The organism is Leucobacter coleopterorum, from assembly GCF_011382985.1.
Taxonomy (GTDB): Bacteria; Actinomycetota; Actinomycetes; order Actinomycetales; family Microbacteriaceae; genus Leucobacter; species Leucobacter coleopterorum.
The window spans coordinates 2,245,146-2,475,831 of record NZ_CP049933.1; the positions used below are offsets into that span (position 1 = coordinate 2,245,146).

Sequence of the window (230,686 nt, forward strand, 5' to 3'; positions counted from 1 at the left end):
AGGCTATGTAGCTCTCACTGCGTTCATCCTCATGTACGGCATCCTGGTTCGTGTCGGGATCGAGGGAACCAGTTCCTACGGGGCCGGCCTTACCCGTCATCTCACCTCTTTCGGGCATCACGTCATCGAAGTGATCCGCCCGAACCGGCAACTGCGCCGTATGAGCGGAAAGTCCGACCCGATCGACGCCTACGCTGCCGCGAAGACCGCGCTCACTGAAACGAAGCAGCCCACCCCGAAATCCGGTGACGGCACGGTCGAGCAGATCCGGTACCTGTTCGCTGCCCGACGCTCAGCGATCAAAGCGCGCACTGCCGCGCAAGTACAACTGAAATCACTCCTCGTGACCGCACCCTCGCTTCTGCGTGAACGGTTCCGTAACGTGACCGATGCAGCCCTCGTCGCTGACCTCGCAGACTTTGATATCCGCCCCTACCCCGAGCATCAAGGCATCGTGATCGCACTGCGAGCACTGGCACGCAGACACCGCTATATCTCGACTGAAATACACACCCTGGATCAAGAACTCGAAACCCTCACGAAGCACACCAACCCGGCTCTGACCGCAGCGCACGGGGTCGGAACAGTCACTGCCGCGCAGCTCCTCATCACTGCAGGCGATAACTCCGACCGGCTCCGCTCAGAAGCCGCGTTCGCGGCGCTCTGCGGAGTGAGCCCGATCCCCGCGTCCTCGGGCAAAACAACCAGGCACCGGCTCAACCGGGCGGAGACCGGCACGCAAACTCCGCACTTCACCGGATCGCGCTCGTACGGATGAGTCACGAGCCGCGCACGAGAGCATATGTCGAGAAGAAACGCGCGGAAGGGAGAAACAACAAAGAAATCATCAGGTGTTTGAAGCGAGCGATTGCGCGCGAGGTGTTCACACTCCTCACGAAGAATGTTGAGGTGCCTCGCGTGGATGATCTTCGGCCATTCAGGCAAGCGCTGGGGATCACTCTGCAGCAGGTCGCGGAACATTTCAATGTATGGCTGACCAAAATCTCACGCCTTGAGCGTGGCCTCACGCGTGATGATCAACTCGCTCAGGCATATCGGGAATGGCTCGAAACAAGCGCGCCTAAGAGTTGACAACAATAGGAGCATCATTCACGGATCCGGGATCAGACACGCCTCTCTCTCACCACAAAACAGTCGTGCGAAGTGGTCGGTTGAGGCGCGTTCAACCGACCACTTCGCACCACCGGATCAGGCGAGGGAACTCTTATCTCACCACCCGGAGCACTCCCCTAAAGTAGTCACGCAGCTCGGCAGTCCCCCTAAGCGGCAGGATGTCTGCGACATAGTGGTCAGGGCGCACCACCACAACGGCCCCGAGCGGCTCACCTCACGCTCATCAAAAATGTCATTGCCCGGGATCGCCGCAAAGACCTTCTCATAACTCTTCATGCGGTACGGCCCTCGCCGCGGGAAAAACAGCGGCGAAACGGAAAGCAGATCAACATCACGGTATCCCTGCTGGTACACAACCTTCACGTCGAACAGCGCGTCAGCGTCACCCCCAGAAGGCGTATACAACTGCAACGGCGACTCTGGGTCAGACAGCATCCACGACGCCCAGGCATCAAGCTGAGCTCCGGCAGGATCCGCAAAGGCATAAATGCGGTAGCGCCCGTCAGCCCGGTGCTGGTGCCCCAGATGCATCGGCACGGCGTCGCTCACCCGCATCACCTCGGCCGATTTGAAGCGTTTGCCCAGCGGAAACCCGGCTGCGAGCGCCTGCTGCGCAGAAAGTGAGGTAAGGATCGACGACTGGTACTGCGTCATAAACCCGGCAGGAAACTCCGCCGTGGCAATGTAGAAATCTTCAAGCTGCGAGGGTGAGTCAAACTCCTCCGGCCGCTTCGCCATGAGGGTCGACCACTCCTTGTCGAAGTCGATCAGGTTCTTCGCAATCACCTGGCGCTCATCGGAATACGTCTCAAGCAGTTTCCAGTCGCTGCGCCCCGACAGCACGTACCCCAGCTTCCAGGCCAGGTTCCAACCGTCCTGCAGCGACACGTTCATGCCCTGGCCCGCCTTCGCGCTGTGCGTGTGGCAGGCGTCTCCCGCAAGAAAGACCCGCGGGCTGCGGCGCCCACCCGGGTGTGACTCTGCATCGTCGAACCGGTCGGTGAGGCGGTGCGCGACCTCGTACACACTGTTCCACGAGACGTGCCGCACGTCGAGGGTGTAGGGATGCAAAATCGAAGCAGCCCGCACAATCATTTGCTCTACCGTAGTCTTGCGCACACTGCCGCCGTCAGCAGGATCAACCTCACCGAGATCCACGTACATGCGCACCAGGTTGTTGCCCTCGCGCGGGATCAACAAAATGTTGCCGCCGTCCCCCGACTGAATCACACTCTTGCGGCGAATGTCAGGAAAATTGGTGTCGACCAAAGCGTCCAGCACACCCCAGGCGTGAAAGGCCTGATCCCCCTCCAGGTGCCCTCCGATGGAGGCCCGCACGCGGCTGCGCGCGCCGTCGGCACCCACAACGGTTTTGGCGCGGATCGTGCGCATGGCTCCCGAGCAGGAGCCATCAGACCGGCGCAGTTCCACGACAACCGGATACTCCCCCGCTTCTTCAACGTGCAGGTCAGCGAACTCGTAGCCGTAATCAATCTTGCCGCGCGCGGGCGATCGCTCGGCGAACTCCGCGAGGTAGTCGGCCACGCGGGTCTGATTGACGATCAGCTGCGGAAACTCGCTAATCCCAACAAGAGTGTCTGGAGTCGTGGAGCTTCGCACGATGTTTTCGGGGTGTTCGGGATCGGGCGTCCAGAACTCAGTGTCAGTGAGCTGATACGCCTCTTGAATCAGCTGCTGCGCGAAACCAAATGCCTGAAAGGTCTCTACGCTGCGGGCCTGAATACCATCGGCTTGGCCGATCTCAAGGCGGCTCGCTCGCCGCTCAATGATGCGAGTCGTCACATCGGGAAACTGGGCAAGTTGCGCGGCGCTCATGATGCCTGCTGGGCCCGATCCGATAATCAACACGTCGACCTTATCCGGCAGGTCGAGAGGGCGGTTCAGACCAACACCGGCGGCGGGTTCGATACGGGGATCCGTCGTGACGTATCCGTGGTGGTGAAACTCCATGAGGATTCCTTAACTTCGTCGTCAAGTAGGTAGGAGGGAAAGGGAAACTACATTCCCGCGTGTTCAAACGCCACGGTCGGCAGGTCAACGATGTGCGCTCCGCCGTCGGCCACGAGCACGGAGCCGTTCATGTAGGACGACTGCGAGGATCCAAGGAAGCGCACGATTGAGGCGATCTCCGCGGGCTCGCCCGGACGCCCCAGCGGCACATCACGGGTCACCGCTGCGTAACCAGCTGCCCGATCCGCGATCTCTGGCGCGTGGGCTGCAAACTCGTCCATCTCGGCGTCAGCCATTGGTGTGCGCACCCAGCCGGGGCACACCGCGTTCACGCGCACCCCGTGTCGGCCGTAGTCTCGCGCCAGGGACCGGGTGAGTCCGATCAGCGCGTGTTTGCCGACCGTGTACCCCGCGACCGAAGGCCCCGCGAACAGACCGGCGAGCGACGACACAATGACGATCTCGCCCCCGCCGCTTCCCCCGTCAGCATTGCTGCGCCCTTCAACAGCACCGAGCAGTGCGGGCAACGATTCCCGCGCCATCACAAACGCCGTCGATAGGTTCACCTTGATCGCGGCGTCCCAGTCGTCATCACTAGTGTCTCCAACGGCCGCAAAGCCGTGACCCCCGGCATTCGCGACCAGCACATCAATCGTGCCAAAGCGCTCCACGATCTCGGCCACCGCGGCACGGGCCGATTCGCCGTTCGAGGCGTCCGCGACAACCGCAAACGCGCCGATCCTCGACGCAACTTCTTCGAGCGGTTCACGTCTGCGGCCCACCACCACAACGGTTGCCCCTCGCTTGCGTAGCGCTCCGCTACGGCTGCGCCAATTCCGGTTCCCCCACCGGTAATCACCACGACTCTCCCCTGAACATCGTTGTTCTGAGTACCCATGTGCTTCCTTGCTCTTCAGTTTTGATCGGGCGCGGCAAACAACCGCGTCTCCTCATCTTCGCGCGATCTCGCCACCACTGCGAGCAGCCGAGCGCTCTGGGCGAAGCGTCATTCGCACAGAATCAACACGGAGCAACAAGGGCGCAGCACCCACACACAACACCCGGGCTCAGGCCCCTGAAATACTGAGGATCAACCGTTCCGCAGACAACTTCCTACTTTGAACGGAGTCAACGATGACCCAGCCCCCAGCCGACCTCATTTTCACCAACGCCCGCGTCTACACTGCCAACTCGGCGCAGCCCTGGGCAGAAGCCATCGCAGTAACCGGTGGTCGCCTCACCGCTGTCGGCAGCACCGCGGAGGTCGCCACGCTCGCGGACGCCAACACCGAAATCCGCGATCTCAACGGCGCTTTTCTCATGCCCGGGCTTACCGACGTGCACAACCATCACTTTCTCGCGGGCAAGGAGGAGCTCTACGAACTCCACGTGCCCGGCGGAGCTCACCTCGACGAGATTCTCAACGCGGTTCGGGATCACGCGGCGTCGCTTCCAGCAGACACCTGGGTGGTGGGTGGCCCGTGGGCGAGCGACCGCCTGAGTGAGATCAACTCTGTAGAGGCGCTCACGCGACTCAATGAGGCCGCCGGTGGTCGCCCCGTCATGCTCTCCGACGACTCGCACCACAACCGCTGGGTCAACTCTCGCGCCATGGAGATCGCGGGGGTCGAGGCCGGGCAGCACGGGGTTGTGCTCGACGCCGAGGGCCGCGCAACCGGAGTACTGCTCGAGGCCGCTGGATTGCCCGTCGCACGCGCCCAGCAGGCCGCCGGAGCGCTGACGCCCGAGCAGGAGCGGCGATCCGCGCAGCGCGGCATCGAGATCCTCAATTCGTTCGGGGTGACGGCGTTTCAGGATGCCGGCGTCTCAACGCACATTCTTGAGGCGCTTCGCTCGCTCGACGCCGCGGGCGAGATGAACTCGTGGGTGGTGAGCTCGCTGCTCATCAACGATGAGATCTTTGGCTTCGAGGCCATCGGCGACGACCTGGTCTTCGACGGCGAGCGCTTTCGCACCGAGCACCACCGCCCCGACTTCGTAAAAATCTTTCTCGACGGGGTGCCGCCAACCCGCACGGGGGCGTTCATCGAGCCGTACCTGCCCGACGAGGTGCACGGGTCACACTTTCACGGTGACACGCTATTAGACCCGGCAGAACTCACCGATTGGCTGCGCCGCGTGGCCGACGCGGGGCTGTCTGCAAAGATCCACTGCACGGGCGACGCCTCGGTGCACGCAGTGCTCAACGCCGTCGAGACGCTTCGCGGCGAGGGCTACACAGAACCGCGCTACCAGGTGGCCCACGGCCAGTTTGTGCACCCCGACGACATCTCGCGCTTTGGGCCTCTCGGGGTTTCCGCCGACATCTCCCCTTCATCTGGGTACCCGGACCGATCGTTGAGGCGATCCGTCAGGTGCTGCCCCGCGAGCGCGCCGACCAGATGCAGCCGAACCGAGCGCTCATCGACGCTGGCGCGACAGTGGCCGGCGGCTCCGACTGGCCGGTGTCCCCATCACCCAACGCGTGGGAGGGCATTCACGGACTCGTCACCCGCGAGGATCCCAGCGGTGTTTACCCCGGCACCCTCTGGCTGGAGCAGGCCATCACCCTAGAGGAGGCCATCGCGGCCTTCACGATCAACGGTGCCGAGGCAATGGGGCTCGCAGACGAGACCGGTTCGCTTGAGGTCGGCAAATCTGCCGATTTTGTGCTGCTGGATCGCGACCCCTTCGAACACCCTACGAGTGAGCTCGTGCAGACCGAGGTCACCGAGACCTGGTTTGCAGGCCGCCAAGTGTTCTCGCGCGCATAACTCGCCTGCGATCCCCACCCCGTCACCAAAGGAGCAACCGCCGTGCACAAACTCATCGTGTTATACCCAGAACCCACCGACCGCGTCGCGTTCGAGGCCTACTACCGCGAGACCCATCTGCCCCTGTGCGCAAAACTACCCGGCGTGCAGAGCATCAATTTTTCGCTCGGGGTCACCCCGCCCGGCGACGGCCCCTACTTCGGAGTGTTCGAGGCAAGCTTTGCCGACGAGGCCGCGCTCAGCGCAGCTATGTCATCGCCGGAGGGCAGAGCGGTCGAGGCCGACGTGCCAAACTACGCGACCGGCGGCGCGACGGTGTTGACGTACCCCGCGGTGAGCTATCCGGTTGGGGCGTAAGTGCTTCTCACGGCAAGCTCAAGCTGCAGCACTCTTTCAAATCGCGAGTGCTGCCCTTACCGACGAGTGACCAGGTTACTCACGCGTAATTAACCTGGTCACTCGTCGGTAAGGGGTGCACTCATGAGCCGTCAAAACAACCGCTCAATCCGCGATCTCCGCGACAGCGTCGCCAATGCTGCGCAGGATCGTCTTGTCGTGCTGCGAGCGCGCACCCGGAACGATGCAAATTCGATCAATGGAGGCCTCCCGCAGGCGGTACGATCGGTGTCGCTCATACAGTTGCCAGTCGACGGGTCCACCATAGTCGTAGCCGACGCTGATGCCTGTAAAGGGTGCCATGCCGAGCAGCATGGGCACTCGCTCAATGGCAGCGTCGGGCACACCATCCACCTCGACGCTGAGTCGCCAGCGCAACTCGGGCAGTTCCTCGACGTGCAGCGTGATTTCGTGTGCCCCCTCGCCGAGCGAAGCACCGCGAGCCCGTTGCATGTCGCCGTAGGCGTTGTAGCTCAGCAGTAGTCCACCACCGTCGAGCGCGAGCAGATACCCGCCACCCTGGTCTCCGTGGGCCAACAGCACCCCCGCGCCACCTCGTCGCATCTCAAGGTCGATTTCGACGCGGAATGATCGCAGCACCGTCAGCTGTGCAGAACGGAAGCGCTCAAGCGGCGGGCGGAAAGGGACAAGAGTCACGGGTTCGGCAAGAACCGCTTCACTCGAAGGCCGGGTTTTGTGCAGGGTACCGTCGTCGTCGAGCGGAAAGACCGCGTTCTGCCAGGCCTCCGCACGCCAGCGCTCGGCGAGCTCGGCCACCCGGTCGGGGTCTGCAGAGGCAAGATCTCGGGTCTCGGTTGGGTCTGCGGCGAGGTCGTAGAGTTCCCACCGACCCCCACCGCCGCCCTCCGCACGTGTTGGCGGCACGGGCGACACCGCTTTCCAGTCACCGTCGACAAGGGCCCGTCGACCGACGCACTCAAAGTACTGCGTCTCGCGTCCCCCGGCAGAGGGATCCTCGAGCACATCCGCCACGCTGCGGCCGTCGGGATCCTGCGCGGTCACACCACCCCGCTGCGCGAGCGGGGCGACGCCCGCAAGCTCGAGTATGGTCGGGGCGAGGTCTGAGACGAACACAAACTGGTCGCGCAGCCCACGCGCCCGGGCCGGAGCCGAGGGCCACGACACAATGAGTGGCGCGTGCACACCGCCCTCATACGTCGAAGACTTGAACGAGCGAAAGGGTGTGTTCGAAACGCGTGCCCACCCAGTGGGGTACTGGCTGAACAGCTGCGGTCCACCAATCAGTTCGGGGTCACGCGACACATCTCGCACCCAGTCCTCTGGAAGCCTCGTGCTCACTCCAAACTGAGCAAAGTAGCTGCGTGTGCCGCTCGATCCACCCTCGGCGGTACCGCCGTTGTCGCTGGTCAGCACGATGATCGTGTTCTCAAGTTCACCGAGTTGCTCAAGGTGAGCCGTGAGTCGTCCGAGACTCTGATCCACCTCGTCAACAGCGGCCGCGTACACCTCCATGTGTCGGGCGAAGAGTTCCCTCTCGGCCGCGTCGAGAGTGTCCCACTCAGGGATCCGATCACCGTCAGCGAGCGCCTCGCTCGGCAGCGCCGCGTGCTGAGGAAATATGCCGAGTTCACACTGCCTGGCAAAACGAGCCTCGCGCAGGGCGTTCCACCCAGCCTCGTAGCGGCCGCGATGCTTCTCGATATCAACATTCTTCGCCTGAATCGGCCCGTGCACCGAGGTGTGCGCGAAGTAGAGGAAAAACGGCTTGCGAGTATCGTTCACTCGCAGCTCGTCGATCATGGCGAGTGATTCCTCAACGAGTTCGTCCGTGAGAAAGTACCCCTCGGGAAACTCCTGAATGTCAACGACGGAGTTGTCTCGCACGAGTCGGTGCGGATGGTGCAGCGAGGTGAAGCCATCCATGCTGCCGAAGTAGCGGTCAAAACCGCGCTGCAGCGGCCACGAAGAGCGATCCGCCGCGTCGTGCAGACGAGACTCCAGAGTCAGGTGCCACTTGCCGACCATGAAGGTGGCGTAACCGCCCGCCCGCAGAGATTCTGCGAGCGTCGGAGCGTCGGCCGGCAGCTCACACGTGAACCCGGGGTAGCCGGGATCCGTGTGGGCGACGAACCCGAAGCCCGCGCGGTGCGGATTCAGCCCGGTGAGCAACGCCGCCCGCGCCGGGGAACACATGGGTGCCGTGCGGTAGTTCGTGAACACCCAGCCATCATCCGCCAGGCGATCCACGTGCGGCGTTGGAATCTCACTGCCAAACGGCCCCAGATCGCTGAACCCGAGGTCGTCCACCAGCATCACAATCACGTTGGGGGAACCGGGGGCAGCCTGCGGGTGCGGCGGCCACCAGGGTTGTGAGTCTGACACAAACTCGGTCGCGCGCCCACCAAACGACTCGTAGCCGCGCCGCGCTTCCACCTACCCCGCCTTCCGAATGAGCTCGAACACCACGGTTCGCAGCTCGGCGAACTCGGGCCGTGAGCGGGTGGCAATCTGGTCTCGCGGCTCCCCAAAATCGATGTCGATAATCTCGGTGACTCGCGCCGGGCGCTCCCCAGCACCACGACGCGGTCTGAGAGGTACACCGCCTCGTCGATGTCGTGCGTCACAACAAGAATCGTCATGCCGAACTCGTCGCGAATCTTGAGGCACAGATCCTCCAGTTCGAACCGAGTTTGCGCATCGACCGACGCAAAGGGCTCATCCATGATCAGCACCTCCGGTCGGTAGGCGATCGCTCGAGCGATGGCAACGCGCTGCTGCATGCCGCCTGAGAGCTGCCACGGATACTTCGATTCTGCCCCCGAGAGTCCCACTGCGGCAAGGGCCGCGGTGATCCTTTCTTCGCGCTCCGCGGTCGGCAGTCGCAGGTGCTTCAACGGCAAGCGCACGTTTTTCTCGACGGTCAGCCACGGCATGAGAGAACGCGTGTACTCCTGGAAGACCAGCGCCATCTCTTGGGGCGGGCCATCGATCTGTTTACCGTCGATGCGAGCCGATCCCGAGGTGATTGACTGCAGGCCGGTGAGACACTTCAGCAGTGTGGTCTTGCCAATGCCAGATGGCCCAACGATGCAGGCGATCTCTGCCGTGCGTACGTCGAAGGTGAGGTCGGCTATCACCTCGACCGGCCCCTTTTTAGTGTCGTAGGTCTTTGCGAGCCCCGCGACACTCAGCCGCACCGGGGCATCAGCGAACGATGATGCGTTCATAGGTTCTTCTCCTGCTGTCGAATAGCGATGTACCAGCGCAGCACGCGGCGCCGGAAGAGTGAGAGCAGCGCGGTGGCGGCGTAGCCGATCACACCGAGCACCAGAATGCCCACCCACATGTCCGTAATCATGAAGGACTGCTGCGCGAGCAGCGTGCGCGCGCCGAGCCCGTCGGAGGAGCCGAGCATTTCGCTCGCCACCATCACAACAAACGCGGTAATGAGACTGACCTGCATGCCCGACAGAATCCGTGGACTCGCCTCGGGCAGGGCGACCGCAAAGACGCGGTCCCACCAGCCAAGCCGGTAGATCTTGCCGACCGCCTTCCGGTCGGGGTCAACGGCGTGGATGCCGTCGATGGTCGAGATGAGCACGGGAAAGACCGCCGAGAGGGTGATCGAGAGAATGCGGGTCTCGTTGCCGAAGCCGATGAGCGCCACAAAGATGGGCACGAGCGCGACGGGAGGGATGGCCCTGAAGAAGTGGATGGTCGGTTCGAGCAACCACGAGAGCCAACGGACCGTGCCGAGCAGCAGACCGAGTAACACGCCGATGACGCAGGCGAGAGCAAACGAGAGGGCCAGGTTGCCAGCTGAGGAACCGACGTCGCCCCAGAACGCCGGGGTACCGAGCAGTGTGACCAGTTGGTTCAGAATGGCCTGCAGCGGCGGAAAGAAGGTGTTGGTCGAGCCAGCCGACACGATCCACCACAGCGCAAGAAGCAGAATCGGCACCAGCACCTCTGCGCCAATCAGCAGCCACTTCGGCAGTCCACTGCGATTCTGGCGACGCGCCTCTCGTGTGCGAATGAGAACGGTTGAAGTAAACGACATCACACAGCCTGCTTTCGGTATTGCGGGTGCCAGTGCAGCAGGCGGCGCTCGCCCCACTGGCTGAACCCCTGCACGATCAGCCCGAGCATGCCGAGGATGAGCACGTAGGCGAAGAGCTGATCCTGGTTGCCGGTAATCTGGGCGAGCAGCAGGCTCTGCCCGAGCCCCGGACCACCGCCCAGCAGCCCCGCGACCACCGCCACAATGAGCGCGGTAGGCGCTGCCACCCGCACCGCTGTGCCAATGTAGGGCAGTGCGCTCGGCAGCACCACACTGCCAAGAATTTCGGATCGGCTCAGCCCGTACGAGCGCGCGGTCGCCTTGGCTACGGGGTCGGTGTCGAACACCCCGGCAGAGGTCTGCACCACGATCGACACAAAGCAGCCGATAAAGACCAGAAAGACGCCCATGCCACTCGTTGGCCCGAGCACCAGCACCACCACCGGCAGAATGACGATGGGCGGGATCGGTTTCAAGAATTCGAGTGGCACGCGGGTGGCGTGCATCGCGAGCGGCGAAACACCGATGCCGGCGCCAAGCGCGACCCCAGTGAGGGTTGCGATCACAAGCCCGAGAAGCGCCATGTACAGTGTTTCTCCGGTCGCCGCCCACAATGCAGGCGTGGCCAGGATCTGCGCAAGGGCACTGAATGCCTCGCTGGCGGAGGGCAGCGGCGACGCGCTCAACGGACCCACCGTGGCGACGAACTGCCACAAGCAGATCGCCGCCACGACACCGAGAGCGCCAATGCCGTATTGAAGCAGTCGAGATTCTCGCATGATCAGTGCATCAGTCCTTCACGATAACGCCGTCGAGATCGACCGGCTTCGACAGGAATCCGAGCTTCTCCATCTTCTCGTTCGGGCGGTTCAGGTCTTCAAGCGCAACCACCGTTGGCCACACCGGCAGCTTGACCTGATCAACTGTGAGCTTGGACTCGGTGTAGTCAAGCCCCGCCTGGATCGCTTCTTCGGCGTGCTCAGTGGCATACTCGTTCGACTTCACTATTGCGCGCTGGAAGGCCGCGATCGCGTCGGGCTTGGCCTCGATTGTGCTCGTGCCCGCAACCCACAGGCCGGTGGCTCCCTCTTCAAAGAATCCGACTGACGGGGCCGCGAGCTGCACTGCACCGGCGTCCTCCGCTTCAGAGGTAAACGGGTTGACCAATCCCGCAGCGTCGACGGTGCCACTCTTCAGCGCGGCAACCGCCGAGGTGAAATCGAGCACCACCCATTTCACGCCGGTCGCGGGGTCGATGCCAGCACGCTCCAACTCATCAGCGATCACAACTTCAAGCTGGGCCTTACGTGCCGGGATCGCGATCGTTTTGCCTTCGAGACCCTTGACGTCGGTAATGCCACTCGCGGCGCTCGCAAACAGCCCCGTGTCATCGAGCGCGGTCGGATCCGCCGCGGTTGCCGACCCCGGAGCGAACCCATCCGCAGCACCAACAACTTTGAGTGGCACACCCTGACTGAGCGCGTTCAGCAGCGGAATGCTCGGTGAGTAGGCAATGTCGACCTGCCCACTCTGCGCCGCAGCGAGCCCGGCTGGCGGGTTCGCGACGATCGAGGTCTCGATCTTGAGGCCCTCGTCTTCGAAGAATCCCTGTTTGATGCCGGTGATGAGGCTGCCGTCGGAGGTGAGTCCGATTGTTGCGACCTTCAGGGTGGTGAGTTCGTTGCCGGATCCTGATTTGCCGCTGTCTGAGGCGGTGTCACCTGAGCTGCAGGCGGACAGAGCCAGAGCCACAGCAGGAATCAGCGCGAGCGCTGCGATAAGGCGGTTGGTTTTTTTCATGAACGACTCCTTCGTCGGGGCGGGGTGGCGTAGATTCCCAGCCACTCGTTTAATCACCAAGTGGTGACTAAAGAGTAATCGCTCAACCACGATCAAAGATCACAGAGAAGTAACGATTAGTCACCAAGTGGTGACCAAAAACCAAATGTGCTTCTCCCCAGCCCCAAACTGCCTACACTCAAGTAAGAAGTTAGGAGACGCATGCCGAAGATCGTTGACCACGATGAGCGTCGCGCACACATCACCGAGGCCGTCACAAACATCATCATTCGCGACGGCTTTGACCGCGTCACCATGCGCGAGATCGCCGCCGAGGCTGGTTACGCCCACGGCGCCATCGCCCGCTACTTCCCCGACAAACAAAGCCTGCTCACCGCAGCCTTTCTGCACGTGTTTCTGGGAGCGCACGACCGCATCCTCGCGCGCACAGCGGGTTCGCGCGGCCTCACTGCGCTCGGCCTTATGTCACGAGAACTCCTCCCCTTTGAGGAGATGGGCTCAGAGATCTCGCGGGTTGTGCTCTCCTTCTGGGATCGCGCCGCGCAAAACTCCGAACTCTGGCAGCTGCATCACGAGTACATCGTGCAGCGCCGCGAGCTCATCCGCCAGTTTCTCACCGAGGCACACGAGGACGGCGAGCTCGCCGACAGCATCGACCTCGAAACCGCGGTCAACCAGGTGGCCGCACAAAATGCGGGCTGGCAAATGATGGCGGTCCTCGTCCCTGAGTCCGCCACCACCGAGAACTTGCAGGCCAGCATCGATGCAATGCTGGCCGGCCTGCGAGCTCCCGCTACAGCTTCTCGCTAGCGCTCGCCCGCCAAGACGAACTTCGCGCCGAGCTCACCGATGAGGATCGCGGGGGCGTTTGTGTTGCCGGTCGTGACCCGCGGCATGATCGAGGCATCGATAACCCGCAGCCCATCAACCCCGTGCACGGCGAGGCGCGGCGAGACAACCGCCAGGTCATCAACCCCCATCTTGCAGGTACCAACCTGGTGGTGGTAGGTGGCAAGGGTTTCCCGCACATAGTTAACGAGGTCTTCCCCGTCACCAATTTCAGGGCCGGGATAAATCTCTTTGGCACCCCACTCACCGGCGAGTGCCTCCTGACGGCCAATCCGTCGACACTGTTCGACCGAGGCGACAAGCGATGCCACGTCGTCATCGTGCCCGAGCGCATTAAGATCGATGAGCGTGGGATCTTCGGGGTTCGGACCCGACAGCTTGAGCTCACCACGGGCCTGCGGGGTCACCAGACCACCCAGCAGTGAAAAGCCATCACTTGAGCGGGGCTCAAGGTATTCACCGTACATCGGCACCGAAAAGTGGATCGGCTGCGTATCGGGGCGATCAAGCCCCTCACGGCTTTCCCAAAAGTGGTGGGTCTGCGTTACAGAGACCCACGGCTGCGGCGCACCAACCGGCTTCTCCGTCTCGAAGATGACCGGGGAAAGGAAGTGGTCGTGCAGGTTCTTGCCGACACCCGGAAGGTCAACCAAGGGCTCGATCCCAACCTCACGGAGTTCTTGCGACGGACCGATGCCCGAGCGCAGCAGCACACGGGGCGAGTCGAGCGCACCCGCCGCAAGAATCACCTCATCGGCGAACAGCTCACGGGTTTCACCGTTCTGCGCAAAGCGCACGCCGATCACACGAGGCACCTCATCAGAGCCCTCTGCGCTGCTTGTACCGTCAACACCGTCCGCAAAAATCAGCTCGTGCACCCAGCAGCCAGTCTCAACCGCCACACGATCTCGCACGGGCTTGAGATACGCCATATAGGTATTGAGGCGCTTGCCGTCAATCGCGGTGATCTGCTGCTGCGAGATGCCCTCAAGCATCGCACCGTTGTAATCGGGATTGTGCGGCAGCCCCTCCTGCACACCGGCATCGATGATCGACTGCTGGATCGGCGTAAGTTCGTAGTCATCAGTTACGTCAAGCAACCCCTCGGTGCCGCGGAGCGCGGGGTCCCCGTTGCCATGAAAGTTCTCGATGGCCTTGTAGACCGGCAGTACATCTTCCCAGGCCCATCCGTCGTTGCCAAGCGAGGCCCAGTGGTCGAAATCAACGGGAGAACAGCGCACCCAGATCATGGCGTTCAGAGCGTGGGACCCCCGAGCACCCGGCCCGAGGCAGGTGGAGGCGGTGGCCGTTAGCGCCGGGCTGTGGAACAGTGCGGTAGTCCCAGTCATCGGGGCTGTGCCACAGCTCAGGCATGCGAGCGGGGTCGTGAATTGCGGGGTTCGTGTCCTCGCCGCCCGCTTCGACCACCGTAACATTGACACCGGCATCAGCAAGTCGACGGGCAACAACAGCCCCAGCCGATCCCGCACCAACAACAATGACACTCTTCGGCACCGACACCTGATCAGACTGCTCCGACATCAAGATCTCCTTTCGGGGCACGGCACCCTTGCCGCACACGTGTATCCAGAATTCCACTCGCGCGCGCGAGGGTCGAGTCTGGCTTCAGGGCGTGCGCTCAAAGCCAAGCAGCAAGCCCTTGAAAACAAGACGAGCAGATGATCCAGCCCCGAACTCGAGACGACTCACTTCCGTGAACAATATGTACTCAAGTAACAAGGAGCCGAAGGTGAATGGTTTTTCGTCTACAATTGCAGACATTAAGGACCGTTTTCCCAAGGATGTGACCGTGCCAAAAATCATCGATCACGACCAGCGGCGTCGCGATATCGTCGAAGTCACCTGGAAGCTCATAGTAGAGGGTGGAATCGAAGCCGCAACAATGCGCGAAATTGCCTCTCGCGCCGGCTTCGCAAACGGAGCACTCAAACACTACTTTCCCGGCAAAGACGCCATCATCAGGGGCGCCTACGAGAAGTCACTCAAGAGCCTCGACGAGCGGCATGCGATTCACATTGCAGGCCTGCGAGGCATCGAGGCGCTTGAGCGATCGGTGCGCTACACACTTCCGATCGCACAGGAAGATGCGATCGCGGCCCGGGTGCTGATCTCGTTCTGGGAGCGCTGTGCATTCAGCACCGAACTTGACCAGGACTACGACGAGCACCTCATCGACTGGAAAAGCGGAATGATGCAGTACTTGCGCGAGGGGCGCGAAGACGGCGACATCGTTACTAAGACGCCAGATGAGCAACTAACCAACGAACTCATCACGATGAACATCGGCGCTACAGTGATGCGGGTCGTTAGTGCAAATCTCTTCAACCCCGACCTGCTCCAAGCACAGGTCACCGACTTTATCGCGCGACTGCGACGGGTTGATTAGCCCTCACTGACCGCAGTTGCGACAATCACTCGCGGGCTTCCTGGCAGCGCAACCATACGCTCCACGCGCCACCCTGTCGCCTCGAGCCACTCCTCAACCTGATCGACCGGGTACACAACGGTTCCGTCGATATTGAAGTACTCCCCCGCGTGCAGCGCATCAATGCGACGCTGAGTCGTGTAGCTATCGAGGAAAAAATCGAGCAGCATCAGCGTGGCCCCCGACGCTGCAGCCTCGCGACTCACCTTCAGTATCCGTCTGTTCTGCGCCTCATCAAAACGATGCAAAACGTGAGTGAGCAACACGAGGTCGTGCTCGCCACCGGGTTCTGCGGATTCGGTGTCCGCCGTTTCGACAGTAACACGATGCGCAAGCCCGGCCTCCTCAGCGTCCGCCGCAACCGATCCAACCATGTCGGCGGCATACACAAAACGAGTGCGCAACTCAGGGTTCTGCCCCATTGCAGCAAGAGAGAACCCGGCAGCCAACCCACCGAAGTCGAGGGCGCTCCGGTAACCCGAAAAATCAAACGCTCTGCCAAACTGCTCAGCGTGCAGGGCGTTGTAGGTCATCACGCCCTGCATAAATTCACCCCACCCAGCCTCGTCGAGATCAAGCACCCCCGCTTTGTCAGTATCGACGGTATGGTCATATCCAAGCCACTGCTTGAAGCTAATGTCCCCAAGAAACCCAATGAACGGTGTGAGATCAATTTCTCCCGCACCACCAAGATAGGTCGCGGCATCTTCTGCAAGCGAATATCTTCCATCCACTCGCTCAAGCAATCCGAAAGAGTTCATGGCATCTGCAAGTGTACGAACCTGTCGCTCAGCCCGCTGTGTGGCATTCGCGAGCTGCGCCGCAGTCTGGGGTCCGTCGGCAAGAGCCTTAAACAGGCCAATTCGAGCGGCGGCATCAAGTTGCTTGGCTCCCATGAAACCAATTGCGATGTCAACAATGCGTTCGGGGGTGGCTGCCATGAGGGTGTCCTTGGTGTGTAGGGCTGCCCTGCAGATGCGGGACAGCGGTGTCCGGATTCTTTACTTGCGGGAAACTCTACAGTCGTAGACAATAAATGTCCAGCGCAGTAGAGTCTTGCTCATCAACATCCGCTCTTCGCAAAACCCCGCCGCGCATTACAGCACTCAGCAGAAAGGGCCACCATGTCGCTCAGCTTCCGCCACTTTCCCGCCAACAAACAGGATCGGCCACCGGTCATACTGCTGCACGGTTTTGCATCGAACTCAAACGAGGATTACCTCTCCACCGGATGGGCAGAGTCACTCAATGAGGGCGGCCGATCCGCCATCACTATCGATCTCCCCGCCCACGGCAGCAACCCACCACTGACTTCCGCTAGCGAAGCATCCACAACAGCGACCGTCACCGCGATCCTCGACACAATCGACACCGCGATCTCACTTGAACACAAGAGCACCGGGTTCAGCGCAACCGGGTTTGATGTCATCGGTTATTCCCTGGGAGCGCGACTTGCCTGGGAACTCCCACTGGTTTCCCCACACGTGCGCCGCCTCGTACTGGGAGGCTTAAGCCCCACCGATCCGTTCTCAGCAGTTGATCCGACCGAACTTCGGGGAGCGCTCACCGGCACCACACCCCAGAGCCCACTCGTCGGCATGATGGCCAACCTCATTTCCGCCCCGGAAAAAGACACGGCGTCACTCGCGCTACTCATTCAGGGCCTCGCCACAGAGCCATTCACACCGCAGCTCGAGAGCCCGACAGTCCCCACCCTCTTTGTGACGGGCAGCCGTGACGCACTCACGCAGGGTATTGACGATCTGGCCGCGAGGCTCCCTCACGCCTCAATTACCCGAGTCCCCGGGGATCACCGCGAGGCCCTCGACAGCCCCGAGTTTCGCTCAACGGCAATCGAGTTTCTCTCGGCACAACACCACTAGGATCCCCAAACCCCGTCTGGCCGCACCTCGCGATCCAACCAGAGCTCTGCTGTAACCTCGCGCACACGGTCTACCCCAACCGCCTCCAGCAGCGCGATCGCCCCGAGGTTGTCCTCAAGCTGCCGAACGCTTGATGCCCCGAACAGCACATTGGCGGTTGCAGGATTGGCGAGACAGAACGCAATGCCGAGCTGCGCGGGTGTTGCCCCGAGGGAATCGGCGATCCTTTTCACCCTGGGATAGGCGGCAACGATGCGCTCACGAATTCCACCAACATCGGCACCAATTTTCCGATCAGGGCGGAGCTTGCCAACAAGGATTCCCCCTCAAACGTGTCAGAGGCTTGCAGCGCAAGAGTGCCATCACCGAACCACTCACCGTAATACGACCCTCCGCCATGCTTCGCCGCACAAGGCCGTACTTCAGCTGCGCAAAACTCGGCGGGGTGAGCGACTCTTCATCTGCCGTATCGAGTGCCAGCTGCAGGGCCTGGGCGGGCCAATTGTTCACGCCCCAGCTTGTGAAACTCCCAGCATCAAGCTCCGACTGCACATCTCGCACCACCTGAGCAATATCGACATCTCCAACAAAATCGCCAACAACAACGGTCTCGAACGACTCCGGTCCACTCCTGCCCGCGCCGATGCGGTCGAGCGAAACGCGCATTTGCTCAGCAAACCCGGTCTGCGGATACTCCCACAGCCAGAGCTTGCCGCAGAGCTGATATGCATCGCGCGCAAGACCAATCTCGCGAATCGCCTCACCGAAGAGCAAGTCCGTGCGCGAGGCCTCGGCGTGCGGTCCCATGTTGTAATAGGCCACGTCAAAGAAGCCGGCACCAAGATCAACCGCGCGTTGAATGAGCGCGAGGCGATCCTCGGTCACCATTCGATCCCAGATATTCCAGGACCCGAGAGCTACAACCGGAACAACGGGTCCTCCCGGCCCAAGCTGACGAACGGGAACCTCTACTGCGAGTGCCACAGGTGCCTCCTTGCACGTGACGCGGCGCGAGTGTTTCCTGAGCCGCGGTATCGACTTTTATTTTCTACGTTCGTATAATATCAGCCGTGAGCATCTTCTCACCACCAGACAAGCCCCACTCAACAGACACAGGAGTCACCGTGACCACACCCCGCACCATTCTCGTCACCGGCGGCGCAGGCGGAATCGGCCAGGGCATCGCTCAAGCCTTTCTCGAAGCCGGGGATCGTGTAGTTATCGCCGACTCGAACGCTGAGGCGGCACGCAGAGCAGCCGCCGCACTCGGGACAACAGCACTCCCACTCGACATCACCGACGAGCAAGCCGTCACTGCAGCATTCGAGACATTCGAAGCCTCAGGTGGCATCGACGTGCTCGTCAACAACGCCGGCATCCTGTCAGTGCACGGCACCGTGACGGAACTCGATCCCAACGATTTCCGCACAATTCTCGACGTCAATATCGTTGGAACATTCGTCATGACGCAGGCATTCGCCAGGCACCGCATCACCGCTGGAGGCGGCGGCACAATCGTCAACATCTCCTCGATCGGTGGCCGTCAGCCGACCCCCGGCATGGGTGCCTATGAGTCAAGCAAAGCTGCGGTTGACTCGATCACCCGCTGGGCCGCGATAGAGCTTGCCGACCACGGCATTCGGGTGAACGCGGTTGCCCCTGGCCCCGTGCTCACCCCAATGCTGCAGCAGGGCATGCCCGAGGGATCCACCGAGCGCGCGGCATGGGCAAACAGGATCCCGCTCGGCAGCCTCGCTGAGGTGGGCGACATCGCCCCCGCGGTTGTTTTTCTCGCCGGCCAGGGATCCAAACACATCACGGGGATCAGCCTGCCGGTCGACGGCGGGCAGTTGCTGACGTAAACCCACAAGCCCCTTCCTGAGGCACACTACGCCCGCTCAAACACAACCCTCCCATCAAGCACCGTAAGGTCAACCTCAACCTCCGGCAACCCGGCAGCCCCCACCGCAAAGGGATCCTCGGCGAGCACCACCAGATCAGCCACCTTGCCAAGCTCCACGGTCCCCTTCCAGCAGGCCGCGCGATCCTGCTGGGCGGGGATCGCGGTGTAGGCGCGCAGCAGTTGATGCAGGCGTGCTCGCCTGGAGCCGGGGTCACAGGCCGCCCCAGAAGCCTCGATCCTCGCCTCAGCATCAGCAATCCCTCGCCGCCAATCAAAACCAAGCACGGGAGCGTCAGATGACAGCACGAGCACTCCAGCTGCGAGCGCATCGGCGAACCGCCACGCCTCGTCCGCAACATCGTCACCCAGGGCAGCCGCAAGCCACCCAACGGTTTCGGCCGCAACTCCCGACTGCGCGTTGAGCCAGATGCCAAGCTCCGCCATGCGCTCGATCTGCTGCGATGTAGCGAGGTCCCCGTGAATGATCGTGTGCGCGAGATCGGCCGAACCCAAGGCACCCGACTCGGTGGCGGCCTCCGCAATCGTATCGAGCACCAGTTGGATCGTGCGATCCCCCGTGGCGTGCACTCCGAGCTGCAGCCCGGCCAGGTGCGCCGCCCGGACCATCGCTCGGAGGCCCGCTGCCTTCTGTTCGATCGTAGTCGCCGAGATCAGCAGATCGCCGTGTGTGCCGTCATCGTAGGGGTGATCGGTCCAGGCCTGACGCATGGGCGGAATGAGGTCTCCGAATAGTTTGACCCCTGAGATATTCAGCCACCTGAGATCGGCCTCTGCCCGACGCCGCGCTTCTTTTCGGATACCCGCCAACACCACGTCCAGGTCACTTGGGCCATCAAGAACTCCGTATAGCGCGAGCAGGGTCACCCTCTGCAGCAGCAGCCCTTCGGCGGCAAGTTCACGGTACACGTCGATCACTTCGCTATGAAAGCACCCCGTCTCACCGCGATCCTCCCCGGACCAATGCCGGGTTCGGTGTAACTCGTAATTCCGAGTTCGATGAGCAGCCGCCCAGCCCCGAGGATCGCGGCGCGGCGCCCGGCCCGATCACTCACAAGCGGCCCGGCAATCTGGGAAGCCGCCTCGGGATCAGGTGCACCAAAAAGGGTGTGCGGCCAGCGCGCGCCGAGCCAGCTGCCGTGCAGGTGCGAGTCATTAACCCCTGGCATCAGCGTGCGCCCACCGAGCTCAATTATCCGCGTCGAAGCTCCAATCCAAGTCTCAATATCTTGTGAGCTCCCGACCGCAACAATGCGCCCCGCAGAAACAGCAACCGCCTCGGCACGGCTCCCAACGGCGTCGAGCACAAGCACCGTTCCCCCTCGCAGCACAAGATCCGCATTCTCTGTCGCTTCCACTGGCCTGTCGGGTTCCACCGAATCAATCAGTGGACGTTCATTAACCAGTGGGGGCTCCACGCGCCGCATCATTGCTACTCCTTCGGGCAGTGCGACCGCAGAAGTGGCACTTCCGTTTTCGGTCAACGTATGTAGAATAAAAGCATATCCCGGCACCCCGCAACGACGCCAAGCCGGATCGACCAGGAACGGAACCTCAATGACGATCCCAACTTCCTCCCTCGCGGCCGTACTCACCGAGCACGGTGAGGCACTTGAACTCCGGCAGCTCCCACTCCCCCAAACGGTCGAGCCAGGGGCAGCGCTCGTGCGCATCACCTGCACCACCCTCTGCGGCACTGACATCGAGATTTGGGAGGGCAAGATGACCTTCCCCGGCATGTTGCCAGTGGTGCTCGGCCACGAGATGGTGGGTGAGGTGATCGCCGTCGGAGACGGAGCCACCGATGCGCTCGGCGAGCCAATTCGATTGGGCGACCGCATCGGCTGGTCGGAATCAGTGTGCGGCGAGTGCTTCGGCTGCACGGTGCTTCGCCAACCCGTTGCGTGCAGCAAACGCGGCTATGGCTTTCTGCAACGCTCAGATCGCCACCCGTTCGCCACCGCGGGCCTCTCGGAGTACGCGTACGTTACCCCGGGTGCCCAGAAGTTGCGTCTCCCGGACGAGGTGAAAGACACCTGGGCCTCGGCCGCCGGGTGCGCAGCAAAGACCGTGCTGCGCGCCTTCGACCGCGCCGGCGGAGTTCGCGCAGGATCCACTGTTGTTGTGCAGGGATCCGGTGCCCTCGGCCTGTTCGCAACCGCGGTCGCGAGCATTTCGGGGCGGGCACCGTGATTACGGTTGGCGCGCCCCCTTCGCGCCTCGCACTCGCTGAACGGTTCGGGGCAACCCATACGGTTGATATCGCAGACGGCTCCGAGGCGGTCATCGCCCGAGTCGCCCAGATCACTGCAAACCGCGGTGCCGACCTTGTACTCGACTTCGCGGGCGCCCCCAGTGTCGGACCCGAGGCGATCGCAATGGCGGCGCAGCGAGGAACCATCACGGTCGTCGGTTCGACGGGACCAGCGGGCGCACCAATCCCCCTATCAGCGATCATGAGCAAGGAACTCACCGTCGTCGGGTCTCTCAACGGCGACGTTTCCGACTACTACCGCTCAATCGAGTTCTTTCGTGTCTTCGCGGAGCGTTTTCCCTGGGACGAGTTGTTCTCGGAGCCCTGCGGCCTTGAGCAGGCGAGCGATCGCATTACGAACATGCACCGACTCGGTGAGGTGAAAGCCGTCATCGATCCGCGGCTCACTTCTCGCCCCTAAGCCGCCCAGCGCACCATCCAGCCACACCATCGGAAGGACAACTATGCACACCGCCCCCATTCCCCGTCGTCGCATTGGTCAGAGTGAGCTCGAAGCTTCGGTCTTTGCGCTCGGGTCCTGGCATGTCTACGATCGCATGCACTTTGAAGACGCCGTCGAGCTTGTGCGCACCGCCGTCGAGCGAGGCATCAACCTCTTCGACGTTGGTGTCTACGGGGTACCCGAGGGTCCGCCCGCGTTCACCGACGTGTTGTTCTCTGCCATTGTGCGGGCGGCGGGTATCAAACGGAACGACTACCTACTGTCAGAAAAGCTGTGGTTGGAGGGGTGGGATCACGATGCGGGGTTCAGGCCACAGCTTGAACGGGCCCTGTTTCGTGTTGGGTGCGAGCACGCCGACCTAGTGATTCTCGGCGATCTGCGTCGCGATGATGTCGCTCTGCGCGACATTGTGTTGAGCCTTACTGAGCTGCGAAGCGCTGGCCTGATTCGCGCATGGGGGGTCAACAACTGGTCGGCGTCGAACATCGCGACTCTGCTCGATATCTCCGCTGCCGAGGGTATTGCGGGACCCGAGATCGCGCAGTTGAAGTACAGCGTGTCGCGACGCTCGATTCCCGATGGCGAACCGTTTGCAGCGCTGTGGCAACGGGGGCTCTCGATGCAGGCCTCAGACGTGCTGGAGGGTGGATACCTCGCGGGCAAGGTCAGCACGGAGCGTGAGGTTGGGCGAGACCCGGGCGGGATCCGACAGCGCATCATCGACGACGTACCCGGTTTTGTCGCGCTCGCAGAGCAACTCGGTGGCACACCGGCTCAGCTGGCGATCGCGTTCACCCTCACGCACCCAGCCACGGCCAACACCCTCTTTGGCGCTTCGAGCGTCACGCAGCTGGAGGCGAACCTCGCGAGCCTGGAACTGCTCGACAGGGTGGGGTCCGACACCATCAGATCCCGCGTCGAACCGTTCTGGGCCGACCGTGGCCTCGTCAACCCGGAAGGACCATAACCATGAGCACAACAAACACACCGGTCGCCGCTGGCGCACCGACCGCCCTTGGCACGCCGACTGCCCTTGGCTTCCCGGCAATCACCCCGGTGCCGTTCGACGCGGAGGTCGAGCTCGCGCTCGGGGCCATGCCCCCACAGCCCCCGCTGAGCGAGGAATCCCTGCGGCTCTCCCGCGGCGCTAGCCCCGCCTTCCCCGACAGTGCCGCCGCAGTGGCGGGCCTCCCCATTACCGCAGAAGAACTGGTCATTCCCGGCCCCGACGGTGCCCCGGACCTCGAAATCACGGTGTTCGCACCGCAGGAACGAGCAGCAACCGCACTGCCTCTGCTCGTCAACTTTCACGGTGGTGGCATGATCGTTGGCCACCGCAGCTGGGAACACGGCCGTCTGGTCGACCTCGTTGCGCGACACGGGGTCATCGCGGTCAACGTCGAGTACCGCCTTGCACCCGAGCACCCGTTTCCGGCCGGGATCGAGGACAACTACGAGGCCACATCCTGGGTCGCGGCACACGCGGCGAAACTGGGCGGCGATCCACACCGCATTGTGGTGATGGGTGGCAGCGCGGGCGGCGGGTTCGCGGCCGCTGTTTCGCTCATGGCTCGCGATCGCGGCGGCCCCGCGATTGCCGGGCAGCTGCTGCTCTGCCCCATGCTCGACAACACCAACTCGACCGTGTCATCGCTGCAGTACGACGGCATCGGCACATGGAAGCGCGCAGAGAACCTGCTCGCCTGGCGTTGTGTACTCGGCGAAGAACTCGCGTATTCAGGCAATGCCCCCGCCTACGCAGCACCGTCAAGAACAACGGATCTCTCCGGGCTTCCGCCCGCGTTTATCGAGGTGGGTGCCGCAGAAATGTTCCGCGACGAAGACGTCGACTACGCGAGCCGCATCTGGGCAACGGGCGGCGAAGCCGAACTGCACGTGTGGTCGGGTGGCTGCCACGGTTTCGACATGTACACCCCGAGACCGAGGTCAGCCGCGCGGCGCTTGCCTCACGCGACTCGTGGTTGCGCAGGATCCTCGGTGGTGAGGCGCGTGGCTGACCCCGAGAATGCGCCGTACCGAGCGGCAGAACCCACGACTCGGCCAGCGCCGGTGCCCTACGACCCAGAACTCGCCGAGGGCCTCGCCGCGTTCATGGACCTCGTCGAGCAGACCCCGCTGCGCGCAGACACGATCCTCGAAAATCGCGCCCACTTCGAGACGGTGATTCCGGCGATCGAGGTGCAGGCCGCGGGGCGCGCGGTAACGTGGCAACACCGCGTCATTCCGGGTCCGCCCGGAGCGCCGGAGGTCGCGGTGACGATCGTGCGTCCCGAACACACCTCCGACGGACCCGCCCCGGGTGTGCTCGCGATCCACGGCGGCGGTTACGTGCTCGGCACCCGCTTCTTTGCGACCGGCGAGCTGATCGACCTCGCCGAGCGCTTCGGCACCGTGGGGGTCGCGGTCGAGTATCGGCTTGCACCCGAGCACCCGGCGCCCGCCGCGGCGGAGGACTGCTATGCAGCGCTGCGCTGGATGACCGAGCACGCGCAAGAGCTCGGCATCGACGCCTCGCGGATCGCCGTCACCGGCGCCTCCGCCGGCGGCGGGCTCACCGCAGCCGTCGCGCTGCTCGCCCGCGACCGCGGGGGCCCTGCGATCGCCGGACAACTCATTGGCTGCCCCATGATCGACGACCGCAACAGCACCGTTTCAAGCTGGCAGTACGACGGCCTCGGCGCGTGGGACCGCAATAACAACGATGCGGGCTGGGACGCCGCACTCGGCGAGGATCGCGGCACCGATCGGGTCACCGCTTACCAAGCCCCCGCACGCGCAACTGACCTCGCGGGCCTGCCGCCCGCGTTTATTGAAGTGGGATCGGCAGAGATCTTCCGCGACGAAAGTGTCGCGTACGCGAGCCGCATCTGGGCCGCGGGTGGTGAGGCAGAACTGCACGTTTGGTCGGGTGGCTACCACGGCTTCAGCGGGTTCTCACCCGACGCCATAGTTTCTCGGGCGGCGCTCGAGGCGCGCGACAGCTGGTGGCGACGGATCCTCACTCGATGAGCCGCCGTGGAGCCGGGCCATTCATCCGTTCGTCCCCGGTGGTAAGCCGATGGGCCTGCTCCGCATCACCCTCGTGCTCGGCGCATTGGAAGCCTTCGGTCCACTCTCCATGGACCTCTACATGCCCCAGCTGCCCCAGCTCGCGCGCACCCTCGATACCTCGGACGCACTCGCGCAGGCGACCATGTCGGTGTGTATGATCGGCCTCGGAATTGGGCAACTTATTGCCGGGCCGCTCTCGGACCGCTTCGGGCGAAAACCCCCGCTGGTGACTGGTGTGGTGCTGTTTGCTGTGTTCTCGGCGGTCTGCGCGTTTGCCCCGACGATTGAGGTGTTGCTGATCGCGCGCCTGCTGCAGGGGCTCGCTGGGTCCGCGGGTGTCGTGATCAGCATGGCCGTTGCGCGCGATCTGTTTCACGGGATCGAACTGTCACGTATGCTCTCGCTGCTCGCTCTAGTGACCTCACTCACGCCGATCATTGCCCCGGTGGTCGGCGGGCAGCTTGCGCGCATCATGGACTGGCGCGGTATCTTTTTTGTACTCGCGGGGGTTGGCGTGGTGCTCGTGATCGTGGCGCAGTTCGGTCTCAGCGAGACACTGACTGAGGGGCGGCACTCGGGCAGCGTGCTGGGCACGACGGGTGGTCAGATTGTTGCTGTGATGCGGGATCCTCTGTTCGTTGCGCTCATGATCGCGGCCTGCCTCAGCGGAGTCGCCTTCTTCTCATATTTGTCCATGTCGAGCTTTGTGCTGCAGGGAGAGTTTGGCCTCACACCGCAACTCTTCAGCTTGGTCTTCGCGTTCAACGCGCTGGCACAACTCGGGGGCGCACAAGTGAGTCGACTCTCGGTGGCCCGCCTCGGCACAGTGCGTATGTATCTGAGCGGACAAGTCGCGGGGGCAGTAGCCGCGATTGGGCTGCTCACAGCAACCCTCTTTGGGGCTCCCGGCCCCGTCGTCATCGTGTTGCTCGTTCTGTACCTCGGGGCTGCGGGTCTCGGCGGACCCAACGGCACAACCCTCGCGCTCGGTGGCCACGGGGCACGGGCAGGCACCGCCTCGGCGCTGTTCGGCATGGCGATGTTCACGGCGGGGGCCGTAGCCGCGCCGGTTGTGTCCGCGCTCGCTGGTACGTCTGCGCTTACCATGACGGGCAGTATTGCGACGGGGGCGGTGCTCGCGGCGATCCTCGGCCTCACGGTCGTGCGACGACTTGCGCGCGACGCGGGGTGAGTGTGCAACCGGTGCCAGTGCCGCGAGTGTGCCCGAATCGTCAACCGGGCTTCCGCGCGAGTCAAGCCGTTGTTCTGGGGGCAGCATAGAGTGGATCTATAACTCGAAGTGGAGGATCCATGAATACCTACGAAAGCCTGCTCGCAGCCATCACACCAACCAGCGGTGAAACCCGCGAGGTGTTTGACCCCGCAACCGGTGAGCTGATCGGCACCGCACCCGTTCAAGATGTTGCAGCCCTCGAGGCAACTATCGACAAGGCCGTTGCGGCTCAGGTGTCTTGGGCGGCGCTCAGTGACGACGAGCGCCGCGGGTACCTACACAAGGCCGCCGACGCGATCGAGGCGTCCTCCGAGGCACTCGCTGAACTACTTTCACGTGAGCAGGGCAAACCGCTGAACGGACCAAACGCTCGCTTTGAAGTTGGCGGTTGTGTTGTGTGGACGCGCACCCCGGCAGACACTCCCCTACCCGTTGAGGTGCTCGTTGACGACGACTCCGGCTACGCTGAGATGCACTACCGCCCACTCGGTGTTGTCGGGGCGATCTCGCCTTGGAACTGGCCGATGATGATCTCCATCTGGCAGATCGCACCCGCGCTGCGCATGGGCAACACAGTCGTCATGAAACCCGCTGAGACGACCACGCTTTCCGTCGTAGCACTCATCGCCGTCATGAACCAGGTGCTGCCCGAGGGCGTTTTGAACGTCGTGCCGGGTCCCGGCAGCACAGTGGGCGACGCACTTACTCGCAGCCCGAAGATCAACAAGATTATGTTCACCGGCTCAACCCCGGTCGGCAAGCGCATTATTGAAGCATCCGCAAACAACGTCACGCGGCTCACACTGGAGCTCGGCGGCAACGACGCAGGCATCGTTTTGCCCGATGTGGATCCAAAAGCCATTGCTGAGGACCTGTTCTGGGGTGCGTTCATCAACACGGGCCAAACCTGTGCCGCGCTCAAACGTCTCTACGTGCACGACTCCGTCTACGACGAGGTCGTTGCAGCACTCGCTGATGTCGCTGCGAAGGTTCCCATGGGCGTTGGGCTCGAAGAGCACAACGTGCTCGGGCCGCTGCAAAACCGCGCCCAGTTCGATGTGGTCGATCGGCTCGTTGAGGCCGCCAAGGCGTCGGGCGCGCGCGTTGTGCTCGGCGGCGATCCTGACCGCGCAGCCGTCGGCAACTTCTACCCAACGACTCTTATCGCCGATATCGACCCGCAGAACGAGCTTGTTCTTGAGGAGCAGTTTGGGCCGGCGCTGCCGATTATCCGCTACTCCGACATTGACGAGGCGGTGCGCCTGGCGAATGCGCTTGAGGTTGGCCTCGGGTCGTCGGTGTGGTCGTCGGATCGTGCGAAGGCGCTTGAGGTTGCCGCTCGGTTGCAGGCCGGCACCACGTGGATCAACTCACACGGTGGCCTGCACCCGATGATCCCGTTCGGCGGGGCAAAGCAGTCGGGTTACGGCCGGGAGTTCGGCGTTGAAGGTCTGAAAGCAGTGGCTGAGCCCCACGTCATCAGCGGGTAGGGGCTGGTTTCTGGGCCGGGCTTGGCGCCTGGTCTGGCTTGGTCTGCCCGGGCCGGACTGGGCCTGGCTCGGCCGGGTCCGGTCTGCCTGAGCCCGTCCGGCCCAGCCCGGATGAGCGTCCAGGTTACCGACGAGCGGCCCCCTTACCAACAGGTTTCTAAGGGGGCCGCTCGTCGGTAACCTGGGCGTTCGTGCGTAGTTTTCTGGCCTGGACTCACCACGTTCGAGTAGCTCACAGCGTTGAATACCTCACGGTGCCGAATAGCTCACAGCCTTGAGTTATCCACAGATTTCGTAAACCAGTCACGCTCGGCCTGCAAATCAGCCACGCTGGTGTCATGCCTCAATCCGAGCCCGTCACTCACAGCAAAATTGCCCACCTCAAACGCAGTCTTGTGCGCACACAAGACTTGTTGTGGTCTGGCCTCACCGAGCGAGACATCACACACCATGTGAAAACTGGCGACATCATACGGTTGCGCCGCAGTTGGTACACAGGTCAAGAGACTTGGACTTCAGCTTCAATGGCGAATCAGCACCTACTTGCCATGATCGCTGCCAGCGGCGCGGCGGAGACCACACCAGTTTTTTCGCATCGTTCTGCCGCGACGCTGCACGGTCTACCGGTGTGGTCGGCATGGATGGAGCGCGTTTTTAATAAACCCCCAGACAAACTCACAGACCCAAAGGTTGTGGCGCTCACCAAACCCGCAAGACACGGAACAGTCAGCGGTTTCCTGAGTATCCACCGCGGTGAGCTCGGCCCAGAAGAGGTCGGCAGTGTTGCAGGATTTACGTGCACTTCAGCAGTTCGGACCATCATCGATCTTGCACGAACGGAGCCTTTCGGAATCGCCCTCGCTTGCACAGATTCACTACTAAACAAGCTTTTCAGCACCAACAGGGTCATCGACGAGACATCTTGGCATGAATGGCGCGCCCAGCTCATTGCTTATACGCTCAACCACCCTCGGCGTCGTGGCATGGCAGTCGTGCGTAATCTCGCTATCCTCTCGGATCCGGGCTCGGAGTCTCCCCTAGAAAGCGTGAGCCGACTTCGTATGCACCAGCTGGGCATTCGGGTTGAGCTCCAGACACCGATCCCCGCCGAGAACGGTGGAACCCTGTACCTAGATTTCAAGCTCCCCGATTTCAACGTATTCGGGGAGTGTGATGGAAAGGTGAAGTATTTCAACACAGACATGCTCAATGGCAGGAGCGCAGCAGAGGTGGTTCACGAGGAAAAGCTACGGCACGATTGGATTGAGGGCACCACAAGCATGCGTGGAATTCGCTGGGGAGCGAAGGACCTTACGACCGCAGCGGTATTTGCGAGAAGGCTGCGTGCATTCCGGATCGAAGTGCCAGGCAGACCCACGCTGGAGTTCGGCAAAGACATCGCAACGTTTCTTGGCAGGCTTGCTTGAAAACGCCCCGGCGGTCGCTTCGGCTAACCACGATTGCACCGCTTACCGACGAGTCCACCCCTTACCAACGCGAATATATGTGGGCCGCTCGTCGATTACCTGGCCACTCGTGCGTCAGCCAGTCGCGGCAGGGGCACCCGGCAGGCCGCGCAAGGGTACGAGGCCCTGATTGCGGCGGATGTCGCGGTAGTTCCACTGGATATCGCGAGCCTTCGATAACCATCGCCCCAAAGCAACGAGGTCCACCTGCGAGGGATCCGTGTACCTGGCCTGCGCCGCTTGAAAGCTGCCCTCAACCTCGAGCCCGGCCTCTTCGAAAGCCTGCCCGCTCCAGAACAGCAGCTGCACCGAGACCTTCAGCCGCGAGTATCCCACTACCGGGTTGCCTTCGAAGAACCAGACCGGGTGAGCATGCCACACCTTACGATCCGCATCGGGCAGCTCACGCTCGATCACTTCGAGCAGCACATCGCAGATTGCACGCGCCTCGGAATCAAGCCCGTTTTGATACGCACGAATGTCATCAGGAATTGGGGTTGTCATGACCGCTCCGTCCCTCGAGGATGCTTCTCAACGTGGTCAAAAAACGTTGTCGCCCAATCTCCCAGACGGCGATACAGGTTTGTGTCGCTAACGGCACCTGTTTCTGAGTCAAAGTGTGCCGCGTCAAAGGTGTGGTAGAACTCAGGTTGCCCGAGCGTTGGCATGTCGAGGTAAGCGAGCACTTCGCGCAACTGGTGTTGGGAGAGCGCTGTGCCAAGCCTGCCAGTCGACGCCCCGATAATTCCTACGGGGATTCCAGGAAAGGCATTCTGGCCACCAGGTCGAGATCCCCACTCGAGCGCATTTTTAAGGGCCGCGGGCATCGAGCGGTTGTATTCCGGTGTCGCAATAATCAACCCGTCAACCTCTTTGAGAAGACGCTTGAAATTGATCGCAGATTCCGGAAACCGGCCGTCAAGATCGCGGTTGTACAGAGGCAACTCGTCGATACGAAGTTCGACAAGCTCTGCCCGATTACCAATGACCTCTTGCAGCCCGTGCAGCAATCGCCGATTGATCGATTGAGCCGACAAACTGCCAATGATGAAGCCGATACGCATCCGCCACTCTTTTCTTTGGAGTGTAGGGCATCAAAAACCGCCCCGACCCTGACACAAGCTTCGCGAACACAAAGCAAAATGTCTAGGGGCCGGGGCGGTTGATTCTGCCTAGCAGAGAGAACTACCAGCGTGGCTTACGTGGGCCGCGGTCGTTACCACCGCGGTCATTGCCACCGCCGTCACGAGGGCCACGATTATCGCGATCACCGCGGTAGCCACCGCCGCGGTTGTCACGGTCACCGCGGTAGCTACCTCCGCGGTTGTCGCGGTTGTCTCGATCACCGCGGTAGCCACCGTTATCGCGTGACCCACGGTCATCCCGGTATCCGCCACCACCACGACGGTCGGATCCGCGATCCCCGCGCGATTCCCAGCCCTTGCCGCGAGGGGCAGGGCCGTTATCTGGCTTCAGTTCGATCAGCTTGCCGCTGATGCGAGTCTGCTCAAGAGCAGACAGCGCTGAGGACGACAGCGATGCCGGCAGTTCCACAAGCGAGAAGTCATCGCGCACCTGGATACGACCGAAGTCGTCGCGGGTGAGCCCACCCTCGTTCGCGATCGCACCGATAATCTGGCCGGGGTTGATCTTCTGGCGGTGCCCAACCTCAATGCGGTACATGCGCAGATCGGAACGGCGCTCGCCACGAGGTGCCCGCTCAGGTCGGTCAGAATCGCGGCGGTCGCCACTATCGTCAAGGAACTTCGCAGCCTGCGCACGATCCCGAGCAAACTTACGATCGTCGGCCTCGTCGAGCAGCAGCGGGGTGTCGCCCTGTGCAACCACCGCGAGTGCGGCGGCAACGTCGGCCTCTGGCACATCGTGATTACGCACGTAATGGGCGATGATGTCGCGGAAGCGGTCGATGCGTGAGGTCTCGTCGAGTGCCGCCGTAATAGCGTCATCGAAGCGTGAGAGTCTTGTCGCATTGACCTCTTCGATGCCGGGAAGTGGCATCTGGGTCAGCGGCTGTTTAGTCGCTTTCTCGATCGACTTCAGCATGCGGCGCTCGCGCGGCGTCACAAAACTGACCGCGTCACCGGTGCGGCCAGCACGACCGGTGCGGCCGATGCGGTGCACGTACGATTCGGTGTCGATCGGCAGGTCGTAGTTGATGACGTGGCTGATGCGCTCAACATCAAGTCCACGAGCGGCAACGTCGGTCGCGACGAGGATGTCGAGCTTGCCGTCTTTCAATGCCTGCACGGTGCGCTCGCGCTGGGCCTGCTGCACGTCGCCATTAATCGCGGCGGCGGAGTAGCCACGAGCACGCAGTTTCTCGGCAACCTGCTCGGTGTCGTTACGTGTGCGAGTGAAGACGATAACGCCGTCAAAGTTCTCGACCTCAAGCACACGCGTGAGTGCGTCAAGTTTCTGTGTGTATGACACCACGATGTACCGCTGCGTGATGCTCGCGCTTGTCTGCGTCTTACCAGCGATCTTGATCTCAGCGGGGTCGTCAAGGTACTGCTGTGAAATGCGGCGAATCTGCGCTGGCATCGTCGCTGAGAACAGTGCAACCTGCTTCTCGGTGGGTGTGTCCGCGAGGATCGTCTCCACGTCTTCCGCAAAGCCCATCTTCAGCATCTCATCGGCCTCGTCGAGCACAAGATACTTGATCTGGCGAAGGTCAAGCGAGCCGCGCTTCATGTGGTCCATGATGCGACCCGGTGTGCCGACAATAATGTCGACGCCGCGGCGCAACGCAGAAAGCTGCTGGCCGTACGCTTGGCCGCCATAAACGGGCAGCAGGTGGACCTCTGGCAGGTGCGCAGCGTAGCTTTCGAACGCCTCACACACCTGCAGGGCAAGCTCACGGGTCGGCGCAAGCACAAGCGCCTGCGGGGTTCCCTTACCCGGCTCCATGCGCGACAGAATCGGCAGCGCAAACGCAGCCGTCTTACCGGTTCCGGTCTGCGCGAGGCCAACAACGTCTCGCCCCGAAAGCAGGGTCGGGATCGTTGCCTCTTGAATCGCTGACGGGGTCTCGTAACCAAGCCCCTTTACTGCGCGCAGGATCGGGGCGCTCAGCCCCAGGTCGTCAAACGTAGTTCGCGCGGCCTCGGCGGGTGCCTTCTTCTTTTTTGCCGGAGCCTCAGTTACGGTCTCAGACTCGGCAACGGTCTCAGCTGCAGAGGCATCGTTCGCGGGTGCTTCGTTCGCAGCGGCTTCATTCTCAGTGGCAGGCTCGGCTGCAATTGCGGTTTCGCTTTCCACTGCGGCCTCAGCGGCAGCGGGTGTCTCGGTCGGCTCGGCTACTTCGGTCGGCTCAGGTGTTTCAATTGTCTCGGGCGCCTCGGCAGGCGCAGTCGCCTCAGTAGGCTCGGTGTTCTCAGAAGAGGTCATCATAGTATTCTACCCCGGCCGGGCGCCAGCTCGTGCAGGCAACTACTCCGCTTGAAGCGCTCAGCGCTCGCCGGCCGCCCGCAGCGCGAGCCAGGCCTCACGGCGTTCGGCCTGCAGCACCGGATTCGCCACCGGAGAGGCAGCAAGCAGGCGTTGACTGTACAGGTGCTGTGGATCTCGGGTCACCCGTTCACCATCACCAATTTCCACCAGATCGCCGCGAAACATCACGGCAACCCGGTGGCAGATGCGGCGCACAACACCGAGGTCGTGGGATACAAAGAGGTACGAAACTCCGATGTCGCGCTGCAATTCAATGAGCAGATCGAGCACGGTTGCCTGCGTCGTCAGATCTAGGGCACTCACTGGTTCGTCACAAATAATCAGCCGAGGATTTCGCACGAGCGCTCTGGCTATAGCGATCCGCTGCCGCTGTCCCCCGGAAAACTCACTCGGGTAACGGTCGATCACGCTGCCCGACAGGTTGACCCGCTCGAGCATGTCACCAACAGTTCTTCGGGCTTCTGCGCGACTTGTTCCCGCGGCAGAAAGCGGCTCTGCCAGGATCTCGCCTATCGTCATCATCGGGTTCAGGGATCCGTAAGGATCCTGAAACACCACCTGAATGTCCGCGGCGAGCTGCCGCCTTGCTCGCCCCGAAAGATGCGTAATGTCTTTTCCATCGAAGGTGATGCTGCCGCTGGCCACGGGCACGAGGCCAAGAATCGCCTTGCCAAGAGTGGATTTGCCCGATCCTGACTCACCCACAAGACCGACGCACTCGCCGTCTCCGACTTCGAGCGACACCTCGTGCAACACACGTTTTGTGTTGCGGCGAGATCCGTACTCAACCACCACGTTTTCGGCCCGCAGAAGGGGTGCAAACTGAGTCATGCCTTGACCTCCGTCACGGTTGCGGGACCGCTGTCCAATCGCTGTGCAAAAAGTTCGTCGAGTTCACCGCGACTCTCAACACCGTCAAGGGACGCTGCTATGAGTCCGCGCGTGTAGGGGTTCTCTGCGTGCGCAAAGATCGGTTCGACGTCGTCGATCTCAACAATGGATCCCGAGCGCATCACCACCACACGATCACACACGTCTGCAACCACACCAAAGTTGTGCGTCACGATCACAAGTGACATTTGGTACTCCTGCTGCAACTCACGAAGCAGTTCGAGCACCTCAGCCTGCACAGTAACATCGAGCGCAGTTGTAGGCTCGTCAGCCACGAGCACCGACGGTTTGCCCGCAATCGCTCCCGCTATCAGGACGCGCTGTGCCATGCCCCCGGAAAGTTCGTGCGGGTACGACTTCATGACATGCTCGGGATCCACGATCCCGACCCGCTCAAGCATCGCGAGCGCGCGGTCTCGCGCCCGACGCTTGCTCATGCCGTGCACCGACCGAAGCGGCTCAATCAGCTGAAACCCGATCGTGTATGAGGGTCGAGGTTTGTCATCGGTTCCTGAGGAATGTACCCGATTTCGTGACCAAGTAGTTGCGCGCGGTCGGCGCGCGACAGGGTCGTGACGTCTTCGCCGCCGATCCAAATTGCGTCCGCGGTGTAGTAGCCCGACTTTGGCAGCAGATCCAGCATTGAGAACACGGTCTGTGATTTGCCAGACCCTGACTCCCCCACAATGCCGAGCACCTCGCCCGGGGCAACATCGAGTGTGATTCCGTGCACCACCTCAACCTCACCGCTCGGGGTCTCGTACTTCACACGCAAATTTTCGAGGCGCACAGCTGAGTCGACTGCCGCGATAGACGTCGACCCTGTTCTTGTATGCCGCTCAGCAACCGTTCGCTTCGCAGCATTCTGCGCCGCAATCCTTTTGCGCTCACGGCGGGAGAGCGTGACCGTTTTCACACTGATCACGTCTGCGAGTGTGGATCCCAACACCGCGAGCGCCGCGATCGTAACGCCGAGTGCAACCGAGGGCCAGAGTAAGAGCAGCGGATCCGTGCGCATCACACGGAAGCCCTCGCTCATAGCCGCACCCCAGCCGGGAGTCGTACCGCCCCCTATTCCCAAGAACTGCAAGCCGGCCTGCATGCCCATCGCCATACCCGCGGTGAGTGCGGTTTGAATGACGATCGGCGAAATCACCGCGCGAACAACGTGGCGCGCCACAATGCGTGTGTGCGAGAGACCCGCGACTCGAGCCGCATCGACGTACGCTTCGTGACGCACCGAGAGCACTGTCGACCGAGTCAGACGGAAGTATCCGGGGGCCATGAACACACCGACCGTGATCATGAGCAACGTGAAGTCGTTGCGTGTGCTCGCGGCAACAATGAGCAGAATGATCATGCCGGGAACCGCCTGAAGTGCGTCGCTGACCCAGGTCCCGATTCTGTCGGCTGCACCGCCAAAGTAACCCGCAGTCAACCCGGATGGCACACCCAGCACAACCGCCGTGGCAATTGCGACGACGGCACCCCACAGCGTAGCTTGGGAACCCCAAATGAGTCGGCTGAGCACATCACGCCCCGCGGTGTCACCACCCAGCAAGTGCTCTGGGCTCGGCAGGGCTCGCGTCAGGGAGAGGTCAACGGCGTTTGGGTCGTAAGGAGAAATCCACGGTGCGAACACGGCTACGAGCACAATGAGCAACAGCACTGCACTGGATATTGCCCCGGCTGGGCGTTTCAGGAAGCGCTTCAGTGTTGATTGGCGAGCAGTCCCACGAGAGTCAACGGTGATCACGTCCGTAGCGGTCGCAGCGTCAACGGCTTCAAATGTTTGGCCTGTGACGGAGTCTGTCAGCGGAGCGGTCACTTTACACGCGCCTTAGGGTTGATCCAGCCGAGCAAAATATCGAGCAGGAAGTTCACGATCACAACAAACACAACAGTGATGACCGTGATGCCAAGCAGCATGGGAATATCTCCATTCTGAGAAGATCCCTGGGTGAGCGCACCGATGCCGGGGAGGGCAAATATCTGTTCAACAACAATGGCCCCGGAGAGCAGCCCAACAAACATCAGTGCCAACACCGTGAGTGAGGCCGGTGCTGCGTTGCGCAGCAGATGGACAGTGATCCGCCACTGCGGCAGCCCCCTGCTGCGGAGCGTTCGCACGTAATCTTGCCGGTCCGCCTGAATAATCGCGTTGCGCAGCTGCTCAGCAATCATTACGACTGCCCCAACCGCCAGTGCCACGGCGGGCAACGTGATTGACTGCACCCAACCGCCAAACGACTGCTCCGGGGTTGTGTACCCAACCGCGGGAAACCACTTCAGCTGCACCGCAAACAGCATCACAAGCACCAGCGCAACCCAGAACCCTGGGAGAGCAAACAGCACAACAGCGCCTGCCTTCACGACTCGGTCGATCCAGGTGTTTGGTCGCAGCCCCGCTACCACTCCCAGCACCCCGCCGAGCACCGCCGAAATCAAGATCCCGACGGTGACGACGGAAAGGGTGACCGGAAGCTTCGTAGCGATCTGCTCTGAAACCGGCTGGAAATTGCGCCAGGAGTCGCCGAAGTTCCCCTGCAGCAGCTGCGCAATCCAGTCACCAAACTGCACAATGACGGGTCGCTCCGTGCCAATCTTCTGTGCCAGCGCCGCCTGCGCTTCCGGTGTCGCGGCGCTACCGAGCAGCCCGAGTGTCGGATCGGGGATCGCGGCGTGGGCGAGGAAGAACGTGGCTGTTGCCACGGCGATCAGCAGAATCACCCCCGACAACAATCGTTTGAGCGTGAAGGTCAGCATGGCTCTAGCCCTCGAGTTGAATGTGGCGCAGGGTCGGGAACATCATGCCGGTAACGGGAGTCACCGTAAACTCCTTCGTGGAAACATAGGAGTTATTCGACTGGTACCAGACGCTAAACCACGCCTCTTTGGTCACCATCTCGTTCAGCGCTTCGATTTCCTTGTTCTGAGCGTCACCAGGTTCAGCACTGAAAACCTTGTCAGCCTGCGCCTTAACGCCGGGGAACGCATCGAGACTCGTGGTTGGGTTGTACCACTGCGGCTCAGTGATCTGGCGTTCGACTGTGGCGACCGCGTTGCCGTCCATTGAGATGACACCCACAAAGAGTGGGTACGTCGGTGCTTTGGCCATGTAGTCCATGAACTGGTACTCGTCCCAGGTCACTTTGATGCCGAGCTCCCCAAATACCTGCTCCACCGCGGCCTGGTAAGGCTGGAATGGCGGCGCCATCGGCATCTTGACGGCAAAACCGTCGGCGTACCCGGCATCGGAGAGCATCTTCTTTGCGGTCTGAATGCTCGGCTTGTACAGGTCGTTCAACCTCGACAGATTGCCCGTGGTGCCGTCCGGGAACACTTGATTGGTGGCGGCACCATTGTTCTGCGCAATGGCCTTCAGCATCTCTGGCCCGTTGAACGCGTAGTTGAGCGCTTGTCGCACCTTCACATCACCCAGTGGTTTGCCCATTTCGGTGGCACCCGTACGGTCAGTGAACTGCAGACCGACCCAGGCGGAGAGGCCCGAGCTCACGTTCCAGTCGTTTGCCGCGGCAGTGTCGATGGCGGTTTGATCGCCGTAAATCACGTTGAACTGGCCACCCTCCATGCCATTCAGCATGGCGGTCGGGTCACTCAGGGGTGAGATGACCAGAGGATCGAAGGGAAAGTCTTGAGTGGCCCAGTGTTTTGCGACCTTGTCGAAGTGGTATTCGGCACCGGCAACCGTGTCTTTTCCGAGGGTGTACGGGCCCGATCCAACCGGAGTCTTTGCGAGCGACCCGTCGGCAATGGCTTTGGGAGCCATCATGTAGCTGCGACCGAGACCCATGAAGTAGAGGATGGTATCGTCGCGTTTTTTGAGGTGAATTGCGAGCGTGTCTTCGTCGACGGCCTCAAAATTGTCGACGTTCTGGTAGGCCTCTTGCGAGCGCACACCGGCTTTCAGATACTCAAGGCTCTTCACCGCGGCCTCCGAGTCGAACTTCTCTCCGTCGGAGAAGACCGCATCGCTGCGCAGGTCCATGGTGATCGTTGTGAAGTCGTCAGAGACTTCCCACTTTGTAGCGAGCGCGGGCTGCGGCACGCCCTTTCCGTCAACCACGACGAGTGGATCGTAGATTGCCGAAAGGTAGGGGCCATCAAACCCGATGTCAGCAAGCGCGGGATCCCATGATGTTACGTCAAGGAAGTTGCCAATTTTTAGGGGAACATTCCCTACCGGTGCAGCGGCATCTCCACCGGATGAGCCACCACTAGAGCAAGAGGTCAAGGTTAGTGCGGCAACCATGACGGCGGCGAGGCCAGTCAGTGTTTTCTTCATCATGTCTGCTTCTCTCGATCAATGAACACGTCTTTTGAGGTCGGGCTCCGTTGCTGTTCCAAACACTTGCCGCCAAGAACGATGTTCTTCTAGAGGGAAGAGGGTTGGACGTCACGTCGGTGTACCGCCACTTTTCATTCTACGCACGTTGACAATAAAAACAAGTAGAAATTTCTGCCTTCGTTTGGCACAAAAATCCACGACCTAGCGCGACCCCAGCAGATCGTATACGATTTTGAACACAACATAGAAGTTTGGAGATCACGTGCTCGACCAGAAAACGATTGAGTCCATCGCTGACGAACTGGTGCAGGCGGATCGCGACCGCACGATTCTGCCGAAGCTGACCTCACGCTACCCAGAAATGGTGATCGAGGATTCCTACGCCATTCAGAAGGTGTGGTCGGATCGACGCATTGCGGCGGGTGCACGGCTCGTTGGACACAAGATCGGCCTCACCTCAAAGGTCATGCAACTCGCAACCGGCATTTCAGAACCCGACTACGGTGTGATCCACGACGACATGGTGTTCGAATCCGGATCCGTGCTCGAGTTTGATCGCTTCTCAAACGTGCGCATCGAGGTCGAGTTGGCCTTTGTGCTCTCGAAGCCACTCACCGGCCCGAACGTCACCATCTTCGACGTGCTCGACGCCACCGCCTATGTTGTGCCCGCGCTCGAGGTACTCAACTCGCACCTTGAACTCGAAGGGCGCACCATCGTAGACACCATCAGCGACAATGCAGCGATGGGTGCGATGGTTATCGGCGGCCGCCCCGTGAAAGTTGATGAGACAGACCTCACCTGGGCCTCTGCACTGCTCTACCGCAACGAAACGATTGAAGATTCAGGTGTGGCCGGCGCGATCCTCGGCCATCCCGCCCTCGGTGTCGCCTGGCTCGCCAACAAGCTCGCGCAGCATGGACAGACGCTTGAGGCAGGCGAGATTATTCTCGCGGGATCCTTCACAAAACCGATGTGGGTGCAGCGCGGCGACACGGTTCACGCCGATTACAACGGTCTAGGATCGGTGACATGTCGCTTCACCTAGACCTGCCAGCCACGCTCCGCGATCGACTTGCCACGGCGGATCATCCACTGATCGGACTGTGGGCCTGCGCGGGCAGCCCCATCACCGCTGAAATTGTTGCGGGTAGCGGCTGCGACTGGGTGCTGCTCGACGCCGAGCACTCCCCAACGGTCTAGAGTCGGTGCTCGCTCAGTTGCACGCCATGTCGGCGTACCCGGCGACTCCCGTGGTGCGCCCACCCTATGGCGACACCGTAGCGATCAAGCAGTATCTCGATCTCGGCGTACAGAATCTTCTGATCCCCATGGTCGACTCAGCCGAGCAGGCCACAGAGATCGTGCGCGCGGTGCGCTACCCCGATGGTGCGGGTGGCGGGGTGCGCGGTGTTGGATCCGCACTCGCTCGGTCCGCCCGCTGGAATCGAGTAGAGGGCTACCTCGGTCGCGCAAACGAGACAATCAGCCTGACCGTGCAGATCGAGTCGGCGGCTGCGGTCGCAGATGTTGAACGAATCCTCGCGGTTGACGGGGTGGACGCCGTCTTCGTTGGCCCCGCCGACCTCGCGGCGTCGATGGGGTTCCTCGGGCAGCAGAACCACCCCAAGGTTGTTGAGGCCGTGCTGCACACAATCGCTGCAGCTCGGGCTGCGGGCAAACCCGCTGGTGTAAACGCATTTGTGGCAGCCGATGCCGATCGTTACATCGAGGCGGGCGCATCGTTCATTGCTGTGGGCGCTGACGTCGCGATCCTTGCCCGCCAGACAGAGGCGCTGGTGGAGCGGTTTCGCGGCGCGGGTTCGGGATCGGCCGCGGCACCTGCACCGCGCGCGAGCTACTAGGGCCATGCACTAAGTAGGGACCTCGGGGCGCACAATTCGGAGCCCCTCGAAGCGGTGAAAGTCGCGATCAAACGTGGCCACCGGGCACACGAAAGCTAGTGCCACGGCCGCGATGTAGGCGTCCGGGATGAGGTTTGATTGCGCTCCGGCAGACTCGACTGCTCTGCGGAACACGTCGTGCCCATTTGGCAATCCAGGTGCTTGTTGGTAAGCAGAGCTTTTGGTGAGGGCGCTCATAAACGCCAACGCCTCACTCGGCAGAGCTGGTTCACTAAAAATGCGCCGATTAGTTACGATGCGCAAGAACCCCACCCATACGAGGTCTGGAACGATAACCGCCGACTCAACCTCGAGCGCTCGCAAGAGCCACGGCCGGGCAATCGTGTGGTGGGAGTGGTCCTCGCGGAAAGCCGCAACTAACACATTGACGTCGAGCACAATCATGAGGCTTTGAGTTCCTGAGAACCGGTGTCAATCTGCTCATCGGCCTCATCGAGAGCATCAAAAAGATCTCGATTCGAGGTCGAATCGATTCCCTTCTTAACACCGCTGCCCCCTCGAAACACAGGAAGATCCACCATCTCCGTGGGCACGGCCTGTGCAGCCATATAGGCCCGCAAAGCCTCTTCCACGTACTCCCCCAGGGTTTCTTGCCTGCGGGCAGCATTGCGTTTCGCCGCTTCGAGAAGAGGCTCTTCGATACGCAGTGTGGTCCTCATGCATCAATGATACGCGAGAGTCACATCAGGTGCATCAGCTGAAATCTTGTGCTTAGCTGTCAAGATAAACCTATGCAGAACGCGGCGAAGTACGAAGAACTCCTCACATTCGTCAACGATGAGCTTCGCCCAACAAGACGCTTTTATGACTACTGGCAGACAAACGCCTTTGCAGACGAGTGATTGAAAGCTGTCTCGGCGCTCGAAATCGAAGCCGAGCATGCGGCTCCGGCACTGCTACCAATTATTGAGCGTGGAATCACGCTGCTCACGCGAGCAATCATCAAGGCCGATGATTCCTCCGGCATGCTTGGCAGCCTGATCCGATCCCTGTTGATCACCCACGCTCAAGCAGTTCTCACCGCTGCCCCACCACTCACCCAGAAAGAACAATCTCGCCTCATCAAGTGGATCATCAAGTATCGCTACGGCGGGGAACAGGACTTTTTTCGACCCCGACATCGTTGCCTACGCCCCTGCCCTCTCCGAGGAGAGCATCAAACAGTACCGCGAGGCAATCGGCGATATCGATCTCGGAGAGTATGGTCGATATCCACTAGAGCGCCTTGCGGTGCTCGATCGTGATCCAGTGACTATTGTCCAGACCATTGGTGGAGAGCCACACAACGCTCACGCAGCCAAGCGCATTGTTGAGAGCCTGAGCGAAGCTGGACTCGTAGATCACGCACTTCACTACGCGCGGCTTGGCGTTGAACTCAATACCACGGGGTCGGACAGTGCGCTCGTCAATTTACTCGCCACTGATGCGTTTGAACGCGGTGAACACGTCGAGGCCGTTGAGCTTAGAAAAGCCTGGTTCACAAGGTTCACGACACTCAAGAACTTCCGGGAGCTCCAAGGGACTGCCCAGCATGCGAGGCTATGGGACAAAGAGCAGCATCAAGCAGAGTCTCGAATAGAAAGCACCGATCCAATTGGGTACACGAACTATCTGGCCGACGAGTCACGCAACGATGAGGCCTGGGACTACGCGCTGCTTCATTTTGCCCGAATCTCCCCCTCTGACGCTGACGCTTCTCATGCAGGCTCTTACCTCATGGGGTACTCGGCTGAGTCAAAAACTCGCGCAAAACACTTGGTCGAGCTCTGGTTACGGCTTTGTGAGGATCGAGCCTACGCACACCCCGCAGACACCATCCCACGCTACAAATTGGTCATCTTAGAGATCTTGCGTGTAGCCGACACAAAGAACTACTCCTGGGCTGTCACTCAGCTCAAAAAGATGAAGCGGGTCGCTGTTGCTGCGGGTCCCTCACACGTCGATGCCTTTGCGACATTCATGGCCGAGCTAGCTGAGCAGAATCGGCGACGACCCCGCTGCATTGAGGCGTTTCAGCGCGCAAGGCTCATCTGAGTCGCGCCGCAACTCCATCAATCATCCGAGATACATCAGTCTTCTCCTGTTGCTGATGGGTTTAGAAGTGATCAATGTAGTTCTGGCGCGACAGAACTGGCATTAGTGCCAGGCCTATTCCCAAATCACCCGAAATCGTATACGATAACAAATATCACAACGGGCGGCGGCGCAGAGAGCCGCTCGCACCAGGCGAGACAAGCGAGGTTGCTTTGGCTGAGACGGAATCCACAACTGCGATGCAGACCTTTGGGGTCGAGACCCCCGGCAAGATCATTGCCGTGCATCTCAATTACCCATCCCGCATGCAGCAGCGCGGGCGCACCCCGGCGCAGCCGTCCTACTTCTTGAAGCCTGCCTCCTCACTCGCGGCGACCGGCGGCACAGTTGAGCGTCCCGCGGGCACCGAACTTCTCGCCTTCGAGGGCGAGATTGCGCTCGTTATTGGCACTCCCGCACACCACGTCTCCCCGAGGACGGCTGGAAGCACGTGTCGCACGTTACCGCGGCAAACGACCTCGGCGTCTACGATCTGCGCGCGGCAGACAAAGGCTCCAACGTCCGTAACAAAGGCGGCGACGGGTTTACCCCGATTGGGCCAAAAGCGATCCCAACCGAGGGACTCGGCGAGGGCGACTGGCGCGTGCGCACCTGGGTGAACGGCCAGCTCGTGCAAGACGATACGAGTGACACACTCAAGTTTCCCTTCGGTCGCCTGGTGGCCGACCTGTCGCAACACATGACCCTCGAAACCGGCGATGTGATCCTCACCGGCACCCCGGCGGGATCATCCGTCGTGGTGCCGGGTGACACCGTTGAGGTTGAGGTTGACGCCCCGAATGCCCCAGGCGCACCCACCACCGGCCGCCTCGTCACCACCGTGACGCAGGGCACCGTTCCGTTCGGCGACTTCGGTTCGAAGCCTAAGGTCGACGACCTGCAGCGCATCGAAGCCTGGGGCAGCGAAGAGGAACACACCGCGGCGGTGGCAGCGGGACGGGCAAGGCCCCTCGACGGCGACAACAGCGGCTCAGGATCACCCCTCACCGACACCATTCGCAAGCAACTTGAGGGTGTCGCGGTTGCGACAGTCTCGGCGGCGCTGCGCAAACGCGGCTACGTCGACATATTTATCGACGGCGTGCACCCGAACCACGAGGGCGACTCGATTCTCGGCACCGCAAAGACGCTGCGCTTCATCCCCTTCCGCCCCGACCTGTTCAAGACGCACGGCGGCGGGTTCAACGCCCAGAAGCGCGCGTTCGACACGGTCAACCCTGGCGAGGTGCTCGTGGTGGAGGCCCGCGGCGTGCGTGAAACCGGCACCGTCGGCGACGTGCTTGCACTCCGCGCACAGGTGCGCGGAGCCGCCGGGATCGTTACTGACGGTGGTGTGCGCGACTTTGCGGCAGTGCAGGAGTTCGACATTCCCGTCTTCTCGCGGGGCGCGCACCCGAGTGTGCTTGGACGCCGCCACGTGCCCTGGGAGACGGACGTCACCGTCGCCTGCGGCGGCGCAGCTGTGCAGCCGGGCGACATCATTATGGGCGACCGCGACGGGGTTATTGTAATCCCGCCCTTCTTGCTCGAAGAGGTCGCCAGCGAAGCAGCGGCTCAGGAGAAGGCCGACGCCTGGGTCGCCGACCAGGTCGCGAAGGGAGCCCCGGTCGACGGACTGTTCCCGATGAATGCGGAGTGGCTCGCCAAGTATGAAGCAGAGCAGGCCTAGACCATGCCCGAGGAGTCCAAGTCAGAACGCGCGTACCGCCTGATCCGGGAGCGGATCGACGGCGGACAGTACGTGCCGGGCTACCGGCTTGTGCTCGCCCCGATTGCGAATGAGCTCGGCATGTCGGTGGTGCCTGTGCGCGAGGCGATCCGGCGCCTCGAGGCCGAACAGCTCGTCACCTTCGAGCGCAATGTCGGCGCGCAGGTCGCGCTGATCAAAGAGACCGAGTATTTACACACGATGCAGACACTCGCTCTGGTCGAGGGATCGGCGACCGCGTTGGCAGCCCCGGGCATCTCGCAGGATCAGATTCAACGGGCCCGCGCCATCAATCAGACCATGCGCGAAACCCTCAGCTCCTTTGATCCACAGCGCTTCACAAACCTCAACCTCGAGTTTCACAGTGTGCTCTTCGAGAGCTGCCCGAACCCGCACATTCTCGACCTCGTGCATCGCGGCTGGAATCGCATGAAGGTGCTGCGCAACTCCTCCTTCAGCTTTGTTCCCGGCCGCGCACAGGAGTCGGTTGAGGAGCACGAGCAGATCCTGAAGCTCATCGAGCGGGGTGCCTCCAGCATCGAAATCGAGATGGCTGCCCGCGCGCACCGCACTGCAACCCTCGACGCCGTGCTCGCCTACTCGGAGGACCAAAAGCACGGCGAATCCCCCGATACCCCACACGCGGCCAAGCGAACACCAGCACCGGCCGTCTAACAACCTTCACACACCTATCAATCACCAGGACTGGAGAGAAATCATGACCTACCAGAAGCCAGCAGACCTGCCAGAAAAGATCCAGCTATTCATCGACGGCGAGTTCGTTGACGCCGAGGGCGGCGCGACCTTCGACGTGATCGAGCCGGTGTCGAACGAGGTCTACACCCGTGCCGCATCCGCGAGTAAGACCGATGTTGACCGCGCCGTGGCGGCGGCGAAGCGCGCCTTCGACGAGGGCCCGTGGCCGAAGATGCTCCCCCGCGAGCGCTCGCGCATTCTGCACAAGGTTGCCGACATCGTTGAATCGCGCGACGACCGCCTTGCCCTGATCGAGAGCTGGGACTCGGGCCTGCCGATCACCCAGGCGAAGGGTCAGGCCCGCCGCGCGGCCGAGAACTTCCGCTTCTTCGCCGACCTCATCGTCGCCGAGCACGACAACGTGACGAAGGTACCGGGTCGCCAGATCAACTACGTGAACCGCAAACCCAAGGGTGTCGCTGGCCTCATCACCCCCTGGAACGTGCCGTTCATGCAGGAGTCGTGGAAGCTTGCTCCCGCGCTCGCGACCGGCAACACCGTTGTGCTCAAGCCCGCGAGCTACACCCCACTCTCAGCGGCACTGTGGCCCGAAATCTTCCGCGAGGCCGGTGTGCCCGACGGCGTCTTCAACCTCATCCTCGGCTCCGGCGGAGTCGCGGGCGATGCACTCGTGAAGCACCCCGACGTGCCGCTCATCTCGTTCACCGGCGACAGCTCGACCGGCGCGATGATCTCAACGAACGCTTCGCCGTACTTGAAGGGCCTCTCGCTTGAGCTCGGCGGCAAGAGCCCCTCGGTGGTGTTCGCCGACGCGGATCTCGAAGAGGCACTCGACGCCACCGTGTTCAGCGTGTTCAGCCTGAACGGTGAGCGCTGCACCGCGGGATCGCGTGTGCTCGTCGAGCGCTCAATCTACGACGACTTCGTTGCCCGCTACGCCGAGCGCGCGAAGAACATCGTGATCGGGCTGCCCTCGGATCCCGCAACCGAGGTCGGCGCGCTCGTGCACCCGAGCCACTTCGAGAAGGTGATGAGCTACGTCGAGATCGGCAAGACCGAGGGTCGGCTCGTCGCCGGTGGCGGTCGCCCCGAGGGTTTCCCCGAGGGCAACTACGTCGCGCCGACAGTGTTCGCCGATGTGAAGCCCGAGGCCCGCATCTTCCAGGAGGAGATCTTCGGGCCGGTTGTCGCAATCACCCCCTTTGACACCGATGAAGAGGCGCTGCAGCTCGCGAACGACACTAAGTACGGTCTCGCCGCCTACGTCTGGACCTCGAACCTGAAGCGCGCCCACAACTTCGCGCACGGCATCGAGTCGGGCATGGTGTGGCTGAACTCGAACAACGTGCGCGACCTGCGCACCCCGTTCGGTGGCGTGAAGGCATCGGGCCTCGGCCGCGAGGGCGGCTACCGCTCAGTCGATTTCTACACCACGGCGCAGTCGATCCAGATCACGCTCAACGAGGCCCACAGCCCCCGCTTCGGCGCCGGCAAGTAGCCACCACCGCAACTCCCCCAAACGTGCAGTAACGAATAAGGACCAAGGAAGGACCGAATTATGTCTGAGCTCAAAGGTCGTGAAAAGACCTCCTCTGGCTTCTACGTCACTAAAGAAGCCCCGATCAGCACCGACAACCCCATCAAGACGCCGAGTGTGCCAGCGCCCGACATTCTGCGCTGCGCGTACATGGAGATCGTCGTCACTGACCTCGCCAAGTCGCGCGAGTTCTACGTTGACGTGCTCGGTCTCACCGTGACCGAGGAAGACGAGAACACAATCTACCTGCGCTCGCTCGAGGAGTTCATCCACCACAACCTCGTGCTCCGCAAGGGGCCGGTCGCCGCCGTCGCCGCATTCTCCTACCGCGTGCGCACTCCCGAAGACATCGACAAGGCCGTCGCGTTCTACACCGAGCTCGGCTGCCGCGTTGAGCGCCGCAAGGAGGGCTTCGTCAAGGGCATCGGTGATTCGGTGCGCGTTGAGGATCCCCTGGGCTTCCCCTTCGAGTTCTTCTACGAGGTAGAGCACGTTGAGCGCCTGGCTTGGCGCTACGACCTCTACACGCCGGGTGCGCTCGTGCGCCTCGACCACTTCAACCAGGTCACCCCCGACGTGCCCCGCGCGGTGCGCCACTACCAGGATCTGGGCTTCCGCGTCACTGAAGACATTCAAGACGAAGACGGCACCGTCTACGCCGCCTGGCTGCGCGCCAAGCCGACCGTGCACGACACCGCAGCAACCGGTGGTGACGGCCCCCGCATGCACCACGTTGCATTCTCGACGCACGAGAAGCACAACATTCTCGCGATCTGCGACAAGCTGGGTGCGCTGCGCCTGTCAGACAAGATCGAGCGTGGCCCCGGCCGTCACGGCGTCTCGAACGCGTTCTACCTGTACCTGCGTGATCCCGACGGCCACCGCGTCGAGATCTACACCCAGGATTACTACACCGGTGATCCCGACAACCCCGTCGTCACCTGGGACGTGCACGACAACCAGCGCCGCGACTGGTGGGGCAACCCGGTTGTGCCCTCGTGGTACACCGACGCGTCGCGCGTGCTCGACCTCGACGGCAACCTGCAGCCCATTGTGGCTCGCACCGACGAGTCCGAGATGGCCGTGACCATCGGCGCCGACGGCTTCTCGTACACGCGCGATGACGAGGGTGAGAAGGGCTTTAAGCTCGGCAACACTCTGTAGAAATAGACAGCAATCGCTCAAGCCGTGGTGCACTTCTCCGGTCAGGAGGGGCGCACCACGGCTCAGTATTTTTTTGGGGTCAGGATCCCGCACTCACAGACACACTCGCTTTGGCTACGGAGTTCTTCGGCAGTTCTACCTCGTTGAATCCGCCGTTCGGCCTCGACGACAATGGCGTGCGCATCCGACCACTCGGACCGAGCCGGGATGACCTCAAAGGTGAACACCAAGTGACGAATCACCGACAAACTTGACCTATCAATCGATATGTTTCAATATAGAAGCATGTCGAATCAAGAAGTCGAACTAGTCATCGTCGGGTCTGGTCCCGCCGGGTACACAGCGGCAATCTATGCCGCGCGTGCGGGCCTCGCTCCGGTGGTGATTTCTGGTTCGGTCACCGCTGGTGGCGCACTGATGACAACGACGGAGGTAGAGAACTTCCCGGGCTTCATCGACGGAGTTCAGGGTCCAGAACTGATGGACTCGATGCGAACGCAAGCAGAACGCTTCGGTGCGGAGATCGTCTACGACGACGCGATCCGTCTCAATCTTGAAGGCGATGTGAAAATTATCGAGACCGGTGCCGGAACCACGTACCGGGCACGGTCCGTGATCCTGGCGATGGGATCCGCGTACCGCAAACTCGGCCTTCCAGAGGAGAGCCGGTTGTCTGGTCACGGGGTTTCCTGGTGCGCTACGTGTGACGGGTTTTTCTTCCGCGAGAAGGAAATCGCCGTGGTCGGGGCGGGGACTCTGCGATGGAGGAGGCTCTTTTTCTCACCAGGTTTGCGTCGAAGGTGACTGTCGTACATCGCCGGGACGAGTTCCGAGCATCGAAGATCATGGCCCAGCGTGTCATCGATCATCCGAAGATCGAGGTGGCTTGGAACAGCGAAGTCGCCGCGATCCTTGGCGATGAGCAGGTGACCGGGCTCCGGCTGCGCGACACTGTCACCGGTGCGGAAAGCGCACTCGACTCGACGGGGGTATTCGTGGCGATTGGGCACGATCCGCGCTCCGAGCTCGTAACCGGACAGGTCGACACTGATGTTGACGGGTACGTGCGGGTCTCGCACCCGTCAACACAGACAAATCTGCCCGGGGTGTTCGCCGCCGGCGACTTGGTCGACCACACCTACCGGCAGGCGATCACCGCCGCGGGCACCGGCTGTGCTGCTGCACAGGATGCACAGCACTTTCTTTCGCACAACGCTCCCACCCCGGTCGCAAAGTCAGTCATGGAGGTCTCCACATGAGCAGCGTTATCCAGGTCACCGATTCCACCTTTCAAGCTTTGGTAATCGACTCCGAGCTACCTGTCGTGGTTGACATTTGGGCAAGCTGGTGCGGCCCTTGCAAAGCAATCGCCCCAATTCTGGAGCAGCTTTCCGAGGAGTATGCGGGCAGAGTGAAGATCGCGAAGATCGAGGAGCTACTCGGATGACCAACACGATGACCCCTACCGCCCCAAAACGGCTCTCCACACTCGACAAGTGGCTGCCGTTGTGGATTGGCCTCGCGATGGTCGCGGGGCTGCTGCTTGGTCGTTTTGTGCCTGCATTGTCGGGCCTGCTCAGCATGCTCGAGGTGGGCGGGATCTCCGTGCCGATCGGACTCGGGTTGCTCGTAATGATGTACCCGGTGCTCGCGAAGGTCCGCTATGACAAGGTCGCCGCTGTCACTGGGGACAAGAAACTGCTGGTCTCCTCGCTCGTACTGAACTGGCTTGCAGGTCCCGCCGTCATGTTCACTCTCGCGTGGATCTTCCTACCTGATTTGCCGGAGTATCGCACGGGCCTAATCATCGTGGGCCTCGCGCGCTGTATTGCGATGGTCGTGATTTGGAACGACCTGGCATGCGGGGATCGCGAGGCCACCGCGGTACTTGTCGCAATCAACTCGGTGTTCCAAGTCGTCGCGTTCTCGCTGCTCGGCTGGTTCTACCTCACCGTACTGCCCGGCTGGTTGGGCCTAGACTCGCAGGGGCTAGAGATCTCGGTCTGGCAGATTGCTCTCAACGTCTTGGTGTTCCTCGGTGTGCCCTTGGTGGCCGGGTTCGCATCGCGGTGGATCGGCGAGAAGCGCCGTGGCCGCACCTGGTACGAGGAGAAGTTCCTCCCGACTATCGGCCCCTGGGCACTCTACGGGCTGCTGTTCACCATTGTGCTGCTGTTCGCACTGCAGGGAGACGCGGTACTGGCGAAGCCCCTAGATGTCGCACGTATCGCACTGCCGCTGTTGGTCTACTTTGGGCTCATGTGGTTCGCGGGTCTGCTGCTCGGCAAGAGCCTCGGACTGGGGTATGCGCGATCCACAGCGCTCGCTTTCACTGCCGCCGGGAATAACTTCGAACTGGCGATCGCTGTCGCGATCGGCACCTTTGGGGCGACCTCGGGCCAGGCACTCGCCGGCGTCGTCGGCCCGCTCATCGAAGTTCCGGTGCTTGTTGGCCTCGTGTACGTCTCACTCTGGGCAGCACGCGCCTGGTTCCACACCAACCCCTACGAAGGGAACGCATCATGAGTCCTGTTGGCAACACGGAGGCGTGCCTACCCTCCACCAGCCACCCCATCGGTCTCGATACCGCAACGGCAGTTGCCGGTGCTTTGAAAGCACTCTCGGACCCGCTCCGGCTCCGAATGCTCTCGGCGATCGCAACAGATATGCGCGGTGAGGCCTGCGTCTGCGACCTCGCAGAACTCGCGGATCTCTCCCAACCAACGATCTCTCACCATCTGAAGGTACTCAAGGAGACCGGGATACTGCTCTCGGAACGACGCGGTACTTGGGTCTACTACCGGATCGCCCCGGCACGGCGCGAGGCAGTCACCGCACTCCTTGACGCATTCGCAGCTACAGCGAACCTTGACGTAGTTGAGAACTACGCTGAGCGTGCCGAGGCCCTGCGCACGATGGACGCCCGTGTGAGTCGCCTTGCCGAAGAACTCGCGGAAGAGCTGACCGATCTGAACCGGGACCTTGTCGTCGCGATCGTTCGTGAGTCCTACGCAGGCCTGGTGCGCTCAGCAAAGCTGACACAGCACCTGATCCCTTTGACTGAGAAATTTGCCCGCCAGCGCCTAGCCGATTTAACTCGTGACCGCGAATCCAGCGTGCAACAGGTGCTGTTCGTATGCGTCGCAAACGCGGGCCGTTCCCAGCTCGCCGCAGCGATCGTCAACCAGCTCGCAGAGGGCAAGGTCATCGCCAGATCCGCGGGGTCGACGCCAGCGGCGGATGTGCATCCGCACGTCCGTTCCCTACTTGTTGAAATCGAAGGCGAGCAAGAGACCTCGGCGGCGTTCCCGAAACCATTGACCGACGACGCCGTGCGCGCGGCAGACGTCGTCATCACCATGGGCTGCGGCGACGTGTGCCCAATCATTCCCGGCGTCCGTTACGAAGATTGGACCGTCGGAGACCCCTCACTTGCCTCACCCGAAGGGGCGGCCGCCATCCGCGACGATATCGAGAGACGCGTCCGTGACCTCCTCTCCACACTCACCGACTGAAAGAAGCGAACCCCACATGACTTCGCAGAAACCCTCCGTGCTCTTTGTCTGCGTGCACAACGCAGGCCGTTCTCAGATGGCTGCCGGCTGGCTCCGCCACTTCGCTGGCGATCGGATCGAGGTACGGTCGGCCGGCTCGATGCCCACCGATCAGATCAATCCCACCGCCGTTGCGGCGATGCTCGAAGAGGGCATCGACATTACCGCTGAGCAGCCGAAGGTCCTCACGGCTGAGGCGGTGGAGGCATCTGACGTGGTCATCACGATGGGCTGCGGCGATGCCTGCCCGTTCTTTCCAGGCAAACGCTATGAGGATTGGAAACTCGACGATCCCGCGGGCCAAGGCATCGATGCGGTTCGTCCCATCCGTGACGACATCAAACGTCGGATTACGAATCTCGTTTCGGATCTGATCGAAGACTGATGACGGCCGCAGGATCGGCTCTCCCGCCTCTCGCATGAAGTTCGGTGGTGGCCAAGCGGGTCTCGCCGCGGGCTACTACCTCCGCCGGGCCGGAATAGGCTTTGTGATTCTCGACAGCGAGATCAACCCGGGCGGAGCCTGGCAACACGGGTGGGAATCGTAGCGTCTTTTCTCACCCACAGAGTACAGCCCACTGCCAGGATGGTGGATGCCTCAGTAGAGCGACCTGTGTAGGTCACGAGTGTGGACTGCGACAGTGACGGATTTGTTGTAGAGACTAGTCACGGTACCTGGCATGCCCTCTACGTCGTCAGTTCGACCGGGACCTGGGGCGCGCCATATCCGCCTGCTTATCCTGGTAGCTCAGAATTTGCTGGCGAGCAGCTACATCCTGTTGATTACCGTTCGCCGGAACCCTTTTGCAGTAAGCGAGTGGTCGTGGGTGGAGGGGGAAACTCAGCCGCTCAGATTCTCGCCGAAGTTTCCATGGTCGCTGAGACAACCTGGGTGACACAACGAACACCTCGCTTTTATGCCCGACGACGTCGACGGACGTGTGCTATTTGACGTGGCAAGCCAACGTGAGGCTGCCAAACAGGGAGGGATCTCGATCCCCGGTGTTTCCGCACTCGGTGATGTGGTCATGGCGCCAAGTGTGAAGGCTGCCCGGGACCGGGGAACACTGCATGCGGCTCCGATGTTTGAACGACTCACTCCCACTGGTATTGAGTGGTCTGACGGCACAGAGTGGCAGTGTGACACGATTATTTGGTGCACTGGATTCCGGCCCGTGCTCGATCATCTCGCACCCCTTGGCTTGACCGTTGAGCGAGGGCGACCCCGGACGCAGGGCACTCGCTCTGTCGATGAACCCCGGTTGCATTTGCTGGGCTACGGAGATTGGACTGGCGTGGCATCCGCCACCATTGTGGGTGCGGGCCGCACCGCGAAACTCGCTGTCGCTGATATCGTCGCGGCCAGGTAAATGAGAATCGGTCTACGTGCTGTCACGTGATCCTCTACTCAGAAAAGGGCAGTCCTCCCCGAAAGGAAGACTGCCCGGTGGCTTAGCTATTCAGCGCCGGAGTGAGTTCGACAGGTACGGGGGCGACGCTACAGCATCCGCCCCCTGCTGTTTCCTCCGGAGCGTCAAACAGTCCCGCACCACCGCACACGCCGGTGTCAGGGAGCACAAGCTCTACGCGCTGCGCGCCCTCGGAATCGCCCGCCAACTCGGCAGCAACGCTCCGGACCTGCTCAAACCCGGTGAGCGCAAGGAACGTGGGTGCTCGACCGTAGGATTTCGCTCCAACGATGTACAGCCCCGCGTCGGGGTGGGCAAGGTCTGTTGCACCCGTCGCGCGGATCGAACCGCACGAGTGAACATTTGGATCAACTTCGTTGGCGACTCGAGACGGTGCCTGCAGACGAAGGTCCATATCCAAGCGAACTTCCGCAAGAATCGAAAGGTCGGGGCGGAACCCGGTGAGCACAATGACGTGGTCCGCGGGTTCAAGCGTGCGTCCATCCTCTGCAGACAAGATGGCACGAGCACCCTCCAGCGCCACTGATTCCGTGCGGAACCCGGTGACGAGGTTTACAAGTCCGTCTGTAACGGCCTCCTGTGCAAGCCGTCCCAGGGCACCACGCTCAGGAAGCTCGTCCGCTGCACCTCCGCCGAAGGTATTCCCGACAACGCCGCGACGCAGCACCCAAGTTACTTTGGTAGCTGGGTCTTGCTTCGCAACACGAGCAAGCTGCGTAATCGCGCCCTTCGCCGACGCGCCATTGCCAACAACCACAACGTGCTTTCCAGCGAGAGCCTCTACGTCTTCCATTGACGGAATCTGATAACCGAGGACACCGGCTTCAGCGGCGGACTTCTCACCAATCGCGGGGAACCCATCTGCACCCGCCGGGTTTGGAGTCCTCCAAGTGCCAGACGCGTCTATGACAGAAGTTGTTTCAATGCGCTCCTCGCTACCATCTGAGTTCACGACGTGCACGACAAAAGGCTGTTCGTCGCGACCCGCATCCACGGAGCGGTCACGACCCTTCTTGCCTACACCCACAACTCGTGCACCATAACGAACTCGATCGCCTAAAGCGTCAGCCAGAGGAGCAAGGTACTCCGATACCCATTGCCCTCCGGTCGGGTAGGCTTCGCCTGGCTCGACCCAGCCGGTCGTTGCGAGCAGTCGCTTGCTTGCGCTGTCCATAACTTCGGCCCATTTTGAGAAGAGTCGCACATGTGACCACTCAGATACTGCCGAAGCTGGGCCGGTCCCTGCCTCAAGCACCAGAGGTTCAAGGCCGCGCTCGAGTAGGTGGGCTGCGGTCGCAAGTCCCTGTGGGCCAGCTCCGATTACGACAACTTGGTTCATCACACATCTCCATTCATCGATGATCTTCGATATGTAGAAACTTACAGTTACGCATCGACAAATGTCAATACGTGGGGCAGGATGGTGGCATGTGTACTTTGCAAGCTCTCGACACTACCGAGGTTCGGGCAAGCTACTGCGCGGCCCCTACTTACCAAGTCATCGGAGACGATGAGGCGCAGCGGCTTTCCAAAGTATTCAAGGCACTGGGGGACCCAACACGAGTGAGGTTGCTGTCCCTTATTTCAGTAAGCGCAAACACAGAGATGTGCGTGTGTGATCTGACGGCACCGGTCGGTCTTTCACAACCGACAGTCTCGCACCACATGAAGCAACTTGTTGAAGCGGGTCTCGTTACGCGGGAACAGCGAGGCCGGTGGGCCTATTACAGCCCCGCAACCTCCGTGCTTACCGCAGCAACTGAAACACTCACGAACTCGACCCGATAGCGCACACACATCAACCCTTTACCCAAATACGCGACGGTAAGATTACGTCGATGAGCCAGATCCAAGCCGCCCCTGTGCCAGTCGATGATACACTCACCGCCGATGAGGCGTACAGAATGGCCACGGCTGGCACGCGCATGGTATTCAGAGGTGATTACCACAACGCAAGGCAGCTACTCAGCGCGATCGCGCGGCGCGTTCCCGACGGCACGGGTTCACGCAAACGCGGTTCGGGATCGACCCAGCGCACCACAGCTCAGCCCACCACGGCCCTATCTACCACAGTCGAGCGCTTCTACAAATACCGTCAGGCCCGCACCCAGCGCGCCCGCGTGCTGTCGATGCTGCTGGTGCCGGTGATCCCTGGCCCCGAGATAGACCTCACCCGCGCCCCTGACATTTCCGACGCCTGGACGAACGCCTTCGGATCTCTCAAAGAGCCCACCGCTGTGAGTTTGCAGGAACTCCTGGGAGCCATCGGCGCTGAGCAGTGGCGCCGCAAGGGAGTGTACGTTGAGGCCCTCGGAGCGTGCATCCACCCCCACTACGGCACCTTCGCCCCCGTGCGGGGCGAATACCTCGATCTGGTGGCCCGGGCCGAGCTGCCTGCCACCAACAAGGCTTTCGACATCGGCACCGGCACCGGCGTGCTCGCCGCGATCCTGGCGAAGCGCGGCGTAACCGAGGTGATCGGCACCGACTCGCAGGAGCGAGCTGTGGCTTGCGCAAACGAAAATTTCGTTCAACTGGGGCTGCAGGATCGCGCGAGGGCCGTGCCGCAAGACATGTTTCCCGAGGGCCGCGCCGACATCGTCGTGTGCAACCCACCTTGGCTCCCTGGCACCCCGCAGACCCCGCTCGACTACGCGATCTATGATCCGAAGTCGGCCATGCTGCGTGCGCTCTTACGCGGCCTAGCCGAACACCTCACGCCCCGCGGCCAGGGCTGGCTCGTGATCTCGGATCTGGCCGAGCGCCTTGGCCTGCGCAGCCGAGACGAACTGCTGAAATGGATCGACGAGGCCGGACTGCGCATCGTTGGCACCGAAGAAACGGTCCCAACGCACACACGCGCAGCCGACCCCAGCGACCCCTTTCACGCCGAACGATCCGCCGAGATCACCACACTCTGGAAACTGATGACTCCGTGAACACGCGCGCGTCCTCTGGCAGCTCTGTGAAGCTCTCGAGATCGTCCACCAGCATTGCCGTCGGCTTGCCAATCGGATAGCATCCTTGTGAATGCTCAGTGTCTCCCCTGAGCGACAATGAAGTCACGGCAAGGCCCAGAGGTGATAGGCATGCAGCAAACGCACGACGCCGCCCCCGCAGCGATGCGCACCGACGACTTGAGCACGTATCAACGAACCGTTGACAGTTCGTTCGTGCCACTCGACATCACCCCGGAGACCAGCGGACCGTTCCTGGCTTCCCTGCGAGGAGTTGGTGCGGGTGATCTTGCGTTTACCGAGGTCCACTCGATACCGCAGGTGGTCGAGCGTACGCGAGAGGGCATTTCTCGCGGCGGCAGCGGGTACTACAAAGTGAGTCTGTTGCTCTCGGGGTCGGGGATGCTTATTCAAGACGGCCGCGAGGTCATCATGCACCCTGGCGACATCTCTTTCTACGACACCTCGCAGCCTTACTCTCTCGTGTTTGGCGAGCAGTTTCGCAATCTCATCATGATGTTCCCGAAGGATCGACTCGAGTTCCCCGAGGCGTTCACCACCTCACTCACTGCGGTCTCACTCGGCTCAGAGCACCCACTCGCCGAGGTGGTCGCCAATTTCATATCCAAGTCTGCGCCACACCTCCATCTCTTGCCGGCCTCGGCAAGATACAAGCTCGCTCACACCAGCCTCGATCTTTTTACCTCCGTACTCTCAGCGATGTTCGACACCGACGCGGTTGCGCAAGATCCTCACCACACCATGCGCCAGCGCATCTACGACTACATTCGCGCAAACCTCACTTCGCACGAGCTGTGCCCCGGAAGCATTGCGGCAGCAAACTACATCTCGATACGACACCTCCACGCGCTGTTCCAGGAAACAGACACCACTGTTTCAACCTGGATCAAAGAGCGTCGCCTCGAGCGTTGCCGCGCTGACCTGCTCGATCCAGCTCTCGCAGATCACGGCGTCGCAACGATCGCCGCGAGCTGGGGGTTCGTTGACGCCGCACACTTCAGCCGCAACTTTCGCGCGGCCTATGGTGAGTCACCAACGGCCCTGCGGCAGCGGGGTTAAGGCGCCACACAACGTTCACCCCTCGGGGTCCATCTCTTGTCTGGGTGTGCACGACTCGCGTTTCTCGGTGCCATTCGCGGCGCGCTCACCGATACTGAGATGAAGTATCCGAGTTCAACGAAGAGTGAGGGACCCTCCCCATGGCACACATTCCCGATGCCTCTCACACACACGGCAAGCGAGTGAGTACCCCCGTTACCGCGCAGCACCCGCTCGATCCGCTCAACGAGGCCGAGATCACCAAGGTACGCAGCATTCTCGACAGTGCTGGCTACCTGACAGAGCACGTTCGTGTGGCGATGCTACTTCCGCTTGACCCACCGAAGAGCGCTGTCACCTCGTGGCGGCCCGGAGACACCTTTGAGCGCCGGGCGGTTGTTACGCTGCTAGATCGTTCAACCGCCGAGCACGCCGAAGTTCGAGTCTCTATCAGCAACAGCAGCGTCGACGACTACCGCGTGCTCGCAACAACCGAGGAGCCCTACGGGCAGGCCGCGATCCTCATGGAGGAGTTCATCGAGGTCGGTGAGATCGTGAAGGCTTCCCCGAGTGGCGCGCAGCTATGGATCGCCGCGGACTTTCTGACTTTATTGACGGCTGCTTCTGCTCCCCGCTCGCTCCGGGCTACTTCGGCAAAGACGACGAGAAGAATCGTCGTTTCGTGCGCTCATTCACCTACCTGATTCCGAACGAGGGCGACAGCCCGTGGGCGCACCCCGTCGAGGGCTTAATCGTGCGCGTCGACCTGACCGAGCGCAGCGTCATTGACGTGTACGACGAGGGCGACGTACCGACCCCGATGAAGCACGGCAACTACACCCTCGATGCGCAGGGTCCCGCCCGCACGTCGCTCAAACCAATCGACATCACGATGCCCGAGGGCCCGAGCTTTTCGGTCGACGGCAACATTGTCGAGTGGGAGAACTGGAAGCTGCATGTCGGCTTCAATGCCCGCGAGGGTCTGGTGCTCAACAACGTGTCGTGGCGAGACGGCGGTGAGGATCGCCCGGTGCTCACCAGGGCGAGCGTGCCCGAGATGGTGGTGCCCTATGGCGACACCGACGAGACGCGCTACTGGATCAGCTACTTCGACGCCGGCGAGTACTTACTCGGCCGCAGCGCCAACTCGCTCGCCCTGGGCTGCGACTGTCTCGGGGTCATTCACTACTTCGACGGTTTTGTGAATGATGATCTCGGCCACGCGGTCAAGATTCCCCAGGTCATCTGCATGCACGAGGAAGACTACGGAATCCAGTGGAAGCACACCGACCTCGACGGCAACACTGACACGCGCCGCAGTCGCCGCCTGGTTATTAGCTACTTCGCAACGGTCGGCAACTACGACTACGGGTTCTTCTGGTACTTCTACCTCGACAGCTCGATCCAGTTCGAGGCGAAGGCCACCGGCGTCGTCTTTGCGGGTGCGGGCATTCCCGGCAGCGACAACCGATTCAACACCGAGGTCTCCCCCGGCATCTTCACGCCGGTACACCAGCACATCTTCTCGGCCCGCCTCGACGTGGCTATCGACGGCGAAGACAACATCCTCAGTGAGATCGAGGCGGTGCAGATTCCTACGGGCCCTGAGAACCCACGCGGCAACGCATTCACCTGGTCTCACACGCAACTGAAAACGGAGCAGCAGGCCCAGCGCATGGCGAACGGGGCTATGAGCCGGGTCTGGGAGGTCGCCAGCGCACACCGCAAGAATCACGTTGGTAAGCCCACGGCCTACTGGTTGATCCCCGAGGGCAAATCGGCACTACTCGCGCAGCCCGACTCTTCGGTCTATGCCCGAGCCAACTTCGCCACAAAGCACCTGTGGGGCACTCAGTTCACCGAGGGAGAGCTCTACTCCGCTGGCCAGTATCCCAACCAGAGCTCGGGTTGGGAAGGACTTCCCACCTGGACGAAGGCGGATCGCAGCCTCGACGGCGAAGACATCGTGCTGTGGCACTCGTTCGGCCCGACCCACTTTCCACGAACCGAGGACTGGCCCGTGATGCCGGTGGACTACTCAGGCTTCTGGTTCAAGCCGCACGGTTTCCTCGACCAGAATCCCACGATGAACCTGCCCGAAGATTCACGCTCGTCGTGCGCCATGACAGAAGACGGCTGCTGCTCGGCGGGGGCCTGCGGCTGCTGTTCTGGTGAGGAATGCAAGTGCAGCAACGAAAACTGCGGCTGCGGCAAGTAGCCGAGTGACCAACTGGATCAGAACAAACCGTAAGGAATAAAGCATGTACACCTACGACAGCCTCTTGGAGGCCATCGCTCCAAAGTCGGGCGAGACCCGCGACCTGTTCGACCCCGCCACGGGCGAACTCATTGGCAAGGCCCCGGTCAATACCGCCGCCGATGTTGACAGCGCCATTGACACTGCCGTCGCGCACCAGGCGAGCTGGGCAGGGCTCAGCAACGAGGATCGCGTGGCCTACCTCCACAAGGCCGCCGAGGCCGTCGAGGCGAACTCCGAGGCCCTCGTCGGAATCTTGTCGCGCGAGCAGGGTAAACCACTCAACGGACCAAACGCCCGCTTCGAGGTCGGTGCGTGCGTCACCTGGCTGCGCGTCACGGCCGACACTCCCCTGCCGGTAGAAACCGTCATCGACGACGGCGATACCTTCGCTGAAATGCACTATCGTCCGCTGGGAACAGTGGGGGCCATTACCCCTGGAACTGGCCGATGATGATCGCGATCTGGCAGATCGCGCCCTCACTGCGCATGGGCAACACCGTTGTGCAGAAGCCGTCCGAGTACACAACTCTGTCGGGCCTCGCTCTGAACTTCATTCTGAACACTGCACTGCCAGAGGGCGTGCTGAACACCGTAGTCGGAGCCGGTGACCTCGGCTCGCGCATCGTCGAGAGTGAACAGGTCGACAAGATCATGTTCACGGGTTCGACCCGCACCGGCAAGAGGATCGTCGAGGCCAGCTCGGGCAATCTGAAGCGCCTGACGCTCGAACTCGGCGGCAACGACGCGGGTATTGTGCTCGACGACGTGGACCCGCAGGCGATCGCCGAGGGGCTTTTCTGGGGAGCCTTCATCAACACCGGCCAAACCTGCGCCGCGCTCAAGCGGCTGTATGTGCCCGATTCGATCTACGACGACGTCGTCTCGGCACTCGCCGACTTCGCCGCGAAGGTTCCCATGGGCGTTGGCCTCGATGAACAGAACGCGCTCGGTCCGTTGCAGAACGAGATGCAGTTCAGGGTCGTGGATCGCCTCGTCGAGGCGGCGAAAGCCTCCGGCGCAAGGGTTGTGCTGGGCGGCAATCCTGACCGCGATGCGGTCGGCTACTTCTACCCCACCACGCTCATCGCAGATATTGATCCGAGCAACGATCTCGTTGTCGAGGAGCAGTTCGGGCCCGCGTTGCCCATCATCCGTTACTCTACGGTTGACGAGGCGATCCGCCTCGCCAATGAGCTCGAGGTTGGGCTCGGCGGCTCCGTGTGGTCATCGGACAGGGATCGCGCTCGCGAGGTTGCCGCTCGGATCGAGACCGGTACCGTGTGGATCAACTCGCACGGCACGATCCACCCCGCTGTGCCCTTCGGCGGCGCAAAGCAGTCAGGTTACGGCCAGGAGTTCGGCACCGCCGGTCTCAAGTCCGTGTCGCAGCCGCAGGTGATTCAGGGCTAGTTTCTCGCTTCAGCGCGGTGTGCGTCCTGCTGGTCGAGGCGCACACCGCGCTGTTGTGTGCGGGATCCGCCGTGCGGCATCCGCTGCGCGGGATCGCGACAGGTTGCCTCGCTCCGTTCAGTGCATGAGCAGCATGGCAGAAAGCATGGTCGCCATTCCTCCGGCATCGGTTGCAAGAATGCCTTTACGGCGGCGCAGCGCCAGTACCGCAAGCACCACTAGGGCGGCAGCGAGCGCGCCTATCAAAATGAGGGGCAGGGATCCCGTCAGCGTCGCGGTACCGTGCACTCGATGCGAGTCCGGCGTCGCAGACACTGCCCCCGCGGGATCAGGCGTCCCGTGTGCAAGCAGCAGCCAAGCGGTCGCCGGGTAGGCAAGCGCCGCACTCACAGTAACGGCGCGTTCGAGACGCTTGTGCGATCCGGCGTTCGACAAGTCGCTGGCCAGCACTTTGTCCCCGCACACAAGCGGTCCCTGACCAAACCTCAGTTTGATCCCGAGCAAGAGCCCCATGGCAAGAAGCGCGCCCGCCCAGACGACCACAGGCACCAGCCACAGAAAGGCCGCGTCGAGCATCGCAAGCAGCATGACAGTGGAGGCGGCAATGGCGATCCAGCGCTTGGTCATAACTGCTCCGCTGAGACACAGGGCTCCGGCGCCCGCCATTAGAACTCCAGCAGCAATGCTCACGCTCCGACTCTATGCCGTGGCGATCTCCAGCCCGTGCACGAATCCAGGCTCATCGCGCAGGTCGTCGCACCCAATCGCACAACTATCCATTTGGACAGCCCTGCGCGCATTCACACGCCCCGTGCACGCTCAGCACAGTCCACCCCTTCACGGCAGAGAGGTTCGTATCTAAACTCGAAAGGCAACACGCCGAAGTCACTTTGGCGCACCGGCAATGTCGCCAGCCCTGAAAGGACGAGTGTCATGAGCGCTCACGAGACAACACAGCAGCAGACAGCCCCGCACGACCCAGGACTTAGTCGGCGCACGCTGGGAGTGCCATCGATCACGCTCATGATCATCGCTGCCTCCGCCCCACTCACCGTTGTGGCGGGTGGCGTCACCACTTCCTTTGCGGTCACGGGCTCCCTGGGGGTGCCACTCGGCTTTCTGCTCATCGCCGTGATCTTGACCGTCTTCGCCGTCGGCTACACGGCCATGGGCCGCTTTATCACCAACGCGGGCGCGTTCTACGCCTACGTTGCGCAGGGGCTCGGTCGCCCACCGGGTGTCGGCGGATCCCTCGTCGCGCTCGTGTCGTACAACGCGATGCAGGTTGGCATCTATGGCCTCTTCGGTTTCCAACTGTCGATGTTCATTGAGGCAAAAACCGGCTTCGCCTCACCCTGGTGGGTGTGGGTGCTGCTGTGCATTGTAGTTGTGGGTGTGCTCGGAGTGAACCGAGTCGACCTCTCGGCAAAGGTGCTCGGCACACTCGTGGCGCTCGAGTTTGTCGCGGTCATCCTGTTCGATATCGTCTCCTTCAAGACTGCGCCGGAGGGCATCTCGACAGCCGCGCTCAACCCGAGCGCACTGTTCGGGCCTGCGCTCGGCATCATCCTCGTGTTTGGTGTTGCCGCGTTCATGGGCTTTGAGAGTGGCGCCATCTACGGCGAAGAGGCGAAGGATCCGAAGCGCACCGTACCCCGCGCGACCTACCTGGCCGTTGCGCTGATCGGCCTGTTCTACGCACTCAGCGCGTGGGCGTTTTCGGTCGGGATCGGACCCTCGCAAATCGTCGCTGCCTCGCAGGAGTCAGGGCCAGATCTCATGTTCATCTTTATGACGGATCACACGAGCGTCATCATTTCCGACATCATGTCGATCCTCTTCATTACGAGTCTCTTTGCCGCTCTGCAGGCGTTCCACAATGCTGTCGCCCGCTACCTCTATTCGCTTGGCCGAGAAGGTGTGGTCTCACACAAGTTCAGCCACACGAGCAAGTCGGGGGCACCCTGGGCCGGCTCAGTTGCGCAGACCGTCATCGCGGTTGTGATTGTCGCCGGTTTTGCGCTGGCGGGTGATGCCTTCGGTGCGGCCGAGGCCATGTTCGGCGACACAGCATTCTTATTCCCTGTACTCACGATGTTCACCTGGCTCACCAACACCGGTGCCGCTGGGCTGGTGCTGCTCATGTCACTCACCGCGTTTGCGGTCATCGGATTCTTCCGCAAGCGGCCCGCCAAGCTGAGCGTGTGGACCACGGTCATTGCCCCCGCACTTTCCGGAGTGCTGCTTGCCGCGATGTTCGTGGCGATCCTCGCCAATTTCCCGTTGATGTTAGGTCAGGTAGATGAGAACGGCGTCGCCCATCCAGACCTTACGACGTTCTTGCTGCCGGGGTTGATTATCGCCGCGCTGATAATCGGAATTGTCTGGGGTCTGGTGTTGCGCTCCAAGAGCCCAAAACTCTATAGCCAGATCGGCCACGGTACGGAGCCGGGCGCCTACGGCACTGCCATGATCGACGTAGTTGGTTCCGAGGAGGTTGGTGGGCGGTAGCGCCCAACATCTCGCTTCCCATCACCGAAGACGCCCAGAGAACCTAGTTAAGGTAACCAGATGAGCACTGGAGCATCATCCCCCAGCATTCTGGTCTCGGGCGTCTCTCGTTCGTTTGGCAGCACCACCGTGGTGCACGAAGCGAACCTGAGCGTACACCCGGGCCAGATCACGGCCCTGGTTGGCCCCAACGGCAGCGGCAAAACCACGCTGATGCTCATGCTCGCGACGCTCCTCAAACCCGACAGTGGTGAGATTCGCATTGGTGGGCATGACGCTGTCCAGAACCCCAGAGCCGCCCGCGCAACGCTTGGCTGGATGCCCGACGCCCTCGGGGTTTGGGACAGCCTTACCGTGCGTGAGACACTGATTGCTGTCTGCGCAATGTACGGAATCTCTGGACTTGCAGCGGGCGAACGCGTCGAGGCGCTGCTGACCGAAACCGCGCTCACGGCGCTCGCCGGGCAACGCAGCCACACACTCTCCCGCGGCCAAAAGCAGCGCCTCAGCCTTGCCCGTGCCCTCGTCCACAAACCCAGCGTGCTCCTTCTTGACGAGCCAGCCTCAGGCCTCGATCCCGAGGCGCGCCTCGCACAGCGGCAGGCCCTTGAGAAGCTGTCAAACGAAGGCACCGCGATTCTCATCACCAGTCACGTGCTCGATGAACTGGAGCAGTTGGCAAACGACGTCGTGTTCTTGCGCGAGGGTCACACCAGCACAGATGAGACCGTCGCCGATGCCATGCGCCACAACACACGCTGGCGGATCCGCGCCATCGATATCACCACACTCGATGAGGCGCTGGCAGCGTTACACACCCCGGTCACACCCCAGGCACTTCTCAGCGGTGAATCTCGCGTCGTGGAACTCACGAACAACGCTGAAGCGGCTGAACTACTGCGTTCGCTTGTCACCGCGGGGGTGCAGATTATTGAGTTTTCTCCGGCCACTGGATCTCTCGAGCAGGCTTTCCTGCGCTTTAACCAGGAAGCCACACAGTGAACACGAACGTGCCGAATCCACCTACGAGTATCACCTCACCCGGGTTCTGGCGATCCACATGGATTATCGCCGCACTCGAACTGCGTCAGCGTCGCAGATCACGGGCTTTGTGGGTGCTCGGCATTGTCTGGTTTACTCTCATCGGGATTGTCACCGGAGTCACTTGGTCAGTTCTGTCACTCACAGCGAGCACCTATGACACCGAGGTCGACAGCTACCCGCTATTCTCAATCATCGCCTACTTTGTACTGTTGTTCGGCACACTCGTCGCACCGGCAATTTCGGCGGGGTCGATTGCCTCGGAGAGGATCGGAGGCACACTCGCCACCACGCAGGTCACCCTGGTGGGTGCCTGGCCGATCCTGCTCGGCAAAGCACTCGCCGCGTGGGTCACCGGCGTTGCGTTCCTGGTTGTCGCAGCACCCTTTGTGATCCTCAGTGTGGCACTCTCGCAGGCAAGCCCGCTCCAGATGCTCACCGCTCTGGGCGTCTTGGCGCTACAAATCGGTCTGTTCACGGCAATCGGGGTCGGGCTCTCAGCGATGATCTCATCGCCCCTCTTTTCCATCGTCACCAGTTACCTCGTTGTCGCTGCGCTGTCAGTTGGCACACTCATCACGTTTGCGCTCGCCGTCGGGTCAACGACGGAGTACGTCAAGATCAGCTATCAGGTCACGTCTGAGAACTATGACATGGCGGCGTCGAAGTGCTGGGACGACGCCTATGACGCGGATACTGCCGATGACAATGGAGATGAAGCTCGTCAAGCTTTGACTAACAAGTGCATCAACGCGATCCCCGAGGACTGTGTGACAGAAACGACCACCACGTCGATCGTGCACGCGGAGCGGTTCTGGTGGATCCTCGCTATGAATCCCTATGTGGTTGTCGGAGATGCGGTGTCAGTTCGCACGAACACAAGCTACCCGAGTGACCTCTTTGGCCAGGTGTCGTACGGGGTTCGCACACTGCAGAAACCCAACGATGAACAAACATCTGGCTGGGATTCTTGCGGCCCGAAAGCTTATTTCGGCCAGGATGGCATTGCAGACGAAAGCATCCAAGACCAGTTGAAGGGCACAGTGCCGGTGTGGTGGATCGGACTCGTACTGCAGTTGGCGCTTGCGGGAGGCATCCTCTTCGGTGGCTACCATCGGCTACGCACTCCAGCGGCGAAGCTTCCGAGGGGCACGCGGATCGCGTAGCGTCGTCAAGCAAAAGCAGTTATGCCGCGCTGGCCTCGTGAATCAGCGCGGCAAGCAGCGCAACTCGGCGCGGCACCGACGCAAGATCGAGCCATTCACTAGGGCTGTGATCACCACCACCAACGGGCCCCAAGCCATCCAGCGTCGGCACTCCGAGGGCAGCCACGCGGTTCGCATCCGAGACACCGCCCGTGTGAGCTAGCCCCGGCTCGAAACCGAGCTGTTTCGCGAGTACAAGCGCAGAGGCGGCTAGCTTGTTGCCCGCCTCGCTCTCTTCCATCGGCGCACAGTAGTCGACCTCGCGCACCTCGATGCTGGTGCCAGCAACGGCAGGATCGGAGGCGCGCTCACGCAACCGCTCAAGCGCCCCGTCAAGCACGTGCTTCTGCACTGCACGCATCTCGACGTTCATGGTCGCGCGATCCGGAACGATGTTGATTCGCTCGCCCGCACGCAGCATGCCAACGTTCACCGTGAGCCGCTGGGTGGGATCGGCGAGCGCCTGCAGAAACACGGTGAGGTGGGCGGCCTCAAGCCCGGCGTGCGCACCGCGCTCGGGTTCGATGCCCGAGTGGGCGGCTACGCCGTTGATCGTGATTTCGAGGTCGACCGCACCCTTACGAGCAACCACTAGGTCGCCGTTTTCGCGGGCGCACTCGAGGCAGAACGCGGCGTCGGCGCCGTCTGCAATGCTCTGCAGGGCTGCGCCACCAACGGGTGAGCCGATCTCTTCGTCGGGCGTAAAGACCAGCACGAGCTCCCCGTAGTTGTCGGCACCCGCCGCGACCAGGTGAGCCGCTGCGTGTAGGCCAGCAACGACGCCCGCTTTGTCGTCAGTTACCCCGGGCCCGTGTGCCATCCCATCGGCATCAACCGAAAACGGGCGCTCGGCGGCATCTCCGCGCTCAAACACGGTGTCCATGTGCGCAAATGCCACGATGCGCCGCGATCCGCTACCCCGCTTGCGACCAACGAGAAGGTCGCCGTAGGCAGCATCCAGGGTACGACGCTCAATCGCAAATCCCAATTTTTCCAGACGCCGCTGTACCCAGTCGGCGACACGGTTCACTCCCGCAACATCGTGAGATCCAGAATCAATCGATACGAGATGTGCGAGATCTTCCTCATAAGTTTGGCTCGCGGCCTCGGTGCGGCGCAGCATTTCAATCGCAATCATGTGCGAGTCTCCGATCCCAGTTACAACATTGACCCCGTGCGAAGTACAACGTAGCACTTTCTGAATCAAACGTTTCAGAATTTGCAAATAAGAGCAAATCGTGTAATGTTTCGATCAGCTCAACGACGAGAATAGGAGATCTCTCATGCGCTTCACCAAACCCGGTTCCATCACCATCGCAGCTTCGGCGGCCCTCACTCTCGCCCTCACTGGCTGCACCGATGCCTCGAAGGAAGCGGCGAACGACGCGAAAACCGCGGAGACTCCAAAACTTCCCACGGAGACCATTTCAAAACTCGACGCGGACCCGACGCTTGAGGCGCTTCTCCCCGCAAACATCAAGACGGCCGGCACACTCAATGTTGCCACCGATCCGACCTACGCACCGTTCGAGGTATACGCCGAAGATAACAAGACCGTGGTAGGTCTCGACGCAGATCTCGCTGAATCACTCGGCCAGCTACTCGGACTCAAAGTCACCTTCGTGCCCTCCGGTTTCGACAACATCATCCCGGGTCTCACCTCGGGCAAGTACGACATGGCCATGTCAGCATTCTCCGTCACCGATGAGCGCAAGCAGAACGCAGACTTTGTCGTTTACCACCAGTCAGGCAGCGGCGTGGCTGTGCCTAGAGGCAACCCCGAGAAGCTCTCGATGGATCCGATGACTCTCTGCGGCAAGACGATCGGAGCGGAGAAGGGCAGCACACAGGGCATGGAGATTATGCCAGACTTCACCAAGCAGTGCGAAGAAGCGGGCAAAAAGCCAATCGACATTAAACTCTTTCCCGGCACTGACAAGGCCATCACCGCCCTCTCATCGGGACGCGTGGAGGGTGTTGTTTCGGGCGCCACCGGCCTCGGCTACCAGGCCAAGATCACCGGCGCATTCGACCTCGCCGAGGGCGGCGACTACGAGCCGAAGCCCACCGGGCTGGTGCTCCCTAAGGGCTCCGACCTCACCCCCGCGATCACCGCAGCGATGGAGAAGCTCGTCACAGAGAAGTCCTACCGCGAGGCGTTCCAGAAGTGGGGCATCAACGACAGCAACGAGGTCACCCCGGCTCAGGTCCCGGTGAAGTAACCCCTGATCCGCAGGCCCACCCCCGCCGCCACAACCCGAGAGTCGCAAGTCATGACTAGCACCACGCTCACTCAACCCGTTCTCGACGACGCCGACTACGCAATCGCCAACAAAAAGCACCCCTGGCGTTGGATCTCGGGCGCCATCATTCTGTTTCTCTTCGGAATGCTGATCTACTCGGCGGCGACCAATCCTCGTTTCCGCTGGGACACCATCGGCCTCTACCTGAGGGACACGTCGATCGCACAAGGCATTCAGATCACCCTGCTGCTCACCGTTGTGTGCATGCTGCTCGGGATCGTGCTCGGCGTCATTCTCGCGGTCATGCGCCTCTCGGTAAACCCGGTGGTTCGCGGGCGGCTGGCTTCTACGTGTTTGCTTTCAGGGGCACCCCGGTGCTCGTGCAACTGCTGCTCTGGTACAACTTGGCCGCCCTGTACCCCGACATTACGTTCGGCATCCCAGGGGTGCACCTCGACGCAAACCACATCGTCACCCCACTCATGGCCGCGATCCTCGGCCTTGGTCTGAACGAGGCCGCGTACATGTCGGAGATCGTGCGCGCGGGCATTCTCTCGGTGGATCCGGGGCAGTCCGAGGCATCGGGCGCGCTGGGCCTGAATCGCCTGCAGACCATGGTGAAGGTTGTGCTGCCGCAGGCCATGCGTGTCATTATTCCGCCGACCGGCAATGAGATGATCGGCATGCTCAAAAACACCTCGCTCGTAAGTGTGCTCGCGGTGTCGGAGTTGCTGTATTCAACGCAGGTGATCTACGCGAAGAACTTTCAGGTCATCCCGATGCTGATCGTCGCGAGCATCTGGTACATCATCATGACCACGGTCTTTACGGTCGGGCAGTCCTGGCTTGAGAAGCGGTTCTCACGTGGCTCGACCCGCAATGTGCAGCTCAGCTGGACAGACCGCCTTCGCAAGGCGATGCGAACTCACGATCCCGTAGCGACAGGAAAGACGAGCAACCCATGAACGAGGCAACACTGAACCCCATGGTGCGCATGAAGGGTGTGCGCAAGAGTTTCGGATCTCTTGAGGTACTACAGGGCATCGATCTCGACGTGGCTCGGGGCGAGGTCGTGTGCCTCATCGGGGCGTCAGGATCGGGCAAGAGCACCCTGCTGCGCTGCATCAACCACCTCGAGCAGCTCAACGGCGGTCGCATTTGGGTCGACGACAAAGTAGTTGGTTACGATCTGCGCGGCAATACTCTGCACGAAAAGAGCTACAACGACATCTGCCGCGACCGCACGCAGACCGGCATGGTGTTTCAGCACTTCAATCTTTTTGGCCACATGACCGTGCTCGACAACATCATGCTCGCACCGCGCACCGTGTTGAAGCAGAAAACCAGCGAAGTGCTTCCCCGGGCCCTCGCGCTACTCGACCAGGTCGGACTTGCCGACAAGGCAAAGGCCTATCCCCGGCACCTCTCGGGTGGCCAGCAACAGCGCGTCGCGATCGCACGGGCGCTCTGCATGGAGCCCAAGTTGATGCTGTTCGACGAGCCAACGAGCGCGCTCGACCCCGAGCTGGTGGGCGACGTGCTGAAGGTCATGCGGGATCTCGCAAACTCTGGCATGACCATGATTGTGGTGACACACGAGATGGGCTTCGCAAGAGAGGTCGCGGATCGTGTGGTGTTTATGCACGGTGGCCTGATCGTGGAGCAGGGACCACCATCCGAGGTGCTCGGCGATCCGCAACACGAGCGCACCCGCTCGTTCCTCTCGGCGGTGCGGTGAGCGCTGGGCGGGGAGCTCTGCGCGCTGCGTTTTGAGCGGGGAGCGCTATCTTCCCGCGAGTGCACGCCTTACCCGCGAGCGCCCAGGCTATCAACGCGCGGGCAACCGGGCCACTCGTCGGTAAGCTGGACACTCGCGACCCGAGAACCCGTTACAAGGTTGAATCGGGCAACGGCGAGCGCTCGCACGCGCCTCAGATCAGATCGAGCTGCTGCACCGTCTGTTCGATCTGCTCAATGCGGTGGCGTGCAGGGTCGCCAATTCTGTGCACGAGAGTCTCGAAGAGCACCTCGACAAGCGCCATGACTGGCACCACCGAGTCGAACGGCCCACGCTCCGAGGCGATGCTCGTGAGCACGGCATCGGCGTCAGAGGCACACGGCGACACCCACTTGTCGGTAATGACAACAACACCGGCCTTTCGAACCTTTGCGTAGTGTACGAGGTTGCGCGTATCAGCCTCGTAGCGCCTGAAGTCAAAGGCTACGAGCACGTCTTTCGACTCAAAGCCCGCCATCGTTGCACCGCGCAGGCTCGCCATTTCTGGGACCATCTGCACATTGGGACGCAGTTGCTGCAGACTCGCCGAGAGGTACTCCGCGAGAAATACGCTGTAACGACCTCCGACAAGCCAGATGCGCCGCTTCGGATTTGCGAGCATTTCAATGGTGGTCTCAAAATCGTGCCCTGACAGTCCCGCGAAGGTCGCTCGCAGATCTTCAACCGAGGGCTCAACAAACGCGGCCAGGTCGCCCGCGGGTGCTACGCGCTTTGAGCCGGTGCGCTCGTACAGTGTTGTCGGGGAGGCACTGCGCTGTTCGAGCTCTCCGCGAAGCGCCTTCTGAAAGTCAGGAAATCCACTGTAGCCAAGGCGCGTCGCGAAACGCACCACGGTGGCCCCACTCACCTCAGCAAGGTCAGCCAGGCCGGCCACCGTTTCAAAACCGGCAACGGGATAGGCAGCAAGCAGGGTCCGCGCAACTTTGCGCTCCGAGGGGTACAGTCCCCCATGCGCTCGCGGATCCTGGAGGCTACGGTGTCCTCGGAAACCGCAGCACTCTCAAAGCACAGACTCGAATCGCGCGTGTGTTTCGGCATTTCAGCCCTTCGCTCTGGGTAGGTAACGTCTACTGCAACAAGCTCCTCTGCTCATCGCACCGACATCGGCTGTCGTGAGTCTACCAACGTGATCGGCTCGCGGTATCCATGAATAGAGCACACGAAGAGCCTTGCTGCAATTTGAAACATATGTTTCCGCCTTGAATGAATCACTTATTCATGAAACACTTGAATCTACGTGATGAAGCCGGACTTCTCGCGTGCACCCCTCAACGCCGAGACCGGAGATCGATTTGTCATCCTTCACCCCATTACGTCGCAAGCTTTCCGCCATCGCACTCACCGCAGCACTGAGCCTGGGTGCACTCGCAGCGATCCCGACAACCGCAAGCGCAGCACCAACCCAGGGGCACGTGGTGCTCATTGGCGGCGCAATCAAGCCTGGTGACACACCGAGTGAGGCCATCATCCAAGAGATCGTCGATCTCGCACAGGCCCACGCTGGTGTGGGCAACACACCACGCGTTGCGATCCTGACCGCCGCATCACCCGTGGCCCCCGACGCGGCCGAGGCCGCAGACGGCGACACCTACGACAATGCCACAGCAAACGGGCTCTACTACAAGAGCTGGTTCGAAGCGCACGGCGCAGAGGTCTACCCGGTACCGATCGACGTCAACCAGGTCGAAGATTACGCCGGAGATCCCTACACCGCCGCAAACGCGTTCGACACGACGGTGGCCAACGAGATCCGAAATTCTGATGCCGTGTACTTTGGCGGCGGTGACCAGACTCGCTACGTTCGTTCGCTCTTCAATTGCACGGCTCCGGATCAGGCAGCCGCCGATAAATTCGCGTACACCGCCTGCACCGACACTCCCGCCATGGCAGCAATCCGCGAAGTTGTGGAGAGCGGCGGGGTGGCCGCGGGCACGAGCGCCGGGCTCACGATCCAGCAGGGTGCCGACATGATTTCGGGTGGGGATCCTTACCAGTCCTGGCGAGACCCTGCCGTTACTGGGTGGTTCGACGACAACAGCGCAGACGCCTCAACACTCGCCTACATTCCGGCGGGCGGCCTCGGATTCTTCACCGAGGGCCAGCTCGACTCGCACTTTGCCCGCCGTGACCGGCAGCCCCGACTCGTGAAACTCTCGCTCGAGACACAACACGAGCGCGGATTCGGCGTCGAAGAAAAGACCGCACTTGTGGTTGACCGCGGTGCCCGCACCGGCAAGGTAATCGGCGCGCTCGGGGCGACCATGCTTGATGTCTCTGACGCTACTTTCGATGGCAAGAGCACCGCCGGGGTGCGCTATTCATACTTCATGACAGGATCCACGATCGATTTCGCTACCGGATCCATCACCCTCGCGGGCACGGAACACACGGGTCCAGGCACAGCACCCGCCCCCGCAGCCGAACCCGACATCTGGAAGTCGTACGAGTGTGACTCGAACCCTTACATCTTCGGCACACTGAGCCTGGCGCAGTCGTTTGTGAAGTCGAGCGTCTCACGCGCCTCCGGCGACAGCTGCGATGCCGCCGCCGAGTCGCCTCGATTCCGCACCACCTTCAATCGTGACGACCGCACACGGTGGAGCGACGACGGCAGCTTTGTTGACGTTGCCATGTCGATCGCCGAGATTCCCTCGTTCACCGCGACCGCTTCGGTTTCAGGATCAACGCAGCTCACCGTGGGCGACACCGCCAGCATCGCCGTTTCGGTCACCAACACGGGAGGCGTTCCACTCTCAGAGTTCAGCATCAATGGTGTTCCCGCGGCTGCCACGACGGTGCTACCGGGAGCCACGGCGATCCTCACCGCTACGCACACCGTGACCGAGGGGCGGCAGACCATTGCTGCAACGGTCGCCGCGAATGCCGTTGACACGAACGGCGCCAACCTGAACATGACGGTCGAGTCGCAGGCAGTGTCGGCCGAGCTGAGCGGGACTGCAAAGCCGGTCGACCCGGAGGGTCCCAAGAAGCCCGGCACCGAGAAGCCCGACCCAAAAACCCCGGTCAATGGACCCGCCAACCCACCGCAGGCACTGGCCACTACGGGAAATCCCGCTTCTCTGGGCGCAACGAGCGCCATCGCCTTGCTTGTCGCTGGCGGCGCGGCACTGGCTTTCACTAGGCGGCGAACCAGCTCCTAAGTCGAGCCGAGCTGGCTCACCAACTGATTTGGGTCGCTCACCAGGTGCGGGTTGCTCAGCCGGTCGAAAACCTCGTTTTTGAACCGGCTGAGCGACCCGCACCGGTTTAAGGGACCGTCACGCCACTAGTTCACACCCATAAACATGTAAGCGCGGGTGATCTTGCCCTCAGCATCCCGAAACACGGTGTCTACCCCGCGGCCAACAACCTCACCGTTCCGGGCGGTCATAGACCATCTCAGCAGCAGGGCATCGCCCGACTCGACCTGCTGGTCGTAGCTAAAACGAAGCCCCTTGCCCGCAATGAGGCCGTCGTGCACCCCAGCAATGTGGGTAGTGATCTCGTCGATGCCGGTGAGCGTGATTCCGAGCGAGGAGACAGCAAGCTGCCCACCCGGGGACCAGAGGTGTTCAATGTTGGTGCGGCGAGTTGCGGGATCCGGCTCGATCCAGGTGTCAAGGTAACGAGCATCGAAGTCGGTCAATTGGCTAGTCACGGGATGTTCCTTTGTTCTGGGATTGATTGTTGACAGCGTCAGCGTACGTGACGTTTGTGGACAATGTCAACTCAGATTGTTAGACTCATTCCATGAGCCCCCGCGACCCAGGACCAACGCGCGCCGCCATACTCATGGCCGCCTCCGATCTACTTGAAGGGGGTGGCCCAGACGCGGTCACACTGCGCGCGGTCGGTGAGACCGCAGGCGTCTCGCGATCCGCCGCCTACCGCCACTTTGACGACAAATCAGCCCTGCTCAGCGAGCTAGCTCGGCAAACCCTCGACGGCATGGCCGCGGCGATTCGGGCAGCCGCGATCGACAGCGACAGCCGGGTGAACCTGCGGCTGGGCAGCGGAGCCTACGTCGAGTACGTCCTCAATTTTCCACACCACTACCAGCTAATCTTCGGCGACACCCCCATCTCGGCACCAGCGCCGGAGCTCGAAGCTGCGGCCGACAGCGCCATGCTCGCACTGCAGACCCTGGTCGAGCGCGCGCAGGCAGCAGGCCAGCTAGGCGGCGGCGCACCGCGCGAACTCGCAACGGTACTGTGGGTACTGCTGCACGGGATCGCGGCCCTGCAGATCACGGGCCACCTTCACGAACCCCGCACGCTCGACGGCGACACTCGACTAGGCGAGCTGCTGGATCTGGCACTCGCGTCGTTCAGCCCTGCTGACTAGGAACACCTCGACAATACACCTCGCGACGGTGCCCAGCGCGGAGAATTAGCACCAGCACTTCACCCTCGTAAATGTCGTAGATAATGCGATAGTCCCCCGTGCGAACGCGCCAGGATCCGCCGCTATTCACGAGTGATTTTGCAGCCGGCGGGCGGGGTTCCTCCGAAAGAAGCTCGATCGCCGCCTGTACTCGGCGCCGTGCGTGCGGATCTAACCTCTTGAGTTCGCGCGCCGCCGCGGGCGAAACCTGCACTCGGTAGCTCACACGAGCCCAAGATCCGCTTTGACCTCTTCCCAGGGAATCGGTGTCGCTCCGGTATCTTCCATTTCTTGCCGCGCCTGACGCGCTGCTTCAGCGTCTTGAAAATCTTGGAGCTCGTCGAGCAACTGCTGAAACGCCTCGGCATCAACGAGCACCGCGTATTTTCGCCCGTGCTTTGTCAGATACACGTTCTCACGCGCAAGGTGCACACGATCCACCAGCGAGCCAAGTTGCTGCTTCGCTACGGAAATCGGAAGAGTGACAGACATGGCCAAATGTTACCATTCAACCCAATTGATCAAAAGACCCCATTTCACTTCCTCACCCGTCCGGCATCCCAGACAAGACCCCGAGTTCTCCATTCCAGCCGCACCTCGCACACGCTGAGATAGAGGTATCGCGCTCCCGCACACGCAACGCAGCGCACAGCGAAAGGATCACCATGGCCCTCCCCGGCGCACGCCCCGTCCGCGCTCCCCGCGGCACCGAGATCTCAGCGAAGAGCTGGCAGACCGAAGCTCCACTCCGCATGCTCATGAACAACCTCGACCCCGAGGTCGCCGAGCGCCCCGACGACCTCGTCGTCTACGGTGGCACCGGTCGCGCCGCCCGCAGCTGGGAGGCCTACGACGCCATCGTTGACACCCTGCGCGACCTTGAGGACGACGAGACCCTGCTCGTGCAGTCCGGCAAGCCGGTCGGCGTCTTCCGCACGAACCCCTGGGCACCGCGCGTGCTGCTCGCCAACTCGAATCTGGTGGGCGACTGGGCGACGTGGCCCGAGTTCCGCAAGCTCGAGGCAGAGGGCCTCATGATGTACGGCCAGATGACCGCGGGCTCGTGGATCTACATCGGCACGCAGGGTATTCTGCAGGGCACCTTCGAGACCTTCGCCGCCATTGGTCGCAAGCTTGCGGGTCTTCCGGGAGCAACCGAGAAGGGTCTTGACGGCACGCTCGCGGGCACCATCACGCTTACCGGGGGCTGTGGCGGCATGGGCGGTGCCCAGCCCCTCGCAGTCACCCTCAATGACGGCGCCTGCCTCATCGTTGACGTCGACAAGACCCGCCTCGACCGCCGCGCGGGCAAGCGCTACCTCGACGAGGTCGTCACCGATCTCGACGAGGCACTTGCGAAGGTGCAGCAGGCCAAGGACGAGCGCCGTGGCTGGTCCGTCGGCCTCGTGGGCAACGCTGCTGAAGTCTTCCCCGAGATCCTGCGCCGCCAGCTCGCGGGTGAAATCAACATCGATATCGTCACCGATCAGACCAGCGCCCACGATCCCCTCAGTTACCTGCCGATTGGCTACACGATGGCCGAGTGGCAGGATCGCGCTGCGAAGGATCCCGAAACCTTCACCCGCGATGCGCAGGCTGCAATGGCTGCACACGTTAAGGCGATGGTTGAGTTCCAAGACGCGGGATCCGAGGTGTTCGACTACGGCAACTCCATCCGCGACGAGGCCCGCAAGGGCGGCTACGACCGCGCCTTCGAGTTTCCCGGTTTCGTGCCGGCCTACATCCGGCCGCTGTTCTGCGAGGGCCTCGGACCGTTCCGCTGGGCCGCACTCTCGGGCGATCCCGAAGACATCCGCGTCACCGACGAGGCGATCCTCGAACTCTTCCCCGAAAACGACCACCTGCGCCGCTGGATCCGCGCCGCACAAGACCGCGTCGAATACGAGGGCCTGCCCGCCCGCATCTGCTGGCTCGGCTACGGCGACCGCGCAAAAGCCGCTGTGCGCTTCAACGAACTCGTCGCAGAGGGCAAGCTCAAAGCACCCATCGTCATTGGGCGCGATCACCTTGACTCTGGCTCCGTGGCCTCCCCTACCGCGAGACCGAAGCGATGGCCGACGGCTCAGACGCGATCGCCGACTGGCCACTGTTGAACGCGCTCACCGCGGCGTCTTCCGGCGCCACCTGGGTATCACTGCACCACGGTGGTGGTGTCGGGATCGGCCGCTCTATTCATTCGGGGCAGGTATCCGTTGCCGATGGGACTGCTCTTGCTGCTGAGAAGCTGCAGCGACTACTGACGAATGATCCGGGTATGGGAGTGATCCGTCACGTTGATGCGGGGTATCAGCGGGCTAGTGATGTCGCTCAGGAGCGTGGAGTCCGGGTGCCGATGTCGCCGGTGATTCGGAATACTGAGACTGCTTGGTAATCCTTCGGGGTGGGGAGCGGTGTGCGATTCCGTCGCGACGTTGCGTCTTCAAGATGTGCAAAATCGCACATCTCTCAGCCGCAAAAGCGACAGAATCGCACACCGCTCCCCACCCCTCACCTCTGCCACTCGCGCAGCACCTCCCCCGTCGCTCACTCTCACATGCAAAGGTTGAGACCATGACCTCTCTTCTCATCGACAACATCGGCGAACTGACCACGAACGACGATGCCCTCGGTAATGGCGGGCGACTGCACGACGCGGCCGTCGTCGTCGAGAACGGGCGGGTCGCATGGGTGGGGCCTCAGCGAAGGCACCGGCAACCGACGAGCATTTCGATGCCGCGGGGCGAGCCGTGCTGCCCGGCTGGGTCGACTCGCACACGCACATGGTGTTCGCGGGGGATCGCACCACTGAGTTTGAAGCGCGCATGGCCGGCGAGGCGTATGCTGCCGGGGGTATCAACGTGACAGTGGAGGCGACTCGGACCGCCAGCGATGATGAACTTGCCGCGAATCTTGCGCGCCTTGTTGCCGAGGCTCGGCGCGGAGGCACCACCACGATGGAGACCAAAACCGGGTATGGGCTGACCATTGATGACGAGGTTCGTGCAGCCAGGCTCGCGGGCGAGCACGTCGACGCGGTCACATTCCTCGGCGCGCATGTGGTGCCCGAGGGCGGGGATCCCGACGCTTACCTCGGCCTCGTCACCGGACCGATGCTCGCAGCAGTCGCGCCACATGTTAGCGCGGTCGACGTGTTTTGTGAGGCCGGAGCTTTTGATGAGGCCTCAACACGGCGCGTACTCGAAACGGCAAAAACGGCGGGCCTTGCAACGCGCGTGCACGGCAATCAGCTCGGGCACGGGCCTGGCGCACAGCTCGCAGTCGAGCACGGCTCGTTGAGCGTAGACCACCTCGGGTTTCTCACGCCAGCAGACATCGAAGCGCTCGCGGGGTCGTGGAACAGCAGTAACTCCGGCAGTAATTCTCGCGGCACGGTCGCCACGGTGCTCCCAGCCTGTGACCTGTCTACACGGATGCCACTTGCACCAGCGCGGGAGCTACTCGACGCGGGCGCGATCCTCGCCATCGCTTCGAACTGCAACCCAGGGACCTCTTACACCTCATCGATGGGCTTCTGCGTGGCAACGGCGGTGCTGCAGATGGGGCTCTCTATCCAGGAGGCAGTGCGGGCCGCAACCCTCGGCGGCGCAATCGCGCTCGGGATGCACGAGAACGGCTGGCTTGATCCGCGAGGCACAGCGCAACCGGCGGTCGGCAGTATCGTTCCGGGGCGAGAGCAGACCTGCAATTGCTCGATGCCCCCTCCGCAACCCACCTGGCCTACCGCCCCGGCATGCCACTCACGAAAGCCGTGTGGTGCGCGGGTGTTCGGGCCGCTTGAACCTATACCAGCCCGTTATTCCTTCTCCCACTGAACTAACCCTTGAACGGCGAGATGCCGACCAGACTGCTGTTTTGCCGGTTATTGCTGCTTTGCGGGCGAGGTCGAATCACCCGTTCAACCTTCGACATCCCGCAAACGCCTAAAAAAGTCGATGCCAAGCTGGTGCGCTGAGAGCCCATATTCCAGGGTCGCAACTTGATAACCAAACACGTGAGCCTGTTCTGCAGGCACGCTCACTTCCTGAAGATCAGCGCCCAGTGCGCTCAACTCGGCCCGATCCTGCTCAAGTCGCTGCACGATGTCACTCAGCACTGCCCGGCGCACCTCTGGCGTGTCAAGAAGTCCCAGGAAAAACAGTTTTGAGAGCGCAGCAGTCTCGACGTTTGATCCCGTAATGGGACCCGTCAACCATTCGAAAAACACTTCGACCCCAACCGCAGTCGGTCGATAAGTCTTCTTCTTCCTCCCACTCTCAACCGTCGCCTCAAACTCGACCTCACCACGAGCCAGCAGCCCGTTGAGCGCTCCACGCAACGCCCCCAAACTCGCTCGATAGATCAGCGAAGCACCCTGCTCGAAGTGTTTATTGAGCAGGTACAAGGTTTGCGGGCCTCCAAGCATCAAGAGTCCTAAAATCACGTTCGCCAAGTTGTCTCCTTCATGCAACAATATTACTTAAAGTAATATCTGTACTCGCGGAAGACACCCACATGACATCTTCACTAAGCGCATCTGCAACGATCGCCTCTCTCAACGCCCACTTTACGCGCGCCGCTCGCAGACGAACGCGAAGGGGCCTCCCTTCTCCACAGGTGCTGGTCAAGGCCCCCGGCTTCGAGTACAGCTTCGGCGATCGTGCACTTCCGTTCCACACCGCTTCCATCGGCAAACTCGCAACCGCAACCATGATTATGAAGCGGATTGCCGCTTCGGAGTTTGAGCTCTCAACCCCCGTGGCCGAGTTACTTCCCTCGCCCATAATCTCTGGACTCTTCTCCGGCACAGGCGCGACAGTTCAGCATCTCCTCGCGCACACTTCTGGAGCCGCTGACTATTTTGGAGGCCCCACCTCGCAGGGGCCCAACTTCATAAAACTTGTTTTGGACCAACCAGACCGCACCTGGAAACCAGAGCATCTTCTTTCGTTTAGCCGCGAAAAACAACAGCCAATCGGGGTACCCGGTGAACGGTTTCACTACTCAGACACCGGCTATATTCTGCTTGGTTTGATCCTCGAGGCCGTCACCGCAAAGCCACTCACGAAACTCCTGAGGGAGCAAATATTTACTCCCGCCGATATGAAGAACAGCGTGTTCTGGCTACGCGAACCGGGGCCCACTCACATCTCCCCCGCTTGGCTAGATGGCGTTGAGGTCAGTGGCTTCAGAAGTCTCACATGCGACTGGGCTGGAGGCGGGATCGTCAGCACGCTCGACGACCTCGCGCGTTTTGCCACCGGCCTCGCCGACGGAACACTTCTCACGGCAGAACAGCTCACGCTCATGACCACACCCCAGAACCGGTTTCGCAGGGGCATCGAGTACGGCTTGGGGGCCATGCAGTTGCGGTTCGAGGGTTTCATGCCGCTACTTCGCGGTCTCCCAACTCCCGTCGGTCACATTGGGGTTCTCGGCACGCACTGTTTCATAGACCCAGAAACCGAAACGACGGTGGTTCTCAACTTCCACGACACTCGCGAGATGGTCGCTAGCTTCCGGTCTCACATTCACATTGTACGACAACTCCATAAGCTTCGGACCTAAATAGCTAGCCTGCCAATCCCCAACACCGCGCGCCGCAGCAACCGAACTTGGGATCATGCCGTTTGGGGTTCGTGCCGCACGAATTCACTTGCTCAAAAGCACTTTCCGCAACTTTGCCTAGGCTTGCCTTCGATGCGGAATCCTCAAAATGGGTGCACACTGCATATATGAGCCATTTAAGCGTTGCAATTCGCAATTACCCCGCGGTGGCCGCGACTCTCGTTGTCGCCCTGTTCGGCCTCGTGTCGCTCGCCATGCCAGCGCCTCTGACGCACGCGGCCCCCTTTGTGATTGGAGCCTACGCGCTCATCGTTGCCGCTTGGCAGGCCATCAGCATGGTGCGCAAGCTCCTCAAGGGCAATGCCGGGCTCGACATTCTCGCGGTCATGGCCATCACCGCTGCCGTGCTCGTTGGCGAACCGTGGGCTGCCCTCGTCGTTGTGCTGATGCTCACCGGCGGCGAGGCCCTTGAGGATTACGCGCAGAATCGCTCGCGCAGAGAACTCGACGCACTTCTCAACCGAGCCCCGCGTCAAGCGACCCGCGTTCTCACCCCGGCTGGTGCTTCCTCCGAAGAGCTTGAAACCATTTCTATTGACGAGGTGAAGCTCGGAGACACTCTGCTCGTGCGACCGGGCGAACTCGTTCCCGTTGATGCAGAATTACTTTCCACAGATGCCGAGTTCGATGAGTCGTCGCTCACGGGCGAGAGCCTTCCTGTGCATCACGCACAGGGCGACAGCATCGCCAGCGGTGTAGTGAACGGCACAACAGCGGTGCATCTGCGCGCGACCGCGCTTGCGGCAGACAGCCAGTACCAGCAAATCGTGGCACTCGTAGAGGTTGCGCAACAGAGCAAGGCCAAGGCGGTAAGGCTTGCCGACCGCTACGCGGTGCCCTTCACGCTCGTCTCAGTGGCTATTGCGGCGATTGCCTGGGTAGCAAGTGGGGATCCCGTTCGCTTCGCTGAAGTTTTGGTGGTAGCAACTCCGTGCCCGCTGCTGATTGCGGCGCCGGTGGCTTTTTTGGGTGGCATGAGCCGAGCGGCGCGTGCCGGTCTGATCGTAAAAGGCGGTAGCACACTCGAGCAACTCGCAAGAGTGCGATCCGTTGCCTTCGACAAGACTGGAACACTGACAACGGGGCACCCCGAGCTTGAGCGTGTGGAGCCAGCATCAGGACACTCTGCCGAAGAGGTGCTGCAGTTGGCGGCGACGGCAGAGGTCTACTCGTCTCACGTACTCGCTGCAGCGGTCATCACGACCGCAGAAAAGGCCAATCTCACTCCTTTGCCGGTAGAAACGGCAGCGGAGAGTGCAACAAACGGGGTTGAGGCAACCCTCTCGCCCAGTTCCTCGGAGCTTGCGACGGCCCCGACTTCCAAAGAGGCAGAGCACTTGAACCGCGGGCTGATCCGCGTTGGTAAACCAAGCTGGGTTGGCCAGTTCGCACCAGATCTTCGCCAGGTCGAACTCAACCCTGGAGAACTGGCCATTTACGTTGCACGCGATGGCCACTACGTCGGTGCGCTCATCATGCGCGATGGTTTGCGCCCAGATGCCCTCGCAACAATCACCGAACTTCGAGAACTCGGCCTAGAGCGAATGCTCGTGGTTACCGGCGACGTCGCGAAGACGGCACGACCAATCGCTGCGGCCCTTGGCATCGCCGAGGTTCACGCCGAGTGTCGCCCACAAGACAAAGTACGCATCGTTGCAGAGGTGCAGCCGCGGCCGCTACTCATGGCCGGGGATGGCCTCAATGACGCGCCAGTGCTCGCCGCCGCAGATGTTGGCTTTGCTATGGGGGCTCGCGGCGCGACGGCGGCCAGCGAGTCTGCAGCGGTCGTCAACCGCTTCGATAGTCTCGCCAGCCTATCGACAGCGGTTCGCATTGGGCAAGACACCGTGCGAATCGCTTTGCAGAGCATTTGGCTCGGGATCGCCATCAGTGTCGGACTCATGCTTGTCGCCGCGTTCGGGTTTCTCCCCGCGTTACTCGGCGCTTGGATGCAAGAAGCCGTGGATCTGGTGGCGATCCTGTGGGCTTTGCGAACGATAGCGCCTAAATCTAAGAGGCAAAGATCAGCACCCCCTCAAACGCCTACGCGGGAGGCCCCTACGCGCCAATCTTCTCCCGCACCGCACGCGGAAGCGACATGAACACCAGCTCATACGACTCCGCTATCAACTCTTCAAGCAGGCTGACCTCAACTGACCCGTCGAGGGTGATCGTGATCCAGTGTTGTTTGTTCATGTGGTAGCCGGGGTGGATCGCCGCAAAGTCTCGCACCAGAAGCTCATTGCGCAGCACGGGGCCTTTCAGCGTGAGCCTCAGCTGTTCGCTTTCGCGCTCGGGTTCGCCGAGCAGCGCAAACATCTTGTTTGCGACTTTGTACACACGCGCTCCTGGCCCGAACGGGTAACTCGACTCCGATCCGGCATAGCGTTTCAAACAGGCATCAACACCGGCGTGCGAGCTGAGATCAGGTTCGGCTTCAGTCATGGCAACAGTGTACGCAGCGCCGGGGTTTGGGCCACAACCGCGGCAGTTTTACTGCCAGGCTTCCTGAAGGCGAACAAGACGTCGCCTTGCCGCAAGCTCGGCGGCACTCCTCGGGCCGATCAGGTATTCGGCACCGCTCAGCACGAGTTTTGTCGCCGTGTGGATCGGAAGTCGGTCGCGCTGCGAGAGTCCCAGCATCTCACGATGCCGAGGCTGCAGGGTCGAGACTGCAGCGCAAAACACGACCCGGTAAGAGGCCCGCAGCGCCCTGCTCAACGGTGGACGACGAATAAAACGCACGATCTCGCTGACTTCGGGGCCGCCTCGAAGTTCCCCTTTGTCGGTCGCGTCGTCGATGGCGGCCCGTAGGGCGGCCGCACTGCGGGGAGGATCGGAGACGTTCATCAGCTCAGCAGCTTTTGCCCACTCGGCGACGTAACCGTCCGCACCGCCCGGGATCGATCGCCCCCAGTGCTCGTGCGCCGTGAGAAACGCATCAGTAAAAGCGATGTGCACCCACCGCGCAAGCTCCGGATCGTTCGCAGAATACGACCTGGTCACACCGCGACCGTCGGTGTATTCACCGCGCACCCGCTCGTGCATCGCCTGTACCATTCGAGTTCCAGCGATTGCCTGTGACGTGCTCCCAAAAGTGACGGTGTGAATCCACTGGATCGTGCCAGCAAGCCGCCCGAGCGGGTCCTCTTGATAGCGCGAGTGATCCCGAACCCCAGCCAGAGCCCCCGGGTGCAGTGCCTGCAACAGTAACGCTCGCACTCCCGCAACCAGTGTAGGCATGCTGCTATGAACGACCCAGGCTGCGCTGTTCTCACCGAACAGCCCCTCGTCTTCGCCGTCTTCGAGACGTACCAACCATGTGGGGAGTTGTTTGGAGTGGCCTGAAAGTGTCTCGATCAGCCGCGTACGCATCGGCGAGACCATTCGTTCGAGAACCTGGCTCATAATGTCCATGCTAACTGCCATGCCCTGAGAAGAAACGAGTCTTGGAAAGACTGGAAACGTTGAGAGGTGACGAGGTTCAGGGGTTCGCCCTTGACCTCGTCACCTCTGGGACTCACTAGGCAGTTGCGACCCGTGACTTCGCCTCATCGCTAGTGTTGTCAGTTTCAACCGAGCCTTTGAGCTTGCGTGGCCACCAGAAGCTGTCTCCGCAGAGGAAGGTCAGCGCAGGCACAATCACGGTGCGCACAAGCAACGTGTCGAGAAGCACACCGATGCAGACAATGACTCCAATCTGCGTCAGCGTAATCAGCGGCAGAACTCCGAGCACTGCGAACACGGCCGCCAGCAAGATACCCGCACTCGTGATCACCCCACCGGTCGCTGCGAGCGCGCGGATCATGCCAGCACGGGTGCCATGTGCATCCGCTTCTTCTTTCGCGCGCGTTACAAGGAAGATGTTGTAGTCAACCCCGAGTGCAACCAAAAACAGGAAGCTGAAGAGGATCACGTTTGTGTCGACCCCTGGGAAGTCAAGCACTGTCTGAAAGAGCAGCCAGCTTGCCCCAAGGCTCGCAAAGAATGACCCCACCACGGTCAGCAGAAGCAGCACTGGTGCGACCAGTGACCGCAGCAGAACCAGGAGCACGAGGAACACGATTGCGAGGATGAACGGAATAATCAGAGCCTGATCACGCTCTTGGGCGGTCTGCGTGTCAAGCGCTTGTGCGTCGAGACCACCAACGAGCGCATCTGCTCCACTCACATCGTGTACCGCGTCGCGAAGATCAGTGATCGTATTGAGAGCCTTAGCGGTCTCTGCCTCAGCTTCAAGCACGGCTGAGATCTCAGTAATGGTGCCGTTTGATTCGCCAACCGTGGCAGAGGCAACACCATCAACTTTCTTGGCGACCTGCGCAACTGCGTCGGCCTGATCGGCATTCGCAATAATGACGGCGGGCGATCCGCTTCCGCCCGGGAACGCATCGGCGATAATTTCTTGGCCCAGCACTGCCTCGGGTGTGGCCCGAAACTGCTCGGTCTGCGAGAGCCCGACCTGGATATTGGCGGTCCCCAGCGAGAGTCCACCAAGAATTGCGAGTCCGAGGATAGCCACAAGAAGCGGCTTCTTCGATACAGCGGTGCCGAGTTTGAACCAGACTCCACGCTCCTGGCGGCTCTTCGCACCAAACTTGGGAATGTATGGCCAGAACAGTCCGCGACCAAAAAGCAGCAGTGCAGCCGGAAGCACCAGAAGAGCAAACAGCATCGCAACAACCACACCGGTCGCACAGGCAATGCCGAGGGCGCGGTTTCCGTTGAGTTCTGCGAGCAGCAACGTCAGGAGGCTGAGCACAACCGTGCCACCACTCGCGATCACCGCGGGGCCAGCACCACGCAGCGCGCGTGTCATGGCATCACGACGATCCTCAAAATGGAGCAACTCGTCGCGGTAACGAGAGATGAGCAGCAGCGCGTAGTTTGTTCCAGCACCAAACACGAGCACCGAAAGAATGCCAGTGGTGGATGCATCCAGTTCAATACCGATGAGGGCGGCAACTCGCGTCGCCACAATTCCAGCGAGTCCATCCGCAAGGCCAATGACCACCAGCGGCACAAGCCAAAGCCACGGGCTGCGGTAGGTTACGATCAGCAGAATACCGACCACCATCACTGTCGTCAGCAACAGCGTAAAGTTTGCACCGTCGAACACCGCAGCAATATCTACCGCAAAACCTTCAGGGCCCGAGAGCTTTACGGTCAATCCTTCGGGCATGTCTGCCGCGGCAGACTCGCGGATTTCTGCGGCGCGTTCCGCCTGCTTCTCAACGTTCTCCTGAACGGCGAGCGGCACTACAATAATGGCGACCTTGCCATCCTCGGAGAATGTCGCGGGAGGCACAAAGCCATCTGTAGAAACCTCGTAGAATGTTGGCGAAGCCTGCATCACGAAGTCTTTTTGCTCCGACGTGAGCTTGTTCTCATCGTCGTTGCTGTAGACAAGAATCGCTGAGGTATTTCCGGCTCCGGGCAACTCCTTTTGGAGCGCAGTAACTCTTGCTGATTCGACCGAATCTTTCAGGCCAACCCCGGGTGAGGTCTCGCCAGACGAACCCGATCCAACCGAAAAGAGAAGAGCAGCAATAATGCCCGTCATCACAAGCACGATCCAAGACGTGCGTTTTCCAGTGACAGTACTCAAAATGTGTTTCACAACTCTGCCTTAGTTAGATTTTCTAATTACTAGATAGTGCAGCTAAACTATCGGAAAATAGGAGTCCTCGCAAATGGAAAATAAGAAGGGTCAGCCCGAAAGACCCAGGGTGCGAAGCCAGAGCTTGAAACTGCTGAACATCCTCGAAATCAGCGGCGCGTTTGAGAAACAACTTGCCAAAAAACTCAATGTCAACGGCACCGACCTTGAGACCATGGAACACCTGATCAAATCAGGCCCCTCAGCCCCACCGAGATTGCGCGCCGCCTCGACATCACCACCGCAGCGGTGACCTCGTCGATCGACCGCCTCACTGGCCTCGGCCACGTTGAACGCACACCAAACCCCACCGACCGGCGCGGAGTTATTGTGACGGCAAAACCCGACTCTGCCGCGCAAGCGATGTCGTTCTTACTGCCGATGATCTACTCGGTCGATGGTGTTCTTGACCGCTTTAGCGAAGAAGAGCAAGAACTGGTGGGGCGCTACCTTGAGCAGGTTTCAGCAGCCTACGCTGAGCATCTAGACGACGGCGCTCACTCGCCCGTGGATGCGTGATGACAGCGTCTCAGCAGTTCCTCGCACGACAGCCGCGAGTTCGGGCAGTTTCCCTTCAACGACGGCGTCCTCCAAAAACGTGACCGCAATTGCGGCAACGGGCCAGCCTCGATGGTCAAGCACAGGCACCCCCACCGAGGCAAACCCCTCAGAAACCGAGCCACGCTCAAGCGAATACCCTCGGGTCTGCGTTTCGTCGAGCACTGAACGCAACCGCGAGTAACGGTCAATAGTGTCGGAACCAGCCAGGCGATGCACAAACGCCGAACGATCCGGGTACAGCGCTCGCGCTTGAGCCTTGGGCAGCGCCGCAAGGATCGCCCTTCCGCTTGCGGTCACCTGCATGGGCAGGCGCACATCCACATCTGTCACAAGGCTGGGCGAGCCTGGAGCCCGCTCCTCAAGCACGTAGAGCACATCGCGACCGTGCGGCACAGCGAGGTGCCCGCTGTATCCAACACGATCCACTAATTGTGCCAGCAGTGGCCGCCCCAAACGCGCGAGCGGTTCCTGCCTCGCGTAGGCCGAGCTCAGTTCAACGGCAGCGATCCCGAGCCCGTACCGCTTTTCTTCGATCAGATGCATCACGTAGCCGTGCTCTTGGAGCGTTGCCAGCAGGTGGTAGACCGTGGATCTGGGCAGCTCAAGCTGAGTAGCGATAATCGATGCGGGCAGCGGACCGCGCGAGCGCGCGAGCAGGCTCAGTATCCGCAGCGTCTGATCCGCAGCGGGCACCTTCACGTCACTCATGCTCGCAGCCTACCGGCTAGGCCAGCGCGGCTCCAACGGCACGCTCGACCGCCTCACACACGGCACCGCTCGCCACAAAGTCGTGCGCGGCAGCGATGGTCGGCGACAGGAAGGCGTCAGTGTCGGGTGCCGAAATTTCTGTGCGGAAGAGGGCGTGCAATGCGGCAGTTGCCTGGCCGGGCTCACCAACTTCGGCGTCAGCGGCACGGAAATCGAGTGCGCGCGTCGACGCGAGCAGCTCGATCCCGAGCACCCGCGACAACCCATCAAGCGCACGACGCAGCTTACGTGCGGCGTGCCAGCCCATCGAGACGTGATCCTCTTGCATCGCAGACGATGGGATCGAGTCGACCGAGGCGGGGGCCGCGAGCCGCTTCAACTCGGACACGATACCTGCGGCGGTGTACTGCGCGATCATGAGGCCGGAGTCGAGTCCAGCGTCGGCCGCTAGGAAGGGCGGCAGGCCGTGATTGCGCGAGACATCGAGGAAGCGGTCGGTGCGGCGCTCGGAGATGCTCGCGAGATCTGCGACGGCAATCGCGAGGAAGTCAAGCACGTACGCGACTGGCGCGCCGTGGAAGTTGCCATTCGACTCAACACGGCCGTCGGGCAGCACTACCGGGTTATCGATGGCCGACACGAGCTCGATCGAGGCGACGCGCGCCGCGTGATCCACGGTGTCGCGCGCGGCGCCGTGCACTTGCGGGGCACAGCGCAGCGAGTAGGCGTCTTGCACACGAGTAAACTCCCCCTCGCGCGGTCGCTGGATCAGTGTGGATCCCTCGAGCACCCTCAGCATATTGGCGGCGGCGGCGGCCTGACCGGGGTGCGGACGCAGAGCTTGCAGCTCGGGCGCAAACACGGCGTCCGTTCCGGTCAGCCCCTCGACGCTTGCGGCGGCAGCAATGTCGGCTACCTTAAGCAGATCAGTCAGGTCGCGCAGCGCGAGGCAGAGCATGCCGAGCATGCCGTCGGTGCCGTTGATCAGGGCGAGCCCCTCCTTTTCGGCGAGTACCACGGGCGTGATATCGGCAGCGGCAAGCGCGTCGGCGGCGGCGATGGGCGCGACGTGCGGATCCTCACTCACCCGAACCTCTCCCTCACCCAGCAGTGTGAGCGCACAGTGCGCGAGCGGGCTAAGGTCACCGGAGCAGCCGAGCGAGCCATACTCGTGCACGACCGGGGTGATTCCTGCGTTCAGGATCGCGGCGTAGGTCTCAGCAACGACCGGTCGCACGCCGGTGCGGCCACTCGCGAGGGTATTGAGGCGTAGCAGCATGAGCGCTCGTACCACTTCGCGCTCAACCTCGGGTCCGGTTCCCGCGGCGTGCGAGCGGATCAGACTGCGCTGCAACTGCTGTCGTTTCTCGACGGGAATCTGCACTTTAGCGAGGGCACCGAACCCTGTGGACACCCCGTAGTGGGCTTGGTGTCGTTGGCGAGATCAGCAATGACCTGCTGGCTCGCCGCGATGCGGTCGAGCGCACCTGCACCGAGCACTACAGGGGCATTCTCCCGCGCAACTGAGACAACGGCGTCAACGGTGAGCGGGGCCTCGCCGAGAGTGACGGGTGAGGGCGCGGTCTGTGAGTGATGGTTCATACATCGATCTCAGCGCACCGAGACCGAACTCGGCAGAGGCTATAGACTCGATCAGTCTGGGATACCAGACGAGCATCAGAGGAGAAACTATCACGTCCGGGATCACAGACGGGGCCGCGAGCCTTGCGACCCCGCGGACACGCACAGTTGCTAGCGTCGCAGATATGAGCACCGATGCCCCAGCTTCCGCGTCCAGCACCACGCCAACCGCGCTCTCACACGACCCCGAGTGGCCGCGCACCGGAGGCTGGGAATCACCGACGCCCTCCGAGCAGATTGACCTGGCTCTCGTTGGCATCCCGACCTCACGCACGTCGCTTTCCCCCAGCAACGCCCACGAGACCCCGCGGCCATTCGCGAGGCACTGCGCCGCTACTCAAGTCATATCGTTGCGACGGGCACGCTCGAAACGCGAGGCCGAGAGATTGACCTTGTGCTCGACGAGGCCCTGCACATCGTTGACGCCGGAGACGTTGAAAATCCCGACTCCGAGGCGGGCGAGATCACCGCGGCCGAGAGAATCGCCGAACTCTCGAGCCGTTCCGAACTCGTTGTAGCCCTCGGCGGCGACAACGCACTCACGGTGCCCGCTGCTCTCGGAGTCGCGGGTTTCGGCACCGAAAACGACCGTCTCAGCACCGCCGGTCTCATCACACTCGACGCGCACCACGACCTGCGCAATGGCCGCAGCAACGGCTCGCCAGTGCGCAGACTTGTTGAGGCCGGGCTCGATCCTCGCCGCATTGTGCAGATCGGGATCGCGGACTTCGCGAACTCCCGAGCCTATCGGCAGCGCGCCCGCGACTGGGGCATCACCGTCATTCACCGCGACGAACTCCACGAGCGCCCGCTTCGCGAAATAGTAACCGAGGCGCTTAACGTCGCGGGGTCCGCTGGTGGCCCGATCCACGTTGACCTCGATGTTGACGTGTGTGACCGCTCGGTTGCCCCCGGCTGTCCGGCTTCAATTCCTGGCGGGATCCAAGCGCACGAACTGCGCACGGTCACCCGCTTGCTCGCACAAGACCCCCGTGTGCGTGGCATCGACCTCGCTGAGGTCGACACGACCGCCGACACCCCTGATGGTCGTACCGTGCGCCTCGCCGCGCTCTGTGTTCTGGAGGCCGCGGCTGGCCTCGCCCAGCGACTCGGGCGCTAGAACACCCTTCTTTCTCACGTTCCTTAGGCACATAGAAAGGTGCTGCAGTGACCACCACCAACACCGGTCGCAACGACGCGATCGTTTCCCCCCACACCGATTCACACGAGTCCCAGATAGCCCAGAGGCTTCACAAGACGGCGGCTTGAAGCGAGGCCTCTCGTCACGCCATATCCGCTTCATGGCACTCGGCTCGGCCATCGGCACGGGCCTCTTCATGGGGTCCTCGGGCGCAATCCAGACCGCGGGGCCCGCTGTTCTACTCGCCTACATCATCGGCGGCGCTGCCGTGTTTATGGTGATGCGCGCGCTCGGTGAAATGATTGTGCGTCACCCGGTCTCCGGCTCATTCGGCCAGTATGCATCCCGCTACATCCACCCCTTCGCGGGCTTCCTCGTCGGCTGGACGTTTGCGTTCGAGATGTTCCTTGTTGCGGTCTTCGACGCGACCGCAATTGGCGTCTACATGGGGTTCTGGTTTCCGCAGGTTTCGCAGTGGGTGTGGGTACTCGCGGTGGTGTTTTTCATCGCGGCCATCAACATGGTTGGCGTGAAGGTGTTCGGCGAGCTCGAGTTCTGGTTTGCCCTCATCAAAATTGTCGCCATCATTGCACTCATTGCAGCGGGTGTGGCGGTTATCCTCTTTGGCTTCGGCATCGCTGGCCACGACCAGATGGGACCGCAGAATCTTGTGGATCACGGTGGCTTCCTGCCCAACGGCATCTGGGGTCTGCTCGCGTCCTTCACCATCGTCATGTTTGCCTTCGGCGGCATTGAGATTATTGGTGTCACGGCCGGCGAGGCACAGAATCCCAAGCAGGTTATCCCGAAGGCGATCAACTCGGTGCCGATCCGCATCCTGCTTTTTTACGTGCTCACGCTCGGTGTCATCATGATGATTCAGCCGTGGACCGACATCACGGGCGCGACGAGCCCCTTCGTTTCGATCTTCGAGTCCCTCGGGTTCCAGGCCGCCGCCGCGGTCTTTAACGTGATCCTCATCACGGCAGCGCTCTCGGCGATGAACGCCGATATCTTTGGTGCCGGCCGCATGATCCACGGCCTGGCCGAGCAGGGTCAGGCTCCGAAGTCGTTCCTCAAGACAACGAGCAATGGCGTTCCGATTATGACGGTCATCAGCATGATCATCGCGCTGCTGATCGGGGTTGTTCTCAATTTCTTCTACCCCGACCAGGTGCTCTTTTTGCTGGGCGCACTTGCGACGTTTGCGACCGTCATGGTGTGGCTCGTGATCCTCATCGCCCACATTCGCATGAAGCGCGAGATCGCTCGCGAGCAGCGTCTGCCGAGCGAGTTCCCGGTGCCGCTGTGGCCAGCGGCCTCGTACCTGACCGTCGGGTTCATTCTCTTTGTGATCGTGATGGTTGGCATTGTGCCCGACTCGCGACCCGCCCTGTGGGTGGGACTCATTTGGGTCGGGATCCTGACCCTATGCTACTTCGGCTTTATTCGAGGCCAGGGCCGCAAGCCACACTACCTCGTTGACCAGACCGAGCCGATCACGGTGCTTCCGCCGAAGCGCTGAAGCACTCCCCATCCCCGTCCCCGCAGCTGTACCAGATTGTTCCTAAAGTCGCGAATAAGAACAATCTGCGTACAGCTGCGGCGGGGACAGGGTGAGGGGCAGCGGGCAGTCGCGGATTGGAAAATCACACCGATACTGGCACGGCAGCGCGCCGACGCTTTTGTAACACGAGGTACGCGATCCACGTGAGCACCAAACAGGGCAGACCAAAGATGAGCGTTGCCCGAAACTGCTCGGTAAAGAGTGTCGACACCATGATTGCGATCATGAGTAGTGCGCCGAGCACGGCCCCAATGCGGGAGCCCCGAATCTGATACCCGAGGTTCTCGCCATCGGCCGAGATCTTGCGACGGAACCAGATGTGGGTCACAAAGATCATAAACCAGGTGAAGAGCGCGCCAAACATCGAGATCGCGAGCATCATGGCGAAGGCATCGCCCGGAATCAGCAGGTACACGATAGTCGCCACAGCGATGCCCGCGCTCGACAGCATCAAAGCGTTCAGCGGGGCACCGTTTGCACGCACCTTACCGAAGACTTTCGGGGCCTCCCCGCGCGCGACAGCGAGAACATCATGCGCGTCGAGATGTAGAGCTGGCTGTTCATCGCCGACAGGGCCGCAACAATCACCACAAAGTTCAGGATCGAGTCAGCGTACGGGATCCCGATCACCTGCATCACGGTCACAAACGGACTACCGCCCGCGAGAATCTCGGAGATCGGTGCGATCGAGACGATGAGCGTCAACGTCAAGAAGTAGAACACGAGCAGCCTGAACATTGTCGCCCTGAATGCCTTCTTCACGGCCTTCTCGGGTTCTTTCGCCTCGCCCGCCGCGATCGCGATCATCTCGATGCTGAGGTAACTAAAGATCGAGACGATCACGGCGAACCACATGCCGGAGAGTCCGTTTGGCATGAAGCCCCCTCGGCGGTCCAGTTTTTCACCCCGTAATCTTGGTTGCCCGAGAAGAACACCAGCCAGGCTGCCACCACCACAAAGGCGAGGATCGCAAACACCTTCGTCGCCGAAAACCAGTACTCAAGAGTGCCAAAGTTCTTCACGTTCATCGCGTTCACGCCGATGAGCGCACCAGCAAATAGCAGCACCCAGACGAGGGGCGGCACACCGGGAAACCAGAACTGCATGTACTCGCCGATGGCGGTCACCTCGGTGCCGACGGCGAGCACAATGCAGATCCAGTACATGTAGCGCGTCAAGAAGCCGTAGAGCGGCCCCAGATAATGTTCGGCGTATGCACCGAACGACCCCGAGGTGGGGTGCCGCACGGTCATTTCGGCGAGTGCCGCCATAAGCATCAGCGCGATAGCTCCTCCGATGAGGTAGCTGATGATGACGCTCGGGCCCGCGAACCCAATCGCAAACTTGCTGCCGAGGAACAAGCCTGTGCCGATCGCACCTCCCAGGGCGATCATGCCGAGCTGCCCGGCGGTCAGAGTCTTCTTCAGACCAATTTCTCGGGTCTGAATGTCTGAAAATTCAGCCATGTCAGAGTCCTCTCTGTATGCGTCTTTGCAATTGGGTTTGTGGAAACGAAAGTGGGCCTAGGTGACCGCACCGCGCAGCTGAAACTCGGGGTTGTTCCACGGTTCTTCGGCGAGCACCTCACGCAGGGTTTCGACCGCATCCCACACGTCTGCGTAGCCGAGATAGAGCGGGGTGATCCCAAAACGCAACACCTCGGGTTCGCGGTAGTCACCAATCACACCGCGCTCGATCAGTGCCTGCATTACGGCGTAACCCTCGGGGTGCTGAAAACTCACGTGGCTGCCGCGCTCCGCGTGATCGCGAGGTGTGATGAGGGTGAGTGAGCTGTTCGGAATCCGTTCTTCAACCAGCTGAATGAACAACGAGGTGAGCTCAAGCGACTTTGCGCGCAACGCCGCCTCGTCAACGCTGAGAGCGATATCGATGCCGACCTCCATCGTGGCAAGTGAGATGATCGGCTGCGTGCCGGTCAGAAACTTGCGACCTGTCGCCGCGGGAGCGAAACTCTCAGCCATGTCGAACGGCTTGGCGTGACCCCACCAGCCCGAAAGCGGCTGGCGTGCCCGAGCGAGGTGACGATCAGCCACCCACACAAACGCGGGTGAGCCGGGACCGCCGTTCAGGTACTTGTAGGTGCAGCCAACAGCGAAGTCTGCACGCGCCTCGTCAAGCGCGACCGGCACGGCACCGGCCGAGTGGCAGAGATCCCAGATCACGAGCGCGCCCGCAGCGTGCACCTGCGCGGTCACCGTTGTCAGATCCCAGATGCGGCCTGTGCGGTAGTTGGCATGTGTCAGCAGCACCACGGCCACATCATCACCGAGCGCCGCTTCAAGCGTGAGGTGCTCATCGATCAAACGCAGTTCATAGCCACCGTCGAGCAACTCAATCATGCCCTCGACGACATAGAGGTCGCTCGGAAAATTCTCGCGCTCAGAGATGATGACACGACGCTCGGGATGATCTTCACGCTGCATGTCAAGTGCGGCACCCAACGTCTTAAACACATTGATGGAGGTGGTGTCGGTCGCGACGCACTCCCCCGCGGTGCCACCGATGAGGCGGGCAAGTTTGCCGCCGATCCTTACCGGCAAATCGAACCAGTGGTGGGTGTTCCAACTACGCACGAGGCCTTCGCCCCACTCCTCTGCGATCACCTGCGCCGCACGAGCAGGCGCTTCCTTGGGCAGCACTCCCAGGGAGTTACCGTCGAGATAGATCACGCCCTCGGGGAGGCTGAAGCGGTCACGGTACTCAGCCAGCGGATCGTTGCGGTCGGCTGCCACGCAGTCTTCGCGATTCTGAAAGCGGGTGAGGGTCTGGGTCATGGTGTTTCCTTAGGTGTCGAGTCGAAAAGGGTAAGCGATTGAGGTCAGTTGGCGTAGCCGAGCACCGCACGCACGGGGGCCGCGTCTGCTCCATGCCACGGCACGGGAAGCGCCGCAAGTTGCGCAACGCCCTCGGGGGCTTGCGACAGGTCGAGCCCCTCAAGCATCACGATCCCCGCGTCAACTGCGGCGTGGTGCGCGAGCAGTGCCTTGCTACGTTCAGGATCAAAGGACGCGAGATCGAGACCCAAGAGCCGGCCGCCCTGCCCGCCGAACCAGTTGATGAGCTCGGGATCAACGCCTGGAGTTTGAGTATCCCACTGTCTCATGGCGGTGGTGCGGTGTCGCAGCAGCAGTCGTTCGATGGGACCACACTGAAGATCCTGCTCTGAGAGCTTCACGATCCTCTCCCGCACCCCGGCCGCGGGAGCAAAACCGTGGGCACGGTGGCCCGATCCACCAAACTACTCACGTCAATGACCATGCACTTACCAAGGCAGGCATCAATCGGGGTACTCTCGATGCTCGGCGCTCCCTCACGTACGTGCGAGGGAGCGTCGATGTGCGCCCCAATATGGGTTGTGGTCGTAACGGTGCTCACCGAGACAGAGTCTCCGTCCGACAGATTCCACCGAGGGTCGCGCCGAAACCCTTGATCTCCGGGCCAGACAGCGGTGCCTGCCTCAATCTGCGGGCTGATATCGACGTAACGCACCAAGCTTCCCTTCGCTGCGAACGAGTGTGCAACCTCGATTGTGGCAAAATTATCGATTGTAAAGATGTCTTTTCGGATGAAATCTGAACAGAAGCGCAATAAATGAATTTTCATCGAAATTCTCACCCAGAAACGAGCACGCCTTGGAAACACTTCAGCTGTCAGATGTCGACCGCCGCATCGTCGCGGCGCTCGCGCAGTTCGGCCGCATTCCCTACAAAGACCTAGCCGTGGAGGTAGGAATCCCTACCTCCACCTGCCACGGTCGAGTGCGGGCGCTCGAAGAGCGCGGCGTGATCCGCGGGTACCGCGCCGATATCTCTCCCGAAGCCATCGGACAGAGCGTGAGCGCCCTCATTATGCTGCGGGTACATGGTCACCAACGCGACCAAGTTCCCGCCCTCAGCACACAACTGCAGCGCATTCCCGGTGTACAGCAGGTGTTTCTCATAGGGGCGACAAAGACCTGGTGGTGCACGTCGCGTGTGAGAGCGTGCCTGCCCTACGCACGCTCATTGCCGAACATTTCGGGTCCAATTCAGCGCTCGCCCAGACTCAAACGCAGATTGTGTTCGAGCACCTGCCTGGCCTGACGCCGATCTCAGATCCCTCCTAAGCTACACGCCAGTCCACGGGAGTCGTTCCCTGCGCTTCGAGCGCGGCATTCGCCCGACTGAACGGTCGGGATCCAAAGAATCCGCGCGACGCGGAGAGTGGCGAGGGGTGCGGACTCTCGATGCGCGGCACCTCGTTGCCGGTTTCAGGGTGTCGCAGCATCGGCGCGAGAGATCGTGCGTCGTTGCCCCACAGAATCGCAACGAGTGGGCCACCGCGGGCCACCAGCGAGCGGATCGCCAGCTCGGTAAACGCTTCCCATCCTTTACCGCGGTGAGATCCCGCGTTGCCAGCACGCACCGTCAGCACCCTGTTGAGCAGCATCACGCCGTGATCCGCCCACGCAGTGAGGTCACCGTGTGTGGCCGGCGGTATCCCAAGATCGTCGTTCATCTCGCGGTAGATGTTTTGCAGGCTGCGTGGGATCGGACGCACATCTGGCGAGGTTGCGAACGACAGCCCAATCGCGTGCCCTGGGGTGGGGTAGGGGTCCTGCCCCACGATCAGCACACGCACGTCCGCGAGCGGTCGCTGAAACGCGGCGAGGATCCGATCCCCCGCCGGCAAAATCTGCTGCCCCGAAGCACGCTCGCTGTTCAGAAACTGACCGAGTGCCGCGAGTTGCTCCCCCATTGGAGCGAGCACCTCTGCCCAATCAGCCGCGATAATGCCGTTTTCGGCCATCTCTCTAAGTGTCATTGCCATGGTCATGCTTTCGGCACGAGCGGACCGCGGTGAGTGTGGAACACACTCGACTGCGCAACCGGCCGCAGCACAATAAGGTCTTGGTTCACATGCGCGGGCTGTTCGAACGAACCCGCAAGTACGTTTGCCACGTCCTCTGCCGTGAGCGGAGTGACGTCAACGTAGGGCTTTGCGGCGGCTTCGGCGTCACCGTGCAGTCGATTGAGCGTGAACTCCTCAGTGTGCACCAGCCCCGGAGCCACCTCGATGACGCGAATTGGTTCGCCCGCGAGTTCAAGACGCAGCACGTTGGTGACCGCGTGCGCGGCAAATTTCGCGGCGTTGTAGCCACCGCCGCCAGGGTACGCATCGTGGCCGGCGGTCGAGGTCAGGTTGAGGATCGTTGCTACGCCAGCCTCACGGCCGCCTTCCCTCAGCACGGGCAGCATCGCGGCCGTGACCGTGCGCAACCCGATGACATTGACCTCGAACATTCGGCGCCAGTCGTCGTTGGAAGAGTGCTCGACGGAGTCCACACCGAGCGCACCACCCGCGTTGTTCACGAGTCCGGTCGCGCCGCCCGTTTCGGCGACCTCCGCCGCCATCCGTCCAACCTGCGCTTCGTCGGTCACATCGCACACGATCACATGTGCGCCGGTCTCTGCGGCGAGCGCTCTGAGCCGATCCTCGCGACGGGCAACCGCCACGGTCTGCCACCCGAGCTCCGCAAACCGCCTTACCGTTGCTGCCCCGATTCCCGAACTCGCACCGGTCACCACTACACGCTTCAGCATGCCGACCTCCGCTTTCGTATCCACGACATCGAGCATACTGTTTCCACACATTCGCTATCGGAGACCTGACTGCAACTGACCACGATCAAGGTGTCCCTCGACTCAGGTACCATGAGACAACTCTTTCCTCTTTTCAATGGCGATGGTGAGGCCTCAGTGTTCGGTTCAAATGACCTCATGTGCGAAGCGCTAGAAGTGACCGTTTCTTCAGTTCCCATCAATGAGCGTCGTCTACAGTTGGGCGAGAAGCTTCGTCGTGCACTCAACGCCGACATGTTTGTTTCATACGTGTGTGACGCAGACGGCCCGTACTCAGATCCCGTGCAGATCAATCTAGGGCAGGACGGCCTCAACGATTACGATCAACATTTCAGGCACGTAGACGCAATCACTCCACGTTTATTTAGCAAACAGCGCACATCAACGCTTGCCATTGCAAACTTTTCACCCAACGAGTTTGTGACCGATTTCCTGCGCCCCCGCGACATGTATTTCGGCATGAACTATTTCGCCGCCCACAATGGGCCGGGTTCCATTGACCTGCGTTTCTGGCGCGGCAGACACTCTCAGCCCTTCAACGCCGAAGAGACGAGGTTCCTACACAGCTTCGGGAGCCTTATCAGCAGGCTCTGGGATCCTCCACCGTCGACCTCTCCAAAGATATTCACCCCTCGTGAAGCACAGATCGTAGAGCTCGTTGCAGATGGGTGGAGCGACAAGCAGATCTGTACCCGTTTGGGCGTATCTTTAGCGACTCTTCGCACGCACATCGCGCACTGTTTCCAAAAGACCGGCGCTCAGAATCGGGTCGGGCTCGCGAACTACTACCTTCGAGTACGCACCGAGACCTCTCATACGGCGCGTCAGCAGAAATGACGATGGTGGGTCGGCCGGAGTTCCCGAAAACTGGTTGGTGACTTATTCATCGACCAAAGGAGCAACGATGTCTGCCTCCAACGTCCCCACAACACACTCCACGCACACCACGATTCTGAACCGCATTGACAGGTTTCCGCGCTGGGGACTGAGCACTGCTTCGGTTGTCACGATCAGTCTCGGAATGCTGTTCGTACAGTACGACATCTTCAACATCAATGTTTCCTTTGTGCAGACCTGTTTGCAGATCATCGACCAGTGCTCACCAGGAAACTCTGACACGTTTATCGGTCTACCCATTTTCATGAGCCTGCTGGGTTACGGGGTTGGAGCGCTAATCCTTGGCCCTCTCTCTGACCGCTTTGGCCGACACAGCATGTTGATCGTGTCAATGGTCATCACCGGCGTTGGTTCGCTGTACTCGGTGCTGTCATTTGATGAACTTAACTTCATGCTGTCACGCCTCATCACCGGCATTGGGGTCGGTGCTGATCTCGCTATCATCAATGTGTTTGTGAGCGAAGTGTCACCCCGGCGCATGCGCGGAAAATATACCAGCCTCATGTTCATCATGGCAGCGTTTGGGTCTGCTCTCGGGATTTGGTTAGGCCTGATCCTCACCACCCCAATGACATCATGGCCTTCCGGACTCCCCTTTGCACTTGCCTCAGAGAACTTTGATCAGGGTTGGCGCTGGGTGTACGCGATCGGCGCTGCACTCGCAATTATCTCCATCTTCTTGAGGGTTGCCCTCCCAGAGTCGCCACGCTGGCTTGCAGATCGCGGCCAGCTTACGGAGGCGGCATCGGTTGTCACGCGCATGGAGAAACTCGCAACACGAGTATCACCGCTGCTCGCCGAAGAGGACCTACCAGTCTCCGCCGTCGAGCATGCTCCCGGGACACTCCGTGCGATCCGAGAGCTATTCAAGTCACCCCGTTACTTAAGGCGCCTCGCCGTGCTGGGTGTTGCGTGGGGGCTCGGGTATCTCACGATCTACGCGTTCTCTGGAGCATTCACTTCGGTGCTCGTGAGACAAGGGTTCACCGCCGGTGAAGCGGGAATGATATCGGCGGTTGGGCTGCTGGGGTTCATCGCGGCTGCGTTCGTAGCGCGAAGTGTTGTGGATCGCCTCGAGCGGAAGTGGTGGATGCTCGTCGGTGCCGCCATCACTGTTGTTGGTGCCGTCATCATCGCAGTCGGTAACGGCATTCCGTCCGTCATGTTTGCAGGGGCGTTTGTTCTCTTCTTCGGCCAAAATCTCTGGATTCCTGCGCAGTACACCCTCACGGCAGAGAGCTTTCCAACTCGGTTTCGAACAACTGCGTATGCTCTTGCCGACAGCATCGGCCACGTGGGCGGAGGCCTCGGCGTTTTTCTTCTGGTCGGATCGCTCGGTCAACTTCCACTCCAAGCCACGATGCTCGGACTTGTTTCGTTCCTCGTCCTTGGGTCGCTGGTGAACCTGCTGGCTCCGAATACACGTGGCAAGAACCTGGAGGCTATCTCAGCATGAACACCGGCCACTTTCACGGTGAGCAGCAGCTGAAACCGCTCCAGGATCCTCAACCCGGAACCTGGATCGAGATAGCGACGCAGGCCCATATCGACACGCAACTCCAAGACTTCTCTGGCGCGCCCGTGCCGATCGCAGTAAAGGCCAATATCTCGGTGAAGGACTTTCGCAGATCGGCTGGCTGTGCAGCCTTCGACGGGGTAGCAGAAGAGGCCGATGCCGAGATCGTTGCTCTCTGCCGCCAAGCCGGTGCAGTCGTCGTTGGAACAACGAACATGCACGAGCTTGCGTTTGGCATTGACTCCGCAAATGCCCACTACGGTCCTGTGCGATTACCTGGGCACCCGAAACACTCGGCGGGTGGTTCTTCCGGAGGAAGCGCGGCGGCCGTTGCAAGCGGAGAGGTTCCACTGGCCCTCGGCACAGACACTGGAGGATCAATTTCAATTCCCGCTAGCCACTGCGGAGTGGTTGGGTTTCGGCCTAGCACTGGCCGTTGGCCGGGAGCGGGAACGATCGGGCTTTCAACGACCAGGGACACTCCCGGAATGTTTGCCAACTCGGTTGCGAACATACAGCGTTTCGACAAGGTTGTCGCGGAGTCTCCAGACGTCTATCATGCAACCACCTCGAAGAGCCGACGCCTGTGTCGGCCCCGAGTTGGGCTGCCAATCGAACTCATCATGGACTTACACCCCACTACACACAAGGCATTTTGGAGCACAATCGATCAGTTAAGAGACGTGGCTGTTCTTGATGAGGTGTGCCTCGACGATATCTTCGAATTCACTCATGCAGCCGAGATGCCCCTCGTGCTCTGGGAGTCTCGCCGTCTGCTCAGCAGCATCGCTTCTCGTGTTCTCGGGGTCAGTTCGAGCGCCTCATTTGAGCAGCTCATAGCTGCGGTCACGAGTCCCGATGTCAGAGCAATTCTCGCCTCAGAACTCGAATCACCAGTGACCCCTGACCAGTACGCGGCAGCGCAGAGACGCACTGCACAGGCGAGAGCCGCCTACGCGAAACAACTGGAATCGCTCGAGCTTGACGCTCTGATTTTCCCCGCGACACCAGCTCCCGCACCCCTCGTGGTGACCGATCGGTCCGTAGATCTTGTTAAGTATGAGAGCGACGCGTTCAAGCTCTACACACGCAACACAGGCCAGGGAACGATCCTCGGAGCACCCATGGTGACTATTCCAGCCAACGTGCCCGCTGGCTCACTGCCGGTAGGGATCACCGTCCAAGGCCGCCGCTTTGACGATCGCGCCACACTCGCACTAGCGTCCCTACTCGAATCCGCCATTTCCAAGGCGCGATAGCCGACAATTTCCCGCAAAAGTTACGCGTCGTGTCGCGCACCATTGCCAACCCCAGTTGCGCTACGTACGCTCGATCTCAGCACTCCCGCACCACGCCAAGCCACACCACCAAGGAGCTAACATGACCGAGCAAGCCGCATGGGGATTTGAGACCAAGCAGATTCACGCCGGGCAGCAGCCCGATCCCGTCACCGGGTCGCGCGCACTGCCGATCCACCAGACTTCGTCCTTTGTCTTTGACGACACGGAACAGGCCGCGAACCGCTTTGCGCTCGCCGAGCTCGGCCCCATCTACACCCGCATCACCAACCCCACGCAGGCCGTGGCCGAGGAGCGCATCGCCGCGCTCGAGGGTGGCACCGCTGCGCTTCTGCTCGCTAGCGGTCAGGCAGCCTCAACCTTTGCCGTGCTGAACATCGCAAACGCGGGCGACCACATCGTCTCGTCGTCTTCCATCTATGGCGGCACCTACAACCTGTTTAAGTACACACTCGCGAAGCTCGGCATCGAGGTCACGTTTGTGGAGGATCAGGATGACTCTTCAGCTTGGCAGCGTGCGGTTCGCCCAAACACTAAGTTGTTCTTCGCGGAGAGCATCGCAAACCCGCGCTCAAACATTCTCGATATTCGTGCTGTCGCAGATGTTGCCCATGAAAACGGCCTGCCCTTGATCGTGGACAACACCGTGGCAAGCCCCTACCTCGTGCGCCCGATTGAGCACGGCGCTGACATCGTGCTGCACTCCGCAACGAAGTTCCTCGGCGGTCACGGCACCACCCTCGGTGGTGTCATCGTCGACGGCGGCAAGTTCGAATGGTCAAAACACGTCGACAGGTTCCCAGGACTCACCGAGCCCGATCCCTCTTACAACGGCGTCAGCTACACGGGTGCCGTTGGTGACGGCATCGCCTTCATTATCAAGGCGCGCGTGCAGTTGCTGCGTGACCTCGGTTCGGCCATCGCGCCTCTCAGCGCCTGGTTGCTGCTGCAGGGCATCGAGACACTCTCGCTGCGCATCGAGCGTCACGTGCAAAACGCCCAGGAGGTTGCCGAGTGGCTTGACTCCCACGAAGATGTCGCCACCGTCTATTACTCCGGCCTGCCAACGAGCCCCTGGTACGCGGCCGCAAATAAGTACACACCAAAGGGTGTTGGTGCCGTGCTGTCTTTCGAGTTGAAGGGTGGTGTCGACGCAGGTCGCGCTGTCGTTGAGAACGTCGAGCTGTTCAGCCACGTTGCTAACATCGGCGACGTGCGCAGCCTCATCATCCATCCCGCATCAACGACGCACTCGCAGCTCACTCCTGAGCAGCAACTCACTGCGGGCGTCACCCCGGGTCTGGTGCGCCTCTCAGTAGGTCTCGAAAACATCGAGGACATCAAAGCCGACCTTGAGAAGGGTTTCGCCGCAGCCCGCGAGGTTGTGGCGGCCTCTTCAGCAAACGCGTAACCCTAAAAGTCAGGGGTCTGTAACAAAACTCCGACCGGTGCAAGAACCCGGCAGAATGGGGAGTTATGGACTGGCAGACCCCTGAGGATTCGTTCCCCACCGACTTCATCACCGACGCACAACTGCGTGCGCTCATGGGTCGTCCGCCCATCTCGGGTGGATGGCGCGACGGGGATCCCGTCGGTGAACGCAAGTTCGTGAGCATCGGCTCGGTCATAACCGAGCAGGGTGAAGAGATTCCTAACACCCGTATCGCATACGAATCCTTCGGTGAACTCAACGAGCAGCGCGATAACGCCATTCTGGTCTTCCATGCGCTCACGGGCGACAGCCACCTTATCGGTTCGGCGGGGCCTGGTCATCCCACCGACGGCTGGTGGACTGAAATCGTGGGGCCGGGCAAATCGCTCGACACCGATCGCTACTTCATCGTCGCGCCTAACGTGCTTGGCGGCTGCCAGGGATCGACCGGACCGGGATCGCTGTCCCCCAGCGGCCACGAGTGGGGTGGAAGTTTTCCCTATCTCACCATTAGGGACCAGGTCGACGCAGCAGCACGATTCGCCAGCGAGCTTGGGATCGAGCGGTTCCACACCGTCATCGGCGGTTCGATGGGTGGCATGCACGCTCTCGAGTGGGCCATCTCGCACCCGGAGCGCGTGGAGCGACTCGCGGTCATCGCGGCTCCCCCGGTCACAACCGCCGACCAGATAGGCCTCAATCTCGTGCAGCTTGAGGCGATCCGGTCCGATCCGTATTATCACGGCGGCAACTACTACGATGCCCCAGACGGCACGGGCCCCACCATGGCCTAGCAACAGCGAGACGCCTCGCATTGCTCAATTACCGAAGCAACACCGAACTCGACGATAGGTTTGGCCGCTCCTGGCAGTCGGCGGTGAGCCCGCTCGGCAAAGGTGGCCGCTTTGCGGTTGAGTCGTATCTTGACTTCCACGGCAACAAATTCACAAGGCGCTTCGACGCCAACAGCTACGTCACACTCGTGCAGGCGATGAACTCGCACGATGTGGGCCGGGGGCGCGGCAGTGTGCGTGCTGCTCTCTCAACTCTGCAGCTACCGACACTTGTGCTCGGGATCCCCAGCGATCGTTTGTTTACCCTTGAGGGCAGGACGAAATTGCGCACCACACACCCGGCAGCCTCGACGGAGATCGCGCCACTCGCATCGACTCACCCTTCGGCCACGACGCGTTTCTCATCGAGTTTGCCTTGGTCGGCGCCCAACTTGAACGGTTACTTTCGCAATAGTTTTCGCGACAGATTCTCGTTCCCAACAGCCTCTCAATTTCCGGGCGTATTGTGTGGACCATAGTTCCCGCTCCCCCGCTCTGAGAGGCAGAATTGTTCAGCATTCTCGCGACGCGCACATCACGAAGCAGTCTTGGTGTGATCGCGATTGTGACGCTCCCGTTGTGTCTCGTGTCTTGCGCGAGCACGCAGGGTCTCGGTGTACCCGCAGCCGAGTTGCGGGCGGCCACCGGCTCGAATCTGCTCACTGTTCCCTCGGAGCACGTCTACGAGGTAACCGACATCGAACTCCTTGGACCCGCCGCCACATCGGAGCTGGGCAAGTCCGTCCAAGACAAGGTTGAGCCCTCGGGATTCATGGTGATGCACGACGGCGTCATCACGCAGGCCGAACTTTCGGTCAGCGTCGCAGGTCTCCACGAGGCCTCGTTTGTGCTTACCGAGCCGACGGTTCTTCGCCGCGAGGGCCGTGATGACTCGGTTGTCTACGCAACCGGCACACTCTCGGTAGAGGGCATCGAACAGCATTCAACACAGCTCAAGCTCACTCCGAGCGAGATCAGCGATAAGTCGGCGGAGTTCGATGTGAGCTTCGCTGTGCCAGCTACTCTCCTCATCGCGGGAGGCGCAACCGGTTTTGGCGATGTGTCGGCTCACATCTCGCTCACCGCTAAAGACCAGAACTAAAAGAACCGCCGCCGCCTCGTGGCGTCGTGCACTTCGCCCACGAGTTCCTCGATCACGTCTTCAAGAAAGACCACACCGATTTCGGTGCCCTCGCGGTCGAAGATGCGCGCGAGGTGAATCCCCTTCGCCTGCATGCGCGCGAGCACGTCTTCAAGTTCGGTGTTTGCGTGCAGCGACACCATCTCACGAATCCGTTTCGCCGGAATCGGCTGTGTGATCCGCTCTTCGCTGAGGCGAACGAGATCCTTAATGTGCACGTATCCTGCGAGCTCATCATTCGGTCCCGCAATGGGGTAGCGGGAGAAGCCGTGCTTGGCGACCGCCGTTTCGACGTCTTCTGGTGTGGCGCCCACGGGCAACACCACCAGTCTGTCACGCGGCACAAGCAGGTCTTTCGCCTGCTTCGTCGTGAACTCGAACGCCGCTGTCAGGGCACCGCTGCGATCTTCAAGTACCCCCTCGCGAGTTGAGTGACTGACAATACCAGCGACCTCTTCAAGCGTGTAAGTACTGTTGGTCTCAGACTTGGGCTCTACCTTAAATAGCCGCAGCACGCCGTTCGCAATCGCGTTCAGGGCGGCAATCACGTGACGCAGCACTCCTGAGATCCACACCAGCGGTGGCGCGAGCAGCAGTACAGCCTGGTCAGGCATCGAGAACGCGGCGTTCTTCGGCACCATCTCACCAAACACCACGTGCAGGTATGAGACACCGAGCAGCGTGAGCACAAAAGCAACTATGCTCACAACTTCAGCCGACATTCCCGTCCAGGCGAGCGGCCCCTCAAGCAGGTGGTGAATCGCGGGTTCTGAAACATTCAGGATCAGCAGCGAACACACGGTGATGCCGAGCTGGCTCGTCGCGAGCATGAGCGTGGCGTGTTCCATCGCATACAGCGCGGTCTTCGCGCGCTTCGATCCGGCCTCAGCCTTGGGTTCGATCTGCGAGCGGCGAGCAGAGATCACCGCAAACTCCGCACCGACGAAGAACGCGTTTGCAATCAGCAGCAAGACCAGCCAGAGAATGCCTAACCAGTCGCTCATGAGGCGCTCTCCTCACTCGTGATCGGGCCTTCGGGGTCGCTTGACCCCGAGCTGTCAGGATCGGCGAATCCAGCTGGGTTCGGAGCACTCTTGAAGCGCAGACGCGCGATCCTGCGCCCGTCCATGCGTTCAACTCGCAGCGTACCGCCGTCTGGCAGTTCGACCTCGTCGCCCTGTTCTGGAATACGGCCGAGCTCTTGCAAAACGTAGCCGGCCACAGTGTCGTAGTCGTCGTCCTCGGGAATCACGATGCCTGTCTGTTCCAGCACCTCGTCGGGGCGCAGATCTGCAGGGAAGGTCATCTCATCAGCTGTGCCAACAACACCGGCTGCGGCGCGGTCGTGCTCGTCGGCGACCTCACCAACGATCTCTTCGACCAGGTCTTCAAGGGTCACGATACCCGCTGTGCCGCCGTATTCGTCAACCACGATCGCGAGCTGGAACCCTGAGGTACGCAACTCCTCGAGCAGTTGGTCGAGTCGAAGTGTATCGGGCACACGCACCACGTCTTCGGCGAGCGCAGCCACGGGAACTTCGGCGCGCTTCGCGCGAGGAACAGCAACGGCCTGCTTTACGTGGACAACCCCGATGACATCGTCGCGATCCTCGTCGATAACAGGAAATCGTGAGAGACCGGTGCGACCGGAGAGTTCAAGCACGGCCTGAGCCGGTTCAAGGCGCTGCAGGCTTTCGATTTTGAGTCGCGGGGTCATCACGTCACCCGCGGTGCGCTCGGCAAAACGAAGCGTGCGGTCGAGCAGAGTCGCAGTATCGGCCTCTAGCAGGCCAGCGCTTGCAGAGTGCCGCACGAGCGAGGAGAGCTCCTCGGCTGAGCGAGAGCCCGACAGCTCTTCTTTCGGTTCAATACCCATGCCCCGAAGAATTCCGTTGGCGCTACCGTTGAGCAGTGCAACGGCAGGTTTAAACGTTGTCGTGAAGGCAGCCTGCGCAGGCATGACCACTTTCGCAGTCGCGAGCGGCTTCGAAATCGCAAAGTTCTTCGGGATCAACTCACCAACGATCATCGAGAAGACCGTAGCGATCAGGATCGCGAGCGGCGCGCTGATGGCTCGACGAAACTCTTCGGGCACACCCATCGCACCCAGCGGACCGTCAAGAAACCCGCTAATGGCGGGTTCAAGGGTGTAACCGGTGAGCAGCGTCGTGAGTGTGATGCCGAGTTGCGCGCTTGACAGGTGGGTCGACGTGCGCGAGAGCCCACGAATGACTCGGTCAAGGCCCGACTCGCCCCCCGATCGTCGCCGCTCAAGGTCTTGCCGGTCGAGCGCAACAAGAGAAAACTCAGAGGCAACAAAGACACCGGTGCCCACGGTGAGGATCACGCCGATCCCGAGCATTACCCACTCGTTCACAGCTCGCCTCGCAAGAGGATGTGATGCCGCGCCTTAGCGCGGCAGGTACTCGGGGGTCCGACTGTCTTCGAGAATCTGATTTCATGATCAGATCCACCCTACACATTTGCGCCTGGGGATACACCCGTGTCGCATAGAAATTTGCGAGTAGCGCACCTGAGACCGCGGGAACGAGCTCTCACTCGCTATGGGCTGACAAAAATATGTAGCTGGCGAGATCCCAAACGTCTCAACACCGGGTTTCCTGCCACTGAGAACCTCAAGATTGCCGCAACAAACGCAACCCTGATAGCGACAAAGAGGCACGAAGCTCGCGAAAGGCGTAGGCTTGAACACGGTGCGGCTATGGTGTCGCTACCCCTGAGATTCACTTTGCCGATGAAGGCATGAAACGAGAGGAAGTCGCTTTGGCTGAGCGCACGGAAACCAGCGAACAGGCTGGTTCCGCAGAAGACTTCGGTGCAAACGCATGGCTTGTCGATGATCTGTGGAAACAGTACCAAGTCGACAAGAATTCGGTGGATCAGTCATGGTGGCCGATCCTTGAGCAGTACGCGGCTTCCCCCGGATCATCACATCCCGCCGTGTCGGTTCAGTCACCTCCAGCTGCCCCAGCACCAGTTGCAGCATCCGCTCCCCCGCAACATCCCCCATCACTACCCCGGCACAGCCGGCGCGCACAACGAATGTGGCGCCACGACCGGCCCCCATTCCAGCGGACGCGCCCCGTTCGCCGCGCCGCGCCGCGCCGGAGACCGCGCCCATTGCCGTCATCGAAGACAGCGTCACACCGCTGCGTGGTATGGCCCGCTCGCTCTCCAAGAATATGGACATGAGCCTCACCGTTCCCACAGCAACGAGCGTGCGCACGGTTCCGGCGAAGTTGCTCATCGACAACCGCATCGTCATCAATAACCATCTCCGTCGCAGTCGCGGCGGCAAGGTGTCGTTCACGCACCTCATTGGCTGGGCCCTGATCCAAACCCTCAAAGAGTTCCCCAGCCAGAACGTTTCCTACGCAGACATCGATGGCAAGCCCTCGATCATCGCGCACGCGAGCATTGGACTCGGCATCGCGATCGACGTTCCAAAGCCCGACGGCTCGCGATCACTGCTCGTTCCCTCTATTAAGCAGGCGGAGTCGCTCGACTTTAACGAGTTCCTTGCTGCTTACGAAGATCTGGTAAAGCGAGCACGCGACAATAAGCTCGGTGCCGATGATTTCCAGGGCACCACCATTTCGCTCACTAACCCTGGTGGGATCGGCACCGTGCACTCCGTGCCCCGCCTCATGCAGGGCCAGGGCAGCATCATTGGTGCCGGTGCACTCGAATACCCCGCCGAGTTCCAGGGATCCTCAGACGACGTACTCACAAACCTCGGTATCGGCAAGACGATCACGCTCACCAGCACCTACGACCACCGTGTCATTCAGGGTGCGGGTTCCGGTGAGTTCCTGAAGCACGTGCACGAGCGCCTCATCGGTGGCCACAACTTCTACGAAGACATCTTCGCCGCACTACGCATTCCATACAAACCCGTGCAGTGGGCCTCCGATATTCACGTCGACATCTCTGGCGCGATTGACAAGTCGGCTCGCGTGCAAGAACTGATAAATGCGTTCCGCGTGCGCGGGCATCTGATGGCAGATATCGATCCGCTCGAGTACCGCCAGCGCACCCACCCCGACCTCGAAATCGAGTCGCACGGCCTGACCTTCTGGGATCTCGACCGTGAGTTTGTCACCGGCGGCATCGGCGGTAAGCGCGCCATGAAGCTGCGCGATATTCTCGGTGTGCTGCGTGACTCCTACTGCCGCAAGATCGGCGTTGAGTACATGCACATCCAGGACCCCGCGCAGCGCAAGTGGATGCGCGAGCAGCTTGAAGTGCCGTACCAGAAGCCTAGCCACGATGAGCAGCTGCGCATCCTCGAAAAGCTCAACGAGGCGGAGGCCTTCGAGACCTTTCTGCAGACCAAATACGTTGGGCAGAAGCGCTTCAGCCTTGAGGGCGGAGAGTCTGTTATCCCGCTGCTCGACGCTATGCTGATCGACGCCGCCGAAGACGGCGTCGATAGCGTCGATATCGGCATGGCACACCGCGGCCGCCTCAACGTACTCTCCAACATCGCGGGCAAGACCTATGGTCAGATCTTCCGCGAGTTCGAGGGCGCGCAGGCCACGAAGTCTGGCTCGGGTGACGTCAAGTATCACCTCGGCACAACGGGAGTTTTCACGGCCCCAACGGCACGCAGGTGCCAATCCACCTCGCCGCGAACCCCTCGCACCTTGAGACCGTCAACGGTGTGCTCGAGGGTATCGTGCGCGCGAAGCAAGACCTGAAGCCCATCGGCTCGTTCACCACGTTACCCGTGCTGATCCACGGGGACGCGGCGATGGCCGGTCAGGGAGTGGTCTACGAGACCATGCAGATGTCGCAGTTGCGTGGTTACCGCACGGGCGGCACGATCCACATCATCATTAACAACCAGGTTGGCTTTACGACGCTGCCCTCCGACTCACGCTCAGCGGTGTACTCGTCCGATGTGGGCAAGGTCGTGCAGGCGCCGATCTTCCACGTGAACGGTGACGATCCCGAGTCCGTCGTGCGTGTCGCGCGCCTCGCTTACGAGTTCCGGCAGCGCTTCCACGTTGATGTGATCATCGATCTGGTCTGCTACCGCCGCCGCGGTCACAATGAGGGCGATGACCCTTCGATGACCCAGCCGCTCATGACAGACCTCATCGAGGCGAAGCGCTCGACCCGCCGTTTGTTCACAAGCTCCCTCGTTGGCCGCGGTGACATCACCGAAGAAGAGTACGAGAAGTCCAAACAAGACTTCCAGGCCCGCCTTGAGGTCGCGTTCCAAGAAACGCACGTTGCGCAGACTGGCGCAATTCCGGTGATCGACCAGAGCGGAATCGGCGAGGTCAAGGAGGTCGGTGGCCCCGGTCCCGCACCGCTGCTGACCGCCGTCGATCAGACGGTCATCGAGCGCATTGGTGATGCCTTCGCTAACAAACCTGCGGGCTTCACAGTGCACCCGAAACTTCAGCAACTACTCAACAAGCGCGCAGAGATGAGCCGTGAGGGTGGCATCGACTGGGGCTTCGGAGAGCTACTCGCGCTTGGTTCGCTACTCATGGAGGGCACCGCGGTCCGCTTCGCGGGTCAAGACGCGCGCCGTGGCACCTTTGCACAGCGCCACGCTGTGTTCCACGACCGCAAGAACGGGCAGGAATGGATCCCGCTGCTCAACCTCTCCGAAGATCAAGCGCGGTTCTGGATCTACGACTCGTTGCTTTCTGAGTATGCGGCACTCGCATACGAGTACGGTTACTCCTTGCAGCGCGAGGATGCCCTTGTGCTCTGGGAGGCTCAGTTCGGTGACTTTGCCAACACTGCCCAGGCTGTCGTAGATGAATACATCGCCGCTGCCGAGCAGAAGTGGGGCCAGCAGTCATCGGTTGTCATGCTGCTGCCGCACGGCTACGAGGGCCAGGGGCCCGATCACTCTTCCGCACGCATCGAGCGCTTCCTGCAGATGTGCGCCGAAGACAACATGATCGTTGCTCGTCCCTCGACACCGGCGAACTACTTCCATCTGCTTCGTCGACAGGCCTACGCGCGCCCCCGCAAACCGCTCATCGTGTTCACCCCGAAGTCGATGCTGCGCTTGCGTGGTGCTACCTCAAAGGTCGAAGATTTCACCAGTGGAACGTTCCAGCCGGTAATCGACGACCCCCAGGTGCTCGATCAAGCAGCTGTCGAACGCGTCATCTTGGTGTCGGGCAAGACCTACTACGATCTGCGAGCTGCCCTCGACAAAAACCCCAACCCTCGTGTCGCTCTCGTGCGGGTAGAGCAGTTCTATCCGGTTCCAGCCCCACAGCTGGGTCGTGTGCTTGCACCGTACTCGGGGCAGAACTGGTGTGGGTTCAGGACGAGCCAGAGAACCAGGGCGCTTGGCCCTTCATCTCGCTTGAACTCTCGAAGCACCTTGCAAACGACCGTATTCGAGTGGTATCTCGTGCAGCCTCGGCGGCGCCTTCAACTGGTTCCGCAAAGGTGCACGCGGTCGAGCAAGAGACGCTTATCTCAGAGGCACTTCGCTTCGACACAGGCGCGTAGGTCGGGTTCCGGTGCAGCCGCCGTCGCTCATAAGCCCGTCGCGATCCCCCATATTGGGGGATCGCTCAGCGTATTGCCTCGGCAATTTCGATGGGTATACTCAGCGTTGGCGAGCGACTGCCACCGGAAGCCGAACTTGCAAACCAGTTTGGGGTCGCGGTTGCGACCCTGCGCAAAGCGCTCGCAGAATTGCGCATGGAGGGTATTGTAGAGACCCGACGGGGTCGCAACGGAGGCACCTTCGTGGTACTGCCGCCGTTCCCCTCCGCTCATGAGTTGAAAGAGTCACTCAAACGCACGAGTCTCGTGGCCCTACGTGATTTCTTCGACGAACAAGCGGCGGTAGCTGGAATGGCCACCCGGCTTGCAGCGGAGCGCACACCACCAACCAGTAGCACCCGCCTGGCCGAGTTTGCGTTTCAGGCTCGTGAGGCTCGCAGCGTACGCGATCGCTCAATGGCAGACAGCCGGTTCCACTTCGAAATCGCGGTGCTCAGCCAGTCTCAACGACTGCTCACGTCCGAGCAACGCCTCCAGTCCGAGCTCTCCCCCTTTCTCTGGTGCGATGCGATCTGTCCACCCTCACCACAACAAGCGTTCACGCAGCACCTCGCTCTCGTCATGGCAATAGAACAGCAACGGCCTGAAGAAGCCCAGCGACTCGCTGTAGAGCATGTCAGGGGCAATATGAAGCTGATCATCGACGGCAAGCTGGCTCTTCATCGTACAGCTGCTCCGCACGAACTGGAGTCGGCACAGTGACGGTCTCCCCAAGCGTGCAAGGCGTGCTTGAGCAACTCGATACGTGGTTCGCAGAGCGATTCACTCGCCTCGATTCAGTGCGCGACGAACTGCTCAATTTTCTGCGGCGCGATTCGGCCGGTGCACTCGACCTCAGCGAGTCAGTTCGACGCAAACTGAAAGCTGTGGCGACACGTTTTCTTGCAGAGAACGCCTCCATTGACGGGTGCGGACTGGTTCTCGCTCACTCCGCCCTTGGCACAGAGAACGGACACCTGGAGTGGTGGGTGCGCGAAGACGAGTCCCGCTTCGCACGATACTCTTTTGGCGTCGTACCAGGAGCAGACCGCTACTACGATTACGACCACCATCAGTGGTTCATCCGCGCCTTCCAGCAAGGGGCCCCTGCGCTCGTGGGTCCCTACATCGACTATCTTGGCGTTGAGTCCTACGTCATGACGCTTGCGGTACCCGGTGAGGTTGAGGGCCAGCGCGTGGGAGTCATCGCCAATGACATTCAGGTCGAAGATCTCGAGCGCGCCCTGTTGCCAGTCCTGCTCGAGTGCACCACCCCGGTTGCTCTCATGAGCCACCACGGGACGGTAATCTGCAGTAATTCCTCCCAGTTTTTGCCGGGCGACTGGGTGTCACCCAGCCTTAACGGGTTCGGGCGGCTGCCGCTTCATGTCCCCTCCGATGAACTGCAGCTGCTGTACGCGATTTGACCCGTTTGAGTCTGCACCGCCACGATGGTCTACGTCACCGCACGGGCCAGCTGGGCTGAGCGTCCAGATAAACGGAGAAAGACCCCAAAACTGTCACGGAGTTCTGGGGTCTTTCGTCTCTACTCTGGGCGTTCGTGGGCCAGCACCGACGCTAGGCCGCACCCTCAAACATCGAGGTCACTGAGCCGTCTTCGAAGACCTCGTGGATCGCCTTCGCGAGCAGCGGTGCAATCGGCAGCACCGTCAGTTTTTCAAAGCGCTTCTCGGGCCGACCGGCAGGGTGTCGGTGACAACAACCTGGTCGATGAAGTCCTGTGATAGATACTCGGTTGCCTTGCCCGAGAAGATCGCGTGGGTGCAGGCAATCGTCACACCGCGGGCCCCGCTCTTTTTCAGTGCCTCGGCGGCCTTGGCAATGGTGCCGCCCGTGTCGATCATGTCGTCGACAACAACACACCAGCGATCCTTCACATCACCAACGATCTCGTGAACCGAGACCTGGTTTGGCACGAGCGGGTCACGACGCTTGTGAATGATCGCAAGGGGTGCACCAAGCTTGTCGCTCCAAATGTCGGCAACACGCACGCGACCCATGTCGGGCGAGACAACAGTGAGATCGTCACGGTCGATGGTCTTGCGGAAGTGCTCGAGCAGCACGGGCATAGCAAAGAGATGATCAACAGGGCCGTCGAAGAAGCCCTGGATCTGCGAGGCGTGCAGATCCACAGACATGATGCGGTGCGCACCAGCAGCCTTGAAGAGGTCAGCGATGAGGCGCGCAGAGATCGGCTCGCGTCCGCGACCCTTCTTATCCTGGCGGGAATAGGGGTAGAACGGCGCCACGACGGTGATGCGTTTTGCCGAGGCACGTTTGAGGGCGTCTACCATGATGAGTTGCTCCATGAGCCACTCGTTGATTGGGAAGGTATGTGACTGGATCACAAACGCGTCGGAGCCGCGCACACTCTCGTCGAAGCGCGCGTACAGCTCGCCATTCGCAAAGGTGCGCGCATCGGTCGGAACAAGTTCAGCGCCGAGTTCGGCCGCCACCTGCTCAGCGAGCTCGGGGTACGCCCGGCCCGTAATCAACACGAGTTTCTTCTGCCCAGTCATCTCGATGTTGCTCATCGGCGCCCGTTTCCCATCTCAGCTATTTTCACCGTGGTTATGTGGAGTTGTTAGAGTTCGTCGTTGTTCGCGTGTTGTGCACGCTCGGCTGCGGCCGCTGTGCTGGTGCCGGGCCGATTCTCGGCGACCCAACCCTCAATATTGCGCTGCGGTGCAACACTCATGGCGAGGGATCCTGCCGGAACCGTTTTGCGAACAACCGTGCCCGCCGCCGTGTATGCACCATCTTCAATGGTAACCGGAGCGATAAGCACATTTTTCGATCCAACGCGCACTCCGTCACCAACAACGGTCAAGTGCTTCTTCACACCGTCATAGTTGGCAAAAATTGTGCCTGCACCAATGTTGGCATCGGCACCGATCTGGGCGTCTCCAACGTAGGAGAGGTGCGGCACCTTACTGCCATCGCCGATCTTTGCGTTCTTAGCCTCAACGAACGCGCCGATCTTGCCGCCCTCACCCAGTTCGGTTCCAGGGCGAATGTAGCTGAATGGGCCCACCTGCGAGTTTGCGGCGAATACCGCGAGAGTTGCCTCGCTGCGGCGAATATGAGCTCCCTCACCAACCTCGCAGTCGACGAGCGTGGTGTCGGGACCGATAATGGCTCCGGTTGCAATGGAGGTGGCACCGTGCAGGTAAGTGCCGGGCAGGATCTCGGTATCTGGCTGAATGGAAACGTCTGCGTCGATCCACGTCGTTGTCGGATCTTGAATTGTCACTCCCGCGCGCTGGTGATCGCGCACGATTCTCGCGTTGAGTTCACGCCCCGCATCGGCAAGCTGCACACGATCGTTTACTCCCGCGATAAGCCAGGGATCATTCGTGGCGACCGCCTCGACAAGACCGCCGCTCGCCAGAATACGCGCGGCAGCATCGGTCAGGTACTTCTCACCTTGCGCATTGTTCGTGTCAATCTCAGAGAGTGCGCGCTCAATGTCTCGGCGCGCGAAGACGTAAATGCCGCCGTTGATCTCGGTGATACGACGCTGGGCTTCGCTCGCATCTTTCTCTTCAACGATGCCGGTCACGGCCCCCTCAGAGTCGCGCAGAATGCGTCCAAGACCGGTCGGGTTGTCGTAGATTGCTGAGAGCATGGTCATCGCACGGCCGTCTTCAAGGTGGCCACGCACGAGGCGGTCAATCGTCGCGGCATCGATCAGGGGCACGTCGCCCGAAAGCACCACGACGGAACCGTCAAACTCTGCGGGAAGCGCGGCGAGCGCCTGCTCTACCGCACGCCCGGTTCCCGGCACCTCGTCTTGACCGACCATGACGGTATCCGGTGCGTGATCCAGAATTGCCTCGGTTACACGCTCACGCTCGTGCCGTACAACCGCAATCACCTGCTGCGGTGAAACCGCTGCAGCGGTGTCGAGCACGTGGGCAATAAGTGAGCGTCCGCCGATGCGATGCAGCACCTTCGGAAGCGAAGACTTCATGCGTGTTCCCTGCCCCGCTGCAAGAATCACAACCGCGAGTGAGCGTTCTGCCATTTGAGCTTGCCTCTCTTAGGGTCCTACACCTTGCCGGAGCTCTCGTTATACCTGCTCCTCAGCTCCCGACGCACTGAGAAGCTTCGCTTTACTGTGTTCTGGCGGCGCTTGTGAGCGCCACACGGAGCAATAAAAAAGAGCTTCGCTCTTTTTTATCGCTCCGCCCCCAGGACTCGAACCTGGACCTAACAGCTCCAAAGGCTGTCGTGCTGCCATTACACCAAGGCGGATCGTGCAGATATTGCACTCGTATAGTCTGCCAGATTCCAGAGGCTCGCGTGGACCACCTCGCACCCGGATAATAGAACAATGAAACACGAGGACGAGGTCGACCGCATTATTGCCGATTGGAGCAGGGCGCGACCAGACCTAGATCTTGCTCCGCTCTCCGTTTTCTCGCGCCTTTCTCGCATTGCGAAGCACCTCGATCGCGCCAGAGCACACGCATTTGAGCGTTCAGGATTGAGTTCGTGGGAGTTCGACGTGCTTGCCGTGCTGCGGCGCGGCGGCGAGCCATACCGCCAGAGCCCCAAAACCCTCGTGCAGCAGACAATGGTCTCGAGCGGCACGATGACGAACCGGATCGACCGCATGGCCGAGCGGAAGCTCGTACGTCGACTCACCGACCCCAACGACGGGCGAGGCGTGCTCGTGGAGATGACACAGCAGGGACAAACTCTCGTAGACGCTGCAATGACCCGTCTCAGCGATGCCGAAGAAAGGCTACTTGCGGGCCTCCCTCGCTCCGAGAGAGATAGGCTCGCCGCGCTCCTACGGCGCCTTGCAGCGAGCGTTGATCGCTTCGAGTCTCCGGTTACAGAGCCGATCACGCTGCCTGCCCTGGATTAGGGTGCAGCAGACCGGGGATCGCTACGAGTATTGCTCCGGCGCAACACGCATTGATCCCGACCCACCGGCCTCAAAAGCAGCGGCGTAACCCAGCAGTGTCGGGTCAGAATAGGCTGCACCCGCAAAGGTGAGTCCGATCGGCATGCCGATGTCACGCATCAGCCCCATCGAAACGGTCACCGTCGGAATGCCCAGGTGGCGCAGCGCATAGTTTCCATTCGAGAAGAACACCCCGTTCGCCCAGGCGCGATCCGCTGCCGCGAGATCAACATCCGCGTTGGCTGCCCCCACGTCGGCATTCGCAGGAAACACGACAGCGTCGAAGCCGCGCTCAGTCAGCCACGATTCAAATAGCGACTCACGAAGTTGTACGAGCGCCCGCAATCCGTCAGCAAAATCGCTGCGCTCACGGGGGTCCGAGATGCCCGCGCGCGCGGCAGCCACAGTAGCCCGATAGCGATTCTCGTAGTCCTCGACCTCCTCGTAGCGGTCGGGCAGCGCGCCGGGAGGCTGCGGGAAGATCTGATCCGGATCCACAACCCCGAGGTTCGGAATCGCGGGATCACCGTTCGCCCGCAGGAAGTCGTCCCACCCAAACCCAAGAAAGTGGGTGAACTCCGTGTCCATCCACCCCTCAGGCAGCACTCCGAGCTCGCCGACGTTTTCTTGCCCTGGGCGGTCACCCTCGTAGCGTTCGATGAGCGGAAAATCGGTCACTACCACCTCGGCACCGAGTGCCTCAAGGCGCTCTTTCGCTATCCCGAACTGCTCCAGCGCCGACGGACGCACCTCGATCGGATAGTTAGAGTCTTGTCCAAGGTACATGGCGGGAACGGCGAAACGCTTGCCACGAAGCGCGTCTTTCTCCACCACGTCGAGGTACGACGCGGGACGGTGCTCGCTCGGCTTGGGCAGCGGGACGACTGACTGGTTACGCCAGAAATCGCCGCGCGTCACGTCATCGTCTTGCACGAGCACATCGAGCAAACGCAGCATGTCGGGCATCGAGCGGGTGTGCGGCACAACCACATCGCGCGCCGGAAACAGCGGCCAATTGCCACGAATCGACAGAATGCCCCACGACGGCGTGTAGGCGCACAGACCGTTGTTTGAAGCCGGGCTGCGACCCGAAGATACCGTCTCTTCTCCCATGCCAAACACCGCGAGGTTGGCGGCCGTTGAGACGCCCGAGCCATTGGAGGAACCCGAGGCATAAGCTGCGGCCAGATAATCCCGGTTGTATGGGCTCTCTGCGCGACCGTACACGCCACGCTGCATGCCGCCGTCGGCCATTGGGGGCATGTTGGTTTTGCCGATCAGCACAGCCCCGGCCTCACGTAATTTGGAAACCGAGAATGCGTCCCACTGCGCAATGAGGTTCTTGAACGCGGGTGATCCCGAAGCGACTGTGAGGCCTTTGACCATGTAGGAGTCTTTGACAGTAAAGGGCACCCCCTCCAACGGGCGGGCGGTTCCCGCGCGCCAACGGCGATCAGACTCAGCCGCCTGCGCAAGCGCATCAGGGTTCGCGACGGGGATCGCGTTCAGCCCCTCGGGTCCGCGATCAAACGATTCAATGCGTTCAAGGTAGGCCTCGGTGAGCCAGGTGCTTGTAATGGCACCCGTTCGCAGTGCCTCAAGCACATCTTCGATCGTCGTCTCAATGAGATCAAATCCCGCACCCTGCTGCCCCATTACCGCCCTCGCTTTTTCCTACCCGTGTGAAGTATCCTGAAAATAGTTTCAGTTAATGGTCGCGCATTGTCAAGCGCGGCACACGAGGGAGCACCGTGGCACGGGACAGCATTGAGAGCCGAGAACGCATTCTGGAGGCGTGCGAGCGTTGCATCGCCCGTTCCGGGCTAGCCGCGTTTCGAATGCAGGATGTGGCCCGCGAGGCGGGAGTGTCGATTGGCTTGCTCGCTTACCACTTCGGGACCGCGATGGTTTGCTCCAGGCAGCGCTCGATCACGTGAACGCTGGAGCCGCTGCGCGCGCGGGGCGTGCACCAAGTCACACCAACCCAGCTGGCCGGTTAATAGCGCTTCTCTGCTCAGAGTTTGGTGATGATCCGCAGATTCGTGCGGGCTCCATCGCGTGGAACGAACTGCGTGCCGCAGCCGTGTTTGAGTCAGCAAGCGCCGATGCTCTCGCACGGTCCACTGCTGAATGGCAGGAAACGGTACGTGCGCTGGTTGCCGAGATCGCGCCCGAGTTAGATGCTCCCGCAGTCGCGCTCACGCTCACCGCGCTTGTCGAGGGCCTGTCGGGGCGATGGCTCACTGCACAGATTACGTCGACAGAGGCCCAGGCGACCGTACAGCAGGTGCTGATCCAGCTCGGTCTCACTCACACCGAAACGCACTAATCAACGTCTCAGCGCAGCCCGCGCTTCGACACGATCCCCTGCAGAATCTCTGCCAACCACCTCGCGGCGGGCAACACCGAACCACGACGAGTCGCAAACGAAACGTGCCGCTCCCCCAGGTCCTGCACAGCAGGACGCAGCACAACACCGTAGTCCGTGTCCACCGCAGCGGCCGTGGTGAGTGCACAACCGAGGCCCTCTGCGACCAGCCCATGAATCATGGTGAGGTCATCGGTTCGCATCAGTTCTCGCGCGTGGAACCCGAGTGAGTGACAGACGCGGCGAATCACTCGGTCCGGGGCTTCATCGTCGCTCCGGCTAAACACCCACGAAACCTCGGAGAGCTCAGCAAAATCGAGCACCTCCTGCGCAGCAAGCGTGCTGTTGCGCGCCACCATGACTCGATAGGGCTCAGCAATGAGCGTTTCGAGCGACAAATCCGGTGCCACAAACGCGGGCTCATCAGAGACGTCATAAATGAGACCCGCGTGCACCTCACCACTCCGAATCATACGCACCACGTCAGTCGGCTCAGCCTCGACCACTTCAACACGCACCAGGGTTCTGTGCTGCAGTTCGGCAATCGCGGCGGGAAGAAGACGTGAACCGATTGACGCGAAGGTGCCGATGCGCAGGGTGACGACCCCCGCGTCTCGTTGATCAGCCACCAATTGCTCGGCGCGCTGGATACGCCGGAGCGCCGGAGCGATCTCCTCAGCGAAGGAAACCCCGAGCGGTGTGAGGACGCTGCCGCTTCTGCCGGACTCCACGAGGCGCGCCCCGAGATGGGCCTCTAACCCGCGCAGGTGATGGGTAATCGTTGGCACCCCGTACTGCAGCGACTCAGCCGCCCTCGTCAGACTGCCGCACTCACGCACGGCAAGGAGCACTCGAAACTGCTGCAGCGTCATCATACGCACGAGCTTATGTCATAGCCAATATGTCACAGATATCTAAATCCTGATATAGCGCAGGTTGCACTGCGTACCTACGATTATCAGCATGTCGCTGAGCTATGCCCCCGTGCCCACCCCAGAAGCAGTGGAGACCCCGCGCCAAGACCCCGCTTCCAGTGGCATCTCGGCTCGGCAGTTTGAGGCCCCCTATGCCGACGCGCTTCGCGCTCTTGCCACACACGACTGGCAGCGCATCCACGTTCCCGCCCACCAGGCAAAAGCAGCGAACGCTCCAGGCGTCGCAAGCCTGGTGGGCGAAGATGCACTGCGCATGGACTTCCCTATGCTGTTCAGCGGGGTGGATCAGCAGACTTGGAGGCTCGTGACCCCCGGACGAACGACTCCAATCATGCGGGCCCAGGAGCTTGCGGCGGAAGCCTGGGGTGCAAGCCGGACCTGGTTCATCACCAACGGAGCTTCGGGCGGCAATCACATCGCAACAGCGGTCGTGAAGGGCCTCGGCAATGAACTCGTTGTGCAGCGCAGCGTGCACTCGAGTGTTATCGATGGCATTACCCGTGTTGGATTGACCCCGCACTTTGTCACGGGTGCCGTTGACACCGGACTCGGTGCCGCGCACGGCGTGACAGCCTCACAAATCGATGAGGCCCTCACCGCACACCCCACAAGCTCAGCGGTGTACATCGTCACCCCAAGCTACTTTGGGGCCGTTGCTGATGTCGCCGCGATCGCCGAGGTCGCGCATCGCCACGGGGTGCCGCTTATCGTGGACGAAGCCTGGGATCCCATTTCGGCATGCATCCGAAGTTGCCCACAAACGCAGCAAGACTTGGCGCCGACCTCATTATCTCCAGCACGCACAAAGCCGCTGGCTCACTCACCCAGTCCGCGATGATCCAGCTCGGCCATGGCCCGTTTGCTGAGAGCCTCGACTCACTTGTCGACCGAGTAGTGCGTTCCTTCCAATCCACAAGCAGCAGCGCGCTTCTACTCGCCTCACTCGATGAAGCACGTCGGCATCTTGCTACCCGCCCCGACGCCATCGAGCTGGCACTCGCCTCAGCCCAGCGCATTCGATCCCTGGTGAGCGCTGATCGCCGCTATCGCGACGCCACCCCCGACATTCTCGCGAGTCCTGACGCGATCGCACATGATCCTTTTAAGATCGCCATTGATACCCGCGGCGCTGGCATCACCGGCCCAGACGCCCACTACCAATTGCTGCGCGATCACCGTGTGTACTGCGAACTTTCCACACCGTCAGCTCTGCTCCTGCTCGTTGGAGCGACCTCACCTGTCGACGTCGACCGGTTCTGGAGCGCGCTGCAGGCCCTTCCCGAAGCCGAAATCGAACCGGAACGCCCCATCGCACTGCCTGCAAACTGTGAACGGGCAATGGGCCTCGGAGAGGCGTTCTACAGCCCGGTTGAGACGGTATCCTATTCCGAGGCCATTGGTCGCGTCTCCGCTGATTCGCTGGCTGCCTACCCGCCCGGGGTTCCTAATGTGCTTCCGGGCGAGATCTTGAGCGCCGAAGTCGTGTCGTTCCTGCGCTCTACCGCAGCTGCGCCATCTGGCTATGTTCGCGGTGCCGCAGACCCCGCGCTCACAACGTTCCGCGTTGTGGCCTAGCCCTTCCCCAAACAACCCCCAAAAACGCCGTGCACCACGGCAGACACAAAGGAGTGCCATGTCTACTACCGAAGTAGCAGCGCCACACGACGAGATGCAGCGGGGACTCAAAAACCGCCATCTCCAACTCATTGCAATCGGAGGGGCGATCGGCACTGGCCTCTTCCTGGGCTCGGGCAAGCTCATCAGCGTGTCGGGCCCCTCGATCATCTTTGTGTACATGGTGATCGGGTTCTTTGTGTTTTTTGTCATGCGCGCTCTCGGCGAGCTGCTGCTTTCCAATCTGCACTACAAAACCTTCGGCGACATCGCAAAGGACATGCTCGGACCCTGGGCCGGCTTCTTTGTGTCATGGAACTACTGGTTCTCGTGGGTTATTGCCTGTGTCGCAGATATTGTCGCTATCACCGCCTACGTGCAGTGGTTCAATCCGAACATTCCCGCATGGCTCCCCGCGCTCATCACAGCGGTCATCTTGACAGTTCTCAATTTGCAGCCCGTCAAGATATTTGGCGAGACAGAGTTCTGGTTTGCCATTATCAAAATCATTGCGATCCTCGGTCTTATCGCGGTCGGCCTGATCCTCGTCGTCACCAACTTTCAGAGCCCAGAAGGCGACGTCGCCGCTTTCTCAAATATCTGGAGCCACGGCGGCATGTTCCCAATGGGTGCGAGCGGATTTGTGCTCGGTTTTCAGATGGGCATCTTCTCGTTTATTGGCGTCGAGCTTGTGGGAACCGCTGCCGCAGAAACCGAGAATCCACGCAAGACTCTTCCCAAAGCGATCAACTCGATCGTTGTGCGTATTCTCATCTTCTATGTTGGCGCTCTCGCCATCATCATGAGCGTTACACCGTGGGACAAGATCGAACCCGACAAGAGCCCCTTCGTGTCTACCCTCGCTGTTGCTGGGTTCGGGCTCGCCGCATTTGCAATCCAACTCGTTGTGCTCACATCAGCCGCTTCGAGCGCAAACTCTGGCCTGTACTCCGGCACTCGCATGCTATTTGGTCTTTCCAAAGACGCCCACGCGCCCGCAGCTTTCTCGAGGACGAACAACCGCGGGGTACCGACCAAGGCGGTGTTCTTCACCTGCGTATTTCTGTTCTCGGCGATCCCACTTCTTTTCGCGGGTGACGGTGTCGTCGCTGCCTTCACGTTCGTTTCGTCAATGTGCGCCACACTCATTTTGTTCACTTGGGGATCGATCGTCGTGAGCTATATCGTGTATCGCCGCCGCTTCCCAGAGAAGCACGCGGCCTCGAAGTTCAAGATGCCACTCGCCGCGGTCGCCCCCTGGCTCGTACTCGGGTTCTTCGTGTTTATCGCGGGCACACTGCTCTACGGTGACGACACTCGCCCGCCCTTCCTCGCGGCCCCCATCTGGTTCCTGATCCTGACCCTGCTGTGGCAGCTACGCAAACGCAAGCTCCTCCGCGACGGACGCCCGCTCACCGCGGCTATCCCCACAGTTGCACATCCCTTGGACGAGGAGTAAACCCCGGGAGCGCAAGGGCTCACGCACGCGAAGCGGCGCCGATAGGATGAGCTAAGGCGCATCTTCGCACAGGAAGATGCTGACTGTTGATCAGCGGCCCACCAAGCCAACACAGCGATGGCCGATTCCGCCGCACGCACAGGAAGTAGAAACTGACGTGTCGAACTCCAGCTCGCAGACAGAGCACGTAAAGCTAGAGCGGGGACTTTCAAACCGCCACCTCCAACTCATCGCTATCGGTGGCGCGATCGGCACCGGCTTGTTCCTGGGGTCCGGTAAGGTCATTAGCCTTACCGGACCCTCGGTTCTCTTCATCTACGCGGTCATTGGCTGCATGATGTTCTTTGTGATGCGGGCCCTCGGCGAGATTCTGCTGTCGAACCTGAACTACAAGACGTTCGGCGACATCGCGAAAGATCTGATCGGACCTTGGGCGGGGTTCTTTGTGTCGTGGACCTACTGGTTCACCTGGGTTGTCATCTGCGTGGCCGACATCATTGCAATCACGGGTTACGTTGCCTACTTCAACCCCTCGATCCCGAGTTGGTTGCCCGCGGTACTCGCCGCGGCCTTACTCACTCTCCTCAATCTACAGCCGGTGCGATTCTTCGGTGAGTTTGAGTTTTGGTTCGCCCTCATCAAGATCGTCGCGATTCTCGCCCTCATCGCCACCGGCATCGTGCTGCTCGTCACCGGATTCCAGAATCCCGATACTGGCACGAGCGCCTCACTCGCGAACCTCTTCAACGACGGCGGTCTATTCCCGTTTGGTCTCGGTGGCTTTTTGCTCGGCTTTCAGCTCGGGATCTTCTCGTTTATCGGTGTCGAGCTAATCGGAACAGCAGCGGCAGAGACGAAGGACCCACACCACAACCTTCCCAAGGCCGTCAACTCAATCGTGCTGCGTGTGCTCATCTTCTACATTGGCGCGCTCACCGTGATCATGGCGATTACGCCGTGGCGGGATCTTGACCCCAACGACAGCCCGTTCGTCACGACGCTCGCCTATGCGGGTTTTGGCGCTGCCGCGCTCGCAATCAATTTTGTGGTACTTACCTCGGCGGCCTCCAGCGCAAACTCCGGGTTCTACTCGGGCACCCGCATGATGCACGCGCTCGCTCGCGATGGTCACGCCCCGCGCAAGTTTGCTCTGACAGACGCGCGAGGGGTGCCCCGCCGCGCGGTGTTCTTCTCCTGCGTCTTCCTGTTCTCAGCGACCCCGATCCTGCTCGCGGGCGATAGTGTTATCGAGGCGTTCACCCTGGTGAGCTCGGTGGCGTCAACGCTGATTCTGTTTGTATGGAGCATGATCTTGATCAGCTACCTGATGTACATTCGCAAGTTCCCCGAGCGTCACGCGTCTTCAAGGTTTCAGGCACCTCTGCCCAAGATCGGCCCCTGGGTGGTACTTGCTTTCTTTGCATTCATCGCGTCCACCCTACTGCTGGCTGACGATACCCGGCTGCCGATGCTCTGCACCCCCTTGTGGTTCGTCGTCCTCGCTGTCATGTGGCAGCTCCGCAAGCGCACACTCCTGCGGGAGGGCCAGCCAATCACGCACGCTGTTGAGTTACCGGGCACGGGTGAAGACGCCGAGGACCTCTCAACTCGGTAGTGGTCGCCTCCTAAGCGAACGCCGAGACTCCTGTGATCTCGCGGCCAATAATGAGCGCCTGCACTGTTTCTGTGCCCTCGTAAGTGTGGATTGACTCGATGTCTGCGAAGTGCCTCGCCACACGATTTTCGAGCAGAATACCGTTACCACCGAGCAGGTCTCTCGCGTTGGCACACATGGCACGCGCGGTGCGAGTCGCCGTGTACTTGCCGAGCGATGCGCCGGGACCGGTCAACTCGCCCGCCTCTTCTGCGCGGGTCAGCTGCATCAGCAAGGTCTGCAGTGAGGTGAGCTGGCTCAGCATCTCAGCAAGTCGGGCCTGCACAATTTGTGACGCCGCGAGTGGACGCCCAAACTGAACACGCTGCTTAGCGTAGTGCACGGAGGTCTCGTAGACGGCGGTTGCGTGACCAAGCGCCGCCCAGGCGACACCGAGCCGGGTGGCCCGCAGGATCCGCGAGGTGTCTTTGAAGCTGTTCGCACCGGGCATCTTGGCGTCCGCGGCGACGCGCACGTTGTCGAGTTCGATCTCAGCCTGCCAGATGGCCCGCAACGAGGCCTTACCCTCGATCGTCGTTGCGTTGTAGCCGTCGGCATCCTGTGGCACGAGAAACCCCTGCACTTGCCCATCGTCGCCGCGGGCCCAGACCACCGTAATCTGGCCGACACTACCCGACCCGATCCACTTCTTGTGTCCGTTGATCAAGAACCCGTCTTCGCTCGACTCGGCGCGGGTCTCAAGAGAGACGGAGTCCGAGCCGTGACTCGGTTCAGTGAGTGCAAACGCACCCAGTTCTCTTCCGCGGGCAAGAGAGTCGAGCCAGCGGTCGCGCTGCTCCTCGGATCCGCAGGCCGCGATGGAACGCAGGGCGAGAGCCCCCTGCACTGCGACGATGGTCGCGATTGAGCCGTCTCCCCTGGCGAGTTCCATTGTGGTGAGTCCCGCAGCGAGCAGACTCTGCTCTGGAAACCCTGGTACATCGATGCCGTCACGCAGAAGGTCGAGATCTCCGAGACGTTTCGCGAGATCGAGCGGATATTCCGCACGATCCCAGTATCCCGCGATCACCGGCCGCACCTCTTGCTGCACAAACTCACGAGCGCGATCACGGTAGGCGCGATCCTCGCTTGAGATACCCCGGAAACTACCCGCGACATCGGCGTCGATGGGCTCCCAGAGCTCGTACTCCGGTTCCTCGGTTCCCTGGGCAATTGTCTCGGTCTTCGTGTGCAGCACGGGCACTCCTCTCTCGGTAACCCCGCTTCTCACAAGCGGCTCCTCTCTTGAGAATGCCTGAGACTGCGTTCCAGGTCAAGCCTGCATTGACCAAATTGATCATATTTTTCAATAAATGCCACTGAAACCGAGTACCAAATCACCCTCTGTGCTAACTTCGCCATATGGCCACAAAACAGCCGTCCACAGCAACGATCAGACGCGACGCCCCTGAGAACTCGGTTGCTGCGATCCGCCGCCTCACGGAGCAGGGTTACGACAGCACCACCGCTGAAGATCTCGCCGACGCCGTTGGTATGAGTCGCAGCACATTCTTCCGCCGCTTTGGCAGCAAGGACGATGTGGTGTTCGCGGATCACGACCACGCGCTCGCCCAGCTCGAGCATTTTCTTGAGTCAACCTCGCTGCCACCCAGCGACGCCGTCGTTGAGGGAACCGCCGATGTACTCCGTCTCCTGGTTCGGGATCCGGAAGCAGCCAGGCTACGCTTCGAGCTCATGCGACTCACACCCGCGCTGCGCGACCGCGAGCTAGTAATTACTCACCGATACGAGCGAGTGTTTGCCAACTACCTGCGGACAAGCTTGCCCGCCGAGTCAGCAGCCTGGGTGTCAGCGGCGATTGCTGCGAGTCTCGTCGCCGTGCACAACACGACCCTGCGACAGTGGCTGCGTGATCCTCACCCCGACATTGTGCCTCAGCTCTGTCGCGAGCTGCGCCAGCTCGTGTCAGCCTTCGCTCCCTGGTTCTTCGCGCCCGGCCCCTCCGAGGGCACCAACCGCGTCATGGTGGCTGTCTACGACACGGCGGCTTCACCCGAGGGAGTGCTTTCCTCGGTGGCCGCCGTGCTCGATGCTCAGTGACCCCGCGCGATCCACTCCTGCAGGTGCGGGGCTTCAGCGCCGATCGTGGTGGTGTCACCGTGACCCGTATAGACGACGGTCTCGGGCGCTAGAACGAGCAGTCGATCCCGAATCGAGTCAATGATCGTTGGGAAGTCGCTGTACGAGCGACCCGTCGCGCCCGGCCCGCCCTGGAACAGGGTGTCTCCGGTGAACACCGCACCGAGCGCCGGCGCAACGAAACTCGTCGAACCTGGCGAGTGCCCTGGCGTGTGCACGGCGGTCAGTTCGATCCCCGCAATCGGAATGGTCTGGCCGTCGGCAAGCTCAGCGTCGGGAGCAGCATCGTAGACGGCGTCCCACAGCATCCGATCCGCAGGATGCAGATAGATCGGTGCCTGTAGCAACTCCGCAGCCTCGCGCGCGGCACGAATGTGGTCGTCGTGTCCGTGAGTGAGCAGGATCGCAGCAACGCGCCGCGTGCCAACCGCATCCGCGATCTCCGCCGCATCGTGCGCGGGGTCGATAACTACCACCTCAGAGTCGTCACCGACGATCCAAACGTTATTGTCAACATCCCAGGTGCCACCGTCGAGCGAAAAAGTGCCGCTCGTAACGTGGCCCTCAATTCTTGCGACCATTAGAGCTCCACCACCGATCGCAGTACGTTGCCGTCGCCCATTCGGGCAAAAGCAGCCTCCACGTCGCCGAGCCCGATGCGCTCAGTCACAAAACCCTCGAGATCAAGTCGGCCCAGCTTGTACTGCTCGATCAGCATCGCAAAGTCGCGGCTTGGCAGGCAATCGCCGTACCACGAAGACTTCAGCGATCCACCGCGGCCAAACACGTCGAGCAGAGGCAGCTCAAGCTGCATCTCTGGTGTTGGAACGCCGACCAGCACCACGCGACCCGCGAGATCCCGCGCGTAGAAGGCCTGCCTGTAGGTCTCGGGGCGACCGACCGCGTCGATCACCACGTCGGCACCAAACCCGCCAGTGAGTTCGCGAATAGCATCGACCGGGTCGATCGCGCGAGAGTTCACGGTGCGCGTCGCCCCGAAGCGCTTCGCCTGTTCGAGTTTGGCGTCGTCAATATCAACAGCGATGATCGTCGTGGCACCAGCGAGCTGGGCACCAGTGATCGCTGCCGTACCAACACCACCGCAGCCAATCACGGCAACAGATTCGCCGCGCTTCACCTCGCCAGTGTTGATCGCGGCGCCGATCCCCGCCATGACCCCGCAACCGAGCAGGCCAACGGCTGCCGCGTCCGATTCTTCATCAATCTTTGTGCACTGCCCGGCGGCGACAAGCGTCTTCTCAATGAACGCGCCAATGCCGAGCGCGGCAGACAGCTCTGTACCGTCTTCAAGTGTCATCTTCTGCTTGGCGTTGTGCGTTGCGAAGCAGTATTGCGGCTGCCCCTTGGCACACGCGCGGCACTGCCCGCACACGGCACGCCAGTTAAGGATCACGCGATCCCCACAGCGACCTCGGTCACTCCCTCACCGACCGCCGCAACGCGGCCCGTCGCCTCGTGGCCGAGCAAAAACGGAAACTCATCATTGATGCCGCCCTGCTGATAGTGCAGGTCGGTGTGGCAGACGCCACTCGTGATGATGTCAACGACGGCCTCGCCCGGACCGGGATCCGGGACCAGCACTGTCTCGATCGTGGCGGGTGCGTTTTTCTCTCGAACGACTACGCCTTGTACTCGGTACGCCATGTGGAGCCCCTTCGGAAAGTTCTGTGCGCGACGACACTGTTCCCTCAGGATATCTGAGCGGGCGTGAACCCCGGAGCCACTCCCTAGATTCGCACAAGCATCTTGCCGGTGTTCACACCGTGCATCATGCCAAGAAAGGCATCAACCGTATTCTCGATGCCGTCGACAACGGTCTCGTCGTAAGTGATTTCTCCCGCCGCAAACCACTCGGTCATGCGCGCGTTGAACTCCTGTGACAGGTCCAGATGGGCAGCGAGCGTGAACCCGCGCAGGGAGAGGGCTCTTGTGATGATGTTCGACATGTTGTCGGGGCCGGGGACCCGATCGGTTGAGTTATAAGCGGCGATGGCGCCGCAGAGAGCAAGGCGTCCTCCATCGTTCATCACATCGAGAGCCGCTTCGAGGTGGTCTCCGCCCACGTTGTCGAAGTAAACGTCTACTCCCCGGGCACAGCCTCGGCGAGCTGCTCGCGAATCGGGGTGTCCTTGTAGTTCAGGGCAACGTCGTACCCGTACTTCTCGGTGAGCAGCCGCGTCTTTTCTAAACTTCCCGCCGATCCGATGACCCGCCTTGCGCCCAGCAGGCGCGCGATCTGCCCGGCTGCTGTACCGACGGCACCGGCTGCACCAGAGATGAACACGGTGTCCCCCTCACGCATCTGCGCGATTCTGGTGAGTCCGACGTAGGCCGTCAGCCCGGTCATCCCGAGGATGTGCAGATAGAGGGAATTCGGCACGCCTGTTATTTCGGAGAGGGCTCGGAAGCTCGCAGCATCGGCCTGGATCGCGTCAGACCAGCCGTGCTGGTGCAGCACCAGCGTTCCCACGGGCAGCGAGTCTGCGGCAGACTCGACGACTCGACCAACGGCCCCACCGGTAATCCGCTCGCCGATTGCGTACGGGGCAACATAGCTGCGCACATCGTTCATGCGACCACGCATATAGGGGTCTACGGAAACAAACTCGTTGGCGACGCGAACCTCACCCGGTTTAAGTTCCTCCAGCGCAATCGACGCAACGTTGAAGTTGTCGTGAGTTGGCCAGCCCTTCGGGCGAGCGGCAAGCTGAATTTCCGTGCGCGTGGTGGGCTGCATACAAACCTCTCTAGCAAGACGCGGTGTGGCTCCGCCTGATGACCCCGAGCCTACAGAGCCAACGAAATAACCAGCAGGATCACCGCTACAAGCGGAATCACCCCTGTTTCACGGCGGCACCGCGCTTATCAGGCGATGACGCGAACAGCACTGTCGCGGCGGCCACCATCGACCCCGTTCCCGCAAACCTGTTCGTCCGTCACCCCTGATTGGGAACGCTGGGTTCAGCGTACCGAACGCACTGGGTACTAGGAAAGCTGTTCCGAGATCTCCAGCCAGCGCTCCTCAAGCTCGCCGACCTCGGTCTCGGTGAGCCGAAGCTCGTCGCCGATCACACCGAGCCCCTCGTAGTCGCTCTGGTCGTGCTCGGCCATTCGGGCGTGCAGTTTCTTGACCTCGCCCTCGAGTTTCGCGATTCGGCGCTCCACTGCCTGCTGCTCTTTTTCCACAGCGCGGCGCTCGGCACCGCCCAGGGCGAGACCGCCACCATCGGCCGTCGTTGATCCTGCCCCTGTCGGCGTTGCCGTGGTCTGGACGGAAGCGGCCTCTGCCGCGCGCTCCTCCGCATCACGAAGTCTCAGGTATTCGTCGACCCCGCCCGGCAGGTGCTTCAGCCGGTGTGCCAGAATCGCATACTGCTGATCGGTCACGCGCTCCAAGAAGTAGCGGTCGTGCGACACGACAATGAGCGTGCCCGGCCACGAGTCGAGCAGATCCTCCATCGCCGCGAGCATGTCGGTGTCGAGATCGTTGGTCGGCTCGTCAAGAATCAGCACGTTGGGCTGGTCGAGCAGAATCAGCAGCAACTGCAAACGGCGCTTTTGCCCACCCGAGAGGTCCTTCACCGGGGTCGACAGCTGAGCGCTCGAGAACCCCATACGCTCAAGCAACTGGCCGGGTGTCAGTTCTTGCGCTTTCGACCCGGTGCCGACGGTGAAACTGGTGCGCAACCGCGAGATGACGACTCGCACCGGTTCGTTGAGGTGCTCCTCAAGCTCGTTGAGCTGCTGGGTGAGCGTCGCAATCTTGACGGTCTTACCGTGCTTCACACGCCCCGAGGTTGGCTCGACATCGCCCGAAATCAGACCGAGCAGCGTCGATTTACCGGCACCGTTCACGCCCAAAATGCCGGTGCGCTCGCCGGGAGCGAGCAGCCACTCGATATCTTCGAGCACCACCCGGTCCCCATACGAGACCCCGGCATCAACGATGTTCACAACCTCTTTGCCGAGGCGCGCGACGGCCATCGACTGCAACGACACTCGATCCCGAATCTCGGGCACATCGGCGATCAGCTCGTTTGCGGCGTCGATGCGGAACTTCGGCTTCGACGTGCGCGCGGGCGCTCCCCGTCGCAGCCAGGCCAGCTCTTTGCGCGCAAAGTTCTGACGCTTCTGCTCGATGGTCGCGGCCTGACGATCCCGCTCAACGCGCTGCAAAATGTATGCCGCATACCCGCCCTCAAACGGCTCGACGATGCGGTCGTGCACCTCCCACGTCGCATTGCAGACCTCGTCGAGAAACCAGCGATCGTGCGTCACAACCAGCAGCGCACCCTGGCCCTGTGGCCAGCGGCGCTTCAGATGGTTTGCGAGCCAGGCGATGGCTTCGACGTCGAGGTGGTTCGTCGGCTCATCGAGAGCAAGAATTTCCCACTCGCCCACGAGTAGGCGCGCGAGTGCCACGCGCCGACGCTGCCCGCCCGACAGCGAATCAACCGGAGCTTCCCAAGCAAGATCTTTCACGAGCCCCGCGATCACCTCACGCGTGCGCGCGTCCCCCGCCCACTCGTACTCGGGTCGATCACCGACAATCGCGTGGCCAACGGTCTCACCGCTCGCAAACACATCGGCCTGATCTAGCACCCCAATGGTCGTGCCGCCCCGCATGGTGACCTGGCCGGCGTCGGGATCACGCCGCCCCGCCAGCATCATGAGCAAGCTTGATTTGCCGTCGCCGTTGCGCCCCACAATGCCAATGCGATCGCCCTCTGCGACGCCCAGCGTCACTGAGTCGAACACGACCTTCGTCGGAACCTCGAGATGTAGGGACTCTGCCCCAAGAAGATGAGCCATAACTTCTCAAGCGTAGTTCACGCGGCTGACACTGAAAGCCGCGCCCACCGTACGCGGCAACTGTGAAAGAGTAAGAGATCTCAGTGAATCATGAATTGGGGACATCGTGAGCGCAGCTGGACGGGGAGCAGACCAGGATCACACACCTACTGAGTCCGGCGGAGAGCGCGAACAGACCCAAGCTGCCCCAGCCGACGTGGGTTTCTGAAGACCGGCGGGATCCTCGCTGCGGGCATCGCCATGGGCGGCGGTATCGGTGGCGCTGCCGTGCTCGCAGCGCAACAGCAGACCTCGGGTTCCCATACATTCCCGAGGAGTTCGCCGTTCCGAAGCCCCGCAAAGAGCCGGGATTCGATCACCTCGTTGTGATCATGGGCGAGAACCGATCGTTTGATAATCTGCTCGGCCACCCCTACACACCCGACTCGCCACCAGCGGGCGGCAGTTTTGAGGGGCGCGAGGGGCGCAAACCAAGCGCGCGCGAGCGGGACCAGATCATGGGATCATTCACCCCGGAGATGCTTCCCGTGCTGTCCACCCTCGCCCGCGAGTTCGGAGTGTACGACAACTGGCACGCTGCCGTACCGAGTCAGACATTCTGCAACCGCAGTTTCTTCCACGCGTCCACGTCTCACGGGTTCGTCACGAACCTGGGCGGTGAGGGCTACCGCAAGTGGCTCAACGCGGCCCCCACCCCGACTGTCTTTAACCGGCTCGAAGAGGCGGGCCTGACCTGGAAGATCTACTTCGACGAGATGCAGCTTGTCTCCTTTACGGGGTTCATTCATGCCCGGTCCTTCGCAAGTACTGGAACACCGAGCATTTCGCGACTATGCGCCAGTTTCACGAGGACGTGAATACCGGAAACCTCCCCGCCTACGCTTTAATCGAGCCCCGCATGATCTTCGACCACAACGATTTCCACCCGCCCGTGGGCCGCATTCGTGAGAACGGGGTCGACGGTCAGGAGATCTACAACGGCGCAGTCTCTGACGTGCGCGCTGGCGACGCTCTTATTCACGAAATCTACTCGGCCATCCGCACCTCCACCGCTGAAATCGGCTCTAACTATCTGAATACAGCACTGCTCATTACCTTCGACGAGCACGGCGGCACTTACGATCACGTTCCACCACTGGAGGGCACGCCACCAGACGGCAGCGGCGCTGGCGAGATGGGGTTCACCTTCGACAGACTCGGCTGCCGTGTGCCCGCGGTGGTGGTGTCCGCTCACACTGAGCGCGGATCCGTGTTCTCCAAGCCGATGCACCACGGCTCGCTCGCGGCAACGCTCTCAGAGCGCTTCAGTTTCGAGCCGCTCACCCGTCGCGACAACGGGGCACCAACACTGTTTGGCGCTTTCAACCGAAAGGTACCCCGGCACATTGCCGACTGGCCACAGACCTCACCCGCCTATGTGCCGCCGAATCCTGAGGTGGGACCGCACCCCGCTGACGCGGCTCCAGACCGCCCGTTGAGCCCGCCCGCCCGCGGGCTCATCGGCTTGCTGATTGAGCTGTTTGGCACGTTCGAAGAGAAGTCCCACCCGCCTCAACCCTTCGGAGAGGCTTACAGAGTGCTCACCAAGTACGGCAAGGGCCTGTTCGGGCCAGCGTAAGCCGCTTATTTCGTGGCCGGCCGAAGCGTGAGCGTGTCATTGGTTACGTCTTTGACAGCTTCCGACGAGTATGCCCATGTGTACTGTTCATCGCGAGTCCATCCCTCCGTCTGATCGGTGTAGTTGGGGTGGAACGCATGGCCGCTTTGCCCCGTGAGGTTCTGCCAGGTGGAGGCATCCCAATCGCTGGGGTCCATGACGGTTCGCATGGACGGCACGGTGGTTGTCTCATAGCCGTCGTCGAGCGACCAACCGGTTGCGTTCACAACCCCAGACCCACCACCAACCGGATAGGGTCCGCGGTTGAACAGCCACTCGATCGGAGCAATACCGCTCTGCCCAAATGTACCGCTCGTCAACGACAGCGCGTGAAGCTTGCCCCAGTTCCAATTTTTGGGGTTGTCGCCCTGTAGCTTAACGAGTTCTTCGTACGCTTGCTTCGCGGCCAGCTCAAAGAACTCCTGCCGGTTGCTCGCGTTGCCGTGCTGAGCACTCTGCCACCACTTTGAGTCGGGATCATTGAGTTGCTGTTCGAAGACGACGGCAAACCTCGACTGGCTGCTGCGCGGCACCGTCACATCGAGCTCGTCAACCATCTGCTCGGTAATGCTGTTCCAAAGCACGTTTGCAAACGCCGCAGACGCCGAGTCAGGGTCGTTCTGCCCGTCCCATTCTTCAAGCATCTTGATGGCCGTGTTCGCACCGTCATCGTCAACAGAGACGTCTGCGTAGGCCTGCTGCAACGACTTTCTGGCTGGGAACTGGTTATCCATCTGGATCTCTGCCATATCGGCAGCAGTGACGGGGCCATCCTTTATGTGCCCCTCGAGCAGTTCCACGATGCGTGCAGCACGATACCCGTAGTCCCAGTCTCGACTGAGAAAGTATGGGTAGTCATCGTTGACGATCGCGTTGTTCGCGGTGACGATGTATCCAGACTTTGGGTTGTAAGTGGTGGGCTGATCCTCGAAGGGGATGAAGCCCTGCCAATCGTAAGCGCTGTTCCACCCGGGCTGCGGTAGCCAACCGTCCCCGGCTCCTCGAATCGGCAGCTTGCCTGGCGCCTGATACCCAATATTGCCTTCTACGTCGGCATAAATCAAGTTCTGGGCCGGCACGTCAAAGAGTTTTGCTGCGGCTCGGAACTGCGTGAAGTCCGTGGCCGTGTTCAGTTTGAAGATGGCTTCGGCGGTGGTGGTCACATCTAGGGCCGTCCAGCGCAGGCTAAGCGCGTACTCGTCAGTTGTGATGGCTGCGTCGCTCTCGGGTTCAACAGCTTTCTCAGCTGAGCCGGTCCCCTGACCGATCCTCGGGTTTTTCGCAATCTCCGTAAAGTCTGGAGTCAGGCCCGAAACGATCGGCCCGTGCTTAGTTGACCGCACCTCAAGCTGAACGTCATCTGCGCCCGCCACCACAATCGTTTCGTTCCGGCTCTCGATGGGGTGCTCTTTTCCGTCCTGCCAATACGTATCACCCGAAATGCGCTCAACGTACAGATCCGCAACGTCAGTCGTGAGATTAGTGAACCCCCAAGCGACCTGCTGGTTGTGTCCAATAACGATGCCCGGGAGACCCGAAAAGCTGAAGCCTGCAACATCAAAAGGGCACTCGGTAGTGACCGTCTTGCACCGCAATTGCATTTGCGTCCAAACCGAGGGCAGTGCTGCTCCCAGGTGCGGATCGTTTGCGAGCAGTGGTTTGCCCGTGTCAGTGTACTCACCGCCAACCACCCACGAGTTTGAGCCAATCCCCTCCCCCTGGCTCGCCACCAGAGCATCAACTTTTTCTACGAGGTCGTTGAGGGGTGTAAGCCCTTCGGCCATGGCAAGCTGCTCGTTCGTCGCTCCCTCAGCCACGGATAACGACACCGCGCTTGTGGCATCGGTACCGTCTTGCGTTGCGTCCCCCTGGCCCGGTTCTGCAGCTGCTGCCTCAGCGGACTTCTTGGTCTCCGCCACGACGGCGGCGCCCGCAGGGTCATCAGCAAGAATCACCGGGTGCTCTGCAAACGGGTACTCTGGATAGAGCGCGTTCAACGTGGAGGCATCCAGCTTCTGGGCTAGCAGCGCACGCTCGGTTTCGTCTTCGATGTTGGTGCGCAGGTCCCAAGCCATGGCCTTGAACCAGGCAATGGAATCTGCTGGCGTCCAAGGCTCGGGTGTATAGTCGGCGTTCTGCAACCCCAGAACGGCATACTCAAGTGATAGCCCAGCTCCTTGCCGCTCTTGCATGTAGGCGTTGACCCCATCGGCGTACGCTTGATAATACGCGAGCGTTTCTGGTGGCAGCGCTGCCGCTTCCTTCTCGGCAATTCGGTGCCAACCGAGGGTCCGCAGGAACTTGTCAGTGCCGAGTTGCGATTCTCCAAACAGTTCAGAAAGACGGCCAGCCGTCATGTGCCGCCGAAAGTCCATCTCCCAGAACCGATCCTGAGCGTGCACAAACCCCTGCGCGAAGAAAAGATCTGCGGAGCTTTCTGCGGTGATGGTAGGAATGCCTCGCGAATCGCGCTGCACGGTTACTTCAGCTCGCAGCCCAGCGTTTCCGCCCTTCGGAGCGGACATCGTGATTTCTCCGGAGCGCTGCGGGAATGACCGCGTGACCGTCCACGTGCCGAAGCCAACAGCGGCGAGCGCGAGCACCACAACGACGCTTAGCGTTACGAACAATGCCCGCCGGAGTCGGCGCCTCGGGCGCTTCTTCTTGCGTTTGCTGGGCGTCGCCGTTTCGGGTTGGGTAGATTCGGTCGGTTGGGCTGAACCAGACGACTGCATCGGCTTCTGACCTCCGGGTGTGAGAGAGTGATGCGTTCAGCCTATCTACTCCCTCAGACAATCAAGCGTTGCCCGGCAGAGCCATATTCGTTAGATGCTGCAGCAGCCCCCACCGCAGCAAGCTCCACCCTCGCTGTCGCCGAGCAGATTCAGAATCTCTTGGGTCTCAGCGCTCGCAAAGTCTGCAGCTGAGGCGAGGCCCGCCTCCGGGTTCAGAACCGGAGTTGTCTCCGTTGCCACCTTGGTATCAACCGTGTTTTTCTGCTCTGTCATGATGCCCTCTCGAGTGTGTCTACTGCTGAGCTGTTACTTCTCCGCGCACGAGCCCGAGCACCTGCTCGAATGCCCCGCAAAGGCGTCCGCTGATTGCGCACCAGACACCCCGTACTTCTCTTCAATTAAGAAGAAAGGTACGCCAGAAATTCCGAGCATCTGCGCTCGAGTAATGTCGCCATCCACGGCTTGGCCGTACTCTTCGCTATCGAGGGCCGCCCGGACCTCGTCAGCGTCCAGCCCGGCCTCGGCGCCGAGCCGGGCAAGCGCATCGGGATCCGACATGTCTTCCCCCTGCTCAAAGTAGGCGCGAAAGAGCCGCTCCATCACGGGGGCCTGCAGTCCACGCTCCTTCGCGAGGTGCAGCACCCGGTGCGCCCGCCTGGTGTTTGCGTGCTTCACCTTCCCAAAGTCGAAGACGACACCCTCGCCCGCTGCCATCTCGGTCATCTGGCTCAGCATCTGCTCAACCTGCTCGCGGGGCATGCCTTTGTGCTTGACGAGGAAATCAATCTCGCTGCCCACAAAGTCGAGCGGGGTATCTGGAGCAAGCTCAAAACTGTGGCTCTCCACCACAACATCAACCTCGAGGTGTTGCGCTTGGAACGCTTCAACACCTCGCTCGAAGCGGTGTTTGCCGAGGTAACACCAGGGGCAGGCAATGTCGGACCAGATATCGACGCGGATCGTTTCACTCACGCCGGGTGTAACCGTGCGGCGCGCATCGCTATTCCCGGCGTATCAGTGCGTGTCGAGCACACGAGCACCCACGACCGGACCGGTCACAGTGAGGGCACGGTGACCAGCACGGGTCAGCACACCTCTGAGTTCCGCCGCCTCTTGCGCGTCACTCACGAGAAAGGCCAGGGTCGGGCCCGATCCCGAAACGATACCCGAGAGCGCTCCGCGCGACTCCCCCAGTTCCAGCACCTCGATCAGTTCAGGTGCCAGCCGCAGTGCGGCAACCTGCAAGTCATTATGCATTGCTTCAGCGAGCGTAGCAGCGTCGCCGACACGCACAGCCTGCAACACCTCGGTATCGACCTTTACGTACTCGGGCTGCGGCCCCAGGTCACCATAGTGATCCTCGCGGTGCTGGTCGAGGGTGCGATACACAACCGGCGTGCTGAGACCCATGTCGGGGAGGGCGAGCACCCAGTGAAAACTACCCTTCGCAAGTGCGGGACTCAGTTCGTCGCCGCGCCCCGTGCCGACAGCCGTACCGCCCTCAAGCGCAAAGGGAACATCTGCACCAAGTTTTGCCGCCAGGACATGCAGTGTGGATCGGCCAACCGCTGTACCCCACAACTCGTCGCAGGCAACGAGGGCAGCCGCGGCATCGGCGGATCCTCCGCCCATACCACCAGCAACCGGAACACGCTTGAGTACACTCAACTCGACACCTCCGGTGTAGCCGGTGTGTGCTGCAAGCATTTTGGCGGCTCTCAGCGCCAGGTTGGAGTCATCGAGCGGGATCCCGCTCACGTCTACAGAGCCGCCGAACCGAATGGTGAATTCGTCAGATTCGGTCGCAGTAACTTCTTCAAACAGGGAGACCGCTTGGTAGAGCGAAGCGACATCATGATAGCCATCGTCTTGCAATGCCCCAACTCGAAAGAACACATTGATCTTGCCCGGTGCCCTCACGGTAACTGATCGTCGCTGGTTCGTCCCCATAACTACCACGCTAGCGCAATGCCGACTGCCTAAATGACCAGGGCGTGCGCCCGGGCGATTGCTAGAAACTCAACGATGCTGAGTTGCTCCGCACGGGCGGTCGGTTCAACCCCCGCGGCCTCCAAAACCGAAACGGTTTGTTCCATTTGACCGAGTACGGGCTGCAGCGCCTGCCGCAACATTTTGCGTCGCTGCGCGAACGCTGCATTGACGAGCTCAAACGTGAGCTGGCGCTCTGCTTCAGCGCCGCGCGGCACGCTACGTCGCTCATATGAGACCAGCACTGAGTCAACTCCGGGCACCGGCCAGAAGATACGTCTACTTACGGTTCCAGCGATCCGCCACTTGCCGTACCACGCTGCTTTTGCGCTGGGCGATCCATATTCTTTTGAGCCGGGACCAGCGGCTATGCGGTGGCCGACCTCGGCCTGCACCATCACGAGTCCACCCCGAAGCGCGGGGATCAGATCGAGCAGGTGCATCAGGATTGGCACCGACACGTTGTAGGGCAGATTCGCGACGAGAATCTCGGGTCCTGCCGAGACAGCTTCTTCCGTGGCTTCGAGTCCCAACTGTTCAGCGGTGACTTCTAGCGCATCACTGCGAACAACTCTCAAGCGCTCGACAGCGTCAGGCTGCATCTGACTCACAGTTGTGGGCAGTTCGGCGGCCAGTCTGTGGTCGATCTCAACCGCGGTGACTTGAGCACCCGCCTCGGTGATGCCAAGCGTGAGCGACCCGAGCCCCGGCCCTACCTCGATAACTTGGTCACCGGGCTGTACGCCCGCGAGCCGCACAATCTTGCGAACCGTGTTGGGGTCGATAACGAAATTCTGGCCGAGCTTTTTCGTCGGAGAAACCCCCAAACGCTCCGCAAGCTCACGAACCTCGCGCGGGCCGAGAAGAGCAGCGTGTCCTTCCGCGCCCGCGGCTACGTCCGATTGGTCGCTCATGCGGCGGTCTCCCCCGCCCCGTGGGGTCCCAGTTACCGTATACACGCTCCGTGTTGGCGGCAACACGCGCACACAAGGCCTCAAGGTCTTCATCGAGGACTTCGGCGATACGCCGGACCGTGTACGGGAGCAGATAGGGAGCATTCGGGCGACCGCGGAACGGTTCAGGCGTCAAGAAAGGCGAGTCGGTCTCGGTGAGGATCAGCTCGGACTTTGCAACGCTGAGCGCCTCGCGCAATGCGGGAGCGTTCTTGAAGGTCATGGTTCCCGCGAATGACATATACCAGCCATTGTCGTTGCAGATACGAGCGAGCTTCGCGTCGCCCGAGAAACAGTGGAATACCGTCTTTTCGGGCGCTCCAACTCGCTTCAGCGTTGCCACGACCTCGTCGTGCGCATCACGGTCGTGAATCTGCAGGGCAATTTTGTTGGCTTTCGCGATCTCGATGTGCGTCTCGAAGGACTCGATCTGCGCGGCGCGACCGTCTTCTCCCGTGCGGAAGAAATCAAGGCCGGTCTCTCCCACCGCCCGCACTCGCGGCTGCGCCGCAAGGCGAGAAATCTCGGAGAGATGCGCGCTCAGTTGCCCTTGTTCGAAGAGCTTTGGAGCTTCGTTCGGGTGCAGTGCAACCGCAGCAAGCACTCGTGGGTCGTGCTGCGCGAGCGCCGCACTCCAGCGGCTCGTCTCGAGGTCTGTGCCGACTTGCACAACACCGCGAACACCAACGGTAGCCGCCAAGTCAAGAGACTCCGTCGGATCAAGTTGATCGAAACCATCCTCAAATTCGAGGTGAGCGTGGTTGTCGTAGAGAGCAAAAGGTAACGGCTGAGGGCTGTCGGGCCGGGTCAAGTCCCGGCCCTCCGTCTGGTGACGTTTACGCAGCCCCGCAGGGGGCATCTCGCTGCTCACTCTTTCGTCTCGGTTTCAATGCGCGGGAAGAGCACCGCGAGCGAGTGCTGCGCGGTTCCTGGTGAGAGCTTGCCCCAAGCACCAGCCTCACGAATCGGCTGCGCTGACAGCGCGCCCAGGGCTTCTTCAGCGCCGAGCGCTGCCCAGAGCTTGGACGTTGCCTCGGGTAGCACGGGCGAAAGCAGCACCGCAAGCACACGGAGCCCCTCGGTGGTCGTGTACAGCACGCGGGCAAGGCGATCACGCTGCGCAGGATCTTTCGCGAGCACCCACGGCTCCTGCTCGGTGATGTAACCGTTCAGGGCGTCGACCAGTTCCCACACCGCAGCGATGGACTCGTGGATCGCAAACGCCTCGATGTGTGCGTCAGCGCGGGTTGTGGCGGACGCCGCCAGATCCCGAATCACCCTGTCTGCGTCGAGCTCTTCACCCGGTTCTGGCACACGACCGTCGAAGTACTTCGCGTTCATCGCGAGCACACGACTGGCCAGGTTACCGAAGCCGTTCGCGAGTTCAGCCTGGTAACGTGCCGCCAGGTCTTCCCAACTGAACGAGCCGTCGTGACCAAACGAGATTGCACGCATGAAGTAGTAGCGGAACGCGTCAGCCCCAAACGTGTCGGTGATCTCGTTGGGAGCAATGCCCGTGAGCTTCGACTTCGACATCTTTTCGCCGCCAACAAGCAGCCAGCCGTGAGCGAAGACGTGATCCGGCACCTCAAGCCCCGCAGCCATAAGCATTGCAGGCCAGATAACCGCGTGGAAACGCAAGATATCTTTGCCCACGATGTGGGTGCCGGGCCAGCGCCGCGCAAACTCCTCGTCGTTTGCACCGTAACCGGTCGCTGTGACGTAGTTGAGCAGCGCGTCGAACCAGACGTAGGTGACGTGCGCGTCGTCCCACGGAATCGGGATGCCCCAGTCGAAGGAAGTGCGTGAGATCGAGAGGTCTTCAAGGCCCTGCTGCACAAACGCGACAACCTCGTTGCGGGCACTAGCTGGCTGCACAAAGTCGGGACGCTCTTCATAGAGCGCGAGCAGCCGATCCTGAAACGCGCTCATCTTGAAGAAATAGTTCTTCTCTTGCAGCAATTCAAGCGGCTTTGAGTGGATTGCGCAGACCTTCTGGCCTTCGAACTCCCCCGCGCCATCCACAATCTCGCTCTTCGGCTTGAACTCTTCGCATCCGACGCAGTAGAGCGCTTCGAACTCACCGGCGTACACGTGGCCGTCGTCGTACAACTTCTGCAAGAACTTTGCGACGCCTTCCTCGTGGCGCGGTTCGGTCGTGCGAATAAAATCGTCGTTGGAGATGTTGATCGTGTTCAGCAGTGGCTTCCAGGATGACTCAACGAGGCGATCCGCCCACTCCTTCGGCTCAACACCGTTTGCCGTCGCCGTGCGCAGGATCTTTTGCCCGTGCTCGTCGGTTCCGGTCAAGAACCACGTGTCGTCACCCGCCTGGCGGTGCCAGCGTGCAAGCACGTCGGCCGCGACCTCCGTATAAGCGTGCCCAATATGTGGGGCATCATTCACGTAGAAGATGGGCGTGGTGAGGAAGAACGAATCGGGCTTGGCCATGGGGTCCATTGTATTGGGAACCACCGACACGGACGCGCTGTGTTACAAGTGAGGGACTTCCGCCCCCAGTCAGGCCCCCGCCACCACGATCTGGGGCTCGTGACGCACCGGAAAGTTCACGGAGTTCGCGATGAAGCAGTGCTCACGAGCACCGGCGTGAGCGGCACGTGCCGCTGTCACCATTGAAGCGTCGGCGACAGTGACTCGCGGCCGTAGCACCACCTCTGTGAAGGCACCGCCCAGCCCCTGCTGCTGCATTGCCCCGCTGGCTTCGTCGGTGTAGCCGGTGACCACCACGCCCGCGCGCACCGCCATGTGCAGGTATGACAGCATGTGGCACTGCGCGAGCGCCGCGACAAGCAGTTCCTCGGGATTCCATCTCTCAGCATTCCCGTGAAAGGTGGGATCGGCTGACCCTTCCAGCGGTTCTTTGTTTGCGGCGTGGATCAGCAGTTCACGTCCATACTCGCGATACCCGCTGGTTCCGGCACCACGATTGCCACGCCACTCAACGCCGACCCTATATTCGTGCAGCCCGTTCATAATCACAGTGCAAGTATCCCGCGGTGAACGCCACTTTGTAGGAACAAACTCAACTTCGCTCCCCCTCTCCCAGAGTAGGATCGAACTTATGACTGAAGCGACCCTAAGCCCTACAGTTCCTATCGGCCAAGACACGATCCCCCAGCAGCGTCGTCTCGTCACCGAGATCCCCGGGCCCCGCTCCCGCGAACTCCAGGAGCGACGCAAAGCCGTTGTGCCGCCGGGTGTGCACAGTGTGCTTCCCGTGTACATTGACCGTGCGCACGACTCAATCATCGTCGATGTCGACGGCAACCACATCATCGACGTGTGCGGCGGCATCGGCGTCACCACCGTCGGCCACACCGACGAAGCGGTGGTCGCGGCGGCTACGGCACAGCTGAACAAGGTTACGCATACCCTATTCACGATGACCCCCTACGAGCCCTACGTACAGGTCGCCGAGCACCTCGCCAAGAGCATCGCGGGTGGCGAGGGGTACAAGACGCTCCTCATGAACTCGGGTGCCGAGGCTGTCGAGAACGGCGTCAAGATCGCCCGCAAATACACCGGCCGCCCCGGTGTTGCGGTACTTGAGCAGGCCTACCACGGTCGCACCATGCTGACCTCGACCATGAACTTCAAGGCTGCCCCTACGCACTCGGCTACGGCCCGCGCGCGAGCGATGTATACAAGGCACCGAACTCGTACCCCCTGCACGATGGGTTGAGTGGCACAGAGGCCGCAAAGCGCACGATTGCATACCTCGAAAAGACCGCCGGGGCCGAGGATCTCGCCTGCCTCGTCGTCGAACCGATTCAGGGCGAGGGCGGCTTCATCGTTCCCGCCGACGGCTACCTGCCTGCCTTGGCCGAGTGGTGCCGCGCAAACGGCATAGTGTTCATCGCCGATGAGGTGCAGGCCGGCATGGCCCGCACCGGCACCATGTTCTCCATCGAGCAGTTTGGTGTTACCCCCGACATCGTGCTCTCCGCCAAGGGCATCGCTGGCGGGCTCCCCCTCGCCGGCATCACCGGCCGTGCAGAAATCATGGACAAGTCGCAGCCGGGCGGCCTGGGCGGCACCTTCGGTGGCAACCCGGTTTCATGTGCGGCAGCGGTCGCAGTGTTCGAGCAGATCGAAGAACTCGATCTGCTCGCAGAAGCAAAGCGCATCGAGGAGACCTTCGGGGCGGGACTCCGTGGGCTCCAAGCGAAGTACAACTGCATCGCCGAGGTTCGCGGCAAGGGTGCCATGCTCGCCATCGAAATCGTAAAGCCGGGCACACTTGAGGCGGATTCTGACCTGGTTGCCAACGTGATCGCCGCCGCTGCACAGCGCGGCGTACTCTTGCTCAGCACCGGCGCCTACAACCAGGGCATCCGTTTCTTGCCCTCGCTCAAGATGGGTGACGAGTTGATCCACGACGTTATTTCGGTGCTCGACGAGGCATTTGCCGCCAGCGTCTAGTTCACGCGACGCACCCTCGGCAGTTCAGCCGGTGCTCACACCTCAGCCGGTTGGATCCTTCCGATCCAACCGGCTGACTCGTCTGTACAGACTGAAGTGCGCCCGACTCCAAGCTCTCAGCCGCACCAAGCCCCAGCCAAGGAGCTAGTCAAGCTCTATTCCAGCAGCCTCAATGCTGCCGGTGTCGATTACGTCGCCCACCGCGTGCACGTCGATCACGATTACGGTCACGTTGTCGCGCCCAGCATTGTCGAGAGCTTGTTTCACGAGCGAACGGGCGGCACCCTCAGCGGTGCGCGCGTTCGCGAGGAAGTGCTGGATCCCAATATCGGTAAGTTCTTTAGTGAGGCCGTCTGAGCAGATCAGGATGCGTTGGCCAGGGATCAGGGCGAGCGAAGTGTAGTCGGGTACCGGGGCCTCGTTGAACCCCACGGCACGAGTAATCACGTTAGCGTGCGGGTGAACCTCAGCTTCTTCTTCGGTGATCGCACCGGTGTCAATAAGGTGTTGCACAACCGAGTGGTCGACGGTGACCTGACTCAGGGCTCCCTTGAAGTATTGGTAGACGCGCGAATCACCGATATTGAAGACCTTCCAGGTAGGCTCACTGGCTTCGGTGCCGATAACAACTCCGGTGACGGTTGTGCCCGCCCCCAGCTCAGTTTCGCCGGCGTCAAGCTCGATGTCGTCTACCGCGTCGCCTAGCACACCGTCAATGTCCTTCTCAGACACGGTGCGACTTCCGCCAAGCTCGGCGAGGCGTCGCACAACCGCGGCGGATGCAATCTCTCCCGCGGAGTGGCCTCCCATGCCGTCCGCGACCGCAAAGATCGGCGGAACAGTAACGAAGCTGTCCTGGTTAGTCTCGCGGCGAAGGCCTACATCAGTGAGCCCAAACCACGAAAGCTCGATCTCAAGATCGCAGTTTTCGCGATAGCGCAGCCGCTTGCGGGTGGCATTCTCACCCCGAGCAGTCACTGTAGATTCCCCTTAGACACCCGAGTATCCTATCGCGCCCCGGTAGTTGCCCGGTGATTCGCAGCTGAAGCGGGTGCCCCGAGTTCTGTTAGCAGGGTCAATTGCCCGTTCAAACCACGCCTCTTCAGATCGATTCCGGCCTCTGCGGCCCAAGCCACGAGGTCGTCTTCCCCTGAGATTTCAGGCCGCGCAACTGCGAGCCGACGCACGAGGTCTCCCTTGGCCGCTTTGTTGAAATGATTAAGCGCGCGTGCCTCCCCGTTCGGACCACGCTGAGCGACGCGCAACGACGCGCCTGCCCCGTCGGGCAGGGGCGCAAGTTCGGCATAGTCTTTTGACCGCAGGTCAAGGATCCAGCCCCGCTCCGCCCAGTCGTCATCCGCGTGGGCCACCCGCCAGGCCGCCTTGAGGCTTGTGCCAAGGCCTGGCAGGCGCGAACTTGCCGAGAGCCTGTACGCGGGGATCGGATCGCCCGCCCCAACGAGTCCAAACAACGCAGATTGCACAAGCACGTGTGTGTCGAGCCACTCGCGTGCGCCCCCGTCGAGTGTCGCAACATCAAGCGCGTCGTAAAGCACCCCCGTGTAGCGCTCGATCGCGGGCAATACGCCGCTCTCGCCGAGTTCCAGATTGTACTCAAGCTCAGCCCGGTTCTTCACCCCCAATTTGAGGGGTTTCGCCGCTGCTTCAGGCTCCCTGCTCAGAGCCTCAAGGGCCGCACGCACTCGCTCACGCGCGTCTCCCAGGGCGGAAGAGGCACGCAAGTCATTAGGAGTAAGGATCCCGGAGCCACCTACACGCTTCGTTTCAGAGGGTGGGAGCAAGATCTGCATGGGTCTCCTATCGGCGTGAGAAGTCTTGAATGGGAGATCCTGCGACCGCGCAGGATGTCGGGAAAGACAAAGGCCGTACGCTCATGGGAGCGCACGGCCTTGTCTTTATCGCTAGAGGTTAGGCAGCAACAGCAGCTTTACCAGCAACGATTGTCACGGTGTTGTGGTCGACCGAGAGGAATCCCCCGCTGCGTCCACGGCGATCTTCTCTCCGCTGGCAGTGGTCACACGAATCTCACCCTCGGCGAGGATCGCAAGCATGGGCTGGTGCCCCGCAAGAATACCGATCTCGCCTTCAGTGGTCTTCGCAATGATCTGGGTGGCAGCGCCCTCCCAGACACGTCGCTCAGCTGAGACGACACTCACGTTGAGTTCGGCCATGATTAGCCCAGTTCTTTCTGCATCTTTGCCCAGTTCTCTTCGACATCGCTGATGCCACCGACGTTGAAGAACGCCTGCTCAGCAACGTGGTCGAACTCACCCTTGGCAATAGCGTCGAACGACTCGATCGTGTCCTTGAGCGGAACGGTCGAACCCTCAACACCGGTGAACTTCTTCGCCATGTAGGTGTTCTGCGAGAGGAACTGCTGGATGCGACGTGCGCGCGCTACGGTGATCTTGTCTTCTTCAGAAAGCTCATCGACACCGAGGATCGCGATGATCTCCTGGAGTTCCTTGTTCTTCTGCAGAATCTGCTTGACCGTGGTGGCCACGCGGTAGTGGTCCTCGCCCAAGTAGCGGGGATCAAGAATACGCGAGGTTGAGGTCAGCGGATCCACAGCCGGGTACAGACCCTTCGACGCGATCTCACGCGACAGCTCGGTCGTTGCATCAAGGTGCGCGAACGTCGTGGCGGGAGCCGGGTCGGTGTAGTCATCGGCGGGAACGTAGATCGCCTGTAGCGAGGTGATCGAGTGGCCGCGGGTCGAGGTGATGCGCTCCTGGAGGATGCCCATCTCGTCGGCGAGGTTCGGCTGGTAGCCCACAGCGGAGGGCATGCGGCCAAGCAGCGTCGAAACCTCGGAACCAGCCTGCGTGAAGCGGAAGATGTTGTCGATGAAGAGCAGCACATCCTGCTTCTGCACATCGCGGAAGTACTCCGCCATGGTCAGCGCCGACAGCGCCACACGGAGACGCGTCCCCGGCGGCTCGTCCATCTGGCCGAATACAAGTGCGGTCTTGTCGAAGACGCCCGCTTCTTCCATCTCGTGGATCAGGTCGTTACCCTCACGGGTACGCTCGCCAACACCGGCGAACACGGACACACCACCGTGATCCTGCGCAACACGCTGGATCATCTCCTGGATCAGAACGGTCTTGCCAACACCGGCACCACCGAAGAGACCAATCTTTCCACCCTGTACGTAGGGGGTCAGGAGGTCGATAACCTTGATGCCGGTTTCAAAGAGCTGAGTCTTCGACTCAAGCTGATCAAAAGCGGGGGGCGTGCGGTGGATGCTCCAGCGCTCGGAAACCTCGATCTTCTCGCCGTCAGGCAGGTTCAGCACGTTGCCTGCAACGTCGAACACCTTACCCTTGGTGATGTCACCAACGGGCACCGTGATGGGGCCGCCGGTGTCAACGACATCCTGGCCACGGACGAGTCCGTCAGTCGGCTTCAGGGCGATCGCACGAACCAGGTTGTCACCGAGGTGCTGAGCAACCTCGAGAACGAGTGTGAACGACTCCTGACCCTCACCAAGGCTGATGGAGGTCTCGAGCTTGTTGTACACGGCGGGAATCGCATCGTGCGGGAACTCAATATCGACGACGGGCCCGGTTACTCGAGCGATCCGCCCGACAACCTGTGTCGCCACTGCGGCGGTTTCGGTCATGATTCTCTCTCTTCGTAGCGTTTAGCCGGACAGCGCGTCAGCGCCGCCCACAATCTCGGAAATCTGCTGGGTGATCTCTGCCTGGCGCGCATTGTTTGCGAGGCGAGTGTAGTCGCGAATGAGCGTGTCTGCGTTGTCGCTCGCGGACTTCATCGCCTTCTGCGTCGCAGCGTGCTTAGCGGCGGCCGACTCGAGCATCGCGTTGAACACGCGCGACTCGATGTAGGCGGGCAGAAGCTGCCCAAGAACTGCATCTGCGTCTGGCTCGAACTCGTACAGCGGCTCAGGCGCGTCAGTGGCCTCGGCAACACCCTCGACGATCTGCAAGGGCAGAAGTCGGTGAACCTGAGGCAACTGGCTAACCATGCTGATGAGGCGGTTGTACACAAGGTGAATCTCTTGTGCGCCGCCTTCTTCAGCCGGACGCGCGAAGACGTCAAGAAGCGCGTCAGCGACCTCTTTACCTGTCTCGAAGCCCGGGTTCTCGGTGTCACCAGTCCACACTCGCTCAGAAGCACGACGGCGGAACGAGAAGTACCCCTGGGCCTTGCGACCGATCAGGTAGTACACAACGTCTTTGCCCTCTTCGCGGAGAAGCTCACTGAGCTCCTCTGCTTCTCGCAAAACCTGCGAATTGAAAGCGCCTGCGAGGCCGCGATCCGAGGTGAAAATAACGACGGCTGCCCGCTCAACCTTCTCTGCCTCAACGAGCAGAGGGTGTTCGGTGTTCGAGTGTGTGGCGACGGCCGAGACGGCGCGAGTGATCGCGGTCGTGTAGGGCGTCGAAGCCTCAACGCGTGCCTTCGCCTTTTGAATGCGAGATGCCGCGATCAGCTCCATCGCACGGGTGATCTTCTTGGTCGTCTGGGCAGAACGAATTTTCTGCCGGTAGACCCGAAGTTGCGCTCCCATGTCTCTCCTGTTTCGGTCGGGGCTGGCTGGTTGTTAAGAGTTCGGGGTCGGTGGGGGCTTTCGCCCCCACCGGGATGCCCTACTTCTTGGAAACGACCAGCTGCTCCTGCTTGATCTCGGACTCGTCGATGGCGTCGAACTGCTCGGCCAGCGACTGTCCAGCCGAAGTGCGGAACTCGCTCTTGAACTTCTCGACCTTTGCCTCGAGTTCAGCGACGATGTCGTCATCGAGCACGTTAGTCTTGCGCAGCGTGTTCAGAGCTTCTGAGTTGCGCGACAGGTAGTCGAGGAACTCACGCTCGAAGCGGAGAATATCTTCAACCGGAACATCGTCGAGGAAGCCCTTGGTGCCGGCCCAGATCGACACGGTCTGCTCTTCAACCGGGTACGGCGTGTACTGCGGCTGCTTGAGCAGCTCGGTGAGTCGAGCACCGCGTGCAAGCTGGCGACGGCTCGTCGGATCGAGGTCGGATGCAAACATCGCGAAGGCCTCGAGCGAGCGGTACTGAGCAAGCTCAAGTTTGAGCGTGCCGGAGACCTTCTTGATCGACTTCACCTGAGCGTCGCCACCAACACGAGACACCGAGATGCCCACATCAACGGCGGGGCGCTGGTTCGCGTTGAAGAGGTCGGACTGCAGGAAGATCTGGCCGTCGGTGATCGAGATCACGTTGGTCGGAATGTATGCAGAAACATCGTTTGCCTTGGTCTCGATGATCGGCAGACCGGTCATCGAACCCGCGCCGAGCTCGTCGGAGAGCTTTGCACAACGCTCCAGCAGGCGCGAGTGCAAGTAGAAGACGTCACCGGGGTAAGCCTCGCGGCCCGGCGGACGACGCAGCAGTAGCGATACCGCACGGTAGGCCTCAGCCTGCTTGGAGAGATCATCAAAGATGATGAGAACGTGCTTGCCGTCATACATCCAGTGCTGGCCAATTGCCGAGCCGGTGTAGGGAGCAAGGTACTTGAAGCCTGCGGGGTCTGAAGCGGGAGAAGCCACGATCGTGGTGTACTCCATGGCACCAGCGTCTTCGAGCGCGCCCTTCACAGAGGCGATCGTCGAGCCCTTCTGGCCGATAGCAACGTAGATGCAACGCACCTGCTTAGTGACGTCGCCGGATTCCCAGTTCGCCTTCTGGTTGATGATGGTGTCGATCGCGATAGCTGTCTTACCGGTCTGGCGGTCACCGATGATCAGCTGGCGCTGGCCGCGGCCGACTGGGATCATGGCGTCAATCGCCTTGATGCCCGTCTGCAGCGGCTCGTGAACCGACTTACGCTGCATAACGCCGGGCGCCTGCAGTTCGAGTGCACGACGCCCCTCGATGTTTGCGATCTCACCAAGGCCGTCAATCGGCTTACCGAGTGGATCAACCACGCGACCGAGGTATCCCTCGCCCACTGGCACCGAGAGTACCTCACCGGTGCGGGTGACGGGCTGGCCCTCTGCGACGTCGGTGAACTCACCGAGCACCACAACGCCGATTTCGTCTTCGTCAAGGTTCTGAGCAAGGCCGAGCGTGCCGTCTTCAAAGCGGACAAGCTCGTTTGCCATTACGCCGGGAAGTCCAGCAACGTGTGCGATGCCGTCAGCGGCGTCAACAACGGTGCCGACCTCGGTCTTGTCAGCCTGCGCCGGTTCGTATGACGCAGCGAAGTCTTTCAGCGCGTCACGGATCTCGTCCGGGCTGATTGAGAGTTCTGCCATTTCGTTTCCTCTGTCTGTTCCGGAGGTTTCGCCTCCGGTATTTGAAGTAAAGGCCTAAGCCGCGAGCTGCTGTCGGAGGTCGTCCAGGCGTGCCCGAACGCTGCCGTCGATCACGTCGTCGGCGAGCTGAATGCGCACACCGCCGAGGAGTTCAGGATCAATCACAGTCGTGACCTTAACCGGGCGACCTGCGGATTGCTCTAGAAGGCGAGCCAATCGATCCTGCTGTTCCGTGGAAAGCTGAGCTGCGACGGTAACCGTTGCGAGTTCGAAGCCTTCTTGATCGGCGGCGACCCGAGCTGCCTGACGCAGTGCTACGTCAAGGCGACGACCACGCGGGTTGGCAGCCAAGTGGCTGACAACCGAGATGGCGGAGGCCGAGGCCTTATCCGCGAGCAGTCGCTGTACGAGGCTGACCTTACCTTCTGCCTCGATCAACTTGCTGCCGAGGCTGAGCTGAAGCTCGTGGCTGCGATCAACCAGATCTGCCACCGCGAGCAACTCTTCAGGTAGTTCGGCATTGGCGAGAGCCTCGGCACGAAGGCCAAGCTCTTCGACACCGGCGACAAACTCGTCGGTGTTTGACCAAGCTTCAGTGACCGCTGCGACGAGAACGCCACGCGCGCCAGCTGAGAGCGAACCGAATAGGCGCTCCACAAGCTGGGTCTTGCTCTCGGTTGTTGCCGAAGCATCACCCAGCACAGCTACGAGAGCGGGTGCCTTTGCGATGCGGTCGGCAGCCTCAAGCAATTCGCTGCCGGCAGTCTTGCTCAGCCGTCCCTGCAGTGAAGCCCGGGCCTTGGCGAGAGCCTCGCGTGACGCGCTGCCCATTACTTGGCTGCCTTCTCTGAAGCTTCGAGATCAGCGAGGAAGCGATCAACAAGCGCGGAGGCCTTCTGATCGTCCGAGAGAGACACACCGACAACGCCCGAGGCGAGGTCGATTGCGAGCGATCCGACATCCTTGCGCAGTGAGACAGCGGCGCTCTGGCGCTCTGCCTCGATCTGGGCCTGGGCGGCCTGGGTGATGCGTGCCTGCTCGACAGTCGCATCTTCCTTGGCCTTTGCCACGATCTTGGTGGCGTCGGAGCGAGCTGAATCGCGGATCTCGCCAGCTTCCTGGCGAGCACCTGCGAGCTGCGCGGTGTACTCCTGCAGCGCGGCCTCGGCCTTAGCCTGTGCCTCGTCTGCCTTGGCGATATTACCTTCGATGGCTTCTGCACGTGCGTCGAGCATCGCCGTGAGCTTCGGAAGGAAGATCTTCCAGAACGCAACGAGAATGATGACGAAGCAGACTGCCGACCAGACGATGTCGTATGTAGCAGGAAGTAGCGGGTTTTGAACCGCACCTTCCTCAGCAGCGGCAAAGATCACTGCGTTGAGCATCAGTGCCTCCCTTTCGAGACTTGAGGAGGTGGACTAGTTCGTGAAGATGAAGTAGGTAGCGATACCGATCAGCGCGAGCATCTCGGTGAAGGCGATACCGATCCACATCAGGACCTGGAGACGTCCAGCGAGCTCGGGCTGACGAGCAACACCCTCGATCGTCTTGCCAACAACGATACCCACGCCGATTGCGGGGCCGATAGCAGCGAGACCGTAACCGACGGTTGCGATGTTGCCATTGATTTCAGCGAGAACAGACACAGTGTGTGTTTCCTTCCGTATTTGAGTGCGGCGGAGGCCGAACCCGATTGGTTAGTGCTCTTCAGCCAGCGCGAGCTGGATGTAGACAGCGGTGAGAAGTGTAAAGACGTAGGCCTGCAGCGCGGCGACCAGAATCTCAAAGAGAGTGAAGGCGAAGCCAAAGGCAAAGGTGCCAACACCGAACAGCTTGAAGATACCGTCTGCGCTGAAGAGGAAGAACTGCGTCGCGGCGAAGAAGAGCACCAACAGGAGGTGACCGACGAGCATGTTCATGAGGAGTCGAAGCGCGAGGGTGATCGGACGCATGATGAACGTCGAAAGAAACTCGATCGGGGTCACGATGATGTACATGACCCAAGGCACACCGGCAGGGAACAGCGAGTTCTTGAAGAAGTTGCCCGGGCTCTTCTTAATACCCGCGTACATAAACATGACGTAGGAGATCACGGCGAGCACAATCGGGAAGCCGACAACCGACGAACCAGCAATGTTCATGAACGGTATGATGCCCGTGATGTTGAAGGCCAGGATCAAGAAGAACATGGTCATCAAAAGCGGCAGGAACCGGCGACCATCTTTTTTGCCGAGGAGATCCTCGGCAATGTTGATGCGCACGAAGTCCATCGCCATTTCGGTGAGGGACTGTCCACGGGTCGGGATCACGCGCATACGGCGGGTTCCGAGCCAGAAAAGTACGAGCAGCACCACAGTCATGATGATGCGGATGAGCATGATCCGGTTAATTTCGAAGGGGTGCCTTCAAACCAGAGCGCCTCGGGATAGAACTCGCTCAGAGACGGTGGGTGAAACTCACCATCCCCAGATGCCAGCAGACTGGAGGTCACGAATTGCGTAGCGTTTGCGAACAGCGCCATTCTCCTGATTCGGGGTACAGCTCAAGTCTGCACTTCGTCGAACGATGGTCGTGCCCCCGGCACTTCTAGACACACCACTATTCAGCGGCCTGGCAGGGACAAGCACAATCCTAACAATGTTTTGAGGCCAAACGAAACCGAAATCAGGATTCGGGTGCGTCAGAAACGTAAGGAATGCGCGATTTTGCAACCACCAGCACGTCAATGATCACTGAAACCAACACTCCAGAGATGATCCCAAAGAACATAATCGTCGGATCAAGCCAGGGCTGATCACGCAGAAGAACAACAGCGACGATAAACCCGATGAACTTCACGACCCAAGATCCCAGCACAACACTGAAGAAAATAATGATGTACGAGGGGCTCTCGATGAAGCGGTTCGCGAAGGCGATACTGCCGACGGTAATTCCGAGCAGCACACCACCAATTGCGGCGCCAAGCACCCCGCCAACGAGCCCACGGGAGTCGGCTACGAGCCATCCAATCACAGCGAACACCACAATGAGCGCGACGGTGGCAATGATGCCCCAACGCAGCGCACGCAGCAGGATCGGCTGGGAGGTGGGCATCGTCCCGGTTCCCGATTCATTCGATTCGGGCAGCACGGGGTTAGTCACTCGACGTTCCTTTCGTTTGCGGGCCCGGTAGGGGCTCCGCGATCTTCTTTGGTTTTGCGCGCTTCAACGTTATCAAGCCGCGCTGGGCGGCCGCGTCACGCACCCGCTCGGCTGGGTAGAGCAATATCAGCAAGGTCGCTACTCCCCAACGACGAGCACAATAATCGGCCAGAGAAAGGCCTGTGTCGTAAACACGAGCAACATGGCCACGGAGAGCACCGCAGTGCCGAGGTAGAAGATCAGCACAGCCTGCAGCGGCGAGTGGCCCATATCGAGCAATCGGTGGTGCAGGTGAAGGCGATCCGCAGTGAACGGACTCTTGCCCGCTTTCAGACGCCGGATCACGGCGAGCGAGAAATCAATGAGCGGCAACGCGAGGACGGCAATCGGAAGAATGATCGGCACATAGCTCGCCAGAACAAGCTTCATGTCGAGATCGGCGGGGTTAAGCTGCCCGGTAACTGAAACAGTAGAAGTAGCCATAAGCAGCCCCACGAGAAGCGCGCCTGTGTCTCCCATGAACATGCGCGCTCTGTGCCAGTTGAACGGGATAAAACCGACACATATACCAACGACAATCGCAGCGATGAGGCTCGCGAACGTCACCGATTCAAGTCCGGCTGCCTGTGCGCTGAGCATTCTGGTGTAAACAAAAAATGCCGAGTTGGCGATAATCGCAACTCCCGCTACTAAGCCGTCAAGTCCGTCAACGAAATTTACCGCGTTCATAACGAGTGTCATAAGGAACACGGTGATAACGAAGTTCACCGCTGGCGAAGCAATGAACACAGTGTTGCCCACTGGCAACGACACGATCTGCAGGCCGTTCCAAGCAAGCAATCCGGTTGCAATGAGCTGAGCCGCAAGCTTGATCATCCAGTCCAGGTCGAGCAAGTCGTCAAGAATGCCAACTCCCGCAACGATGGCGCAGGAGCCAATGAGCGCCCAAATTTCATTGGTGCCCTCAAAAAGTGGGGCAAACTCGCTCTGGGTTGCGGCGATCCCGAACGCCGCAAACACCCCCAGCAACATCGCGATGCCACCAAGCCGGGGCGTGGGTGTGCTGTGCACATCGCGCGCTCTCACCTCGGGCGCGAGTTTGAAGCGTTGGCTGACACGGAGCACCACAAATGATGCCGCCGCAGTCACAACCGCCGCAATCAAAAACGCTATGAGATAGGGCATAGTTAGGCTTCCATCGCCACCTCGGGCAGCAACTCAGCGATCGCCTCACGAGTCACGGCTCCCTGACGCAAAATGCGCAGTGTGCCGCCCTCTTCAGTGAGCTTGGTTGCATCGATGATCGTGGAAGCGAGACCTTCCCCGTCGCTCTCCCCCGCCTCGAGGTAGACGGCAACCGAATCCCCGAGCATTTGACGGGCGGCCTCGGCGGTTCGCCCTGCCGGTTCGCCGTTTCTATTTGCCGACGAGACCGCGAGGGGACCAGTTTCCCGCAGCAGTTCAAGGGCAAGGGGGTGATTCGGGATCCGCAGCGCCACCGTACCGCCGGTGTCACCGAGATCCCAGCTCAGCGACGGGTTCGCCTGCGTAATGATGGTGAGCGCACCGGGCCAGAAGGCCTCAGCGAGCTGGGTCAAAGGTGTTGTGACCTCGGCCGCGAGCGCTGCAAGTGTCTCCGAGTTTGGGATCAGGACCGGCGGTGGCGACTGTCGGCCACGCCCCTTCGCGTCAAGCAAACGTTGCACAGCCTCAGGGCTGAATGCATCGGCTGCAACGCCGTAGACAGTGTCCGTTGGTATCACAACGAGTTCACCCCGCCCGAGGGTATGCCGCGCGGTGCGGGTGCCCGAAAGCAGTTGGGAACTATCAGAGCAGTCAAACACCTCGGCCATAACTCGCAAGTTTAGGGCACGTTGCTTATGTAAACCCCGCTAAACCTCATCGAGAATGGCAGTTGTTGTGCGGTCTCGTCCGGTGAGGTCCGGGTGGGTGGCGGCTGCGTGCCAGCCAGCAGCGGTCAGCAGCCTCTGGATTGCCGCACCCTGGGTTTCCGCATGCTCCAACACGAGGAGGCCGCCAGGCAGCAACAGACGCTGAGCCACACGACTGATGATGCGCACGATATCAAGGCCGTCGGCGCCGCCGTAGAGCGCTAGTTCGGGGTCGTGGTCACGAACTTCAGGGTCCCGGGGCACCATGTCTGCGGGAACGTATGGCGGGTTCGAAACGAGCACATTGACCCGACCCCGCAACGGCGTAAAGGCTCGACCAAGCTGCGTGGATTCCCAGTCTGGGCGGTCGAGGTCAGCGATGTCACCGAGCAGCAACTCGACGCGGCCATCTCCGAGGTCACCCACATTACGACTCGCCCAAGCGTGTGCCTCCACACTCTTCTCGACGGCCCACACACGAGTGTGGGGCACCTCTTGTGCGAGCGACAGGGCAATGGCGCCGCTGCCGGTGCAGAGATCCACAGCGATGGGTTCTGCATCCTGCACTTGTTGCAGAGCATCAATCACGAACTGCGCGACAGACTCTGTTTCTGGCCTCGGGATAAAGACACCGGGCCCGACAGCAAGCTCGATACCGCGAAATGGCGCCTTCCCGGTGAGATGCTGAAGCGGCACACGATAGGCACGCTCCCCCGAGAGACCACGAATGGTGTCGGCCTGCTGCTCAGTAATTTCAGAGCCCATCACCGCGAGCGCCTGCACACGACCACGGGGTTCTCGCAGCACGTGTCCAACAATGAGCTCGGCGTCGGCTGCCGGATCCTCAATGCCGGCGTCAGCCAGTTCAGCGCGGATTTCTTTGAGCAGTGCGTTCAAGTCGTGTGTCACCGCTCAACTCTGCCACACTCACGGTCATGCTTCGTCACAGTACATAACATGGGAATAATCCTCAGATAAGCTGACGCTATAGTTTGTGAAGGATTTTTGGTCGAGCACTCGAAGGAGCCTCTCATGGCAAGGACGTACGAAAACATTACGCAAGCATTCGGCAACACCCCGCTGGTGCGGCTGAATCGCGTCACTGACGGGGCGACTGCTGATGTCTACGCGAAGCTCGAGTTCTACAATCCGGCGGGTAGTGTCAAGGATCGTATCGGCATCGCCATCATCGATGCTGCCGAAGCTTCAGGCGACTTGAAGCCGGGCGGCACGATCGTCGAGGGCACGAGCGGCAACACTGGAATCGCGCTCGCGTTTGTCGGGGCCGCCCGCGGCTACCGCGTGATCCTGACCATGCCCGAGACCATGAGCGTTGAGCGCCGCAAGCTTCTTGCCGCGTACGGCGCAGAGATTGTGCTCACTGAGGGGCCACTCGGCATGAAGGGTGCGGTCGCCAAGGCCGAAGAGATTGCCGCGAACACCCCCGGGGCTGTGCTCGCGAAGCAGTTCGGCAACCCCGCGAACCCGGCGATTCACCGCGCCACCACAGGGCCCGAGATCTGGAACGACACTGACGGCACCGTCGACATTTTTGTGGCGGGGATCGGCACCGGGGCACCATTACCGGAGCGGGTGGCTATCTCAAGGAACAGAACCCGAACGTCAAGGTCATCGCGGTTGAGCCCGTCGACTCGCCACTGCTGACCGAGGGCAAGGCTGGCCCCCACAAGATTCAGGGTCTGGGTGCCAACTTTGTGCCCGACATTCTGGATCGCGACGTCTACGACGAGGTCATCGACGTGACGCTCGCCGATTCCATCGCGAAGGCTCGTGCGCTCGGCACCGACGAGGGTATCCTCGCGGGCATCTCGGGTGGCGCTGCTGTATGGGCCGCGACCGAGATTGCAAAGCGTCCCGAAAACGCTGGCAAGAAGATCGTTGTGGTTGTGCCAGACTTTGGCGAGCGCTACTTCTCGACGGTGCTGTTCGAGGATCTGGCGGTTTAGTTTCAACTTTAGAAGGACGATGTGAGCATTTTTTCTCGCATTCGCGAAGACATCTCAGCGGCCCGCGCGCACGATCCAGCAGCGCGCGGACCGCTTGAGGTGTTTTTTGTGTACTCCGGGCTCCACGCGGTGTGGTGGCATCAGGTGTCTCACAAGCTGTGGAATCGCGGCTTCCGCTTTTTGCCGCGCGCCATCTCTCAGATTGTCAGGTTCTTTACCGGGATTGAGATCCACCCGGAGCAACCATAGGCCGTCGCTTGTTCATCGATCACGGTATGGGTGTGGTGATCGGCGAGACCGCGATCGTTGGCGACGACGTGCTCATTTACCACGGGGTCACACTCGGCGGTACCGGCCACCACGGTGGTAAACGCCACCCCACGATTGGGGATCGCGTGATCCTTGGGGCTGGTGCGAAGCTGCTTGGCAATATAGAACTCGGCCACGACAGCGCCGTGGGCGCAAACGCGGTTGTGGTTCACTCTGCTCCCCCGTGGACGACGCTCGTGGGAATCCCGGCTCACGGTCGCCCTCGCCGCGGCGCACCGGCCGAGATGCCGGACGCCGCGGACTTTTACGTAATTTAAGCATCGTCACGCGAGCATGCCGCGCCAGACAACTCTGAGCGCGGCTTGGCAGCGGTCACGTGTTGCGGACTCACTCAGCGAGTCTCCTCGCACCACGATCTGATAGTAAAACACGCCGGTCATCAGATCGCTGCAGGCGTCGAAGTCGAGATCCGCTCGCAGTTCACCTCTCGCCACTCCTTCCCGCAAGAGCTCCAGGAGGCCTGCTCGACGGCGAGTGATGTGATGTGTCCAGTAGGTCTGCTGAAGCTCACGATCCACAAGTGATAACCGCAACCTCGTGCGCAGTCTCTCTTCGGAGTACCCGGCCTCTGCATCATCACTTAATAACGCCTCGAGTAGATTCTCTAAAAGGTCCCCTGAAAGGCTGATGCCGTAAGGGGTACGACCGCGGTCCAGAGCCGCTGCGATGAGCTCGGTTACCCCGGGCCACCGGCGGTAGATCGCGGCCTTGCTTACCCCGCTCGTCTCAACAACGCGCCGCACAGAAATGGTCTCGCCCGATTCCAGCAACTGCGAGACAGCCTCAAGCACACGCTCACCGAGCATCTGGGTTCGAGGCCTTCCCGGGCGGCGCTCAACCGAGGTATCAGCCACGCTCTGGCGCAAGCGCTCGTTCACGAAGGGCGTCAACGAGCGTGTCAGTGAGGCCCCCGACGCGCAACGGCTCAAGCGGATCACCGTGACGCTCAGTGAGCGTATCGAGCGCCTCGCGCATCGGCGCATCGGAGAACACTTTGCGGGTCGCCGCTCGGGCGGCCTCATTGAGGTCAAACCCCATGCGCTGAACAAGCGGAGCAAGCACGGGCGAAATGCGTATCTGAATGGCTTCGGAGTTAGCCCCCGTGGCCACATAGTCGGCAACGACGCTTTCCCGGCTCGCGCCGAGCGCTAGCAGCAGCGAAGCTGCCAGCACGCCCGTGCGATCCTGCCCTGCGGCACAGTGGAACGCGACGGCCCCCGGCGCATGAGCAATCACCGCGAGCGCAGTCACGATTTGCGGGGCGGCAGTTTCAAACATGCGCAGGTACATGGGCCCATAGGAACTTTGATCCATCATGGTGTTGCGACTCTCGGTGCCGTCCGAGCCGCTGGCCTTCTCGACCGCGCTCCCGATACTCGCCATGAGTGGCACATGATGGTAGCTCACTGCGCTTTGTTCGCCAAGCGGGCCTCGCCCGGTAATATCGAGCTCGTCTTGCGAACGCAGATCGATCACGGCCCGCAATCCGCCACTCACGAGCCCTTCGACATAGCCCGCACTTGCCGTCGCGAGGTCATCAGCGCGGATCGCGAACCCCTCGCGCACCCGTCCGCCCCACATCGGGATGCCACCCAAATCTCGCAGGTTGACGGGTGGGGTGAGTGGGATCGCGCGCGATCCCACAGTTGCGCTTTCGTGCAGCGAGCGTGCGGTGACACTGTCAATGAGGGTCATGTGATCTTCCTTCGAATAATGGCGCTCAGTTGATCAATGACGGTCACGAGCACAATGATGCAGATAACGATGGCGCTGAGGTGACCGTAGTCATACATCTTCATTGCCGTGGTGAGTTCGAGGCCTATGCCTCCGGCACCCACCATGCCGAGGATCGTCGCGCCGCGCACATTGCCCTCAAAGAGTAGGAGTGTGTACGACACGAGAAGCGGAGCAGCCTGTGGGAGCACTCCGTACTGGGTGACCTGGCGAGGAGACGCTCCCACCGCGCGCATCGCGGTCATCGGTCCGTCGTCAACGGACTCCATCGCCTCGGCGAAGACCTTGCCGATCGAACCGATCGATCCAACTGTCATTGCGAGAATGCCTGCGAAGGGTCCGAGCCCGACCGCCGAGACAAACATCAGCGCAAACACCAGGTCAGGCAAGGATCGGATCACGTTCATCAGCCAGCGCGTCGGGTAGTACAGCCATTTCGGCGCAATGTTGGATGCTGCACCAAACGCAACAAACAGCGACAGCACCGCTCCCAGCGCCGTGCCAACAACCGCCATCTGTAGGGTTTCGATCAGCAACGACACGATAGTGCCGATTTTCTCCCACGTCGGCGGAAACATGCGTGAGACGAAGGTCATCATGTTGACAGATCCCTCGCCGAGCTTGGCAAAGTCGAACTTTGCCCCGACAAACGACCAGACGAGGATCAGCACAACCAGTGGCAACCCGAGCATAAAACGTGCGCGTGGCGCCCGGAACGCGCGCTCGAGCCGTACTCGCTCGGCAGCATCGAGCTGAGGGTGCTGGGGGGTATTCTTCCGATCCGTGTCAGGCTGCGAGAGCACCATCTAGGTCTCCTTCCTCAGCGTCATGGTCATAGAGCGGTTGGAGAATCGCTGCATCCAGCTGACGGGTGGGCGCCGAGACGAGCACCTCGCCATGACGTAACCCAACAATGCGGTCGGAGTGCTGCAGCGCGAGCGGCAGCACGTGGAGACTCACCAGCACGGGAATGCCGTCTTCCCTGGCAATCTGGTGCAGCAGTTCAAGCACCGCTTGAGACATCTTCGGGTCGAGCGACGCGACCGGTTCATCAGCGAGAATCAGCTTTGGGCTCTGCATCAGGGCTCGAGCGATGGCGACCCGCTGCTGCTGGCCTCCTGAAAGCGTTCGGGCCTGATCCTTCGCTTTGTGCGCGATCCCGACCCGATCCAGTAGCTCCAACGCCCGCTTGCGATGCGCGCTCGTAAAGCCGCCGACAAGATTCAATGGCCCCGCGTTGTGCAGAGCTCCCGTCAACACATTAGTGAGCACACTCAATCGCCCAACGAGGTTGAACTGCTGGAACACCTGACCGACCGATGCCCGCACGTCGCGCAGTTGACCACGCTGCAGGTTCTTGAGATCGAACCCCACCACCCGAGCTTCGCCACCGCTAACGGGAGCAAACCCGGTGAGGCTCTTCATGAGCGTTGACTTACCAGATCCCGAAGAACCAAGCAGGGCGACCATCTCACCCGCAAAGAGTTCCAGGTCGACCCCGTCGAGCACTAGAGGGTCATCACCGTAAGCAACCTTGAGGTTGCGCACCGAGACGAGAGGCAACTGCTGCCTGGGATCTCCAGTGCTGGAGACCGTGTTGTGCGCGTCGCGAGCCACGGGTTTGCTCAGTGTCATAGACATCGTTGATCCACCTGCCTATTTGAGGTCCGAGATGTCAACGCCAGCGATTGCGGCGATGTCGACGAACGGCTGGAACATCTCCTTTTCCGGTTCGAGAACCGGTTCGGTGCCCTGCATCGCCTCCATCATCGCTCCGAGACGCTTGCGGTTTTTCTCGGTGAAAACCTCGGGTAGCCCTTTCAGAAGCAGGTCACGCTTGTCGGCTGCGAGGTTCTGGTCGGCCAGCACCGCCACCGAAACCGGCATCGAGGCGCTCTCACCGATCGACCGGGTTTCCCCCTTTTCAAAGGGGAACATTGCGTTGCCTTCGCCAGCCATCTTCGGGAAAATTGTTGAGGTGCAAGCGACATCTGCTTGCCCTTCCTTGAGCGCGGTAAAGCTCATGTCGTGCCCACCAGAGAACATGCCCTTGTAGTCTTTGTCTTTTTCAAGGCCTGCCTCATGCAGCATCGCCACCGGCATGAAGTATCCCGAGCTCGAAGCCGGGTCCGCGAACGCAACCACTGTTTCGGGAGTGATGTCTTTGAGCGTCTTGAGCTTCGAGTTGTTCAGCACCAGACAGGTTGACACCGGTTCGTCGTTGCCGGGCCAGGCGATGAGCGCGTCGACCTCACCAGTGTTGACGGCGAGGGCAGACGGAAAACCGCTCATAAACCCGATGTCGACGTGGTGATTGCGGATGGCTTCAACGACCGCGGTGTAGTCGGGCACGTCTACGATTTCGACATCACGGCCGGTTTCTTCTCCAACAAGAGCCGCGAAAGCCTTAATCGGGTTCTCTGCAGTAGGGTCGTCGCCGAGGGGTGTCGCCGCAAAGGTGATCGGCGAGTTCGGGTCAGAGGCTGTCGGGTCGGCCTCTGCGGGGCTCGAACACGCGGTGAGTGCGAGGGCGCCAATGGCAAGGATTCCGAGGGCGCTCGTGGAACGGATACGCATAGGTGTGCCTTTCGGGGAGGCGGGTTTTCCCGCTGTGGTGTCGAAAATTGCGACACTCACAGCACACCAGTTGAAGGTGTCCGGTAATTACGAGAACGGCATACTCGGAATAGAACGAATAATGAACAGTCGTTGAACTCGTGAGCTAGCGCAGCTTGCGGCCGTGTTCCTGCATCCAGCGTCTGGTCTTGCGCTGCTCCACCACAATCATTGTGAGCCCCAGCGCCCAGAGTGGGATCTGAACGGCGAACGCTACTTTAAACGCACCGAGCGAGTAATGCTCGGGTGATCCTGCACCCTGCCAGTCGAGCACAAGACCGATAAACAAAATCACAAGCAGCGAGGCAGTAAACCCGGCCGTATTGACGAGACCGGTACCGAACCCGGCGAAACTGCGAGGTGTGTGGGACCGCGACACTTCAAACGCGATCATGGAGGCAGGACCACCCAGGGGCATCACCACGAGCAACACGATCAACAGCCAGACAGGCGGTGTACCTGCCCAGAGGATCACGGCGACCCAAGCGGCAGCGATTGCGAGCGTAATACCGACGTTGATCCACACCCTGCGCTCAATAAAGCGGGAGCTCATTGGGCCGAGGATCAACCCGGCAAACATCGATGACAGCACCGTAAGCGAGAGCAGACCACTCGCAGCGGCGGGGCTAAGCCCCACACCACCCGTAAGAAACGGAGTGCCCCACAGCAGCAAAAACACGTTGGCGGCAAACGGGGAGGTGAAGTGAACCCAGTACGAAAGCCGCACGCCAGGCAGACTCAACAGACGCCGGGTCTTCACCCAGAACCTCACCGGGGCGTCCCAGACGCGCTTCGGTTTGGGGCGAGCGGCGTCACTGGCCTGGATAGCCATCATTTCTGTGGCGGGAGGTCCGATAAGCGAGGTGCCGGTGGTCGGCGAGGTGGCCAGCGAACGCGCTTCGTTGGTGAGTCGCCCTCGACGCCCGGTCATACGTTCAAAGGCGGTTCCCTCGCCGGGCCGATCCCGCAGCACAACAGTGGCAAGCAGGGTGACCAGCAGGCCTGTTGCCGCGATCCCGCCAAAACCTGTCATCCAGCCGAAAGAACTCACGGCCCAGGCGAGTGGAATCACCGAAATAAGCTGCCCCGCTTGTCCGATGAGCCCTGTGAGCTGCCCGAGAGTCGCAAGCTGACGCAGTGCAAACCACTCCGGTAGCAACCGCATCACGCTAATAAAGGTGCACGCATCCCCTGCCCCGACGAGTATGCGGGCGAGGATCGCGAGGCGCACGTCGGCGACGGTCGCCATGACCACCTGCCCGACAATCATGAGCACACCACCCGACAAGATCAACACCGTCGAACCCCATCGGTCGAGCATGACCCCAACAGGGATCTGCAGGCCCGCATACACAATCAGCTGGATCACGGGGAACGCCGCGAGTGTGGTTGCGTCGATACCAAAGTGATCCTGCGCCGCAGGACCAAGCGCCGCGAGCGAGGAGCGGTTGATAATCGCAACCGCGTACGCGATGGCCGCAACGCCCCAGACCACCCACGGGAGCAGGGGTCTGGTGGCGGTTCGCATTCTGGCCATCTTACTCCGCTCGGTCGCCGCTCGGGGTCCCGCCTGTCATTCACCGCAATCGGGTCAGTCACGGGGTGGGAGCGGCGGGCCTTCTGGAAAGTCGCTGCGAGTGAGATCCATGAAGAGCGCGTCTTCAAGTTGTCCCCCCGAACGCACCTGATAGTCCCGCAGAATGCCAATGCGCCGGAAACCAAGACGCTCGTAACTGCGGATCGCACCAGCGTTGTTTGAATTTGGATCGAGGGTGACGCGCGTGATCCCGTCGGCGAACTCGCTGCGGATCGCGAGCGCGAGGGCTTCCTCGCCGATGCGGCGGCCACGAAAGCGGGTGCCGAGGAACAGATGCATGACCGTCGTCGGATACTCTGGGTCATCTCCCCGCAGCACAAACATGGCGCCCGCGCATTCCCCCTCGACCTCGATGATGCGGGTGATTTCTGGCTCATCGATGAACTCTTTTTGCACCCGCTCCGGGGTATAGCCAACCCACCACAGCGATACCTCGGGTTCGGCGAGAATTGCGGTGAGCGGGGCAAGATCACCGCTGTGCGGGGTTCGGAGTGTGACAAGTGGGCCGACGAGCGGGGCGTTGACCTTTGTAGATGCGTCTGACATGGATTCAGCGTAGCTGGTGGGTGAGGTGTTCGGGAGTCCTTTCTACAGAGTGCACCCCTTGCCAGCGAGTGCACCACTTACCCACCTGTTGGAAAGGGGTGCATTCGTCGCTAACCTGGACACTCACGGGAAGAAATGGCGACAGTCGGGTCGGCGGGAGCAGAGGAGCCGGGTCAGCCATAGCCGGATAGGGTGACGGTATGAGTTCTCGCGCTTTCGTCGCCCTTCCAAAAGCGTCGCCCGGTGATCGGGTCGCGATCCTCTCCCCCGCGTTTGCCGCACCCGCGGTGTCGGCGGCAGTGCACGAACAGGCGATGGTGCGCCTACACGAAATGACGGGGTTGATCCCCGTCGAATCCCCAACCACACGCCAGCTTGGTGCGAGCGCGGAGGCACGGGCAGCCGATTTCACAGCGGCGTTCGCCGACCCGAGCATCAAGGCGGTGCTCGCGACGGTCGGAGGTGACGACCAAATAACCGTGGTTCCCCACATTGACCAGCGGGTGCTCGCGGCAAACCCCAAGCCGTTCCTCGGCTACAGTGACAACTCAAATCTGCACAATCTGCTGTGGCGACTGGGGGTGCCAAGTTACTACGGTGGATCCACGCAGGTACACCTTGGTGCGGGACCTGGGATCGATGAGGTGCACCTGCGTTCGCTTCGAGCAGCGCTGCTCGATGGCGGAAGGATCCAGCTCACTGAGCCCGGTGAAGCGGAGGACTTTGGTATTGACTGGGCGGATCCCCGGGCGCTTCACGGTTTTGGTGTTCGTCAGGCCACCGAACCTTGGGGGTGGGCGGGGCCAGAGCGCGTCGCTGAGGGCCGCAGCTGGGGTGGCTGCATCGAGGTCATCGACCAGCTCGCGATTGCAGGTCGCCTGCCCTCAGCGGTCGACCTGAAAGGCGCTATCTTGCTGCTCGAAACAAGCGAGGTGCTGCCGGATGCAGACCAGGTAATGCGTTGGGTTCGCGCCCTCGGTGAGCTGGGCATTCTTGAGGTTGTCGCCGGAGTCATGGCGGCGAGGCCGCCCGTGACCAGTCTGACCGTATCGAACCTGTCAGCGGAAGAACAGGCCGAGCGTCGCAATGCCCAGCGCGACAGCATCATCGAACAGGTCACCCGCTACAACCCCGAAGCGGTGATCTGCGTCGGGGTGCCGTTCGGGCACACAAGGCCTCAATGGATCGTGCCCCACGGGGGCAACATTCGCCTCGATGGCACCACCCAAACGGTGACCGCCGACTACAGTTAGCCAGACCCCAGGTCAAATCCCAAGCGAGAGCTCACTTTTGCATGATCTGCCCGTGCAGAATCATGTAAAAGTGAGCTCTCGCAGGAAGTTACAAAGCCTTATGAGGGCTAGGAACCCAGGTCCGCGAGTCGAGCCTCTTCGTCAGCCTGTATGCAGGAGTCGATAACGGGCCAAGGGCTCCGTCCATCACCGCGTCAAGGTTGTAAGCCTTAAAACCGGTGCGGTGATCCGCGATGCGGTTCTCTGGGAAATTGTAGGTTCGGATGCGCTCAGAACGATCCATCGTGCGGATCTGGCTCGAGCGGTGTGCGCTCGCCTCGGCCGCGGCCTCTTCTTGCTTGCGGGCAAGCAAGCGGGCACGCAGCACGCGCATGCCAGCCTCGCGGTTCTGCAACTGCGACTTCTCGTTCTGCATGGCCACAACAATGCCGGTCGGAATGTGCGTGATGCGCACGGCGGAGTCGGTGGTGTTTACGGACTGCCCACCAGGACCGCTTGAGCGGTACACATCGATCTTGAGGTCGTTCTGCGCGATGTCGACCTCTTCGGGGGCGTCCACCTCGGGGTACACGAGCACACCCGTCGTCGAGGTGTGAATGCGACCCTGCGACTCGGTCACTGGCACACGCTGCACGCGGTGCACACCACCCTCGTACTTCAGGTGTGCCCAGACGCCCTGCGAGGGTCAGTCGCGTTCGACTTGATCGCGATCTGCACGTTCTTGTAGCCACCAAGATCGCTCTCGTCTTTCTCGAGAATCTCGGTCTTCCACCCCTTGGACTCGGCGTAATACATGTACATGCGCAGCAGGTCCGCTCCGAACAGCGCCGACTCGGCGCCACCCTCACCGCCCTTAATCTCAAGAATCACGTCGCGCGCATCATCAGGGTCGCGCGGGATCAGCAGTCGACGGACCCTCTCCTGTGCTTCAGCGAGCGAATGTTCAAGCTCGGGGATTTCCTCGGCAAACGCCTCGTCTTCTTTTGCAAGTTCGCGCGCGGCCTCGAGGTCTTCGCCAAGTTGCTGCCAGTTCTCGTGTGCAGCCTTGATTTTACTCAACTCGGCATAGCGCCGGTTGACCTTCTTCGCGCGTGCGGCGTCTGCGTGCAGCGCGGGATCGGCGAGCTCTTCCTGCAGTTGAGCATGCTCTGCGAGCAGAGTATCGACCTGTTCAAACATTGGTGGCCTCTCTCGTTCTCAGCTTAAGAGAGTCGCCCTGAGCGCTGAATGTCAGCGAGCAGCGCAGCGTTCGAGGATGCGGCACGAACACGCTCAAGCACTTTGGCCGAAGCACCGTTCTCGGCAAGGGCAAGCCGCACTGTACCGAGAGCCTTCGCTTCTTCTTGACCAAGCATCGCGCTGGCGTGCTGGGTGTGTGATGCCGCAATGTCGACCACCGGGGCCTGTCCCATGGCGGTCTCAACAAAACGAATCTCGCTATTGACTACCTGACGAACCTCGCGCAGCAGTGCCTTATCGGAGTCGACCTTGGTCTTGGTGAGCGCGGTTGCGAGGATTGTGAGCGATCCACCGTTCTCGACATTACGAGCAGCAGACAGCAGACGCTTGATCTGGCCAAGCGCGTATTCGTCAGCGGACTCACTCGTGCCACGACCGCCACCGGGCTGGGTCTGCGCGTAAGCCCGAGCCAGGCGGTTGAGCGAGTCAAACAGAATAACGACGTCGTGGCCAAGTTCAACAAGGCGGCGTGCGCGATCCACCGCAAGTTCAGCAATCGTCGTGTGGTCTTCAGCCGAACGATCGAACGTCGCAGCGATCACTTCACCGCGGATCGTGCGCTGCAACTGTGTAACCTCTTCTGGCAACGCGTTGGAGAGCACCATCATCAGGTGAGCATCGGGCTTGTTCTCGGTAACGGCTGCAGAGATCTCGTCGAATACGCGGGTTGCCGGAATCTGAGCGGGCAGAATGAGTAGCCCGCGCTGGCCAAGACCAATCGGTGCAACGAGGTCGATGCTGCGCCCGATCATCTGGTGCGGAGTCAGTTCCATGCGCAGGCGCTCCTGCGGGAAGATGGGCGTCATATCTGCAATGTCGACGCGTTTCTCGTCTGCGTCAACGGCACGTCCGTTGATCGAGTCAACCTTGACGATCGCGTTGTACTTCTGACGGCTGCTGCCCTCACCCTCGCGCGGCTGACGGATCGAACCGACCACAGCGTCACCGCGGCGCAGGCTGTACTTCTTCACCTGACCCAGCGAAACGTAGACGTCGCTTGTGCCGGGCAGGTAACCGCTCGTGCGCACAAACGCGTAGTTGTCGAGCACGTCGAGGATACCCGCGATCGGCAGCAGCACGTCGTCTTCTGCGATCTCGGGCTCGAAATCATCGCCCTGGCCGCGGCGCTTGCGGTCACGCTGGCGGGTGCGGCTTGAGCGCGTCGCGCTCTCGTCCGTTGCTTTGTCAGCGTTGCGGCTCGCGCTACCATTACGGTTACCGTTCTGGCCCTGGTTGCGGTTCTTGGAGTCGTCTGACTCGCCTGCGTTCTGTTCTGCGTCGGCAGCGGGAGCGTCAGCCTCAGTCTTCTGACCGCGACCGCGACGATTGCGGGTACGACCGTTCTCAGAGGCAGCGTCGACCTGCGACTCGTTGGAGTCGCCCTTGGAAGCCGCAGCTTCGCCCTCCGTGTCAGACGTGGCAGCCTGAGCCTTGTCGGCACCTTCGGTATTCTGCGCAGCCTCGGTAGTCTCGGCTGCATCTGCAGCGGGAACTTCAGCCTGCACGCGGCGACCGCGAGTGCGGCGCGCGGGAGCGGCTGGAGCTTCTGTGACCTCTGCAGCGGCTGCGGGGTCAGCGGGAGTTTCAGCGGCGGGAGCCTCAACAGGCGTTGCAGCTTCAGCGGCGGGCTCAGCGGGAGCCTCAACAGCCTTCTTACGCGCACGAGTCACCCGCTTCTTCGGAGCCTCCTCAGCCGCAGGCGCAGCCTCAGCCGCAGGCGCAGCCTCCGCAGCCTCCGCAGCCTCCTCAGCGGCAGGCTCAGCGGGAGCCTCAACAGCCTTCTTACGCGCACGAGTCACCCGCTTCTTCGGAGCCTCCTCAGCCGCAGGCGCAGCCTCCGCAGCAGGCGCAGCCTCCGCAGCAGGCGCAGCCTCCGCAGCAGCGGGCTCAGCGGGAGCCTCGGCAGCAGGAGTTCCTGCGGACGCCGTCGCGCGACGCGACGTACGGCGGCGCGTGGGAGCTGCTTCAGTTGTCTCTCCGTTCTCCGCCGCGGGAGTGGCATTTGTATCTTCGGTAGTTTGTTCCATGGTTTTCTTCCTCTCGGAACGCCGCCAGAAGAAAGCACTCACTCGGCTTCTCCTCCAGACGGGGTGCACAGATGTGCGTCGGGATCACCGAGCTAATAGTCGGTGAGGAAAACGATTCACCACCCTGAGCGTCAAACAAACACCACATACGTGGAGTTCTTCGCTCTCGCTGACGCCGCCCCAGTGAGGGTTGGCACACAACTCATCTTGAGTGCGCAGCTACGCGGGAATCGTCTCCACTGTAGCACCCTTGGAGTCAACCGCAAGCAGCAAAACCCGCCAGTCGTCTGCACGAGCGGCAACCAGGTCGGCCGCGGCTAGGCGCTCGGCCGGCCCGTTTGCCAGCACCAGCACTGACGGTCCGGCGCCTGAGACAACCGCGGGGTACCCGGCTGCACGCAGCTCAGAAATGAGATCTCGCGTCGGTGGCATGGCCTCACCGCGATAGTTCTGGTGCAGGCGATCCTCGGTTGCTTCAAGCAACAACTCGGGGCTCTGCGTCAGCGCGGCAATCAGCAACGCTGATCTCGACACGTTGAACACCGCGTCCTCGTGAGGCACCTGCTTCGGCTGCAGGCTGCGCGCGAGCGCGGTCGACATCGTAAAGCTGGGAACGAGCACAAGCGGGAAGACTCCACGATGCACCATGAGTCGCTTGAATTTAGGGCCAGTTTCGTTTGTCCAGGCAATTGTGAGCCCGCCGAAGAGTGCCGGGGCGACGTTGTCGGGGTGCCCCTCAAGTTCGGTTGCAAACGCAAGCAGTTCTTCTTCGCTCAGCACGAGGGGCTGATCCGGCTCGCTTTCGAGCAACCCCTTTGCGATCATGACACCCGAGACGATGGCGGAACCCGAGGATCCCATGCCACGGCCGTGCGGAATGCGATTGTGGGCAGAGATGTTGAGCCCGGGCATGTCGCGCCCCAGACGCTCGAACACGTGGGCGGTGGCACGCACCACAAGGTTCGTCTCGTCGGTGGGCACCTCCCCTCACCAACGCCCGTCACGGTGACGGTGGCCCCGGGTGTGTCGCGGGTGGTCGCGGTCAGCTCGTCACCGTAGGCGAGCGCGATGCCGAGTGTGTCGAAACCGGGTCCGAGGTTCGCGCTTGTCGCGGGAACGTAGGTTTTGACGGTGCGAGGGGCGCTCATGCCTGGCCCTCGAGACGCAGCATGCTGGTCACTCCAACAACGAAGCTGCTTGCGCGCAGCGCCTCTACTGTGGCGGCAAGATCGGCCTCGCGTGCGACGTGGGTGCCGATCACCAGTGTTGCCTGGCCAGCGGTGTCTTCGGCAACGGACTGGGTCACGCTCGCCGCGGAGACACCGTGCTCGGCCAGAATACCGGCGATAGCCGCAAGAACACCGGGCTGATCCTGCACATCAAGCATGATCTGATAGGCGGTACTCACCTCACCAACCGGCAGGATCGGGAGTTCAGCGTGCAGCGATCCGGGTAGACCAGGCCCGCCGATCACGTGGCGTCGTGCAGCTGAGACGAGATCCCCCATCACGGCCGATGCCGTCTCGGCACCACCGGCACCGGCACCGTAGAACATCAGTTCACCGGCGGCCTCGGCCTCAACAAACACCGCGTTTTTGCCACCGTGCACGGCAGCAAGCGGGTGATCGCGATTGATCAGTGCCGGGTAGACGCGCGCGGATACTCCGTCGGTGCCATCGGCAGAGGTGATGCGCTCAGCGATCGCGAGCAGCTTAATCACGTAGCCAGCCTGCTTTGCAGTCTCAACCTGGGCCAGGGTGATACTTGCGATCCCCTCGCGGTACACGGCTTCGACCGGCACCTCAGTGTGGAACGCGATGCTCGCGAGGATCGTAGCCTTCTGCGCCGCGTCGTAACCCTCAACGTCAAGAGTAGGATCTGCCTCGAGGTAGCCAAGCTCGGCGGCCACTCGCATGGCGTCTTCGGCGCTGTCACCGAAGCGATCCATGCGGTCGAGAATGTAGTTCGTTGAGCCGTTGACAATGCCGAGCACGCGGGTGATGTGGTCGCCAGCGAGGCTTTCGCGCAGCGGGCGCAGGATTGGGATCGCCGCGGCGACCGCTGCCTCGTACGAGAGTTGCGCGCCGACCTGCTCGGCGGCATCCGCGAGCTCGCGCCCGTGCGCGGCAAGCAGCGCCTTGTTTGCAGTGACAACATCAGCGCCTCCCTGCAGCGCCTCAAGAATCAGCGTCTTGGCTGGTTCGATGCCGCCCATCAGCTCGATGACAATGTCGGCGCTCTGCACGAGCCGCTCGGCGTCAGTCGTGAAGAGTTCCCGCGGCAGATCTACGTCGCGCGGAGCATCGATGTTACGCACTGCGATGCCGGCGAGCGTCAGCCTGGCCCCGGCGCGAGCGGCAAGCTCGTCACCATGCTCCAGGATCAGCCTGGCCACCTGAGCACCAACCGAGCCACAGCCCAGCAGCGCCACACGAAGGTCGCGGTATCCGTTCAATTCGTTTCTCCGTTCTTCAACCAGCATCTGAACTCAGACGCTCTGCGTAAGTAAAATCAGACGCTTCGTGCGAGTAAATCGTCTTCGGTCTCGCCGCGCACGATCACGCGGGCTTCGCCGTCGCGCACCGCAACAACCGGTGGGCGGGCACATAGTTGTAGTTGCTCGCGAGCGACCAGCAGTAGGCACCGGTCGTGGCGACCGCGAGGGTATCGCCGGGCTGCACGTCGCCGGGCAGCACATCACGCTGCACCACAACGTCGCCGGACTCGCAGTGTTTGCCGACGACCCGCACGAGCGCCGGGGCGGCATCGCTGACACGGTTCGCGATGCGCACCTGGTAATCGGCACCGTAGAGGGCAGGGCGCGCGTTGTCACTCATGCCGCCGTCGACGCTCACATATAGACGCTCAGCAAAGTCACGCTCGGCAGGATCCTGTTCGGCGTCACTTCCAGCAAGTTGCACTGGCTTCGTCGTGCCAACCGTGTAGAGCGTAACGCCAGCTTGCCCAATGACTGCGCGGCCCGGTTCAAAGGCGAGCTTCGGCAGGGCGATGCCGAGATCCTGTGCGCTCTGCGCCACAATGTCAGCAAGCTCGCGGGCGATCACGGCGACCTCGGGGGCGTTGTCGGCCTCGTCGCTGGTGTACGCGATACCAAAGCCGCCACCCAAGTTGAGCTCAGGGATCGGGCGACCAGCAATCTCGGCGAGCTCGCCGTAGACGCTGAGCAGGCGACGGGCAGACTCGCGAAAGCCCTCCGTTGCAAAAATCTGGGAGCCAATGTGGCAGTGCAGGCCAACAAAGTCGAGACTGCTGTGGTTCAGGATCGCGCGCACCAGGCGCGGCGCTTCGCTGAGGGGCTGGCCGAACTTCTGATCCTCGTGTGAGGTCGCGAGGAACGCATGTGTCGACGCGTGCACGCCGCTGTTGACGCGCAAACGGACCCGCTGCACACGGCCGGCCGCGGCAGCCGCCTCGGCGACGCGCTCGGTCTCTATCTCACTGTCGATCACAATCGTGCCGACGCCCGCTTTGACTGCGCGGGCGATTTCTTCAACCGACTTGTTGTTGCCGTGGAAGCCGATCCTCGCGGGATCAACCCCTGCTTTGAGCGCAACCGCGAGCTCGCCGCCGCTCGCAACATCGATGGCGAGACCTTCCTCAGCCATCCAGCGTGCAACCTCAACACACAGGAACGCTTTGCTGGCGTAGTACACGGTGGCCTCGGTGCCGACACGACGAGCCTCAGACTGTAGCGCTTCACGAATCTCGCGTGCGCGGGCGCGGGCCGCGTCTTCGTCAACCACATAGAGCGGTGAGCCGAACTGCTGCGTCAACTCGGTTGCGCGAATGCCGCCAAGCTTCAACTGCTGGCATTCGCGGCCACGCCGTGCGGTTGGCGGAAACACGCGCGGGTCGATGGTGTTGGGGTCGTTTGCGAGTTGGACCTGATTGGCTTCAAGAGTCATTGTTTGTGTTTCCTTGGGTGGGATCCCATAATCTCGGCAAGGCAACGCGCTCAGTGCACTGTTTGTGCGGCGCAGAATTTGGCGAGCGGACCCGGATTGGCCCCTGAAGCCGTGCGAACACGGGGGTCACCCGCGGTCGAACGAAATAATTCTAGTGGATGCTGAGCCCAGACCTGGGAATATGAATAGGTGAAGGGTGTCTAGCGTTTGATGACAAAGGGCCGCAGGTTGAGTGGCTTACCGTCGACAGCTGGTTCTCGCCCCGCCACGAGATCCGCGAGCACCTCACCAGTAACAGGCCCCAATGACAACCCGTGCATGTTGTGTCCAGCCGCAACCAGCACCTCGGGGCGGTTCGGGATCGCGCCCAGCAGCGGCATGCCGTCGGCGGTCATGGGCCTCGCTCCGACCCACTCGTCGGTGCGGTGCTGCCAGTCGGCACCGGTGATGAGGCCGCTCGCAGCGCGAGTGAGCACGTCAATTTGGTCAGCATTGAAGCGGTCAGGGCGACCGTCAAACTCCATCATCCCCACGACTCGCAGTCTGTCGTGCATCGGAATCACAACGCAGTGACGGTCAATAGAGTGCACGAGCGTCTGCGGCATTCGCTCCACGGGAACGGTGTAGCTGTATCCCTTGCCCGACACAATGCTTGTGCTGCGCACGCCCGAACGCTTCAATATCGGCGTTGTCCATGCGCCCGCCGCAACGATGACGCGATCACCGCTCACACTCACCTCAGCACCCGAGGCATTTTCGCAGACAATACTCGCCCCTTTGCCAAGGCGCAGCGCGGTCATACCGGTGTGCACCTCGGCTCCAGCAGCAGTGACATGACGGATCAGGCTAGCCACAAATGTAACGGGATCCAAGGATCGTTCGGCTGGCAACATGAACCCGGCCCGGATGCCGGGGGCAACTGTTGGTTCTGCGGCGCGCAGAGCCGAACCCCGCAGGATCGGCTCTGGTTCTTCGCCCCAGCCCTTCCGGGCTCTGCGGCGATACTTCTCGTGTGCTGCGAGCAGTTCGCCCTCGTCAGAGCAGGTCATCAGATACCCCTCGCTGCCGCCAGAGGTATCGATCCCGTCAGCAGTCATACGATCCAACGCGGGAAAAATGCCGTGAGCAAACTGCGCGAGCGCAGCCGCACCGTGAGCAGAGCGTTTCTGAGAAGAGGCCCGCAGAAAACCAAGACCAAATCCTGCAAGCTGCGGCAGTTTGAGAGGGGCGATAGAGAGGTAAGAGGATCGAGTGAAAACCCCAACGGTGACATCGCGGGCCGTGTGCGGTGAGGCGAGCGGCGCAACCTGCTGCGGGGTGAGTTCACCAGCATTGCCGGTGGCGGCACCGCTGCCGAGCTTGTCACGCTCGATAATTGTGACGCGGTGCCCCTCACGGAGCAGTGCGTACGTCGCGCTCAGCCCAATCAATCCGCCGCCAACGATAACCACGTGCTGGGAGCCCAACTTGTTCATGTTCGTTCCTTTCAGCGAGTGATGCCCGCAGTAATAATGCTTTCGGCCCATTCGCGCACCCACGCCTCGCTCGTCGTTGCTCCCTCGGTGCACACAGCGAGCACTTCAGCCTGCTCACGACCCGGGCGTATAAACCAGGCAACATCGTGCCGCATGCCGGTAACCCATCCGCTCTTCGATCCCCAGTCCGCAAGATGCATCCCTGCGAGTGTTCCCTCATGACTCACGATGAACGGAAAGCGCTGTTTACGCAGATGCATCAAGAGCAGCGAGGTGCTCTCCGGTGTGAGCACCCGGGCAGTAAGAATCGCGTGCAGCATCACTGCGAGGTCACGAGCAGTCGTTTCGATCGTGAGTCCCGCGTTTCGTGCTGAGTAGTCGCAGATCAACCGCCCCATGCGCGAGTTGCGTCCACCCAACTGCTGAAGGGCTCCATTCACCGCGCTGAGACCCACCAACTCCGCGAGCATATTGGTGCCCTCGTTCGAGGACCACTCGATCATGCGCTCCAAGCATTCCCCGAGCGAAACTGGGGTGTTCTGCGCGGGAAATCCCTCGTCGACCTCGCCAGCGGGAAAACCAAAGTCGGGGGCACCCGTCACAGCACTGGCAAAGCGATGCTGGCTCGGCAACACGGTTGTCAGCAACAGCTCACCACAATCGACTCTCTGCAGCACAGCCACCGCGACTCCAAGTTTCAGCGTGCTCGCTGCGTAGTAGACGCGGTCGCTATCGCGCTCGCTGAGCAGGCGTCCGTCGCTATCCAGATGACAAAAACTGGTGTGTGTCACCCCAGCACCTCTAGCCGGGGCTGCTGCGCATCAGCGACGAGTTTCGCCTGCACGCCAAGCGGCACGCAGTCAACGCCAAACCCGTGCCCGAAGGGCAGACCCCACACGAGCGGGATGCCAAGCGGAACCAGCAGTTCTTCGGCGAGCGCACGAATCTCGGGCAGCGGACTGCACTCGTGCCAGGTGCCAAGAACGATTCCGGCAGCCCCTTCAAAGTACCCAGATCGCAGCAGATTCACGAGAAAGCCGTCGATCCGATACGTCTGTTCTGAGACATCCTCGATCAACACGATCCTCCCCTTCGCGCTACGCCCGCCCGGGCGCGAACCCGTGGTCATTGCGAGCAAGCTGAGGTTTCCACCCGTGAGCGTCCCCTCGCCGACGCCCTGAACCATCGTGTCTGCGCCTGGGGCAGACAGCGTCTTCCCTCGTGTCGGCAAAAATAGCGAGCGTTTCAGCGCCGTGATATTGCGAGGATCATCCATCAGTTCGCCGGTCCCAAGCATGGGCGCAAACCACGTCGCAACGCCGAGTTCACGCTCCCAGAACTCGTGCAGCGCGGTGATATCGGAAGAGCCGATCAGGGGTTTGGGGCGCGCCGCCCGAAGCGCCCCGACGTCAAGCAGGTCGAGCAGCCTCACAGCACCGTAACCTCCGCGCATGCAGAACACCGCGGCAAGGGAGTCGTCAGTGTAGGCACGCATCAGGTCTGCCGCGCGCTGCTCGTCACTGCCCGCCAGATAACTACCAGCCCGCGGGTGCGTGTCGAGCGCATGCTCCCCCACCACCGGCACAAGACCCCAACTCTCAACGAGAGCAATAGCCTCGCGCATCCGGTCAGCAGGAACCGCGCTTGAGGGCGTGACCAGACCGACTCGGTCACCCACTTGCAGGGGCCGGAGCCCCGGGGAACCGTGCGGGTGATCCCCCGCAGTGTGTGCAGCACTCATTCGTTACTCAACTTCCTCAACCTCGACCTCGCGCAGTTCTCGGGACGGCACCACCGAGAGCAGCTTTCGGGTGTACTCGTGCTGTGGATCAAGCAGCACGTCTTCAACCGTCCCGTGCTCAACAATCTCGCCCCGATACATCACCGCGACACGATCAGCGATGTTCCAGGCAAGACCAAGGTCGTGCGTAATCACGAGCGCCCCGAGCCCCAGTTCACACCGCAATCGCAAGAGCAGCGCGAGCACACCAGCGCGCACTGAGGCGTCGAGGCTTGCAACCGGCTCATCGGCAACAATGAACTCCGGCCTCAGGGCAAGCGCCCCGGCAATCACGACCCGCTGACGCTGCCCTCCAGATAGCTCCTGCGGAATCGCTTGGAAATACTTTTCTGGTGGGGTCAGTTCAGCATCTGCAAGCGCCTGCGCAACGATCTCACGTTCGTCGCCCCGCATGCGGTGCAGCCTCGGCCCTCAGCAACCGCTTCGTAGACGCTCTGTTTCGGGTTCAGCGCGGCCGAGGGGTCTTGAAGCACAAATTGCACCCGACGACGGTAGGCTTTGAGATCTTTTCGTCGTGTTGGCAGAGGTTTTGAGCGATACATGAGTTCACCGGAGGTAGGCTCCTGCAGCCCGAGCACTGTACGCGCGAGCGTCGTTTTTCCAGATCCTGACTGCCCAACGAGGGCGATAATCTCGCCCGGGCGGCACGTAAGGTTCACATCTTTTACGGCCGCATGCGCACGCTCACCTCGACCAAACGTGACGGTCAGGTCTCGCGCCGCGATCACGGCGTCCTCGAGCGAGAGCAGCGTGGTCGGAGTTGCCGACACCGCAGCGGGCTCTGGCATCTCGCGGGATCCGGGGCCCTCAGGTCCGGGGGCATCGGGTGCGGTGTAGCTGGGCAATGAGAGCCTCGACGACCAGTCACCAATCGTGGGGAAAGCCGCAGCAAGCGCCTGCGTGTGCGGGTGCTTCGGTGCTGTCATCACCTCGTGCGAGGGGCCCTGCTCAACGATCTGCCCCTGCTGCATGACCACAATCTGCTCGCACGTTGCCGCGAGAACAGACAGGTCGTGACTGATCATGATGAGCGAAAGACCGCGCTCCCGAACCTTCTCTTTGAGTAGGTTGAGGATCTGATCCTGCACAATCACGTCGAGCGCGGTTGTCGGCTCATCGGCAATCAGAATCTCGGGTTCACAGGCGAGCGCGAGTGCAATCATGACGCGCTGCTTCTGCCCACCCGAGAGTTCGTGCGGGTACGAGCGCGCTTTGAAACGGGGTAGATCAACTTGCTGCAGCAGTTCCACGACACGGCGATCACGCTCCGCCGCTTCACTGTACTTCTTACGTGCGCCCGTCGCGTGCAGCATGAGCGCCTCAGCGATTTGGTCGCCGATGCGCTGCACCGGGTTCAAGGAGTGCATCGCCCCTTGAAACACAATTGCGGCTTCGGTCCAGCGAACTGCACGCAGACGCCCCAGCTCATCTCCGCAATCGATTCGTCGCCGAGCATAATGCGACCCTCAATTTTGGCGTTCGGTGGCAGCAAACGCAGCACACTCATTGCGAGCGTTGACTTGCCGCACCCGGAAGCCCCAGCAAGGCCGATCGTTGAGCCGACCGGCACGTCAAGATTTACTCCGCGCACGGCCTCTACACGACCGCGCTCTCCCTGCTCGTGAGTGGAGTAGCTGATCCGCACATTCTCAAATTTCAGATTCGGCATTATCGACCTCGCAGAGTTGGGTTGACCACGGCTTCAAGCGCGCGGCCGGCGAGTGTAAAGGAAAGCACCACAATCACAATGGCGATGCCTGGCGGGAGCACAAACCACCAGTACCCCGCGGTCGCGGCCCCGGTATCAAGCGCCATCTTCAGCATCGACCCCACGAGATCGTGGACGGGTCGCCGAGGCCCAGAAAGGACAGCGTCGACTCAGAAATAATCGCTGAACCAACGGTCAGCGTGGTGTTGGCAAGCACGAGAGGCATCACGGCAGGAAGCACGTGTTTCCACAGGATGTGGCCGTCGCCAGCACCGAGCGCCCAGGAACGCTCAATGTAGCCGCGAGACTCGACCGTGAGCGTCTGTGACCTCACGAGACGCGCGGTCGACGCCCACGAGGTCACCCCGATCGCGATGATGATTGTTGTCACCCCGCCCCAGCACGCTGGAGAGCACAATCGCGAGCACGAGTGACGGAACCACAAGGAAGAAATCCACGATGCGCAGCAGAATTGCTTGGGTCGCCCCGTGAAAGTGACCAGCCGCCATGCCAACTGCCGTACCGATCACCATCGAAACGAGCGTCGCCGCAAACCCAACAAGCATCGAGGCCCTGCCACCCCACACGAGCATGGCGAGTACACTGCGGCCCGAGGGATCGGTACCGAGCAACATTCCGTTGCCGGGCGGTTGGTTCTGCGCGTTGCTGAGCTTCGTGACGTCGAGGGTTTCGGCGGGAAAGAGCACCGGAGCAAACACCGCAAGCGCAATCACCGCGGTGAGGATCACAAGTCCCACAACACCCGAGCGGTGCGTTGCGAACTCCCTCCACACTTCTTTGAGCCGCGCACGCCGCCTGGCAGCAGCGACGTTTCTGACGCGACGAGGGGGCGTCGCGTGTTGTTTCTGTGTTGCCATCTGTGTCATGCTGCACGCAACCTTGGGTCGAGAAGTCGATACACGATGTCGGCGACGAAGTTCATCACAATAACGATCGAGGAGAACACCACGAAGGTGCCCTGGAGCACGGGGAAGTCGGGGGCTCCGAGCGCCTGAAAGGTGAGATAGCCGAGACCCGGCCAAGAGAACACTGTCTCAACAGACACACCGCCGCTGATGAGCCCACCAATCGCTAAGAACACGAGTGTTACCGTCGGCAACAGAGCATTCGGTACCGCGTGTTTACGTCGCACCTTGTCTTCGTTCAGACCTTTCGCGCGAGCGGTCGTGAGGTAGTCGGAGGTCATCTCTTCGAGCAGTGAGGCGCGCATGACCAAGAGGTACTGCGCGTAGACCACAGCCGCCATTGTGATAGCCGGCAACACCATGTGGTGAGCGACGTCGAGAACCATACGCAACCCCGTGTAGTCGGATCCCGCAGTCACCATGCCACCCGAGGGGAACCAGTTGAGTCCACCGGCGAAGGCGAGCAGCAGCAGCAGACCCAGCCAAAACGTCGGCACCGACCACAGCGTCAGGGCAATGCCCGTGTGCGTGCGGTCAAAGAGGCTGCCGCGACGCCAGGCGGATCGCTGCCCGAGCCACAACCCGAGCGTAATCGAGAGCAAAAACGCAGTGCTGGTCAGCAGCAGTGTGGGCCCGATGCGGTCGGCGATGAGCTGCGATACAGGCTCGTTATAGATGTAGGAGTAGCCGAGGTTACCGGTCAATAACTCGGTGAGGTAACGCCAAAACTGCGCGAGGAGGGGCTGATCAAGCCCCATCTCGCTGCGCAATATATCGAGCTGCTCGGGGCTCACACGTGTTCCCTGTGTGAGCGAGCGTGCAGGATCGCCGGGCAGGATCCTGAATGCAAAGAATCCGAGCAGCACCACCATCACGAGCGAGATGGCTGCACCACCGGCCTTCGCAGCAATGTATCTCGCCCAGGACGCCCCTGTCGTGGTTCGTCAATGTCAATGGTGATCACGTCGGTGGTGGCACCCACCGGGGTGCCACCCGATTGGGGAGAGCCGTTTGCTCCCCCATCAGCGCTGGAGTGGTCATTGATGCTACTCCCGGTCGTCAGTCTGTGAGCGACGGCGCGCAAAGATAATCACACCGCCGAGCACTACAACCGCGGCAACGCCTCCGATGATCCACCAGGTTGCCGATCCGCCGCCGCTCTCGGAGCCTGTTGCCTCAAGCGGTTCCATCGAGTAAACGCCCCATGGGCCGTTCTGGCGCAAGAACACACCGTCTTTCGCGGGCTGCAGCTGCGGCGCTGAGAAGCGGTCAGAGCGGTAAGCCTGCAGCTTAGCGTCGTAGTACATGATGTTATTGACGGCGGCGTCGTACTTCAGCTTCTGCATGTCAATGACGATCTCCGCGCGTTTGTCGGAGTCGGTTTCTGCACGCTGCTGGGCATACAGCTTGTCAAACTCTGGGTCACACCAGTTCGATTCGCTCGTTGATCCTGAACCGTCTGCGTTCGGGCGCGAGCTGCACAGGTTAATCGACATCATGTAGTCGGGATCGGGGCCCATGCCCCAGCCCGTGAAGTACATGTCATAGCGGCCGAGCACCGACTCGTCGTTGACCTGAGCGTCGGAGAGCATTGAGATCTTCGTTTGAATGCCGATTTCTTCGAGCCATGGACCAATAAAGTCAGCAACCTGCTGGTGGCTGGAACTCGAGGAACGCCCCATAATGCGCAGTTCGATGGGTGTGCCAGTTTTGTCGAGACGCTGCCCGTCGGCGTTGAGTCTGTATCCGGCGTCGTCAAGCATCTTCTTTGCGGCGTCGGGGTCGTAAGCGAGTGGAAGGTCTTGAGGCGCGCTGTCCCAGTGGAACTTCGCAAAGATCGGTGGCACCGTGCCAGTGCCGGGTAGACCTCGCCCGAAAGAAATCTTTTCGCGGATCGTCTCATTATCGATGGCACGCACGATTGCCTGGCGCACAACCTTGTCTTGTAGCACGGGGTTGCCGTCGCCGAGGTATTTTCCGTCAATGTCTTTCGCCCCGGGGTTGATCGCCAAGGCCGAGAAGGAGTTTCCGTTCGCAACAAGTGTCGTAATGCCCTCAGCCCCCTGCAGCGACTCGTACTGCGCATTTGTGAGATCACGCATCATGTCGATCTCGTTGGTTTTGAGGGCTTGCACCGCTGCGTCGGTGTTCTTGTAGGGCACCCAAACCAGGCGATCAATCTTTGCTTTACCCTGACGGTAGTTGGGGTTGGCCTGCATGGTGACGCCGCTGGTCTTCGAAGACTCGACAATTGTGAACGGGCCCGATCCCACAACATCTTTGGTGTTCTCGTACGCGGCCGGATCATCAATCTTTTCCCAGACGTGACTGGGCACAATCGGGAGATCAGCGCCGGGATTGGGGGCCTGCGGAGTCTTCATCTTCATGACCACGGTCTCGTCATCGGGTGCTTCCACGGTGTCAATGTTCTCGACTAGAGGCCCTTCGAGGTCTTGAGGGAGTCGTTGTCTTGAATCGCTTTGATTGTCCAAATGACATCGTCTGCCACGATTGGTTCGCCGTCAGACCACTTTGCACCGGGCTCGAGATGGAACGTCCATTCGGTGCCGGGCTCGTTCACCTCCCATGACTCTGCGATGGCGGGAGACTCGGCGTAATCCTCGGCCGCCCAGGCAACGAGTGGCTCGTAGTTGTACTTCAGCAGGTCGTCGCCAACCGACAGCACATTGATAAACGGGTTCAGCGAGTCAATATCGCCGATCAGGGCGATGCGCGCCTGTGAGCTATCAGCGGCCGTTGCCGCAGTTGCCGCAACCGTCGAGCTCAGAGCGAGTGCGCTCGCACCGATAATCGCCAACGTCGCTCGCGAGAACCCTCGCAGTCGCGCACTACCGGTTTTTGTAAGTGTTACTTTCAACATCCACTCCCTTGTGCTTATGTTTCATAACTTGCGAATCTCAATTTCGAGAAAAGCGGGCCACCTGCAAGAATCATGTCGCACTAACTCAATAAAATCAACAACTATCTTCCGCGAGCGAGTATTGCTATCGTAACTCGAAATGCAATTTTATGATTCATAAAACTGGATTGTAAATTGCGCCATCGACCAACACCGGGAGCAACATGTCACAACCCAACACCGCACAGCGATTGAGCGCAGCGGAACTGTGCGCGCGCCTTATCCGCTTTGACACTTCTAATTACGGGGAGGGCCACAGCGCAGGCGAACGCGACATTGCCTCCTGGATTCACGCGTCACTCAAACACGCCGGATACGCACCCCAAATAGTGGGTCCCACACCAGCCCGAGCTTCGGTCGTGCTTCGCATCAACGGCAAGGATCGCTCCCTTCCAGCCTTGCTGGTTCACGCCCACACCGATGTCGTGCCGGTCGAACCATCGCAGTGGTCGGTGCCCGCGTTTGCAGGTCACATCTCAGACGGCTATGTGTGGGGCCGCGGGGCCGTAGACATGAAAGACATGGCGGCAATGACACTCAAGACGCTCCTGAATTGGGCCGAGAACGGGATCCAACCGCGTCGTGACATTGTCGTTTTATTTGTCGCAGACGAAGAATCCGGCGGAGAGTTTGGTGCCACCTGGCTCGTCGCGAACAGGCCAGAGCTGTTCGCTGGTGTCGAAGCCGCCATCGGCGAATCAGGCGGAGAAGCCATTCCGCTTGTCACTTCCTCTGGCGAAACCCGTCGTTTTTATCCCGTTGCCACCGCCGAGCGGGGCACTCTTCAGATACGCATTCATGCAACAGGCAAGGCTGGCCATGGTTCCAGACCCCAACCGGGGCACGCTCTGCAGCGAGTGATCGCGGCCTGCGACCGAGTGAACTCCTATGAGTGGCCGCTGCACCTTACTGGTACGGTGCGAGAGTACATAGAAACCATCGACCGCGCTCTCGGTAATTCGCCTGATCTGAGCGACGAAGAAGGAGTTACCTTGGCTATCCAACGCCTCGGCCCCGCTGGAGAGGTTGCACTGGCTACCACTCGCTGTACTGCAACAACGACCGTCATCAACGCGGGGGTTAAGGTCAATGTGATCCCAAGCCACGCGGAGGCCCAGCTCGACGTACGTTGTTTGCCCGGCACGGAGAACGAGGTCATTGCGGTGCTGGATCAGCTCGTTGGGGATGATGCCGAGTGGGAATTCCTCGCCAAACACTCACCGGTGAGTGCGCCGTATCCCTCGAGCTGGTTCGACGCAATGCGCGACGCAATCCAGTTCTATGATTCCGAAGCCATCGTTCCCCCGATGTGCATGGGCGGCGGAACTGACGCGAAAGCATTCGCCACACTAGGCATTTCTGGGTATGGTTTCGCACCACTCGCGATCGATTCAGAGGGGCGTCGCCCTTCTGGAATGCACGGTGCCGACGAACGCAACCCCGTCGAGTGCATTAATGGCGGACAAAAAATGCTTGAAAGGTTTTTGACGCGTGTCTGATCACCTCGAATCAGCCCAGCAGCAGCTCGCACTGCTCACACAAGAGCGCGTGGAACACGGGGTTGCGCCGGGCTCAGTCATCACCCTGGCGTGGGGCAGGGATCAGGCAACGAGCAACGGCACCGGTACAACAAAGCAGCGCACACTGCTGCTGGGTTCGGAGACATTGGCGACGGAGAGGCCCCCGATCACAACACCGTATTTCGCATCGCCTCATGCACAAAGTCGTTCACCGCGGTTCGCGCCCTACAATTGCGGGACTTGGGGTTACTCGACCTCGACCGCCCCATCACAGAACTTCTGCCATACCCAGTGCTGATCCACTCACCGCAAGCGGACTCGCCTATTCCGACTCCGCGCATGCTTCTCACGATGTCGGGTGGCCTACCAACCGATGACGCCTGGGCAGACCGCCTCGAAGCCATGGCGGGCGAAGATTTTGATGCCATGCTGAGTCGCGGGATTCGCCTCAATGCCGTTCCAGGCACCCAATACGAATATGCCAATCTGGGCTGGGCGATCCTCGGCCGCATCATGGAGTACCTCGACGGCCGCCCTCTCACCACACAGGTCGCGAGAGAAGTGCTCGATCCCCTCGGTCTGGACGGGGTGCGTTTTACACCCCCGCCCGGACGCCGAATCGCCCAGGGTTTTGCAAAGCGTTCGACCGGCTGGGAACCGCAAGCAGTAACCACACCTGGCGCGTTCTCAGCCATCGGGGCCTCTTTGCCTCTGGCAGTGACCTCCTGCACTGGATGAAATGGCTGTCGAGCGCTTTCTCCTACGAGCCAGGCGCTCACGACGAAGTGCTCTCAGCGGCGAGCCGTCGTGAAATGCAGCAGTTGCATCGCGCGAACCCAGCGGGTGCCCCCGGAGTAACCAGCGGCTACGGGTATGGGGTGGTGGTAGAGCACTCTGGTGCGGAGGGGCATGTGGTTTCCCATTCGGGAGGGTACCCGGGATTTTCAGCCCATATGCGGTGGAGCCTTGACCACGGCCTCAGCGTGTGCGGACTTGAAAACGCTGGATACGCGGGAGTGCACCACGCTGTGCGAAAAACCATGAGTGGCCTACTCACCGGCTCCAAAGCACAGTCCGTGATCGCCTGGCCTGAAACGCAGAGCGCGGTTGCGCGCGTACGGGAACTTTTAGAGAACCCGAGCGATCAGCTTCTCTGGGAACGGACAGAATCAGAGCTGTTCGACAGTTGCGTTGCGCTTGATCTTCCGATTCAAGATCGCCGCGATCAAATTGTTCGGCTCCAAGCAGCCAGCGATGCACCTCTCACACAGACCTCCCCGGCCTTCCCAACCCCAGCTAGCGCACACTGGGAACTCCGCGGTAATCCCAATACACTACGGGTAACGCTGCAGATGACACCGCTCAACCCGCCGCGGGTGCAGCGAATCGACGTGTCACTTAGCGAAGCGGATACACCAACATGAACCTTGATCCCCCTCAGAAGACACCGGAACACCCTCGGTTCGCAGACCCGCGCGCAAGAGCGCATCAATTCTCAAGTCACGTTTGTTGCAGGTCGAGCAGACAGCATTCGAAACCGCCCTAGCGGCGTTCCGCGATAACTCAGCGTTCGAGCGCGCTTCAGCGCAGATCGCCCGCAGTCGGCGCCGCTTTGTCATCGGCAGAGGAAGTTCACAGAGCCACGCGTTGACATTTGCAGCGGAACTCAAAGCCTCACTGAGCCAGGTACACCCCATCATCGCTCCGGCAACCGACCACCTAGACCTACTCGCCGATGTCCGGCCCACCGACGTACTTATTGCGTTCTGTCTCAGCCCCTACCGCAGGGATACCGTAGAGATCAGCAAACTGTACGTGGCGTCTGGAGGGACCCTCCTACTCATTACGGACAGCGCAGACTCACCGCTGAGCGCGTTCGCGTCTGAACAAATTATCGTTCCGTCAGCAGCTCGCGAGCCCGCAGCTTCAAGCCTGGCGGTGTTCCTTGCCATACAGATCCTCGCACAGCTTGCCTCAGCCAGTTCGAAAGGGGCGCTGCGTCGCACGCAAGAACGCGAACGCATCAGCGAGCTCCTCGAACTCCACACCCCCGATATGCGCTGGATCGGGAGGGGCTCAGAGCCACCCTCCGGCAACGGTTTTGGGTTCGAATAGCACGGCAGCAATCGACCAGCTCGTTGTGTGCCACGGCGACGCCTGCGCCCCCAACACACTAATTGGGAGCGCAGGCGAGTTCGCCGCACACGTAGATGTCGCTCGTCTGGGGTCGCGGATCGCTGGGCCGATCTTGCCGCCGCCACAATGTCGCTGGGGTGGAACTATTTAGGCCACAACGAAGATCTTTTTTGGAGCACCTACGGCTGCGATCCTGACCACCAACGACTCAGTTACTACCGCGAGCTCTGGAACGCCTAGCTACCAGCGTTAATGGTCGCCTTCGTAACCGCACCAGCCTCAACTCCCGCATCCTTGAGAATCTTCGTGTAGGTTCCGTCATCAATGAGTGACTGCAAAGCCAGTTGAAGAGCCTCCCCATAGGCGATCCCTTATCAACCACAAAACCATAGGGTGTCATGTCGAATGCCTCTCCGGATGGCTCAAGCTGGTCGTTGCTCTGCGCGATCGCGTCGAGCGAGACGGGTGAATCGGCGGAGAAGGCTTCGGCCTTACCCAGCCTCACCGCGTTGGTCACCTGAGCCTGGTCATCAAAAGGCACCATTTCGATTGGTTTTTTACCGGCGGCCTCACACTCAGCTGATTTTTTTGGCAACTCATCGAGGTGTTGAAACGAGCCCTGCTTCACCGCAATCACGTGCCCGCACGCATCGTTCGGGTCGACCAGTTTGCCCGTAGGCGCCACCCAGAGCACTCCCGCCTCATAATAGTTCACAAAATCGACAACTTTCTGCCGCTCTTTGTTGTCGGTGAAGGATGCCGATCCCATATCCATCGCGCCCTCTTGAATGTTGGGAATGATGGTCTCGAACGAGGACTCTTGCCACACTGGCTTCAACCCAAGCTTGGATACAACAGCCTCGGTAAGGATCACAGCCCACCCGGCATAGTTGTTGTTTTCATCGCGGTACTCGTTCGGCGGGTACGGCGTGTGAACACCGATAACAGCTTCACCGCTCTCTCGAATATCGGCCGGCACCAAGTCGCTCGCCGCCTTATCAACCTCAACACTGACGCGTTCGGTGCCACCCTGAGTTTCCCCTTCAGTATTCGTGACGCAGCCACTCAGAGCAAGGGCAGCCACCACCGCAGCGACGGGCAAGAGGTGTTGAATCTTCATCGATTCTCCTATATGTAAGTATGTTTTCATATTACGAACTTTCAGCATAATACAAACGCGCCCGCCAGATCGAAGTCCAGCGGGCGCGTTTGGAAGGTACGAGCGAGCTACTAGCCAACTCCCTCAAGCATCTCAGTGTGCGTATTGCCCACGTTATTGAGAACCTCGGGGCGGTTCACCTTGATCCACCAGAAGCGCACAAACGCGAGCAGCATGGTCGCCACAAAGATGTATGGAATCACATTGATCGGAAACGCGGGAACGGGATACACGTTGGCGACAAACACGTACGCCATCGCCACGACCGCAACAACGGCACAGATCCACACGAGTGTGTTCTTCATGCCCCTGCGCCTCGTGTACACGACCCCCGCAATTGCGACCAGCGCGTACGCAACCATGTACCCGTAGGTGCCGTACGTATCGACCCACACGGTGATGTCCATGGGGTGCGTTCCCATGAGCAGCAGAATAACGTCGAGCAGGATCGCCGCCGGTCCTGCAACGAGCAACACACGGTGCGGGTGAGGTGTGTCTCGTGGGTGCGCCCGAAACGCTCGGGCACAATGCCTTCTTTGCCCATAACGTAGACGATGCGCCCAACCACGTTCAGCGGAGCAACAACAACAGCGAAGAACGAAGCGGCGACGCCAAATACCAGGATCGGCGCGAACCAGGCTGGCATGCCGATCCGCTCGTTGATCGACTGCAATGGGCTCGCGACCTCACCCAGCTCGTCACCGAGCACCGCGATCTGCGTGTAGGCGGCGAACACGTACAGCACACCCACAACGACGGCACTCCACATGATCGCACGCGGGATCGCGGTGTGTGGGTTGCGTGCCTCGCGACCAAGCGCGTCAGCTGAAGAGAACCCAACGAAACCGAGGATGCCCAGCACCATTCCGGCGGCGACACCTTGGAACGGCACACCTTCAAACGAGAACTGGGAGGGATCCCAAGCGTCTGGGCCAAGCCACACGAGCGACGACACGAGCAGCACCATGATGATGAACACCGACACGAGTTCAAGCACGAGCGAGATGCGTGCCGAAATGCGAATGCCGCGGATCGTGAAGAACGTGGCGAGCCCACCGATCACGATGGCGAGCACAATCAGCCACACGGTTCCGGTAGCCGGGACACCGAAGATCTGCAGCAGATCGGAGGCATACGAAACCGCGCCACCGAGGGAACCCGCCGCGATCCCCCACGAGCCAATGAGCAGGGCAACACCGGCAGCGAACGCACCGGTCGGGCCGAGACCCTTCGCAACGTAGGTGTAGAGCGAGCCCGCTGAGGCATGCTGGCGCGCGAACATCGACACGATGTAGCCAACGCAGAGGATCACGATCGTGGCCAAGAGGAAGGCCGACATTGTGCCGTTGCCTGCACCGAGGAAGATCGCTGCCGCGGTAAACGCGATGACGGCGCTGGGGGCGATGCTGGCGATGGCCTGGGCCGCGAGTTCGGGGCCCGACATCACCCCTTCGCGCAGGCCAGCATCGACCTTTCGTTCGGTTGTTTGTGTCATGACATCTCTCCTTTGAGTGACGGAATCTTGTGAGAAGTGGGTTACGGGATCAGCAGCGTGCGCAGCACGCCGCCAGCTTCAAGATCGTCGAGCGCCTCGGGCGCCTCGTCGAGGGGACGGCGGCCCGAGATGAGCGGATCAAGCATCAGCTGCCCGTCCATGTAGCGGTCGACCAGGGCAGGAATGTCGATGGAGGGGCGCACGGAACCGTAGTTGGAACCGAGGATCCGCTGATCCGCTTCGGCGAGCACGAGCGGCTCGAAGGAGGCCTTCGCACCTGTCGGGGCAGGCCCACAATCACAGCTGCGCCACCGAGACCGAGCATCTGAATGGCCTGTTCGGTTGTTGAGGTGCGCCCGATGGCATCGAACACATAGTCGGCGCCATCCGGAAGGAGCTCGAAGAGTTGCTCAACCGCGTCGCGCTCGGAGGCATCGATGCGATCGGTCGCACCGAACTGCAGCGCCATTGTAGTCTTCTCCGGGACAACATCGACAGCGATGATGCGCTCGGCGCCCGCAAGCTTCGCACCCTGCACAACGTTGAGGCCGACTCCCCGCAACCGATCACGGCGACCGTCGCACCGGGCTCGACGGCGGCGGTGTTGAGCACGGCACCAACACCCGTCGCAACGGCGCAGCCAACCACGGCGATGACGTCCAGCGGAGCATCGTCACGAACCTTGATGGCACCGGACGCCGGAACGATCGTTTCTTCGGCGAAGGAGGAGACGCCGAGGTAGTGGTGCAGTGGTTCCTCCCCAGGCTGAGCCGCGAGGTGCCGTCGAAGAGCACACCCTTCGGCGCGACCACGGTAGCCACCTTCTGGCAGCGCGCCTCGTGCCCCTGCAGGCAGTAGCGGCACTCACCACACGGCGGCACCCAGCTCAGCACCACGTGATCGCCAACTGCGAGCGAGGTCACCCCCTCACCCAGTTCTGTGACAACGCCCGACCCCTCGTGCCCCATCACCATCGGTGCCGGAGCATCCCACTCGCCACGCTTCACGTGCAGATCAGAGTGGCAGACACCCGCCGCCGCAATCTTCACTCGCACCTCGCCCGCTCTGGGGCAGCGAGCGTGACGTCGGCGATTTCGGCGCGGGTTGCGGGATCGCGGAAGATCACGGCTTTCATGGAAACTCCTTTGTTGCTGAGTGCGTTTGCGTGCGCACACGCTCGTGACGAGCCACATGGCATGTTCTCGCCACGAGCGGTGACTTGGACGATGCTACGTAGTGTTTTGGTGTACTGTCACTGCGCCAATTGCTGAACTTGCTTCAATAGATTCAACACTTGGTACACTTTTTGCATGTCGCTCGACTTGCAAGCCATCGTTCGTGCGGTGGGCGGCGAGTGCCTGCATCACCGCATTTCGGATCGCGCCCGCGTCGACGGGGTCGCCCACATCGACGCGTTTGTGGTGGTCGGCAACCCCGACTATGCGACGCTTGTAACCGGGTCATTCAGTGAGCTTCATGATCGCCTCGGGGATCCTGCGCCTGCGAGCGATCCCCTGCTCAACGCCGTGTTTGTGACCCACGAGAACTCGGCCAAACTTCGGGCACTACTCGCGCGCCACCGCATGACCGGGATCCTCGGCACGCACCTCGACGGCGCCGCGTTGCACGCGACCCTGACAACCCTCATCTCCGAGGATCGCGCGGCCTCCGACCGCCTCGTCGCCGCCGGCATGAACGTGCTGACGCAGGTCGCACGCAGGGGTGGCGTCACCGCAGTAATTGCCGAACTTGCACGCCGAATTGATGGCTGGGCGGTACTGCTCGACACCCAGGGCCAGCTCATCGCGAGCGCCGGGGCCGGGCGATTGCACATTTCCGATGCCGTCGCCGTCGCGCTCGGCCGCCCGGTTCGGGTGCGACACGAGGGCCTACAGGTGCACCAGGTTGGTTCAGATCGGGACCTTGCCGGGCACCTCGTCATTGCGACCCGTTCTAGCTCGACCAGCCGTTCCCGCGACCTAGCGACCCAAGCCGCGGCACTGTTCGACCTGCTACTGCGCACCCACGACCCCTCACGAACAGAACGCCTCGGCAGAGGCGCTCTGTATGGGATTCTGATCGAGGGCGGCTCAGAGTCCAGCGCCCTGCTGCGGCGTTGGGGTGTGCACGAGTCGAGCCTCACCGCCTTTGCCCTCGGCACGCGCACACGCACTATTGACCTCGAGCGCACGCTGCGACGCTGGTTCGACGAGTTGGGCGCGGAGCACATCTTCGCTGCCGGACCCGACGGCGTTCGCGGCTTCGTGCGCGACGACCTTGCCGCGGAACTCGCCTCGCGGGTGAAAACATTCGAATCAATGGGCGGCCTGGTTGCCCTTGGGCTCGGTGATCCTGCCCTCACCGAACAGCTCAACTGCAGCGCGGCGCAAGCACGACAGGCCCTCGAGACCGCTCTCGAAGAGGGCCACCGAGTTGTCCACTACTCGCGGCTTCCCGCGGTGTCTCTCGTGTTGAAAGGCCTCAGTGGTGCGCCGCGGGATCAGCTGGCGAGTGTGCTCGATCCCCTCTTGAATAGCGACGGCACCCCCGGTGAGCTCGCCCACACCCTGCGCGTGTTTCTTGCCGAGCACGGCGCGCACCGCCGCAGCGCAGAGCGCCTCGGAGTGCACCGCCAAACTCTCGTCGCCCGCATCCGCCGGATCGAAGACATCACGGGTCTGTCGATGGACCAGGCCGACGACCGCGCGACCGCCTGGCTCGCACTGCGGGCGGCGGGACTGTGAGCGCGTTGTAGCACTCCCTAGCCGGGCAGGCGAGGAATGGCCGCGACCAAACGCTGTGTATAGGGGTCAGCCGGCGCCCGCAGCACCTCAGCGGTCGGGCCCTGCTCAACGATCCGCCCCCGGTCAAGCACCGCGGTTCGCTCGCACGTAGCCGCCACCGTGCCCAGATCATGGGACACCATCACCAGGGCAAGCCCGGACTCCTCACGCAACGACCTCAACAGGTCAATGACCTGCGTGCGGGTGCTCACATCGAGCGCACTCACCGGCTCGTCGGCAATCAGCACCCGCGGCCGCACGACCGTCGCGCGCGCAATCGCGATCCGCTGTCGCTGACCGCCCGAGAACTCGTGCGGGTACCGTGTCGCCGCATCTGCCGGAAGCCCCACGGTCTCGAGCGCCCGCGTAACCCGCGGCCGTGCTGCGTCACCACGCGCTATGCCGAGCGACTCCAGCGGTTCGGCAATGATCCGATCCACGCGCTGCCTCGGGTCAAGCGACGAGTAAGGATCTTGAAACACCGCCTGCACACTCTCGCGAAAACGACGCATCGCCGCGCGATCCCGAAGCTGCAGCGCGGTCCCATCAAACCGCACCTCACCACTCGCGGGAGCCACAAGCCCCAGCAGCAGCGCCAGAAGCGTAGACTTACCCGCACCCGATTCACCGACGATGCCGAGAGATTCACCGGCTCGAATCATTACGCTCACGTCGTGCAGGATCACGCCCCGCCCATACGAGAAACTTACGTTGTCGGCCTCAATCACCGTCATCGCTGCTCCTTTTGTTGTGGGCGGTGTCGGGATCGGGATCGGCGCTGTCAGGATCAGGGTCCGCACCCGCGTCAGAGATGCCTGCAGCAGCCCCGCCTCACCCAGTGCCGCATCAAGCGCCCGCGCGTGAGCCACCAACTGCACAGTGTAGGGGTGCTGCGGATCACGAACCACCTCTGCAACAGCTCCCTGTTCTACCACCACACCGTCACGCAGCACCAGCACTCGATCGACCATTCGCGACACCACCGCGAGGTCATGGCTAATAAACAACAGTCCCATGCCGCGCTCCACCACAAGCCGTTCGAGCAGCGTCAACACCTCGTCTTGCACCGTCACATCGAGCGCGGTTGTCGGTTCATCGGCGACCAACAGCCGCGGCTGTGCGGCGAGCGCGAGGGCGATCGCAATACGCTGCCGCTGGCCACCAGAGAGCTCGTGCGGGTAGGCGCGTGCGATCCGCGGTTCTGCGAGGCTCACCTCAGCGAGCGACTCAGCAACGGCGCGCTGCAGTTCAGCTCCGCGCAGCCCGCGGTGCCTGCGTAACGGCTCAGCAATCTGTTTTCCGACGCGCATCAGTGGGTCGAGTGCGGTCAGCGGTTCCTGAAATACAATGCCCGCGACCGCACCGCGCAACGGTCTGAGCTGCGCCTCACTGGCTCCGAGTGTTTCAACCCCGGTAAGGCGCACTGATCCTGTGGCGAGAAGCCCCTCGGCGAGCAATCCCGTGAGTGCGAGCGAGGTGAGGGACTTGCCGGATCCCGACTCCCCAATCAGCCCGACGCGTTCACCGGGGGCAATCTCAAACGAGAGATCGCGCACAAGTTCGGTGTCACCCGCGTGGATCGAGAGTGCGTCAACACGCAGAAGTTCGGCTGTCTGCTGCTGTTGAGAGTTCCTCCCAGCAGAGTGATGCTCAGTCACGACGACTCCTTCCGCGGCGGGTCGGGTCAGTGAGGTCGCGCAGACCGTCAGCAACAAAGTTCACACCGAGCACCAGCACAACAAGCGCAATACCCGGCGCAATGGCACCGGCTGGCGCGTTGAACACAGTCCCCTGCGCTTCCTGCAGCAGCCGACCCCACGAGGCGTTTGGTGGCGGCGCGCCGAGCCCAAGGTATGAGAGGCTGGCTTCGGCGAGCACCGCGGCCCCGAACTGCAGCGCGAGTGTCACCGCGAGTGTGGGCGCAATGTTCGGCAGCACGTGCAGGCGAATGATCCCGAGAGTGCGCGTACCACTCGTGCGCGCCGCGGTCACGTACTGCGACCCCACGACTCGTTTTGCGAGCACCCGCGAAATGCGCGCCACCACGGCCGACATCGCGAGCCCAATCGCAAGAATCGCAGACCCGAGTGAGGGCGGCTGCAGCGCCACAATCAGCATCGCCGTGAGCAACACGGGGAACGCGATCGCGACATCTAAAAACGCGGCAATCGCGTCGTCAAGCCACGGCAGCGCAAACGCCGCGATGAGACCCAGCACAAGCCCCAGCACGGCAGCGATCAGCACCGAGCCGATTCCCACCGTAAGCGCGATCTGCGCCCCCGCCATCAGTCGGCTGAGCAGATCACGACCCAGCTTGTCGGTGCCGAGCAGGTGCTCGGCACTCGGCGGCGAGAGCCTGCCACCGGAGGTATCGTCGAGGGGTAGGGCAACCACACGAGCGACACGAGTGCAACGATCACCACCACAGACACGAGCGCGATCCCGAACCACAGCGTGGTTCTGCGAGTTGTTGCCGCGCTCATCCGTCGACCCCCACACTGCGCCGCAAGCGAGGATCCACGAGGCGCTGCGCCAGATCCGCTCCAAACCCGACGAGCAACACCAGCAGTGTCGTTATCACCAGCACACCCTGAATCGCCGCAAAATCGTGCTTCGCGATGCCGTCGACCAAAAAACTTCCGAGGCCGGGGAGCGCGAACACACTCTCTACCACCACGGCCCGAGCAGCGTCGATGCAAGTTCAATACCCAGAACCGAAATCACTGGCACAACGCCATTGCGCAGCCCGTGCCGCCAGAGTGCCTCACCAAAACCCGAACCGTGGGCGCGCGCCGTGCGCAGGTAGTCACTGCCGAGCACGTCAAGCGTCGCCGACCGCACATAGCGTGTGAGCGAAGCTCCCATCACGCACGAAATTGCGATGGCTGGCAGTATCAGCGAAGAGAACGCCCCCGAGGTATCGGCCCAGCCGTCGCTCGGAAACCCTCCGGTCGGAAACCAACCGAGACCCAGCCCAAAGATCCACACCAAAATAATGCCGACCCAAAACACCGGCACCGCAATGCCCAACTGTGCGATCCCCGAGAGCACCATGCCGTACCAACGGTCGGCGTGCAGCGCGCTCAGCACTCCACCCAGCAGCGCAAACACGCTCGCGAGTACAAAGGCCATGAGCGTGAGCGGGATCGTCACCCCAAGTCGCGACACGAGCTCAGGCCCGATCTGCGCGCCAGTGATGAGTGATTCACCCAGGTCCGGTCGCACGACCTGCCCCATCCAGTTCACAAACTGGGTGAGGATCGGCTGATCCGACCCCACCTGAGCCCTCGCGGCCTCGATCTGCTCTGGTGTGGCATTGACCGAGAGCAACGCGTTTGCCGGGTCACCCGGCAGCAGGCGCAGCAGCACAAAGATCGCCACCATTGCCAGCAGCAGGGAGGCCACGAGAAGCGCACTGCGGCGAAGCACGTAGTGAATCATGTGGGTAATGTTGAGTTCTCGCGGTTATTTCTTGACGATGTTGTACGCGAAGAACTGCGAGTTGAGGCCGTTTACCGGATACCCCGACACATCGTTCGAGGCCACCACAATCTGCGGGTAGAGGTACAGCCAAGCGCTCGCGGCGTCACCCGCGATCTGCCGGTTTGCCTTTTTCAGCAAGTCGGTCTGCTCTGTTTCGCTCGTTGCCTGTTCGGCGTCGGCGATCCACTTGGTGACCTCCGCGTTGTTGTAACCCCAGTAGAAATCGGGGTTGCCGTACCACACCACATCGCGATCATTTACGTGCTCTTGCAGGGTTGCCTCGAAGTCGTGCTCCTTAAACACCTTCGTGTACCACTCGTCTGCCGTGATGGTGTTGATCTTTACGGTAATGCCGACCTTCTTGAGCTCGGACTGCAAAAACTCGGCGACGGCGGGGTGAGGATCGTAACTCGGCGTATCGAGGGTAAACTCAAAGCCCTGCTCGAGCCCCGCCTCTTTCAGCAGTTTCTTCGAGCGCTCGGGGTCGTAAGGATTCAGGTCGTTGAGATCTTCGTACCAGGGGTCGCTCGGCGGCACCATCGAGCCGATAAGCGTGCCGTAGTCACCCCAGATCGCGTTCAAAAGCTTTTTGCGATCCACTGCGGAGTACACCGCCTGGCGCACCTTCGTGTCGTTGAAGGGGGCTACGCGATCGTTAAACGCAAGCAGCTCCTTAGTGGTCGACTGCCCCTCGCTGATGGTGAACTTGCCGCCCTGCTCAAACTGCGGCAGCGAGTCGGGGTTCTGCACACTCGTGATGAGATCAATGCGCCCGCTCTGCAACGCGGAGTCTTCTGCAGTCGCATCGGTGAAGTAGTTGAACACCACCTTCGCGTTCTTCGCTTTCTCACCCCAGTAATCGTCTGAGCGGTTGAGCGTCAGTGTGCTGCCGCGCTTCCACTCGCCGAGCTGGTACGGGCCGGTGCCGTCGGCAGTCTTCTCAATGTCGGTGGCGTCTGCGTTAATGATCCAGACATACGAGAGGAGGTACGGGAACGAGATCGAGCGCTGCTTGAGAGTGAACACAACGGTCTGGTCGTCGGGTGTGTCGATCTTGTCGATCACCTCGAAGTTTTTCTTGCGCGCCGACTGCGAATCGGCTGCGGTAACCGCTTCGAGGCTCGCCTTTACGTCTGCAGAGGTGAGGGTTTTGCCCGAGTGGAATTTGACTCCCTCACGAAGCTTGGCGGTGTAGGTGAGACCGTCGTCGCTTGCTTTGATCTCTGTGGCGAGCAGGGGTGAGGTCTTACCGTCGTCGTCGAGCCTGAAAAGGCCCTCGTAGACGTTGCCGGTGAGCGCTTCGGTCACCCCCTGGCCGCCGCCAGCGGTGTTGCTGAGGTTTACCGGTTCGTAGAGTGAACCGATCTGGATCGTGGCAGACTCGCTGTCGCCTGCGCCATTTGTGCTCCCCGCACCACCGTTGGACGAGCACGCCGTCAGCACCAGCGCTGCTACAGAGAGCGCGCCTAAGGCGAGCAGGAGGCTTTTGGGATTTCTTCTCATGGCGTTCATAATCGCGGTACTTTCCTTGGAGCTTTGGGAGGATACGGGAGTGGCCTCGCGGTGAGCGGCTGAGTGCTTCGCTCCCGCAGCCGTGTACTGAGAGCGGGTGTCTAGATCGCGTCGTAGATATCGAAGCCGTCGCGAAACACAGGAATTCGTTCGCCCGCGATCACGGGCCAAGGAAGTCTGTTTTGTGGGGGCGGCATCGGACAGTTGTACTGCGCGGAGAATCCGCAGGGCGGCACAAAGGCGCGGTTGAAGTCAAGGATCACGCGGTCAGGTGATTCGGTTCGCTCAACAAAGAGAAAGCGTCCCGCACCGTAGGTGCCCGACTCGTCTTGTTTGCCGTTGGTCGGGTCACCAAACACCAGCAGGAGCGAGCCGTCATCGTCAAAAGCTGAAAGCGTGAAGCGCTGACCGTTACGCTCGAACGTAATGTCGCCGGGAACAACCAGTTCACGCGTGCCACCCGCATCCCGAATGTGCTCAAACGGGATCGTGCGCTCTGCATCTACCGCCGTAAACGCAGCCTCGACCACCCAGTCTGGGTTGTACGGGAACGTCTCGGTGCGCTCAAACGCCCGGATCGCGGGAGCATTGGCGTTCCACACGCGAAGACCGTGTTCAATGGCACCGGTGTGAATGTTGCGTCGTTGCAGAGGTGTGACGGTGATGTCGCTATCTGCAGCGGCCTGTTCAGCATCGAGCAGTTCCTTTGCCGTGGCCTCATCAGCGTGCTCCGGAAACCAACGTGTTTCCGTCAGGCTTAGGTTGCCAGTAGCGGAGGTGACCGCTGTTGCGCGTTGTTCCTTCCACGCTTCGTGCAACAACTCAGCCTCAAGAAGTGCCTGCTGATCACTGGATGATCGTGTTTCCGTGCTCACGTATGCTCGTCTTTCTACAGCCCCAACATATAAAGTTTGTGAAAGTGTCACATTCACACACCTCAAGTATTATGGCACAAGCGTTGTGTGGTCGTGCTGTCTCCGAAACTGTCTGGCTAGAACACACGACCTGAGCTATCGATCGTTGGGAGTTTGTCGCTTGGCCGGGGAGTCAACCGACAATTCGGCACAGCTCGAAGAGCCGTAAGGGCAGGCTGACCGAACAAGGCGAGTGGTAAACCCGCGAAGCCATTCCCTACCCGCAGGAGCCAGGCTGTTGCTGCTTCGAGTCAGAGAAGATGCCCGGGTTGAGGTCCGCCTTGATTCTCGCCGAACCGGTGCTTGAGAGCGTGATGTCCGTCAGGGTAACCCCCGCTGGCAGCTGATCCCGAACGCACACCGTTTGCGGTTGCAGGATCGGGTCGAGAAGCGTTCCGGTAGCGTCCGCGAGCTGCTCAGCGGTCAGGTCGAACCCGGCCGCGTTAACACCCTGCGGGTCGATCTCAACAGCACCATCGTTCACCTTGAGGCCGAGTTTTGCGGTGAGACCCACTTCTTGGCCGAACAGTTCGATCGAGCGGCCGACCACGAGTGAGCCGTTCTGTACCTCGCCCGTCTGGGCGACACCGCTGGTGAGCATCTTGACGACACTGCCCAGCTGGTCTTTTGGCACAACAAGCTCGACTGTGCCGTTGGTGATCTTGCCCGAGAGAGGGTTGAAGGGCACCTTTGCTGCTTGGAAGGTAGCATCGGTCTCCACTCCGTCGAGAAGCGGCACCTTGTCGATATTGATCGTCACGTCACCAACACCACCCTGGACCGCACTGAGCAGCGCGGAACCGCCAAGATCGACCTCAACGGGATGATCGCTCGTCAGCTTGAGCTGACCACGCACTACATTCTCAATAACACCGGGAATGATCATGCGCAGCGCGAACTCAGCCCCACAAACCAACACCCCGAGTACCACCACAACACTCAAGATTCGCAGCCACCACCGCGGTTTGCGCTCGGTCATTGTGCTCTCCCTCGTGCCCGGACTATCTACCCTGACCCGGCAGTCTACAGACGCTCGGGTGCAGAAACTCCGAGAAGGTCGAGCCCGTTGCGCAAAACCTGACCCGCGGCGTCATTCAGCCAAAGACGGGTACGGTGCAGATCCTCAACCGGCGCGTCTCCCAGGGGGATCACTCGGCAGTTGTCGTACCAACGGTGGTATGAGGCGGAGAGTTCTTCGAGGAAGCGCGCGATGCGATGCGGCTCACGCAATTCTGCCGCGCCCGCGACAATGCCGGGGTACTGCTGCAGCTTGCCGAGCAGTTCAGCCTCGGATGGGTGTGTGAGCAGTTCGGGAGCAAACGCCGAGCGATCGATGCCAGCGGCGGCGGCGTTGCGGTCAACCGCGCAGGTGCGCGCGTGGGCGTACTGCACGTAGAAGACCGGGTTGTCATTTGTGCGGCTGCGCACTTTTTCGCCGTCAAGCGAGAGTGGCGAGTCTGCCGGGTAGCGCGCGAGCCAGTACCGCAGCGCGTCGCTGCCGAGCCACTCAAGCAGGTCGTTGAGTTCGATGATGTTGCCAGCACGCTTCGAGAGCTTCGCACCGTTGAGGTTGACGAGCTGGCCGATGAGCACGGAAATATCGGTCTCGGTGTTGTCGCCAGCAGCCCCCGCGATTGCCGTGAGGCGACCGATGTAGCCGTGGTGGTCTGCCCCAGCAGGTAGATCTTTTCGCCGAAGCCGCGATCCTTCTTAGAGAGATAGTAGGCCGCGTCTGCCGCGAAGTAGGTAAAGATGCCATTGCCACGGGTGAAGACACGATCTTTATCGTCACCGAAGTCGGTTGTGCGCACCCAGATCGCGTCGTCGTCTTCGAAGACGTGTCCCTGTTCACGCAGGCGGTCAATCGCTGCCGCGATGGGGCTGGGTTCACCGTTTTCTCCGGGCGCGTGCAGCGACCGCTCCGAGAAATACACGTCGAAGTGCACATTGAAACGCTCGAGGGAGTCTTTGATCTCGGCAAGCTGTAGCTGGTAGCCGAGCTCCTGCGCCTGCTCAAGAGCTTCGTCACGATTCTTCGCTGCTATCTCGGGCAGGTTCGGGATCTGTTCGCGAATCTGGCGACCGAGTTCACCGATGTAGGCACCCGGGTAGGCGTCCTCTGGAGCCTCTTCGCCGAGCGCGGCAGCGAGCACCGAACGACCAAACTTATTCATCTGAGCGCCGGCATCGTTGATGTAGTACTCGCTCGTCACCTCGGCACCCGCAGCACGCAGCACGCGCGCAGTCGAGTCCCCGAGGGCTGCCCAGCGGGTGTGCCCCATGTGCAGAGGGCCAGTGGGGTTTGCCGACACAAACTCGAGGTTGATGTGCTGGCCGGCGAGTGTGTCGCTGCGACCGTACTGCTCACCCTGCTCGACGACCCTCCGGGCGGTTTCGCCAGCGCTGGCAACGTCGAGCGTGATGTTGATGAAGCCAGGGCCTGCTATCTCAGCCTTTGCGACACCCTCGATTGCGGCCGCCCGATCGGCGATCTCAGCGGCAAGTTCGCGCGGCTTCTGGCCCAGACGCTTCGCGAACTTCATTGCCGCGTTCGAAGCCCAGTCACCGTGCTCACGGTTCTTGGGGCGATCAACGGCCGTATCCTGAGCGGTCGCGACGATGTCGCGTGCGTCGTCACCACCGTGTGCAGCGATGATGTCGTTGAGGATCTGGGCAAGGGCTTCGGCAAGTTCTTGTGGCGTCACAATCGTCCAGTCTACTTGCGCTAGGCTGGACAGGTTGCAATGCTCGCCTCCGTAGCTCAGGGGATAGAGCGCCGGTTTCCGGTACCGTAGGTCGGGGGTTCGAATCCCTCCGGGGCACTGTTGTGATGAGTCGGGACATATGTCTCAGATGAGTCGCGACATGCGACACAGTTAGCGGGAGTGAGGCCAGCGGCCTGGCTCCCGCTGCTGGTTTCTCCAGTATTTGCGTGTGGGGTCGATGATGTGGGTGGCTATGACGTCGCTTGTTTCGAGGTGTACGACGGTGACGGTGTGTTTAGCGATGAGGATGAGGACTCGTTTTCGTGCGTGTGTGACACCGATTCCGAGGTGGTGCATTTTTCCGGCTCGACGGAGTGAGATTTTTCCGGCTTTGTCGACGTGGTCGTATCTGATGCGGTAGTTCCCGTCACCTGTTGAGGGGCGTGCGGGAGGGCTTTGGGAAGTGCTCGGTACGCTTGTCCTGGGGTGTGGCGGCCGAGGGCGCGGTGGGGGCGTTGCTCGTTGTATTCGTTCCGGAATCGGTCAAGCTGGGTTTGCAGCTCGTGCAGGGTTGTGGCGGGTGGCTGTTTGGCGAGCCATCGTTTTTGGGTTTGGTGGAAGCGTTCGATTTTGCCTTGGGTTTGTGGGTGGCCCGGGCGGCCATTCTTTTGGGTGATACCGAGTAGTGGGAGGACGTGTTCGAAGGCGTTGCGTCCGCCCACAAATCGGGCGGTGTACACGACGCCGTTATCGGTGAGTGTTGAGGCTGGGGGTCCGTGTTCATCTGTGAGGGCGAGGAAGGTGTTCACGACGTGGTCGCCGGTGACGCGCGCGTAGGCTCGGTTGTCAAGGAGGTAGCGGGAGTGGTCATCGAGCCAGTTCAGGATTTCTGTGTCGGTGCCGTCAGCGAGTGGCCAGTGGGTGAAGTCTGATTGCCAGGTTTCGTTGGGGAAAGCGGCTTCAAAGCGGGTGAAGGAGTTTTTGGGGCGTTTGCGGGGTTCTGGGGTGATGAGGCCTGCCTGGTGGAGGATACGTCGGGTGGTGGATGTGGAGGGTGGGGTGTGGCCTTCTTGTTCGAGGTGCCAGTTGATGGTGACTGGACCCGCGTCGTGCCCGGCGGCGGTGAGGTGTCGTCGGAGCGTGATGATGCGTTCTCGGAGGTGGGGTGGGGTTTGTGTGGGGTTGGTTTTCGGGCGTCGTGAGCGGGGTGCGATGGCGTCGATGTCTTCGGTGCGGGCTCGTTTGAGGAGGCGGTGGAGTTGGCGGCGGGAGATGCCGTAGTCTTGCGCGGCTTGGGTGATGGTGAGTTGTTGGGTGAGTATTTTGAGGATGATGACGCGATGTTGGGACACGGTGTTGAGTGTGCCGTATGTCGCGACTCAGGTGTGCCGTGTCTTGTGTGACTTATGTCATGAACTCAGACACCTCCGGGGCACTGTAGCAATGGCTTCCACCGCGCTGGCGGTGGGGGCCATTTTTCGAATGCGAACCCCATATCTGAGTTACGGATAACCGTCCGAAGCCTCTTTTGCCGATAACCCGAAAAACCTCATGGTTTTCGCCCGAGCGATTTTCCGGTGTTGTTGCGTGCGCTTGTGCAGTACAAGGCTCCGATGCGTGTGTGCGCGATTCGTCATTTTCCCAAGATGGTGGCGTGATGACCTGAGCTGACTTCGATGGTTGTTCACCAACGGGGCGGGGCGGTCGCTTTTTTCTCGTCCTTCATTTACACTCAGTGAAATGAAAGTAATTGATCTGTTCGCAGGTGCTGGCGGGCTGAGCCTTGGTGCAGCGCGGGCGGGTTTTGAAGTGGCGGCGTCCGTCGAAATCGATCGAGCTGCGTTGGCGACACACAGAAGGAACTTTCCAGGGACAAAACACCTTGATCTTGATATTGCTAAGTTGAGTGGCGAGACGCTGCTCTGTGAGAGCGGTGTCAGTGCCGGACAATTGACCGGGTTGATTGGTGGGCCGCCCTGTCAAGGCTTCAGCACCATGGGAAAGCAAGACGTTTCTGACTCGCGGAACGACCTCTTCCAACACTTTTTTCGGTTAGTGTCCGAGACAAAACCGACCTTCTTCATTGCAGAGAATGTACGTGGCATCTTGCAGCCACAGTATGATTCGATTCGCGAAAGGGCATTCTCACTGGTGCGAGATGATTACAAACTCTTGCCTGCATTGGAGGTTTCTGCGAATCAATGGGGGGCACCTACCTCCCGCAAACGGGTGTTTTTTGTCGGTGTCGCAAAGAATGCGCCTTGGACGCTAGATGCGGCTGACTTTGCTCTTGCTTGTAACGCGGTCGAGGAAGTGCGAGTTGCGGAGGCTTTGCAGGGTCTTCCTGACAAGATTGACCCCTCCTGGCAAAAGTACGAAGATTCCTGGCAGGCGCGTTCGGCTTTGACCATGGATTCGGAGTTCTTGAAGCGTGTTCAGGGAATGATCCCGCGTGGTGTTGGACACCCGGAAGATCTTTATCGTTACCATGATCGGGGTGAGGTGTCCGGAAACTTTGGCACGAGGCATTCTGCAACGGTGGAGGCACGGTACGCGGCCTTAGCTCCTGGGGAGAAGGACCAGATTTCAAAGTCGGTGCGGCTCAACACAGAAGGTTTTTGCCCGACTTTGCGTGCGGGGACTGGGTCCGACAAAGGCAATTTTCAAGCAGTGCGGCCCATTCATCCATGCGAGCCGAGAGTGATAACTGTTCGTGAAGCTGCCAGGTTGCAAGGCTTCCCTGACTGGTTTACGTTTCACACAAGCAAGCATCAGAGTTTCCGACAGATAGGAAATAGCGTGAGCCCGCTGGTCGCGGAGAGAACTATGTCCTTGATCTATAAGAAGGCACGGCAAGCACCTGTACCAAGTATGGACGCAGGCTCGACCAGAAGCTAAGCAAAGTCGCTCCATCGGGAATGGAACCGTAATTATGGAGGGAAGTTTGAAGGCGGCGAATTGTGAAGTGATCGCTAGCCTCAGAAGTTTTTCCAATAGCATCTGTTGTCACCTCTTTGACGCTTTTGTCTATATGGTCATTGTTAAAAAGATGATCTCGGCACACTTCTACCCATGTGGCAAGTTTTGGATCCTTGCCAGGATTTTGCACCTTCATTACTCTGATGTACCTCAAAGCGGAAAGCTCTATCAAGGCTCTCATTAGAAATGCGACGCTGAGAGGGCTCTCTTGCAGCGTAGTGCGAGAAAGCTCGAAAAGGATCTGACGTATTTTCGGGTCGTCAGCAGGAGCTAGGGAATTGAAATCAGATTCTAAGCAGAGCGTTTCGTGTTCAAGATATGGTGCTAGAGGTTTGGTGTTCAAGGGCAGCTCAGTGAGCTTGGAATCATTGCCATCCGTTGTTGGTGAATCGCCCCTCTGTCTCATAGGGTTTATTTTCGGCGTCGCCTGGTTGCTGCCGCGACCTGTCGGTGTTGGGCTCAGAATCTGACTCGGGTTCGGCGTTAAAATTGGTGAGTCTTGTAGTCTGTTTTTTCTTTTCCGGCAGTATTTGCGCCATGCCTTATTCATTACTTCCATGACTTCAAGCACTTCTGTGTAAATACTTGAGCTCTCGCGAACACCCTGTTTGTCACTGTTCCAGGGCATCTTTTCGCTGGGACCTTCAAATTCTGCAATACCGACAAGTCCGAAGTAATCTGAGTGAAAACGGCTAACCTTCCAGCCCACAGTAGGGGAGATCTCATGATGGAGCACGCCACGGCCCTGGCAGTAGACATGCCAGCCGTAGTCTTTAACACTCAACTTAGATTTTGTCGACTTGCCTCTGTTTTCATACTCCGCGTGTTCCCCAATGGTGAGCGTGACGGTGACATCGTCAATTTCTAGCCTTTTGACGAGAGAGGGAAAAGGTGTGTCGGTTTTCAGGGTTGGAAGTATCGCCTCCACGGACGCTCCGTTCACGGTGATGCAAAGTGGCTTATCCTGGATAAGGTGGCCGTACCTGAGTCCCAACTGTCCCATCAAGTCGAGGTCAAAACTGATGGATCTTACCTCTGTGAATGTTCTTGGCTCCAGGTCGCGAACATCTATTGTGGTCCCAGTGGCCGACTGTTCCACTGTCAATGCCTCCACGGGCAAAGTCCAGGTGTTTTCTGATTGCTCGATTTCGGTGACGCTGAGTGGGATCGAGAAGGAGCCGTCAGCGTGAACCGTATCAATGCGACACGTGTTCCCAAGTGTCACAAGTGCCCGGAGTAGCCCTTGACCGAAGTTCCCAATTGAGGTCTCTTCATGGCTGTCGTCAACCTTACCGAACCGAAGCAAAACGTCCTCGATTTTTGCGCTAGAAATTCCTGCCCCGTTGTCTGAGATGACGATCTCCGTGTCGTTGACTGTCACATCTATTTCAGAGCTGCCAGCGTCAATGCTGTTGTCGATCAGCTCCATCAAGCAGGCTCTCACATTCAGATCACTGCGCAGCCCCTTAATGTGCGAACTCGGCGTTGGCAAAAGGTTTGCGATCATCGACATCAGATTGTTCTCCTTTGAGTAAGCACTAAGCGTCAGTCTACTTTCAACTGCGCGCGCTTTTCCATCCTGTGAGTGTCGCGCAGCTTACGCATCTTCTGCACGTCACCGGTCTAGACCAAACACGGATGCAGTTTGGACTGGTCGCCACTATGTGGATGACTCAGAAGAAAAAGTATCTGCGGTGTGTTTTGTCAAATCGTTCTGAGCCGGATGTGCAGGAAAATTGAGCCACCCGCGCGGCTTAATTTGAGCCATATGCGCGGCCCAACCAGCTCGTCTGCCCTGTGTTGAATTGTGCGTGGCGTTGCGGTCTACTTCATCGTCGCGTTCGCGACCCTGTACGAGTCACCTTTGAAACGGACCATCCTGCCGTGGTGAACGGTCCGGTCAATGATCGCGGCAGCCATCTGGTCATCCCCAAATACCTGCCCCCACCTTGAGAACTCAAGATTCTACGTTTACACGATGCTGCGTTTCTCGTACGCGTCAGCGATCACTTGGAACAACAGCCTCGCCCCTTGGTTATCGATCGGGAGATACCCGAGCTCGTCAATGATGATCAGCTCATGCCAGTCGATCTGCGCGAGCTGTTTCTCTAACAGGCCTGCGGCGGCGGCCTGTCGAAGCTGCGCAACGAGCGCTGCCGCGGTCATGAATTTCACCCGCACCCCTTCCTGGCAGGCCCGGTGCCCCAGCGCGATCGCAAGATGAGTTTTCCCGGCACCCACTTCGCCGTAGAGCACGAGGTTCTCTCTGCTGTGGACGAACTCGAGGTTCTCGAGTGGGGGCGGCCCCAGTCCGGAGGCCAGTGCACGTTCTGCCAGTCATACCCCTCCAGAGACTTCAACACAGAGAATCCGGCTTGACGGATCAGGCGTGCCCGTTTCGAAGACTCCCGTGACTGCTGCTCCTGAGTGAATAGGCGGTGCAGGAACCTGCGCTGGCTCGCGCCCGCTTCCTCAACCACCAGATGGAGGACGCTCTTGGTGAACGGGAGCCCCTGCGCCAGCGCCAATACTTCCGCGGCGGTTGGTGGCGGTGTCGTCTCCGCAGGGCGCCCCGACGCAACACTGCCACCTCGGTGCTGTGCGTACTCATGCGCTTGTTCGTTCGGTAAGCCGGTCGTACACGCGAAGGTCGACTCTGCCCGCCCCGGGCTGGGCCGGTTCGGTGGTGCGTGTGGCACCCATTTCAACTTCTGCTTGGTTGATCGTTCGACCACCGGCAGCGATCTTCGCCATCACCTCGACCATCGCTTGAAACCCTGCCTGCCCGCTCACGTGCTGCAGTATCCGCAGGAGCCTGCGGGTCTCATGCGGGTCAGCCTGATCAAACACGTGCAGAAGCTCGGGCGGGAGGTGTTGGCGTAGCGGCGAGTTCCGCAACGCCCCGGGCTTTCGCGAAAGCCCCGGGATCAGCTGGGCCGGGTCATGGACCATCGTCGAGGTCGCCCCGTACGTGCGCGGATGCTCCGTGATGACCGTCCCGGTGAGCGTCGCGATGAGCACGGTGAACGCGCGCAACCCGACCTGCACCTACTGGCCGGCGTACTCGTTCCCCACGTGGTACTTCACCTCGTTGATCTGCAAGTTCCCGACGAGATCGACCCGGCGCGACGGCCACGTACACGCATCAAACCCGATGCCAGGTAGCGGCAGCATCGCCTGCCGATCGTCTTGAAACCATGCCCCGATGGTGTCATGCTTACGGTAATGCGTCGTCGCGAGAAGCCCATCGCAAGCGCTCAGCAGCACCGTGGTGAGCGCCGGCAAAGACTCCACGTGCGGGAGCCGGACCAGGAAGTTGCGTCGAATGTACCCGACCGCGTTCTCCACGCTCCCTTTCTCATTCCCCGAGCCCGGCGACGTAAAGCGCGCTTCCACCCGGTAATGCAGTTTGAACAGCTCGAACAGCCTGGTTGTGGTCACCCGCCTCACCCAGTCACGCTTACCGACCCCGGTTACGTTATCAAACACGATGGTGGGGGGGGCACCAGGCTGACATGCTCAAAAATGTGCCGTAGCCCCTCGCACACACACTCCGAGGTCTCTCCGGGGAACGCTGCCGCGTACCTCGCGTTCGAGTACGGGAACGTCAGCACGAGCACATGCACCCGGGTGCGCACCCCCTTGGATCACCACGTCGGCTTCGCCGAAATCTGCCTGCGCGATCCCAGGCTCCCACCACAGCTCGTTGAACCCCTCACCAGGCTGGCGGCATGACTGACGCCACCTCTTCACCCATCGCTGGGGCGTTGTACACCGGTCATGGATGGCAGCATGTGTGGTCCAGATTGACCGCGAGCCTGACCCGCATGCCCAAGGCCCCAGCGAAATCTGCGCTGACCGAGGCGATGCGCAGAGTTAGCCCGAGGCCGCTGCGCGAGCTGTTCACCCTCGTCGCTGGCCCTGCGCCACCCAGGTCTCCTCAGCGGTGAGATTCGCCGGCCGACTCGTTGTCGCGATCGATGGCACCCAGGTCCAGGTCGCAGATACCGAGATGAACCGGCTCGCGTTTCCCAAGCCTCCGAGCGGCCCGAACGGAGAAACCGGATACCCGACAGTCAGACTTCTGACACTCATCGCCACAGGCACCAGATCGGTGATCGCGGCCGTATTCGGATCCGATCACGTGGAAGAACTCAGCTACGCCGACCAGCTGACAACGGCGCTCCGCCAGGAATGTTGCTCCTCGGGGCCGGAACTTCACCACGTTCAAGCACTTCACTCGAATCAACACTGCTGGAGCCGATTTCCTGATCCGCGGCAAGACCGGTCGCGCGCAGGGCGTAATGAAACTCTCTTCCCGGAAGGAGACACACCCCAGCTACAGCTAGGCAACTTGAGCAGTCTCGGTGACGATCCTCAGCAAGCGCGCGTAATCACCGATTGCTGAAATGACGCTAGTCCTTACCTTCTCCCGTTCAGTTCTTGGGATCCTCCATGTGCAGCAAGATTGCCCTGAGCACCCTTGCCACGACTCAAATCGATGCACTAACCCGGAAGACCTGCTCACCTCTCGGCTGCATTAATAACCCGCCCCTTCCCTGGGGTTCTTGGATCTACGTACACCGCAGAAGATTCACTTGGCCCGCCTGCTTCTGGTTTGCTCCCAAACACCTGCATGCGAAGATGTAGAAAGACATCGACCACGAACCTTCTATTCAAGACTTGGAGTGCCCGTGTACGTTACACCCACCGTATGGCTCATCACGATCGCGGTAACCATCTTGTTCTTCGTGTATGAGTTTTTTGCGCACGTTCGCACACCGCACGCGCCAACCATCTTTGAATCCGCGCGCTGGTCAGCGTTCTATATTGGACTCGCGCTACTTTTTGGTGTGGGAATCGGCATCGTGAGCGGTTGGAAGTATGGCGGAGAATACTTCGCTGGCTACCTGACTGAGAAGGCGCTCTCTGTCGATAATCTGTTCGTCTTTCTGATCGTTATGTCTGCGTTTGCGGTGCCAAAGATCTATCAGCAGAAGGTGCTGATGATCGGGATCGTGATCGCTCTCATCATGCGCGGTATTTTTATCGCCGTGGGAGCGACGCTCATCTCGAACTTCTCGTGGGTGTTCTACGTTTTCGGTGCCATGCTGCTTTTTCTCGCTTATCGTCAGGCGTTCACCCACGGCGATTCAAATCCCGCGGAGGGCCGATTTATGCGCCTGGTGCGCCGTGTGCTTCCGGTGAGTGACGAATACAACAGCGACAAACTGTTCGCACGCATTGATGGGCGCATTTTTGTTACTCCCATGTTTCTCGTAATCATCGCCATCGGTTTTGTCGACCTAATCTTCGCGGTGGACTCGATTCCCGCCATCTTTGGTCTCACCGAGGAGGCCTACATCGTCTTCACGGCCAACGCGTTCGCCCTGATGGGTCTTCGCCAGCTGTTCTTCCTCATTGGAGGCCTTCTGGAGCGTCTCGTCTACCTCGCCCAGGGGCTTGCGGTGATTCTCGCCTTCATCGGAGTCAAGCTCCTGATTCACGCACTACACAAGAACGAATTGCCGTTTATCAATGGCGGCAACCCGATCAAGGTGATCCCCGAGATCCCGATCTGCTTGTCGCTGCTGTTTATTCTCGCCACGATCGCGGTCGCCACTGTGGCGAGCCTCGCGAAGACGCGACGCGATTCGAAGGATGTCGCGTAAGACACTGTGCCATGAACGCTTCTTGACTTCAGAAGCAATTGAGAAGACAGTGATTTCTCACCAACTCCGGGCTACAAACAAAGTGACGGGGGCACTGTAGCAATGGCTTCCACCGCGCTGGCGGTGGAAGCCGTCTTGTTTCTCGCTCAGCTCTCCTGAATAGACGGGAAAACCCAGCTACCATCAAGGACCTCTGCCCGCGGTCGGTACAGGCGCACGAGGTAGTTCCAGCCTTCAGGCGTGGGAATAACGTTGGGCGTTCCGATCGGCCAGTCCCCGAAGCGCACTGTCACCGATCCATCTGCGTTGCGCGCTCCCGTGATGTTGTTGATCGTGTAGACGCCGGACTGGTTGGGCTCAAAATAACCGGCGGCGTTATACACGGAAATCGACCAGAAGCCGTCGACCGGCACATCTGGCACCGTGAGTTGGTAGGTTCCCGCAGGTAACTTCGGGTTCACCCCGATATAGCTGGCCTCGCGCGATGGCAACCCACCCCAGCCAGCCGCTGTTCCGATGAGATGTCTGATCGGATCGGTCTCTTCGCGAGTTCCGAAGGTCCGCTCAAACCCGGTGAGGTTACTCGCAAGGACTAGAAGCGCGTTACGCGTGTCTGTGAACGACTTCTCGTCGTAATCTGGCATCTCAAATGAAATCGCGGAGTTGCTGCGGAGCTCCAATTGATCCTGAATCTCGGCAACGGCGGCGAGGTCAGCAGGATCGTTCGGATCCACAAGTGTTCGCACCGCAAGCACCACGTAGGGCGAACCGAACTGTTGCTGGGTCAGTTCGTGAGTGCCCACTTCGTGGTATATCCGGTTGATGTAGTGATCCTGATTCACCACCATGGCCGAAAGATAACGCTCCCCGTGCTCGGGAATGGCGAACAACGCCCCCTGCGAGATATCAACCACCGCGAAGCTGTAGAGCGTGTCGCGGTTCAGCCGGATGACAGTCTGATTGTCAATCGCGGCCGGTTGTCGGTTATGCAGGAAACGATTCACCCCACCAGCATCTCGCTGTAGGTCGTGAAACATGCGATCGTTCTCGGCACGGACAAAGTTATCTGAGTTCACAATGGCTGGCATGACGCCATCTTTACACGGCCGCTCAACGAAGCACCAGGGGTTTCATAACCTGCATGTTGGGGTTAAGTGAGCCACGAACCCGCGCAAAGTAACGGCGAAACATGGCAATTGCTAGTGTTTTTTGCTCACGCATACTGTGACGCTCGAGGGACGATGGTGAGCTTTGCTCGTGGCGGCCGGGCTGAACACACCTGAAATAACTACGCAGACAACTGCTGATTCACGCAGTATCCCTGCAAGGGTCACCTCAGAGGGGCCTCAACGCCGCACAGCTCGGATTCAGAGGCGGTCTCAACTGTTGCGCATCTGGGCTGACAGGCAAACCTTCTTGCACAGGCAGCGCAAGTGACGTTGCCGTTTGGAACCCGTCAACTCTCGCACTCCTTGACCGGTGTTGAGTTCATCGCTGTAATCTTACCTACACGTTCGGGTGCTGTTACCACAGCAGGTTTGGGTATCCACGGGCACGCATTGGGCCAGCACGGTTCTTCTAGATAGCGAGAGGCTCTCACTGCCTGCAAAACCAGGCCAACCCACGGCGCCTTCTCAACGGTAATGAGGGGGTACTAAGACAACTAACTGCGCCCTGCGGTTTGCACGCATGACCAAGAGCATGGCGCCCATGACAAGCGCGGCGAGAGCCCCTCCTGCAGCCAAACCTACGGGCGATTTAACTCCGGTTGTGGCCAGCATGCTTGTATGAGTCGACGTTTCAGCAGAAGCTGCCGGGAGGTGACGGGAAGAGTCACCGGGTCGGTAGAAGGAATTGATGCACCCTGGGTTTACCAGAGGTACCCAAAGAGGTCCCAAAAGAGTATTCTTGCCTCATGGGATAGCTATTCACGGTTTGTCAGCACTTGAATAATTCAGATACTGGCGAAACATTGGGAAGGAATAACAATGAAGTTATCATTTTCTCCGCGAGCCAGAATATTTGCCGCCGCCGCAGTTGTTCTGGCGGCTGGTGTGGGCGCCACGCTCGCAGCATTTACTGATAGCGGCAATGTTGAAACGACGTTTACCGCTGGATCGTTGGATCTTAAGTTCGACGGCGATGAGGATGGCAACCCGACCAACTATGTTGTTGATTTCAGTGCAGGATTCGACAACCTCGCGCCGGGTGACACGGTTACCCGCGACCTGCTGGTTTTCAATTCTGGAACACTGGACGCTCTACTCAGCCTCGGGACACCACAGATCACAAACTCCGCGGGAACACCTTCGCCGGCTCTGCAAGATTCACTCACCATGACTATCACCGACATAACTGTTCCGGCTTCTCCGGTTTCTGTCTATGACGGACCCCTCCCAAATTCAGGGTTCACTTCCTTGGACATATCCTCAGGTGGCGCCGCAAATGGCAGGACCCTTCAGATGGAAGTAACGCTTGACTCTGCTGCGCCTCCCTCGGTCGGGGACAAACCATTACGGTCGTGCTTCCGTTCACCGCGACCCAGTCATAGGCTTGAACGACATGAGGATAAGTCCATCGCGGCTGTTTACCCGAGCGACTTGGCAAGCTAAAAGCTTTGAGAAAGGGTCACAATGCAACACGCGGACTTTCTCTCTCAGGGTGGGATCGTTACTGACCCCACCGGAATTACATTTGGGAACATTCAACCGGGCGATGTAAATACTGCTCAGGCCACCTTAACTAACACGCGTGACGCGCCCATGAAGTTATCGGGTCTGCTTCAGCAGTCAGGGGACCTTTTTGAGGGAGAGAACCCTCTCACTGTTCAATTTCGCATTGATGGGGGTGAGATATGCCCCAACGAACCAAACGCAGTTTTGCCCCTTGGGAATGTCAGTATTTCGGTGACTGGAGAAATGCCCTTACGGCAGGAAATGAATACCAGCTAGCGACTGGTCAAGCCACTTACTACTTCACCGCGAATGAGATCACGCGAGAGGCTTGCTTTGGTAGCGAAACACCTAAGCCCACTGTTTCTGCTCCGCTGCCAGGTGGAGAGGGACTCCCTGTTACAGGGTCACCGTATGCACCTTTCATATCACTCGGTTTCACGCTCTTATTGAGTGCCGCGGTGCTGTTCTTTGTTCGTAGGCTTTGGAGGAGCAGACGATGCCAAAAGCCCACCTGAAAGGAACTCAAAGCGTCGCATCACTCACCGTTTCCAAGCGGAGGATCGTGGGTGCGCTGTTTGCGGTCTTGCTGGCACTTTTAACAACGATTACAACTGATCGCGCCAGTGCGTTGTTTAGTGACACTGGTGCTGTTCAGACGACCTTTGCCAGCACGGCCGCAGTTGAGCTCAGATTTGTTGGGGTGGCTGCCGGAGAGGGATACTCTCTGGGCTGGACCGCTGATGGAAATCTCTATGCGTGGGGCAGCAACGCGCAAGGGCAACTCGGACTCGGTGATCGCACGGCTCGCCTGCAACCCACACTCATTCCTTTTCCTCCAGGGACCCAGATCGTGGAAGCCTCCGCAGGAATCGACATGACCATCGCACTTACTTCAACGGGCGTTGTGTACACCTGGGGAAATCGGGATGTCACGGCAGGAACGGACCGACCTGAAATTGTGCCGTCACTCAGTGCCCTAGGGGTAACGGGAGTATCTGCAGGAGGCTATTTCTTTCTGGCATGGACTTCAAGTGGACAACTGTACTCGTGGGGCAACAACGGTTCAGGTCGGCTGGGACGGGCTGGGACGGGGAATGACAATACCCCCGCACGCGTGACTGCCCAATCACTCAACTCGAGGGTAGTGGTTGGTGCAGACGCAGGACGTGCAATGGGGGCGGCATGGGTAAGCGGAACCACAGGCACTACGCGAGTTTCGTTTTGGGGAGACCTTTTCGGATCCACGACTGGCCAAAGTGGCCTAGGGTTGCCAGAGGGGCAGTCGGTGCAAGGCCTCAATGTTGGGAGTCGGTACGCATTCGTTTGGACATCCAACGGCGAGCTGTATGGAGGAAACACGAACTCATTGAGCCGAGTTGCTGGAACAACCAGCTCCTTTATTGTAGGTGCCGAAGTGAGCGTGCCCTCGGCGGGAGCACTGAGCTACTTTGCCTGGGACCAAAACGGGGCGCTCCTCGCGTGGGGACTCAACTCTTCTGGCCAGTTGGGTCTCGGTGATGTCGCAGACCGAGCTAGCCCAACCTCGGTGAGCCTTCCTCCGGGGGCAAGCGTGTCTTCGCTCAATGTCGGATCAAACCACTCACTTTTTGCGGGTTCGAATGGCGCCTTTTCTAGTGCGGGAAGTAATGCCCAGGGTGCACTCGGCGACAACACTACTGTCCCAAGAAACACGTTCAGCGTTCCTGTCATCATACTGAGATGGCCGTGACCAAGAACATGCTTGACGCTCTTCACCGTGGTAGCAAAATACTGCTTAACCTTGCAGCAGTGCTTGGGGTAATTTGTGCGCTCGTTGCGGTGGTGGCTATTGTCTGGGGTGTTCGCCCGATTGTATTCTCAACGAATTCAATGTCGCCAAGCGTTCCCGCTGGCTCCCTTGCGTTTACGATCCCCGTCGACTCGGCAGTGATTGCTCCCGGAGATATCGTCAGTGCACAACGTCTTGGGGATGGAAAACTCGTGACGCATCGCGTAGTTTCAGTCGATCACAAAGAATCGAATACAACACTTATAATGCGCGGAGACGCAAACAGCAGTAACGACGCTGCTCCATACGACGTCTCAGATGGTGCCCAAAAAGTCATTTGGCATATTCCTCATGCCGGCGGGCTTGTCACGGTATTTCAATCTCCATGGATCATCGGCGGCGCCCTGGCCTTGCTCGTTATCGCACTGATTCCTAACAAGAAAGACAAGGACCGTGCTGTTGAGAAAACCCCACCGTCGTAAAGGCAATGGCCCGCGATTTTCCTGCGCTGATGATAGATGCGTTCAACGAGATATTACCGGGGTGGAGCGCGACCATCTCACGCTGCTCAATCTCAAGGGTAAGGCGTGTAGTCAGGCAGAGCTCTCACTCTGGCTGACCTCAGACATCCTCACCGCCGCGCAGAGGTAGAGACACCTCAATGTGCAGCCAGCGGTAGCAACAGCAACCTCCCCGCAACGATATTGCAGCTAAATACCAAGACTGAAAGGTGAGACGGAATAGCATGTCTCACATGGAACAGCGACAACTCGGACACTCACCGAAGCTTGCCTCGGTCGTGGGGCTTGGCACCTGGCAACTCGGCGCAGACTGGGGCGATGTCTCAGAAGCAGACGCTTTTACGGTGCTCGAAACCGCCGCCGCGGGCGGAGTAACGTTCTTTGACACCGCTGACGTGTATGGCGATGGCCGAAGCGAACAGCTCATCGGCCGTTTTCTCGACAGCAACAACCTGCGCGAGCGCATCACCGTCGCAACCAAGATGGGCCGGCGGCAGGAACAGGTCCCTGAGAACTACATCCTCGAGAACTTTAGACAGTGGATCGATCGCTCCCGCGTCAATCTCGGGGTGGATCAGCTCGACCTGGTGCAGCTGCACTGTCCTCCGAGCGCGGTGTACTCCTCCACAGTCGTCTATGACGCTCTCGATACCCTCGTTGAGGAGGGTGCCATCACAAACTATGGTGTGAGCGTCGAAACCGCGGCCGAGGCACTTGAAGCAATCAAGCACCCGGGTGTCGCCACCGTTCAGTTGATCGCCAACGCCTTCCGGCTCAAGGCCTTCGATCAGGTTATCCCCCAAGCCGCCGCCGCGGGCGTGGGCATCATCGCACGTGTTCCCCTCGCCTCAGGACTGCTGTCGGGGCGATACAGCGAAACCACTACCTTCGCCGAAAACGATCACCGCACCTACAACCGCGCAGGCGAAGCGTTCGATGTTGGTGAGACGTTCTCAGGTGTCGAATTCCCGACGGGGATCGCGGCCGCACGCGAGTTCTCTGCGCTCGTAAGCGAGCTGGCTCCTGCGGGTACTTCACCTTCCCAGGCCGCCATTGCGTGGCTCTGGCAGCAGCCGGGCATCACCACGGCCATTCCCGGGGCGCGCAACTCCGAGCAGGCACTGGCGAATGCCCAGGCCGGGCAGATGCCCGAACTCGGTGACAGGTTCACCGCTGGAGTGCGTGATATCTACGACCGTCTCATTCGAAGCTCTGTGCACGGCCGTTGGTAGCCGTCACCCGACCCCCAGGCAATCCACGCCACAACACACACCGAATACGAACCGGTTGGGTGTGGTTCGTTGCCCTCCTGGCGGTTACGCTCACGCTGCTGGTGGTGCTGCACCCGTTCGTACACGGGTCGCTCGGCACAATCATCGCGACCTCCCTGCCCTGGCTCGGCTGGATACTGCCCCTGCTCGGCATAGGCGCTCTCCTCTCGCGGAGCAAGCGGGCCTGGATCTTCGTCGTGTTGCCAACACTGGTGTGGGCTGCGATGGTCGGGTCCGTGTTGATCCCTATAGAAGCTGCTGGAGCCGACACCAAACACCAGCTCACCGTGGCCTCGCACAACGTGGAGGGAAACTCACACGCCGCAGCGCAGTCAGCACGCGACCTCGTCGCCGCTGGCGCTGAAGTGATAGCTCTTGTCGAACTCGCCGGGAACGACCGCGAAGCTGCGGACGCAGAGCTTGCCGAGTCTCACCCCTACTCGTACACGGTCGGCACGGTGGGCCTCTGGAGCGTGTATCCATTAGATCTAGAACAGTCGCTCGACCTCGGTCTCGGCTGGAAACGAGCGCTCTCCGCAGATGTCATTACCCCGTCAGGAACAGTGAGTGTCTACGTCGTCCACGCAGCATCGTTCCGCCCAGGAGATCAGCACGAACGCGACACGATGCTGCAAAGCCTGGGCGCTCTCATCCCCAAGGATCAGGCGAAACACCTCATCGTGATGGGTGACTTTAACGCTGCAACGTTCGATCCCGCGATGGCAACGATCCTCGAAACAGTCGAAGAACCGCACCAGTCCGATCTGTCGTGGGGATTCACCTGGCCCACAGAGTTTCCGGCGGCGAGGATCGACCACATCCTCGTTCGAGGTTTCACTCCCTTGGAAAACCACGTTCTTTCTGCCGGAAACAGCGACCACAAAGCCGTTCTGGCAACCCTGCAGTTTGACTAGGTTCTCAACCGTTTCTCAACTGGCCGAAGCTCCCCAGTTTCACCGCCACCACACCGAGAATCACGAGACCGGCACCAAACCACTGCAGCTCTGTCGGCACGATCGCGAGCAGCACGATGGGCCACACGATCCCAAACAGTGGTTCGGAGTACCCGTGAAGCTCGCGACGGTCGCCCCGAGGCGACGGGCCGCGGCCACACCCAGCACGTACGAAATAACGGTCGAGATCAGCACCAACCCCGCAACCACGAGCAGCGGCGAGACCTGAACATTGAGAAGCACCGCCGAGTTGGTCGTCACGGTGAAGGGAAGCAGCCCTGTCGAGCTCACCACTATAAGGCCAACTGCGCCGATGCAGAGCCCGAGCCCAACAAATGGAAGTGGCGGAATCCCGTGGTCAACGGATGCAGCGGCAGCGAAGTAGGCCGCGTTGCCAACCGCCGCGATAAGGGCGAACAGGATGCCGAGCGGGTGAAGCCCACCGCCGGTTGCGATTCCAGAAACCGCAACGAGACCAAGCACCGCGATGGCCGCACCAATCAGGGTGAGGTTTGAGGGCCGCACTCGCGTGCGCGCCCAAATCCAGAACACCAGCATCACGGGCCCCAGAAATTCAATAAGCAGAGCAAGGCTCGGTGGAATGAACTCCACCGCCATGAAAAACGCGAGTTGGCAGGCGACCACTGCCAACAGACCAAAGAGCAGAAGTGGCGCCCAGGCCCGACGCACGCTGCCCCATTTGCCACGCAGCATCAGGATCGTGGGTACCGCAAGCACGAGTGCAGCGAAGCTGATTCGCATGGTCACTGCGGCTCCTGGACTCCAGCCAGCTGACATGAGTGCGCTCGCGAAGGTACCGGACAGTGCAAAACTCGCGGCCGAACCCAGCGCCAGCAAAAACCCGGCCACAGGAAAAGACCGAACTGCTGTCACGCTTGTTTCCTCACCTTCAAGGATCGATCGCGCGGGCTCACGCGGTGCACCTGTTCCTAGAGCCTACTCCGCGGCGATCCACCACGGTGAGGCGAAAGCTCGGGCAACCCCTCAGCGGTCGTCGAGAGCCTTACCGCCGCGATCCACCAGACCCCAGGTCGCGGTGGCAGCGATCAAGAAGAACACCGCGAACACCACAAACGTGAGCCCTGCTCCCCAGCGAGCAACAGCACCGGTACCAGTAGGGGTGCGATGATCGAGGCGATCCTGCCGATCCCGCCGCCCAGCCTGAACCAGTCGCCCGCAAGGAGGTCGGATACAGTTCGGGGTGACCGCGTAAAGCGCACCCCAGGCGCCGAGATTAAAGAACGAGAGTGCCATGCCCGAGGCGATGATCGCAGCCTCCGCGTGCACCGTGCCGAACACGATTGCAGACACTGCAGACCCCATCAAGAACACCGACAGCGTGAGCCGCCGCCCCCATTTTTCAATGAGCCAGGCCGCAACGGCGTACCCCGGCAGCTGCGCGAGCGTAATGATCAGGGTAAACCCGAATGAACGCACCAGGCTGAACCCGGCATCGACGAGAATGCTCGGGATCCAAATAAATGCGCCGTAGTACGCGAAGTTCACACAGAACCAAACCGCCCAAATCGAGATGGTGCGGGATCGGAACTCGGTTGACCAGAGGGCAGCGATCCGGCCACCATTGGCCACGGGAGTCAGAGCGGGAGCAGGTTCAGCATCATTCGTGCCAAGACTTGCCGCGTATTCCCGACCCCTCGCCTGCCGCTCAAACGAGGCGACGATCCGCTCGGCTTCCTCTGCACGACCTTTGCCAAGCAACCAGCGCGGCGACTCCGGCAACCCCAGCGCACCGCGAGCGCGTACATCGCGGGAACCGCTCCGATTGCGAAGGCCCACCGCCAGCCGTCATCAGACGCCGGCACAACGAAGTAGCCGATTACAGCCGCGGCGGTCCAACCGACGGCCCAGAACGCCTCGAGAATCACGATGAGCCTGCCCCGCATGCGCGCGGGCGCGAACTCACTCACGTAGGTTGAGGCGACGGGGAGCTCGGCTCCGAGCCCGAGCCCGACGAAAAAGCGCAGCACCAGAAGCGCGGCGAGGCCACTCACAAGAGCACTCGCCCCTGTCGCAACACCGTAAACGAGCAGGGTGAGCGCAAACACCTGGCGGCGACCGATCCGATCCGCAAGCAAACCGCCGAGGCTCGCACCCACGGCCATGCCGGCGAATCCGATCGCGGCGATTAGGCCCCCTCTCCCTTTGTGATGCCCACTGCTGTGTGAGCGCGGCAAGAATAAAGGAGATGAGGCCGACATCCATGGCGTCGAGTGCCCACCCGATCCCTGATCCGGTGAGCACTCGACCGTGTTTGCGCGTAAACGGGAGAGCATCCAGACGCTGTGCGATGCTCCGACCCGACCCTGCTGAGTTTTCGGTCATGGGATTATCGTAGAGTGCGCACCGCCCAAATGCCCTCCCTTGAGTTGGCTACGTCTGCACTTCTCTCTGATCTGACACGACCGGATCCGGCATGAGCGCTAGCGCACCGGGACCGAGCTGTCTTTGTTGCAGGTGCGCGAGCATCTCCTGATGCTGGTGATACGCGTCAACGTCCCACTCGGCCTCTGCCATGGCGACTTTCCAAAGTCGCTTAGGTAAAGGAGGTTCGTCGCCACCCGCCGCTGGCTGGGAATGTCGATCGTCACGAACCACGTTATATAACGAGAGCAGAAACCTCGGCACGGCAAAATCTACAACTGAGGTGCCAGTTGGTTCCAGGTCTTCCATGCGCGAAGGAATTTCGTCGAGCGGCACACTATCGGCGACAAGCCGATCGTGCCGCCCGACAAACCCAAGCTGATTGGCGCTCTCGGGAATGAGCTGCAATCCGTCACGGGCAAACTCTGCTCGCCGCAGGTAGACGAGTTGATCGTGGTTGACCCTGGTCATGTTTCCCTCCCTGTGTTGGGTTGCGCCTCACCACCTTCAAACGCGCGAGCTAAAAGCCATCCTGCGTCGGAGTTTCCCAAGCACTAGCGCTGCCCCACCCGTTGCGCACAGGAGTAGCACTGACACCAACATTCCCGCCGCCAGGCCTGGCGAGCCGGTCATCGCGAGAGGGGTATCTTCTACCGTCGTGCGGTCGGTCGAGGAACAGGCCTCGTCCCCACCGGCACCATCACACTCGGCCGCTTTCACCTTGGCCGTATTGACCACAGAACCCTGCGCGGAGTCATTCACTCGAACCGTCACGTGCATAACCCGTGACTCGCTGGGCTGCAGATTGATTCCTGTCCAGGTCACACCACGGGTAGCGGTGTTGTATGTTCCGCCGTCTGTTGCCGAAACGAAGCTGACGTTTGCGGGCAGGTTGTCGATGACCGTTGCGTCGCTCACACTACTCGCGTCAGACGAGTTTCCGACCGTGATGTCGTAGGTGAGGTCGTCGCCCGGCCTCACAGTTTCGGCATTGTCTGTCTTCAGAACCCACACCTCAGCTACGGTTCGGTCAATATCGGTCGACTCACACTCTTTCCGCTCTGTCTCGGGCAGATCAACGCACTCGCCGTCGGTGGTAACGGTCGCGGTGTTGACAATCTTGGTGTCTCCCGGCAGTCCGGTGTGTACCTTCACAGTCACAACAATCGTGCGCGTCTCTCCATTCGCAATATCACCCAAGTCCCATTCGAGCCCCAGCGGGTTATCCACCGACACCACACCGACGATAGAGGTGGTAATAAGGTCAACATTTGCGGGGAGCACATCGCGCACCCGCACGTTTCGGGCGGTATTGCCACTCTTGTTACTGACAACCAACGAGTAGTTGAGCGTCTCTCCCGGCTTCACAATGACCTTGCCGTCGTCCTTCACAATCTCGACCCAGCCATCGTCTGGCTCCTGCTTGTCGACCTTGACGAATCCGGCATCGATCGTGCGATCAATGTACGGCGCCGTCACGCCATCCGAAGGCTCCGCAACTGTCGTATTGCCCTGATCAACTCCGAGGTCAAGGACCGCTGTCCACCCGGTGTTTGGATCCGCGTTGGAATCGACCTTGGGATCGGTCCCCGACTCCATACTTGTCGTTTTGTATCCCTCGGGGCAGTGAAATGCACGGTGTACTGACCCGCGGGAAGATTGTCAAAGTGGTAGTAACCGTTCGCATCGGTCAGCGTGGGCAGCACTTCAGCTCCGGTGAGGTCAGTCACCGGGTTGCCCTTGGCGTCAGCGAGCGTTACGGTGACCCCGGGCAGCACCTGCTCATCGGAGTCTTGTACACCGTCGCGATTGGCATCGATCCAGGTGTAGTCGCCGATGGCGAAGCTGTCAGCCTTGGTGAGCTTGGTGACAGTATTCACTAGCGAGAACCGGAACGTGCCCTCACCCACAATTTTGAGATCAACCGATGTTCCATCAGGAGACACCACAACATTCGGGTTGGTAGTGGCCGAGAACTTCGGCGCGCTCCATTCATACTCCGGGGTATTTGTTGGCATAACCTCTTCCAGGTGCACCTCGGTGCCCTCGGGTAGGTCACTCACGCCCTGAGGCGCACCCCCGGCAAGCAGGTCCAAACCTACCTCGCGGGACGTACCCCGGGCTCGGTGATGGTTGCGGTCACACGGTAGCTCGTCGCTACGGGGACTTCTGCTGCGCCGTCTCCATTCAGGTTCTCCTTGACAACAACAAAGCCGCCCCGCCCATCTCCCTGAGCGTTGCCACCACCTACAGTCTTGTACTCCACCGTTTTACTTCGGACAACTCCGTTGAGCGACGCAGTGTTGTTAAATACGTCACCGAGCACAAGGTTGCCGGGGTGGTTTACAGAGGTCACATAAGAGAACCGGTAGATACGGTCCTGCTGAATTGGCTGCTGGAGGGTGGCGGTAAACGAATGGGCGTCTTGAGGAACGAGCGCCCACTGGGTCGACGGAACGCTTACCCAGTTCTGTGCGTTCCAGCCTGCTTGCGTGGCCTCAATACTCGTAAATTCCGGGGCTTGTGTACCCGACTCAACCAGCGTCAGTCCATCCGAAAAAGTGTCCTGAATAGTCAGCGGGTTTGTCTCTCCTGCAAAGGACCCTGGAAAATCGACAACCCACTTAATTGCGGAGCGCTCAGAGTTTGCCCAATAGCCATGTTTTCCCGGCTCGCTGGGAACTGGCCCAAAGTCCTGTGGTCCAATTACAGAGTTCTCTGGCAAGGAAACAATAACGGGGTTGCCGTCTACGAGAATAGATACCGTCGACTCAGTCGTCTCGGCAACGGCATCAACTCGGATCCAGAGCGAGCCGTGCACGTTGTCGTGTGTGTCTACATAGTCGCTCAGCACACAAACGAGCTTGGGGCCGGCGGAGCTGGTAATCGGAGTCAACGTACAAGTGCCTGCAGACTCATTGCTACCGGCCACCTTCAGATCGATGACCCCTGCGGTCGCTTGGAAGGTCTTAGGCAACTGCATCGAGAAGGTGTCCCCGGCGCTGGCGTTCAGGCCCTGGAGACTCCAGTCGAGGTCGATCTGCGTGACCTGCCGAACCAGCAGCGGGGAACCCGGAGCCGTTACGTTAGTAATAACGATCGAGTCAGGATCAATCGCGTGTACTTCGGCGGCTTCCGCGGAAGCGCTCGGAAGCAACGCACCGGCAACCATGCCTACCGTCGTCACAAGGGCCATCGCGACTCGGCTCACACCCTTTCGTTCTCCTCTTGGTTTGAGCCTCGATCGTCCAAACTTCATGGCTGCCTTTCTTAGGTTCCCCCGGTTGTAATCAGTGTTGAAGGACCAATGGACGCACTGCAGAATCGCGCGCTCCAACAAAGCCCTTCACACACAAGAGTTCGCAAAAATCGTTTGGTTCCGATTTTTCGAAAAAGTTTCGAGTTACCCGTTCCCCCAAAGTAACCGGCACAGATAGGCGAAGTTGCCACTCAATATCCGTTCGTATAGTCTGACTTCGCTTACAGAGAAAACACCGACAGCACGCGGAGAAACCACCGATAGTGCACTCTGAGAGCTATTTAGTCAATGCCGGGGGCCTAAATACCGTGTCAGAAGCCAACTTTGCCGTTGCTACGGAAGCGGATCTCGCCTCCTATTTCACGGCCTCAAGAACCGGGCTCGTGAACTTTGCCCAATCGCTCACGCGCGACCGTGGACGCTCAGAAGATATCGTCGCAGAAGCTTATATACAGGTGGTCGGAATGATCCGACGTGGCAAAGGTCCCACAGCCGAAAAACTTGAGCCCTACGTAAAGGTCTGCGTGAGAAACGAGGCCTTTCGACAGGCTAAACGCAACTCGAACGAGGTACCAACGCCCATTATCGAGGCACTCGTTGACGAGATGATCGAGACCGTCAGCGAGCCTGATCACAACGGGACCTGGGACGAAGAGGCAGCAACACGGGCGTTTCACACGCTGAGCCCCCGCTCGCAATCCATCCTGCGCCTCACGACGATTCAGGGCCAGCGAGTCTCTGCTGTGTCAGAACAACTCGGGATGAGCGAACGAGCCGTCGTAAGTGCCGCCTTTCGCGCCCGCCAGAATCTTCGCACTCGCTACCTGGTGGAGGTTACGGCGGACTCGCACAACTGCCGGGACATTCGGATTGACTATCTCGCTAGTTTTGCGCGCGACCAGGCATCCACCCGTCGGGAAAAGAAGATCTCCGCCCACATTCAGCACTGCTCCTCGTGCGAACAGACTCTGCGGCGTATGCGGGCCCTCAGACTCCCAGCTACGGTGATCGTTGGGATCGCGGCCACAGCTTCAGTCATGTCGCCTCACGCCGGGTCATCGGCCCAGGCTGCTGAACTTGCACAGAAGGACCAGGCGCTCCAGGCTATCGGTAGCGGCTCAGGATCAGCCACCCCAAGATAATTTTGGGCGCCTCCATTTTGGCGTTACTCACGGCCGCTGCCTTTCTCTTCGTCTTTGTGCAACCACGCGATTCCACACCTTCGACGTCAGATAACACAGCCTCACAACTAGACTCCACAAATAGCGACGAATCGGCGGGCTCTTCCACTCAGCAGCGAGACGGCACCGAGACCCATCCCACAGACACGTCTCGCCCGGGTTCCCCTAATTCCACCAGCACCTCCGATAGCGATCAAGAGGCCTTTCCGGACGGCGTACACAGTGTTAAGTGGGGAGACGCTCCTGCAAACTACACCGCTGGGCAGACGGGAGCACGCTTGTTGTTGTCGGTTCGGTTCGACAACTCGGGCACTCCAGCAGACTACGACGTCGTCGTCACACTGCCCGAGGGTGTCACACTTGTTCGTGCTTCGGCTGGTTGCACGGCAAACGGCTCAGAAGTCAGGTGCGACCCACCCGATAATCTGAGACCAACGGACCTCTTCAGCCTGCAGTTTTATGTCGATCTTGACAGCTCCTTCTCAGGAGGCTTGCCGACCGCGGACCTCGTGAACAGCGGGTCGTAGCTTGCACCGAACTACACCCGACGGTAGGCGAGGTCTCGGATCGCCCGCCCCTTTGCCGCACCCTTCTGTTCAAAGGCGGTCAACACTCGTCCGTCGAATCGCTCGGCCCAGTCTCCCGCGAATTCGCGGGTGAAATCGGGGGCTGCATCGAGCACCTCACGCATTTGCTCGGCATAGTCCTCCCAGTCGGTTGCGAGCCGCAGCATGCCGCCGGGGCGCAGTGCGTGCGCTGAGATCCTCGCAAAATCTAGGTTCACCAGGCGGCGCTTCTGATGCCGAACCTTCGCCCACGGGTCGGGGAAAAACACCCACAGTTCGTCGACAGAACCGGCTGGTAATCCCTTCTCAAGCAACTCGGGAGCATTCACCTCAGCCAGCCGAAGGTTGCTCAGTTCGGCGGTCTCCGCACGAATAATCGTGCGTGCGAGACCGGCACGAAACACCTCAACCGCAAGGAAATTCTTCTCGGGGTGTTCCGTTGCAGCGTGCAGAATGGCGTGCCCCTGCCCAGATCCAACCTCAACAACGAGCGGGGCCTCACGACCGTAGAGCTCCACAAGATCAAGTGTGGACCCCTCAGCGACGCTGGTAGCCGCAAGCCCTCGCGGCACGTCGATCACGTACTTGGTGTGGTGTTCGACCCAGGCACGCTCTTGCGACGGGGTCATCCGCCCACTGCGGCGCACAAACGACACCGGCTTGTCTCGAAACGTGTTCGGCTCAGAGTTCTTCTGCGGCAAAGGCTGCGCGGGCTGTTCAGTCACCCCACAACGCTAGCTGGGCCTTCGCGGCAGCGCAAAGTGTGCGCTGCCGCGAAGGGTCAGTCTTGTGGGTTGTTGGGTTCGTTTGAACTCCGACGGCGCCGCAACAGCACGAGCGTCGCACCAACACCGAGAAGAACCGCCGCCGCGATTACGCTGCCCCAGAGCGGTGCACCGCCCGTGATGGAGAGCCCGCCGGCTCCCGGAGTTGATCCCGGACCCGTTGTTGTGCCGGGGCCACCCGTTGGGGCACTGTTGGTGGTGTAGTGGGCGGAGTTGCCGGCGGCATGGGCGGTTCTTCTGCCGCGGTGAAGTCCGCTTCGGTCGAGTTGTTCTCGAGCGCGGGATCGGGCACGGGTCCCGTGACCGAAGCGCTCACCGTGCCAGTCTCACCGTCTGCCCCAAGGGTGAGGTGCAGCGGAAGTGTCGTAGAGCTTCCCGAGGCGAGCGGACCCGTCGAGGTGCAGGTCACGTCATCGCCCTGAGCCTCACAGCTCCATTCTGTGGCCGCGGCAGCCGCGGGAGCGTTCGCGTCACGAGTAGCCGATCCATCGATGCTGATTGGAAAATCGGGGGTCGAAGACACTTTCACAGTCGCCGGAGACTCGCTCGGACCGTTGTTGGTCACGGTCAGCGGGAGTGGAATCTCAGAGCTTGGTGTGCCCGTCTTGCCGGTCATCGCGACAGCCAGGTCCGCCACGCTGAGGGTCACACCCACCGGCGTTGGCTCGGCAACAAATGCCGCGCCCGTGTCTTCACGCACCGCTGAGAAGGCAACGGAGTTGAACGCGGTTTGTGCGGCGGGAGTGTCTTGGCCAATCTGCATGGACCAGTCAAAGACTGCCTGGTCCCCTGCGGGAAGTGAAGTGCCGGCGTCCTGCACAAACTTCAGCGCGCGCACGGCGCTGAAATCGCTCGGGGTTGCCGTCCAGTCGTCCACACAGTTGATCGCCGTTGGGTTCACCTCGGGTCGACACGGGTTAGTAGACTCAGAGTACTCAACGCTGAACCCTTCGGGAATCGTTACAGCACCCTGCAACACAGGGGCAAACTGAGAACCGCGCGGGATCGCTGCAGCAGCGGCACTCACACCGGTGTCGCCGACGAACGGCAGGATGTCGTAGAGCACAACGTCGTTGAGCGCCACGTTACCCGTGTTCGAGATCGGCAAGCGATAGGTCACGTCACTACCGGCTTCGGTCTTTCCGACTGTCGGTGCGGTGACAAAGTCGCTGTCGAGCGACCCCTGAACGGAGAGAGTCGAACTCAGCGAAGCTCCCGTTCCGGTGGGTGCCGTCGCGCTGCCACGAAAGGCGATGGAGTCAACCGTACCACCGGGCAGTACACCCCGGTCGTCGCGCACAATGCCATCCCACTGCGATGCGGCGGAGTCGAGCGGCACGTAGCTCGCAAACGGCGCCGTGCTAATAGGTCCATCCGCATCACCAAGATACATTCCCGCTGAGATCTGGCCCGCGGGAGCAGTGGTCACCACAGTGCTTATGACAAGGCCACAGTTGAGGTAGCCGCTTGGCTCGAGCGCCGGTGCTCCCGGCCAGGTAATCGTCAGCACATCTTGGCCGTCGACGGCATTCTTTTCCACCGAAGTGGTCGGGTTCTCGTAGCCTGCGGTCGGCGTGCAGCCCCACTCAGAGCCACTCCACTTGACTGGGTTATCCGCGAGCTTTGTGCCCTTGGGAATAACAAAGGCAACAACAGGCTGGAGGGCCCTACCGCCGGGCGAACCATTGCTAATGTACGAGTTCCACTCCACGGTGTCTCCTGGCCGGTACACGGTCGAACCCGTAGGTCCCTGCAAATACACGTTCGCGTAGATGAACGGATCAACGACTTTGTAGCTACCGCACCCGGAAGCCGGGTAGGTTGTTCCGCTAGCTGAGGTGAGCGTCGCAGTTGCGCACAACTGCACGCTCGTAGCATCAGGGTCTGTTGTGACACCCTGCAATCCGCTCGAACGGCTCGACACCGGTTCGAGCGCCCCATAATCAATCTCGACGTGAGTGAGTCGCGCGTCTTCCGGCAGACCAAGCGTTTGCAGCGTCACTTGCTCGGAGTCAGAGGCAGTGTAGCTTCCTGTGGCACCCGACGCGGCCGTCCAGCGAAAGGTTTCGCCGTTATCCAAGTAGGTGCTTGTAAAGATGAACGCCGCGGGCAGGTCAGCGGCGATATATGCGTTCGCCGCCGCTACTGTGCTGTTGTAGTTGTTCAGATAGAGGCTGAACGAATACGGCGCACCCCTCGCCACACTGTTATCAATGTAGCTGTAGTTTGAGGTGAGCACCTGCACATAGGGCTGGATCTTCTCGACAAATGTCTCAAGCGTAACGCTGTCGCTCCGCGAAACGCCCATGGGCTTCCCCGACATAGAAGTACCGGCACCCTCAGTGAGCACTTGCACGGTTTGTCTATCGCTGAACGCCGTCGAGGGAAAGCGCACTTTCATGCTGACGCTTCGCTGACCCGGCTGATAGCTGCTGTTATTTGCCGGCAAATTTTCCCAAGTTACAACGTTGCCAACGACACTCGCTGCGGCGGGTTCTGCGGAGACAAACTCCGTGCCCGGTGGCAGCGTTATTTTGTATGTGTCGAGTGAGTCGATTCCCTCGACGCCCACGGCCGAGGGATCCGTCAGCCCGATGTATCCAGTGAACGTGAGATCCTGATCGAGATAGTTAAAGCTTCCGGTGTAGAGCTGCGCCGCCAAAGTGCGGTTCGGTGCACTGAGGCTCATGGAGGCGCTGGCGGAGCTGGCGGGCAGATTGCTGCCGCTCGCGTTCACATCAACCTTGAGAGTCGCACCGTCGGGTGTTGTCTGAGTCGTGGGGTCATGCTGATTCCCAAAGAGCCGGTAGAGCCCGCGGGCAAGGACGACTTCATGGTGAACTGAGCGGTCCCGTCGAAGGTGATGCTCGATGATTCAACATCGGGAGAGTTGGTGAGTGACGGAGTATGCCACCAGTTGTATCCCCAGTTGGGGGCACTCGCGTCCACATATTGCGGCAGCGGCACCTTGATGACCGCGCCCTCACAGGGCACAGCACCAACACAAGAGTAACCGATAGTGAAACTCGCGTTGGTGCCCGTCTGAGCGCTGGGTGTGTCAGCGGTGATAGATACCGTCAGAGAAGACGGATCGGCGGCGAAGGCCGTCGAAGTTCCAATACTGAGCCCGGCTACGGCAACGAGAATTACACAGATTCCCGCCCAAACACGTTCAGTTTTAAGCCGCGAATTTGCAGCGGTCATCCAGTTCCAAACTCTTCGTTGCATGCCGTTCACCCTCGACCTCCAAGGTTGACAGAAGCGCGCATTCCTTTAGTAGATGTGCAAAATTCCCTGATTTCACACAGGCAGCACCTCTCAGCCCAGTCCCCACTAGGCTTCAATGAGAAGTGTCAAGCTCGCCGAGCCTACATCGCAAAACCTAAAGCAAGCCGACAATACATGAGAGGATACGCTTAGATGTATCCGAGCACCGATGAGTAGGGGCGAAACAATGGCCAGGCAGATCCTGTTGGTAAACGGTCCGAACCTCAATATGCTCGGAACTCGCGAACCCGAGGTGTACGGTTCCGAAACGCTCGCTGACGTCGAAGCGCTTACCGCTCGTGTTGCCGCTGAGTTTGGCCATTCCGTACGTGCGGTGCAAAGCAATCACGAGGGTGTGCTCATCGATGCGATCCACGCTGCCCGCGAAGACTGCGCCGCAATCATCATCAACCCGGGTGGGCTCACCCACACCTCCGTCGTGCTGCGTGATGCTCTCTCAGCCGCGGCGCTGCCAGTAGCAGAGGTACACATCTCAAATGTGCACGCACGCGAAGAGTTTCGCCACCACTCCTACGTTTCGGGCATCGCTAGCTGCGTCGTTATCGGCTGTGGCGTGCAGGGCTACGAGTTTGCGGTGCGCAGGATCGCGGCACTGCTCGCTGGCTAGTTCTCGTCTGAACGGGTAGGCGATCCTCGCCGCCGTCTCGGCATAGGCACCAGAGCGGGCGTGCTGGCCCGATAAGCCTGGTAGTCGGGATCATCGCCCCATTTTCGCTGTGCTTTCTCTTCGAGCAGCGGGATTCCACTCACCTTGGTCAATAGCACGATCACAAACACTGGAGACAGCAGTGCAATCCACTGCCAGCCCTGCAACACTGGCACCGCGATGACCAACACTCCCACCCACAGCATAATCTCACCGAAGTAATTGGGGTGCCTCGAGACAGACCACAGTCCCGATTGAATGAACTTGCCCTTGTTACCAGGGTCAGCCTTAAACCGGCTCTTTTGCAGATCAGCCGTCACCTCAATACTGAAACCAATAGCCCAGATGGCGAGCCCCACCCACGTTGTCCAGTCGAGCGGAGCGCGTTCAGATGACGAGATGGAGATCCATGCTGCGGCGGCGGTGAGGCTCACCCAAAGGCCTTGCACAGTCCAAACGCCCAAGAATCGAATCTTCGAGGTCTTGATCTCATCGAAGCGATCATCGCGCCCCGATCGGCGATTGCGCATGAACAAGAAGCTGCCAAGGCGAGCGGCCCACACAATTACAATCGCGCCAAGGATAATGCTGCGCGGATCCAGTCCGGGCGAGAGCACCAGCAGCAAAATTGTGACCGAAATATAGGTGAGTGCTCCTGTTGCATCGAAGTAACGGTCGGTCTGCGCAATTGCTGCCGGAATATAAGCAAGCCACTGCACCACAAACGCGGCAATCACGGCGAGCGCAAAACCGGGAAGGTTGTTGGATCCGCCGAGCGTCCAACCGTGCTGGCTACCCGCAAAAGCAAGCAGCACGCCCAACACAGTAGCAATCACAATGAGCACCAGCGAGCGTGTTGTTTCTTTCTTCTGCGCCACAGTGTTTTGTGTCACGGTGTTCTCCTCCATGTCCCAATCCTCATTACCGTTGTCTCGTTGAGGCATACAGCTCTTCGATCACTTCGCCTGCTTGCTGCAGGAGCGCCTGCCGCTTCAGCTTCATAGTTGGGGTAACAAACTCAGCGAGCTGATCCGCCCCAACAAAAACCGCGGCCCACGTACCCACTCGTTCGGAAGGCAGGCCGCCCGCGTTGGCCGCATCGACCGCGTCCGAAAGCTGCTCCGTGAGACGCCCGTCTTGGCAGACCGTTATGCCCGGTTGCTGCAGGGCAGCGGGAGCAGCGTCTCCTCGCTCTGTAAACCACTCAGTCACCGCTTCTGAGTCCATCACGAGCAGACCCGTGAGAAACGGGCGATCAGTGCCAATAAGAACAGCGTGGGCAACGAGCGGGTGGGTTTCAACCGTCTGTTCCCAGTGCTCGGGCGAGATGGTTCGCCCAGTGGAGGTCACGATGACGTGCTTCAAACGGCCAACCAGTGTGAGTGAGCCGTCGGCACTCAGCCAGCCAAGATCTCCTGTGCGGAAGTAGCCATCGACAAAAGCGTCAGCATTGTGCGCCGGATTTCGGTACCCGGCGAACACTCCCACTCCCTGCGCGAGCACCTCCCCGTTCTCGGCGATCCTGACCGAGTTACCCGGCAGTGGTGGGCCAACAGATCCGGCGATGAGGGATCCCGGGCGCCCTCCCGTAAGCGGCGCGGTGGTTTCAGTGAGGCCGTATCCCTCGATCACGGGAACGCCGATTCCTCGGAAGAACCGCGCAAGCTCAGGGCGAAGGGTCGCGGCCCCAGAGAGCAGATATTCGATGCGGCCGCCCATTACCGAACGAAGGCGCTGATAGAAGACTCGGTCAAACACGGCTCGACGCAGGCGTAGTGATAGGGGAGCCCGAAGGGCAGTATCCCGGTCCGCCACCTCAAGATACTCGCCCCAGGCTACGGCGGCCCGATGGGCGGCCCGCCACAGCGGCTGGACGCGCTTCTCACGAGCCGCCGCAGCGGCAGCACCCTCGATCTTCTCAAGCACTCGCGGCACAACAACCAAAAAAGTTGGCTTCAGGATCGCGAGCGCCTGCACCACCTCTTTAGGATCTGAAAGGTGCGCGATCCGCATTCCGTTCGCAATACAGATGAGCTGAAGAGCCCGCCCCAGCACGTGAGTGAGCGGCAAAAAGAGGATCGTGTTTCCGCTTTCTTTTACGACCTCTGAGTAAGCGGCGGCAGTGTTCATCACCTGTCCGACCAGGTTGCGGTGGGTAATCACGGCGCCCTTTGGGTCCCCGGTCGTACCTGAGGTGTAGACGATCGTTGCGACGTCATCGAGGGTTGCATGCGCTCGCCTGCTCTGCATTTCGGAGTCGGAGATGTTGTTCCCCAGTTCAACAAGCCCCTGCAGGGAATACGTAGATCCCTCGTCCATCACCCAGACAGCGTTCGAATCGGCGGTACTCTGCTCCAGCCCCTCCGCACCCATCGCCCGAATGAGCCGCTCGCGGTGGTCCTCTGAACCAGCAAAGGCGAGCTTCGGTTGTGCGTCGGCAATGATCGCACTGAGCTGTTGGAGAGTGGCGGTGTCGTACACCGGCACCACAACGGCCCCGCAAACAGCGCGGCTTGGTCAACCACGGCCCACAGGTACTGCGTTGGGGCCATGATCATGATGGTGTCCCCTGCCGCAACACCGCTCGCAATGATCCCTTTTGCGAGGGCAGAAACCTCGCGCATGAACTCACGTGTGGTGATCTGTCTCCAGGGTTCATCAAGGGGCGCATCGTGCTCGCGTCGCTCGAACGCTATATGGTCCGGGGCCGCAGCATCCCGTCGCATCAACAAATCGGTGACGTTTGAGATGGCTTCGATGTTCACGCTCTGCGGAGCAGAAGCGTGCTTCGTAAGCGTCTGGCTACTGGTTTCTGGCTGACTCGTCACGCAACGAGCGTATCGAACACTCACTAGATAAGCTAGCGAAAATTTGGGGCTTGACGATTCCAATACTGTTTACGGGAGCAATGGGAATATATCAAACAGGGTTGGGTTGTGCGCGTGAACAAGCACCGCAAACACCACCGCGTCGAAGAGCAGGTGCACGGTCACGACGTAGCCGAGCGAGCGGGTTCGCAGAAAAATGTATCCCTGCACCAGCGCAAAAGGGATCGTGAGCATCGGGCCCCAGGCGCGGTAACCAAGTTCCCACAGAAACGAAACAAACACAATGGCCTGCAGCGCGTTTGCTACCCATACGGGAAAGTGGCGCAGCAACAGGGCAAAGACCGTGCAAATAAAGAATAGTTCATCCCAGATCCCGACGGCGCCCACACCGACAAAGAGCCGTGCAATCAGATCTGGGCTCGTGACCTCTGGCCAGTTTTGGTATACCCCGGAGCCAATAAAGTATGTGGGCAGGATCAGCCACCCCAGCACCAGCACGGCTACCAACCAGCTCCAGTGCAGAAACCCCCATTTGCCACCTGCACGCCAAGGAAAACCCGTTGCGCGATCCTTATAGATGTATCGAGAGATCAGGTAGGGCGCAAGCACCGCCCCGCCAAGCGCGAGCGTGAACTTCACCATCGACCAGGTGTCAAGCTGGGCCGCAAGGGGAATGAGGCGCACAATTGCGAGCCCCACCACGATCAGTGAGAGATCGCGAAGCAGCGAGGGCGTCAGCTCGCCGTTCGGCGTTTGCAGCTCATGCGGTCCGCTTCTATGCGCTGTGCACCATGCAAGCGCCAACCCCAATGCGGCGAGCGCGATCCCGAGCCAGATCGCATGGAGCACGAACCAGGCGGGAGCAGCGAGACACACGGTGAGTGCTGATATAAGCTGCAGCGGGCGCGCAGCGGTTCTCTGAACCTGAACCCCCGAATCGCGCATGCCCTGAGCCTAGCAATTCGCCTCTTCTGCGGCCCCTCAAGTCCGCATTGTCGGTGGCCCGCGATACCCTATTTCTCATGAGCAACATTGAGCCTGCCACCGGTGCCGCTACGCTCCACCCGGCCGATTCACACGACCGCATTCGTGTTCAGGGCGCCCGCGAGCACAATCTCAAGAATGTCAGCGTTGAGTTACCTAAACGACGCCTCACAGTGTTCACCGGCGTATCGGGGTCGGGCAAGAGCTCACTCGTATTCGCAACCATTGCGGCCGAGTCGCAGCGACTCATCAACGAAACCTATAGCGCATTTGTGCAGGGGTTCATGCCGAGCCAGAGTCGACCCGATGTCGACGTACTCGAGGGACTCACCACGGCAATCATTGTGGATCAAGAGCGCATGGGAGCAAACCCGCGTTCAACGGTCGGCACCGCGACCGATGTGAACGCCATGCTGCGCATCGTGTTCTCGCGGCTGGGCTCACCTCACATTGGCTCCCCTAACGCGTTCTCATTTAACGTGGCCTCGATCAGTGGTGCCGGCGCGGTCACCCTCGAAAAGGGCGGCAAAACAGTCAAGGAGCGCCGCAGCTTCGAGATCTTGGGTGGCATGTGCCCGGAGTGCGAGGGGCGCGGCACGGTAAGCGACTTCGCTCTTGATGAGCTCTACGATGCGGAGAAGTCCCTCGCTGAGGGGGCTCTCAAAGTTCCCGGTTTCAGCATGGACGGCTGGTACGGGCGCATTTTTGCGGTGGTGCTGCCGATGGACAAGCCAATTCGCAATTTCTCAGCCCAAGAACTTGAGATTTTGCTCCACAAGGAGCCCATCAAGGTAAAGGCCGAGGGGGTCAATGTCACCTATGAAGGCCTGATTCCGAGAATTCAGAAGTCGATGCTGTCGAAAGACAAGGAGGCGATGCAGCCGCACATTCGCGCCTTTGTGGATCGCGCGATCGTCTTCACCGCTTGCCCCATGTGCGATGGCACCCGTCTGAACGAAACCGCACGGTCCTCGAAGATCGACGGTGTCAGCATCGCCGACGCCTGCTCCATGCAGATCTCAGACCTCGCCGAGTGGGTTCGAGGCATTGCCGATCTCGGCTTGGCCCCGCTGATCGCCAAACTGCTCGACACGCTCGATTCATTTGTGCAGATCGGGCTCGGCTACCTGAGCCTCGATCGCCCAACCGGCACGCTGTCTGGCGGCGAATCGCAGCGCACCAAGATGATCCGCCACCTCGGTTCCAGCATCACCGATGCGACCTACGTCTTTGATGAGCCCTCGATCGGCCTGCACCCGCACGACATTCAGCGCATGAACCAGCTGCTGCTTAAGCTGCGCGACAAGGGCAACACGGTGCTCGTGGTGGAGCACAAACCCGAGATGATTGCGATTGGCGATCACGTTGTTGACCTTGGCCCGCGCGCCGGAGCCAACGGTGGCGAGATCTGTTTTGAGGGAACCGTTGACGATTTGCGAGCCTCAGACACGCTCACGGGTAGACATCTTGACGACCGGGCACAGTTGAAGAGCAGCACCAGACCCGCAGCCGGATCGATTGAGGTACGCGGCGCGCAGCAGCACAATCTGAAGAACGTAGACGTCGACATTCCGCTCGGTGTGCTGTGTGTCATTACCGGTGTCGCCGGTTCAGGCAAGAGCTCCCTCATTCACGGCAACGTGTCAGGGCGAGAAGAGGTTGTCGCTGTCGATCAGGGGGCGATCAAGGGGTCGCGCCGCTCCAACCCCGCCACCTACACTGGCTTGCTCGATCCGGTGCGCACCGCGTTTGCAAAGGCAAACGGAGTGAAACCCGCACTGTTCAGCGCAAACTCCGAGGGCGCCTGCCCCGAGTGTAAAGGGGCGGGCATCATCTTCACCGATCTCGGCATGATGGCGACAATGGAAAGCCCATGTGAGGTCTGCGAGGGGAAGCGCTTCGCTGCCGAGGTGCTGGAGTACAAACTCGGTGGCAAGAATATCGCCGAGGTGCTCGATCTCAGCATGGCTGACGCGCACGAGTTCTTTGCCGCCGCAGATTCCAAGGTTCCGAAGGCGGTGAAGATTCTCAGCGGCCTTGTCGATGTGGGACTCGGTTATCTTACGCTCGGGCAGCCTCTTTCGACGCTGTCGGGTGGTGAGCGCCAGCGCCTCAAGCTCGCGATCCACATGCTCGATGATGCCGAGGTCTACGTGCTCGACGAGCCCACCACCGGTCTGCACCTCGCCGACGTCGAGCAGTTGCTCGGCCTACTCGACCGCCTAGTTGATGCGGGCAAGAGTGTCATCGTCATCGAGCATCATCAGGCAGTCATGGCTCACGCCGATTGGATCATCGATATCGGCCCAGGGGCCGGCCAGCAGGGTGGCACCGTGGTCTTCGAGGGCACCCCGCAAGACCTCGTCATTTCGAGGTCGACCATTACTGGTGAACACCTTGCGGAGTATGTGGGAGCGGTGTAATTTCATAGCTACCCCGCGCCTCGCTACAGAATCACAACATCGATTTATCGTCCCGAAACGAGATCAGCAAGAACCTCGGCAGCGCGTTTCACGGCCAGACCAGCCGACTCGACGTTCTCATGTCTCATACGAAACGTCGGGCCAGCCACACTCAGTGCGGCGATAATCGCACCGTCCACTCCGTGCACAGGGGCAGCAACGACCGTGGCGTCGGGGTTATCAACGGCCTCTCGCACAACATACCCGACGTTGGGTGTACGCTCAGCAAACACTTCCCCGCCGCAGATCGATCGAGTGAGGCGGTCCTCCCCGCCCAGCCGTCAAACCCAACGTGGCGAATGGGCAGCGGACTCTGTACCTCTCTCAAAAACGTGCAGGTGTTCGAGGGTGTTGGAATGGCTAGGTAACTTGATTCGAGAGTTTCCTCGGTGAGTCTCTCCATGACGGGACCGGAGATATCCAGCAGCTGGGTGTCTCGGCTCGTAACAGCGGGCACTCGCGAATCAATAAAGCGCGACCCAAGGGCATACCTGCCGTCATCGGTGCGCCAAACGTACGACCACTGTTCGAGCGCTCGCAGCATTCTCATTGCGGTGCTAGCGGGCAGCTTACTCGCACGCGCAAGATCACTCAACCCAATCGGTTCACGCTCTGTAACCAGGGTC

191 protein-coding genes, 2 tRNA genes and 38 pseudogenes (2 of these 231 only partly in view) are annotated in these 230,686 nt (G+C 60.8%); 96 read left to right on the forward strand and 135 right to left on the reverse strand.

Features of this window, described 5'->3' with window-relative positions; translation table 11 throughout:
* Both G7066_RS10595 and G7066_RS17940 read left to right on the forward strand, forming a co-directional pair.
* Window positions 1–778, forward strand: the 3' portion of a protein-coding gene (locus G7066_RS10595) for an IS110 family RNA-guided transposase (RefSeq protein WP_425280728.1). The gene continues 128 nt to the left of window position 1, outside the view; 778 of the gene's 906 nt are visible here — the last part of the coding sequence; its start codon lies beyond the left edge, outside the window; the stop codon is at window positions 776–778.
* A gap of 77 nt (window positions 779–855) precedes the next feature.
* Complete coding sequence (locus G7066_RS17940) at window positions 856–1,092, forward strand: hypothetical protein (protein ID WP_425280729.1); 237 nt, start codon at window positions 856–858, stop codon at window positions 1,090–1,092.
* A gap of 133 nt (window positions 1,093–1,225) precedes the next feature.
* On the opposite strand, the pseudogene G7066_RS10600 reads toward G7066_RS17940, so the two are convergent.
* Window positions 1,226–3,105, reverse strand: a pseudogene (locus tag G7066_RS10600) (FAD-dependent monooxygenase).
* A gap of 47 nt (window positions 3,106–3,152) precedes the next feature.
* Window positions 3,153–3,887, reverse strand: coding sequence for an SDR family NAD(P)-dependent oxidoreductase (locus G7066_RS10605; RefSeq protein ID WP_244302918.1), 735 nt, complete (start codon window positions 3,885–3,887; stop codon window positions 3,153–3,155).
* Window positions 3,888–4,425: 538 nt separating this feature from the next.
* On the opposite strand from G7066_RS10605, the pseudogene G7066_RS10610 reads away from it, so the two are divergent.
* The 3 genes and pseudogenes from G7066_RS10610 to G7066_RS10615 all read left to right on the forward strand — a co-directional run.
* Window positions 4,426–5,391, forward strand: a pseudogene (locus G7066_RS10610) (amidohydrolase); the annotation flags it as partial.
* 116 nt (window positions 5,392–5,507) lie between these two features.
* The gene (locus tag G7066_RS17050) at window positions 5,508–5,879 is read left to right on the forward strand and encodes an amidohydrolase family protein (protein ID WP_280116156.1); all 372 of its coding nucleotides are present in this window, start codon (window positions 5,508–5,510) and stop codon (window positions 5,877–5,879) included.
* Between the two features lie 42 nt (window positions 5,880–5,921).
* Window positions 5,922–6,236 carry an EthD family reductase gene (locus G7066_RS10615; protein WP_166330990.1) on the forward strand — a complete coding sequence of 105 codons (315 nt, stop codon included), beginning with the start codon at window positions 5,922–5,924 and terminating at the stop codon, window positions 6,234–6,236.
* Between the two features lie 144 nt (window positions 6,237–6,380).
* On the opposite strand, the gene G7066_RS10620 is transcribed toward G7066_RS10615, so the two are convergent.
* From G7066_RS10620 to G7066_RS10640, 5 genes and pseudogenes are all read right to left on the reverse strand, one after another.
* Window positions 6,381–8,690, reverse strand: coding sequence for an arylsulfatase (locus G7066_RS10620; protein WP_166330991.1), 2,310 nt, complete (start codon window positions 8,688–8,690; stop codon window positions 6,381–6,383).
* Window positions 8,691–9,484 (reverse strand): annotated as a pseudogene (locus G7066_RS10625) (ABC transporter ATP-binding protein).
* Window positions 9,481–10,317: an ABC transporter permease gene (locus tag G7066_RS10630; protein WP_166330993.1), complete on the reverse strand. Its 837-nt coding sequence runs from the start codon at window positions 10,315–10,317 to the stop codon at window positions 9,481–9,483. Before G7066_RS10630 ends, G7066_RS10625 begins: the two are co-directional and overlap by 4 nt.
* Window positions 10,317–11,096, reverse strand: a complete 780-nt coding sequence (locus tag G7066_RS10635; RefSeq protein WP_166330995.1) for an ABC transporter permease — start codon at window positions 11,094–11,096, stop codon at window positions 10,317–10,319. The genes G7066_RS10630 and G7066_RS10635 overlap by 1 nt, the downstream gene beginning before the upstream one ends.
* A gap of 10 nt (window positions 11,097–11,106) precedes the next feature.
* Complete coding sequence (locus tag G7066_RS10640; protein WP_166330997.1) at window positions 11,107–12,117, reverse strand: ABC transporter substrate-binding protein; 1,011 nt, start codon at window positions 12,115–12,117, stop codon at window positions 11,107–11,109.
* A gap of 201 nt (window positions 12,118–12,318) precedes the next feature.
* Here G7066_RS10640 and G7066_RS10645 point away from each other — a divergent pair, with 201 nt between their 5' ends.
* Complete coding sequence (locus G7066_RS10645; RefSeq protein ID WP_166330999.1) at window positions 12,319–12,927, forward strand: TetR/AcrR family transcriptional regulator; 609 nt, start codon at window positions 12,319–12,321, stop codon at window positions 12,925–12,927.
* Here G7066_RS10645 and G7066_RS10650 read toward each other — a convergent pair.
* Window positions 12,924–14,508: pseudogene (locus tag G7066_RS10650) on the reverse strand (GMC family oxidoreductase). The gene G7066_RS10645 and the pseudogene G7066_RS10650 overlap by 4 nt on opposite strands.
* A 181-nt stretch (window positions 14,509–14,689) precedes the next feature.
* Here G7066_RS10650 and G7066_RS10655 point away from each other — a divergent pair.
* A complete protein-coding gene (locus G7066_RS10655; RefSeq protein ID WP_244303396.1) occupies window positions 14,690–15,373 on the forward strand; it encodes a TetR/AcrR family transcriptional regulator in 684 nt (227 codons plus the stop codon).
* Here the strand turns inward: G7066_RS10655 and G7066_RS10660 are convergent.
* A complete protein-coding gene (locus G7066_RS10660) occupies window positions 15,370–16,353 on the reverse strand; it encodes a methyltransferase (RefSeq protein ID WP_166331001.1) in 984 nt (327 codons plus the stop codon). The two genes, G7066_RS10655 and G7066_RS10660, sit on opposite strands and share 4 nt — an antisense overlap.
* Window positions 16,354–16,536: 183 nt before the next feature.
* Here G7066_RS10660 and G7066_RS10665 point away from each other — a divergent pair, with 183 nt between their 5' ends.
* Window positions 16,537–17,295 (forward strand): alpha/beta fold hydrolase, encoded by a 759-nt coding sequence (locus tag G7066_RS10665; RefSeq protein ID WP_166331003.1) that lies wholly within the window; start codon window positions 16,537–16,539, stop codon window positions 17,293–17,295.
* Here the strand turns inward: G7066_RS10665 and G7066_RS17055 are convergent.
* Both G7066_RS17055 and G7066_RS17060 read right to left on the reverse strand, forming a co-directional pair.
* Window positions 17,292–17,528 (reverse strand): aldo/keto reductase, encoded by a 237-nt coding sequence (locus G7066_RS17055; protein WP_280116157.1) that lies wholly within the window; start codon window positions 17,526–17,528, stop codon window positions 17,292–17,294. The genes G7066_RS10665 and G7066_RS17055 overlap by 4 nt on opposite strands.
* 61 nt (window positions 17,529–17,589) lie before the next feature.
* Window positions 17,590–18,279, reverse strand: a complete 690-nt coding sequence (locus G7066_RS17060; protein ID WP_280116158.1) for an aldo/keto reductase — start codon at window positions 18,277–18,279, stop codon at window positions 17,590–17,592.
* 86 nt (window positions 18,280–18,365) lie between these two features.
* Between G7066_RS17060 and G7066_RS10675 the strand changes: the two genes are divergently transcribed.
* On the forward strand, window positions 18,366–19,157 hold the full coding sequence (locus G7066_RS10675) for an SDR family NAD(P)-dependent oxidoreductase (protein ID WP_244302919.1): 792 nt from the start codon (window positions 18,366–18,368) through the stop codon (window positions 19,155–19,157).
* 26 nt (window positions 19,158–19,183) lie between these two features.
* Here the strand turns inward: G7066_RS10675 and G7066_RS10680 are convergent, their stop codons facing one another.
* Together G7066_RS10680 and G7066_RS16255 are read right to left on the reverse strand one after the other, a co-directional pair.
* Window positions 19,184–20,134 (reverse strand): amidohydrolase family protein, encoded by a 951-nt coding sequence (locus tag G7066_RS10680; RefSeq protein WP_244302920.1) that lies wholly within the window; start codon window positions 20,132–20,134, stop codon window positions 19,184–19,186.
* Entirely contained in the window at window positions 20,131–20,646 is a 516-nt protein-coding gene (locus G7066_RS16255) for an amidohydrolase family protein (RefSeq protein ID WP_244302921.1), read from the reverse strand. Before G7066_RS16255 ends, G7066_RS10680 begins: the two co-directional genes overlap by 4 nt.
* Before the next feature lie 127 nt (window positions 20,647–20,773).
* Between G7066_RS16255 and G7066_RS16260 the strand changes: the two genes are divergently transcribed.
* From G7066_RS16260 to G7066_RS10715, 7 genes are all read left to right on the forward strand, one after another.
* Window positions 20,774–21,409 carry an alcohol dehydrogenase catalytic domain-containing protein gene (locus G7066_RS16260; protein ID WP_244302922.1) on the forward strand — a complete coding sequence of 212 codons (636 nt, stop codon included), beginning with the start codon at window positions 20,774–20,776 and terminating at the stop codon, window positions 21,407–21,409.
* Window positions 21,406–21,891: a zinc-binding dehydrogenase gene (locus tag G7066_RS16265; RefSeq protein ID WP_244302923.1), complete on the forward strand. Its 486-nt coding sequence runs from the start codon at window positions 21,406–21,408 to the stop codon at window positions 21,889–21,891. Before G7066_RS16260 ends, G7066_RS16265 begins: the two co-directional genes overlap by 4 nt.
* A 43-nt stretch (window positions 21,892–21,934) precedes the next feature.
* A complete protein-coding gene (locus G7066_RS10690; protein ID WP_166331005.1) occupies window positions 21,935–22,900 on the forward strand; it encodes an aldo/keto reductase in 966 nt (321 codons plus the stop codon).
* 2 nt (window positions 22,901–22,902) lie between these two features.
* Window positions 22,903–24,963, forward strand: coding sequence for an alpha/beta hydrolase (locus G7066_RS16270; RefSeq protein ID WP_244302924.1), 2,061 nt, complete (start codon window positions 22,903–22,905; stop codon window positions 24,961–24,963).
* A 49-nt stretch (window positions 24,964–25,012) separates the two neighbouring features.
* Window positions 25,013–26,197 (forward strand): multidrug effflux MFS transporter, encoded by a 1,185-nt coding sequence (locus G7066_RS10705; protein WP_166331007.1) that lies wholly within the window; start codon window positions 25,013–25,015, stop codon window positions 26,195–26,197.
* 119 nt (window positions 26,198–26,316) lie between these two features.
* A complete protein-coding gene (locus G7066_RS10710; protein ID WP_166331009.1) occupies window positions 26,317–27,729 on the forward strand; it encodes an aldehyde dehydrogenase family protein in 1,413 nt (470 codons plus the stop codon).
* Between the two features lie 338 nt (window positions 27,730–28,067).
* On the forward strand, window positions 28,068–29,156 hold the full coding sequence (locus tag G7066_RS10715) for a type IV toxin-antitoxin system AbiEi family antitoxin domain-containing protein (RefSeq protein WP_166331011.1): 1,089 nt from the start codon (window positions 28,068–28,070) through the stop codon (window positions 29,154–29,156).
* A 114-nt stretch (window positions 29,157–29,270) separates the two neighbouring features.
* On the opposite strand, the gene G7066_RS10720 is transcribed toward G7066_RS10715, so the two are convergent.
* The 7 genes and pseudogenes from G7066_RS10720 to G7066_RS10750 form a co-directional block, all read right to left on the reverse strand.
* Window positions 29,271–29,699: a DUF1801 domain-containing protein gene (locus G7066_RS10720; RefSeq protein WP_166331013.1), complete on the reverse strand. Its 429-nt coding sequence runs from the start codon at window positions 29,697–29,699 to the stop codon at window positions 29,271–29,273.
* Window positions 29,696–30,259: an NADPH-dependent FMN reductase gene (locus G7066_RS10725; RefSeq protein WP_166331015.1), complete on the reverse strand. Its 564-nt coding sequence runs from the start codon at window positions 30,257–30,259 to the stop codon at window positions 29,696–29,698. Before G7066_RS10725 ends, G7066_RS10720 begins: the two co-directional genes overlap by 4 nt.
* A 121-nt stretch (window positions 30,260–30,380) precedes the next feature.
* The gene (locus G7066_RS10730) at window positions 30,381–32,603 is read right to left on the reverse strand and encodes a DEAD/DEAH box helicase (RefSeq protein WP_244303397.1); all 2,223 of its coding nucleotides are present in this window, start codon (window positions 32,601–32,603) and stop codon (window positions 30,381–30,383) included.
* Between the two features lie 60 nt (window positions 32,604–32,663).
* Window positions 32,664–33,497 (reverse strand): ABC transporter ATP-binding protein, encoded by an 834-nt coding sequence (locus G7066_RS10735; RefSeq protein WP_166331017.1) that lies wholly within the window; start codon window positions 33,495–33,497, stop codon window positions 32,664–32,666.
* A pseudogene (locus G7066_RS16280) lies at window positions 33,494–35,385 on the reverse strand (dipeptide/oligopeptide/nickel ABC transporter permease/ATP-binding protein). Before G7066_RS16280 ends, G7066_RS10735 begins: the two are co-directional and overlap by 4 nt.
* Window positions 35,382–36,323 carry an ABC transporter permease gene (locus G7066_RS10745; RefSeq protein WP_166331019.1) on the reverse strand — a complete coding sequence of 314 codons (942 nt, stop codon included), beginning with the start codon at window positions 36,321–36,323 and terminating at the stop codon, window positions 35,382–35,384. Before G7066_RS10745 ends, G7066_RS16280 begins: the two are co-directional and overlap by 4 nt.
* A 4-nt stretch (window positions 36,324–36,327) precedes the next feature.
* Window positions 36,328–37,866: an ABC transporter substrate-binding protein gene (locus G7066_RS10750; protein ID WP_166331021.1), complete on the reverse strand. Its 1,539-nt coding sequence runs from the start codon at window positions 37,864–37,866 to the stop codon at window positions 36,328–36,330.
* Window positions 37,867–38,128: 262 nt separating this feature from the next.
* Here G7066_RS10750 and G7066_RS10755 point away from each other — a divergent pair, with 262 nt between their 5' ends.
* Together G7066_RS10755 and G7066_RS10760 are read left to right on the forward strand one after the other, a co-directional pair.
* Complete coding sequence (locus tag G7066_RS10755; protein WP_166331023.1) at window positions 38,129–38,914, forward strand: fumarylacetoacetate hydrolase family protein; 786 nt, start codon at window positions 38,129–38,131, stop codon at window positions 38,912–38,914.
* A pseudogene (locus G7066_RS10760) lies at window positions 38,899–39,731 on the forward strand (HpcH/HpaI aldolase family protein). The gene G7066_RS10755 and the pseudogene G7066_RS10760 overlap by 16 nt, the downstream one beginning before the upstream one ends.
* A gap of 9 nt (window positions 39,732–39,740) precedes the next feature.
* On the opposite strand, the gene G7066_RS10765 reads toward G7066_RS10760, so the two are convergent.
* The 3 genes from G7066_RS10765 to G7066_RS10775 all read right to left on the reverse strand — a co-directional run bounded on the left by G7066_RS10765 (window position 39,741) and on the right by G7066_RS10775 (window position 40,912).
* Complete coding sequence (locus G7066_RS10765) at window positions 39,741–40,175, reverse strand: TA system VapC family ribonuclease toxin (RefSeq protein WP_166331025.1); 435 nt, start codon at window positions 40,173–40,175, stop codon at window positions 39,741–39,743.
* Window positions 40,172–40,450: an antitoxin gene (locus G7066_RS10770; RefSeq protein ID WP_166331027.1), complete on the reverse strand. Its 279-nt coding sequence runs from the start codon at window positions 40,448–40,450 to the stop codon at window positions 40,172–40,174. Before G7066_RS10770 ends, G7066_RS10765 begins: the two co-directional genes overlap by 4 nt.
* A gap of 237 nt (window positions 40,451–40,687) precedes the next feature.
* Window positions 40,688–40,912, reverse strand: coding sequence for a hypothetical protein (locus G7066_RS10775; RefSeq protein WP_166331029.1), 225 nt, complete (start codon window positions 40,910–40,912; stop codon window positions 40,688–40,690).
* Between the two features lie 127 nt (window positions 40,913–41,039).
* On the opposite strand from G7066_RS10775, the gene G7066_RS10780 reads away from it, so the two are divergent.
* The 13 genes and pseudogenes from G7066_RS10780 (at window position 41,040) to G7066_RS16295 (ending at window position 51,935) form a co-directional block, all read left to right on the forward strand.
* A complete protein-coding gene (locus G7066_RS10780) occupies window positions 41,040–41,825 on the forward strand; it encodes a hypothetical protein (RefSeq protein WP_166331031.1) in 786 nt (261 codons plus the stop codon).
* Window positions 41,826–42,064: 239 nt separating this feature from the next.
* Window positions 42,065–43,554 (forward strand): annotated as a pseudogene (locus G7066_RS10785) (fumarylacetoacetate hydrolase family protein).
* A gap of 3 nt (window positions 43,555–43,557) precedes the next feature.
* Window positions 43,558–44,268: a GntR family transcriptional regulator gene (locus G7066_RS10790; protein WP_166331033.1), complete on the forward strand. Its 711-nt coding sequence runs from the start codon at window positions 43,558–43,560 to the stop codon at window positions 44,266–44,268.
* A 43-nt stretch (window positions 44,269–44,311) separates the two neighbouring features.
* Window positions 44,312–45,808: a 5-carboxymethyl-2-hydroxymuconate semialdehyde dehydrogenase gene (hpaE, locus tag G7066_RS10795; protein WP_166331035.1), complete on the forward strand. Its 1,497-nt coding sequence runs from the start codon at window positions 44,312–44,314 to the stop codon at window positions 45,806–45,808.
* 60 nt (window positions 45,809–45,868) lie between these two features.
* Window positions 45,869–47,011 (forward strand): 3,4-dihydroxyphenylacetate 2,3-dioxygenase, encoded by a 1,143-nt coding sequence (hpaD, locus tag G7066_RS10800; RefSeq protein WP_166331037.1) that lies wholly within the window; start codon window positions 45,869–45,871, stop codon window positions 47,009–47,011.
* A gap of 285 nt (window positions 47,012–47,296) precedes the next feature.
* Window positions 47,297–48,270: pseudogene (trxB, locus tag G7066_RS10805) on the forward strand (thioredoxin-disulfide reductase).
* Complete coding sequence (locus tag G7066_RS10810) at window positions 48,267–48,458, forward strand: thioredoxin family protein (RefSeq protein WP_166331039.1); 192 nt, start codon at window positions 48,267–48,269, stop codon at window positions 48,456–48,458. Before trxB ends, G7066_RS10810 begins: the two are co-directional and overlap by 4 nt.
* Window positions 48,455–49,537 (forward strand): ACR3 family arsenite efflux transporter, encoded by a 1,083-nt coding sequence (arsB, locus tag G7066_RS10815; protein ID WP_166331041.1) that lies wholly within the window; start codon window positions 48,455–48,457, stop codon window positions 49,535–49,537. The genes G7066_RS10810 and arsB overlap by 4 nt, the downstream gene beginning before the upstream one ends.
* The gene (locus G7066_RS10820) at window positions 49,534–50,526 is read left to right on the forward strand and encodes a metalloregulator ArsR/SmtB family transcription factor (RefSeq protein WP_166331043.1); all 993 of its coding nucleotides are present in this window, start codon (window positions 49,534–49,536) and stop codon (window positions 50,524–50,526) included. Before arsB ends, G7066_RS10820 begins: the two co-directional genes overlap by 4 nt.
* A 16-nt stretch (window positions 50,527–50,542) precedes the next feature.
* Complete coding sequence (locus G7066_RS10825; RefSeq protein ID WP_166331045.1) at window positions 50,543–50,950, forward strand: arsenate reductase ArsC; 408 nt, start codon at window positions 50,543–50,545, stop codon at window positions 50,948–50,950.
* 34 nt (window positions 50,951–50,984) lie between these two features.
* A complete protein-coding gene (locus tag G7066_RS16285; protein WP_244302926.1) occupies window positions 50,985–51,113 on the forward strand; it encodes an NAD(P)-binding protein in 129 nt (42 codons plus the stop codon).
* An 80-nt stretch (window positions 51,114–51,193) separates the two neighbouring features.
* Window positions 51,194–51,517: an NAD(P)-binding domain-containing protein gene (locus G7066_RS16290; protein ID WP_244302927.1), complete on the forward strand. Its 324-nt coding sequence runs from the start codon at window positions 51,194–51,196 to the stop codon at window positions 51,515–51,517.
* Entirely contained in the window at window positions 51,483–51,935 is a 453-nt protein-coding gene (locus tag G7066_RS16295; RefSeq protein WP_244302928.1) for a hypothetical protein, read from the forward strand. Before G7066_RS16290 ends, G7066_RS16295 begins: the two co-directional genes overlap by 35 nt.
* A gap of 82 nt (window positions 51,936–52,017) precedes the next feature.
* On the opposite strand, the gene G7066_RS10835 is transcribed toward G7066_RS16295, so the two are convergent.
* Window positions 52,018–53,334 carry an FAD-dependent oxidoreductase gene (locus G7066_RS10835; RefSeq protein ID WP_166331047.1) on the reverse strand — a complete coding sequence of 439 codons (1,317 nt, stop codon included), beginning with the start codon at window positions 53,332–53,334 and terminating at the stop codon, window positions 52,018–52,020.
* 89 nt (window positions 53,335–53,423) lie between these two features.
* Between G7066_RS10835 and G7066_RS10840 the strand changes: the two genes are divergently transcribed.
* The 6 genes and pseudogenes from G7066_RS10840 to G7066_RS10860 all read left to right on the forward strand — a co-directional run bounded on the left by G7066_RS10840 (window position 53,424) and on the right by G7066_RS10860 (window position 59,681).
* A complete protein-coding gene (locus tag G7066_RS10840) occupies window positions 53,424–53,783 on the forward strand; it encodes an ArsR/SmtB family transcription factor (RefSeq protein ID WP_166331049.1) in 360 nt (119 codons plus the stop codon).
* Window positions 53,784–53,833: 50 nt separating this feature from the next.
* Window positions 53,834–54,934 carry a methyltransferase gene (locus G7066_RS10845; protein ID WP_166331051.1) on the forward strand — a complete coding sequence of 367 codons (1,101 nt, stop codon included), beginning with the start codon at window positions 53,834–53,836 and terminating at the stop codon, window positions 54,932–54,934.
* Between the two features lie 150 nt (window positions 54,935–55,084).
* Entirely contained in the window at window positions 55,085–56,032 is a 948-nt protein-coding gene (locus tag G7066_RS10850) for an AraC-like ligand-binding domain-containing protein (RefSeq protein WP_166331053.1), read from the forward strand.
* Between the two features lie 140 nt (window positions 56,033–56,172).
* Window positions 56,173–56,715: a hypothetical protein gene (locus tag G7066_RS16300; protein WP_244302929.1), complete on the forward strand. Its 543-nt coding sequence runs from the start codon at window positions 56,173–56,175 to the stop codon at window positions 56,713–56,715.
* Window positions 56,622–58,229, forward strand: a complete 1,608-nt coding sequence (locus G7066_RS10855; RefSeq protein WP_244303398.1) for a primary-amine oxidase — start codon at window positions 56,622–56,624, stop codon at window positions 58,227–58,229. Before G7066_RS16300 ends, G7066_RS10855 begins: the two co-directional genes overlap by 94 nt.
* 43 nt (window positions 58,230–58,272) lie before the next feature.
* Window positions 58,273–59,681: pseudogene (locus G7066_RS10860) on the forward strand (aldehyde dehydrogenase family protein).
* 117 nt (window positions 59,682–59,798) lie between these two features.
* On the opposite strand, the gene G7066_RS10865 reads toward G7066_RS10860, so the two are convergent.
* Window positions 59,799–60,371: a hypothetical protein gene (locus G7066_RS10865; RefSeq protein ID WP_205881431.1), complete on the reverse strand. Its 573-nt coding sequence runs from the start codon at window positions 60,369–60,371 to the stop codon at window positions 59,799–59,801.
* 243 nt (window positions 60,372–60,614) lie between these two features.
* Here G7066_RS10865 and G7066_RS10870 point away from each other — a divergent pair, with 243 nt between their 5' ends.
* The 3 genes from G7066_RS10870 to G7066_RS10880 are packed head-to-tail and all read left to right on the forward strand — an operon-like array spanning window position 60,615 to window position 64,399.
* Window positions 60,615–62,192 (forward strand): APC family permease, encoded by a 1,578-nt coding sequence (locus G7066_RS10870; protein WP_244302930.1) that lies wholly within the window; start codon window positions 60,615–60,617, stop codon window positions 62,190–62,192.
* Window positions 62,193–62,252: 60 nt separating this feature from the next.
* Window positions 62,253–63,194: an ABC transporter ATP-binding protein gene (locus G7066_RS10875; protein WP_166331058.1), complete on the forward strand. Its 942-nt coding sequence runs from the start codon at window positions 62,253–62,255 to the stop codon at window positions 63,192–63,194.
* Window positions 63,195–63,202: 8 nt separating this feature from the next.
* Entirely contained in the window at window positions 63,203–64,399 is a 1,197-nt protein-coding gene (locus tag G7066_RS10880) for an ABC transporter permease (RefSeq protein ID WP_166331060.1), read from the forward strand.
* Between the two features lie 19 nt (window positions 64,400–64,418).
* On the opposite strand, the gene G7066_RS10885 is transcribed toward G7066_RS10880, so the two are convergent.
* Window positions 64,419–65,576 carry a M20/M25/M40 family metallo-hydrolase gene (locus G7066_RS10885; protein ID WP_205881433.1) on the reverse strand — a complete coding sequence of 386 codons (1,158 nt, stop codon included), beginning with the start codon at window positions 65,574–65,576 and terminating at the stop codon, window positions 64,419–64,421.
* A 145-nt stretch (window positions 65,577–65,721) separates the two neighbouring features.
* Between G7066_RS10885 and G7066_RS10890 the strand changes: the two genes are divergently transcribed.
* The 3 genes from G7066_RS10890 to G7066_RS10900 all read left to right on the forward strand — a co-directional run bounded on the left by G7066_RS10890 (window position 65,722) and on the right by G7066_RS10900 (window position 68,419).
* Window positions 65,722–66,660 carry an ABC transporter substrate-binding protein gene (locus G7066_RS10890; RefSeq protein WP_166331062.1) on the forward strand — a complete coding sequence of 313 codons (939 nt, stop codon included), beginning with the start codon at window positions 65,722–65,724 and terminating at the stop codon, window positions 66,658–66,660.
* 401 nt (window positions 66,661–67,061) lie between these two features.
* On the forward strand, window positions 67,062–67,646 hold the full coding sequence (locus G7066_RS16305; RefSeq protein ID WP_244303399.1) for an amino acid ABC transporter permease: 585 nt from the start codon (window positions 67,062–67,064) through the stop codon (window positions 67,644–67,646).
* Window positions 67,643–68,419, forward strand: coding sequence for an amino acid ABC transporter ATP-binding protein (locus G7066_RS10900; RefSeq protein ID WP_280116159.1), 777 nt, complete (start codon window positions 67,643–67,645; stop codon window positions 68,417–68,419). Before G7066_RS16305 ends, G7066_RS10900 begins: the two co-directional genes overlap by 4 nt.
* Before the next feature lie 193 nt (window positions 68,420–68,612).
* Here the strand turns inward: G7066_RS10900 and G7066_RS10905 are convergent, their stop codons facing one another.
* Entirely contained in the window at window positions 68,613–69,422 is an 810-nt protein-coding gene (locus G7066_RS10905; protein ID WP_280116273.1) for a MurR/RpiR family transcriptional regulator, read from the reverse strand.
* A 349-nt stretch (window positions 69,423–69,771) separates the two neighbouring features.
* Between G7066_RS10905 and G7066_RS10910 the strand changes: the two genes are divergently transcribed.
* Window positions 69,772–71,640, forward strand: coding sequence for a cyanophycinase (locus G7066_RS10910; RefSeq protein ID WP_166331066.1), 1,869 nt, complete (start codon window positions 69,772–69,774; stop codon window positions 71,638–71,640).
* A gap of 125 nt (window positions 71,641–71,765) precedes the next feature.
* Here the strand turns inward: G7066_RS10910 and G7066_RS10915 are convergent, their stop codons facing one another.
* Complete coding sequence (locus tag G7066_RS10915; RefSeq protein WP_166331068.1) at window positions 71,766–72,137, reverse strand: nuclear transport factor 2 family protein; 372 nt, start codon at window positions 72,135–72,137, stop codon at window positions 71,766–71,768.
* Window positions 72,138–72,229: 92 nt separating this feature from the next.
* Here G7066_RS10915 and G7066_RS10920 point away from each other — a divergent pair, with 92 nt between their 5' ends.
* Entirely contained in the window at window positions 72,230–72,823 is a 594-nt protein-coding gene (locus G7066_RS10920) for a TetR/AcrR family transcriptional regulator (protein ID WP_166331070.1), read from the forward strand.
* Here G7066_RS10920 and G7066_RS10925 read toward each other — a convergent pair.
* Both G7066_RS10925 and G7066_RS10930 read right to left on the reverse strand, forming a co-directional pair.
* On the reverse strand, window positions 72,807–73,088 hold the full coding sequence (locus G7066_RS10925) for a type II toxin-antitoxin system RelE family toxin (RefSeq protein WP_166331072.1): 282 nt from the start codon (window positions 73,086–73,088) through the stop codon (window positions 72,807–72,809). The genes G7066_RS10920 and G7066_RS10925 overlap by 17 nt on opposite strands.
* Complete coding sequence (locus tag G7066_RS10930; RefSeq protein ID WP_166331074.1) at window positions 73,085–73,354, reverse strand: type II toxin-antitoxin system Phd/YefM family antitoxin; 270 nt, start codon at window positions 73,352–73,354, stop codon at window positions 73,085–73,087. Before G7066_RS10930 ends, G7066_RS10925 begins: the two co-directional genes overlap by 4 nt.
* A 173-nt stretch (window positions 73,355–73,527) precedes the next feature.
* Here G7066_RS10930 and hutU point away from each other — a divergent pair.
* A pseudogene (hutU, locus tag G7066_RS10935) lies at window positions 73,528–75,254 on the forward strand (urocanate hydratase).
* A 179-nt stretch (window positions 75,255–75,433) separates the two neighbouring features.
* Window positions 75,434–76,661: pseudogene (gene hutI, locus G7066_RS10940) on the forward strand (imidazolonepropionase).
* 117 nt (window positions 76,662–76,778) lie between these two features.
* On the opposite strand, the gene G7066_RS10945 reads toward hutI, so the two are convergent.
* A complete protein-coding gene (locus G7066_RS10945; RefSeq protein ID WP_166331076.1) occupies window positions 76,779–77,312 on the reverse strand; it encodes a PadR family transcriptional regulator in 534 nt (177 codons plus the stop codon).
* A 62-nt stretch (window positions 77,313–77,374) separates the two neighbouring features.
* Here G7066_RS10945 and G7066_RS10950 point away from each other — a divergent pair, with 62 nt between their 5' ends.
* A complete protein-coding gene (locus tag G7066_RS10950; RefSeq protein ID WP_166331078.1) occupies window positions 77,375–78,427 on the forward strand; it encodes a serine hydrolase domain-containing protein in 1,053 nt (350 codons plus the stop codon).
* Window positions 78,428–78,594: 167 nt separating this feature from the next.
* Window positions 78,595–80,589 (forward strand): heavy metal translocating P-type ATPase, encoded by a 1,995-nt coding sequence (locus G7066_RS10955; protein WP_166331080.1) that lies wholly within the window; start codon window positions 78,595–78,597, stop codon window positions 80,587–80,589.
* On the opposite strand, the gene G7066_RS10960 is transcribed toward G7066_RS10955, so the two are convergent.
* The 3 genes from G7066_RS10960 to G7066_RS10970 form a co-directional block, all read right to left on the reverse strand.
* A complete protein-coding gene (locus tag G7066_RS10960; RefSeq protein ID WP_166331082.1) occupies window positions 80,546–80,932 on the reverse strand; it encodes an MmcQ/YjbR family DNA-binding protein in 387 nt (128 codons plus the stop codon). The two genes, G7066_RS10955 and G7066_RS10960, sit on opposite strands and share 44 nt — an antisense overlap.
* A 48-nt stretch (window positions 80,933–80,980) precedes the next feature.
* Entirely contained in the window at window positions 80,981–81,898 is a 918-nt protein-coding gene (locus G7066_RS10965; protein WP_425280772.1) for an oxygenase MpaB family protein, read from the reverse strand.
* A gap of 112 nt (window positions 81,899–82,010) precedes the next feature.
* A complete protein-coding gene (locus G7066_RS10970) occupies window positions 82,011–84,107 on the reverse strand; it encodes an MMPL family transporter (RefSeq protein ID WP_244302931.1) in 2,097 nt (698 codons plus the stop codon).
* Window positions 84,108–84,180: 73 nt separating this feature from the next.
* On the opposite strand from G7066_RS10970, the gene G7066_RS10975 reads away from it, so the two are divergent.
* A complete protein-coding gene (locus tag G7066_RS10975) occupies window positions 84,181–84,399 on the forward strand; it encodes a hypothetical protein (RefSeq protein WP_166331086.1) in 219 nt (72 codons plus the stop codon).
* Window positions 84,396–84,665: a MarR family winged helix-turn-helix transcriptional regulator gene (locus G7066_RS10980; protein ID WP_244302932.1), complete on the forward strand. Its 270-nt coding sequence runs from the start codon at window positions 84,396–84,398 to the stop codon at window positions 84,663–84,665. Before G7066_RS10975 ends, G7066_RS10980 begins: the two co-directional genes overlap by 4 nt.
* On the opposite strand, the gene G7066_RS10985 is transcribed toward G7066_RS10980, so the two are convergent.
* Window positions 84,630–85,415 carry an IclR family transcriptional regulator gene (locus G7066_RS10985; RefSeq protein ID WP_166331088.1) on the reverse strand — a complete coding sequence of 262 codons (786 nt, stop codon included), beginning with the start codon at window positions 85,413–85,415 and terminating at the stop codon, window positions 84,630–84,632. The two genes, G7066_RS10980 and G7066_RS10985, sit on opposite strands and share 36 nt — an antisense overlap.
* 16 nt (window positions 85,416–85,431) lie before the next feature.
* A pseudogene (gene hutH, locus G7066_RS10990) lies at window positions 85,432–87,017 on the reverse strand (histidine ammonia-lyase).
* 164 nt (window positions 87,018–87,181) lie between these two features.
* Between hutH and G7066_RS10995 the strand changes: the two are divergent.
* Both G7066_RS10995 and G7066_RS11000 read left to right on the forward strand, forming a co-directional pair.
* Window positions 87,182–88,176, forward strand: a pseudogene (locus tag G7066_RS10995) (agmatinase family protein).
* A 181-nt stretch (window positions 88,177–88,357) separates the two neighbouring features.
* Entirely contained in the window at window positions 88,358–89,722 is a 1,365-nt protein-coding gene (locus G7066_RS11000) for an amino acid permease (protein ID WP_166331090.1), read from the forward strand.
* Window positions 89,723–89,846: 124 nt separating this feature from the next.
* On the opposite strand, the pseudogene G7066_RS17945 reads toward G7066_RS11000, so the two are convergent.
* The 5 genes and pseudogenes from G7066_RS17945 to G7066_RS11020 form a co-directional block, all read right to left on the reverse strand.
* Window positions 89,847–90,640, reverse strand: a pseudogene (locus G7066_RS17945) (amino acid permease).
* A complete protein-coding gene (locus G7066_RS16320; RefSeq protein WP_244302935.1) occupies window positions 90,604–91,230 on the reverse strand; it encodes an amino acid permease in 627 nt (208 codons plus the stop codon). Before G7066_RS16320 ends, G7066_RS17945 begins: the two are co-directional and overlap by 37 nt.
* Before the next feature lie 57 nt (window positions 91,231–91,287).
* Window positions 91,288–92,559: a kynureninase gene (gene kynU / locus G7066_RS11010; protein ID WP_166331092.1), complete on the reverse strand. Its 1,272-nt coding sequence runs from the start codon at window positions 92,557–92,559 to the stop codon at window positions 91,288–91,290.
* 44 nt (window positions 92,560–92,603) lie between these two features.
* Window positions 92,604–92,960 (reverse strand): cyclase family protein, encoded by a 357-nt coding sequence (locus G7066_RS11015; protein WP_166331094.1) that lies wholly within the window; start codon window positions 92,958–92,960, stop codon window positions 92,604–92,606.
* Window positions 92,957–93,388, reverse strand: coding sequence for a cyclase family protein (locus G7066_RS11020; protein WP_205881434.1), 432 nt, complete (start codon window positions 93,386–93,388; stop codon window positions 92,957–92,959). The genes G7066_RS11015 and G7066_RS11020 overlap by 4 nt, the downstream gene beginning before the upstream one ends.
* A gap of 29 nt (window positions 93,389–93,417) precedes the next feature.
* On the opposite strand from G7066_RS11020, the pseudogene G7066_RS17950 reads away from it, so the two are divergent.
* Window positions 93,418–93,564: pseudogene (locus tag G7066_RS17950) on the forward strand (Lrp/AsnC family transcriptional regulator); the annotation flags it as partial.
* Window positions 93,565–93,767: 203 nt separating this feature from the next.
* The gene (locus tag G7066_RS17955; protein ID WP_425280730.1) at window positions 93,768–93,890 is read left to right on the forward strand and encodes a hypothetical protein; all 123 of its coding nucleotides are present in this window, start codon (window positions 93,768–93,770) and stop codon (window positions 93,888–93,890) included.
* Here G7066_RS17955 and G7066_RS11030 read toward each other — a convergent pair.
* Complete coding sequence (locus tag G7066_RS11030; RefSeq protein WP_166331100.1) at window positions 93,887–94,594, reverse strand: uracil-DNA glycosylase; 708 nt, start codon at window positions 94,592–94,594, stop codon at window positions 93,887–93,889. The two genes, G7066_RS17955 and G7066_RS11030, sit on opposite strands and share 4 nt — an antisense overlap.
* A 2-nt stretch (window positions 94,595–94,596) precedes the next feature.
* On the reverse strand, window positions 94,597–95,367 hold the full coding sequence (locus G7066_RS11035) for an SDR family NAD(P)-dependent oxidoreductase (RefSeq protein ID WP_166332036.1): 771 nt from the start codon (window positions 95,365–95,367) through the stop codon (window positions 94,597–94,599).
* Window positions 95,368–95,562: 195 nt separating this feature from the next.
* Here G7066_RS11035 and G7066_RS11040 point away from each other — a divergent pair, with 195 nt between their 5' ends.
* From G7066_RS11040 to G7066_RS11065, 6 genes and pseudogenes are all read left to right on the forward strand, one after another.
* Complete coding sequence (locus G7066_RS11040) at window positions 95,563–96,243, forward strand: response regulator transcription factor (RefSeq protein ID WP_166331102.1); 681 nt, start codon at window positions 95,563–95,565, stop codon at window positions 96,241–96,243.
* Between the two features lie 67 nt (window positions 96,244–96,310).
* Window positions 96,311–97,759, forward strand: a complete 1,449-nt coding sequence (locus G7066_RS11045) for an MFS transporter (protein ID WP_166331104.1) — start codon at window positions 96,311–96,313, stop codon at window positions 97,757–97,759.
* Window positions 97,756–99,078: an amidase family protein gene (locus G7066_RS11050; protein ID WP_166331106.1), complete on the forward strand. Its 1,323-nt coding sequence runs from the start codon at window positions 97,756–97,758 to the stop codon at window positions 99,076–99,078. Before G7066_RS11045 ends, G7066_RS11050 begins: the two co-directional genes overlap by 4 nt.
* Window positions 99,079–99,199: 121 nt before the next feature.
* Window positions 99,200–100,528 (forward strand): bifunctional o-acetylhomoserine/o-acetylserine sulfhydrylase, encoded by a 1,329-nt coding sequence (locus G7066_RS11055; protein WP_166331108.1) that lies wholly within the window; start codon window positions 99,200–99,202, stop codon window positions 100,526–100,528.
* A gap of 65 nt (window positions 100,529–100,593) precedes the next feature.
* Window positions 100,594–101,797 (forward strand): annotated as a pseudogene (gene metX / locus G7066_RS11060) (homoserine O-acetyltransferase MetX).
* A gap of 138 nt (window positions 101,798–101,935) precedes the next feature.
* A complete protein-coding gene (locus G7066_RS11065; RefSeq protein WP_166331110.1) occupies window positions 101,936–102,484 on the forward strand; it encodes a hypothetical protein in 549 nt (182 codons plus the stop codon).
* On the opposite strand, the gene G7066_RS11070 is transcribed toward G7066_RS11065, so the two are convergent.
* Both G7066_RS11070 and G7066_RS11075 read right to left on the reverse strand, forming a co-directional pair.
* Entirely contained in the window at window positions 102,481–103,527 is a 1,047-nt protein-coding gene (locus G7066_RS11070; protein ID WP_166331112.1) for a hemolysin family protein, read from the reverse strand. The two genes, G7066_RS11065 and G7066_RS11070, sit on opposite strands and share 4 nt — an antisense overlap.
* Window positions 103,524–104,900 carry a hemolysin family protein gene (locus G7066_RS11075; protein WP_244302936.1) on the reverse strand — a complete coding sequence of 459 codons (1,377 nt, stop codon included), beginning with the start codon at window positions 104,898–104,900 and terminating at the stop codon, window positions 103,524–103,526. Before G7066_RS11075 ends, G7066_RS11070 begins: the two co-directional genes overlap by 4 nt.
* A 386-nt stretch (window positions 104,901–105,286) precedes the next feature.
* Here G7066_RS11075 and G7066_RS11080 point away from each other — a divergent pair.
* The 4 genes and pseudogenes from G7066_RS11080 to G7066_RS11090 all read left to right on the forward strand — a co-directional run bounded on the left by G7066_RS11080 (window position 105,287) and on the right by G7066_RS11090 (window position 110,499).
* Window positions 105,287–109,033, forward strand: a pseudogene (locus tag G7066_RS11080) (multifunctional oxoglutarate decarboxylase/oxoglutarate dehydrogenase thiamine pyrophosphate-binding subunit/dihydrolipoyllysine-residue succinyltransferase subunit).
* Window positions 109,034–109,123: 90 nt separating this feature from the next.
* A pseudogene (locus G7066_RS16325) lies at window positions 109,124–109,219 on the forward strand (GntR family transcriptional regulator); the annotation flags it as partial.
* A gap of 9 nt (window positions 109,220–109,228) precedes the next feature.
* Window positions 109,229–109,795, forward strand: coding sequence for a FadR/GntR family transcriptional regulator (locus G7066_RS11085; RefSeq protein WP_244303401.1), 567 nt, complete (start codon window positions 109,229–109,231; stop codon window positions 109,793–109,795).
* A 23-nt stretch (window positions 109,796–109,818) separates the two neighbouring features.
* A complete protein-coding gene (locus G7066_RS11090) occupies window positions 109,819–110,499 on the forward strand; it encodes a cache domain-containing protein (RefSeq protein ID WP_244302937.1) in 681 nt (226 codons plus the stop codon).
* 151 nt (window positions 110,500–110,650) lie between these two features.
* On the opposite strand, the pseudogene G7066_RS11095 reads toward G7066_RS11090, so the two are convergent.
* The 3 genes and pseudogenes from G7066_RS11095 to G7066_RS11105 all read right to left on the reverse strand — a co-directional run bounded on the left by G7066_RS11095 (window position 110,651) and on the right by G7066_RS11105 (window position 113,350).
* A pseudogene (locus G7066_RS11095) lies at window positions 110,651–111,627 on the reverse strand (ribose-phosphate diphosphokinase).
* Between the two features lie 50 nt (window positions 111,628–111,677).
* Window positions 111,678–113,120, reverse strand: coding sequence for a bifunctional UDP-N-acetylglucosamine diphosphorylase/glucosamine-1-phosphate N-acetyltransferase GlmU (gene glmU, locus G7066_RS11100; RefSeq protein WP_166331118.1), 1,443 nt, complete (start codon window positions 113,118–113,120; stop codon window positions 111,678–111,680).
* Window positions 113,121–113,278: 158 nt separating this feature from the next.
* A tRNA-Gln gene (locus G7066_RS11105) sits at window positions 113,279–113,350 on the reverse strand.
* Between the two features lie 79 nt (window positions 113,351–113,429).
* On the opposite strand from G7066_RS11105, the gene G7066_RS11110 reads away from it, so the two are divergent.
* Window positions 113,430–113,969, forward strand: a complete 540-nt coding sequence (locus G7066_RS11110; RefSeq protein ID WP_166331120.1) for a MarR family winged helix-turn-helix transcriptional regulator — start codon at window positions 113,430–113,432, stop codon at window positions 113,967–113,969.
* Window positions 113,970–113,990: 21 nt separating this feature from the next.
* Here the strand turns inward: G7066_RS11110 and G7066_RS11115 are convergent, their stop codons facing one another.
* On the reverse strand, window positions 113,991–115,664 hold the full coding sequence (locus G7066_RS11115; protein WP_166331122.1) for an amidase: 1,674 nt from the start codon (window positions 115,662–115,664) through the stop codon (window positions 113,991–113,993).
* Between the two features lie 182 nt (window positions 115,665–115,846).
* Between G7066_RS11115 and G7066_RS16330 the strand changes: the two genes are divergently transcribed.
* Both G7066_RS16330 and G7066_RS11120 read left to right on the forward strand, forming a co-directional pair.
* A complete protein-coding gene (locus G7066_RS16330) occupies window positions 115,847–115,945 on the forward strand; it encodes a TetR family transcriptional regulator (RefSeq protein WP_244303402.1) in 99 nt (32 codons plus the stop codon).
* A complete protein-coding gene (locus G7066_RS11120) occupies window positions 115,942–116,337 on the forward strand; it encodes a TetR family transcriptional regulator C-terminal domain-containing protein (protein WP_244302938.1) in 396 nt (131 codons plus the stop codon). The genes G7066_RS16330 and G7066_RS11120 overlap by 4 nt, the downstream gene beginning before the upstream one ends.
* An 8-nt stretch (window positions 116,338–116,345) precedes the next feature.
* Here G7066_RS11120 and G7066_RS11125 read toward each other — a convergent pair whose 3' ends face one another.
* Window positions 116,346–117,251 (reverse strand): LysR family transcriptional regulator, encoded by a 906-nt coding sequence (locus G7066_RS11125; RefSeq protein WP_166331124.1) that lies wholly within the window; start codon window positions 117,249–117,251, stop codon window positions 116,346–116,348.
* Between the two features lie 88 nt (window positions 117,252–117,339).
* On the opposite strand from G7066_RS11125, the gene G7066_RS16335 reads away from it, so the two are divergent.
* From G7066_RS16335 to G7066_RS11140, 4 genes are all read left to right on the forward strand, one after another.
* Complete coding sequence (locus G7066_RS16335; RefSeq protein WP_244302939.1) at window positions 117,340–118,149, forward strand: aminotransferase class I/II-fold pyridoxal phosphate-dependent enzyme; 810 nt, start codon at window positions 117,340–117,342, stop codon at window positions 118,147–118,149.
* Window positions 118,050–118,886: an Orn/Lys/Arg family decarboxylase gene (locus G7066_RS16340; RefSeq protein WP_244302940.1), complete on the forward strand. Its 837-nt coding sequence runs from the start codon at window positions 118,050–118,052 to the stop codon at window positions 118,884–118,886. Before G7066_RS16335 ends, G7066_RS16340 begins: the two co-directional genes overlap by 100 nt.
* 58 nt (window positions 118,887–118,944) lie before the next feature.
* The gene (locus G7066_RS11135) at window positions 118,945–120,384 is read left to right on the forward strand and encodes an amino acid permease (RefSeq protein WP_166331126.1); all 1,440 of its coding nucleotides are present in this window, start codon (window positions 118,945–118,947) and stop codon (window positions 120,382–120,384) included.
* Window positions 120,385–120,460: 76 nt separating this feature from the next.
* Window positions 120,461–121,999 carry an amino acid permease gene (locus tag G7066_RS11140; protein WP_166331128.1) on the forward strand — a complete coding sequence of 513 codons (1,539 nt, stop codon included), beginning with the start codon at window positions 120,461–120,463 and terminating at the stop codon, window positions 121,997–121,999.
* 10 nt (window positions 122,000–122,009) lie between these two features.
* Here the strand turns inward: G7066_RS11140 and G7066_RS11145 are convergent, their stop codons facing one another.
* Complete coding sequence (locus tag G7066_RS11145) at window positions 122,010–123,236, reverse strand: acyl-CoA dehydrogenase family protein (RefSeq protein WP_205881436.1); 1,227 nt, start codon at window positions 123,234–123,236, stop codon at window positions 122,010–122,012.
* A gap of 164 nt (window positions 123,237–123,400) precedes the next feature.
* Here G7066_RS11145 and G7066_RS11150 point away from each other — a divergent pair, with 164 nt between their 5' ends.
* A complete protein-coding gene (locus G7066_RS11150) occupies window positions 123,401–124,099 on the forward strand; it encodes a TetR/AcrR family transcriptional regulator (protein WP_166331130.1) in 699 nt (232 codons plus the stop codon).
* On the opposite strand, the gene G7066_RS11155 is transcribed toward G7066_RS11150, so the two are convergent.
* From G7066_RS11155 to G7066_RS11170, 4 genes and pseudogenes are all read right to left on the reverse strand, one after another.
* Window positions 124,093–124,719 (reverse strand): MBL fold metallo-hydrolase, encoded by a 627-nt coding sequence (locus tag G7066_RS11155; RefSeq protein WP_205881438.1) that lies wholly within the window; start codon window positions 124,717–124,719, stop codon window positions 124,093–124,095. The genes G7066_RS11150 and G7066_RS11155 overlap by 7 nt on opposite strands.
* A pseudogene (locus G7066_RS11160) lies at window positions 124,719–125,803 on the reverse strand (S-(hydroxymethyl)mycothiol dehydrogenase). Before G7066_RS11160 ends, G7066_RS11155 begins: the two are co-directional and overlap by 1 nt.
* 83 nt (window positions 125,804–125,886) lie before the next feature.
* A pseudogene (locus tag G7066_RS11165) lies at window positions 125,887–126,896 on the reverse strand (NADP-dependent oxidoreductase).
* A 248-nt stretch (window positions 126,897–127,144) separates the two neighbouring features.
* Window positions 127,145–128,971 carry an ABC-F family ATP-binding cassette domain-containing protein gene (locus tag G7066_RS11170; RefSeq protein ID WP_166331132.1) on the reverse strand — a complete coding sequence of 609 codons (1,827 nt, stop codon included), beginning with the start codon at window positions 128,969–128,971 and terminating at the stop codon, window positions 127,145–127,147.
* Window positions 128,972–129,342: 371 nt separating this feature from the next.
* Here G7066_RS11170 and G7066_RS17065 point away from each other — a divergent pair, with 371 nt between their 5' ends.
* Entirely contained in the window at window positions 129,343–129,828 is a 486-nt protein-coding gene (locus G7066_RS17065; RefSeq protein WP_280116160.1) for an alkaline phosphatase family protein, read from the forward strand.
* The gene (locus G7066_RS11175) at window positions 129,804–130,589 is read left to right on the forward strand and encodes an alkaline phosphatase family protein (RefSeq protein WP_280116161.1); all 786 of its coding nucleotides are present in this window, start codon (window positions 129,804–129,806) and stop codon (window positions 130,587–130,589) included. The genes G7066_RS17065 and G7066_RS11175 overlap by 25 nt, the downstream gene beginning before the upstream one ends.
* A gap of 5 nt (window positions 130,590–130,594) precedes the next feature.
* Here the strand turns inward: G7066_RS11175 and G7066_RS11180 are convergent, their stop codons facing one another.
* From G7066_RS11180 to G7066_RS11215, 8 genes are all read right to left on the reverse strand, one after another.
* Window positions 130,595–133,258 (reverse strand): penicillin acylase family protein, encoded by a 2,664-nt coding sequence (locus G7066_RS11180; RefSeq protein ID WP_244302941.1) that lies wholly within the window; start codon window positions 133,256–133,258, stop codon window positions 130,595–130,597.
* Window positions 133,259–133,453: 195 nt separating this feature from the next.
* A complete protein-coding gene (locus G7066_RS11185; RefSeq protein ID WP_166331136.1) occupies window positions 133,454–133,636 on the reverse strand; it encodes a hypothetical protein in 183 nt (60 codons plus the stop codon).
* A 33-nt stretch (window positions 133,637–133,669) separates the two neighbouring features.
* On the reverse strand, window positions 133,670–134,335 hold the full coding sequence (locus G7066_RS11190) for a DsbA family oxidoreductase (RefSeq protein WP_166331138.1): 666 nt from the start codon (window positions 134,333–134,335) through the stop codon (window positions 133,670–133,672).
* A 42-nt stretch (window positions 134,336–134,377) separates the two neighbouring features.
* Window positions 134,378–135,313, reverse strand: coding sequence for a 4-(cytidine 5'-diphospho)-2-C-methyl-D-erythritol kinase (locus G7066_RS11195; protein ID WP_166331140.1), 936 nt, complete (start codon window positions 135,311–135,313; stop codon window positions 134,378–134,380).
* A 29-nt stretch (window positions 135,314–135,342) separates the two neighbouring features.
* On the reverse strand, window positions 135,343–136,266 hold the full coding sequence (rsmA, locus tag G7066_RS11200; RefSeq protein WP_166331143.1) for a 16S rRNA (adenine(1518)-N(6)/adenine(1519)-N(6))-dimethyltransferase RsmA: 924 nt from the start codon (window positions 136,264–136,266) through the stop codon (window positions 135,343–135,345).
* Window positions 136,193–137,164, reverse strand: coding sequence for a TatD family hydrolase (locus G7066_RS11205; RefSeq protein WP_166331145.1), 972 nt, complete (start codon window positions 137,162–137,164; stop codon window positions 136,193–136,195). Before G7066_RS11205 ends, rsmA begins: the two co-directional genes overlap by 74 nt.
* Before the next feature lie 8 nt (window positions 137,165–137,172).
* Window positions 137,173–138,756 (reverse strand): methionine--tRNA ligase, encoded by a 1,584-nt coding sequence (gene metG / locus G7066_RS11210; RefSeq protein ID WP_166331147.1) that lies wholly within the window; start codon window positions 138,754–138,756, stop codon window positions 137,173–137,175.
* 69 nt (window positions 138,757–138,825) lie between these two features.
* Window positions 138,826–139,299: an OsmC family protein gene (locus G7066_RS11215; RefSeq protein ID WP_166331149.1), complete on the reverse strand. Its 474-nt coding sequence runs from the start codon at window positions 139,297–139,299 to the stop codon at window positions 138,826–138,828.
* 88 nt (window positions 139,300–139,387) lie between these two features.
* Between G7066_RS11215 and G7066_RS11220 the strand changes: the two are divergent.
* Window positions 139,388–140,748 (forward strand): annotated as a pseudogene (locus tag G7066_RS11220) (aminotransferase class III-fold pyridoxal phosphate-dependent enzyme).
* Between the two features lie 144 nt (window positions 140,749–140,892).
* Here the strand turns inward: G7066_RS11220 and G7066_RS11225 are convergent.
* The 14 genes and pseudogenes from G7066_RS11225 to prmC form a co-directional block, all read right to left on the reverse strand.
* Complete coding sequence (locus G7066_RS11225; protein ID WP_166331151.1) at window positions 140,893–141,726, reverse strand: PP2C family protein-serine/threonine phosphatase; 834 nt, start codon at window positions 141,724–141,726, stop codon at window positions 140,893–140,895.
* Window positions 141,727–141,755: 29 nt separating this feature from the next.
* Entirely contained in the window at window positions 141,756–142,559 is an 804-nt protein-coding gene (locus G7066_RS11230) for a YaaA family protein (RefSeq protein ID WP_166331153.1), read from the reverse strand.
* Window positions 142,560–142,677: 118 nt separating this feature from the next.
* Window positions 142,678–142,940, reverse strand: a pseudogene (locus G7066_RS11235) (F0F1 ATP synthase subunit epsilon).
* Window positions 142,941–142,942: 2 nt separating this feature from the next.
* The gene (gene atpD, locus G7066_RS11240; protein ID WP_166289899.1) at window positions 142,943–144,394 is read right to left on the reverse strand and encodes a F0F1 ATP synthase subunit beta; all 1,452 of its coding nucleotides are present in this window, start codon (window positions 144,392–144,394) and stop codon (window positions 142,943–142,945) included.
* A gap of 21 nt (window positions 144,395–144,415) precedes the next feature.
* Window positions 144,416–145,306, reverse strand: a complete 891-nt coding sequence (locus G7066_RS11245) for a F0F1 ATP synthase subunit gamma (protein ID WP_166331155.1) — start codon at window positions 145,304–145,306, stop codon at window positions 144,416–144,418.
* A gap of 79 nt (window positions 145,307–145,385) precedes the next feature.
* Complete coding sequence (atpA, locus tag G7066_RS11250; RefSeq protein ID WP_166331157.1) at window positions 145,386–147,014, reverse strand: F0F1 ATP synthase subunit alpha; 1,629 nt, start codon at window positions 147,012–147,014, stop codon at window positions 145,386–145,388.
* Window positions 147,015–147,068: 54 nt separating this feature from the next.
* Window positions 147,069–147,845 carry an ATP synthase F1 subunit delta gene (gene atpH / locus G7066_RS11255; protein ID WP_166331159.1) on the reverse strand — a complete coding sequence of 259 codons (777 nt, stop codon included), beginning with the start codon at window positions 147,843–147,845 and terminating at the stop codon, window positions 147,069–147,071.
* Window positions 147,845–148,399, reverse strand: coding sequence for a F0F1 ATP synthase subunit B (locus G7066_RS11260; RefSeq protein ID WP_166331161.1), 555 nt, complete (start codon window positions 148,397–148,399; stop codon window positions 147,845–147,847). Before G7066_RS11260 ends, atpH begins: the two co-directional genes overlap by 1 nt.
* A gap of 33 nt (window positions 148,400–148,432) precedes the next feature.
* Window positions 148,433–148,660 (reverse strand): ATP synthase F0 subunit C, encoded by a 228-nt coding sequence (gene atpE, locus G7066_RS11265; protein ID WP_166331164.1) that lies wholly within the window; start codon window positions 148,658–148,660, stop codon window positions 148,433–148,435.
* Between the two features lie 51 nt (window positions 148,661–148,711).
* Window positions 148,712–149,535 (reverse strand): annotated as a pseudogene (gene atpB, locus G7066_RS11270) (F0F1 ATP synthase subunit A).
* Between the two features lie 143 nt (window positions 149,536–149,678).
* Window positions 149,679–150,155: a Cg1360 family ATP-synthase-associated protein gene (locus tag G7066_RS11275; RefSeq protein WP_244302942.1), complete on the reverse strand. Its 477-nt coding sequence runs from the start codon at window positions 150,153–150,155 to the stop codon at window positions 149,679–149,681.
* A 138-nt stretch (window positions 150,156–150,293) separates the two neighbouring features.
* The gene (locus G7066_RS11280) at window positions 150,294–151,340 is read right to left on the reverse strand and encodes a glycosyltransferase family 4 protein (RefSeq protein WP_244302943.1); all 1,047 of its coding nucleotides are present in this window, start codon (window positions 151,338–151,340) and stop codon (window positions 150,294–150,296) included.
* 2 nt (window positions 151,341–151,342) lie between these two features.
* On the reverse strand, window positions 151,343–152,008 hold the full coding sequence (locus tag G7066_RS11285) for an L-threonylcarbamoyladenylate synthase (protein ID WP_166331168.1): 666 nt from the start codon (window positions 152,006–152,008) through the stop codon (window positions 151,343–151,345).
* Window positions 152,009–152,047: 39 nt separating this feature from the next.
* The gene (gene prmC / locus G7066_RS11290; RefSeq protein WP_166331170.1) at window positions 152,048–152,956 is read right to left on the reverse strand and encodes a peptide chain release factor N(5)-glutamine methyltransferase; all 909 of its coding nucleotides are present in this window, start codon (window positions 152,954–152,956) and stop codon (window positions 152,048–152,050) included.
* A 123-nt stretch (window positions 152,957–153,079) separates the two neighbouring features.
* Between prmC and cysK the strand changes: the two are divergent.
* Window positions 153,080–154,014: pseudogene (cysK, locus tag G7066_RS11295) on the forward strand (cysteine synthase A).
* Window positions 154,015–154,035: 21 nt separating this feature from the next.
* Window positions 154,036–154,601, forward strand: a pseudogene (gene cysE, locus G7066_RS11300) (serine O-acetyltransferase).
* Between the two features lie 6 nt (window positions 154,602–154,607).
* Here cysE and G7066_RS11305 read toward each other — a convergent pair.
* The 7 genes from G7066_RS11305 to G7066_RS11335 form a co-directional block, all read right to left on the reverse strand.
* The gene (locus G7066_RS11305; RefSeq protein ID WP_244302944.1) at window positions 154,608–155,222 is read right to left on the reverse strand and encodes a TetR/AcrR family transcriptional regulator; all 615 of its coding nucleotides are present in this window, start codon (window positions 155,220–155,222) and stop codon (window positions 154,608–154,610) included.
* A complete protein-coding gene (locus G7066_RS11310) occupies window positions 155,191–156,039 on the reverse strand; it encodes a tyrosine-protein phosphatase (protein WP_166331172.1) in 849 nt (282 codons plus the stop codon). Before G7066_RS11310 ends, G7066_RS11305 begins: the two co-directional genes overlap by 32 nt.
* The gene (gene phnE / locus G7066_RS11315; protein ID WP_166331174.1) at window positions 156,036–156,884 is read right to left on the reverse strand and encodes a phosphonate ABC transporter, permease protein PhnE; all 849 of its coding nucleotides are present in this window, start codon (window positions 156,882–156,884) and stop codon (window positions 156,036–156,038) included. The genes G7066_RS11310 and phnE overlap by 4 nt, the downstream gene beginning before the upstream one ends.
* Window positions 156,865–157,719 carry a phosphonate ABC transporter ATP-binding protein gene (locus tag G7066_RS11320; RefSeq protein ID WP_205881440.1) on the reverse strand — a complete coding sequence of 285 codons (855 nt, stop codon included), beginning with the start codon at window positions 157,717–157,719 and terminating at the stop codon, window positions 156,865–156,867. The genes phnE and G7066_RS11320 overlap by 20 nt, the downstream gene beginning before the upstream one ends.
* 15 nt (window positions 157,720–157,734) lie before the next feature.
* Window positions 157,735–158,655 carry a phosphate/phosphite/phosphonate ABC transporter substrate-binding protein gene (gene phnD / locus G7066_RS11325; protein WP_166332043.1) on the reverse strand — a complete coding sequence of 307 codons (921 nt, stop codon included), beginning with the start codon at window positions 158,653–158,655 and terminating at the stop codon, window positions 157,735–157,737.
* Window positions 158,656–158,800: 145 nt separating this feature from the next.
* The gene (locus G7066_RS11330; RefSeq protein ID WP_166331176.1) at window positions 158,801–160,222 is read right to left on the reverse strand and encodes an MFS transporter; all 1,422 of its coding nucleotides are present in this window, start codon (window positions 160,220–160,222) and stop codon (window positions 158,801–158,803) included.
* A gap of 63 nt (window positions 160,223–160,285) precedes the next feature.
* Window positions 160,286–160,837, reverse strand: coding sequence for a GNAT family N-acetyltransferase (locus G7066_RS11335; RefSeq protein WP_166331178.1), 552 nt, complete (start codon window positions 160,835–160,837; stop codon window positions 160,286–160,288).
* 200 nt (window positions 160,838–161,037) lie between these two features.
* On the opposite strand from G7066_RS11335, the gene G7066_RS11340 reads away from it, so the two are divergent.
* Window positions 161,038–162,090, forward strand: coding sequence for an LD-carboxypeptidase (locus tag G7066_RS11340; RefSeq protein WP_166331180.1), 1,053 nt, complete (start codon window positions 161,038–161,040; stop codon window positions 162,088–162,090).
* A 107-nt stretch (window positions 162,091–162,197) separates the two neighbouring features.
* Here the strand turns inward: G7066_RS11340 and prfA are convergent.
* From prfA to G7066_RS11400, 16 genes and pseudogenes are all read right to left on the reverse strand, one after another.
* Window positions 162,198–163,269 (reverse strand): annotated as a pseudogene (gene prfA / locus G7066_RS11345) (peptide chain release factor 1).
* Window positions 163,270–163,292: 23 nt separating this feature from the next.
* Window positions 163,293–165,356, reverse strand: a complete 2,064-nt coding sequence (gene rho, locus G7066_RS11350) for a transcription termination factor Rho (RefSeq protein ID WP_166331182.1) — start codon at window positions 165,354–165,356, stop codon at window positions 163,293–163,295.
* 219 nt (window positions 165,357–165,575) lie between these two features.
* A pseudogene (gene thrB, locus G7066_RS11355) lies at window positions 165,576–166,504 on the reverse strand (homoserine kinase).
* On the reverse strand, window positions 166,501–167,811 hold the full coding sequence (locus G7066_RS11360) for a homoserine dehydrogenase (RefSeq protein WP_166331184.1): 1,311 nt from the start codon (window positions 167,809–167,811) through the stop codon (window positions 166,501–166,503). Before G7066_RS11360 ends, thrB begins: the two are co-directional and overlap by 4 nt.
* Window positions 167,812–167,867: 56 nt before the next feature.
* Window positions 167,868–169,282, reverse strand: a pseudogene (gene lysA / locus G7066_RS11365) (diaminopimelate decarboxylase).
* Between the two features lie 200 nt (window positions 169,283–169,482).
* Window positions 169,483–170,757: an NAD(P)/FAD-dependent oxidoreductase gene (locus G7066_RS11370; protein ID WP_166331186.1), complete on the reverse strand. Its 1,275-nt coding sequence runs from the start codon at window positions 170,755–170,757 to the stop codon at window positions 169,483–169,485.
* An 11-nt stretch (window positions 170,758–170,768) separates the two neighbouring features.
* On the reverse strand, window positions 170,769–171,548 hold the full coding sequence (locus G7066_RS11375; RefSeq protein WP_166331188.1) for a serine hydrolase: 780 nt from the start codon (window positions 171,546–171,548) through the stop codon (window positions 170,769–170,771).
* Entirely contained in the window at window positions 171,545–172,498 is a 954-nt protein-coding gene (locus G7066_RS11380; RefSeq protein ID WP_166331190.1) for a S66 peptidase family protein, read from the reverse strand. Before G7066_RS11380 ends, G7066_RS11375 begins: the two co-directional genes overlap by 4 nt.
* A gap of 3 nt (window positions 172,499–172,501) precedes the next feature.
* A complete protein-coding gene (locus G7066_RS16350) occupies window positions 172,502–172,951 on the reverse strand; it encodes an ATP-binding cassette domain-containing protein (protein ID WP_244302945.1) in 450 nt (149 codons plus the stop codon).
* The gene (locus G7066_RS17070) at window positions 172,897–173,925 is read right to left on the reverse strand and encodes an ATP-binding cassette domain-containing protein (protein ID WP_280116162.1); all 1,029 of its coding nucleotides are present in this window, start codon (window positions 173,923–173,925) and stop codon (window positions 172,897–172,899) included. The genes G7066_RS16350 and G7066_RS17070 overlap by 55 nt, the downstream gene beginning before the upstream one ends.
* Entirely contained in the window at window positions 173,913–174,227 is a 315-nt protein-coding gene (locus G7066_RS17075; protein ID WP_280116163.1) for an ATP-binding cassette domain-containing protein, read from the reverse strand. Before G7066_RS17075 ends, G7066_RS17070 begins: the two co-directional genes overlap by 13 nt.
* Window positions 174,227–174,382 carry a hypothetical protein gene (locus G7066_RS16365; RefSeq protein WP_244302946.1) on the reverse strand — a complete coding sequence of 52 codons (156 nt, stop codon included), beginning with the start codon at window positions 174,380–174,382 and terminating at the stop codon, window positions 174,227–174,229. Before G7066_RS16365 ends, G7066_RS17075 begins: the two co-directional genes overlap by 1 nt.
* Window positions 174,376–174,600 (reverse strand): ABC transporter permease subunit, encoded by a 225-nt coding sequence (locus tag G7066_RS16370; protein WP_244302947.1) that lies wholly within the window; start codon window positions 174,598–174,600, stop codon window positions 174,376–174,378. The genes G7066_RS16365 and G7066_RS16370 overlap by 7 nt, the downstream gene beginning before the upstream one ends.
* Window positions 174,557–175,144 (reverse strand): ABC transporter permease, encoded by a 588-nt coding sequence (locus tag G7066_RS16375; protein WP_244302948.1) that lies wholly within the window; start codon window positions 175,142–175,144, stop codon window positions 174,557–174,559. Before G7066_RS16375 ends, G7066_RS16370 begins: the two co-directional genes overlap by 44 nt.
* A 5-nt stretch (window positions 175,145–175,149) precedes the next feature.
* Window positions 175,150–176,064 (reverse strand): ABC transporter permease, encoded by a 915-nt coding sequence (locus tag G7066_RS11395; protein WP_166332044.1) that lies wholly within the window; start codon window positions 176,062–176,064, stop codon window positions 175,150–175,152.
* A 174-nt stretch (window positions 176,065–176,238) separates the two neighbouring features.
* Window positions 176,239–178,073: pseudogene (locus G7066_RS11400) on the reverse strand (ABC transporter substrate-binding protein).
* A gap of 203 nt (window positions 178,074–178,276) precedes the next feature.
* Here G7066_RS11400 and G7066_RS11410 point away from each other — a divergent pair.
* The 3 genes and pseudogenes from G7066_RS11410 to G7066_RS11425 all read left to right on the forward strand — a co-directional run bounded on the left by G7066_RS11410 (window position 178,277) and on the right by G7066_RS11425 (window position 181,747).
* On the forward strand, window positions 178,277–179,611 hold the full coding sequence (locus G7066_RS11410) for a M20/M25/M40 family metallo-hydrolase (RefSeq protein WP_166331196.1): 1,335 nt from the start codon (window positions 178,277–178,279) through the stop codon (window positions 179,609–179,611).
* A 90-nt stretch (window positions 179,612–179,701) separates the two neighbouring features.
* Window positions 179,702–181,056 (forward strand): annotated as a pseudogene (locus G7066_RS16380) (serine hydrolase domain-containing protein).
* 82 nt (window positions 181,057–181,138) lie between these two features.
* The gene (locus G7066_RS11425) at window positions 181,139–181,747 is read left to right on the forward strand and encodes a MurR/RpiR family transcriptional regulator (RefSeq protein ID WP_166331200.1); all 609 of its coding nucleotides are present in this window, start codon (window positions 181,139–181,141) and stop codon (window positions 181,745–181,747) included.
* A gap of 229 nt (window positions 181,748–181,976) precedes the next feature.
* Here G7066_RS11425 and G7066_RS11430 read toward each other — a convergent pair whose 3' ends face one another.
* The 6 genes and pseudogenes from G7066_RS11430 to G7066_RS16400 all read right to left on the reverse strand — a co-directional run bounded on the left by G7066_RS11430 (window position 181,977) and on the right by G7066_RS16400 (window position 185,477).
* Complete coding sequence (locus G7066_RS11430) at window positions 181,977–182,888, reverse strand: ABC transporter substrate-binding protein (protein WP_244302950.1); 912 nt, start codon at window positions 182,886–182,888, stop codon at window positions 181,977–181,979.
* A gap of 110 nt (window positions 182,889–182,998) precedes the next feature.
* A complete protein-coding gene (locus G7066_RS16385) occupies window positions 182,999–183,232 on the reverse strand; it encodes a hypothetical protein (RefSeq protein ID WP_244302951.1) in 234 nt (77 codons plus the stop codon).
* Window positions 183,229–184,422 (reverse strand): APC family permease, encoded by a 1,194-nt coding sequence (locus G7066_RS11435; protein WP_244302952.1) that lies wholly within the window; start codon window positions 184,420–184,422, stop codon window positions 183,229–183,231. The genes G7066_RS16385 and G7066_RS11435 overlap by 4 nt, the downstream gene beginning before the upstream one ends.
* 41 nt (window positions 184,423–184,463) lie before the next feature.
* Entirely contained in the window at window positions 184,464–184,673 is a 210-nt protein-coding gene (locus G7066_RS16390; RefSeq protein WP_244303436.1) for a hypothetical protein, read from the reverse strand.
* An 86-nt stretch (window positions 184,674–184,759) separates the two neighbouring features.
* Window positions 184,760–184,960 (reverse strand): annotated as a pseudogene (locus G7066_RS16395) (zinc-binding dehydrogenase); the annotation flags it as partial.
* Between the two features lie 28 nt (window positions 184,961–184,988).
* Window positions 184,989–185,477, reverse strand: a complete 489-nt coding sequence (locus G7066_RS16400; protein ID WP_244302953.1) for an alcohol dehydrogenase catalytic domain-containing protein — start codon at window positions 185,475–185,477, stop codon at window positions 184,989–184,991.
* Between the two features lie 255 nt (window positions 185,478–185,732).
* Here G7066_RS16400 and G7066_RS11445 point away from each other — a divergent pair, with 255 nt between their 5' ends.
* The gene (locus tag G7066_RS11445; RefSeq protein WP_166331202.1) at window positions 185,733–187,166 is read left to right on the forward strand and encodes a PucR family transcriptional regulator; all 1,434 of its coding nucleotides are present in this window, start codon (window positions 185,733–185,735) and stop codon (window positions 187,164–187,166) included.
* A gap of 17 nt (window positions 187,167–187,183) precedes the next feature.
* Here the strand turns inward: G7066_RS11445 and G7066_RS11450 are convergent, their stop codons facing one another.
* The 8 genes and pseudogenes from G7066_RS11450 to argS all read right to left on the reverse strand — a co-directional run bounded on the left by G7066_RS11450 (window position 187,184) and on the right by argS (window position 195,819).
* Complete coding sequence (locus G7066_RS11450) at window positions 187,184–188,863, reverse strand: dipeptide ABC transporter ATP-binding protein (protein WP_166331204.1); 1,680 nt, start codon at window positions 188,861–188,863, stop codon at window positions 187,184–187,186.
* Window positions 188,856–189,704 (reverse strand): ABC transporter permease, encoded by an 849-nt coding sequence (locus tag G7066_RS11455; RefSeq protein WP_244302954.1) that lies wholly within the window; start codon window positions 189,702–189,704, stop codon window positions 188,856–188,858. The genes G7066_RS11450 and G7066_RS11455 overlap by 8 nt, the downstream gene beginning before the upstream one ends.
* Complete coding sequence (locus G7066_RS17085) at window positions 189,685–189,867, reverse strand: ABC transporter permease subunit (protein WP_280116165.1); 183 nt, start codon at window positions 189,865–189,867, stop codon at window positions 189,685–189,687. Before G7066_RS17085 ends, G7066_RS11455 begins: the two co-directional genes overlap by 20 nt.
* 5 nt (window positions 189,868–189,872) lie before the next feature.
* A complete protein-coding gene (locus G7066_RS11460) occupies window positions 189,873–190,646 on the reverse strand; it encodes an ABC transporter permease (protein ID WP_280116166.1) in 774 nt (257 codons plus the stop codon).
* Between the two features lie 24 nt (window positions 190,647–190,670).
* A complete protein-coding gene (locus G7066_RS11465) occupies window positions 190,671–192,200 on the reverse strand; it encodes an ABC transporter substrate-binding protein (RefSeq protein WP_244302955.1) in 1,530 nt (509 codons plus the stop codon).
* 101 nt (window positions 192,201–192,301) lie between these two features.
* Complete coding sequence (locus tag G7066_RS11470; protein ID WP_166331206.1) at window positions 192,302–193,075, reverse strand: DUF1684 domain-containing protein; 774 nt, start codon at window positions 193,073–193,075, stop codon at window positions 192,302–192,304.
* A gap of 256 nt (window positions 193,076–193,331) precedes the next feature.
* Window positions 193,332–194,093, reverse strand: a complete 762-nt coding sequence (locus G7066_RS11475) for a DUF2993 domain-containing protein (RefSeq protein ID WP_166331208.1) — start codon at window positions 194,091–194,093, stop codon at window positions 193,332–193,334.
* 44 nt (window positions 194,094–194,137) lie between these two features.
* Window positions 194,138–195,819, reverse strand: a pseudogene (argS, locus tag G7066_RS11480) (arginine--tRNA ligase).
* Window positions 195,820–195,864: 45 nt separating this feature from the next.
* Between argS and G7066_RS11485 the strand changes: the two are divergent.
* Window positions 195,865–195,936, forward strand: a tRNA-Arg gene (locus G7066_RS11485).
* Between the two features lie 54 nt (window positions 195,937–195,990).
* Here G7066_RS11485 and G7066_RS11490 read toward each other — a convergent pair.
* A pseudogene (locus tag G7066_RS11490) lies at window positions 195,991–197,171 on the reverse strand (IS481 family transposase).
* Window positions 197,172–197,559: 388 nt separating this feature from the next.
* On the opposite strand from G7066_RS11490, the gene G7066_RS11495 reads away from it, so the two are divergent.
* Complete coding sequence (locus tag G7066_RS11495; RefSeq protein ID WP_166331211.1) at window positions 197,560–198,717, forward strand: DNA cytosine methyltransferase; 1,158 nt, start codon at window positions 197,560–197,562, stop codon at window positions 198,715–198,717.
* On the opposite strand, the gene G7066_RS11500 is transcribed toward G7066_RS11495, so the two are convergent.
* From G7066_RS11500 to G7066_RS11515, 4 genes and pseudogenes are all read right to left on the reverse strand, one after another.
* Window positions 198,644–200,311 (reverse strand): ATP-binding protein, encoded by a 1,668-nt coding sequence (locus G7066_RS11500; protein ID WP_166331213.1) that lies wholly within the window; start codon window positions 200,309–200,311, stop codon window positions 198,644–198,646. The two genes, G7066_RS11495 and G7066_RS11500, sit on opposite strands and share 74 nt — an antisense overlap.
* A gap of 311 nt (window positions 200,312–200,622) precedes the next feature.
* A pseudogene (locus G7066_RS16405) lies at window positions 200,623–201,054 on the reverse strand (ATP-binding protein).
* 351 nt (window positions 201,055–201,405) lie between these two features.
* Window positions 201,406–201,834 carry a hypothetical protein gene (locus G7066_RS11510; RefSeq protein ID WP_166331215.1) on the reverse strand — a complete coding sequence of 143 codons (429 nt, stop codon included), beginning with the start codon at window positions 201,832–201,834 and terminating at the stop codon, window positions 201,406–201,408.
* Between the two features lie 12 nt (window positions 201,835–201,846).
* Window positions 201,847–202,287 (reverse strand): transposase, encoded by a 441-nt coding sequence (locus tag G7066_RS11515; RefSeq protein WP_166331217.1) that lies wholly within the window; start codon window positions 202,285–202,287, stop codon window positions 201,847–201,849.
* A gap of 242 nt (window positions 202,288–202,529) precedes the next feature.
* Here G7066_RS11515 and G7066_RS11520 point away from each other — a divergent pair, with 242 nt between their 5' ends.
* Both G7066_RS11520 and G7066_RS11525 read left to right on the forward strand, forming a co-directional pair.
* Window positions 202,530–202,748, forward strand: a complete 219-nt coding sequence (locus G7066_RS11520) for a transposase domain-containing protein (RefSeq protein ID WP_166331219.1) — start codon at window positions 202,530–202,532, stop codon at window positions 202,746–202,748.
* Between the two features lie 744 nt (window positions 202,749–203,492).
* Window positions 203,493–204,470 carry a TerC family protein gene (locus G7066_RS11525; protein WP_166331221.1) on the forward strand — a complete coding sequence of 326 codons (978 nt, stop codon included), beginning with the start codon at window positions 203,493–203,495 and terminating at the stop codon, window positions 204,468–204,470.
* A gap of 146 nt (window positions 204,471–204,616) precedes the next feature.
* Here G7066_RS11525 and G7066_RS11530 read toward each other — a convergent pair whose 3' ends face one another.
* Window positions 204,617–205,558 carry a DUF1214 domain-containing protein gene (locus tag G7066_RS11530; protein WP_166331223.1) on the reverse strand — a complete coding sequence of 314 codons (942 nt, stop codon included), beginning with the start codon at window positions 205,556–205,558 and terminating at the stop codon, window positions 204,617–204,619.
* Window positions 205,559–206,458: 900 nt separating this feature from the next.
* On the opposite strand from G7066_RS11530, the gene G7066_RS11535 reads away from it, so the two are divergent.
* From G7066_RS11535 to G7066_RS11555, 5 genes are all read left to right on the forward strand, one after another.
* Window positions 206,459–207,082 (forward strand): TasA family protein, encoded by a 624-nt coding sequence (locus tag G7066_RS11535; RefSeq protein WP_166331225.1) that lies wholly within the window; start codon window positions 206,459–206,461, stop codon window positions 207,080–207,082.
* Between the two features lie 559 nt (window positions 207,083–207,641).
* Window positions 207,642–208,874, forward strand: a complete 1,233-nt coding sequence (locus G7066_RS11540; RefSeq protein ID WP_166331227.1) for an RCC1 domain-containing protein — start codon at window positions 207,642–207,644, stop codon at window positions 208,872–208,874.
* Window positions 208,865–209,395 carry a signal peptidase I gene (locus G7066_RS11545; protein ID WP_166331229.1) on the forward strand — a complete coding sequence of 177 codons (531 nt, stop codon included), beginning with the start codon at window positions 208,865–208,867 and terminating at the stop codon, window positions 209,393–209,395. Before G7066_RS11540 ends, G7066_RS11545 begins: the two co-directional genes overlap by 10 nt.
* Window positions 209,396–209,667: 272 nt before the next feature.
* Window positions 209,668–210,666 carry an aldo/keto reductase gene (locus G7066_RS11550; RefSeq protein ID WP_166331231.1) on the forward strand — a complete coding sequence of 333 codons (999 nt, stop codon included), beginning with the start codon at window positions 209,668–209,670 and terminating at the stop codon, window positions 210,664–210,666.
* A gap of 59 nt (window positions 210,667–210,725) precedes the next feature.
* Complete coding sequence (locus tag G7066_RS11555) at window positions 210,726–211,619, forward strand: endonuclease/exonuclease/phosphatase family protein (protein WP_166331233.1); 894 nt, start codon at window positions 210,726–210,728, stop codon at window positions 211,617–211,619.
* A gap of 60 nt (window positions 211,620–211,679) precedes the next feature.
* Here G7066_RS11555 and G7066_RS11560 read toward each other — a convergent pair whose 3' ends face one another.
* The 6 genes and pseudogenes from G7066_RS11560 to G7066_RS11580 form a co-directional block, all read right to left on the reverse strand.
* On the reverse strand, window positions 211,680–212,552 hold the full coding sequence (locus G7066_RS11560; protein WP_244302956.1) for an EamA family transporter: 873 nt from the start codon (window positions 212,550–212,552) through the stop codon (window positions 211,680–211,682).
* Between the two features lie 111 nt (window positions 212,553–212,663).
* A pseudogene (locus G7066_RS11565) lies at window positions 212,664–214,022 on the reverse strand (MFS transporter).
* A 48-nt stretch (window positions 214,023–214,070) separates the two neighbouring features.
* Complete coding sequence (locus tag G7066_RS11570) at window positions 214,071–214,532, reverse strand: hypothetical protein (protein WP_166331236.1); 462 nt, start codon at window positions 214,530–214,532, stop codon at window positions 214,071–214,073.
* 36 nt (window positions 214,533–214,568) lie between these two features.
* Window positions 214,569–215,540 carry a DUF11 domain-containing protein gene (locus G7066_RS11575; RefSeq protein ID WP_244303405.1) on the reverse strand — a complete coding sequence of 324 codons (972 nt, stop codon included), beginning with the start codon at window positions 215,538–215,540 and terminating at the stop codon, window positions 214,569–214,571.
* Complete coding sequence (locus tag G7066_RS16410; protein WP_244302957.1) at window positions 215,537–216,124, reverse strand: SdrD B-like domain-containing protein; 588 nt, start codon at window positions 216,122–216,124, stop codon at window positions 215,537–215,539. Before G7066_RS16410 ends, G7066_RS11575 begins: the two co-directional genes overlap by 4 nt.
* Before the next feature lie 35 nt (window positions 216,125–216,159).
* Window positions 216,160–217,272, reverse strand: a complete 1,113-nt coding sequence (locus G7066_RS11580; RefSeq protein WP_166331240.1) for an Ig-like domain-containing protein — start codon at window positions 217,270–217,272, stop codon at window positions 216,160–216,162.
* 356 nt (window positions 217,273–217,628) lie between these two features.
* Here G7066_RS11580 and G7066_RS11585 point away from each other — a divergent pair, with 356 nt between their 5' ends.
* Both G7066_RS11585 and G7066_RS11590 read left to right on the forward strand, forming a co-directional pair.
* Window positions 217,629–218,462 carry an RNA polymerase sigma factor gene (locus tag G7066_RS11585; RefSeq protein ID WP_166331242.1) on the forward strand — a complete coding sequence of 278 codons (834 nt, stop codon included), beginning with the start codon at window positions 217,629–217,631 and terminating at the stop codon, window positions 218,460–218,462.
* Window positions 218,463–218,479: 17 nt separating this feature from the next.
* Window positions 218,480–219,028, forward strand: a complete 549-nt coding sequence (locus tag G7066_RS11590; RefSeq protein WP_166331244.1) for a hypothetical protein — start codon at window positions 218,480–218,482, stop codon at window positions 219,026–219,028.
* A gap of 11 nt (window positions 219,029–219,039) precedes the next feature.
* Here G7066_RS11590 and trmB read toward each other — a convergent pair whose 3' ends face one another.
* From trmB to G7066_RS11605, 3 genes are all read right to left on the reverse strand, one after another.
* Window positions 219,040–219,792: a tRNA (guanosine(46)-N7)-methyltransferase TrmB gene (gene trmB / locus G7066_RS11595; protein ID WP_166331246.1), complete on the reverse strand. Its 753-nt coding sequence runs from the start codon at window positions 219,790–219,792 to the stop codon at window positions 219,040–219,042.
* Window positions 219,793–219,940: 148 nt separating this feature from the next.
* Window positions 219,941–222,541, reverse strand: a complete 2,601-nt coding sequence (locus G7066_RS11600; RefSeq protein ID WP_166331248.1) for a DUF11 domain-containing protein — start codon at window positions 222,539–222,541, stop codon at window positions 219,941–219,943.
* Between the two features lie 44 nt (window positions 222,542–222,585).
* Window positions 222,586–223,056: a hypothetical protein gene (locus G7066_RS11605; RefSeq protein ID WP_166331250.1), complete on the reverse strand. Its 471-nt coding sequence runs from the start codon at window positions 223,054–223,056 to the stop codon at window positions 222,586–222,588.
* 250 nt (window positions 223,057–223,306) lie between these two features.
* Here G7066_RS11605 and aroQ point away from each other — a divergent pair, with 250 nt between their 5' ends.
* On the forward strand, window positions 223,307–223,747 hold the full coding sequence (gene aroQ, locus G7066_RS11610; protein WP_166331252.1) for a type II 3-dehydroquinate dehydratase: 441 nt from the start codon (window positions 223,307–223,309) through the stop codon (window positions 223,745–223,747).
* On the opposite strand, the gene G7066_RS11615 is transcribed toward aroQ, so the two are convergent.
* The 4 genes and pseudogenes from G7066_RS11615 to G7066_RS11625 form a co-directional block, all read right to left on the reverse strand.
* The gene (locus tag G7066_RS11615; protein WP_166331254.1) at window positions 223,744–224,694 is read right to left on the reverse strand and encodes a DUF1295 domain-containing protein; all 951 of its coding nucleotides are present in this window, start codon (window positions 224,692–224,694) and stop codon (window positions 223,744–223,746) included. The genes aroQ and G7066_RS11615 overlap by 4 nt on opposite strands.
* Before the next feature lie 13 nt (window positions 224,695–224,707).
* On the reverse strand, window positions 224,708–225,289 hold the full coding sequence (locus tag G7066_RS17960; RefSeq protein ID WP_425280773.1) for a hypothetical protein: 582 nt from the start codon (window positions 225,287–225,289) through the stop codon (window positions 224,708–224,710).
* Window positions 225,290–225,313: 24 nt separating this feature from the next.
* A pseudogene (locus G7066_RS17965) lies at window positions 225,314–226,512 on the reverse strand (AMP-binding protein); the annotation flags it as partial.
* A 171-nt stretch (window positions 226,513–226,683) separates the two neighbouring features.
* Window positions 226,684–227,559 (reverse strand): CPBP family intramembrane glutamic endopeptidase, encoded by an 876-nt coding sequence (locus G7066_RS11625; protein WP_166331256.1) that lies wholly within the window; start codon window positions 227,557–227,559, stop codon window positions 226,684–226,686.
* Between the two features lie 77 nt (window positions 227,560–227,636).
* Between G7066_RS11625 and G7066_RS11630 the strand changes: the two genes are divergently transcribed.
* Entirely contained in the window at window positions 227,637–230,021 is a 2,385-nt protein-coding gene (locus tag G7066_RS11630) for an ATP-binding cassette domain-containing protein (RefSeq protein ID WP_166331258.1), read from the forward strand.
* Between the two features lie 44 nt (window positions 230,022–230,065).
* Here the strand turns inward: G7066_RS11630 and G7066_RS11635 are convergent, their stop codons facing one another.
* Both G7066_RS11635 and G7066_RS17970 read right to left on the reverse strand, forming a co-directional pair.
* Window positions 230,066–230,293 (reverse strand): IclR family transcriptional regulator domain-containing protein, encoded by a 228-nt coding sequence (locus G7066_RS11635; protein WP_244302958.1) that lies wholly within the window; start codon window positions 230,291–230,293, stop codon window positions 230,066–230,068.
* 275 nt (window positions 230,294–230,568) lie between these two features.
* Window positions 230,569–230,686, reverse strand: a pseudogene (locus G7066_RS17970) (helix-turn-helix domain-containing protein); its annotated part runs 98 nt beyond the window's last position; the annotation flags it as partial.

Coding starts and splice junctions, on each gene's coding strand:
- G7066_RS17050 (WP_280116156.1), top strand. CDS start 5,508: ATGCAGCCGAACCGAGCGCTCATCGACGCTGGCGCGACAGTGGCCGGC.
- G7066_RS10630 (WP_166330993.1), bottom strand. CDS start 10,317: ATGTCGTTTACTTCAACCGTTCTCATTCGCACACGAGAGGCGCGTCGC.
- G7066_RS10635 (WP_166330995.1), bottom strand. CDS start 11,096: ATGCGAGAATCTCGACTGCTTCAATACGGCATTGGCGCTCTCGGTGTC.
- G7066_RS10640 (WP_166330997.1), bottom strand. CDS start 12,117: ATGAAAAAAACCAACCGCCTTATCGCAGCGCTCGCGCTGATTCCTGCT.
- G7066_RS10645 (WP_166330999.1), top strand. CDS start 12,319: ATGCCGAAGATCGTTGACCACGATGAGCGTCGCGCACACATCACCGAG.
- G7066_RS10655 (WP_244303396.1), top strand. CDS start 14,690: ATGTACTCAAGTAACAAGGAGCCGAAGGTGAATGGTTTTTCGTCTACA.
- G7066_RS10660 (WP_166331001.1), bottom strand. CDS start 16,353: ATGGCAGCCACCCCCGAACGCATTGTTGACATCGCAATTGGTTTCATG.
- G7066_RS10665 (WP_166331003.1), top strand. CDS start 16,537: ATGTCGCTCAGCTTCCGCCACTTTCCCGCCAACAAACAGGATCGGCCA.
- G7066_RS16255 (WP_244302921.1), bottom strand. CDS start 20,646: ATGATGCGGCGCGTGGAGCCCCCACTGGTTAATGAACGTCCACTGATT.
- G7066_RS16260 (WP_244302922.1), top strand. CDS start 20,774: ATGACGATCCCAACTTCCTCCCTCGCGGCCGTACTCACCGAGCACGGT.
- G7066_RS10690 (WP_166331005.1), top strand. CDS start 21,935: ATGCACACCGCCCCCATTCCCCGTCGTCGCATTGGTCAGAGTGAGCTC.
- G7066_RS16270 (WP_244302924.1), top strand. CDS start 22,903: ATGAGCACAACAAACACACCGGTCGCCGCTGGCGCACCGACCGCCCTT.
- G7066_RS10705 (WP_166331007.1), top strand. CDS start 25,013: ATGGGCCTGCTCCGCATCACCCTCGTGCTCGGCGCATTGGAAGCCTTC.
- G7066_RS10710 (WP_166331009.1), top strand. CDS start 26,317: ATGAATACCTACGAAAGCCTGCTCGCAGCCATCACACCAACCAGCGGT.
- G7066_RS10715 (WP_166331011.1), top strand. CDS start 28,068: ATGCCTCAATCCGAGCCCGTCACTCACAGCAAAATTGCCCACCTCAAA.
- G7066_RS10720 (WP_166331013.1), bottom strand. CDS start 29,699: ATGACAACCCCAATTCCTGATGACATTCGTGCGTATCAAAACGGGCTT.
- G7066_RS10725 (WP_166331015.1), bottom strand. CDS start 30,259: ATGCGTATCGGCTTCATCATTGGCAGTTTGTCGGCTCAATCGATCAAT.
- G7066_RS10730 (WP_244303397.1), bottom strand. CDS start 32,603: ATGACCTCTTCTGAGAACACCGAGCCTACTGAGGCGACTGCGCCTGCC.
- G7066_RS10735 (WP_166331017.1), bottom strand. CDS start 33,497: ATGACTCAGTTTGCACCCCTTCTGCGGGCCGAAAACGTGGTGGTTGAG.
- G7066_RS10745 (WP_166331019.1), bottom strand. CDS start 36,323: ATGCTGACCTTCACGCTCAAACGATTGTTGTCGGGGGTGATTCTGCTG.
- G7066_RS10750 (WP_166331021.1), bottom strand. CDS start 37,866: ATGATGAAGAAAACACTGACTGGCCTCGCCGCCGTCATGGTTGCCGCA.
- G7066_RS10765 (WP_166331025.1), bottom strand. CDS start 40,175: ATGATTGTGCTCGACGTCAATGTGTTAGTTGCGGCTTTCCGCGAGGAC.
- G7066_RS10770 (WP_166331027.1), bottom strand. CDS start 40,450: ATGAGGACCACACTGCGTATCGAAGAGCCTCTTCTCGAAGCGGCGAAA.
- G7066_RS10775 (WP_166331029.1), bottom strand. CDS start 40,912: ATGTCGGGGTCGAAAAAAGTCCTGTTCCCCGCCGTAGCGATACTTGAT.
- G7066_RS10790 (WP_166331033.1), top strand. CDS start 43,558: ATGCCCGAGGAGTCCAAGTCAGAACGCGCGTACCGCCTGATCCGGGAG.
- hpaE (WP_166331035.1), top strand. CDS start 44,312: ATGACCTACCAGAAGCCAGCAGACCTGCCAGAAAAGATCCAGCTATTC.
- hpaD (WP_166331037.1), top strand. CDS start 45,869: ATGTCTGAGCTCAAAGGTCGTGAAAAGACCTCCTCTGGCTTCTACGTC.
- G7066_RS10810 (WP_166331039.1), top strand. CDS start 48,267: ATGAGCAGCGTTATCCAGGTCACCGATTCCACCTTTCAAGCTTTGGTA.
- arsB (WP_166331041.1), top strand. CDS start 48,455: ATGACCAACACGATGACCCCTACCGCCCCAAAACGGCTCTCCACACTC.
- G7066_RS10820 (WP_166331043.1), top strand. CDS start 49,534: ATGAGTCCTGTTGGCAACACGGAGGCGTGCCTACCCTCCACCAGCCAC.
- G7066_RS10825 (WP_166331045.1), top strand. CDS start 50,543: ATGACTTCGCAGAAACCCTCCGTGCTCTTTGTCTGCGTGCACAACGCA.
- G7066_RS16285 (WP_244302926.1), top strand. CDS start 50,985: ATGAAGTTCGGTGGTGGCCAAGCGGGTCTCGCCGCGGGCTACTACCTC.
- G7066_RS16295 (WP_244302928.1), top strand. CDS start 51,483: ATGCCCGACGACGTCGACGGACGTGTGCTATTTGACGTGGCAAGCCAA.
- G7066_RS10835 (WP_166331047.1), bottom strand. CDS start 53,334: ATGAACCAAGTTGTCGTAATCGGAGCTGGCCCACAGGGACTTGCGACC.
- G7066_RS10840 (WP_166331049.1), top strand. CDS start 53,424: ATGTGTACTTTGCAAGCTCTCGACACTACCGAGGTTCGGGCAAGCTAC.
- G7066_RS10845 (WP_166331051.1), top strand. CDS start 53,834: ATGAGCCAGATCCAAGCCGCCCCTGTGCCAGTCGATGATACACTCACC.
- G7066_RS10850 (WP_166331053.1), top strand. CDS start 55,085: ATGCAGCAAACGCACGACGCCGCCCCCGCAGCGATGCGCACCGACGAC.
- G7066_RS16300 (WP_244302929.1), top strand. CDS start 56,173: ATGGCACACATTCCCGATGCCTCTCACACACACGGCAAGCGAGTGAGT.
- G7066_RS10870 (WP_244302930.1), top strand. CDS start 60,615: ATGAGCGCTCACGAGACAACACAGCAGCAGACAGCCCCGCACGACCCA.
- G7066_RS10875 (WP_166331058.1), top strand. CDS start 62,253: ATGAGCACTGGAGCATCATCCCCCAGCATTCTGGTCTCGGGCGTCTCT.
- G7066_RS10885 (WP_205881433.1), bottom strand. CDS start 65,576: ATGATTGCGATTGAAATGCTGCGCCGCACCGAGGCCGCGAGCCAAACT.
- G7066_RS10890 (WP_166331062.1), top strand. CDS start 65,722: ATGCGCTTCACCAAACCCGGTTCCATCACCATCGCAGCTTCGGCGGCC.
- G7066_RS10900 (WP_280116159.1), top strand. CDS start 67,643: ATGAACGAGGCAACACTGAACCCCATGGTGCGCATGAAGGGTGTGCGC.
- G7066_RS10920 (WP_166331070.1), top strand. CDS start 72,230: ATGAGCCCCCGCGACCCAGGACCAACGCGCGCCGCCATACTCATGGCC.
- G7066_RS10930 (WP_166331074.1), bottom strand. CDS start 73,354: ATGTCTGTCACTCTTCCGATTTCCGTAGCGAAGCAGCAACTTGGCTCG.
- G7066_RS10950 (WP_166331078.1), top strand. CDS start 77,375: ATGACATCTTCACTAAGCGCATCTGCAACGATCGCCTCTCTCAACGCC.
- G7066_RS10955 (WP_166331080.1), top strand. CDS start 78,595: ATGAGCCATTTAAGCGTTGCAATTCGCAATTACCCCGCGGTGGCCGCG.
- G7066_RS10960 (WP_166331082.1), bottom strand. CDS start 80,932: ATGACTGAAGCCGAACCTGATCTCAGCTCGCACGCCGGTGTTGATGCC.
- G7066_RS10975 (WP_166331086.1), top strand. CDS start 84,181: ATGGAAAATAAGAAGGGTCAGCCCGAAAGACCCAGGGTGCGAAGCCAG.
- G7066_RS10985 (WP_166331088.1), bottom strand. CDS start 85,415: ATGAGTGACGTGAAGGTGCCCGCTGCGGATCAGACGCTGCGGATACTG.
- G7066_RS11000 (WP_166331090.1), top strand. CDS start 88,358: ATGGCACTCGGCTCGGCCATCGGCACGGGCCTCTTCATGGGGTCCTCG.
- G7066_RS16320 (WP_244302935.1), bottom strand. CDS start 91,230: ATGGCTGAATTTTCAGACATTCAGACCCGAGAAATTGGTCTGAAGAAG.
- kynU (WP_166331092.1), bottom strand. CDS start 92,559: ATGACCCAGACCCTCACCCGCTTTCAGAATCGCGAAGACTGCGTGGCA.
- G7066_RS11020 (WP_205881434.1), bottom strand. CDS start 93,388: ATGAAAATTCATTTATTGCGCTTCTGTTCAGATTTCATCCGAAAAGAC.
- G7066_RS11030 (WP_166331100.1), bottom strand. CDS start 94,594: ATGGCAATGACACTTAGAGAGATGGCCGAAAACGGCATTATCGCGGCT.
- G7066_RS11035 (WP_166332036.1), bottom strand. CDS start 95,367: ATGCTGAAGCGTGTAGTGGTGACCGGTGCGAGTTCGGGAATCGGGGCA.
- G7066_RS11045 (WP_166331104.1), top strand. CDS start 96,311: ATGTCTGCCTCCAACGTCCCCACAACACACTCCACGCACACCACGATT.
- G7066_RS11050 (WP_166331106.1), top strand. CDS start 97,756: ATGAACACCGGCCACTTTCACGGTGAGCAGCAGCTGAAACCGCTCCAG.
- G7066_RS11055 (WP_166331108.1), top strand. CDS start 99,200: ATGACCGAGCAAGCCGCATGGGGATTTGAGACCAAGCAGATTCACGCC.
- G7066_RS11070 (WP_166331112.1), bottom strand. CDS start 103,527: ATGAGCGACTGGTTAGGCATTCTCTGGCTGGTCTTGCTGCTGATTGCA.
- G7066_RS11085 (WP_244303401.1), top strand. CDS start 109,229: ATGGAGGGTATTGTAGAGACCCGACGGGGTCGCAACGGAGGCACCTTC.
- glmU (WP_166331118.1), bottom strand. CDS start 113,120: ATGGCAGAACGCTCACTCGCGGTTGTGATTCTTGCAGCGGGGCAGGGA.
- G7066_RS11110 (WP_166331120.1), top strand. CDS start 113,430: ATGAAACACGAGGACGAGGTCGACCGCATTATTGCCGATTGGAGCAGG.
- G7066_RS11115 (WP_166331122.1), bottom strand. CDS start 115,664: ATGGGGCAGCAGGGTGCGGGATTTGATCTCATTGAGACGACGATCGAA.
- G7066_RS16330 (WP_244303402.1), top strand. CDS start 115,847: ATGCAGGATGTGGCCCGCGAGGCGGGAGTGTCGATTGGCTTGCTCGCT.
- G7066_RS11125 (WP_166331124.1), bottom strand. CDS start 117,251: ATGATGACGCTGCAGCAGTTTCGAGTGCTCCTTGCCGTGCGTGAGTGC.
- G7066_RS16335 (WP_244302939.1), top strand. CDS start 117,340: ATGTCGCTGAGCTATGCCCCCGTGCCCACCCCAGAAGCAGTGGAGACC.
- G7066_RS16340 (WP_244302940.1), top strand. CDS start 118,050: ATGCATCCGAAGTTGCCCACAAACGCAGCAAGACTTGGCGCCGACCTC.
- G7066_RS11135 (WP_166331126.1), top strand. CDS start 118,945: ATGTCTACTACCGAAGTAGCAGCGCCACACGACGAGATGCAGCGGGGA.
- G7066_RS11140 (WP_166331128.1), top strand. CDS start 120,461: ATGCTGACTGTTGATCAGCGGCCCACCAAGCCAACACAGCGATGGCCG.
- G7066_RS11150 (WP_166331130.1), top strand. CDS start 123,401: ATGGCCACAAAACAGCCGTCCACAGCAACGATCAGACGCGACGCCCCT.
- G7066_RS11155 (WP_205881438.1), bottom strand. CDS start 124,719: ATGGTCGCAAGAATTGAGGGCCACGTTACGAGCGGCACTTTTTCGCTC.
- G7066_RS11170 (WP_166331132.1), bottom strand. CDS start 128,971: ATGGCTCATCTTCTTGGGGCAGAGTCCCTACATCTCGAGGTTCCGACG.
- G7066_RS17065 (WP_280116160.1), top strand. CDS start 129,343: ATGGGCGAGAACCGATCGTTTGATAATCTGCTCGGCCACCCCTACACA.
- G7066_RS11175 (WP_280116161.1), top strand. CDS start 129,804: ATGCGCCAGTTTCACGAGGACGTGAATACCGGAAACCTCCCCGCCTAC.
- G7066_RS11185 (WP_166331136.1), bottom strand. CDS start 133,636: ATGACAGAGCAGAAAAACACGGTTGATACCAAGGTGGCAACGGAGACA.
- G7066_RS11195 (WP_166331140.1), bottom strand. CDS start 135,313: ATGGGGACGAACCAGCGACGATCAGTTACCGTGAGGGCACCGGGCAAG.
- rsmA (WP_166331143.1), bottom strand. CDS start 136,266: ATGAGCGACCAATCGGACGTAGCCGCGGGCGCGGAAGGACACGCTGCT.
- G7066_RS11205 (WP_166331145.1), bottom strand. CDS start 137,164: ATGCCCCCTGCGGGGCTGCGTAAACGTCACCAGACGGAGGGCCGGGAC.
- metG (WP_166331147.1), bottom strand. CDS start 138,756: ATGGCCAAGCCCGATTCGTTCTTCCTCACCACGCCCATCTTCTACGTG.
- G7066_RS11215 (WP_166331149.1), bottom strand. CDS start 139,299: ATGAACGGGCTGCACGAATATAGGGTCGGCGTTGAGTGGCGTGGCAAT.
- G7066_RS11230 (WP_166331153.1), bottom strand. CDS start 142,559: ATGCAGATCTTGCTCCCACCCTCTGAAACGAAGCGTGTAGGTGGCTCC.
- atpD (WP_166289899.1), bottom strand. CDS start 144,394: ATGACCGAAACCGCCGCAGTGGCGACACAGGTTGTCGGGCGGATCGCT.
- G7066_RS11245 (WP_166331155.1), bottom strand. CDS start 145,306: ATGGGAGCGCAACTTCGGGTCTACCGGCAGAAAATTCGTTCTGCCCAG.
- atpA (WP_166331157.1), bottom strand. CDS start 147,014: ATGGCAGAACTCTCAATCAGCCCGGACGAGATCCGTGACGCGCTGAAA.
- atpH (WP_166331159.1), bottom strand. CDS start 147,845: ATGGGCAGCGCGTCACGCGAGGCTCTCGCCAAGGCCCGGGCTTCACTG.
- G7066_RS11260 (WP_166331161.1), bottom strand. CDS start 148,399: ATGCTCAACGCAGTGATCTTTGCCGCTGCTGAGGAAGGTGCGGTTCAA.
- G7066_RS11280 (WP_244302943.1), bottom strand. CDS start 151,340: ATGCCCTATCTCATAGCGTTTTTGATTGCGGCGGTTGTGACTGCGGCG.
- G7066_RS11285 (WP_166331168.1), bottom strand. CDS start 152,008: ATGGCCGAGGTGTTTGACTGCTCTGATAGTTCCCAACTGCTTTCGGGC.
- G7066_RS11310 (WP_166331172.1), bottom strand. CDS start 156,039: ATGACCCTCATTGACAGTGTCACCGCACGCTCGCTGCACGAAAGCGCA.
- phnE (WP_166331174.1), bottom strand. CDS start 156,884: ATGGTGCTCTCGCAGCCTGACACGGATCGGAAGAATACCCCCCAGCAC.
- G7066_RS11320 (WP_205881440.1), bottom strand. CDS start 157,719: ATGTCTATGACACTGAGCAAACCCGTGGCTCGCGACGCGCACAACACG.
- phnD (WP_166332043.1), bottom strand. CDS start 158,655: ATGCGTATCCGTTCCACGAGCGCCCTCGGAATCCTTGCCATTGGCGCC.
- G7066_RS11330 (WP_166331176.1), bottom strand. CDS start 160,222: ATGCGAACCGCCACCAGACCCCTGCTCCCGTGGGTGGTCTGGGGCGTT.
- G7066_RS11335 (WP_166331178.1), bottom strand. CDS start 160,837: ATGTCAGACGCATCTACAAAGGTCAACGCCCCGCTCGTCGGCCCACTT.
- G7066_RS11340 (WP_166331180.1), top strand. CDS start 161,038: ATGAGTTCTCGCGCTTTCGTCGCCCTTCCAAAAGCGTCGCCCGGTGAT.
- rho (WP_166331182.1), bottom strand. CDS start 165,356: ATGGAACAAACTACCGAAGATACAAATGCCACTCCCGCGGCGGAGAAC.
- G7066_RS11370 (WP_166331186.1), bottom strand. CDS start 170,757: ATGAACAAGTTGGGCTCCCAGCACGTGGTTATCGTTGGCGGCGGATTG.
- G7066_RS11380 (WP_166331190.1), bottom strand. CDS start 172,498: ATGAGTGCTGCACACACTGCGGGGGATCACCCGCACGGTTCCCCGGGG.
- G7066_RS16350 (WP_244302945.1), bottom strand. CDS start 172,951: ATGCGGGGCGACGAACGTGAGATCGTTGCGCAGGCGCTTGCAGATGCT.
- G7066_RS17070 (WP_280116162.1), bottom strand. CDS start 173,925: ATGCACTCCTTGAACCCGGTGCAGCGCATCGGCGACCAAATCGCTGAG.
- G7066_RS17075 (WP_280116163.1), bottom strand. CDS start 174,227: ATGCCGAATCTGAAATTTGAGAATGTGCGGATCAGCTACTCCACTCAC.
- G7066_RS16365 (WP_244302946.1), bottom strand. CDS start 174,382: ATGCTGAAGATGGCGCTTGATACCGGGGCCGCGACCGCGGGGTACTGG.
- G7066_RS16375 (WP_244302948.1), bottom strand. CDS start 175,144: ATGGCAACACAGAAACAACACGCGACGCCCCCTCGTCGCGTCAGAAAC.
- G7066_RS11395 (WP_166332044.1), bottom strand. CDS start 176,064: ATGGTGGTGCTGCTCGGATTCTTTGCATTCAGGATCCTGCCCGGCGAT.
- G7066_RS11410 (WP_166331196.1), top strand. CDS start 178,277: ATGTCACAACCCAACACCGCACAGCGATTGAGCGCAGCGGAACTGTGC.
- G7066_RS11430 (WP_244302950.1), bottom strand. CDS start 182,888: ATGAAGATTCAACACCTCTTGCCCGTCGCTGCGGTGGTGGCTGCCCTT.
- G7066_RS16385 (WP_244302951.1), bottom strand. CDS start 183,232: ATGAAGAACACACTCGTGTGGATCTGTGCCGTTGTTGCGGTCGTGGCG.
- G7066_RS11435 (WP_244302952.1), bottom strand. CDS start 184,422: ATGACACAAACAACCGAACGAAAGGTCGATGCTGGCCTGCGCGAAGGG.
- G7066_RS11445 (WP_166331202.1), top strand. CDS start 185,733: ATGTCGCTCGACTTGCAAGCCATCGTTCGTGCGGTGGGCGGCGAGTGC.
- G7066_RS11460 (WP_280116166.1), bottom strand. CDS start 190,646: ATGATTCACTACGTGCTTCGCCGCAGTGCGCTTCTCGTGGCCTCCCTG.
- G7066_RS11465 (WP_244302955.1), bottom strand. CDS start 192,200: ATGAACGCCATGAGAAGAAATCCCAAAAGCCTCCTGCTCGCCTTAGGC.
- G7066_RS11475 (WP_166331208.1), bottom strand. CDS start 194,093: ATGACCGAGCGCAAACCGCGGTGGTGGCTGCGAATCTTGAGTGTTGTG.
- G7066_RS11495 (WP_166331211.1), top strand. CDS start 197,560: ATGAAAGTAATTGATCTGTTCGCAGGTGCTGGCGGGCTGAGCCTTGGT.
- G7066_RS11500 (WP_166331213.1), bottom strand. CDS start 200,311: ATGTCGATGATCGCAAACCTTTTGCCAACGCCGAGTTCGCACATTAAG.
- G7066_RS11520 (WP_166331219.1), top strand. CDS start 202,530: ATGACTGACGCCACCTCTTCACCCATCGCTGGGGCGTTGTACACCGGT.
- G7066_RS11530 (WP_166331223.1), bottom strand. CDS start 205,558: ATGCCAGCCATTGTGAACTCAGATAACTTTGTCCGTGCCGAGAACGAT.
- G7066_RS11535 (WP_166331225.1), top strand. CDS start 206,459: ATGAAGTTATCATTTTCTCCGCGAGCCAGAATATTTGCCGCCGCCGCA.
- G7066_RS11540 (WP_166331227.1), top strand. CDS start 207,642: ATGCCAAAAGCCCACCTGAAAGGAACTCAAAGCGTCGCATCACTCACC.
- G7066_RS11545 (WP_166331229.1), top strand. CDS start 208,865: ATGGCCGTGACCAAGAACATGCTTGACGCTCTTCACCGTGGTAGCAAA.
- G7066_RS11550 (WP_166331231.1), top strand. CDS start 209,668: ATGGAACAGCGACAACTCGGACACTCACCGAAGCTTGCCTCGGTCGTG.
- G7066_RS11570 (WP_166331236.1), bottom strand. CDS start 214,532: ATGACCAGGGTCAACCACGATCAACTCGTCTACCTGCGGCGAGCAGAG.
- G7066_RS11600 (WP_166331248.1), bottom strand. CDS start 222,541: ATGAGCCTCAGTGCACCGAACCGCACTTTGGCGGCGCAGCTCTACACC.
- G7066_RS11605 (WP_166331250.1), bottom strand. CDS start 223,056: ATGACCGCTGCAAATTCGCGGCTTAAAACTGAACGTGTTTGGGCGGGA.
- aroQ (WP_166331252.1), top strand. CDS start 223,307: ATGGCCAGGCAGATCCTGTTGGTAAACGGTCCGAACCTCAATATGCTC.
- G7066_RS11615 (WP_166331254.1), bottom strand. CDS start 224,694: ATGGAGGAGAACACCGTGACACAAAACACTGTGGCGCAGAAGAAAGAA.
- G7066_RS11625 (WP_166331256.1), bottom strand. CDS start 227,559: ATGCGCGATTCGGGGGTTCAGGTTCAGAGAACCGCTGCGCGCCCGCTG.
- G7066_RS11630 (WP_166331258.1), top strand. CDS start 227,637: ATGAGCAACATTGAGCCTGCCACCGGTGCCGCTACGCTCCACCCGGCC.